At 67.5% G+C, this 224,623-nt stretch carries 207 protein-coding genes, 1 tRNA gene, 1 other RNA gene, 3 pseudogenes and 2 riboswitches (2 of these 214 only partly in view); of the genes and pseudogenes, 97 read left to right on the top strand and 115 right to left on the bottom strand.

The window, feature by feature from the left end:
• Positions 1–339: the 3' portion of a LysR family transcriptional regulator gene (locus AC1RAD_RS03335; protein WP_062474265.1), read on the top strand. 573 nt of this gene lie to the left of the window's left edge; 339 of the gene's 912 nt are visible here — the last part of the coding sequence; its start codon lies beyond the left edge, outside the window; it ends in the stop codon at positions 337–339.
• Between the two features lie 25 nt (positions 340–364).
• Here the strand turns inward: AC1RAD_RS03335 and AC1RAD_RS03330 are convergent, their stop codons facing one another.
• Complete coding sequence (locus AC1RAD_RS03330) at positions 365–994, bottom strand: 2-hydroxychromene-2-carboxylate isomerase (RefSeq protein WP_492733893.1); 630 nt, start codon at positions 992–994, stop codon at positions 365–367.
• A 164-nt stretch (positions 995–1,158) separates the two neighbouring features.
• Here AC1RAD_RS03330 and AC1RAD_RS03325 point away from each other — a divergent pair, with 164 nt between their 5' ends.
• Entirely contained in the window at positions 1,159–2,004 is an 846-nt protein-coding gene (locus tag AC1RAD_RS03325; RefSeq protein WP_235944225.1) for an alpha/beta hydrolase, read from the top strand.
• A gap of 24 nt (positions 2,005–2,028) precedes the next feature.
• On the opposite strand, the gene AC1RAD_RS03320 is transcribed toward AC1RAD_RS03325, so the two are convergent.
• A complete protein-coding gene (locus AC1RAD_RS03320) occupies positions 2,029–2,319 on the bottom strand; it encodes a putative quinol monooxygenase (protein ID WP_492733891.1) in 291 nt (96 codons plus the stop codon).
• Positions 2,320–2,480: 161 nt separating this feature from the next.
• Positions 2,481–3,449 carry an AraC family transcriptional regulator gene (locus tag AC1RAD_RS03315; RefSeq protein ID WP_492733889.1) on the bottom strand — a complete coding sequence of 323 codons (969 nt, stop codon included), beginning with the start codon at positions 3,447–3,449 and terminating at the stop codon, positions 2,481–2,483.
• A 43-nt stretch (positions 3,450–3,492) separates the two neighbouring features.
• Here AC1RAD_RS03315 and AC1RAD_RS03310 point away from each other — a divergent pair, with 43 nt between their 5' ends.
• Positions 3,493–3,642 (top strand): hypothetical protein, encoded by a 150-nt coding sequence (locus AC1RAD_RS03310; protein ID WP_492733887.1) that lies wholly within the window; start codon positions 3,493–3,495, stop codon positions 3,640–3,642.
• 49 nt (positions 3,643–3,691) lie between these two features.
• On the opposite strand, the gene AC1RAD_RS03305 is transcribed toward AC1RAD_RS03310, so the two are convergent.
• Both AC1RAD_RS03305 and AC1RAD_RS03300 read right to left on the bottom strand, forming a co-directional pair.
• Positions 3,692–4,012, bottom strand: a complete 321-nt coding sequence (locus AC1RAD_RS03305; RefSeq protein ID WP_492733885.1) for a hypothetical protein — start codon at positions 4,010–4,012, stop codon at positions 3,692–3,694.
• A gap of 312 nt (positions 4,013–4,324) precedes the next feature.
• Complete coding sequence (locus AC1RAD_RS03300; protein ID WP_492733883.1) at positions 4,325–5,797, bottom strand: P-loop ATPase, Sll1717 family; 1,473 nt, start codon at positions 5,795–5,797, stop codon at positions 4,325–4,327.
• A gap of 228 nt (positions 5,798–6,025) precedes the next feature.
• Here AC1RAD_RS03300 and AC1RAD_RS03295 point away from each other — a divergent pair, with 228 nt between their 5' ends.
• The 3 genes from AC1RAD_RS03295 (at position 6,026) to AC1RAD_RS03285 (ending at position 8,634) form a co-directional block, all read left to right on the top strand.
• Complete coding sequence (locus tag AC1RAD_RS03295) at positions 6,026–7,228, top strand: MFS transporter (RefSeq protein WP_070060146.1); 1,203 nt, start codon at positions 6,026–6,028, stop codon at positions 7,226–7,228.
• 57 nt (positions 7,229–7,285) lie between these two features.
• The gene (gene dkgB, locus AC1RAD_RS03290; protein WP_492733881.1) at positions 7,286–8,107 is read left to right on the top strand and encodes a 2,5-didehydrogluconate reductase DkgB; all 822 of its coding nucleotides are present in this window, start codon (positions 7,286–7,288) and stop codon (positions 8,105–8,107) included.
• A gap of 101 nt (positions 8,108–8,208) precedes the next feature.
• Positions 8,209–8,634 carry a PaaI family thioesterase gene (locus AC1RAD_RS03285; protein WP_070060148.1) on the top strand — a complete coding sequence of 142 codons (426 nt, stop codon included), beginning with the start codon at positions 8,209–8,211 and terminating at the stop codon, positions 8,632–8,634.
• Positions 8,635–8,659: 25 nt separating this feature from the next.
• Here the strand turns inward: AC1RAD_RS03285 and AC1RAD_RS03280 are convergent, their stop codons facing one another.
• Positions 8,660–9,052 (bottom strand): hypothetical protein, encoded by a 393-nt coding sequence (locus AC1RAD_RS03280; RefSeq protein ID WP_492733879.1) that lies wholly within the window; start codon positions 9,050–9,052, stop codon positions 8,660–8,662.
• 131 nt (positions 9,053–9,183) lie between these two features.
• Here AC1RAD_RS03280 and AC1RAD_RS03275 point away from each other — a divergent pair, with 131 nt between their 5' ends.
• Positions 9,184–10,029: a DUF7822 domain-containing protein gene (locus AC1RAD_RS03275; protein ID WP_492733877.1), complete on the top strand. Its 846-nt coding sequence runs from the start codon at positions 9,184–9,186 to the stop codon at positions 10,027–10,029.
• A 4-nt stretch (positions 10,030–10,033) separates the two neighbouring features.
• On the opposite strand, the gene AC1RAD_RS03270 is transcribed toward AC1RAD_RS03275, so the two are convergent.
• The 5 genes from AC1RAD_RS03270 to AC1RAD_RS03250 are packed head-to-tail and all read right to left on the bottom strand — an operon-like array spanning position 10,034 to position 14,799.
• Entirely contained in the window at positions 10,034–10,528 is a 495-nt protein-coding gene (locus tag AC1RAD_RS03270) for a nucleoside deaminase (protein WP_492733875.1), read from the bottom strand.
• Between the two features lie 20 nt (positions 10,529–10,548).
• Complete coding sequence (locus AC1RAD_RS03265) at positions 10,549–11,862, bottom strand: cyanate transporter (protein WP_492733874.1); 1,314 nt, start codon at positions 11,860–11,862, stop codon at positions 10,549–10,551.
• On the bottom strand, positions 11,859–13,061 hold the full coding sequence (locus AC1RAD_RS03260) for an amidohydrolase family protein (RefSeq protein ID WP_492733872.1): 1,203 nt from the start codon (positions 13,059–13,061) through the stop codon (positions 11,859–11,861). The genes AC1RAD_RS03265 and AC1RAD_RS03260 overlap by 4 nt, the downstream gene beginning before the upstream one ends.
• 38 nt (positions 13,062–13,099) lie before the next feature.
• Positions 13,100–14,575 (bottom strand): sodium:solute symporter family protein, encoded by a 1,476-nt coding sequence (locus AC1RAD_RS03255; RefSeq protein ID WP_492733870.1) that lies wholly within the window; start codon positions 14,573–14,575, stop codon positions 13,100–13,102.
• Positions 14,572–14,799, bottom strand: a complete 228-nt coding sequence (locus tag AC1RAD_RS03250) for a DUF3311 domain-containing protein (protein ID WP_307695628.1) — start codon at positions 14,797–14,799, stop codon at positions 14,572–14,574. The genes AC1RAD_RS03255 and AC1RAD_RS03250 overlap by 4 nt, the downstream gene beginning before the upstream one ends.
• A gap of 168 nt (positions 14,800–14,967) precedes the next feature.
• Between AC1RAD_RS03250 and AC1RAD_RS03245 the strand changes: the two genes are divergently transcribed.
• The 3 genes from AC1RAD_RS03245 (at position 14,968) to AC1RAD_RS03235 (ending at position 17,639) form a co-directional block, all read left to right on the top strand.
• Complete coding sequence (locus tag AC1RAD_RS03245; protein ID WP_492733868.1) at positions 14,968–15,741, top strand: GntR family transcriptional regulator; 774 nt, start codon at positions 14,968–14,970, stop codon at positions 15,739–15,741.
• Positions 15,742–15,810: 69 nt separating this feature from the next.
• The gene (locus AC1RAD_RS03240) at positions 15,811–16,758 is read left to right on the top strand and encodes a DMT family transporter (protein WP_492733866.1); all 948 of its coding nucleotides are present in this window, start codon (positions 15,811–15,813) and stop codon (positions 16,756–16,758) included.
• A 50-nt stretch (positions 16,759–16,808) separates the two neighbouring features.
• Complete coding sequence (locus tag AC1RAD_RS03235) at positions 16,809–17,639, top strand: TorF family putative porin (RefSeq protein WP_492733864.1); 831 nt, start codon at positions 16,809–16,811, stop codon at positions 17,637–17,639.
• Here the strand turns inward: AC1RAD_RS03235 and AC1RAD_RS03230 are convergent, their stop codons facing one another.
• On the bottom strand, positions 17,640–18,644 hold the full coding sequence (locus AC1RAD_RS03230) for a Bug family tripartite tricarboxylate transporter substrate binding protein (protein ID WP_095743580.1): 1,005 nt from the start codon (positions 18,642–18,644) through the stop codon (positions 17,640–17,642). It lies immediately after the preceding gene.
• 110 nt (positions 18,645–18,754) lie between these two features.
• Here AC1RAD_RS03230 and AC1RAD_RS03225 point away from each other — a divergent pair, with 110 nt between their 5' ends.
• The 3 genes from AC1RAD_RS03225 (at position 18,755) to AC1RAD_RS03215 (ending at position 21,817) form a co-directional block, all read left to right on the top strand.
• Positions 18,755–20,437: an MBL fold metallo-hydrolase gene (locus AC1RAD_RS03225; RefSeq protein WP_492733862.1), complete on the top strand. Its 1,683-nt coding sequence runs from the start codon at positions 18,755–18,757 to the stop codon at positions 20,435–20,437.
• The gene (locus AC1RAD_RS03220; protein ID WP_492733860.1) at positions 20,434–21,162 is read left to right on the top strand and encodes an RNA pseudouridine synthase; all 729 of its coding nucleotides are present in this window, start codon (positions 20,434–20,436) and stop codon (positions 21,160–21,162) included. The genes AC1RAD_RS03225 and AC1RAD_RS03220 overlap by 4 nt, the downstream gene beginning before the upstream one ends.
• A gap of 85 nt (positions 21,163–21,247) precedes the next feature.
• Positions 21,248–21,817, top strand: a complete 570-nt coding sequence (locus tag AC1RAD_RS03215) for a hypothetical protein (RefSeq protein ID WP_492731773.1) — start codon at positions 21,248–21,250, stop codon at positions 21,815–21,817.
• A 30-nt stretch (positions 21,818–21,847) separates the two neighbouring features.
• On the opposite strand, the gene AC1RAD_RS03210 is transcribed toward AC1RAD_RS03215, so the two are convergent.
• From AC1RAD_RS03210 to norR, 7 genes are all read right to left on the bottom strand, one after another.
• Positions 21,848–23,329, bottom strand: a complete 1,482-nt coding sequence (locus tag AC1RAD_RS03210) for an efflux transporter outer membrane subunit (protein ID WP_492733858.1) — start codon at positions 23,327–23,329, stop codon at positions 21,848–21,850.
• The gene (locus AC1RAD_RS03205; RefSeq protein ID WP_307582949.1) at positions 23,326–24,249 is read right to left on the bottom strand and encodes an efflux RND transporter periplasmic adaptor subunit; all 924 of its coding nucleotides are present in this window, start codon (positions 24,247–24,249) and stop codon (positions 23,326–23,328) included. The genes AC1RAD_RS03210 and AC1RAD_RS03205 overlap by 4 nt, the downstream gene beginning before the upstream one ends.
• A 25-nt stretch (positions 24,250–24,274) precedes the next feature.
• Entirely contained in the window at positions 24,275–24,481 is a 207-nt protein-coding gene (locus AC1RAD_RS03200; RefSeq protein WP_062483051.1) for a DUF1656 domain-containing protein, read from the bottom strand.
• Entirely contained in the window at positions 24,478–26,592 is a 2,115-nt protein-coding gene (locus AC1RAD_RS03195) for an FUSC family protein (RefSeq protein WP_492733856.1), read from the bottom strand. The genes AC1RAD_RS03200 and AC1RAD_RS03195 overlap by 4 nt, the downstream gene beginning before the upstream one ends.
• Complete coding sequence (locus AC1RAD_RS03190; protein ID WP_307583336.1) at positions 26,593–27,051, bottom strand: MarR family winged helix-turn-helix transcriptional regulator; 459 nt, start codon at positions 27,049–27,051, stop codon at positions 26,593–26,595.
• A gap of 159 nt (positions 27,052–27,210) precedes the next feature.
• Positions 27,211–27,579: RNase P RNA component class A (gene rnpB / locus AC1RAD_RS03185), an RNA gene on the bottom strand.
• A gap of 59 nt (positions 27,580–27,638) precedes the next feature.
• Positions 27,639–29,234, bottom strand: coding sequence for a nitric oxide reductase transcriptional regulator NorR (norR, locus tag AC1RAD_RS03180; protein ID WP_492733854.1), 1,596 nt, complete (start codon positions 29,232–29,234; stop codon positions 27,639–27,641).
• A 135-nt stretch (positions 29,235–29,369) separates the two neighbouring features.
• Here norR and hmpA point away from each other — a divergent pair, with 135 nt between their 5' ends.
• The 7 genes from hmpA (at position 29,370) to AC1RAD_RS03145 (ending at position 36,125) form a co-directional block, all read left to right on the top strand.
• On the top strand, positions 29,370–30,554 hold the full coding sequence (hmpA, locus tag AC1RAD_RS03175; protein ID WP_492733852.1) for an NO-inducible flavohemoprotein: 1,185 nt from the start codon (positions 29,370–29,372) through the stop codon (positions 30,552–30,554).
• A 115-nt stretch (positions 30,555–30,669) separates the two neighbouring features.
• A complete protein-coding gene (cysK, locus tag AC1RAD_RS03170) occupies positions 30,670–31,590 on the top strand; it encodes a cysteine synthase A (RefSeq protein ID WP_062478599.1) in 921 nt (306 codons plus the stop codon).
• A gap of 73 nt (positions 31,591–31,663) precedes the next feature.
• Complete coding sequence (locus tag AC1RAD_RS03165; protein ID WP_492733850.1) at positions 31,664–33,289, top strand: NAD(P)/FAD-dependent oxidoreductase; 1,626 nt, start codon at positions 31,664–31,666, stop codon at positions 33,287–33,289.
• A 2-nt stretch (positions 33,290–33,291) separates the two neighbouring features.
• Entirely contained in the window at positions 33,292–33,849 is a 558-nt protein-coding gene (locus AC1RAD_RS03160; RefSeq protein WP_492698119.1) for a VUT family protein, read from the top strand.
• A gap of 110 nt (positions 33,850–33,959) precedes the next feature.
• A complete protein-coding gene (locus AC1RAD_RS03155; protein WP_492733848.1) occupies positions 33,960–34,994 on the top strand; it encodes a ProQ/FinO family protein in 1,035 nt (344 codons plus the stop codon).
• 145 nt (positions 34,995–35,139) lie between these two features.
• A complete protein-coding gene (locus AC1RAD_RS03150) occupies positions 35,140–35,583 on the top strand; it encodes a hypothetical protein (RefSeq protein WP_070060167.1) in 444 nt (147 codons plus the stop codon).
• The gene (locus AC1RAD_RS03145; protein WP_070060168.1) at positions 35,580–36,125 is read left to right on the top strand and encodes a hypothetical protein; all 546 of its coding nucleotides are present in this window, start codon (positions 35,580–35,582) and stop codon (positions 36,123–36,125) included. The genes AC1RAD_RS03150 and AC1RAD_RS03145 overlap by 4 nt, the downstream gene beginning before the upstream one ends.
• Before the next feature lie 91 nt (positions 36,126–36,216).
• Here the strand turns inward: AC1RAD_RS03145 and htpX are convergent, their stop codons facing one another.
• The 8 genes from htpX to AC1RAD_RS03105 all read right to left on the bottom strand — a co-directional run bounded on the left by htpX (position 36,217) and on the right by AC1RAD_RS03105 (position 43,888).
• Entirely contained in the window at positions 36,217–37,089 is an 873-nt protein-coding gene (gene htpX, locus AC1RAD_RS03140; protein WP_056575841.1) for a protease HtpX, read from the bottom strand.
• Positions 37,090–37,248: 159 nt separating this feature from the next.
• On the bottom strand, positions 37,249–39,504 hold the full coding sequence (locus tag AC1RAD_RS03135; protein ID WP_492733846.1) for an IgaA/UmoB family intracellular growth attenuator: 2,256 nt from the start codon (positions 39,502–39,504) through the stop codon (positions 37,249–37,251).
• A 104-nt stretch (positions 39,505–39,608) separates the two neighbouring features.
• Entirely contained in the window at positions 39,609–40,373 is a 765-nt protein-coding gene (locus AC1RAD_RS03130) for a DUF3025 domain-containing protein (protein ID WP_492733844.1), read from the bottom strand.
• On the bottom strand, positions 40,370–41,200 hold the full coding sequence (locus tag AC1RAD_RS03125; RefSeq protein ID WP_492733842.1) for an NYN domain-containing protein: 831 nt from the start codon (positions 41,198–41,200) through the stop codon (positions 40,370–40,372). The genes AC1RAD_RS03130 and AC1RAD_RS03125 overlap by 4 nt, the downstream gene beginning before the upstream one ends.
• On the bottom strand, positions 41,185–42,216 hold the full coding sequence (pyrC, locus tag AC1RAD_RS03120) for a dihydroorotase (RefSeq protein ID WP_062478580.1): 1,032 nt from the start codon (positions 42,214–42,216) through the stop codon (positions 41,185–41,187). Before pyrC ends, AC1RAD_RS03125 begins: the two co-directional genes overlap by 16 nt.
• A 45-nt stretch (positions 42,217–42,261) precedes the next feature.
• The gene (locus AC1RAD_RS03115) at positions 42,262–42,783 is read right to left on the bottom strand and encodes an RNA polymerase sigma factor (RefSeq protein WP_062478577.1); all 522 of its coding nucleotides are present in this window, start codon (positions 42,781–42,783) and stop codon (positions 42,262–42,264) included.
• A 3-nt stretch (positions 42,784–42,786) separates the two neighbouring features.
• Positions 42,787–42,996 carry a YgaP family membrane protein gene (locus tag AC1RAD_RS03110; protein WP_492733840.1) on the bottom strand — a complete coding sequence of 70 codons (210 nt, stop codon included), beginning with the start codon at positions 42,994–42,996 and terminating at the stop codon, positions 42,787–42,789.
• A 148-nt stretch (positions 42,997–43,144) separates the two neighbouring features.
• On the bottom strand, positions 43,145–43,888 hold the full coding sequence (locus AC1RAD_RS03105; protein ID WP_492733838.1) for a peptidoglycan-binding protein: 744 nt from the start codon (positions 43,886–43,888) through the stop codon (positions 43,145–43,147).
• A 176-nt stretch (positions 43,889–44,064) separates the two neighbouring features.
• Here AC1RAD_RS03105 and AC1RAD_RS03100 point away from each other — a divergent pair, with 176 nt between their 5' ends.
• Both AC1RAD_RS03100 and AC1RAD_RS03095 read left to right on the top strand, forming a co-directional pair.
• Entirely contained in the window at positions 44,065–44,403 is a 339-nt protein-coding gene (locus AC1RAD_RS03100; protein WP_062478568.1) for a Rieske (2Fe-2S) protein, read from the top strand.
• A 47-nt stretch (positions 44,404–44,450) separates the two neighbouring features.
• Positions 44,451–44,693: a hypothetical protein gene (locus AC1RAD_RS03095; protein WP_492733836.1), complete on the top strand. Its 243-nt coding sequence runs from the start codon at positions 44,451–44,453 to the stop codon at positions 44,691–44,693.
• On the opposite strand, the gene AC1RAD_RS03090 is transcribed toward AC1RAD_RS03095, so the two are convergent.
• Complete coding sequence (locus tag AC1RAD_RS03090) at positions 44,678–45,595, bottom strand: LysR family transcriptional regulator (protein ID WP_492733834.1); 918 nt, start codon at positions 45,593–45,595, stop codon at positions 44,678–44,680. The genes AC1RAD_RS03095 and AC1RAD_RS03090 overlap by 16 nt on opposite strands.
• A 157-nt stretch (positions 45,596–45,752) precedes the next feature.
• Here AC1RAD_RS03090 and AC1RAD_RS03085 point away from each other — a divergent pair, with 157 nt between their 5' ends.
• From AC1RAD_RS03085 to AC1RAD_RS03020, 14 genes are all read left to right on the top strand, one after another.
• Entirely contained in the window at positions 45,753–47,888 is a 2,136-nt protein-coding gene (locus AC1RAD_RS03085) for a 3-hydroxyacyl-CoA dehydrogenase NAD-binding domain-containing protein (protein ID WP_492733832.1), read from the top strand.
• A gap of 32 nt (positions 47,889–47,920) precedes the next feature.
• Positions 47,921–49,111: an acetyl-CoA C-acyltransferase gene (locus tag AC1RAD_RS03080; RefSeq protein WP_492733830.1), complete on the top strand. Its 1,191-nt coding sequence runs from the start codon at positions 47,921–47,923 to the stop codon at positions 49,109–49,111.
• A gap of 18 nt (positions 49,112–49,129) precedes the next feature.
• Entirely contained in the window at positions 49,130–50,338 is a 1,209-nt protein-coding gene (locus AC1RAD_RS03075) for an acyl-CoA dehydrogenase family protein (protein ID WP_492733828.1), read from the top strand.
• 11 nt (positions 50,339–50,349) lie between these two features.
• On the top strand, positions 50,350–51,492 hold the full coding sequence (locus AC1RAD_RS03070; protein WP_354345829.1) for an acyl-CoA dehydrogenase family protein: 1,143 nt from the start codon (positions 50,350–50,352) through the stop codon (positions 51,490–51,492).
• Positions 51,489–52,304, top strand: a complete 816-nt coding sequence (locus tag AC1RAD_RS03065; protein WP_492733825.1) for an oxepin-CoA hydrolase, alternative type — start codon at positions 51,489–51,491, stop codon at positions 52,302–52,304. Before AC1RAD_RS03070 ends, AC1RAD_RS03065 begins: the two co-directional genes overlap by 4 nt.
• A 73-nt stretch (positions 52,305–52,377) precedes the next feature.
• Complete coding sequence (locus AC1RAD_RS03060) at positions 52,378–53,586, top strand: CaiB/BaiF CoA transferase family protein (RefSeq protein WP_139701433.1); 1,209 nt, start codon at positions 52,378–52,380, stop codon at positions 53,584–53,586.
• 33 nt (positions 53,587–53,619) lie between these two features.
• Entirely contained in the window at positions 53,620–54,618 is a 999-nt protein-coding gene (locus AC1RAD_RS03055; protein WP_492733823.1) for a Bug family tripartite tricarboxylate transporter substrate binding protein, read from the top strand.
• A gap of 47 nt (positions 54,619–54,665) precedes the next feature.
• Entirely contained in the window at positions 54,666–56,621 is a 1,956-nt protein-coding gene (locus tag AC1RAD_RS03050) for an acyl-CoA synthetase (RefSeq protein WP_492733821.1), read from the top strand.
• Between the two features lie 53 nt (positions 56,622–56,674).
• The gene (locus tag AC1RAD_RS03045) at positions 56,675–57,673 is read left to right on the top strand and encodes a Bug family tripartite tricarboxylate transporter substrate binding protein (protein WP_492733819.1); all 999 of its coding nucleotides are present in this window, start codon (positions 56,675–56,677) and stop codon (positions 57,671–57,673) included.
• Between the two features lie 37 nt (positions 57,674–57,710).
• On the top strand, positions 57,711–58,460 hold the full coding sequence (locus AC1RAD_RS03040) for an electron transfer flavoprotein subunit beta/FixA family protein (RefSeq protein WP_159278609.1): 750 nt from the start codon (positions 57,711–57,713) through the stop codon (positions 58,458–58,460).
• 13 nt (positions 58,461–58,473) lie between these two features.
• Positions 58,474–59,406, top strand: a complete 933-nt coding sequence (locus tag AC1RAD_RS03035) for an electron transfer flavoprotein subunit alpha/FixB family protein (protein WP_492733816.1) — start codon at positions 58,474–58,476, stop codon at positions 59,404–59,406.
• 12 nt (positions 59,407–59,418) lie between these two features.
• Positions 59,419–60,390, top strand: a complete 972-nt coding sequence (locus AC1RAD_RS03030) for an NAD(P)H-dependent flavin oxidoreductase (RefSeq protein ID WP_492733814.1) — start codon at positions 59,419–59,421, stop codon at positions 60,388–60,390.
• A gap of 946 nt (positions 60,391–61,336) precedes the next feature.
• The gene (locus AC1RAD_RS03025) at positions 61,337–61,846 is read left to right on the top strand and encodes a DUF1993 domain-containing protein (RefSeq protein WP_492733812.1); all 510 of its coding nucleotides are present in this window, start codon (positions 61,337–61,339) and stop codon (positions 61,844–61,846) included.
• A 75-nt stretch (positions 61,847–61,921) separates the two neighbouring features.
• On the top strand, positions 61,922–62,074 hold the full coding sequence (locus AC1RAD_RS03020; protein WP_492734563.1) for a hypothetical protein: 153 nt from the start codon (positions 61,922–61,924) through the stop codon (positions 62,072–62,074).
• A 57-nt stretch (positions 62,075–62,131) separates the two neighbouring features.
• On the opposite strand, the gene AC1RAD_RS03015 is transcribed toward AC1RAD_RS03020, so the two are convergent.
• Entirely contained in the window at positions 62,132–62,695 is a 564-nt protein-coding gene (locus tag AC1RAD_RS03015) for a metal-independent carbonic anhydrase family protein (protein WP_095948120.1), read from the bottom strand.
• A 328-nt stretch (positions 62,696–63,023) separates the two neighbouring features.
• On the opposite strand from AC1RAD_RS03015, the gene AC1RAD_RS03010 reads away from it, so the two are divergent.
• Both AC1RAD_RS03010 and AC1RAD_RS03005 read left to right on the top strand, forming a co-directional pair.
• Entirely contained in the window at positions 63,024–63,356 is a 333-nt protein-coding gene (locus tag AC1RAD_RS03010) for a hypothetical protein (protein WP_492733810.1), read from the top strand.
• Positions 63,353–64,027: a hypothetical protein gene (locus tag AC1RAD_RS03005; protein ID WP_492733808.1), complete on the top strand. Its 675-nt coding sequence runs from the start codon at positions 63,353–63,355 to the stop codon at positions 64,025–64,027. The genes AC1RAD_RS03010 and AC1RAD_RS03005 overlap by 4 nt, the downstream gene beginning before the upstream one ends.
• 660 nt (positions 64,028–64,687) lie before the next feature.
• Here AC1RAD_RS03005 and AC1RAD_RS03000 read toward each other — a convergent pair.
• Positions 64,688–64,924 carry a hypothetical protein gene (locus AC1RAD_RS03000; RefSeq protein WP_492733806.1) on the bottom strand — a complete coding sequence of 79 codons (237 nt, stop codon included), beginning with the start codon at positions 64,922–64,924 and terminating at the stop codon, positions 64,688–64,690.
• 347 nt (positions 64,925–65,271) lie between these two features.
• On the opposite strand from AC1RAD_RS03000, the gene AC1RAD_RS02995 reads away from it, so the two are divergent.
• Positions 65,272–66,738: an aminotransferase-like domain-containing protein gene (locus AC1RAD_RS02995; RefSeq protein ID WP_492733804.1), complete on the top strand. Its 1,467-nt coding sequence runs from the start codon at positions 65,272–65,274 to the stop codon at positions 66,736–66,738.
• A gap of 79 nt (positions 66,739–66,817) precedes the next feature.
• Here the strand turns inward: AC1RAD_RS02995 and AC1RAD_RS02990 are convergent, their stop codons facing one another.
• From AC1RAD_RS02990 to AC1RAD_RS02975, 4 genes are all read right to left on the bottom strand, one after another.
• A complete protein-coding gene (locus AC1RAD_RS02990) occupies positions 66,818–67,300 on the bottom strand; it encodes a GreA/GreB family elongation factor (protein WP_062471040.1) in 483 nt (160 codons plus the stop codon).
• Positions 67,301–67,604: 304 nt separating this feature from the next.
• Positions 67,605–69,341 (bottom strand): hypothetical protein, encoded by a 1,737-nt coding sequence (locus AC1RAD_RS02985; RefSeq protein WP_492733802.1) that lies wholly within the window; start codon positions 69,339–69,341, stop codon positions 67,605–67,607.
• Positions 69,342–69,553: 212 nt separating this feature from the next.
• Positions 69,554–69,853: a hypothetical protein gene (locus AC1RAD_RS02980; protein ID WP_492733800.1), complete on the bottom strand. Its 300-nt coding sequence runs from the start codon at positions 69,851–69,853 to the stop codon at positions 69,554–69,556.
• A gap of 250 nt (positions 69,854–70,103) precedes the next feature.
• The gene (locus AC1RAD_RS02975) at positions 70,104–70,616 is read right to left on the bottom strand and encodes a hypothetical protein (protein ID WP_492733798.1); all 513 of its coding nucleotides are present in this window, start codon (positions 70,614–70,616) and stop codon (positions 70,104–70,106) included.
• Between the two features lie 562 nt (positions 70,617–71,178).
• Here AC1RAD_RS02975 and AC1RAD_RS02970 point away from each other — a divergent pair.
• Genes AC1RAD_RS02970 through AC1RAD_RS02955 form a run of 4 tightly spaced genes read left to right on the top strand, consistent with a single transcriptional unit; the run spans position 71,179 to position 75,124 of the window.
• Positions 71,179–71,766, top strand: a complete 588-nt coding sequence (locus AC1RAD_RS02970) for a TRAP transporter small permease (protein WP_095743548.1) — start codon at positions 71,179–71,181, stop codon at positions 71,764–71,766.
• A complete protein-coding gene (locus AC1RAD_RS02965) occupies positions 71,763–73,061 on the top strand; it encodes a TRAP transporter large permease (RefSeq protein ID WP_307635951.1) in 1,299 nt (432 codons plus the stop codon). Before AC1RAD_RS02970 ends, AC1RAD_RS02965 begins: the two co-directional genes overlap by 4 nt.
• A 40-nt stretch (positions 73,062–73,101) precedes the next feature.
• Positions 73,102–74,139 carry a DctP family TRAP transporter solute-binding subunit gene (locus AC1RAD_RS02960; RefSeq protein WP_062471046.1) on the top strand — a complete coding sequence of 346 codons (1,038 nt, stop codon included), beginning with the start codon at positions 73,102–73,104 and terminating at the stop codon, positions 74,137–74,139.
• 46 nt (positions 74,140–74,185) lie between these two features.
• Complete coding sequence (locus AC1RAD_RS02955; RefSeq protein ID WP_492733796.1) at positions 74,186–75,124, top strand: nucleoside hydrolase; 939 nt, start codon at positions 74,186–74,188, stop codon at positions 75,122–75,124.
• Positions 75,125–75,197: 73 nt separating this feature from the next.
• Here the strand turns inward: AC1RAD_RS02955 and AC1RAD_RS02950 are convergent, their stop codons facing one another.
• The 5 genes from AC1RAD_RS02950 to AC1RAD_RS02930 all read right to left on the bottom strand — a co-directional run bounded on the left by AC1RAD_RS02950 (position 75,198) and on the right by AC1RAD_RS02930 (position 79,772).
• Entirely contained in the window at positions 75,198–75,935 is a 738-nt protein-coding gene (locus AC1RAD_RS02950; RefSeq protein WP_056576214.1) for an amino acid ABC transporter ATP-binding protein, read from the bottom strand.
• A gap of 44 nt (positions 75,936–75,979) precedes the next feature.
• The gene (locus AC1RAD_RS02945) at positions 75,980–76,669 is read right to left on the bottom strand and encodes an amino acid ABC transporter permease (protein WP_070060204.1); all 690 of its coding nucleotides are present in this window, start codon (positions 76,667–76,669) and stop codon (positions 75,980–75,982) included.
• A 1-nt stretch (position 76,670) separates the two neighbouring features.
• Entirely contained in the window at positions 76,671–77,402 is a 732-nt protein-coding gene (locus tag AC1RAD_RS02940) for an amino acid ABC transporter permease (RefSeq protein WP_062471055.1), read from the bottom strand.
• Between the two features lie 96 nt (positions 77,403–77,498).
• Positions 77,499–78,398 carry an amino acid ABC transporter substrate-binding protein gene (locus AC1RAD_RS02935; RefSeq protein ID WP_062471058.1) on the bottom strand — a complete coding sequence of 300 codons (900 nt, stop codon included), beginning with the start codon at positions 78,396–78,398 and terminating at the stop codon, positions 77,499–77,501.
• 384 nt (positions 78,399–78,782) lie between these two features.
• The gene (locus tag AC1RAD_RS02930; RefSeq protein ID WP_062471061.1) at positions 78,783–79,772 is read right to left on the bottom strand and encodes a LysR substrate-binding domain-containing protein; all 990 of its coding nucleotides are present in this window, start codon (positions 79,770–79,772) and stop codon (positions 78,783–78,785) included.
• A gap of 61 nt (positions 79,773–79,833) precedes the next feature.
• Between AC1RAD_RS02930 and AC1RAD_RS02925 the strand changes: the two genes are divergently transcribed.
• Entirely contained in the window at positions 79,834–81,276 is a 1,443-nt protein-coding gene (locus tag AC1RAD_RS02925) for an amidase (protein WP_492733794.1), read from the top strand.
• A 10-nt stretch (positions 81,277–81,286) separates the two neighbouring features.
• On the opposite strand, the gene AC1RAD_RS02920 is transcribed toward AC1RAD_RS02925, so the two are convergent.
• Together AC1RAD_RS02920 and AC1RAD_RS02915 are read right to left on the bottom strand one after the other, a co-directional pair.
• Positions 81,287–82,225 carry a 2-hydroxyacid dehydrogenase gene (locus AC1RAD_RS02920; protein WP_492733792.1) on the bottom strand — a complete coding sequence of 313 codons (939 nt, stop codon included), beginning with the start codon at positions 82,223–82,225 and terminating at the stop codon, positions 81,287–81,289.
• Between the two features lie 49 nt (positions 82,226–82,274).
• Complete coding sequence (locus AC1RAD_RS02915; protein WP_492733790.1) at positions 82,275–84,110, bottom strand: ABCB family ABC transporter ATP-binding protein/permease; 1,836 nt, start codon at positions 84,108–84,110, stop codon at positions 82,275–82,277.
• A 42-nt stretch (positions 84,111–84,152) separates the two neighbouring features.
• Between AC1RAD_RS02915 and AC1RAD_RS02910 the strand changes: the two genes are divergently transcribed.
• A complete protein-coding gene (locus AC1RAD_RS02910; RefSeq protein ID WP_492733788.1) occupies positions 84,153–84,596 on the top strand; it encodes an acyl-CoA thioesterase in 444 nt (147 codons plus the stop codon).
• 7 nt (positions 84,597–84,603) lie between these two features.
• Here the strand turns inward: AC1RAD_RS02910 and AC1RAD_RS02905 are convergent, their stop codons facing one another.
• The 12 genes from AC1RAD_RS02905 to AC1RAD_RS02850 form a co-directional block, all read right to left on the bottom strand.
• A complete protein-coding gene (locus tag AC1RAD_RS02905) occupies positions 84,604–85,722 on the bottom strand; it encodes an ABC transporter substrate-binding protein (protein ID WP_139701560.1) in 1,119 nt (372 codons plus the stop codon).
• A 195-nt stretch (positions 85,723–85,917) separates the two neighbouring features.
• Positions 85,918–86,682 carry an enoyl-CoA hydratase gene (locus tag AC1RAD_RS02900; RefSeq protein ID WP_070060210.1) on the bottom strand — a complete coding sequence of 255 codons (765 nt, stop codon included), beginning with the start codon at positions 86,680–86,682 and terminating at the stop codon, positions 85,918–85,920.
• A 38-nt stretch (positions 86,683–86,720) separates the two neighbouring features.
• Complete coding sequence (locus AC1RAD_RS02895; protein ID WP_487848589.1) at positions 86,721–87,314, bottom strand: DsbA family protein; 594 nt, start codon at positions 87,312–87,314, stop codon at positions 86,721–86,723.
• A 50-nt stretch (positions 87,315–87,364) separates the two neighbouring features.
• Positions 87,365–88,111 (bottom strand): SDR family oxidoreductase, encoded by a 747-nt coding sequence (locus AC1RAD_RS02890; RefSeq protein WP_354346766.1) that lies wholly within the window; start codon positions 88,109–88,111, stop codon positions 87,365–87,367.
• 4 nt (positions 88,112–88,115) lie between these two features.
• Positions 88,116–88,955 (bottom strand): acyl-CoA thioesterase, encoded by an 840-nt coding sequence (locus AC1RAD_RS02885; protein WP_070060213.1) that lies wholly within the window; start codon positions 88,953–88,955, stop codon positions 88,116–88,118.
• A gap of 32 nt (positions 88,956–88,987) precedes the next feature.
• Positions 88,988–89,893: an alpha/beta hydrolase family protein gene (locus AC1RAD_RS02880; RefSeq protein ID WP_492733786.1), complete on the bottom strand. Its 906-nt coding sequence runs from the start codon at positions 89,891–89,893 to the stop codon at positions 88,988–88,990.
• A gap of 130 nt (positions 89,894–90,023) precedes the next feature.
• Complete coding sequence (locus AC1RAD_RS02875; protein WP_062471086.1) at positions 90,024–91,223, bottom strand: acetyl-CoA C-acyltransferase; 1,200 nt, start codon at positions 91,221–91,223, stop codon at positions 90,024–90,026.
• 11 nt (positions 91,224–91,234) lie between these two features.
• Positions 91,235–93,634 carry a 3-hydroxyacyl-CoA dehydrogenase/enoyl-CoA hydratase family protein gene (locus AC1RAD_RS02870; protein WP_159278636.1) on the bottom strand — a complete coding sequence of 800 codons (2,400 nt, stop codon included), beginning with the start codon at positions 93,632–93,634 and terminating at the stop codon, positions 91,235–91,237.
• A gap of 458 nt (positions 93,635–94,092) precedes the next feature.
• Positions 94,093–94,527 carry a DUF2147 domain-containing protein gene (locus tag AC1RAD_RS02865; RefSeq protein WP_062471092.1) on the bottom strand — a complete coding sequence of 145 codons (435 nt, stop codon included), beginning with the start codon at positions 94,525–94,527 and terminating at the stop codon, positions 94,093–94,095.
• Between the two features lie 45 nt (positions 94,528–94,572).
• A complete protein-coding gene (locus AC1RAD_RS02860) occupies positions 94,573–96,369 on the bottom strand; it encodes an acyl-CoA dehydrogenase C-terminal domain-containing protein (protein WP_492733784.1) in 1,797 nt (598 codons plus the stop codon).
• Positions 96,370–96,444: 75 nt separating this feature from the next.
• Positions 96,445–97,149 carry a TetR/AcrR family transcriptional regulator gene (locus AC1RAD_RS02855; RefSeq protein ID WP_070060219.1) on the bottom strand — a complete coding sequence of 235 codons (705 nt, stop codon included), beginning with the start codon at positions 97,147–97,149 and terminating at the stop codon, positions 96,445–96,447.
• A gap of 149 nt (positions 97,150–97,298) precedes the next feature.
• The gene (locus AC1RAD_RS02850; protein WP_492733782.1) at positions 97,299–98,057 is read right to left on the bottom strand and encodes an SDR family oxidoreductase; all 759 of its coding nucleotides are present in this window, start codon (positions 98,055–98,057) and stop codon (positions 97,299–97,301) included.
• A gap of 108 nt (positions 98,058–98,165) precedes the next feature.
• Here AC1RAD_RS02850 and AC1RAD_RS02845 point away from each other — a divergent pair, with 108 nt between their 5' ends.
• Positions 98,166–99,053: a LysR family transcriptional regulator gene (locus tag AC1RAD_RS02845; RefSeq protein WP_492733781.1), complete on the top strand. Its 888-nt coding sequence runs from the start codon at positions 98,166–98,168 to the stop codon at positions 99,051–99,053.
• On the opposite strand, the gene AC1RAD_RS02840 is transcribed toward AC1RAD_RS02845, so the two are convergent.
• From AC1RAD_RS02840 to AC1RAD_RS02830, 3 genes are read right to left on the bottom strand one after another with little or no spacing between them, the layout of a single operon-like run.
• Complete coding sequence (locus tag AC1RAD_RS02840; RefSeq protein ID WP_492733779.1) at positions 99,043–99,891, bottom strand: fumarylacetoacetate hydrolase family protein; 849 nt, start codon at positions 99,889–99,891, stop codon at positions 99,043–99,045. The two genes, AC1RAD_RS02845 and AC1RAD_RS02840, sit on opposite strands and share 11 nt — an antisense overlap.
• A gap of 35 nt (positions 99,892–99,926) precedes the next feature.
• Complete coding sequence (locus AC1RAD_RS02835; protein WP_095743533.1) at positions 99,927–100,682, bottom strand: SDR family NAD(P)-dependent oxidoreductase; 756 nt, start codon at positions 100,680–100,682, stop codon at positions 99,927–99,929.
• The gene (locus AC1RAD_RS02830; RefSeq protein ID WP_492733777.1) at positions 100,679–101,413 is read right to left on the bottom strand and encodes an SDR family oxidoreductase; all 735 of its coding nucleotides are present in this window, start codon (positions 101,411–101,413) and stop codon (positions 100,679–100,681) included. The genes AC1RAD_RS02835 and AC1RAD_RS02830 overlap by 4 nt, the downstream gene beginning before the upstream one ends.
• 165 nt (positions 101,414–101,578) lie before the next feature.
• Between AC1RAD_RS02830 and AC1RAD_RS02825 the strand changes: the two genes are divergently transcribed.
• The 6 genes from AC1RAD_RS02825 to AC1RAD_RS02800 are packed head-to-tail and all read left to right on the top strand — an operon-like array spanning position 101,579 to position 108,026.
• The gene (locus tag AC1RAD_RS02825; RefSeq protein ID WP_159273772.1) at positions 101,579–102,286 is read left to right on the top strand and encodes a FadR/GntR family transcriptional regulator; all 708 of its coding nucleotides are present in this window, start codon (positions 101,579–101,581) and stop codon (positions 102,284–102,286) included.
• Positions 102,287–102,333: 47 nt separating this feature from the next.
• Positions 102,334–103,344, top strand: coding sequence for a sialic acid TRAP transporter substrate-binding protein SiaP (locus AC1RAD_RS02820; RefSeq protein ID WP_070060224.1), 1,011 nt, complete (start codon positions 102,334–102,336; stop codon positions 103,342–103,344).
• Between the two features lie 9 nt (positions 103,345–103,353).
• Positions 103,354–103,911 (top strand): TRAP transporter small permease, encoded by a 558-nt coding sequence (locus AC1RAD_RS02815; protein ID WP_070060225.1) that lies wholly within the window; start codon positions 103,354–103,356, stop codon positions 103,909–103,911.
• A gap of 31 nt (positions 103,912–103,942) precedes the next feature.
• Complete coding sequence (locus tag AC1RAD_RS02810) at positions 103,943–105,337, top strand: TRAP transporter large permease (RefSeq protein ID WP_095743531.1); 1,395 nt, start codon at positions 103,943–103,945, stop codon at positions 105,335–105,337.
• Positions 105,338–105,384: 47 nt separating this feature from the next.
• Entirely contained in the window at positions 105,385–106,911 is a 1,527-nt protein-coding gene (locus AC1RAD_RS02805; RefSeq protein WP_492733776.1) for a UxaA family hydrolase, read from the top strand.
• Positions 106,912–106,967: 56 nt separating this feature from the next.
• A complete protein-coding gene (locus AC1RAD_RS02800; RefSeq protein WP_492733774.1) occupies positions 106,968–108,026 on the top strand; it encodes a malate/lactate/ureidoglycolate dehydrogenase in 1,059 nt (352 codons plus the stop codon).
• On the opposite strand, the gene AC1RAD_RS02795 is transcribed toward AC1RAD_RS02800, so the two are convergent.
• From AC1RAD_RS02795 to AC1RAD_RS02780, 4 genes are all read right to left on the bottom strand, one after another.
• Positions 108,023–108,904, bottom strand: a complete 882-nt coding sequence (locus AC1RAD_RS02795; RefSeq protein ID WP_492731689.1) for a DMT family transporter — start codon at positions 108,902–108,904, stop codon at positions 108,023–108,025. The two genes, AC1RAD_RS02800 and AC1RAD_RS02795, sit on opposite strands and share 4 nt — an antisense overlap.
• 187 nt (positions 108,905–109,091) lie before the next feature.
• The gene (gene slmA, locus AC1RAD_RS02790; RefSeq protein ID WP_062471138.1) at positions 109,092–109,742 is read right to left on the bottom strand and encodes a nucleoid occlusion factor SlmA; all 651 of its coding nucleotides are present in this window, start codon (positions 109,740–109,742) and stop codon (positions 109,092–109,094) included.
• Positions 109,743–109,830: 88 nt separating this feature from the next.
• The gene (argB, locus tag AC1RAD_RS02785) at positions 109,831–110,724 is read right to left on the bottom strand and encodes an acetylglutamate kinase (RefSeq protein WP_062471140.1); all 894 of its coding nucleotides are present in this window, start codon (positions 110,722–110,724) and stop codon (positions 109,831–109,833) included.
• A gap of 64 nt (positions 110,725–110,788) precedes the next feature.
• Positions 110,789–111,880 (bottom strand): glycosyltransferase family 4 protein, encoded by a 1,092-nt coding sequence (locus tag AC1RAD_RS02780; protein ID WP_062471143.1) that lies wholly within the window; start codon positions 111,878–111,880, stop codon positions 110,789–110,791.
• Positions 111,881–111,925: 45 nt separating this feature from the next.
• Here AC1RAD_RS02780 and AC1RAD_RS02775 point away from each other — a divergent pair, with 45 nt between their 5' ends.
• Entirely contained in the window at positions 111,926–112,684 is a 759-nt protein-coding gene (locus AC1RAD_RS02775) for a glycosyltransferase family 2 protein (protein ID WP_492733772.1), read from the top strand.
• Positions 112,685–112,769: 85 nt separating this feature from the next.
• Positions 112,770–114,788 (top strand): acyltransferase family protein, encoded by a 2,019-nt coding sequence (locus AC1RAD_RS02770; protein ID WP_492733771.1) that lies wholly within the window; start codon positions 112,770–112,772, stop codon positions 114,786–114,788.
• Positions 114,789–114,828: 40 nt separating this feature from the next.
• Here the strand turns inward: AC1RAD_RS02770 and AC1RAD_RS02765 are convergent, their stop codons facing one another.
• Positions 114,829–115,893, bottom strand: a complete 1,065-nt coding sequence (locus AC1RAD_RS02765; RefSeq protein ID WP_390346810.1) for a glycosyltransferase family 2 protein — start codon at positions 115,891–115,893, stop codon at positions 114,829–114,831.
• Between the two features lie 10 nt (positions 115,894–115,903).
• A complete protein-coding gene (locus AC1RAD_RS02760; protein WP_492733768.1) occupies positions 115,904–116,908 on the bottom strand; it encodes a glycosyltransferase family 2 protein in 1,005 nt (334 codons plus the stop codon).
• 318 nt (positions 116,909–117,226) lie between these two features.
• Here AC1RAD_RS02760 and AC1RAD_RS02755 point away from each other — a divergent pair, with 318 nt between their 5' ends.
• From AC1RAD_RS02755 to AC1RAD_RS02745, 3 genes are all read left to right on the top strand, one after another.
• Positions 117,227–118,030, top strand: a complete 804-nt coding sequence (locus tag AC1RAD_RS02755; protein ID WP_492686368.1) for an ABC transporter permease — start codon at positions 117,227–117,229, stop codon at positions 118,028–118,030.
• A gap of 3 nt (positions 118,031–118,033) precedes the next feature.
• Positions 118,034–118,735: an ABC transporter ATP-binding protein gene (locus tag AC1RAD_RS02750; protein WP_492733766.1), complete on the top strand. Its 702-nt coding sequence runs from the start codon at positions 118,034–118,036 to the stop codon at positions 118,733–118,735.
• A 105-nt stretch (positions 118,736–118,840) separates the two neighbouring features.
• Positions 118,841–119,965, top strand: coding sequence for a class I SAM-dependent methyltransferase (locus AC1RAD_RS02745; protein ID WP_492733764.1), 1,125 nt, complete (start codon positions 118,841–118,843; stop codon positions 119,963–119,965).
• Positions 119,966–120,056: 91 nt separating this feature from the next.
• Here the strand turns inward: AC1RAD_RS02745 and AC1RAD_RS02740 are convergent, their stop codons facing one another.
• From AC1RAD_RS02740 to rfbB, 20 genes are all read right to left on the bottom strand, one after another.
• Positions 120,057–121,124, bottom strand: a complete 1,068-nt coding sequence (locus tag AC1RAD_RS02740; protein ID WP_492733762.1) for an acyltransferase family protein — start codon at positions 121,122–121,124, stop codon at positions 120,057–120,059.
• Positions 121,125–121,138: 14 nt separating this feature from the next.
• Positions 121,139–122,293 (bottom strand): acyltransferase family protein, encoded by a 1,155-nt coding sequence (locus AC1RAD_RS02735; RefSeq protein WP_492733760.1) that lies wholly within the window; start codon positions 122,291–122,293, stop codon positions 121,139–121,141.
• Between the two features lie 69 nt (positions 122,294–122,362).
• On the bottom strand, positions 122,363–123,436 hold the full coding sequence (locus AC1RAD_RS02730; RefSeq protein WP_492733758.1) for a glycosyltransferase: 1,074 nt from the start codon (positions 123,434–123,436) through the stop codon (positions 122,363–122,365).
• Positions 123,433–124,599 carry a glycosyltransferase family 2 protein gene (locus AC1RAD_RS02725; RefSeq protein WP_492733756.1) on the bottom strand — a complete coding sequence of 389 codons (1,167 nt, stop codon included), beginning with the start codon at positions 124,597–124,599 and terminating at the stop codon, positions 123,433–123,435. The genes AC1RAD_RS02730 and AC1RAD_RS02725 overlap by 4 nt, the downstream gene beginning before the upstream one ends.
• Complete coding sequence (locus tag AC1RAD_RS02720) at positions 124,596–125,696, bottom strand: DegT/DnrJ/EryC1/StrS family aminotransferase (RefSeq protein ID WP_492733754.1); 1,101 nt, start codon at positions 125,694–125,696, stop codon at positions 124,596–124,598. Before AC1RAD_RS02720 ends, AC1RAD_RS02725 begins: the two co-directional genes overlap by 4 nt.
• 66 nt (positions 125,697–125,762) lie before the next feature.
• The gene (locus tag AC1RAD_RS02715; RefSeq protein WP_492733752.1) at positions 125,763–126,380 is read right to left on the bottom strand and encodes a NeuD/PglB/VioB family sugar acetyltransferase; all 618 of its coding nucleotides are present in this window, start codon (positions 126,378–126,380) and stop codon (positions 125,763–125,765) included.
• A gap of 161 nt (positions 126,381–126,541) precedes the next feature.
• Positions 126,542–126,940: a GtrA family protein gene (locus AC1RAD_RS02710; protein ID WP_492733751.1), complete on the bottom strand. Its 399-nt coding sequence runs from the start codon at positions 126,938–126,940 to the stop codon at positions 126,542–126,544.
• A 34-nt stretch (positions 126,941–126,974) separates the two neighbouring features.
• On the bottom strand, positions 126,975–127,925 hold the full coding sequence (locus tag AC1RAD_RS02705; RefSeq protein WP_492733750.1) for an NAD-dependent epimerase/dehydratase family protein: 951 nt from the start codon (positions 127,923–127,925) through the stop codon (positions 126,975–126,977).
• A complete protein-coding gene (locus AC1RAD_RS02700) occupies positions 127,922–128,893 on the bottom strand; it encodes a glycosyltransferase (RefSeq protein WP_492733749.1) in 972 nt (323 codons plus the stop codon). Before AC1RAD_RS02700 ends, AC1RAD_RS02705 begins: the two co-directional genes overlap by 4 nt.
• Before the next feature lie 80 nt (positions 128,894–128,973).
• Positions 128,974–130,515, bottom strand: coding sequence for a glucosyltransferase domain-containing protein (locus AC1RAD_RS02695; RefSeq protein ID WP_492733748.1), 1,542 nt, complete (start codon positions 130,513–130,515; stop codon positions 128,974–128,976).
• Positions 130,516–130,637: 122 nt separating this feature from the next.
• A complete protein-coding gene (locus AC1RAD_RS02690; protein ID WP_492733747.1) occupies positions 130,638–132,872 on the bottom strand; it encodes a glycosyltransferase family 2 protein in 2,235 nt (744 codons plus the stop codon).
• Between the two features lie 221 nt (positions 132,873–133,093).
• Positions 133,094–134,092 carry a UDP-glucose 4-epimerase GalE gene (galE, locus tag AC1RAD_RS02685; RefSeq protein ID WP_492733746.1) on the bottom strand — a complete coding sequence of 333 codons (999 nt, stop codon included), beginning with the start codon at positions 134,090–134,092 and terminating at the stop codon, positions 133,094–133,096.
• Positions 134,089–134,643, bottom strand: a complete 555-nt coding sequence (gene rfbC / locus AC1RAD_RS02680; RefSeq protein WP_492733745.1) for a dTDP-4-dehydrorhamnose 3,5-epimerase — start codon at positions 134,641–134,643, stop codon at positions 134,089–134,091. The genes galE and rfbC overlap by 4 nt, the downstream gene beginning before the upstream one ends.
• A 191-nt stretch (positions 134,644–134,834) precedes the next feature.
• Positions 134,835–138,239: a glycosyltransferase gene (locus AC1RAD_RS02675; RefSeq protein ID WP_492733744.1), complete on the bottom strand. Its 3,405-nt coding sequence runs from the start codon at positions 138,237–138,239 to the stop codon at positions 134,835–134,837.
• A gap of 72 nt (positions 138,240–138,311) precedes the next feature.
• Positions 138,312–139,238, bottom strand: a complete 927-nt coding sequence (locus tag AC1RAD_RS02670; RefSeq protein ID WP_492733743.1) for an NAD-dependent epimerase/dehydratase family protein — start codon at positions 139,236–139,238, stop codon at positions 138,312–138,314.
• 3 nt (positions 139,239–139,241) lie between these two features.
• The gene (locus AC1RAD_RS02665) at positions 139,242–139,958 is read right to left on the bottom strand and encodes a sugar phosphate nucleotidyltransferase (RefSeq protein WP_492733742.1); all 717 of its coding nucleotides are present in this window, start codon (positions 139,956–139,958) and stop codon (positions 139,242–139,244) included.
• 13 nt (positions 139,959–139,971) lie between these two features.
• Positions 139,972–140,976, bottom strand: coding sequence for a GDP-mannose 4,6-dehydratase (locus AC1RAD_RS02660; protein WP_099794925.1), 1,005 nt, complete (start codon positions 140,974–140,976; stop codon positions 139,972–139,974).
• A 37-nt stretch (positions 140,977–141,013) separates the two neighbouring features.
• Positions 141,014–141,901, bottom strand: a complete 888-nt coding sequence (gene rfbA / locus AC1RAD_RS02655; protein WP_492733741.1) for a glucose-1-phosphate thymidylyltransferase RfbA — start codon at positions 141,899–141,901, stop codon at positions 141,014–141,016.
• Between the two features lie 39 nt (positions 141,902–141,940).
• A complete protein-coding gene (gene rfbD / locus AC1RAD_RS02650) occupies positions 141,941–142,831 on the bottom strand; it encodes a dTDP-4-dehydrorhamnose reductase (RefSeq protein ID WP_492733740.1) in 891 nt (296 codons plus the stop codon).
• On the bottom strand, positions 142,828–143,907 hold the full coding sequence (gene rfbB, locus AC1RAD_RS02645; protein ID WP_492686379.1) for a dTDP-glucose 4,6-dehydratase: 1,080 nt from the start codon (positions 143,905–143,907) through the stop codon (positions 142,828–142,830). The genes rfbD and rfbB overlap by 4 nt, the downstream gene beginning before the upstream one ends.
• Before the next feature lie 118 nt (positions 143,908–144,025).
• Positions 144,026–144,116: riboswitch (glycine riboswitch) on the top strand.
• 44 nt (positions 144,117–144,160) lie between these two features.
• Positions 144,161–144,267, top strand: a riboswitch (glycine riboswitch).
• A gap of 91 nt (positions 144,268–144,358) precedes the next feature.
• Between rfbB and AC1RAD_RS02640 the strand changes: the two genes are divergently transcribed.
• The gene (locus AC1RAD_RS02640; protein ID WP_062471173.1) at positions 144,359–145,666 is read left to right on the top strand and encodes a D-amino acid dehydrogenase; all 1,308 of its coding nucleotides are present in this window, start codon (positions 144,359–144,361) and stop codon (positions 145,664–145,666) included.
• 18 nt (positions 145,667–145,684) lie between these two features.
• Here the strand turns inward: AC1RAD_RS02640 and AC1RAD_RS02635 are convergent, their stop codons facing one another.
• The 4 genes from AC1RAD_RS02635 to AC1RAD_RS02620 form a co-directional block, all read right to left on the bottom strand.
• A complete protein-coding gene (locus AC1RAD_RS02635) occupies positions 145,685–147,100 on the bottom strand; it encodes an RtcB family protein (RefSeq protein ID WP_492733739.1) in 1,416 nt (471 codons plus the stop codon).
• A 218-nt stretch (positions 147,101–147,318) separates the two neighbouring features.
• Positions 147,319–148,599 carry an FIST signal transduction protein gene (locus AC1RAD_RS02630; protein WP_070060267.1) on the bottom strand — a complete coding sequence of 427 codons (1,281 nt, stop codon included), beginning with the start codon at positions 148,597–148,599 and terminating at the stop codon, positions 147,319–147,321.
• 49 nt (positions 148,600–148,648) lie between these two features.
• A complete protein-coding gene (locus AC1RAD_RS02625; RefSeq protein ID WP_492733738.1) occupies positions 148,649–149,440 on the bottom strand; it encodes a PhaM family polyhydroxyalkanoate granule multifunctional regulatory protein in 792 nt (263 codons plus the stop codon).
• A 64-nt stretch (positions 149,441–149,504) separates the two neighbouring features.
• On the bottom strand, positions 149,505–150,926 hold the full coding sequence (locus AC1RAD_RS02620; RefSeq protein WP_492733737.1) for an aminotransferase-like domain-containing protein: 1,422 nt from the start codon (positions 150,924–150,926) through the stop codon (positions 149,505–149,507).
• A gap of 130 nt (positions 150,927–151,056) precedes the next feature.
• On the opposite strand from AC1RAD_RS02620, the gene AC1RAD_RS02615 reads away from it, so the two are divergent.
• The 10 genes from AC1RAD_RS02615 (at position 151,057) to AC1RAD_RS02570 (ending at position 158,958) form a co-directional block, all read left to right on the top strand.
• A complete protein-coding gene (locus tag AC1RAD_RS02615; protein WP_492733736.1) occupies positions 151,057–151,656 on the top strand; it encodes a LysE family translocator in 600 nt (199 codons plus the stop codon).
• Positions 151,653–152,603 (top strand): DMT family transporter, encoded by a 951-nt coding sequence (locus AC1RAD_RS02610; RefSeq protein WP_492733735.1) that lies wholly within the window; start codon positions 151,653–151,655, stop codon positions 152,601–152,603. Before AC1RAD_RS02615 ends, AC1RAD_RS02610 begins: the two co-directional genes overlap by 4 nt.
• 11 nt (positions 152,604–152,614) lie before the next feature.
• Complete coding sequence (locus AC1RAD_RS02605) at positions 152,615–153,022, top strand: VOC family protein (protein WP_492734542.1); 408 nt, start codon at positions 152,615–152,617, stop codon at positions 153,020–153,022.
• A gap of 49 nt (positions 153,023–153,071) precedes the next feature.
• Positions 153,072–154,259, top strand: a complete 1,188-nt coding sequence (locus tag AC1RAD_RS02600; protein WP_062471189.1) for an aminotransferase-like domain-containing protein — start codon at positions 153,072–153,074, stop codon at positions 154,257–154,259.
• A 14-nt stretch (positions 154,260–154,273) separates the two neighbouring features.
• Complete coding sequence (locus tag AC1RAD_RS02595; protein ID WP_492733734.1) at positions 154,274–154,921, top strand: DJ-1/PfpI family protein; 648 nt, start codon at positions 154,274–154,276, stop codon at positions 154,919–154,921.
• A gap of 5 nt (positions 154,922–154,926) precedes the next feature.
• The gene (locus AC1RAD_RS02590; RefSeq protein ID WP_492733733.1) at positions 154,927–155,568 is read left to right on the top strand and encodes a glutathione S-transferase family protein; all 642 of its coding nucleotides are present in this window, start codon (positions 154,927–154,929) and stop codon (positions 155,566–155,568) included.
• A gap of 132 nt (positions 155,569–155,700) precedes the next feature.
• Positions 155,701–156,624: a PhzF family phenazine biosynthesis protein gene (locus tag AC1RAD_RS02585; RefSeq protein ID WP_172438398.1), complete on the top strand. Its 924-nt coding sequence runs from the start codon at positions 155,701–155,703 to the stop codon at positions 156,622–156,624.
• A 13-nt stretch (positions 156,625–156,637) separates the two neighbouring features.
• Complete coding sequence (locus tag AC1RAD_RS02580; protein WP_492733732.1) at positions 156,638–157,333, top strand: VOC family protein; 696 nt, start codon at positions 156,638–156,640, stop codon at positions 157,331–157,333.
• 5 nt (positions 157,334–157,338) lie between these two features.
• On the top strand, positions 157,339–157,971 hold the full coding sequence (locus AC1RAD_RS02575; RefSeq protein WP_062480600.1) for a LysE family translocator: 633 nt from the start codon (positions 157,339–157,341) through the stop codon (positions 157,969–157,971).
• A gap of 18 nt (positions 157,972–157,989) precedes the next feature.
• A complete protein-coding gene (locus AC1RAD_RS02570; RefSeq protein WP_492733731.1) occupies positions 157,990–158,958 on the top strand; it encodes a threonine dehydratase in 969 nt (322 codons plus the stop codon).
• Between the two features lie 7 nt (positions 158,959–158,965).
• Here AC1RAD_RS02570 and AC1RAD_RS02565 read toward each other — a convergent pair whose 3' ends face one another.
• Positions 158,966–159,802, bottom strand: a complete 837-nt coding sequence (locus AC1RAD_RS02565) for a creatininase family protein (protein ID WP_492733730.1) — start codon at positions 159,800–159,802, stop codon at positions 158,966–158,968.
• A gap of 310 nt (positions 159,803–160,112) precedes the next feature.
• On the opposite strand from AC1RAD_RS02565, the gene pgaA reads away from it, so the two are divergent.
• The 5 genes from pgaA to AC1RAD_RS02540 all read left to right on the top strand — a co-directional run bounded on the left by pgaA (position 160,113) and on the right by AC1RAD_RS02540 (position 167,481).
• Positions 160,113–162,656: a poly-beta-1,6 N-acetyl-D-glucosamine export porin PgaA gene (gene pgaA / locus AC1RAD_RS02560; protein WP_492733729.1), complete on the top strand. Its 2,544-nt coding sequence runs from the start codon at positions 160,113–160,115 to the stop codon at positions 162,654–162,656.
• Positions 162,657–162,664: 8 nt separating this feature from the next.
• Positions 162,665–164,731, top strand: a complete 2,067-nt coding sequence (gene pgaB / locus AC1RAD_RS02555) for a poly-beta-1,6-N-acetyl-D-glucosamine N-deacetylase PgaB (protein ID WP_492733728.1) — start codon at positions 162,665–162,667, stop codon at positions 164,729–164,731.
• The gene (pgaC, locus tag AC1RAD_RS02550; protein WP_492733727.1) at positions 164,728–166,008 is read left to right on the top strand and encodes a poly-beta-1,6-N-acetyl-D-glucosamine synthase; all 1,281 of its coding nucleotides are present in this window, start codon (positions 164,728–164,730) and stop codon (positions 166,006–166,008) included. The genes pgaB and pgaC overlap by 4 nt, the downstream gene beginning before the upstream one ends.
• The gene (gene pgaD, locus AC1RAD_RS02545) at positions 165,998–166,564 is read left to right on the top strand and encodes a poly-beta-1,6-N-acetyl-D-glucosamine biosynthesis protein PgaD (protein WP_492733726.1); all 567 of its coding nucleotides are present in this window, start codon (positions 165,998–166,000) and stop codon (positions 166,562–166,564) included. The genes pgaC and pgaD overlap by 11 nt, the downstream gene beginning before the upstream one ends.
• Before the next feature lie 119 nt (positions 166,565–166,683).
• Positions 166,684–167,481: an SDR family oxidoreductase gene (locus tag AC1RAD_RS02540; RefSeq protein WP_139701504.1), complete on the top strand. Its 798-nt coding sequence runs from the start codon at positions 166,684–166,686 to the stop codon at positions 167,479–167,481.
• A 304-nt stretch (positions 167,482–167,785) separates the two neighbouring features.
• Here the strand turns inward: AC1RAD_RS02540 and AC1RAD_RS02535 are convergent, their stop codons facing one another.
• On the bottom strand, positions 167,786–168,694 hold the full coding sequence (locus tag AC1RAD_RS02535) for a LysR family transcriptional regulator (protein WP_095949478.1): 909 nt from the start codon (positions 168,692–168,694) through the stop codon (positions 167,786–167,788).
• A gap of 89 nt (positions 168,695–168,783) precedes the next feature.
• Here AC1RAD_RS02535 and AC1RAD_RS02530 point away from each other — a divergent pair, with 89 nt between their 5' ends.
• Positions 168,784–169,794, top strand: coding sequence for a zinc-binding alcohol dehydrogenase family protein (locus tag AC1RAD_RS02530; RefSeq protein ID WP_492733725.1), 1,011 nt, complete (start codon positions 168,784–168,786; stop codon positions 169,792–169,794).
• A gap of 19 nt (positions 169,795–169,813) precedes the next feature.
• The gene (locus AC1RAD_RS02525) at positions 169,814–170,383 is read left to right on the top strand and encodes a GNAT family N-acetyltransferase (protein WP_492733724.1); all 570 of its coding nucleotides are present in this window, start codon (positions 169,814–169,816) and stop codon (positions 170,381–170,383) included.
• 15 nt (positions 170,384–170,398) lie between these two features.
• Here the strand turns inward: AC1RAD_RS02525 and AC1RAD_RS02520 are convergent, their stop codons facing one another.
• Positions 170,399–171,751, bottom strand: a complete 1,353-nt coding sequence (locus AC1RAD_RS02520; protein ID WP_492733723.1) for a PQQ-dependent sugar dehydrogenase — start codon at positions 171,749–171,751, stop codon at positions 170,399–170,401.
• Between the two features lie 130 nt (positions 171,752–171,881).
• Here AC1RAD_RS02520 and AC1RAD_RS02515 point away from each other — a divergent pair, with 130 nt between their 5' ends.
• The 4 genes and pseudogenes from AC1RAD_RS02515 to AC1RAD_RS02500 all read left to right on the top strand — a co-directional run.
• Entirely contained in the window at positions 171,882–172,655 is a 774-nt protein-coding gene (locus tag AC1RAD_RS02515; RefSeq protein WP_492733722.1) for an alanyl-tRNA editing protein, read from the top strand.
• A 61-nt stretch (positions 172,656–172,716) separates the two neighbouring features.
• Positions 172,717–174,945, top strand: coding sequence for a protein-disulfide reductase DsbD family protein (locus AC1RAD_RS02510; protein WP_492733721.1), 2,229 nt, complete (start codon positions 172,717–172,719; stop codon positions 174,943–174,945).
• Between the two features lie 126 nt (positions 174,946–175,071).
• Entirely contained in the window at positions 175,072–175,764 is a 693-nt protein-coding gene (locus tag AC1RAD_RS02505; protein ID WP_175497060.1) for a redoxin domain-containing protein, read from the top strand.
• Between the two features lie 236 nt (positions 175,765–176,000).
• Positions 176,001–176,522: pseudogene (locus AC1RAD_RS02500) on the top strand (contractile injection system protein, VgrG/Pvc8 family); the annotation flags it as partial.
• 108 nt (positions 176,523–176,630) lie between these two features.
• On the opposite strand, the pseudogene AC1RAD_RS02495 reads toward AC1RAD_RS02500, so the two are convergent.
• Positions 176,631–177,902, bottom strand: a pseudogene (locus AC1RAD_RS02495) (type VI secretion system Vgr family protein); the annotation flags it as partial.
• Between AC1RAD_RS02495 and AC1RAD_RS02490 the strand changes: the two are divergent.
• From AC1RAD_RS02490 to AC1RAD_RS02475, 4 genes are all read left to right on the top strand, one after another.
• The gene (locus tag AC1RAD_RS02490; protein WP_492733720.1) at positions 177,798–179,357 is read left to right on the top strand and encodes a DUF2345 domain-containing protein; all 1,560 of its coding nucleotides are present in this window, start codon (positions 177,798–177,800) and stop codon (positions 179,355–179,357) included. The pseudogene AC1RAD_RS02495 and the gene AC1RAD_RS02490 sit on opposite strands and share 105 nt — an antisense overlap.
• A gap of 275 nt (positions 179,358–179,632) precedes the next feature.
• On the top strand, positions 179,633–180,280 hold the full coding sequence (locus AC1RAD_RS02485; RefSeq protein ID WP_492733719.1) for a hypothetical protein: 648 nt from the start codon (positions 179,633–179,635) through the stop codon (positions 180,278–180,280).
• 229 nt (positions 180,281–180,509) lie between these two features.
• Positions 180,510–181,817 (top strand): MFS transporter, encoded by a 1,308-nt coding sequence (locus AC1RAD_RS02480; RefSeq protein ID WP_492733718.1) that lies wholly within the window; start codon positions 180,510–180,512, stop codon positions 181,815–181,817.
• A gap of 152 nt (positions 181,818–181,969) precedes the next feature.
• Positions 181,970–182,950 carry an AraC-like ligand-binding domain-containing protein gene (locus tag AC1RAD_RS02475; RefSeq protein WP_095743481.1) on the top strand — a complete coding sequence of 327 codons (981 nt, stop codon included), beginning with the start codon at positions 181,970–181,972 and terminating at the stop codon, positions 182,948–182,950.
• 9 nt (positions 182,951–182,959) lie between these two features.
• On the opposite strand, the gene AC1RAD_RS02470 is transcribed toward AC1RAD_RS02475, so the two are convergent.
• Together AC1RAD_RS02470 and AC1RAD_RS02465 are read right to left on the bottom strand one after the other, a co-directional pair.
• On the bottom strand, positions 182,960–184,258 hold the full coding sequence (locus tag AC1RAD_RS02470; protein WP_492733717.1) for a hypothetical protein: 1,299 nt from the start codon (positions 184,256–184,258) through the stop codon (positions 182,960–182,962).
• A 5-nt stretch (positions 184,259–184,263) separates the two neighbouring features.
• Entirely contained in the window at positions 184,264–185,253 is a 990-nt protein-coding gene (locus AC1RAD_RS02465; protein ID WP_492733716.1) for a tripartite tricarboxylate transporter substrate binding protein, read from the bottom strand.
• 162 nt (positions 185,254–185,415) lie between these two features.
• On the opposite strand from AC1RAD_RS02465, the gene AC1RAD_RS02460 reads away from it, so the two are divergent.
• Positions 185,416–186,348: a LysR substrate-binding domain-containing protein gene (locus AC1RAD_RS02460; RefSeq protein ID WP_307696635.1), complete on the top strand. Its 933-nt coding sequence runs from the start codon at positions 185,416–185,418 to the stop codon at positions 186,346–186,348.
• Here the strand turns inward: AC1RAD_RS02460 and AC1RAD_RS02455 are convergent.
• The 10 genes and pseudogenes from AC1RAD_RS02455 to AC1RAD_RS02410 all read right to left on the bottom strand — a co-directional run.
• A complete protein-coding gene (locus AC1RAD_RS02455; RefSeq protein WP_492733715.1) occupies positions 186,345–187,052 on the bottom strand; it encodes an ABC transporter ATP-binding protein in 708 nt (235 codons plus the stop codon). The two genes, AC1RAD_RS02460 and AC1RAD_RS02455, sit on opposite strands and share 4 nt — an antisense overlap.
• A gap of 7 nt (positions 187,053–187,059) precedes the next feature.
• Positions 187,060–187,767, bottom strand: coding sequence for an ABC transporter ATP-binding protein (locus AC1RAD_RS02450; protein WP_492733714.1), 708 nt, complete (start codon positions 187,765–187,767; stop codon positions 187,060–187,062).
• The gene (locus tag AC1RAD_RS02445) at positions 187,764–188,834 is read right to left on the bottom strand and encodes a branched-chain amino acid ABC transporter permease (RefSeq protein WP_492733713.1); all 1,071 of its coding nucleotides are present in this window, start codon (positions 188,832–188,834) and stop codon (positions 187,764–187,766) included. The genes AC1RAD_RS02450 and AC1RAD_RS02445 overlap by 4 nt, the downstream gene beginning before the upstream one ends.
• Complete coding sequence (locus AC1RAD_RS02440; RefSeq protein ID WP_492733712.1) at positions 188,831–189,700, bottom strand: branched-chain amino acid ABC transporter permease; 870 nt, start codon at positions 189,698–189,700, stop codon at positions 188,831–188,833. The genes AC1RAD_RS02445 and AC1RAD_RS02440 overlap by 4 nt, the downstream gene beginning before the upstream one ends.
• A gap of 12 nt (positions 189,701–189,712) precedes the next feature.
• Positions 189,713–190,978, bottom strand: a complete 1,266-nt coding sequence (locus AC1RAD_RS02435; RefSeq protein ID WP_492733711.1) for an ABC transporter substrate-binding protein — start codon at positions 190,976–190,978, stop codon at positions 189,713–189,715.
• A 42-nt stretch (positions 190,979–191,020) separates the two neighbouring features.
• Positions 191,021–192,523 carry an aldehyde dehydrogenase family protein gene (locus AC1RAD_RS02430; protein ID WP_492733710.1) on the bottom strand — a complete coding sequence of 501 codons (1,503 nt, stop codon included), beginning with the start codon at positions 192,521–192,523 and terminating at the stop codon, positions 191,021–191,023.
• A gap of 46 nt (positions 192,524–192,569) precedes the next feature.
• A complete protein-coding gene (locus AC1RAD_RS02425) occupies positions 192,570–192,962 on the bottom strand; it encodes a nuclear transport factor 2 family protein (RefSeq protein WP_062476218.1) in 393 nt (130 codons plus the stop codon).
• A gap of 27 nt (positions 192,963–192,989) precedes the next feature.
• Positions 192,990–193,790 (bottom strand): MoaF C-terminal domain-containing protein, encoded by an 801-nt coding sequence (locus AC1RAD_RS02420; protein WP_492733709.1) that lies wholly within the window; start codon positions 193,788–193,790, stop codon positions 192,990–192,992.
• Between the two features lie 15 nt (positions 193,791–193,805).
• Positions 193,806–194,612: an SDR family NAD(P)-dependent oxidoreductase gene (locus tag AC1RAD_RS02415; protein WP_492733708.1), complete on the bottom strand. Its 807-nt coding sequence runs from the start codon at positions 194,610–194,612 to the stop codon at positions 193,806–193,808.
• A gap of 79 nt (positions 194,613–194,691) precedes the next feature.
• Positions 194,692–196,284, bottom strand: a pseudogene (locus AC1RAD_RS02410) (GMC family oxidoreductase); the annotation flags it as partial.
• A gap of 143 nt (positions 196,285–196,427) precedes the next feature.
• On the opposite strand from AC1RAD_RS02410, the gene hemE reads away from it, so the two are divergent.
• Together hemE and priA are read left to right on the top strand one after the other, a co-directional pair.
• Positions 196,428–197,537 carry a uroporphyrinogen decarboxylase gene (gene hemE, locus AC1RAD_RS02405; protein WP_307582741.1) on the top strand — a complete coding sequence of 370 codons (1,110 nt, stop codon included), beginning with the start codon at positions 196,428–196,430 and terminating at the stop codon, positions 197,535–197,537.
• 479 nt (positions 197,538–198,016) lie between these two features.
• Positions 198,017–200,098 carry a replication restart helicase PriA gene (gene priA, locus AC1RAD_RS02400; protein WP_492734541.1) on the top strand — a complete coding sequence of 694 codons (2,082 nt, stop codon included), beginning with the start codon at positions 198,017–198,019 and terminating at the stop codon, positions 200,096–200,098.
• Positions 200,099–200,114: 16 nt separating this feature from the next.
• On the opposite strand, the gene AC1RAD_RS02395 is transcribed toward priA, so the two are convergent.
• Positions 200,115–201,761 carry a S41 family peptidase gene (locus AC1RAD_RS02395; protein ID WP_492733707.1) on the bottom strand — a complete coding sequence of 549 codons (1,647 nt, stop codon included), beginning with the start codon at positions 201,759–201,761 and terminating at the stop codon, positions 200,115–200,117.
• Positions 201,762–201,867: 106 nt separating this feature from the next.
• Complete coding sequence (locus AC1RAD_RS02390; protein ID WP_062476199.1) at positions 201,868–202,077, bottom strand: hypothetical protein; 210 nt, start codon at positions 202,075–202,077, stop codon at positions 201,868–201,870.
• A gap of 288 nt (positions 202,078–202,365) precedes the next feature.
• Here AC1RAD_RS02390 and AC1RAD_RS02385 point away from each other — a divergent pair, with 288 nt between their 5' ends.
• Positions 202,366–203,004, top strand: coding sequence for a hypothetical protein (locus tag AC1RAD_RS02385; RefSeq protein WP_070063936.1), 639 nt, complete (start codon positions 202,366–202,368; stop codon positions 203,002–203,004).
• Positions 203,005–203,013: 9 nt separating this feature from the next.
• On the opposite strand, the gene AC1RAD_RS02380 is transcribed toward AC1RAD_RS02385, so the two are convergent.
• Positions 203,014–204,033, bottom strand: coding sequence for an AEC family transporter (locus tag AC1RAD_RS02380; RefSeq protein WP_095949457.1), 1,020 nt, complete (start codon positions 204,031–204,033; stop codon positions 203,014–203,016).
• A 149-nt stretch (positions 204,034–204,182) separates the two neighbouring features.
• On the opposite strand from AC1RAD_RS02380, the gene AC1RAD_RS02375 reads away from it, so the two are divergent.
• The 7 genes from AC1RAD_RS02375 (at position 204,183) to AC1RAD_RS02345 (ending at position 213,551) form a co-directional block, all read left to right on the top strand.
• Positions 204,183–206,279, top strand: a complete 2,097-nt coding sequence (locus AC1RAD_RS02375; protein WP_492733706.1) for an ATP-dependent helicase — start codon at positions 204,183–204,185, stop codon at positions 206,277–206,279.
• Positions 206,276–206,734: a hypothetical protein gene (locus AC1RAD_RS02370; protein ID WP_369631110.1), complete on the top strand. Its 459-nt coding sequence runs from the start codon at positions 206,276–206,278 to the stop codon at positions 206,732–206,734. Before AC1RAD_RS02375 ends, AC1RAD_RS02370 begins: the two co-directional genes overlap by 4 nt.
• Entirely contained in the window at positions 206,731–207,912 is a 1,182-nt protein-coding gene (locus AC1RAD_RS02365; RefSeq protein WP_369644870.1) for a phospholipase A, read from the top strand. Before AC1RAD_RS02370 ends, AC1RAD_RS02365 begins: the two co-directional genes overlap by 4 nt.
• Before the next feature lie 123 nt (positions 207,913–208,035).
• Positions 208,036–208,884, top strand: a complete 849-nt coding sequence (gene nadE / locus AC1RAD_RS02360; RefSeq protein ID WP_492733705.1) for an NAD(+) synthase — start codon at positions 208,036–208,038, stop codon at positions 208,882–208,884.
• Between the two features lie 195 nt (positions 208,885–209,079).
• The gene (locus tag AC1RAD_RS02355) at positions 209,080–209,805 is read left to right on the top strand and encodes a response regulator (protein WP_492733704.1); all 726 of its coding nucleotides are present in this window, start codon (positions 209,080–209,082) and stop codon (positions 209,803–209,805) included.
• Positions 209,806–209,833: 28 nt separating this feature from the next.
• On the top strand, positions 209,834–212,479 hold the full coding sequence (locus tag AC1RAD_RS02350) for a hybrid sensor histidine kinase/response regulator (protein WP_492733703.1): 2,646 nt from the start codon (positions 209,834–209,836) through the stop codon (positions 212,477–212,479).
• A gap of 418 nt (positions 212,480–212,897) precedes the next feature.
• The gene (locus tag AC1RAD_RS02345) at positions 212,898–213,551 is read left to right on the top strand and encodes a winged helix-turn-helix domain-containing protein (RefSeq protein WP_492733702.1); all 654 of its coding nucleotides are present in this window, start codon (positions 212,898–212,900) and stop codon (positions 213,549–213,551) included.
• A gap of 132 nt (positions 213,552–213,683) precedes the next feature.
• On the opposite strand, the gene AC1RAD_RS02340 is transcribed toward AC1RAD_RS02345, so the two are convergent.
• The gene (locus AC1RAD_RS02340; protein ID WP_492733701.1) at positions 213,684–214,046 is read right to left on the bottom strand and encodes a hypothetical protein; all 363 of its coding nucleotides are present in this window, start codon (positions 214,044–214,046) and stop codon (positions 213,684–213,686) included.
• Between the two features lie 150 nt (positions 214,047–214,196).
• Here AC1RAD_RS02340 and AC1RAD_RS02335 point away from each other — a divergent pair, with 150 nt between their 5' ends.
• Positions 214,197–216,455 (top strand): hypothetical protein, encoded by a 2,259-nt coding sequence (locus AC1RAD_RS02335; protein WP_492733700.1) that lies wholly within the window; start codon positions 214,197–214,199, stop codon positions 216,453–216,455.
• A gap of 5 nt (positions 216,456–216,460) precedes the next feature.
• On the top strand, positions 216,461–216,889 hold the full coding sequence (locus tag AC1RAD_RS02330; RefSeq protein WP_492733698.1) for a DUF1810 domain-containing protein: 429 nt from the start codon (positions 216,461–216,463) through the stop codon (positions 216,887–216,889).
• On the opposite strand, the gene AC1RAD_RS02325 is transcribed toward AC1RAD_RS02330, so the two are convergent.
• Positions 216,890–217,216 (bottom strand): hypothetical protein, encoded by a 327-nt coding sequence (locus tag AC1RAD_RS02325; RefSeq protein WP_492733696.1) that lies wholly within the window; start codon positions 217,214–217,216, stop codon positions 216,890–216,892.
• 30 nt (positions 217,217–217,246) lie between these two features.
• Positions 217,247–217,738 carry a ferritin-like domain-containing protein gene (locus tag AC1RAD_RS02320; RefSeq protein ID WP_492733694.1) on the bottom strand — a complete coding sequence of 164 codons (492 nt, stop codon included), beginning with the start codon at positions 217,736–217,738 and terminating at the stop codon, positions 217,247–217,249.
• 266 nt (positions 217,739–218,004) lie between these two features.
• Here AC1RAD_RS02320 and AC1RAD_RS02315 point away from each other — a divergent pair, with 266 nt between their 5' ends.
• On the top strand, positions 218,005–218,433 hold the full coding sequence (locus AC1RAD_RS02315) for a low affinity iron permease family protein (RefSeq protein ID WP_492733692.1): 429 nt from the start codon (positions 218,005–218,007) through the stop codon (positions 218,431–218,433).
• A 77-nt stretch (positions 218,434–218,510) separates the two neighbouring features.
• Here the strand turns inward: AC1RAD_RS02315 and AC1RAD_RS02310 are convergent.
• From AC1RAD_RS02310 to rpoC, 7 genes are all read right to left on the bottom strand, one after another.
• Positions 218,511–218,586 (bottom strand) — tRNA-Phe (locus tag AC1RAD_RS02310).
• A gap of 18 nt (positions 218,587–218,604) precedes the next feature.
• Entirely contained in the window at positions 218,605–219,306 is a 702-nt protein-coding gene (locus AC1RAD_RS02305; protein ID WP_062480363.1) for a response regulator, read from the bottom strand.
• A 77-nt stretch (positions 219,307–219,383) separates the two neighbouring features.
• Positions 219,384–221,714: a sensor histidine kinase gene (locus AC1RAD_RS02300; protein WP_492733690.1), complete on the bottom strand. Its 2,331-nt coding sequence runs from the start codon at positions 221,712–221,714 to the stop codon at positions 219,384–219,386.
• Positions 221,711–222,355 (bottom strand): DUF4390 domain-containing protein, encoded by a 645-nt coding sequence (locus AC1RAD_RS02295; RefSeq protein ID WP_095949437.1) that lies wholly within the window; start codon positions 222,353–222,355, stop codon positions 221,711–221,713. Before AC1RAD_RS02295 ends, AC1RAD_RS02300 begins: the two co-directional genes overlap by 4 nt.
• A complete protein-coding gene (gene rsmB, locus AC1RAD_RS02290) occupies positions 222,333–223,721 on the bottom strand; it encodes a 16S rRNA (cytosine(967)-C(5))-methyltransferase RsmB (RefSeq protein WP_492733687.1) in 1,389 nt (462 codons plus the stop codon). The genes AC1RAD_RS02295 and rsmB overlap by 23 nt, the downstream gene beginning before the upstream one ends.
• A 93-nt stretch (positions 223,722–223,814) precedes the next feature.
• On the bottom strand, positions 223,815–224,414 hold the full coding sequence (locus AC1RAD_RS02285; RefSeq protein ID WP_095743427.1) for a LemA family protein: 600 nt from the start codon (positions 224,412–224,414) through the stop codon (positions 223,815–223,817).
• Between the two features lie 115 nt (positions 224,415–224,529).
• A protein-coding gene (rpoC, locus tag AC1RAD_RS02280; RefSeq protein ID WP_062479330.1) for a DNA-directed RNA polymerase subunit beta' crosses the window boundary here: on the bottom strand, positions 224,530–224,623 show its final stretch. Its footprint extends 4,142 nt past the window's final position; the window shows 94 of its 4,236 coding nt (coding positions 4,143–4,236); its start codon lies beyond the right edge, outside the window — the gene reads right to left on this strand; the stop codon is at positions 224,530–224,532.

Raw genomic sequence — 224,623 nt, 5'->3', positions numbered from 1 at the left:
ATCGACTGCAACGCCATCGTGGTCGGCGACACCGCGCGCACCCTGTCGGACCGCACCGTGGGCCTCATGGCCGGCCAGCCGCGCATCACCGTGCCATCGATGGCCGCCAAGGTCGCCTGCCAGGTCGCCGGGTTGGGCCACGGCTTTCTGCCGCGCGCCTGCATCACCGACGAGCTGGCGCGCGGCACGCTGGTCGAACTGCCGACCGAGGAACCGCGCGCGCCCGAGGCCTTCTGGCTCGCGTGGAAGACCGGCGCGCAGGGCCAGGCGCTGCGCTGGTGGCGCGAGCGGCTGCACCGCACGCTCGTGCCCGCGCTGCTGCCGCGTTCGTTCCTCTGAGAGAAGAAAAAAGAGAGGTTGTCGCTCAGCCGCCGGCGCGCAGCTTGTCGAGCGCCCGGTCGAGAAACGCCAGCCGGTCTTGTCCCCAGAAGCGCTCGCCGTTCAGGATGAACGTGGGCGCGCCGAACACGCCCGCTTCCACCGCGTCGGCGCTGTTGGCGCGGTACACGGCCAGCACCTCGGCCGACTGCTCCAGCGCCTGCAGCGCCGCGCCGTCGTAGCCGTTTTCATCGGCGATGGCGATGCGCACCGCGGCCTGCGCCGTGTCGCGCTCCTCGGCCCACAGCGCGCGCAGCAGCGCGTGCGACAGCGGCTGCGCGTCCAGGCCCTGCAGCTGGGCGGCGATCACCATCCAGCCGGGGTACTTGTTCCAGTTCGGGTCGGTCGGCGCGCCCTTCGGGTAGTGCGCGGGCTCCAGGTTCATCGGCATGCCGAGGTAATCGCGCCAGCGCGACAGTTCCAGCGCGTGGTACGTGCGGCGCGGCTCCGGGCGCGTCTTCAGCGGAATGCCGCCGGTCTGCGGCACCACCGCCTGGAAGTCGTAGGGCTTGAGCGTGAGCTGCACATGGTGGCGGCGCACGATGTCTTGCAGTTGAGGGCCGCCGAGGTAGGCCCAGGGCGAGGAAAGGCTGTAGTAGCAGTCGAGGGCGATCATGCGGGGATTATCTTCAGCCCCCGGCCGGCGCGCCGCGCGCCACGGCCATACACCTCGCAACGCACCGCCTCGCGAACGCGGTGAAACTACGCCCCTTGCGCGTTGTGCACCGGCCGGGCCCTGCCCTTGCGATGCCACGCCGCCACTTTCTCGGGAGCCCTGATTTGCAGAAGAACACCCAAGCCAAGATTGCCCGCATTGCCCTGTCGGCCTCGGCCGCCGCCATCGGCAGCCTGGCCGCCTACTGGACCCTGCTCGCCACGCGACAGGGCCACATTCTTTTCAACGCCCGCAAGCTGCCCGTGGTGCATCTGTCGGACGACTTCTCGACCTACTCGCACCCCGTGCCCGGCGGCATGGTGCGCGGCTACGTGTACCACCCACAGGGCGAAGACGCGCTGCAGGACCTGTTCATCTACTTCGCCGGCCGCGGCGAAGACGTGCGCGCCACCGCGCAGATGCTGCACTGGCTGCCCGAGGGCTTCGGCTTTGCCGCGCTCAACTACCGGGGCGTGGCCGACTCGCAGGGCGCACCTTCGGAAATCGCCTCCGTGGCCGACGCCGCCCAGTTCGCCAGCCACCTGCGCCGCGCCTTTCCGCAGGCGCGCCTGCACGTGGTGGGCCGCAGCCTGGGCACCGGCGTGGCCATCCAGCTCGTGGCGCGGCAGGAGTTTGCGAGCCTGCAGCTCATCACGCCGTACGACTCGCTGCTCGAAGTCGCCAAGAAGCGCTTTCCGCTCGTGCCGCTGTCGCTGTTGCTGCGCCACCGCTTCAACTCCATCGAGCACAGCAAGGAAGTCGCCGCCAAGACCCAGGTGCTGCTCGCCGCGAAGGACGACGTCGTGCCGCACGAACGCTCCGAAAAACTCATCGCCGCCTGGCCCACGCCCGTGAGCGTGCAGACCGTGTCGAACTCGGACCACCACAACATCACCGGGCTGGAAGAGACCTGGCTGATGCTGGTGGACTTTGCGTTGACGGCGGTGCTGCCGGAGACGAAGGCGGCGTAGGCAGCGCAAGCGGCCAGGGCTTTTTCAAAGCTCCCGGCAATAGCAGCTGACGGGCTCCCGCGCCAACTCCCCCGCCAGCACCTCCCAGGCCCCTGACGCCACCGCGCTCGCAATGTGCGCCTGGTGGTGCGCCTGCGACGCCCACGATTCGACCAGCGTGAAAACGCAGTCGTTGTCGCTGCGCCCGAACAGCCGCACGCCCCGGCACCCATCCGCCGATGGCAGCGACTGCTTGACCTGGTTCATGAGTTCCGCGAACGCAGACGCGCGCTCGGGCTTGGCTTCGAAAGTGATGATGACGTTGATCGGGTCCATGGACATTTCTTCTTCGCGTTGGCTTGTGGATTCAATGAATGAATGAAAAGAGAGAGCAGGCAGGTTAGCCAGCCCCCTCCCCCGCGCCTAGGCACGAAGCTGCGAAGAAATTGACCATGGCTGCGAAGGACGCAGGCAGCCACGCCGGGGTCACCCCGGCATCACGCCGCCTGCATGCGCCGCACGTACTCCGCAGGCGTCGTCTCGAACCGCCTGCGAAACGCGCGGTTGAAATGCGCCGCGCTCTCGAACCCCACCTTGGCAGCCGCATCGCCGGGGCGCAGCCCGGCGCCCAGCATCAGCGAGCGCGCCTCTTCCAGGCGCAGGTCGCGAATGCAGCGCATCGGCGTGACGCCGGCCACCTCGCGAAAGCTGTGCGCGAAGTGCGAAGGGCTCATGTGGACGTGGCTCGCGATCTCGGCCACCGACAGCGGCCGGCCCAGATGGCGGCGCATGAAGGCGATGGCCGTCTGTATGCGGGCGCCGGCCTTGGAGACGGCGCCCGCGCTGCGGATGGCGGCGGCCGCCTCGGAGCGCAGCAGCCGCAGCACGATTTCCTCGACAGCCAGCGGCGCGAGCGTGCGGCGGTCCACCGGGTCATCGGCCGCCAGCAGCAGGCGGGCGAAGGCCTCGACCACCTCCGGCCCCACCGGGGCCGTGAAGTGCTCGCGCACGCGGGCGGGCTCGGCCGGCAGCGCATCACCACCACCGCCTTCGGCCAGTGCGAGGACCGACTTGACCAGCACGTCGGGCGGCAGGTCCAGATGAATGGCCAGGTACGGCGCCGCGGTGCTCGCCCCGACGACCGTACCGAGGCACGCGACCTCGGCCCCGAGCACCAGGCACTGCGTGGCGCCGTAGGCCAGCGAACGGCCGCCACCGAGGTGCGCGGTCTTGCGGCCCTGCAAGACCACCACCACGCCCGGCGTGAGGCGCTGGGTTTTCTCGTAACGCACCGGGTGTGAAAAGCGGTAGCAGCGCAGGCCCGGGTACAGCGCGTCGGTGCGGCCGTCCGCAGGGGTTCGCGCTGCGACCATGTCGCGCAGGCGGGTCCAGGCGGCGGAAATGAAGGTGGCCTCTTCGGGTTTGTTGTTGTTGCTGTCGTCGGCGGCAATGGGCGCAACTGGCATCGGCTTTGTCGTGGAGAAGAGAGAACGCTGGAAAGCGAACGGGATGCGCAGCGTAGCCGGTCAGCGCGCGCCCGTGAGCGTGCAGACCGTGTCGAACTCGGACCACCACAACATCACCGGGCTCGAAGAGACCTGGCTGATGCTGGTGGACTTTGCGTTGACGGCGGTGTTGCCGGAGACGAAGGCGGCTTGAGGGCTGCGGGCCGGGCGTGAGGCAGAGGCTTCACGCCGGCCGCTGTGGGCTACGCCGGCTTGAGCGAGGGGTGCGCTTGCAGCGCATCGCGCACGGCACCGGCTGTTGCGTTGACGGTGGCGATGCGTGTCATCAACGCTTCGTTGAGCAGGCGGAGCAATGCGCTCAGTTCGGTGCGGGTGGGGGCGAGCTCTTCGCTGTCGTTGAGGGCGCTGGTGTCTACGAGCTTTTCTAGGGCCGTGTAGGCACGCATTACAGCGTTGAGGTTGTCGGCGTCGTCGCAGGCTTGCAGGGCGAGTTCGTCAAGAGCGGGCAACACGGCAACGGGACGGGCGCTTGCTTGCGCGGACACAGGTGCAGATTCAGCCATAGAGGCCTCCAGTCGGGTTCTGTTTGCTACAGCCGACGCACCCGCTTCCAAACGGTGGCGGCAGCTCGAACGGGTTGGAAGACCGGGAACCCTCTTGCGAAAGCCGGCAGGGCTCGCGCCCTCCCGTTCGAGCCGCCAAAAATGGGCGAACGAAAAAGCCGCAGACCATGTGCGGTATCTGCGGCTTCCGTCGCAGAGAGTTCGACAGGCTTCCAAACCCGATCACGCTTTTTTGCGTGACGTATCAGTATATCTATGTGCGATCGTTGCCACTGGCATCTCAAGCCTCCAAGACTAAATTCATTTCAAGATTCAGCGCTTAGCCGGACGGTCAGGCACATTTTTCAGCTTCAGCGCCTGCCGGAAGACGGGGTGTACCTCCCATGAGAACCCCTGGTCGATATTTGTCCGAGCGTTGAGTAGCGCCGGATTGTCTGAGTAAGAGAGATGCTCATAGTGCCCACCCCCCAAATCTCGTCGAGCAGTTAGAAATCCAATCTGAAATAGAAAATGCGCGACCTCGACCGAGGAAGGCCTCCCTAGGATTCCAACAATTCTCGGATGTACCCCTTGAAGCACCCTGTTGTTCAAGGTTGAGACAAGATCTGCCGTCGAAAACCATTCCGGCTCACCAACGAATGCCGTAAGCAACTCTTCGATTTCGGGACACTGCGAACGAAATTCTGCGACGGTGTCTTGGACACGCCTCTGTCCGAAATCTGGCAGAACTGCAGTGATGTCATCGAAATTGATTCGCATCCGCCTAGCTTCAAGCGCCTTGGCCGCAGCATGCTTTGCAAGCTCAACGAGCCAGCGAGGTCTACGTCGTGCCATCGTATAGAGAATTGTCGTTGGAGAACGAAATTGATCTCGTCCCCATGGCATAGGATCGTCGAATGCGAGCGCGACCAATTCTGAGCGACGCTTTTTTGTGTCGAGTGACAAATTTTCTTGAATGTCTTCCCATTTTTTTGTTCGATGAAGTTGAGCTTCAATGCGCATTGACAGCAGCTCATAGAACTCACCGATAGACCAAGTTAGTGGCCTCACATACTGCTCAACATGAGAGAGTGTTTCGTGATACTGCTTGATGGTCGTCCAAACATTTGGACGGACAGTCAATCTGAATCGGAACTCGGGAACCAAGTTGGCAATTTGACGACATGCAGTAAACGCTGAAGCAACTTTTGCCCGCTGGACGGGCGTGTTTTCAAAGTTATTATCCAGATCATCTATTAACAGCCAAACCTCGGCTCCTTTTTCCGTCCAACGACGAAGCAGTTGCTCTGGATTTACTACTCCTTGACGTGCCCGCTCCAAGGGAATGGCTGAGGTTTTAAGTCGATCAACGACAGACGAAACGAATGACCGAGACTTATAGCCATTCATCTCAGCCTCCTCCACCAGCGCAATTGCATCATCACCGAAAGCCAACTTTATTGAGGCCCCGATCTCATTTGCTGCTAGGCGCAAGATACTTTGCTTCCATGCTCTTACCCAGCGATCGTGGTCGGAGGATTCAAGCTCAGGCGTGATCGAAGATGCCGGCACTGCAATTATTAGAGGTTGCGGCTCTCTCTTTCGAAGCTCCAGTTGCACCAACCGTAGCAACGCCGACTTCCCTTCCCCCTTGTATGCACGTATTACCGCTATCGCCACGTCGGCAGCCAAAAACTCTCTAACCTCCGGACGAATAACGGCGTAACTGGTGAAGATCCCTTCGTTTTCGTCTTCAGCTGCCTCATTTCCAAACAAGCTCTTGTCGGAAAAGTCAACGAATCCCATAGTGCCCCTCCATGCGCACTCATTTGCGGCGCAAGCAATTCAGTCTAACCAATCAAGCGTCACGAAGTGGCTGAAGCCTCACTATTCTTTTGCGCTTGTGTCTCGAACTTTTGGCTTGGCCTCTTGGTCAGACTATTGCCTTTAAATCAACTATCTTCTGCCGAAACCCCCATTTATCCGCAAAGGTAACCGCAAGACACTCCTCCTCATCCCAGAAGGAGTGCTCTCATGCCAATCGCCTTACTCGCGCTGACCCTCAGCGCCTTCGCCATCGGAACGACCGAGTTCGTCATCGTTGGCCTCATTCCCACCGTCGCTGCCGACCTCGGCATCGGCCTTCCCTCGGCGGGCCTCTTGGTCAGCCTCTATGCACTGGGCGTTGCCATTGGCGCGCCGGTGCTCACGGCCCTCACGGGCAAGCTGCCGCGCAAGGCGCTGCTGCTCGGGCTGATGGCGCTGTTCACGGTCGGCAACCTGCTGGCGTGGCAGGCGCCCAGCTATGAATCGCTGATTGCCGCCCGCGTGCTCACGGGGCTGGCGCACGGGGTGTTCTTCTCGATCGGCTCGACGATTGCCACCGGCCTGGTGCCGAAGGAAAAGGCGGCGAGCGCCATCGCGATCATGTTCACGGGGCTCACGGTGGCGCTGGTCACGGGCGTGCCGCTGGGCACGTTCATCGGGCAGCACTTCGGCTGGCGCGAGACTTTCCTGGCAGTGTCGGCGCTGGGCGTGGTCGCCTTCATCGGCAGCTGGATCTTCGTGCCGGGCAACATCCGCCACACGCCGCCGGCTTCGCTGGCGCAACAAGCGAAGGTGCTGGCCGAGCCGCGCCTGCTGCTGGTGTATGCCAAGACGGCCATCGGCTACGGCGGCTCGTTCATTCCGTTCACGTTCCTGGCGCCGATCCTCACCGACGTGTCGGGCTTCAGCGCCGGCGCGGTGGGCTGGGTGATGCTGGTGTACGGCATCTCGGTGGCGGTGGGCAACATCTGGGGCGGCAAGCTGGCCGACCGCATGGGCCCGATTCCGGCGCTGAAGATCATCTTTGCGCTGCTGGCGGCCGTGCTGCTGGTCTTCAACTTCGCGGCGCCGCACAAGTGGCTGGCGCTGGTGGCGGTGCTGATGTGGGGCGCGGTGGCGTTCGGCAACGTGCCGGGGCTGCAGGTGTACGTGGTGAAGCAGGCCGAACGCTTCACGCCGCAGGCGGTGGACGTGGCCTCGGGCCTGAACATCGCGGCCTTCAACCTGGGCATTGCAGGCGCAGCCTGGGCCGGCGGCCTGATCGTGACGCACCTCGGGCTGATGCACACGCCCTGGATCGGCGCACTCGTTGTGCTGGTGTCGCTGGCCCTCACGCAATGGAGCGGCTCGCTCGACCGTCGTGCCGGCATTCCGGTGCGCGCCTCGGGGCCGGTGCCGGTCGGGCACTGAGCTTTCCTCTTCCCTTCTCTTCTTTTTCTTTCTTTGAACACAAGGAACACACACGCCATGACCACGAACATCCACACCCCCATTCCCGCCTTCGGCCTCGGCACCTTCCGCCTGCAGGGCCAGGTGGTGATCGACTCGGTGAAGAACGGCCTCGACCTGGGCTACCGCGCGATCGACACGGCGCAGATCTACGGCAACGAAGCCGAGGTGGGCCAGGCCATTGCCGAAAGCGGCGTGGCCCGCAACGAGCTCTTCATCACCACCAAGATCTGGACCGACCACTACGCGAAAGACAAGCTGGTGCCCAGCCTGAAAGACAGCCTGGCCAAGCTGCGCACAGACCATGTGGACCTGACGCTGATCCACTGGCCCTCGCCCGCCAACGCCGTGCCGGTGGCGGAGTTCATGGGCGCGCTGGCCGAGGCCAAGGCGCTGGGGCTCACGAAGCAGATCGGTGTGTCGAACTTCAACATCGCGCTGATGCAGGAGGCCATTGCCGCCGTGGGCGCGCCGGCCATTGCCACGAACCAGATCGAGCTGCACCCCTACCTGCAGAACCGCAAGGTGGCGGCCTTCGCGCAGAGCCAGGGCATCCGCATCACCTCGTACATGACGCTGGCCTACGGCAAGGTGCTGAACGACCCGGTGATCGGCGCGATTGCCACGGCGCACGGCGCGACGCCCGCGCAGGTGGTGCTGGCCTGGGCGATGCAGCTGGGCTACGCGGTGATTCCGTCGTCGACCAAGCGCGCGAACCTCGAAAGCAACCTGAAGGCGCAGCAACTGACGCTGACCGAGGCCGAGATGGCGCAGATCGCCGCGCTCGACCGGGGCGAGCGGCTGACCGATCCGCAAGGGCTGTCGCCGGCGTGGGACTGAGGCGCTGGCGCGGGGCGTAGCGCCGCGCGGCAGAATGCAGTGACCCCTCGGGGCGCCCCTGCGGGCGCCCTTTTTCTTCTGCTTCTTTTCGCTTGCCAGCCATGACCGACCTTCACACCCGCATCTCCGACAGCTTCAACGCACAAGGCCTGATGGCCACGCTCGGCGCGCGGCTGGTGCATGTGGGCGACGGCGAGGTGCACATCGAGATGCCGTTTTCAAAGGCGCTGTCGCAGCAGCGCGGCTATGTGCATGCGGGCGCGGTGACGAGCATCGTCGACAGCGCCTGCGGCTACGCGGGGCTCACGAAGGCGCCGCAGGGCTGTGACGTGGTGACGGCGGAGTTCAAGATCAACTTCATGCGGCCCGCGCTGGGCGAGCGCTTCCTGGCGGTGGGCCGTGTGCAGAGCTCGGGCAAGCTGCTCGCGGTGTGCACGGGCGAAGTGCGCGCCTTCGCGAAGGCGGGCGACACCGATTACAAGGTGGTGGCGATGATGCAGGCGACCATCGTGAACGTGCCGCAGTGAGCGAACGGCACCGCGCTTCGCGCCACTAGCAACGCGGCGTGACGGCGACTTCGCTGGGCTGTTCCTGTTGCTGCTGTGGCGGCTTCTGCTGCTCGGCGATCACCGCGCGGCACAGGGCCTGCAGTTCGGCCGCGACGATGTCGGGCGCCTTGCGCAGCTCGGCAATGTCGCGCTCGCCGACGCAGTGGCCTTCGAGGCGCACGTAGATGCGACTGAAGTTGCCCCCGAGCGCGCGTGCAATGTCGCGCAGGCAATCGGCCACGCTGGCAAAGCCGGTGTGGCTGTAGGAGCTGGGCGGGATCACGCCCTTGGAGCGCGGCGCGCGCACGGAATACAGGTACGACGCGCCTTCAGACCGCAGCTCCACCACGGGCTGCAGGCCGCGCTGAACGTCGTTGCTTCCTTGCTTTCCTTGCATGGGGCGGAGTGTAAATCTGGCGAAGGCAGAATCTGCCGACCAGGCCGAAGGCCGCTTCGCGAGAGGCGGCTCTTCTTCATTCTTGTCACGGCGACGCGCTCGCATTGCAGCCGCCATTCACACTTTGATCCATGGCCAATCGCTCTTACCTCTACAGCCTCACCAACCGGCCCACGGCGTACACGGACCGACCCGAAACGATCTCGGGCCTGTCCGAATGGAACTACGACATTCCGTTCATGTACCGGCTGCTGATGTCGGGCGACCCGCAGCTGTGCGCGTCGCTGATCTCCGACGGCCTCGACAGCGACGAGGGGGATGAGAAGGTCAGGCTGTACGCGATCAGCGGCCGCTTCGAGCCGGGCTTTGCGCGGGTGAAGCGGCTCATCGACATCATGCGGTACCTGGCGGCGCAAGCGCCGGTGCCTGCGCCCGCGCCCGCTGCCGCGCCCGTCGTGGCCGCGCCGAAAGCCACGTCGTTCGTCGACCGGCTCAAGGGCTGGTTCTCGCCGCCCGCCGCACCGAAGGCACCGCCCGCGGCTGCCGCGCCCGCAACGGGCTCGACGCAGCTGCCGGGCTGGCTGGACGAGACCCTGGCGTTTCTCGAAGCCCATCGCAACGAGCACCTGCTGCTGGAGACGGTCGAGCTCGACACCATGACCGAATCGGAAGAGGCTCCGCTGCGGGCCTGTGTCGAGAAGGAGCTCGCGCGCTGCCAGCAGGCCGGCGCCGCGCTCGATGCGCTGCCGCAAGACATCGCGGCAGCGGCGCAGGTGCTGCGCGAAGCCGGTGCGAAAAAACAGGCAGCGCCGCTCGACGCCTTCTTCGGGCTGCGCTTCGACGACGACTGCGACAGCACGCGCAGCCGCGCCACGGAATATCCGCTGGGGCTGCAGTGGTACGACGTGCTGTACTTCGGCCTGCTCAACCGCGCCGAGTTCGAAGCCGCAACGCGCGGCGACGCTGCCGCTGCGTAGCGCTTCAGTCGCCGCGTCGCGGCTCGGCCCACGCCGAGAGGATGCGCACGGCTTCGGCGTCCATCTTCTGTTCGGCCGGTTGCGCACGCGCGGCCAGTGGTGCGCCGGCTTCGGTGCGCAGCACATCGACGTCGATGGGGTGGCGCGCCGCCACGGTCACGCCTTGGAAGGCGTCGCCCGACTGCGCGAGCGTGGCCGCGTAGTACAGCTGGCCGATGCCCGCGATGTGCATGGCCGCCACGCACATGGCGCAAGGCTCGCACGAGGTGTAGAGCTCGCAGCCCGACAGGTCGACGGTGCCCAGCCGGCGGCAGGCATCGCGAATGGCCTCGACCTCGCCGTGCGAGGTGGGGTCGTGGTGCGCGACGGAGTGGTTGAAGCCCTCGCCCACCACCTCGCCGTTCTTGACGACGACCGCGCCGAAGGGCTCGGTGCCGGGTTCCTGGAGCGCCCGGGCCGAAAGGGCCAGGGCGCGCTGCATGAAGTGTTCGTTGTACATGGGTCGAATCTCCGTTTGTCTCAGGCCTTGCGGGCCTGCTCGATGGGGGACGGCGCGGATGCAGTCTGCGCGCCGAACAGGCCGGCCGTGGCACTCGCGTAGCGGCGCGGGTCAAAGCGCAGCACGGCGGGCAGCAGCAGCACGGTGACGGCGGCCAGGTAGGCCCAGGCCATGGTGAAGCCGCCGGTCTGCTCGCGCACCCAGCCGGTGACGAAGGGCGCGAGCGCCGCGATCATGAAGCCCACGCCCTGCATGAAGCCGGCGAGCGCGCCGGCCTGCGCGGGGTCGGGCCGGTGGTCGAGCGCGAGCACCATGCACAGCGAGAACGCACCGCCCAGGCCGGCACCGAGCACGACGGCGATGACGGCCGCCGGCACGGGCAGCGCAAGCCCGAGCGCCGCAAAGCCCGCGAGTTGCGCCAGCAGCGCGCCGACCAGCCAGCGCCGCAGGTCGCGCTGGCCGCCGCGCCGCGCGAGCGCCGGCAGGGTGAGCGCGCCGACGACCTGCGCCAGCGTCATGAGCGCGAGCACGGCGCCGCCCTGCTGCGCCGTCCAGCCGCGCTCGGCGTGGAAGTAATGCGGCAGCCACGCGACGAGGCTGGTGTAGCCGCCGTTGATGAGGCCGAAGCACAGCGCCAGCAGCCACGCGCGGCGGTGACCGAAGCAGCGCAGCCAGGCGCGGTCGAGCGACGGATCGGCGGCGCGCATGGATGACGACGCAGACGGCAGCTGCCGCGCACCGCGCAGCCAGGCCACCAGCGCCACGATCGCGAGCACCGCCCACATGGCAAGGCCGGCATGCCAGTCGAGTTGCGCCTCGCCGCCCACGGCGCGCGCAAGCCATGGGCTGGCCATGGCGCCGAGCCCGCCGCCGCCCATGATGGCGGCCGAGTAGAGCCCGGTCATGAGGCCGAGACGCGCGGGGTAGGCTTGCTTGACCACGCCGGGCATGAGCGCCTGCACCAGCCCCACGCCCGCGCCCGCGAGCGCGGCGCTCCACAGCAGCGCCGCGGCGCCGCCCGCCACGTAGCGGCCGGCGCAGGCCAGCGCGATGGCGCCGAGCCCGAGCGCGATGCCGCCGCGCGCGCCCAGCCGCTGGCCCACGGCCGCGCCCGACAGCGACACCGCGCCCATCGCGAACATCGGCAGCACCGTGAGCAGCGCGACGGCGTGGAAGCCGATGCCGGTCGCGGCGCGGATCGGTTCGAGCAAGGGGCTGCTCGACGTGAGAAAGGCGCGCAGGTTGAGCGCCACCAGCACGACCACGCAAGCGAAGAAGACCGGGCCCGCGCCGGTGCGCGGGTTGTCGGATGCGGAGAGCGTGGCGCGGCTCACGCGGGCACGGCGCCGGGCACGAGCGTGCCGTGGCGCGCGACCACGCGGCCGCCCGACACCACGAGCTTGCGCACGGGGCGGCCCACCACGGCCTGCGCGGGCGTTTGCGCGTCGACCAGCACGAGGTCGGCGCGGCAGCCCACGTCGAGCCCGTAGGCCGCGAAGCCGCAGCCGCGCGCGCCGGAATGGGTGACGGTGTCGAGCGCCACTTCGAGCTCGTCGTCGCGGCGCAGGTTGTAGCGCAGGCCGATGAGCATCGCGCGCTCGAGCATGTCGGGGTTGCCGTAGGGCGACCAGGTGTCGCGGATGCCGTCGTTGCCGCCGAGCACGGTGACGCCGGCCGCGCGGCACGCCATGAGCGGCGGCACGTTGCGCGAAGCCGGCGCGCTGGTGATGAGCACCACGCCCAGCTTCGCCATGCGCGCGAGCAGCACGTCGCGCTCGCGTTCGCTCACGTCGCCCAGGCAGAAGCCGTGGCTGATCGCGACCTGGCCCTGCATGCCGAGCGCCTCGGTGCGCTGCAGGATCAGCTCGAGCGAGAAGGCACCCATGGCGCCGGGCTCGTGCAGGTGGATGTCGACGGGGCGCTGGTGCTTGTGGGCGATGCCGAAGAGCACGTCGAGCGACTTCACGGGGTCGCCGTCGATGGCGCAGGGGTCGAGGCCGCCGAGCACGTCGGCGCCCAGGGCCAGCGACTGGTCGAGCAGCTCGGCCGTGCCGGCGCGCCCGAGCAGGCCCGACTGCGGAAACGCGACGACCTGGATCTGCTGCACCTCGCGCAGCGTCTCGCGCGTGCGCAGCGTGCCTTCGAGGTGGCGCAGGCCGGCCTGCGTGTCGACGTCGACGTGCGTGCGCAGGCGCGTGGTGCCGAGCGCGAGGAAGGCCTTGGCCAGCACCAGCGACTGCGCGGCGGCGTCGTGCCCGCTGGCGTGGCGGAAGGCGCGCTCGTTCTCGATCTTGTCGGTGAGGTTCGTGCCGACCTCGTTGCGGTACCAGTCCATGCCCCACATCGTCTTGTCGAGGTGGGTGTGGCCTTCGACGAGGCCGGGCAGCAGCAAGGCGCCCTCGCCGTCTTCGACGGTGGCGCCGGCCGGGGCGGCCAGCGCCGCGCCGATCTCGGCAATGCGGCCGTCGTGCACGCGCACATCGACAGGAGACGCACCCAGGGGGCGCACGTTGCGGATCAGGAGCTGGGTCATTCGGTTTCGTTCGTGGGTCAGAGGCAAGAGAAGACCGGTCAGGCGGGTTGCGCCGCCACGGTGCGCGGCAGCATGCGCGGCGTGACGAGTGCCACCGCCACGAAGACCAGCGCATTGACCGCCAGCGCCACCAGCCCGGTGTTGAGCGACTTGAAGACCACGGGCGCCGCCGGGAACAGCGTGCCGAGGTTCGCGCCGGTGGTCATCGTGAAGGCCAGCACCGCACCGCCCGCGAGGATGCCCGCAAAGGCGGCGTGCTTGCTGCCGAAGGGTTTCTTCATGAGGCTGAACAGCAGCGAGGGCAGCAGTTGCGTGAGCAGGCTCGACGCGAAGATGGCCACGGCCACGATGGTGGTGCCGCCGCGCAGTACGAAGTACACGGCCACCAGCGCGAACAGGGGCAGCACGCCGCGCGCCACGCGCGAGACCTGCTTGTCGGTGGCGTGGGGCGCGAAGCCCTCCTTGTAGACGTTCTTGCCGATCACGGTGGAGGCGGTGAGCAGGATCATCGAGCCCGGCACCAGCGCGGTGAGCACGCCCGTGCCGCCGATCACGCCCACGAACCACGGGTCGAAGGTGTGCTTCACGAGGCCGAACAGGGCCAGGTCGACCTCGGAGCCCTTGAGCCCCGGCACCTGCAGGATCGCCGCGAAGCCCACCAGGAACAGGAAGGCGATGACCACCTGGTACAGCGGCATCAGGATGGTGTTGCGGCGCACCGCGCTCGCGCTGCGCGCGGCATACACCGAGGTCAGGTTGAACGGGTACAGGTAGTAGCCCAGCGCCGTGAGCAGAATGGTCGAGTTGTACCAGGTGAGGTTCAGGCCCTCTTTCGGAAACTCGAAGAAGCTGGGGTTGGCCGCGTGGATGGCGCTGAACATCGGCGTGACGCCGCCGTAGTAATGCCAGGGCAGGTACACGCCCAGGAACACGGCGAGCACGAGGATCAGGATGTCCTTCACGATGGCGATGCTGGCCGAGCCGTGGATGCCCGAGAACAGGATGTAGCTCACCATCACGAGCGTGCCGATCCAGATCGCCACCTGCGGCGCGATGGAGCCGTACGAGGCCTCCGACACGATGATGCCCAGCCCGCGCAGCTGGATGGTGAGCAGCGCCACCATGCCCATGAGCGCGACCACCGACACCAGCACGCCGAGCGGGCGGCTGTCGTACTTGTGGGCGAAGAAGTCGGAGAACGACACCAGCTTGTGCGCGGTGGCGTAGCGCCAGATGGCCGGCAGCATCCAGAAGGCCATGAGGTAGGCCAGGCCGCCGTAGGCCAGGATGTAGAAGGCCGGCGAGCCCTTGCTGTACGACCAGCCGCTGGCGCCCAGGAAGGTGAAGGTCGAGAACGACTCGCCCGCCATGAGCAGGAACACCATGATCGTGCCCAGCCCGCGCCCGCCCAGCGCCCATTGCTCCAGGCTCATGGTGCGCCCGCGGCGCGCGAGCACGGCCAGGCCGAGGGCGCCGGCCACGAAGAGCGCGATCACGCCGAGTGCGGCGTTCATCGCGCGTCTCCTGCGGCCTTGGCAGCCTGCGCGTCTTGCGCGTCGAGGTCGCCTTCGGCGCGGTCGATGACCACCATGACCAGCGAGGTCAGCACCAGCCAGCTCACGTTCCAGACCATCAGGAAGGGCATGCCGAGCACGAAGGTGGGCGCGACGGACGACAGCCATCCCCCGCTGAAGAAGGCGGCGACCGGCAGCAGGGCCAGCCATTTGGCGAGTTTCATGGGATGTCTCTGTGTGTTCGGGTGGTTGGAAATTCGATCTTCTTTTGGTTAACCATTTTATATATTTTGGTTAACCAAGCGGCGCGAATGGTACGGAGCCGGGCGGGCCGCGTCAATCCGGGGGGCTTTCCCGGAGGTGGCGGGGTGCAGGCAATAATCCGCAGGCCCATGCCTGCCGCCACCCGCCGATCCGCCGCGCCCGCCCCTTCGACCGAACCCGCCGAACTCGCTTCAGCCGATGACGCGAACGTGGACGAGCGCGTCTACGCCGCCGTGTCCAAGGCGCTGCTCAGCGGCAAGCTGCGCCCCGGCACGCCGCTGCGCGAGCGCGCGCTGGCCGAGGCGCTGGGCTGCACGCGCGGTGCGGTGCGCAAGGTGCTGGCGCGGCTGGGCTCCGAGAAGCGGCTGGTGCTGGAGCACAACCGCGGCGCCTTCGTGCCCAACCCGTCGATCGACGACATGCGCGGCATCTACCGCGCGCGCCGCATCGTGGAGGCCGGGCTGGTCGCCACGCTGTTCGGCCGGCTGGCGCGCGAGCAGGTGGCCGCGCTGCGCAAGCACGTGCAGGCGGAGCAGAAGGCGTTCAAGGAAGGCCGGCGCGAGGACGCGATCCGCCTGGCCGGCGACTTCCACCTGCTGCTGGCGCAGATGGCGGGCAGCGACGAGCTGCTGTCGTACATCCGGCGGCTGATTGCGAACACCGAGCTGTACAAGGCGCTGTACGACTCGGCCGAGGCCGCGAGCTGCGCGCCGCGCGAGCACGAACAGATCATCGAAGCGCTCATGGGCGACTCGCTCGACGCCGCGCTGGCCGTGGCGCTGGAACACCTGGACGAGCTGGAGCAGCGCGTGATCGCGGGCGCGGCGGCGGAGCAGGAAGTCGACCTGGCGGCGCTGCTGAACGGCGCTGCGCCGGCGCGAAGCCACGGGCACGATCACTGAGGCTTTCGCGCCCACATTTCGTCCGTCAGCGAAGTGACGAGGGGCCGGTCTCGCGAAGATCGGTGCACCATGCCAACGACCCCGCTCGCCGCTTCAGTCCAACCCCACGCCCCTGCCCTCGAATGGGCGCTGCTCGCGGTGCTCGCGACCTGCTGGGGTGCCTCGTACACCTTCATCAAGATCGGCGTGGCGACGATCCCGCCGGTCACGCTGATCGCGGCACGCACCCTGATCGCGGGGTTGCTGCTCCTCGCGGTGCTGCGCCTGCGCGGCGTGCGATTGCCGAAAGACGGCGCAACGTGGCGGCGCTTCGCGCTGCAGGCTTGTCTGAACAGCGTGCTGCCGTTCACGCTGATCGCGTGGGCCGAACGCAGCGTGGATGCGGGGCTGGCGACCATCCTCAACTCGACCTCGCCGATCTTCATCTTCCTGCTGGGGTGGGGCCTGGGCGGCGCAGGCAAGCCCACGTTGCAGCGCCTCTTCGGCGTGGGGGCGGGGCTGGCGGGCATCTGCCTGATCGTGGGCTTCGAGGCGCTGCAGGGGCTGGGGCATTCGCTGCTGGCACAGCTGGCGCTGGTGGTGGCCGCCGTCTGCTACGGCTGCGCCGCGATGTTCGGCCGCGTGTTCAAGGGCCTGGACCCGATGGTGCCCGCGGCCGGCTCGTTGGTGAGCGGCGCAGCCCTGCTCGTGCCCGCGAGCCTGGCGATCGACAGGCCCTGGACGCTCACCCCATCGGCAGCGTCGATGACGGCCGTTGTGGCGCTGGCAGTGCTCTCGACCGCGCTGGCCTTCACGATCTACTTCCGGCTCATCAAGACGCTGGGGCCGATGTCGACCTCGGCGCAGGCTTATCTGCGCGTGCCCATCGGCGTGACGATCGGCGTGGTGTGCCTGGGCGAGACGCTGGCGGCCACGGCGTGGATCGGGCTGGCCTGCGTGGTGGTGGGCGTGGTCGCGATGACGATGCCCGACACACAACTTTTGCGCCGGGGCCTTCGTTTTTTACGCGGCTTTTAGACCCGCGCTTCTACGCTGCCGGCTCCTCCATCCGTTAGCGAATTCTTTCGATGAAACACCTTCTCCGCACCGCCTTGCCGGTGCTCGTTCTTCCCACCCTGTTCGCCCTGCCGGTGCTCGCCAACGCGCAGCTCTCGGGCAACGTGGCGCTGACCACGAACTACAAGTTCCGCGGCCAGGACCAGGACATGCTCGGCAAGAACGACTACGCCAAGACCCGCGGCTTCAAGCCCGCCGTGCAGGGCGGCTTCGACTACACCTTCGGCGACAGCGGCTTCTACATCGGCAACTGGAATTCGAGCGTCAACTGGCTCAAGGGCAACAGCCTCGAGAGCGACCTGTACGGCGGCTACAAGTTCAAGGCCGGCCCGCTCGACATGGACGTGGGCGCCCTCACCTACCTGTACCCGGGCAATTCGACGGGCAACACCACCGAGCTGTACGCCAGCGCGGGCTACACCGACGCCACGCTCGGTTCGTTCACGCTGAAGTACTCGCACACGGTGTCGAAGGACTACTTCGGTTACGCCGGCGCCAAGACCGGCTCGGGCCGCACGGGCCGCAACACCGGCTACCTGAACCTGGCCTACAGCAAGGAGATCGTGCCCAAGGTCACGCTGAAGGCGGCCGTGGGCTACACGAACATGTCGAGCGACATCCGCGGCCTGGGCTACAGGAGCTACGTGGACTACAACGTCGGCGCCACCTACGACTTCGGCAGCGGCCTCACGCTCACGGGCTCGGTGCAGGGCGCGAACAAGAAGAGCGCGTACGTGTCCGTGGCCAACCCGGGCTACGACTACGGTTTCGGCACCGTCGGCCAGACGACCTACTCGCCGAACAAGGCCCGCTTCATCCTGACGCTGACGAAGACCTTGTGATCAGTCGATGCTGATGTTCGCCGCCTTGGCGACCTCGGCCCACTTCACGCGGTTGGCGTGCACGGTCTTCTTGAACTGCGCAGGCGACTCGATGCGCACCGTGTTGCCCTGGCTCTCGAAGCGCTCGCGGATCTCGGGCTGCTCGAGCACGGTCTTCACGGCGGCGTTGAGCTTGTCGACGATGTGGGCGTCGGTGCCCTTGGGCGCGAAGATGCCGAACCAGATGGCGCTGTCGAAGCCCTTGGTGCCCGGCAGGCCGCTGGAGGCGATGGTCGGCACCTCCTTCACGGCCGGCACCGCCGTGGCGGTGGTCACGCCCAGCAGGCGCACCTTGCCGGCCTTGTAGTGCGGCAGCACGGTCTGCACCTGGTTCATGATGCAGCAGGTCTCGCCGCGCACCACCGAGGTGATGGCCTCGGGGCCGCCCTTGTAGGGCACGTGGACCATGTTCAGGCCCAGGCGCGAGTTGAACTCGGCAAAGGCCATGTGCGTGCCCGCGCCGTTGCCGGTGGAGGCGTAGTTGTACTTTCCGGGGTTGGCCTTCACCAGCTCGACGAACTCCTTGAGCGTGCGCACGTTGATCACGTCGGGGTTGATGGTGAGCACGTTCGACACGTCGAGCACGGGCGCCACGGGCACGAAGTCGGCCTCCACGTCGAAGGGCAGCTTCTTGTACAGCGCAGCATTGCTGCCGTGCGTGGCGGCGGTGCCGAACGAGAGCGTGTAGCCGTCGGGCTTGGCATGGGCGACGTACTCGCTGGCGATGTTGCCGGCCGCGCCCGACTTGTAGTCGATGATCACGGGCTTGCCGAGCTGGCGCGACAGCGGCTCCTGGATGGCGCGGGCCACCACGTCGACGCCCGAGCCGGCCGGGAAGCCCATGATCAGTGTGACGGGTTGTTGCGGCCAGTCGGGCTGGGCCAGCGCCAGGGTCGATGCGGCGGCGGTGCAGAGCAAGGCGCCAGCGGCCAGCAGGGCGCGACGCGGGAAGGGAGAATGGGCCATGTCGGTCTTTCTTCGAGGCGGACGGTGCAGGCGCCGATTGTGGCGCGCGGCTGATATCTGTTTGCACATGTGCTTATGCACCGCGCCCCTTGCCTCTCCATAATCGCTCCATGGTCCGCCCCACACAACAACTCCACATCTATCGCGAGCCGGTGCCCGTGCGCGCCGCCGCCACCGTCCTGCTGCTGCGCGACACCGACGCCGGCCTGGAGGTCCTCATGACCCGCCGCTCGGCCACCGCGAGCTTCGCACCTGGCGCCTACGTCTTTCCGGGGGGCCACATCGACGCGGCCGACGCCGCCGCCGCGCGCATCGCGGCACGCCGCGCCACGCAAAGCGACACGCAACACACGCAGGCCATCGCCGCGATCCGCGAGGCCTTCGAAGAGCTCGGCATCCTGCTGGCCCGCCACGCCGACGGTCGCGCGGTGAGCGCCGGCGAGGTCGCCGCGATGGACCGCAACGCCACCGCCGGCACGGCCTTCGCCGACCAGTGCGCCGCGCGCGGCCTGGTGCTGTCGGCCGACCAGGTCTTCACCTTCGCGCACTGGATCACCGACCGCGACCTGCCCAAGCGCTTCGACGTGCCCTTCCTGGTGGCGCGCATGCCCGAGGGCCAGGAGCCCACGGCTGACGAGAGCGAGCAGTTCGAGCCCTGCTGGGTGCGCCCGGCCGACGCGCTGGCGCGCCACGAGGCGGGCAGCTTCTTCATGATCTTCCCGACCATCCGCACGCTGCAGCGCATGGCGGCCTATGCGACGGTCGATGCGGTGCTCGCGGCCTGCGCGCCCGGGGCCGACGGCCAGGAGAAGCCGCTGTGGACCAGCTGCCCGCGCGCCGGCCTGCTCAAGGGCGAGGACGCGCGCTACATGGAACACGAGTCGCCCTTCGGCGAGCTCGCGCTGGTGTGCCCCGACGGCCAGATCGCGCACGCGCTCGACTGGCAGAGCACGCAGCCCGTGGCGCTGCTGAAGAACGTGCAGCGCCTCACGGCGCCGAACCCGAGCGCCATGACCGGCCCGGGCACCAACACCTACCTCGTGGGCGACGCGGCCACCGGCTACCTCGTGATCGACCCGGGCCCGAACGACGCGACGCACCTGGCGCGGCTGATGGAAGCCACGCAAGGCGACATCCGCCTGATCGTCTGCACGCACTCGCACGCCGACCACTCGCCGGGCGCCGCGCCGCTGCAGGCGCTGTGCGCTGCAGAGCGCAAGCCGCCGATCCTCGGGCTGTCGTCCGCGCCCACAGCACGTTCCACCGCGCGCTTCAGCGCCGAACGCGAACTGGCCGACGGCGAACGGCTGGTGCTCTCGGGCACCGCGCCCGACGGCACGCCGCTCACGCACACGCTGCGCGCCATCCACACGCCCGGCCACGCGGCCAACCACCTGTGCCTGGTGCTCGAAGAAGACGGCCTGCTGTTCTCGGGCGACCACATCCTCAACGGCAGCACGACGGTGGTCGACCCGCCGGACGGCGACATGACGGCCTACCTCGATTCGCTCGACAAGCTCGACGCGGCCTGCGCGGCCGGCGGCATCGACTTCATCCTGCCGGCGCACGGCTACGTGATCGGCTTTGCGCGCACGGCCATCGCGCACCTGAAGGCGCACCGCCTCAAGCGCGAGGCCAAGATCGCCGCCACGATGCAGCGGCTGCCCGACGGCACGCCCGAGCAGTGGCTGCCGCTTGCCTACGACGACGTGCCCGAGCGCATGTGGCCGGTGGCGGCGCGTTCGCTGGCGGCGCACGTGGCGCGCATCCGGCAACTGGCCGACGCGCGATGAACCGCTCGAACCGCCCCTCTGCGCCCGACGACGAAGGCGTGCGCCTGGCCAAGCGCGTGGCCGCGCTGGCCCAGGTGTCGCGCCGCGAGGCCGAGCTGCTGATCGAGAACGGCGCGGTGCGCGTGGACGGCGTGCCCGCCCTGCTGCCGCAGTCGCGCGTGCAGCCGCACCAGCAGGTCGAGATCGCCGCCGGTGCGCGGCCCGAGCCCGTGGTGCCGGTGACGATGGTGCTCTACAAGCCCGCCGGCATGCCGACCGACAACGCCCACCAGCTGCTGGTGGCCGCCAACCACCACGAGCCCGAGCGCGAGGGCCAGCGCTTCCTGCCGGCGCATGCGCGCGGCCAGCGTTGCATGACACCGCTCGAAACCGGCGCCAGCGGCCTCGTGGCCTACACGCAGGAATGGCGCATCGAGCGCAAACTGCAGGAAGACGCGGGCATCCTCGAACACGAAGTGATGGTCGACGTGGCCGGCCCGGTGAGCCCCGAGGTGCTGGCGCGGCTGGAGCGTTCGCCCGCGCGCGTGAGCATCGGCCGGCAGTCGCCCGAGCAGACCGGCCTGCGCTTTGCGCTGAAGGGCGCGCGGCCCGGGCAGATCGCGCACATCTGCGACGGCGTGAACCTGCGCATCGTCGGCATGCGGCGCCTGCGCGTGGGCCGCGTCTCGCTGGCCGGGCTGCAGCCGGGCCAGTGGCGCTACCTGGCGCCGAACGAGCGTTTTTGAAAGCGGCTTGAGGACGACGAGGCAGCACCGCAAACTGCCACCTGAAGACAGCGGCCCCGCGCCGCACACGGGAGATACCAGCACCATGAAGTTCGGCACACCGATCCGCACCCTGGCCTGCACCCTGCCCCTGACGCTGCTGGCGGGCTGCAGCTACCTCACGGCCCTGCTGTTCCCGGACGCGCCGGTCGGTTCGCCGACCGAAGCGACAACAGCCGCCCCACCCGCCGTGGTTTCCAAGGACGGCCTCGCGCCGATCACCGCTGTTCAAGTGGATCGCATCCGCGAAGCCGTCGGCGGCAAGCCCCCGAGCCCCGCGGTGGGCAAGGTGGTGGGAAGCGCGTCGCCGACCATCGAGTCCTTCTTGCGCACCGAAGGCTGCATCACGGCGCGCAACGGCGCGGTGCTCAACCCCTTCGCGGCGCCCGGCCGGTTGTTCGACGGCACGGGCTTCCAGGGCGGGCCGATGGCCGAGATGCAGTACCACGACAAGACCGCCTGCGTGACGGTGCAGCGCATCCAGAACTGGAAGCTGGTGTCGCCCCGGCTGCTGCGTTTCGACGTGGTCTACGTGGGCGACGACGGCGAGGAGCGCGCCATCAAGCGCCACGAGCTGACGCGCCAGCCCAAGGGCGGCTGGCTGTTCACGCGCTGAGCGTTGCGGCCGGCGAGCGGCACGTGCCGCTCAGCGGACGGTCGTGGCGGGCTTGCCTTGTTGGCTTTGTGCGAGCGCGTCATCGGCCGGCTCCCAGCCGCCGCCGAGCGCCATGAACAGCACGACCTGGTCGTCGGCCAGTTGCGCCTCGCTGGCGGCCAATGCGGCGTCGGCGCCGGCCAGTGCGCGTTCGGCGTCGAGCGCGTCGAGGTAGGCGGTGCGGCCGTTGCGGTAGAGCTGGCGCGCCTGCGCGGCGACCTTGGCGCTTTCGTCGCGCGAGGCCTGCAGGGCGGCGCGGCGGTCGAGCTCGCGGGCGTAGGTGCCGAGCGCGGTCTCGGTCTCGCGCAGCGCTGTCAGCACGGTGCCGTCGAACTTGGCAAGTGCGGCGCGCGTGCCGGCTTCGGCCTGTGCGATGCGGGCCTGCGCGGCGCCGGTGTTGGGCACGGTCCACGAGATCAGCGGGCCGACGCTCCAGGCCAGCGTGTCCTGGCGGCCGAAGCCGGTGGCATGGCCGGCCGACGAGCCCGACAGGCCCAGCGTGACCTTCGGATAGAGGTCGGCCGTGGCCACGCCGATGCGCGCGGTCGAGGCAGCGAGGCTGCGCTCGGCCTGGCGGATGTCGGGCCGGCGGCGCAGCAGCGCGGCACCGTCGCCCACCGGCAGCGCGCCGGCCACGCGCGGCGGCGTGGTGCAGTCGGCCACCTCGCGCGGAAAGTCTTGCGGCAGTGCGCCGGTGAGCGTGGCCAGGCGGTAGAGCGCGCCCTGGCGCTGGGCCTTCAACGGCGGCAGCGCGGCGTCGAGCTGCGCGAGTTGGGCGCGCGCGCGGCCGGCGTCGATGGCGCCGGCGCGGCCCGCGCGCTGCAGGCGCTCGGTGACGTTCACGGCGTCTTGTTGCAGCGCGACCGACTTCTGCGCGATCTGCAGCCGCAGGCCGGCCGAGCAGGCTTCGGCGTAGGCGCGCGCGGTGCCGGCCGCGACGTTCACGCGAACGAGGTCGAGCGCGGCTTCGGCGGCCTGGCTGCTGGCGGCCGAGGCCTCGATGGCGCGGCGGATCTGGCCGAACAGGTCGACCTGGTACGACAGCGACGCACCCGCGCTGTAGTTGAAGGTGTTCGGCGGCTCGTAGCCCTTTTGCAGCAGCGACAGGCCCGAGACGTGGCCGAAGGACGGCCCGCCGTTCACGCCGATCGTCGGGTACTTGGCGCCGGCCACTTCGGTTTCGATGGCGCGTTCGCGCTCGAGGTTGGCGACGGCCTGGCGCAGGTCGGTGTTGTGCGCGAGCGCCTGGGTGACGAGGCGGTCGAGCAGCGGGTCGTGGTACAGGCGCCACCAGTGCGCGGGCAGCGGCGCGGCATTCGCCGGTGCTTCGGCGAACGGCTTGCCGGCAGCGGGCTGGCTGGCCAGCGCCTCGGGCGGTTGCCGGTAGTCGGGGCCGACCGCCGCGCAGGCCGCGAGCCCGGCCGCGACCGCGAGCGAAGCCATGCGAAAGGCGAAGCGGGTCATGGCGGTCATCCCTTCTTCGGTGCGGCGGCAGCGTGGGCCGCGTCGTGTTCGAGGACCTGCACCGTGACGGTCTGGCCGGCCACGAGGCGCGCGCCCTCGGGCAGCGGGTCGAGCTTCACGCGCACCGGGATGCGCTGCGCCAGCCGCACCCAGTTGAAGGTCGGGTTCACGCTGGGCAGCAGGTTGGCGCTGGTGGAGCGGTCGCGGTCGGCGATGCCGGCGGCCACGCTGTCGACCGCGCCTTCGAGCACCGCGCCGCCGCCCATCGGCGTCACGCGCACGCGGTCGCCCAGGTGGATGCGCGGCAGTTTGGTTTCTTCGAAGTAGCCTTCGACATAGAACGACTGCGCATCGACCAGCGCGAGCACCGGCCGGCCGGCGGCGGCATAGCTGCCCTGGCGCAGGTCGAGGTTGGTGACGAGGCCGTCGGCCGGCGCGCGCACTTCGGCGCGCTGCAGGTTCAGGCGCGCCGAATCGAGCGCCACCTCGGCCTGCGCGACGGCAGCCTGCGCCTGCTCGACGCGGGCGCGGGTCTGTTCGCGCGACTCCTTGGACACCAGCTCGTCGAGCCCCGTGTTGCGTGCGTTCTCGCGCTGGGCCTGCGCACTCACGGCGCGCTGCGCGGCGAGCGCGGCCTGCGCCTGGCGCACGGCGAGGTCGTAGCGCGCGCGGTCGACCTCGAACAGCAGCGTGCCGGCGGCGACCGGCTGGTTGTCGCGGATCGGCACGGCCGTGACGAGGCCCGACACGTCGGGCGCGATCTGGACCACGTTGGCGCGCACGCGGCCGTCGCGCGTCCACGGTGCGAGCTCGTAGTGGTCCCACAGGCGAAAGCCCGCCCAGACGGCGGCGGCCACCACGGCCACGGTGAGGAGAACGCGCAGCAGGCTCTGGGCCCGGGGGTTGTCTGCGAAGGGGTTGGCTTTCATGGGAATCTCTGTGTGGTTTGCGTTGTCATTGCAGGTGCGCCGTGAGGCGGCTCAGGCCGTACAGCAGCAGCAGGTACAGCGCCATGTCGAACAGCGCCGGGTGCCACACCCAGCGGTACAGGCCGGTGGCGGCGAGCAGCCGGCGCACGCCCCACAGGGCGAGCAGCGCGGCGCCGGCCAGCAGCATGAGCCAGGGCACGTAAAGCCCGTAGAAACTGGCTTCGCCGATCATGCGGAATCTCCTTGCGGTGAAGAGGACACGGACACGGCCGCGAGCGAAGGCGGCGCATCGGGGAACAGGTTGCGGCGCAGGCCGACCAGCGCGGTGACGGCGGCGCGCGACGCAGTCGAGATGTCGCGCGCGGCGAGCACGGCAGCCAACGCCTCGTCGATCTGCGGCAGGAGCGCCGCCGGACGCGGCGCCATGCGACCTTCGCCGCGCTGGCGGAAGAAGCGCGCGATGCCGCCAAGCAGCGCGGCCGAGGTGGCCATCGGCAGCTGGGCGCGCACGCGCTGCAGCACGGCGATGTCGGCGCCCATGCGCAGGTCGCGCAGCGCGTCGTTCGCGGCCACGCCCTCCACGGTGCCGCCGGCCTGCGCGATGCGCGGCGCCAGCAGGCCGATGCGGTCGAGCATGCGCACGGCGTAGGCGTCGCTCTGCGCGTACTGCGGCTGGGTGGAGGCGGCCATGTCGCCGAGTTCGCGCCAGGTGGCGCGCTGGATGCGGCGCGCGCTCCAGTCGGCGCCCACCGAGCGCACCAGCCGCGTGACGCGCGCGGCCATCACCACGCCGACGATCTGGCCGGTCATGCTGTTGATGAAGCTCACGAGGTCGGCGCTGGCGGTGTCGTGCATCGCCAGCGTGCCCGACACGCCAAAGACCAGCGCCATCGCGGCCATGAAGTGCGTCGGGCGCGGCAGGTACAGGCCCAGCACCAGGAACAGCGGCGCGCAGACCAGCGCGAGCATGCCGAAGTCCTGCACCGTGGGCATGAGCACCAGCACGTAGACGGCCGAGATGGGAATGGACCACAGCGTCCACTTCAGGAAGCCGTGCATCGCGGGCACGGGGTCGTCCATGGTGGCGAAGAAGCAGCAGAAGACGGCGGCCATCATGGTGGCGGCCGAGCCCATGGTCCAGCCCGTGAGGATCCAGAACGCGCCGCACACGCAGATGGCGATGACGGCGGCCAGCGCCGACAGCAGCGCCATGCCATGGTCGCGGTGCATCGCGCGCTGGCCCAGCGCGGCCGTGCGGCGCAGCGGCGCGCCGCCCTTCAGGCCTTCGTCGATGTCGCGGCGCAGCCGGGCGCAGGCGGTCCAGCCGTCGACCAGTTCTTCGAGCCGGCCTGCGAGGCCGATGCGCAGCGCGCGGGCCCAGGGCGTGAGCCCCGTGTCTTGTGCGGTGCCCAGCGCGGCGATCGCCTGGCGCAGCGCCTGCAGGCGGGCCGACGCGTCGACGGCCGGGTCGCTTTCGTCGCGCAGCCACTGCGCGGCCAGCGCGAGCACGGCGGTGACGTCGGGCGCGAGGCGGTCTTCGGCCTGCGCCAGCGCCTGCAGCCGGTCTTCGACGGCCGACAGCGCGGGCGTGAGCGCCGCCACGCGGTCCTGCATGGCGCGGATCGCGCCGGCGGTCCAGCGCAGGTGCGTGGTGTCGAAGGGCACGTGAGTCGAGAGCAGGCGCAGCTGCGTGATGTCGCCGGCGAGGCGGCGGCGGTCGTCGTCCAAGCGCTTGGGGTCGGCGTCCTTGGGGGTGCTGCGGTCGCCGGGCTGGAACAGGTCGCCGAGCCACTGGCGCGCATCTTTCAGCGTGCGGTCGAGCAGGCCCAGCACGGTGGGCGCGAGCCCCGCGGGCAGCACGAGGCTGTGGACCAGCGTGGCGCAGAAGATGCCCAGGCCAATCTCTTCCACGCGCGCCACGGCGGTGTCGAACAGCACGAGCGGCGTCTGCACCGACGGAAAGCCGATCAGCGCCGCCGTGTAGCCCGCGAGCATGAAGACGTACGAGCGCGGCGTGCGGTCGAGCAGCGACACATACAGGCACAGCCCGACCCACAGCGCGAGCACCAGCGTGAGCAGCTCGGGCGCGTTGGACAGCGCGGGCACCATGAGCACGGTGGCGACGCTGCCGATGAGCGTGCCGCAGAAGCGGAACATCGCCTTGGAGCGCACGGCGCCGGCCAGCGGATGGGCGACGACGTAGGTGGTCATGAGCGCCCAGAACGGGCGCGGCAGGCCGGCGCGGCTGGCCAGGTACATCGCCAGCATCGCGGCGGCGAAGCTCTTGACGGAAAAGAGAACTTCCGCGCGGGTGAAGCGCGGCAGCGCCATCGACATCGCCATTTACGAGCCGCGCCCTTCCTGCTGCAGGCTCTGCATGCCGGCGGCACTGCGGCCGAGCTTGGCCTCGAGCGCGCCGAAGACGCGCAAGGTGGCGGCGATGTCCTCGTCGGGAATGCCTTCGAACAGCGCGGCGCGCATCTGGCGCAGCGCGGCCTCGATGGGCTCGCACACGGCGCGGCCGGCGGGCGTGAGGTGCAGCGTCTTGGCGCGACGGTCGGCCGGGTCTTCGCGGCGCTCGACGAAGCCGGCCTCGACCAGTTGGTCGAGCGAGCGCACCAGCGACGGCCCTTCGATGCCCAGCGCCTCGGCCACCGTGCCCTGGCGCACGCCGTCTTCCATGCGCCCGAGCACCACGACCGGCCAGGCCAGCGTCTGCGACAGGCCCACATGCGCCACCGCCTTGTCGGCCGCCGCGCGGTAGCCGCGCTGGAGCACCGACAGCGAGGTGCCGAGCCGCATCAGCGCGTGTTCGCGCAACGGTGAGATGGGTTCGGTATCGGCCACGGCGTTATCAATTAGTTAGCTTGCTAACAATTGTACGGGTTTCTACCGAGTTCTGCACGCAGCCGCGCACGTCGTCAGCGCGCGGCCCAGGGAAAAAGGGGGAGAGAAAGAAAAGTGTGAAGCTCGCCGATAAGCCGGATTCTGTGCACCGGGGCCCTCTTGCGAAGACCCCGGCGTGACCGCCATTACTCTGGGCCGTTTGTCGCCAAACGGCTCGATGCCACCTACCCGCCAGCTCAGCGGAACCACCTCGATACTGGCCTACTTGGTGTTGCTGCGCGCAGAGATTGCCCGTTTCACCCGAACTGAATCGGCTCGTCTCTGTTGCTCTGATCCTCACCTCACGGTGGAGAGTCGTTAACTCCTGCGCTGTCCTGTGCAGTCCGGACGTTCCTCCAGTGCGATCTTTCGACCCGATGCTGTTGCCCGAAGGCAGAGCATCGTCCCTTTCGGGCTTGCACCAGCGGCGGTCTGGCGTGCTTCACCGCTCGATTATCGCCCGCCCCGTCAATGACCCTTCAGGCGACGCCGCGCGCCGACCTTCAACCGGGCGTTTCGCCGTCGCCGGCCTGCACCAGGCCCAGCTTGCGCAAGGTCCGGTGGAAGTTGCTGCGGTCGATGCCGGCCTCGCGCGCGGCGCTGGCCACGCGACCGCCGTGGCGGGCCAGCAGTTCCGACAGCCAGGCCCGCTGGAAGGCCTCGGTCGCCTCGCGCAGCGTGCCGCCGGCGATGGCAGGCGGCCCCGCGTGTTCGTTCGCCGGGGCCTGCACGGGCGCTGCCATGGCGCTTCCCACGACGGCGGCGCTGTCCAGCGCCAGGTGATGCGGTTCGATGGCCGTCCAGCGCGAGCCGCGCGGCTGCTCCCGGAACGCCCGCAGCGAGGCACGGCTGATCACGTGCTCGAGCTCGCGCACGTTGCCCGGCCAGCCGTGCGCCAGCATGGCGGCCTTCGACGCCGGCGAGAGCCGCAGGTTGCGCGCGCCCAGCCGGTGCTGGTTCTCCTCGAGAAAGCTGCCGGCGAGCACGAGCACGTCGCGCCCCCGTTCGCGCAGCGGCGCGACCACGAGCGGGTAGACCGACAGCCGGTGGTACAGGTCGGCGCGAAAGCGCCCCTGTGCGATCGCCGCGGGCAGGTCGCGGTTGGTGGCCGCGATCACGCGCACGTCGACCTTGCGCATGCGGTCGCTGCCGGGGCGCTGCACCTCGCCGCTTTGCAGCACGCGCAGCAGCTTGGCCTGCACGCTCAGCGGCAGCTCGCCGACCTCGTCGAGAAAGAGCGTGCCGCCATCGGCGATCTCGAACTTGCCGTCGCGGTCCTGCACGGCGCCGGTGAACGCGCCGCGCTTGTGGCCGAAGAGTTCGCTGTCGGCCAGCGTCTCGGGCAGCGCCGCGCAGTTGACCTGCACCAGCGGCTGCTCGCTGCGCCGCGAGCGCGCGTGCAGGCGCTGCGCGACCAGGTCCTTGCCCACGCCGGTTTCGCCGAGCAGCAGCACCGTGAGGTCGGACACGGCGACCGTGTCGATCTCGTGGCACAGCTGCTTCATCGCCGGGCTGCTACCCAGCAGCTCGCGCGGCGCGCCACGCCCTGCGCGCAGGGCCTGCGCGACGGCCTGCTCGCGCATCGCGCGCGCCTGCATCTCGCGGATCGTGTCGGCGGCCTCGATGCCGGTTTCGACGAGGGCGATCAATGCCTCCATCTGCGCCGGGCCCACGGCGTCAAAGGCGTGCGGTTCCAGCGCGTCCAGCGTGAGCAGGCCCCAGACGGCGCCGCGCAGGCGCAGCGGCGCGCCCATGCAGTCGTGCACCGGCAGGATGCCCGGCTGGCCGGCGACGAGGCCGTCGTACGGGTCGGGCAGGTTGCTGTCGTGGGCGAAGCGCAGGCCCCGTTCGCTGTCGAGCAGGCGCGCGAAACGTGGATGCGCGGCGACGGGAAACTGGCGCCCGAGGGTTTCGTCGCTCAGGCCGTCGACCGCGACGGGCTTCAACACGTCGACGTCGAGCTGCAGCAGCGCGGCGGCGTCGCAGCGGACCAGGCCGCGCGCGGCGGCGAGCAGCGACCGGTAGCGGGCGGCCTCGGCTTCGGGCTCGGGCTCGGGTGGTGAGGCCTCGGTGGTCGAATCGACACGCAATGTGGTCATAAGTACAACGCAGAAGTTGTTGCGAATTTGACCACGCCCGGTAAATCCCCAATGGCGTCAAGCACTTGCAGAGGCCTTCCGGCTGGCACGGATCGTGAGAAGAAAAAGGCATCTCAACAGAGGAAGCGCCAGACCATGAATCCGCAAACCATCGCCATCGTCAAGTCCACCGTGCCCGCGCTCCAGGCCCACGGCGAGGCCATCACCAGCCACTTCTACAAGATCATGTTTGAAGGCCATCCGCAAGTGAAGGCCTTCTTCAACGAGGCGCACCAGGCCGCCGGCACGCAGGCGCGCGCGCTGGCGGGCGCGGTCATCGCGTACGGCGCGCACATCGACCGGCTCGAAGCGATCGCCGGCGCCCTGCCCCGCATCATCCAGAAGCACGCCGCGCTGGGCGTGCTGCCCGAGCACTACCCGATCGTCGGCCACTACCTGCTGCGCGCCGTGAAGGAGGTGCTCGGCGATGCCGCGACCGACGAGGTGATCGCCGCCTGGGGCGAGGCCTACGAATCGCTGGCGGGCCTGCTCATCGCCGCGGAAGAAGCCGTCTACAGCGCCAACGCGGCGCAACCCGGCGGATGGCGCGGCACGCGCGAGTTCCGCGTGGCCCGGCGCGAGGACGAGAGCGAGGTCATCACCTCGTTCTACCTGGAGCCCGTGGACGGCGGCGCGCTGCTGGCGTTCTCGCCGGGACAGTACCTCACGCTGGTGCTGGAGATCGACGGCCAGCCGGTGCGGCGCAACTACTCGCTGTCCGACGCGCCGGGCAAGCCGTGGTACCGCATCAGCGTGAAGAAGGAAGAAGGCGGCCGCGCCTCGAACTGGCTCCACGCGGCCGCCGCGGTCGGCACGCGGCTGCAGGTGCAGGCGCCGTGCGGCGACTTCGTGCTGCAGCCCGCGGGCGAGCAGGCGCGTCCCCTCGTGCTGGTGACGGGTGGCGTGGGCATCACGCCCGCCATGAGCATGCTCGAATCGGTGGCGCACACGGGCCGGCCGGTGCACTTCGTCCATGCGGCGCGGCACGGCGGCGCGCACGCCTTCCGCGCCCGCGTCGACGCACTCGCGCAGCGGCATGCGAACGTGAAGCCGCTGTATATCTACGACGCGCCGCGCGACACCGACACGCCGCACGCGACCGGCTTCGTCACCCGCGAGCTGCTGGCCGGGCTGTTGCCCGCCGACCGCGACGTCGACCTGTACTTTCTCGGGCCGAAGCCCTTCATGCAGGCGGTGTATGCGAACGGGCTGGCGCTCGGCGTGCCCAAGCAGCAGCTTCGCTACGAGTTCTTCGGGCCGCTGGAAGCCCTGGAGGCCTGAACCGCAACGGCCTGCCATCCCCCCGTGCTGAAACGGTCGCGGGCCGGGTGCAACCCGGCCCAGGGGGCGCCACAATGCGCGCTGACCATCCGACCCTCGCACCCAAGGAGATTCCATGAAGGCCCAGAACATCCTCCAGACCATCGGCAACACGCCGCACATCCGCATCAACCGCCTGTTCGGCCATGCGAAGCAGCAGGTCTGGATCAAGTCGGAGCGCGCCAACCCCGGCGGCTCGATCAAGGACCGCATCGCGCTGTCGATGGTGGAAGACGCCGAGAAGAGCGGCGCGCTGAAACCCGGCGGCACCATCGTCGAGCCCACCTCGGGCAACACCGGCATCGGCCTGGCGATGGTCGCGGCCGTCAAGGGCTACAAGCTGATCCTGGTGATGCCCGACAGCATGTCGGTGGAGCGCCGCCGCCTCATGCTGGCCTACGGCGCCACCTTCGACCTCACGCCGCGCGCCAACGGCATGAAGGGCTCCATCGCCCGCGCCGAGGAAATCGTGGCCGGCACGCCGGGCGCGTGGATGCCGCAGCAGTTCAACAACCCCGCGAACGTCGACGTGCACGTGCGCACCACGGCCGAAGAGATCGCGGCCGACTTTCCCGAGGGCATCGACGTGCTCATCACCGGCGTGGGCACGGGCGGCCACATCACCGGCGTGGCGAAGGTGCTCAAGAAGAAGTGGCCCAAGCTGCAGGTGTTCGCAGTGGAGCCCGTGGCTTCGCCCGTGATCTCGGGCGGCGCGCCGGCGCCCCACCCCATCCAGGGCATCGGCGCAGGATTCATTCCGAAGAACCTGGACACCTCGCTGCTCGACGGCGTGCTGCAGGTCGACGCCGAGCCGGCGCGCGAAATGGCGCGCCGCTGCGCGGTCGAGGAAGGCATCCTGGTCGGCATCTCGTCGGGCGCGACGCTCGCGGCCATTGCGCAGAAGCTGCCCTCGCTAGCGCCCGATGCGGTGGTGCTGGGCTTCAACTACGACACGGGCGAGCGCTACCTGTCGGTCGAAGGCTTCCTGCCCGCCTGATCCAGCTACAAGTTTCATAGCGCCTCGGGCGCTTAAAATCGTCGGTCTGCTTGATAACCACAAGCCCCACGACATGCTGCGAATCTCCGAACTCAAACTCCCGCTCGACCACGCGCCTGACGCGCTGGCCACCCTGATCGCCCGAACGCTCGACGTTCCACCTGAAGCGATCGCCTCCCACACCGTCTACAAGCGCAGCTTCGACGCCCGCAAGGTCGACCTGCTCACGGTCTACATCTGCGACGTGCAGCTGGCCGACGCCGCGCTCGAAGCCGCGCTGCTGGCCAAGCACGCCAGCCACCCGCACATCCAGCCCGCGCCCGACATGCGCTACACGCCGCCGGGCCAGGCGCCCGCGGACGCCACGCGCCCCGTGGTGATCGGCTTCGGCCCCTGCGGCATCTTCGCGGCGCTGATGCTCGCGAAGATGGGCTTCAAGCCCATCGTGCTCGAACGCGGCAAGACCGTGCGCCAGCGCACCCGCGACACCTGGGGCCTGTGGCGCAAGAGCGTGCTCAACCCCGAGTCGAACGTGCAGTTCGGCGAAGGCGGCGCCGGCACTTTTTCAGACGGCAAGCTCTACAGCCAGATCAAGGACCCGCGCTTCCTCGGCCGCAAGGTGATGGAAGAGTTCGTGAAGGCCGGCGCGCCGCCCGAAATCCTGTACGTCGCGCACCCGCACATCGGCACCTTCAAGCTGGTGAAGGTGGTGGAGAACATCCGCGAGCAGATCGTGGCGCTGGGCGGCGAGATCCGCTTCGAGCAGCGCGTGACCGACGTGCACATCGAAAACGGTCATCTGCGCGGCCTCACCGTGCTCGACCAGACGACGGGCCAGAGCAGCGAACTGCGCGCCGACCACGTCGTGATGGCGCTGGGCCACAGCTCGCGCGACACCTTCGAGATGCTGCATGCGCGCGGCGTGCACATCGAGGCCAAGCCCTTCTCCATCGGCTTTCGCGTCGAGCACCCGCAGGGCCTGATCGACCGCGCCCGCTGGGGCCGCCACGCGGGCCACCCGCTGCTGGGCGCGGCCGACTACAAGCTGGTGCACCACGCCAGCAACGGCCGCTCGGTCTACAGCTTCTGCATGTGCCCCGGCGGCACCGTGGTCGCGGCCACCAGCGAGCCGGGCCGCGTGGTCACCAACGGCATGAGCCAGTACTCGCGCAACGAACGCAACGCCAACGCGGGCATCGTGGTGGGCATCGACCCGAAGGACTTCCCGGGCGACGCACTGGCAGGCATCGCGCTTCAGCGCCAGCTCGAAAGCAACGCCTACGTGCTCGGCGGCAGCAACTACCACGCGCCCGGCCAACTGGTGGGCGACTTCATCGCTGGCAAGCCATCGACCGCACTCGGCAGCATCATCCCGTCGTACAAGCCCGGCGTGACGCCGACCGACCTGCACCAGGCCCTGCCCGCCTACGCCATCGAGGCGATGCGCGAAGCCTTCCCCGCCTTCGGCCGCAAGATCAAGGGCTTCGACACGCACGACGCCGTGCTCACCGGCGTGGAAACGCGCACCTCGTCGCCGATCAAGATCACGCGCGGCGACGACTTCCAGAGCCTCAACGTGCGCGGCCTCTACCCGGCCGGCGAAGGCGCGAGCTACGCGGGCGGCATCCTGTCGGCCGGCGTGGACGGCATCAAGGTGGCCGAGGCCGTGGCGCGCAGCGTGCTCGGCAGCGCCGTTTGACGATGCACTTCCACCGTCCCACCACCGGCCAGCTGGCCGTCGCCACGCTGGCGATGGCCGCCGTGGTGCTCGCGTCCAACATCCTCGTGCAGTTCGCGATCAACGACTGGCTCACCTGGGGCGCCTTCACCTACCCGGTGGCCTACCTCGTGAGCGACCTCGTCAACCGGCGCTTCGGCCCCGGCATGGCGCGGCGCGTGGCGTGGGTCGGCTTCGCGGTGGCCGTGGCGGTGTCGCTGCTGCTCGCGCCGGCGCGCATTGCTGCCGCCTCGGGCCTGGCCTTCATCGCCTCGCAGCTGCTGGATATCCGCGTGTTCGACCGCCTGCGCCGGGGCCTGTGGTGGCGCGCGCCGCTGGTGGCCACGGTGATCGCGGCCGTGCTCGACAGCATCGTCTTCTGGGGCATCGCCTTCGCAGGCACCGACGGCCCCTGGCTCACCTGGGCGCTCGGCGACCTGGGCGTGAAGCTCGGTGTCGGCGTGCTGATGCTGCTGCCGTTCCGGCTGCTGATCGGGCGGCAGGTCCCCGACCGAGGTGACCGAGGCGCTGCACGCGCATGACGATCCGCCCTGACAATACCCGCAGGATGTTCCGGCCGCGCTGACCGCGCGGGACCGGTTGTTCTTTTTCTTCCCTTTCCATCCCTCGCGCCCATCGCCGAGCCTTCCGTATGACCGACGCATCCACCGCCGCCCCGAACACGAACTCGCGCAACGCACGGCGCCAGCGCCCGGACATGGCCGAGCAGCTGCAGCAGCTGAAGTCCGGCGCGGGCAGCACCGACGCAGGCGCTGACGCGTCGGCAACGCAGCCCGCTCCCGCGCAGCAGCAGCAACAACAACGCCCGCCGCGGGCGAAGCAGCAGCGCCCGCACGGGCAGCAACAGCCGCAGCAGGGGCGCAAGCCACGCGGCCCGCAGCAACAACAACAGCAACCCGAAGCCCAACGCGCACCGCGCAAGGTCAACCCGGTGCTGGAACGCCTGTTCGCGCTCTACCCGCAGCTCTTCGGCGCGCGCTTCGTGCCGCTGAAGCTCGGCGTGTACGAAGAGCTGATCGCGCGCCATCCCGAAGACTTCAAGGCCGAAGACCTGAAGATCGCGATGGGCCAGCATGCGCGCTCCACGCGCTACCTCGAGAGCGTGGCCGCCGGCCATGCGCGCCACGACCTGGACGGCAACGCGCTCGACCCGGTCGCGCCCGAGCACGTGCACCACGCCATCCTCGAGCTGCACCGCCGCCGCTCGCACCGCAACCCCGGCGAAGACCTGCGTCCGCAGCTGGTGACGCGCATCGCCAAGGCCATCGAAGCCTCGGGCCTCGACCACGAAGCCTATGCCGTGCTGGTGCGCTCGCGCGATGCCAACAACAACGCCGTCGTCGACGAAGCCCTGGCCGAACTCGCCCAGCAGGCCGCCAAGCGCGAAGCCCTGCTGCGCGCCTTCGAAGCCAGCGGCCGCAGCGAACAGGAGTTCGCCGACATGTACGGCATGAAGCCGGGCGACGTGACGCGCACGCTGCAGCGGGTGCGGGACGACAAGAAGCGGGCCGAGGCTGCGGCAGAGGCCGCCGCCGCTGCGGCGGCAGAGGCCGCCGCCGCTGCGGCCGCAGCGGCACCGGAAGCAGCACCAGAAGCTGCGCCGCAAGCCGCCGAATCCGCACCGGACACGCCCGCGTCCGACGAGCCTGCCGCCACCGGCAATTGAACGGCCTGAAGCGCCCAGAAGGCTGCAACTGTGCAGTCTGACTGCGGCGCGGCGAATTTTTCGCCAGGGATCGGCGCTCAGGAAACGTTTTTACACATTTCCAGCTACATTCCTTCGGCCCATTCCGGGCGGAGGAGAAGTTCATTTGAAAAGAGTCATCAGGCTGCTTCTCGCGGCCGTGGCTGTTTCCGTGTTCGCGAGCGGCTGCGCGGTCAACCGCGCAACAGCGACCGTCGATCCCTCGGCAAATCTCGACAAGCTGCGCGTGGTGCAGGTCAGGAAGCTCGAGGGTGAAGACGGCACGCTCCAGAAGCTGATTGCCGGCAATCTGCGCAAACGCGGTTTCGAGGTCACGGAAGAAGCCAAGCCCCCCGAGCCAGTCGACGCTGTCGTCACCTACGTCGACAAGTGGATGTGGGACATCACCATGTACCTCGTCGAGCTCACCGTCACGATCCGCGAACCGAAGTCCGACTACCCGTTGGCCACCGGCAATTCGCTCCACACCTCCCTCACACGCCTCTCGCCGCCCGAAATGGTCGACGAAGTGGTCGGCAACATCTTCAAAGAATCGGACAAAACCAAATGATCAACACCACCACCCTTCGCCGCGCAGGCGCCCTGGCCGTTCTCTCCGTCGTCGTCGTGCTCGCGGGCTGCGCCTCGTCGGCCAACCGCGAGGCCATGACGCCCACCAGCATCGCTTCGAGCAAGAAGCTGCCCTACTCGGTGTCGGTGAAGACCGGCGGCGGCAATGAAACGAACCCGCTGTGGAGCTCGGACATCACCAACGAAGACCTGGGTGCCGCCATCGAGAAGTCGGTCACGCAATCGGCCCTGTTCAAGGAAGTCGTCAAAGGCAAGAGCGGCGACTACGAGTTGTCGGTCTCGATCGTCAAGCTGACCAAGCCCACGTTCGGCGCCGCGTTCACGGTCGACATGGAAGCGGGCTGGTCGCTCATCAAGACCTCCGACAAGTCGGTGGCGATGCGCCAGGTCATCAAGTCGACCTACACGGGCGGCGCGTTCGACTCGCTCGTCGGCACGACCCGCCTGCGCATGTCGGTGGAAGGTGCCGCGCGCAACAACATCAAGCAGGGCCTGGAAGCCGTCTCGGCGCTCAACCTCTGAGCGAACGACACACCGTTCTTCGGTGAATGAAAAAGGGGCTGGTGAATCACCAGCCCCTTTTTCTTTGTGCCGCTGCGCGGCCTGTCTGTGCTCAGCGCGCGTTCTGCAGCGCCGCGATGCGCTCTTCGATCGGCGGGTGCGTGGCAAACAGCTTGCCCATTGCGCCCGTGATGCCCATGGCTTCCACGGCCTTGGGCAGTTCGCCGGCCGGCAGGCCGCCCAGGCGGGCGAGTGCGTTCATCATCGGCTGGCGGTTGCCCATGAGTGCGGCGGCGCCGGCGTCGGCGCGGAACTCGCGCTGGCGCGAGAACCAGGCCACCACGATCGCGGCGGCGAAGCCGAGCACGATGTCCAGCACGATGGTGCTCACGTAGTAGCCGATGCCGGGGCCCGACGAGCGGTCGTCGCCGCGGCGCAGGAAGCTGTCGACCGCGTAGCCGATCACGCGCGAGAGGAACACGACGAAGGTGTTCATCACGCCCTGGATCAGCGTCATCGTGACCATGTCGCCGTTGGCGATGTGCGCGACTTCGTGGCCGATGACGGCCTCGACCTCTTCACGCGTCATGCCCTGCAGCAGGCCGGTGGACACGGCCACGAGCGACGAGTTCTTGAACGCGCCGGTGGCGAAGGCATTGGGTTCGCCTTCGAAGATGCCGACCTCGGGCATGCCGATGCCGGCCTTGTCGGCGAACTTGCGCACGGTGCCGACGATCCAGGCCTCGTCGGGCGACTGGGGGTTGTCGATCATGCGCAGGCCGGCCGTCCACTTGGCCATGGGCTTGCTGATGAGCAGCGAGATGATCGCGCCGCCGAAACCCATGACCAGCGCAAAGCCGAGCAGCGCCGTCAAGTTGAGCCCGTTGGCCGTGAGAAAGCGGTTGACGCCGAGCAGGCTGGCGACCACGCCGAGCACCGCGACGACCATCACGTTGGTCAGGACGAACAGAAGGATACGTTTCAAGTTGAATTCTCCGTGGGGAAATCTGCCCCCTTAGATAAGGGCCCCGGGGCCCTCTTCAAGCCGCGCGCGACGGGGAGGCCCTCGGTGTTGCTTCCGGTGGAGCCATGATAGGAGCAAAAGTTCTGGCGCCCCGATATTCCCCGCAGGAGTCAAGGCCTGTCAGAAAAGGCCGCCGGTGCCCGGCGCGGGGCGGGTGGCGATGTCAGCCTCGAGGCGGTCGCGACGGCGGCTGTCCTGCGTCCAGCGCAGCCCGAACAGCACGCCGTTGACCAGCACCAGCCCCGCGGCGAACAGCCACCACAGCACGTGCGCGCCCGCTGCGGTCATGCGCGAGGCATCGAGGCTCGGGTCGACGCGCACCCACGGGGTGCCGGTGGTGTCCTTGCCGCTGGCGGTCACAAGGCCTTCGAGGGTGAAGGGTTTCAGGCTGTCTGGTGTGGCGTTGAGCTGCAGGCGGGTCCAGCGGGCGAGCGGGGTGCTCTCGCCATCTTCGACCTTGCCGGGCTGCGCCGGCGTGTCCACGATGCGCGTGGCAGACGCCAGCAGCACGCCGCCCTTGGCGGGCACGATGGCGGCGCGCGCCGTCTCGATCTTCGCAGCCACCGCACTGTCGACGGCTTGTTGCAACGCACGCCGGACAGACGCCAGCTGTTGTTGCGACAGCCTCAGGAATGCGTTCTCCTGGCCCGTCGCCACGCTCGCGGCCAACGCCTGCCAGGTGATCACGGGCATGTCGACGCCGTCCTTGTCGACGGTGGCGTCGATGGTGCGCACGAGGTCGCGCTGCAGGCTCTCGCAGGCGGAGGGCGACAGGCCATCGGCGTCCTTGCAGGCGGCCTCGATTGCCGCCACCGACTGGTCGAAACCCCGCGCGATCCACAGCGTGCGCTCGCGCGCGCTGTAGGCCGCGAGCCTGTCGTCCACCCGTCCGCCCTGCAGAAGCCGCTGCACCTCGATCAGGCTGGACATCGTGTAGTCCTCGGACACACGAATGAAGTGGGGGCTGGCGAGCTCCAGCACGGTCTGCGGAATGTCCAGTGAAGGAATGACGGGCGCGGTGCCGTTCCAGCGCACCAGGGTGCAATCGGTGGCGGGCACGCCGGCACGGCCGCTCAGGTCGATCTCGCACCGGCCTTCGCCTGCCATGCGCGCGCGGCTGCCCCAAGGCGGCGGATTGTCGGCCAGTTGCCCGACGTCGGCATAGGCGGTGGTGCCGCTGCCATTCATGACCCACTGCGCGGCCAACGCGGCCTCGCTGCGCAGGTTCGGCACCGACAGCGCGACCGCACCCGCGGCGAGCAGGCCGATGATCAGATGCAGCAGGTGCCGTCCCCAGTACACCGGCTGGAAACGCCGCCACTCGTCGCTCACCGACCACTTGGGGCCGAAGCCCACTGCGCTGTAGTCGCTGGTGCGCAGCTCGGCTTCGATCACCTCACCGTGCGCCACCGTTGCCGCGTTGCGCCAGTGCGAGGGCAACACGAGGCTCAACTTGTCGCCGATGAACAGGCCCACGCTCTGGACCGATGTGTTGCCGGCGTTGGTCACCGAAATCTGGTTGAGCATGCCGCGCACGCGGTTCACGGGCTGCGGCTCCCGCTCCGGCGCCGTGGCCGGCGGCTTGCGCACGAACAGCCACACGGCCCACAAGCCTGCGAGCAGGCCTGCGCCCAGCAGGTAGATGCGCGTCGCGCGCGTGGCGTCCCAGGTGGCGACCCACAACAGCACGAACGCCAGAAGCCACGCGAAGGCCGAGGCCCAGCCGCCGCGCCCGATGCGGCTCTCGACCTCCTCGGGCGTTTCGGTGCGCTGGCTCAGGATGTCGACCTCGCCGCGCTGGTAGCGCACGTTCGGGTCGGTCGCGATCGATGCCACCGCGGCTTCCGGCACCACCACGCCAGTCGCCACTTCGGCCGCCACGGTCTCATCGAGCGACGGCAGCGCGCCGCGCTCGCCGCGCTGCCATTGTTGGTCTTGGGCCTGCTGGCGCTGCGCGCGCGCCCGGCCTTCGAGCAGTTCGAAGCCGTTCAGGCGGATCACCACCGCGCACTTGCCGGACAACACCACCTGCGCCTCGTTGTACGCCTCGACGTAATGGATGGCGTCGTAGGGCAGCAGCACGTCGACATCGCCGAGGGTGTCGTGCAGCGTGGTCGCGCCTTGCGTTTGGAGGCCGTGGCGCACGAACGCGCCGTCGAGCTCGTGCACGTTGTCGCCGATCACGAGGCCCTGCCCCATGAGAAAGGGTTGCAGCGCCGATTTTTCTTCGTCGGTGATGCTGCGCAACACCGGCGAGCTGCTGCGAAAGTCTTTCAGGGCATTCCGGTTCTCGGAGCGCCGTGACATGTAGGTGATGAAGCTGTAGATCCCGTAGAGAACCAACCCGAGCTTGAGAACGATGAGGACGGTGTCCATCTTTTTTTGACCTCCCTGATTTTTTTGACGTACGTCGCGCGCACTTGCGCGCGATGCGACCGCCAGCCGAGGGCCCTCCCGAACCCGTGCGTGCTGGCGTGGCTTCAGTCTGCCGACGAGCCCGGCAATGGTCGAAAGACCTGCGGGTCGGCGTAGAACGAAGCCGCGTCATTCTCGATGCACCAACCGGGCACGCCGAGCACCGGCAGGGGAACGAAAGGCTTGGCTTCGAGCCTTTTCGCACCGATGCTTCGGGCGATTGCCGCATCGTTGAGAGCGGCGGCGCAGGTCGCACGGTGCGCCAGCAACACATGCGCGGTGATCGGCTTGCGCGGCGTCACCAGTTTTTCGAGCAGCGCATGGCCGAAGAGCAGCAGGCGCGCCTCATGCCACAGGCTGCGCCGCGTGACGAACAACGCCTGCCAGTCGCGCGCCACCAGCGCCTCCCACAGCGCAGGCGGCGCATCGAGCACCGCACCGTTCTCGTCGAAGAGCGTGAGCGCATCGCGCAGCGGCCCGCGCGTGGCGCCGACGCCGGCGCGTGCGATCTCGGCGGCCTGCAGTTCGTTGAGCCGGCGCTTGGTTTCGGGAAAGGCCAGCCAGACCAGGCCGTTGAAGAAGTCGTGCAGGTTGTCGCGCGTGGGCACGGTGCGCGTGCGGAAGATGTGGGCCTCGTAGGCCTGGCCCTCGGGCAGTGCGTCCTGCGTGACGAAGTCGGGCACGGCGGGTGGCTTGGCGCTTTGCAGCGCGGCGGCGACGGTGCCGGTCTGTGCAACGGCCCGCGCCACGGCTTCGCCGGGATCACGGTAAGGGGCCAGCCAGGGTGCGGCCCAATCGATGGCCGCGACCGCCGGCAGGCCCGGGGTCAAGGCGCGGACGCCCCCGTCCATCGGATGCGGTCGGGATGCTGCATCACCGCGAACTCGCCCGTGAGCTTGTCGAAGAGCTTGAGCGAGCTGCCGCTCTTGCTGAGCAGGCCGGCGGTGCGCAGGGCCTTGGCCACGTCGTTCAGCGGCACGTCGGTGCCGCGGCGCAGCGCGGGCACGGCCTGCAGGATGAACTCGGCGGCTTCGGAGATTTCAGGCTGCTGCGGCGGTGGCGGTGCCACCGGCTTGGCCGTCTTCGCCGCCGTCTTGCGCGCGGTCTTGGCCGCAGCCTTCTTCGCGGGGGCGGTCTTCGCGGCCGGCGTCTTCTTCGCAGCCGCCACCTTCTTGGCCGGTGCGGTGCGCACGGCCGGCTTGATGCCGTGGTGCGCGAGGTCGATGAAGCTGTCGTAGACGCCGACGGTCTCTTCGCCGGTCTTGCCCTGCTGGCCGATGCCGCAGACGCGGCAGCCCTTTTCGCGCAGGCGAATGACGAGCGGCGCGAAGTCGGAGTCGGACGACACCAGCACCACCACGTCGGGCCGCTCGGCGATCACGAGGTCGATGGCGTCGACGGCCAGCGCGATGTCGGTGCTGTTCTTGCCCGCCGACAGGTTCACCATGGGCCGCACCGACAGCCGCTTGAACAGCGCCTGGCGGTTCACGGCCATCTCGGCGTTGCAGTAGGCACGGCGCACATGGATGGCGCCGTAGTCCTCCATCGTGCGCTGCACGGCCTGCTCGATCACGTCGGCCGAGACGTTGTCGGCGTCGATCAGCAGCATCACGCGCAGCGACGACAGGGGCACCGGCGCCGTCATGCGAGCTTCCATTGCACGGTTTCGCCGCCGCGCAGCGGCTTGAGCGTGGCTTCGCCGTAGGGCACGGTCTCGGGCAGGGTCCAGGTTTCGCGCTTCAGCGTGATGGTGTCGGTGTGGCGCGGCAGGTCGTAGAAGTCGGGGCCGTGGAAGCTGGCGAAACCTTCGAGCTTGTCGAGCGCGTTCACGCTGTCGAAGGCCTCGGCGTACAGCTCGATGGCGGTGAGCGCGGTGTAGCAGCCGGCGCAGCCCAGTGCATGTTCCTTCAGGTGCGCGGGGTGCGGCGCGCTGTCGGTGCCCAGGAAGAAGCGGTCGCTGCCGCTGGTGGCCGCCTCGACGAGCGCGACGCGGTGCGTCTCGCGCTTGAGCACGGGCAGGCAGTAGTAGTGCGGGCGGATGCCGCCGGTGAAGATGGCGTTGCGGTTGTACAGCAGGTGGTGCGCCGTGATGGTGGCGGCCGTGAAGCGGTCGGCGTCGCGCACGTAGTGGGCGCCTTCCTTGGTGGTGAGGTGCTCGAACACCACCTTGAGCTCGGGGAAGTCGCGGCGCAGCGGAATCATCACGCGGTCGACGAACACGGCTTCGCGGTCGAACAGGTCGATGGCCGGGTCGGTCACTTCGCCGTGCACCAGCAGCAGCAGGCCGTGCTTCTGCATGGCCTCGAGCGTCTTGTAGGTCTTGCGGATGTCGGTCACGCCGGCATCGCTGTTGGTGGTGGCGCCGGCCGGGTAGAGCTTGAGCGCGCGCACGCCGGCTTCGGCGGCCAGCGCGATTTCTTCGGGCGGCAGCTTGTCGGTCAGGTAGAGCGACATCACGGGCTCGAAGGACGTGCCCGCGGGCACGGCGGCGCGGATGCGGTCGCGGTAAGCCACGGCCTGTGCGGCGGTGGTCACGGGCGGACGCAGGTTCGGCATGATCAGCGCGCGGCCGAACTGGCGGGCGCTGTGGGGCACGACGGCTTCGAGGGCGGCGCCATCGCGCACGTGCAGGTGCCAGTCGTCTGGGCGGGTGATCGTGAGGGTGTCTGTCATTGCGGCGAGATTGTCGCATCGCCCCTCGACCGGAGCACCCCCGGGCTACCCCAGCAGGTACTCGCGCACCAGCAGGCGCGCCCGGTGCAGCCGGCTCTTCACGGCGCCCGGCGGCTCACCCAGGCGCTCGGCGATCTCGGCGATGGTGAGTTCCTCGAAGTCGCGCAGCAGCACGACCTCGCGGTAGTGCGCCGGCAGCGATTCGAGCGCATGGGCCAGGTCGATGCGCAGCGCGTGGTCGCTGCGGGCCGCGAGCTGGCGCTCGACGGTGTCTTCGTCGAGCGGGTCGTGGCGGAACATCGCGCGCTGCAGGCGCAGGCATTCGCGCCGGATGACGGTGAACAGCCACGACGAGAACGCCGCGGCCGCCTGCAGCCCGCGCACGCGGCGCGCGACCACGAGCAGCGATTCCTGCACGGCGTCGTCCACGTCGCTGGCCTGGCAGTGCCGGCGGGCGTAGCGGCGCGCATCGGTCTGACAGGCGGCGAGCAGGCCCTCGAGGGCGACGGGGTCGCCGGTCTGCGCGGCCAGGATCAGGCAGGTGCGGTCGATCGCTGCGGTGGCCATGGGTCAGCGGCCCTTGCCGAGGGTGCGCCCGACCATCGCGCACATCGGGCAGAAGCCGACCAGCCCGGTGAGGGCCAGCATCGCGCCCATGAGGCCGACCGCGACGGCCATGGCATCCGCCGGCCAGTTCATGGCGGCGAAGGCGAGGCCGGCGAGGCCCAGGGCGATGCGCAGGGCGCGTTCCCAGCCGGGAACATTCTTGACGTAGAGCATGGTGGTTTCCTTCGATCCGTGACGTGTGAATGCGGGGGAACAGAACGCCCCTCCCGCATGGAAAGAGGCGGCCACCCGCCGAAACGGTTCGCGGAAAGTCAGGATTTTTTCATGCACCGGTGCCAACGGCCACCGCAGCCAGGCGCCACTACCGCTGGAACACCCCGCAGATGCGATCGGCCACGGTCTGCATCCAGCGCACATGGCTGGTCGAACTGCGCGCGCCCCGGCCCGGCGGCCAGGGGTCGAACAGGCGCAGCGTGGTGCCGCCCCCGCCGGGGTCGTTGTCGCCGCGGATGCCCGCGAGCACGACCATGTGGCCCGGCTGGCCGGCGGGCGCGCCGCCCTTGGCGCCCCAGCGCAGGTCGAACATCAGCGGGCCGGCGTGCAGCGCGGTGCGCAGCGCGGCAACGGTCCACGGGCCGTGGGTCCGCAGCGTGAGGCCGTGCGCAGCGGCGAAGCGGCGGTTGTCGTCGTCATCGGGGTCGCTGCCCTGCGCATGGCGGTCGCTGTCCACGCGGCGGCGCAAGGCGCCGTCGGCGCCCATCAGCTCCGAGGGCGTGCGCGCGACCACGGTCTGCACGGTGGCGCGCGTGAGCATCGCGGTGGCGGCCGCCCAGCACAGCGCGGGCGCCGGTTGCGGGATCAGCGCCACGGGGTGCAGCAGCGGCGCGTGGGTTTCGTTGTCGAAGGCCACGTTGCGGGTGCAGGGGCCGGCCTCGCCGTCTTCGCACAGCCAGTGCGCGGCCTGCAAGCGCAGCACGGCCGCCCGGGTGACGGGGCCGTAGTCGCCGTCGGGTACGAGGGCGGGGCTGGGTTGCAGCTTGCGGTTCAGGGCCTCCTGCAGGCGACGGACATCAGCCCCGCGCCAGCCCTGTTTCAGCGTGCTCATCGGTGGGAATCCCCCTTGAGACAAGGATGCACGGACGAATGAAAGCGAGCGGATGCATTGTGAAAACGGCACGCCCCTGCGTCTATTGGTCGGATGACATAGCCGAAACATGTGATGCCACGGAGGTTTCCCCCGGGCGGCAGCCCCCGCGGCGGACCTTGGTAGGCTCGCTCCCCATGACCGCGCCCGCCCCGACCGCCCACCCCATCGCCACCGAACTCGCCGACGGCGGCCTCGCGGCCCTGTTCACCGCGCCCGGCGGCGCGCCGGCCTTCGCGGTGCGCTGGCAGGGCGCCGTGCACGGCTACCTGAACCAGTGCCCGCACGCCGGCGGCCCGCTCGATTTCGAAGGGCAGATCCTCGAAAGCTCCGGGCGCTACCTGATGTGCGCGCGGCACGGCGCGATCTTCGAGCCCGACACCGGGCGCTGCGTGGGCGGCCCCTGCCGCGGGGCGCGCCTCACGCCGCTGGCGCTGCGCGAGGCGGCGGACGGCAGCGTGTGGCTGGCCGACTGAGGCCGCCGAGCGGCTACAGTCGCGGCCTCTTCTCTCCGCCCTGCCCCATGCGCCGATTCGCTGCTCTCTCCGTCCTCGTTCCGGCCCTGCTCATCGGCGCGGGCTGCGTCTCGCGGCCCGCGCCGCGCGTCACCTTCCTGGCCGACGGCGTGTTCAAGTCGCCCACCGCGCAGGACGCCGAGAACTACTGCCGCAATTTCGGCGCGCCGATGCGTTTCCTGAGCAGCACGCAGTCGGAGGTACCGGCCGAAGGCGTGCCGGCAGGCGAAGTCGTCTACCGCTGCGACTGAGCTTCTTCGGCTTCTTCCGGTCGCACCCGCGCCAGGATGAAATCGATGAACGTCCGGATCGCCCGCGTGTGCTGGCGGTTCGGCATGTAGAGCATGAACATCTGGGTGCCGAAGATCGACAGGCGCCAGTCGTCCAGCGTGGTCACCACGTCGCCGCGGCGCACGTCTTCCTGCACCACGTAGTCGGGCACGAGGCCCACGCCCAGGCCCGCGAGGATGGCCTGGCGCAGGAACAGAAAGTTCTCCGAGATCAGCGTCGGCTCCAGGATCACCTCGCGCCGCGTCTCGCCCTGGTAGGCCGAGATGCGCAGCTGCCGACCGATGACGGCGGCCGTGACCACCGGCGTGGCGCGCAGCGCGTCCAGCTGCACGGGCAGCGGGTGGCGCTCGGCGTACACGCGCGTGGCGCAAGCCACGTAGCGCACCGGGCCCATCTCGCGCGCCACGAGGTTCTGCGGCGGCTCGGGGATCACGCGGATGGCGATGTCGACCTCGTCGCGCAGCAAATCCTCGATGCGGTTCTCGAACACCACGTCGAGCACGATGCCGGGGTACTGGCGCTTGAAGTCGATGAGCCAGTCGGCCATCACGAGCTGGCCGTAGCCGCTGGGCACGCTCAGGCGCACGCGGCCCTGCAGGCCCTCGCCCAGCGCGGTGACCGACTCGCGCGCCGCCAGCAGCTCGCCCTGGATGGCCACGCCATGCTGGTACAGCCGCAGGCCGATCTCGGTGGGCTCGGCGCGGCGGGTGGTGCGCCGGATCAGCTGCGCGCCCACCGAGCGCTCCAGCTGGTTCAGGTGGTAGCTGACGTTGGCGCGGGTCATCTTGAGCCGGCGCGCCGCCGCGCTCAGGTTGCCCGCGTCAAGGATTTCTACCAGCAGGGTGAGCGATTGCAGGTCCATGGGCGGATTGTGTCAAAAATTCTTTGACAGTCTGTCAACCACCTATGCAATTGTCAAAGCAGCGATGCCGGCCAAGAATGCAGGGCTCCCCAGAGCCCCGGACCCCTCGAGACTTCACGAGGGCCTGCCACGCAAGCAAGAGACAAGCGACACGCACATGGCCACCCCCACTCCCAGCCCTTCCACGTCCAACGGTCCCGTCACCTTCCAGCGTCAAGGCGACGTGTGCGTGGTGACCATCGACAACCCGCCCGTCAACGCCCTGGGCGTGGACGTGCGCCGCGGCCTGGCCGCCGCCATCGATGCGGCCGAGGCCGATAGCGGCGCCAAGGCGGTGCTGATCGTCGGCGCGGGCCGCAACTTCATCGCCGGCGCGGACATCCGCGAGTTCGGCCAGGCGCCGCAGCAGCCCTCGCTGCCCGAGGTCTGCCTGAAGATCGAGAACTGCACCAAGCCGGTGGTCGCCGCCATTCACGGCGCGGCGCTCGGCGGCGGGCTGGAGATTGCGCTGTCGGCGCACTACCGCCTCGCCGCGCCCACCGCCAAGCTGGGCCTGCCCGAAGTGGCGCTGGGCCTGCTGCCCGGCTCGGGCGGCACGCAACGCGCACCGCGCCTCATCGGCGTGAAGCCCGCGCTCGAACTGATGCTCAGCGGCCGCCATGCGGGCGCCAAGGAAGCACTGTCGCTCGGCCTCGTCGACCGCCTCGGCACTGAAGCCGACGCCCGCGCCGAAGGCCTCGCCTACGCGCAGGAACTGGTCGCCGCCAACGCCCCGGTGCGCCGCACGCGCGAAGCCGCCGGCCTGGCCGACAAGGAAGCCGCCCGTGCCGCCCTCGAGGCCGCGCGCGCCGACACCGCCAAGAAGAGCCGCGGCCTGTTCTCGCCGATGAAGATCGTCGAAGCGGTCGAAGGCGCGCTTACGCTGCCCTTCGACGAAGGCATGGCGCTGGAGCGCAAGCTGTTCCTGCAGTGCATCGACAGCCCGCAGCGCGCCGGCCTGATCCACGCCTTCTTCGCCGAGCGCGAAGTGCTGAAGGCGCCCGAGACCCGCTCGGCCAGCCCGCGCCCGCTCACCTCGGCCGGCATCGTGGGCGGCGGCACCATGGGTGCGGGCATCGCCGTGGCCATGCTCGACGCGGGCCTGCCCGTGACCATGGTCGAGCGCGACGAGCCCAGCCTGGCGCGCGGCCGTGCGCACGTCGAGAAGGTGTACGACGGCCTCATCGCCAAGGGCCGCATGACACAAGAGGCCAAGGCCGCCGTCATGGCGCGCTTCTCGGGCTCGACCAGCTACGACGCCTTCGCCAACGTCGACATCGTGGTCGAGGCCGTGTTCGAAGAGATGGGCGTCAAGAAGGCCGTGTTCGCCGAACTCGACCGCGTGTGCAAGAAGGGCGCCGTGCTCGCCACCAACACCTCGTACCTGGACATCGACGAGATCGCCGCCAGCATCTCGCGCCCGCAGGACGTGGTGGGCCTGCACTTCTTCTCGCCCGCCAACATCATGAAGCTGCTGGAGATCGTGGTGCCCGCCAAGGTGAGCGCCGACGTGGTCGCCACCGGCTTCGAGCTCGCCAAGAAGCTCAAGAAGGTGCCCGTGCGCGCCGGCGTGTGCGACGGCTTCATCGGCAACCGCATCCTGGCCGTGTACCGCCAGGCCGCCGACCACATGATGGAAGACGGCGCCTCGCCCTACGACATCGACGCGGCCGTGCGCAACTTCGGCTACCCGATGGGTCCGTTCCAGGTGTCCGACCTGGCCGGCGGCGACATCGGCTGGGCCACGCGCAAGCGCAAGGCCGCCACGCGCGACCCGCAGGCGCGCTACGTGCAGGTGGCCGACCGCATCTGCGAGCGCGGCTGGTTCGGCCAGAAGACGCAGCGCGGCTACTACCTGTACCCCGAAGGCGCGCGCACCGGCGTGCCCGACCCCGAGGTGCTGGCCATCATCGACGCCGAGCGCGTACGCGCCGGCATCACGCCGCGCACCTTCACCGAAGAAGAAATCATGCGCCGCTACATGGCCGCCATGGTCAACGAAGGCGCCAATGTCGTGCTGCAGCGCATCGCGCTGCGCCCGCTCGACGTGGACGTGACCTTCCTCTATGGCTACGGCTTCCCGCGCCACCGCGGCGGCCCCATGAAGTACGCCGACACCGTGGGCCTGCCCAAGGTGCTCGCCGACATCCGCGAGTTCGCCAAGGCCGACCCGATCTTCTGGAAGCCGTCGCCGCTGCTCGTGGAGCTGGTCGAACGCGGCGCCGATTTCGCAAGCCTGAATCAATCCGAGTAACCGTTAGAGCCCACCGTCCAGGAGACAACCCCATGCGTGAAGCCGTCATCGTTTCTACCGCCCGCACCCCGCTCACCAAGGCGCACCGCGGCGAATTCAACATCACCTCCGGCGCCACGCTGGCCTCGTTCGCGGTGAAGGCCGCGGTCGAGCGCTCGGGCCTGGACCCGGCGCGGATCGAGGACGCGATCCTCGGCTGCGGCTACCCCGAAGGCACCACCGGCCGCAACATCGCGCGCCAGTCGATCATCCGCTCGGGCCTGCCCATCAGCATCGCCGGCACCACCGTGAACCGTTTCTGCGCCTCGGGCCTGCAGGCCATCGCCATGGCCGCCGGCCGCATCGTCGTGGACGGCGCGCCGGCCATGATCGCGGGCGGCGTGGAAAGCATCTCGCAGATCCGCGGCCGCAGCCCCGGTGACGGTGGCGACCTCAGCCTGGACCCGTGGATCGTCGAGCACAAGCCCGAGCTGTACATGGCGATGATCGACACCGCCGACATCGTCGCCAAGCGCTACAACATCAGCCGCGAAGCGCAGGACCGCTTCTCGGCCGAGAGCCAGCGCAAGACCGAAGAAGCGCAACTGGCCGGCCGCTACAAGGACGAGATCGTGGCCTGCACCACCACGATGGCCGTGACCGACAAGGAGACCAAGGAAGTCACCCACCGCGAAGTCATCGCCACGGAAGACAACTGCAACCGCCGCGGCACCACCTACGAGGCACTGGCCAAGCTCAAGCCCGTGATGGGCGACGACAAGTTCATCACCGCCGGCAACGCCTCGCAGCTGTCCGACGGCGCTTCGGCCTGCGTGATGATGGAAGCCAAGGATGCCGAGCGCGCCAACCTGAAGCCGCTGGGCGCGTTCCGCGGCCTGGCTCTGGCCGGCTGCGAGCCCGACGAAATGGGCATCGGCCCGGTCTTCGCCGTGCCCAAGCTGCTCGCGCGCCACGGCCTGAAGGTGCAGGACATCGACCTGTGGGAACTCAACGAAGCCTTCGCCTCGCAGTCGATCTACTGCCAGGAGAAGCTGGGCATTCCGTCGGAACGCCTGAACGTCAACGGCGGCGCGATCTCCATCGGCCACCCCTTCGGCATGACCGGCGCGCGCCTCACGGGCCACGTGCTGCTCGAAGGCAAGCGCCGTGGCGCCAAGTACGCCGTGGTCACGATGTGCATCGCCGGCGGCATGGGCGCGGCGGGCCTGTTCGAAATTTACTGATTCATTGAGGAGTCCGCGATGGACCTGAACTTCACGACCGAAGAAGAAGCCTTCCGCAGCGAAGTGCGCACCTTCCTGGCGAACAAGCTGCCCGCGCGGCTGTCCGACAAGGTGCGCGGCGGCAAGATCCTGGAAAAGGCCGACATGCAGGAATGGCACGCCATCCTGAACGAGCGCGGCTGGCTCGCCAACCACTGGCCCGAGCAGTACGGCGGCCCCGGCTGGACCGCGGTCGAGAAGTTCATCTTCGAGAACGAATGCGCCCTGGCCTTCGCGCCGCGCATCGTGCCCTTCGGCGTCAACATGCTGGGCCCGGTGCTCATCAAGTACGGCAACGAAGCGCAAAAGAGCTACTGGCTGCCGCGCATCCTGAGCGGCGCCGACTGGTGGTGCCAGGGCTACTCGGAACCCGGCGCGGGCTCCGACCTGGCCGCGGTGAAGACCACGGCCGTGCGCGGCATCGACGCGCAGGGCGACCACTACATCGTGAACGGCCAGAAGACCTGGACCACGTTGGGCCAGCACGCCAACATGATCTTCTGCCTGGTGCGCACCAACCGCGAGGCGAAGAAGCAGGAAGGCATCAGCTTCCTGCTGGTCGACATGACCTCGCCCGGCGTGGAAGTGCGCCCGATCATCACGCTGGACGGCGAGCACGAAGTCAACGAGGTGTTCTTCTCCGACGTGCGCGTGCCCGCCGAGAACCTCGTGGGCGAAGAGAACAAGGGCTGGACCTGCGCCAAGTACCTGCTGACCTACGAGCGCACCAACATCGCGGGCGTGGGCTTCTCGGTGGCCGCGCTCGAACAGCTCAAGGGCATCGCCGCCTCGCAGACCAAGAACGGCAAGCCGCTCGCGGACGACCCGGCCTTTGCCGCACGCCTGGCGCGCGTCGAGATCGACCTGGAGAACATGAAGACCACCAACCTGCGCGTGATCGCAGCGGTGGCCGGCGGCGGCGTGCCCGGCGCGGAAAGCTCGATGCTGAAGATTCGCGGCACCGAGATCCGCCAGGAGATCTCGTCGCTCGCGCGCCGCGCCATGGGCGTGTACGGCCGCCCCTTCGTCGCCGAAGCGCTGCAGGACGGTTTCACCGGCGAGACCTTCGGCCCGGCCTATGCCAAGGCCGCCGCCTCGCGCTACTTCAACAACCGCAAGCTGTCGATCTTCGGCGGCTCGAACGAAATCCAGAAAAACATCATCAGCAAGATGATCCTGGGCCTGTAAGGAGAGATGCAATGAACTTCGAACACACCGAAGACCGGCGCATGCTCGCCGACAGCCTGAACCGCTTCATCGCCGAGCAGTACGCCTTCGATGCGCGCGACCGCATCGCGAAGTCGGCGCACGGTTTCAGCAAGGAGATCTTCCAGAACTTCGCCGAGCTCGGCGTGATCGGCGCGCTGTTCAGCGAAGCCGACGGCGGCTTCGGCGGCAGCGGCTTCGACATCGCCGTGGTCTTCGAAGCACTGGGCCGCGGCCTCGTGGTCGAGCCGCTGCTGGGCGCCGTGATGGTCGGCGAGGCGATCAGTGCCGCCGGCAGCGACGCGCAGAAAGAGAAGATCGGCGACATCGTCAACGGCGTGACCGTGGCGGCCTTTGCACACGACGAAGCCGACACGCACTACGAACGCACGCGCGTGGCCACGACCGCCGAACGCAGCGGCGACGGCTGGGTGCTCAAGGGTGCCAAGGCCGTGGTGCCGCAGGGCGAGCAGGCCGACCTGTTCCTCGTGTCGGCCCGCACCTCGGGCAACGTCGATGACGAAGCCGGTATCTCGCTCTTCCTCGTGCCCGCCAAGACCGCCGGCCTCACCGTGCGCGGCTGCCCCGCGATCGACGGGGGCCGCGTGGCCGAACTCACGCTCGACGGCGTGACGCTCGGCGCCGACGCGCTGCTGGGTGCCGAAGGCCAGGGCGCAGCGACGCTGGAACGCGCCATCGGCCGCGGCGTGCTCGCGCTGTGCGCCGAAGCCCTGGGCGCGATGGAAGCCGCCAAGACCGCCACGCTCGAGTACCTGCGCACGCGCAAGCAGTTCGGCATCCTCATCGGCAGCTTCCAGGCCCTGCAGCACCGCATGGCCGACCTGCTGCTGGAGATCGAACAGGCCCGCTCGGCCGTCATCAACGCCGCCGCCGCCATCGACGGCAGCGACCGCGTGGCGCGCGAGCGCGCGTTGTCGGCCGCCAAGTTCAGCATCGGCCGCATCGGCGCGCTGGTGGCCGAGGAAAGCATCCAGATGCACGGCGGCATCGGCATGACCTGGGAGCTGCCGCTGCCCCACTATGCCAAGCGCCTCGTGATGATCGACCACCAGCTCGGCGACGAAGACCATCACTTGCAACGCTACATCGCACTGGGCAAAGAGGTCGCGGCATGACGGACAAGACCGTCCTCATCTCGCAGGAAGGCGCCGTCCGCATCCTGACCAACAGCAACCCGGCCGCGCGCAACGCGATCACGCCGACGCTGTACGCCGAGCTCTCCGCCGCGCTCACCGACGCGCAGAACGACCCCGAGGTGGGCGCCATCGTCTTCACCGGCGCGGGCGACTTCTTCTGCTCGGGCGGCGACCTGAACCTGCTGGCCAAGCGCCGCGAACTGCCCGAGGCCGAACGCCGCGAGAAGCTCGAAGGCCTGCACGACCTGATCCGCGCGATCCGCGACTGCGGCAAGCCCGTGATCGCGGCCGTCGAAGGCGGCGCAGCCGGTGCCGGCCTGTCGATGGCGCTGGCCTGCGACATGCTGGTGTCGGCGCGCGATGCGTTCTACACGGTGGCCTACGTCAAGGTCGGCCTCACGCCCGATGGCGGCGCCACGGCCTTCCTCGCGGAGTTCGTCTCGCGCCAGCTGCTCACCGAGCTGTGCCTCACCGGCGACCGCCTCACGGCCGAGCGCCTGCACGCGATGGGCGCGGTGAACCGCCTGACCGACAAGGGCGGCGCGCTGGCCGAGGCCATCGCCCTCGCGGCCAAGGTGGCCAACGGCCCACAGCGCGCGAGCGCACGCATCAAGACGCTGTGCCGCCGGGCCCATCGTGCAACGCTCGAGGAACAACTCGAGGCCGAAGCGGTCTACATGGTGGCGTCGCAGGCCGATGCCGAGGCCGCCGAAGGCATCGGCGCCTTCCTCGGCAAGCGCAAGGCCGACTTCATCGCGTTGCGCCACGCACCCCAGCCCGACGCGTCCTGACGCGCTGAGCCCCTCCCCGCGTGTGCATGCCGATGCAGATGCGGGGGTCTTTCGTTTTCCTGGAGTTGTTCCCATGCCCTCGCTGAATTCCTCGCTGCCGCTCGCCGGCGTGCGCGTCCTCGATCTGTCCCGCATCCTTGCCGGCCCCTGGTGCGGCATGGTGCTGGCCGACATGGGCGCCGAGGTGATCAAGGTCGAACACCCGGGACGCGGCGACGACACGCGCGACTGGGGCCTGCGCGTGGGCAAGACCGAAACCGCCTACTTCAACAGCGTGAACCGCAACAAGCGCTCCGTCACGCTCGACCTGCAGACGCCCGAAGGCCAGCAGATCGCACGCGACCTCGCCAAGCAGTGCGACGTGGTGATCCAGAACTTCAAGTTCGGCGGCATCGACAAGCTGGGCCTGGGCTACGAACAGCTGCGCAAGGAGAACCCGGGCCTGATCTACTGCTCGATCTCGGGCTACGACCGCACCGGCCCCGAGGCCGCACGCCCCGGCTACGACCTCGTGGTGCAGGGCGAGGCCGGCCTGATGGCGCTCAACGGCGAAGCCAACCAGCCGCCGCTGAAGTTCGGCGTGGCCGCCGTCGACCTGTTCACCGGCATGTACTCGGCGCAGGCCGTGTTGGCCGCGCTCTACCAGCGCGAGAAGACCGGCACGGGTCGCCACATCGAGATGGCGCTGTTCGACTGCGGCCTGATGATCACCGCCTACTACGGCCTCGAAGCACTGCTGATGGGCGAAGACCCGCCGCGTTACGGCAACTCGCACCCGTCGATCGTGCCCTACGGCGTGTTCGACGCGGCCGACGGCCCGCTGGTGATCACCGTGGGCAACAACGCCCAGTTCATGCGCTTCTGCACCGAGGTGATCGAGCGCCCCGACCTCGCGGCCGACGAGCGCTTCAAGACCAACATCCTTCGCTCGGCCAACCGCGCGGCGCTGCTGCCCGAGCTGAACGCCGAACTCGCGAAGCGCCCGCGCGCCGCGCTGCTCGAAAAGCTCAACGCCTCGGGCATTCCCTGCGGCGAAGTGCTGGGCCTGCTGGAAGCATTGAACTCCCCGCGCGCCACCGACGCCGGCCTGGTGACCAAGCAGCCGCACCCGGTGGCCGGCGAGGTCAACGTGCTGGCGCCGCCCTACCGTTTCGATGGCGAGCGACTGCCCGTGCGCAGCGCGCCGCCCACTTTGGGCGAAGGCACGCACGACGTGCTGAAGTCCCTGCTCGGCCTGTCGGATGAAAAGCTGGCAGCGCTGAAAACGAATGGTGTTGTCTAAGTAGGCAGCGCCCGCATCCCTGAAGAGAAATCCATGGCCTTCCCGTTCCTCCGTACCCCCCGCAACCCCGTGCGCCGCGCCCTGCTCGCGCTGGCCCTTCCCCTGCTGGCCGGCAGCGCCTTCGCCCAGGCCTGGCCGACCAAGCCGATCACGCTGGTCGTGCCCTTCCCGCCCGGCGGCCCGACCGACGTGGCTTCGCGCATCGTGGCGCAGAAGATGTCGCTGTCGCTCAAGCAGAACATCCTGGTCGACAACCGCAGCGGCGCCTCGGGCACCATCGGCGCGGCCTTCGCGGCCAAGGCCGCACCCGACGGCTACACCTTCGTGATGCTGGCCACGCCGACGCTGCTGGCCTCGCACCTGTACGGCACCGTGCCCTACGACATCTTCAAGAGCTTCACGCCCGTGGGCACCGTGTACGACCTGCCGATCGTGATGGTGGTGAACCCGAAGGTGCTGCCCGGCGTGAACGGCCTGCAGGACCTGATCGCCAAGGCCAAGGCCGACGGCGGCAAGCTCAACTACACGACCGCCGGCGCCGGCAGCTTCGGCCACCTGACGACCGAGCAGCTGAAGAACATCGGCAAGTTCGAGATGCAGCACGTGCCCTACCGCGGCAGTGCCCCGGCCGTGACCGACCTCATCGGCGGCCAGGTGCCCGCGATGTTCTCCGACCTCGTGGCCGTGATCCCGCACATCCGCGCCGGCACGCTGCGCCCGATCGCCGTGGGCTCCGGCAAGCGCGTGAGCCTGCTGCCCGACGTGAAGACCGTGGCCGAGCAGGGCTTCCCCGGCTTCGACGCCACCTCGTGGGGCGGGCTGCTGGCCCCGGCCGGCACGCCGCAGGCCGTGGTCGACCGCATGAGCGCCGAGCTGAAGAAGGCGCTGGCCGACAAGGAAGTCGGCGAGAAGCTGCAGAGCGTGGGCTCCTTCGCGGCCTACGGCACGCCGGAACAGACCGCCACGCGCATGCGCCAGGACTTCGAGCGCTGGGGCAAGGTCATTCGCGACAACAAGATCACGAACCAGTAAGACACGGCCTCCGTCCGCAGCCGGCAAGACCCCCTCAAGGAGACAACATGACAACAGGCAACGACAAGAACAACCCCACGGGAACGGCCAGCGCGCCGTTCCGCCCCCTGTTTCCGGTGCGCGGTCTCGCCGACATCCGGCGGCTGGAAGAAACGCCGCTCGAAGAAGCGCTCACCGTGCGCAGCACCTACGAGCTCTTCCGCAACTCCGGCGCGGCCTTCGGCGACAAGACCGCGCTCACCTTCCTGCGCAGCGGCAACCCGGCGGACGAACCCATCCGCTGGTCGTATGCGCAGCTGCTCGCAGGCATCCACCAGACCGCCAACCTGCTGCACACGCTGGGCGTGGGGCCCGAGGATGCGGTCGCGGTGCTGCTGCCCGGTTGCCTCGAGTACCACCTGGCGCTGTGGGGCGGCGAGGCCGCCGGCATCGTGCAGCCGCTGAACCCGCTGCTCACCGACGAGAAGCTGGTCGCACTGATGACCGCAGCGCGCGCCAAGGTGCTCATCGCCTACGGCTCGGACACCGAGTCGGGCATGTGGTCGAAGGCGATGCGCCTGCGCGGCCAGGTGCCCACGCTCACCACCGTGCTGCGCGTGGCGCCGCACGACGAAGCGCCGGGTGCTGCAGGTGCGTTGCCCGAAGGCGTGGCCGAGTTCGACGTGCTGCGCGCCGCGCAACCGAGCGACCGCCTCGTGAGCGGGCGCGACATCGCCCCCACCGACATCGCCGCCTACTTCCACACCGGCGGCACCACGGGCGCGCCCAAGCTCGCGCGCCACAGCCACGGCGCGCAGGTGTTCACCGCCTGGGCCAGCGTGCAGCTCGCGGGCATGAACGAGCAGGGCATCTCGATCAACGGCTACCCGCTGTTCCATGTGGCGGGCGTGCTGCCGGCCTCGCTCTCGTCGCTGTCGGCGGGCGTGGAGGTGATCATTCCGACGCCTTCGCTGCTGCGCAACAAGGAGGTGCTGGCCAACTACTGGAAGCTGGTCGAGAAGTACCGCCCCACCTCGCTGTCGGCCGTGCCCACGGTGCTCGCCGCGCTGGCCAACGTGCCGCTGGACGGCGCCGACATCTCCTCCATCACCTACTGCCGCACCGGCGCCGCCGTGCTCTCGCCCGAGCTGGCCGCGCGCTTCGAGCGCCTGTTCGGCCTGCACGTGCACGAGAGCCTGGGCATGACCGAGATGGCCGGCATCTCGACCATCACGCCGCCCGGCGTGAACGGGCCCGCGGGCTGCGTCGGCTTTCGGCTGCCGTATGCGCAGGTGCGCATCGTGGCGCTCGACGAGAACGGCAACGCCAGCGACCGCGAGGTGGCACAGGGCGAGACCGGCATGGTGCTGTTCAAGTCGCCCAACGTGTTCTCGGGCTTCGTCGATCCGGCCGACAACGCCAAGGCCTTCACCGCCGACGGCTGGCTCGCAACCGGCGACCTGGGCTGGATGGACGCCGAAGAGCGGCTGCACCTCACGGGCCGCTCGAAGGACCTGATCATCCGCAGCGGCCACAACATCGACCCCAAGACCATCGAGGACGCGCTGGGCGCACACCCGGCCGTGCAGCTGTGCGCCGCCGTCGGCGCCCCCGACGCCTACGCGGGCGAACTGCCCGTGATCTTCGCGACGCTGGTGCCCGGCGCCTCGGCCACCGAGGACGAGCTGCTGGCCTTCACCTCCGCGCGCGTGGACGAGGCACCGGCCCGTCCCAAGTGGGTGTCGGTGATCGCCACGATGCCGATGACCAACGTCGGCAAGATCTACAAGCCCGAGCTGCGCGCCATGGCCGCACGGCAGGTGGTGGCGGCCACGGTCGCCGAGGTCTGCACGGCACTCGGCCTGAGCGATGCAGCACGGCCGGCGGTGAGCACCGAAGGCGAAAGCCTCGTGCACGTGCAGATCGACGCCGCCGCAGCGGGCGCACAAGCCGCGGCACTGCAGGAGCGACTGCAGAAGGCCTTGGAGCCCCTGCCCTTCAAGACGCGCATCGCGCTGAAGTGACCCACCTGCTTCTTCTTCGACACGATTTTCTGAAACCGAACGGGAGACAAACCATGACCCATCAACCCTCGACCCGCCGCGCCCTGCTGTGCGCGGCAGCATCGACCGCCGCGCTGTTCGCGCTGGCGCCCGCGCATGCGCAGGCGCCCTACCCGAACAAGCCGATCCGCCTTGTCGTGCCCTTCCAGGCCGGCGGCGCGACCGACGTGCTGGCGCGCGTGCTGGGCCAGAAGATGTCGGCCAGCATGGGCCAGCCCCTCGTGGTGGACAATAAGCCCGGCGCGGCCGGCATCATCGGCACCGACACGGTCGCCAAGGCCGCGCCCGACGGCTACACCATCGTGCTGTCGCTGAGCAACTCGCTCATGACCAACGAGTTCCTCTACGAGAAGCTGCCCTACGACACGCAGCGCGACCTCACGCTGGTCTACCAGATCGCGATGGCGCCGCTGGTGCTGGTGGTGCACCCGAGCGTGCCCGCCAAGACCGGCCCCGAGCTGCTGAAGTACGTGGCCGCGAACAAGGGCAAGGTCGCCTACGGCTCGTACGGCGTGGGCGCCTACCCGCACCTGGCCGGCGCGCACATGAGCCTCACGCAGCAGGCCGACATGAACCACGTCGCCTACAAGGGCGAGGCGCCGATGGTGCAAGACCTCATCGGCGGCCAGATCCAGATGGCCTACGCCAGCGCGCTCGCGGCCAAGCCGCACATCGATGCGGGCAAGCTCAAGGCCATTGGCGTGACCGGCGAGCGCCGCATGAGCACGCTGCCCAACGTACCCACGCTGGCCGAGCAGGGCCTGAAGGACGAGGCCTACCGCGTGACCGGCTGGCTCGCCATTGCAGCGCCCGCCAAGACACCCAAGGCCATCGTCGACCGCATCGCCGATGAAGTGCGCAAGGCCACGCAGCAGCCCGACGTGCGCGAGCGCGTGGCGGCCATGGGCTTCGAGATCAAGGACAGCTCGCCCGAGCTCTTTGCCGCGGCCTGGAAGCAGGAGCGCCCCGTGTGGGAGCGCCTGATCAAGCAGTCGGGCGCCAAGCTCGAGTAACCCCCTTTCCCATTTTTGTCATTCAAGAGGAACAGCCATGAAAGTTCTGGTGCCTGTCAAACGGGTCGTCGATTACAACGTGAAGGTGCGCGTCAAGAGCGACGGCACCGGGGTGGACATTGCCAACGTCAAGATGAGCATGAACCCCTTCGACGAGATCGCTGTCGAAGAGGCGGTGCGGCTGAAGGAAAAGGGCATCGTGACCGAAGTCATCGCCGTCTCCTGCGGTGATGCCAAGTGCCAGGAAACCCTGCGCACCGCGATGGCCATCGGCGCCGACCGCGGCATCCTGGTCGAGACCTCTGAAGAGCTGCAACCTCTCGCGGTTGCCAAGCTGCTGAAGGCACTGGTCGACAAAGAACAACCGTCTCTCATCATCCTCGGCAAGCAAGCCATCGACGACGACGCCAATCAAACGGGCCAGATGCTGGCTGCGCTGGCCGACTTGCCCCAAGCCACCTTCGCCTCGAAGGTCGATCTGGCAGCCGACAAGGTCACCGTGGCCCGCGAAGTCGACGGCGGCATGGAAACGCTGACGCTCACGCTGCCCGCGGTCATCACGACCGACCTGCGCCTGAACGAGCCGCGCTATGTGACGCTGCCCAACATCATGAAGGCCAAGAAGAAGCAGCTGGACACCTTCAAGCCCGAAGACCTGGGCGTGGACGTGAAGCCCCGCCTGAAGACCCTGAAGGTCAGCGAGCCGCCGAAGCGTGGCGCAGGCATCAAGGTGCCCGACGTTGCCACCCTGGTGGACAAGCTCAAGAACGAAGCCAAAGTGATCTGAGGAAGAAACGAACATGACCGCACTCGTCATTGCCGAACACGACCACGCCAGCATCAAGCCGGCCACCCTCAACACCGTGACCGCCGCCCTGGCTTGCGGTGGCGACGTCCACATCCTCGTGGCCGGTGCCAACGCAGCAGAAGCCGCCAAGGCCGCCGCGCAGATCGCGGGCGTCTCCAAGGTGATCGCTGCCGACAGCGCATCGCTGGCAGAGAACCTCGCCGAGAACGTCGCAGCGCAAGTGCTCGCGATCGCCGGCAACTACAGCCACATCCTGTTCCCCTCGACCGCCAACGGCAAGAACGTCGCGCCGCGCGTGGCCGCCAAGCTGGACGTGGCACAGATCTCCGACATCACTTTGGTTGTCAGCCCCGACACCTTCGAGCGCCCGATCTACGCCGGCAATGCCATCGCCACCGTGCAAAGCACCGACGCCACCAAGGTGATCACGGTTCGCACGACCGGCTTCGACGCCGCAGCCGCCACCGGTGGCAGCGCCACCGTTGAAACCGCTGAAGGCGTGGCCGACAGCGGCAAGAGCGCCTTCGTGGGCCGTGAAGTCACCAAGAGCGACCGCCCCGAACTCACCGCCGCCAAGATCATCGTCTCGGGTGGCCGCGCGCTGGGCAGTGCCGAGAAGTTCACCGAAGTGATGACGCCGCTGGCCGACAAGCTCAACGCGGGCCTGGGCGCCAGCCGCGCCGCAGTCGACGCAGGCTACGCCCCGAACGACTGGCAAGTGGGCCAGACGGGCAAGATCGTCGCGCCGCAGCTGTACATCGCCGCGGGCATCTCGGGTGCCATCCAGCATCTGGCCGGCATGAAGGACTCGAAGGTCATCGTCGCGATCAACAAGGACGAAGAAGCGCCGATCTTCTCGGTGGCCGACTACGGTCTCGTGGCCGACCTGTTCACGGCCGTGCCGGAACTCGTGACCACGCTGTAAGCGGCTGCGACGATGAAGACCCGCATCACCGAACTGCTCGGCATCCGCTACCCCATCATCCAGGGCGGCATGCAATGGGTGGGCCGCGCCGAGCTGGCCGCGGCCGTGTCGAACGCCGGCGGCCTGGGCATTCTCACGGCGCTCACGCAGCCCACGCCCGACGACCTGCGCCACGAGATCGAGCGCACGCGCACGATGACCGACAAGCCCTTCGGCGTGAACCTCACGATCCTGCCGGCGGTGAAGCCGCCGCCGTACGCCGAATACGTGCAAGCCATCATCGACAGCGGCGTGAAGATCGTGGAGACCGCGGGCAACAGCCCGAAGGACTTCATCGAGGCCCTGAAGCGCCACGACGTGAAGATCGTCCACAAGTGCACCTCGGTGCGCCACGCACTCTCGGCCGAGCGCAACGGCGTCGACGCGGTGTCCGTGGACGGCTTCGAATGCGCAGGCCACCCGGGCGAGGACGACGTGCCCGGCCTCGTGCTGCTGCCGGTGGCGGCGCGCAAGCTGCGCATTCCGATCATCGCCTCGGGCGGCATCGCCGACGGCCGCGGCATGGCTGCGGCGCTCGCGCTGGGCGCCGAGGGCATCAACATGGGCACGCGCTTCTGCGTGACCCAGGAAGCGCCGATCCACGACAACATCAAGCAGGCACTGGTGGCCGCGACCGAGCGCGACACGAAGCTGATGTTCCGCACGCTGCACAACACGGCGCGCGTGTTCCGCAACGCGATCTCCGAAGAAGTGGTGGCCACCGAACGCCGTCCGGGCGGCTGCGAGTTCGAGGACATCCGCCCGCTGGTGGCTGGCGCACGCGGCCGCGCGGCACTGGAGTCGGGCGAGGTGCACAACGGCGTGGTCTCGGCCGGCCAGTGCATCGGGCTGATCGACGACATCCCGACCTGCGCCGAGCTGCTGGAGCGCATGGTGCGCGAGTGCCGGGAGCATCTGGACCGCGCCCGCAGCTGGATGAACTGAAGCTCTGCCGCGCTCCCGCCGACGGGGCGCCTTGCTCCGCGAATGTCCCCCGGGCTTCGCCCTCCTCCTTTATTTCGCTGCGCAAGGCACCCCATCGACGTGAGCGTTCAGAGCCGCTTCGGACTGGCGCGGCACGGGCCCACGAGGTCCGTGCTCAGCGCATCGCAGAAGCTGCATTTGTTGGCGCTCGCCGAGACTTCGTGCCGCATGAACCGGCCACTTCGCCGGGTTCTTCTCTAGAGTGAATGCCCCTGTCACTCGACACCCCACCAAGGGAAGAAGAAAGGCGCCACACCCCCACCACCACCGAGAAGTTTGAAGGCTGCTTGCCTCGCGGCAGGTCGTCGGTGCGAAAGCAGCGATGCAGATGCGAGGTATCAAAAGGCGACGGCCGAGGTGTTACTAGCACCCCGACCGTCTAACCAAGTTCGTGCAACACCTACGAAGGACCGCACAAAAATGGCTACCAAGACTATAGCCCGGCCAACTACGCCGGTAGCTTCCGAAGACAACGCCCAAGACCCGGCGGATCTTCTCGAAAACACCCTCTCTCAACTCGAAGCTCTTCTGTGGGTCTGCCACGGGGAAGAGATCGACTGGTGCAGCGGTGACGGGCCTCGACGACTAGACAACCTGCTTTGGCTTGCGGCTGAACTGGCTCGCAAGGCTGGAGAGTTGTTTCAGGTGAGTGAGAAGGCGCGGCGTGGGGCGCTTGAGACTGGCGGTTAGTGGCTGGTCTGCGGGCTGCAGGGTTCGCGGCGCGCTCCGCTTCTTGCCAATGAACTGCCCTTCAACGCGGCGGCTCCGACTACCAGCGGGAAGAAAAGCTGGCCACAAAAGCCGGGGCGATTCAGTTCACCCTGTGCTGTTAGCCTTGCATGGTCGGCAGGGCCTCTGCCACGCCAACTCCGGCCATCGTGCCCAAAATTTTAGAAGTGAACTCACCATGACCAGCCCGCTGTACAACGCCTCCGTTCCCGTCATGCAGCAGATGCTGCGCGCCCTGTCCGACGTGCTCAAGAAGGCCGAAGACCAGGCGACGCAGAAAAATATCGATCCCAATGCGCTGCTGCAGGCGCGGCTGTTCCCTGACATGTTTCCGCTGCTACGTCAGGTACAGATCGCCGCAGACTTCTCCAAGGGCATTGCCTCCCGCCTGACTGGTGCCGAGGTGCCGTCCTGGCCCGACACTGAGGTCAGCTTCGCCGACCTGCAAGCGTTGATCGCCAAAGCTTTGGCCCATATCGGCTCCTTCAAGCCTGAGCAATTTGATTCAAGCGAGAGCCGCGAGATCGTATTGCGCCCCGGCACCCCCAAGGAAAAGAAGCTGACCGCAAGCGCATACCTTCTGCACTATGGACTGCCGCAGTTTTTCTTCCACGTGACCACCACCTATGCCATCTTGCGCCACAACGGCATGGAGATCGGCAAGCGCGACTACATGGGTGCCTACTGACCCACGACAGACAGGCGTTCAGCCACTCTGGCCACTGCCGCTCGAAGTGCAAGCGTGCACGGCAAGCCCCATGTGTTGACGCGCGACATCGGCACCTCATCGCTGGCGCAGGGTTGCGTGGGGCAATTCACCACGGTGCAGGTCGAGCGCTACGACGGCGTGCTGCCACCGATTCGCGCCTTGGAGCCGCCAATGACGATCCTCCGAGGGGCCTTCATCACCAGATGACGGCCCCTTGAAGGCGCCACACCAGAGCCTGGGCCTGCCGGCGCTCGAACACGGTGTTCAACGGCCAGCGTACGGCAGCGACGAGTGATGCACGACGATGCGCAGCTTGCCGGCACCGTCCTTCACGAAAGTCCAGGTCTTGTCGACCGTGGTGACCTTGCCGTCCGGGTCGGTGAACAGCACGTTGCCCAGCGTGCTGGCCACGTCGCCGTGGATGAGCACGGCAGTGTTGGCAATCTCGCATTTGGTCCAGCCCTTCAGGGCGAAGCCGGTGTCGTTGGGAAAGGCAGGGTTGCCGCCCACGAAGTACGCCAGCGCGCCGTCGCGAGCGGTGCGGAAGGTCTGCGGCGATGTCGTGAGCGTCGGCTTGAACAGCACTGCGCCCAGTTGGTAGGCGTAGGCGCTGTCGATGACCTTCTCGGCCAGCGCCCTGGCGGCCGGCTGCCCTGCGCTGGAATTCGCAGCGCTGATGTCGACCAGCGCCTTGCACCAGGCCTGCTGGGCCCCCAGGACTTCCGCTTCCGTGATGCTCCGGGCGACGACTTTCTCCTTGGCGGCGACCGGCAAGATTGCCCCTGCGATCAGGAGGCTGGCGATGGCGCTGGGAATGAATTTTTTCATTTGGGTCTCCAATTGAAGGTAGTTGGATACCGGAGCGGCCGGGTGGGTCGAGCCGAGACCCAAAGTGCATCCATACGACATGCACAAGGCATGATGCGCCGGCTGATTTGCTCTGAGTAAGAGATGCAAATGAAATGAATGGTTGTGCATTCGCGAGACAGCCAGGCGTGCAGGCCTGTCTCGCAACAGTCTGAAGCGGGCGCACACGAAGGACGGCCATGCAGCGGTTGCCGACATCCCTCGGCCTCGCGCGAATGGGTACTGTCGGCCAGAAGCTGACCTTCCCGCCCGCCGAGCAAGAATGAAAACTTGCAACGACAGGAGTCCCATGAACTCACCCACACCCTCAATCGGCCAACTGGTACGCCGCCATTTGCTCAGCTCAACGGCCGGCAAGATTGCCGTCATGGCGGCGCTTTTCCATGTTCCCATGGTTGCGTTTCTTGGCGCCAAGGCGTATGCCGAATTCCCAGGTGGCGCGTCGGAGACCATGGCCTGGCTTGCCCTCATGCACCTCGGCGCCATTGCGGCGCTGTTCAGCTGCTGGCTTTACTACGGCATGCTCCTGAGATTCAAGAACAACATGCTGCAGAACCTGCTGCTCATCTTGCTTACGCTCGCGCCCTTTTTCCCCACTTATGCAGTGCTTTCCACCGCTTGAGCGACGAGCATCGCGGCAGGCAACAATCGGCCAGAACCGGTCACTCGCTGCTGCGGAAAGACTTGCGGGAAGCCGAGTTGCAACACGATAGAAAATCGATGAAAACAGAGTCGAAAGCTGCTTCACCACTTCAGGCAGAGAAGGACTTCCGAGCGCTCCTACGGAAGCAGGGCCTGTCGCTCAAGTCCATGAAGCTATGCGACGCGTGGCCTGCAGTACTGGAATTTCACCGCGAGTCGATTGATAAATACTCTGTTTTGACTCCGGACGGTGAAGGGCTCACATTCGATGCGCATCTTGGGACGGTAGACAGGGGCGTTCGATTTGAAGTCGCAATCAATCGTCTTTTTCGCCTCCTGCCAGAAGATGCGACTGCAGGCCGCTGGCCCGCTGTACGACTGTCTCTTCGCTTGCAATACACGCTTGAAATGACGGGGATCCAGTATTTAAACCGACACCAATCCTATGGGGTTGGTCAGGCGTTTGTGAGTTGGTCGGATGCCTCGCTCAATGAATTTGTGCAACAGGTGGAAGCGAGTGACGCATTCTTGACCTTTCGTCAGGCCGCACCGGTTGAAGTCCGCCTTTCAGCCGATCCGTGCAGTTACTCACGGCTGGAACCTACGCCCGATCCGACGAGAGGGCTTTGGTGGGGTGTTTTCGGAACGTGAGGATGGAATCCTCTGCTACGAAGGGGAGAATCACTGTGACGCCCTCCTTCATTTCGGTTCGCGGCCAGGACCAAGCGTTCAACAAGACACCCGAATTTCTGCCAATTGCTTTCGATGAACGCTGCATACAGCCAGAAATCACCAGGACCTTGGTCTCCCTCCGAGCGCGAGTTTGAGCTTGCTGAGGAAGCGTTCGACGAATGGAAGCGGACTGGGGCCACCAGCCGTGGGTGCCCTCACTGTTCAGCGGAACTCATCTTCTTTGACGGAGGCAGTGGCTACTCGATCAAGTGCAGCAGTTGCCAACTCAGCTACGCGGTCCGAGGCATTTAGCCGCTGCCGGCCACAAGCAGCCACTCGGCGGGCTCATCGAATATGAAAATCGAAGATAGCCAGATCGAGTTCCGGCGCCGCCTCAAGGCTGCTGGCAAGAAGGTAACTGGCCTGATGCCTGGCACCAACGCAGGTTGGCGCAGGAGCAGAGACTATGCAGCCGGGCGATCACTTGACATGAATTCTGGGCGAGAACTTTGCCATCGGCGAGCTCGCCTCGCACGTCGGCATGCCAGCCAAATACCGCGCCATCATGTCGATGTCCGTCTCTGAAAGGGTCGTGCCGTCAGTCGCACCGTATCCGGGCTATCGACCGAAAACTCCCAATCACTGCAGGGCCAGGTCCAGACCCATCCAATTGCAAAATTCAAAGGTAAGGAAGAGCACGAGGAACGCAGAAGCGACGAACGCCCCGCCCACCTTGATGGATGTCAGTACCACTGCAGCTGTCTTCTGATTCTTGTCCTTCTGTCCCCGTTCGTAATGCCACTTGACGGCTAAATACATGCCCACGCTGAGCACGAGAACCTTGAAAATAACAAAAGAGATAGGGATTGAATTCATGATTGAAGGGATATCAATGGTGAAAGACGGCGAAGTGCTCGAGTGCGGCGATTAGCTCAATAGACCAATGAAGAAACGGTCAATCAATCAATCTAACGAAACGGTAACGGTCAGCTAAATGGGCGTCCGCAAGACGCGTCGAAAGGCGGAGCAGTCTGCCTGCACCACAGAAGCACTCTCATCGTGCTGTCGAGTGTTCATCTTCCAGGCTGATACGTACAGAACCAGATCATCTGGAAATTTCCATATCAGATGCAAGGAGGCCGGTGGTCGCTCCGGGGCACGCCGACATCTGATATGACAATCTCTGGAGCGGTCCAGAACGACCGTATCAGAAAGAGATGCCCATGAACCGCTACGAAAAGCTTGCCGACAACATCGCTCAGCGTATTCGCGCGGGTAGCCTGAAGGCGAACGATCGCCTTCCCTCCGTGCGCGAACTGAAGTCGCAAATGGGCATCAGTGCGTCCACCGTGTTCTCTGCTTACTACCTGCTGGAGGCGCAAGGGCTTGTCGAAGCTCGGCAGCGGTCGGGATACTTCGTTCGAGCGGGCGCGGAAATGCCGACCAACGAACTCGCCGCCAGCGAGCCTGTCCTGCGGTCCATGTCGGTCGACGTCTCGTCGCTTGTCTTTCAGGTCCTTGCACAGGCTCGCGAGCGCGATATGGTCCCGCTCGGCTCGGCCTTTCCGTCGCCAGAACTGTTTCCCTTCGAACAACTTGCCGCCGGCCTGACGCGAGCGCTCAAGCGGATGGATCCTTGGCAGACCGTCGAAGATTTGTCACCAGGAAACGCCCAATTGCGCCATCAGATCTCCCTCCGCTACGGCAGCGTCGGGATGGATGTTCCGGCGTCTGAACTGGTCATCACCAGCGGGGCGATGGAAGCACTCAATCTTGCGCTCGAATCGGTGACGCAGCCAGGCGACGTCGTGGCGATCGAAACGCCAACCTTTTACGGTGCGTTGCAGGCACTGGAGCGGCGCGGTCTTCGCGCGGTCGAGGTTGAGACGCACCCGCGCACAGGCGTAGATCTCGACTCTCTTGCTCGCGTGATCGACCAGCATCCGGTGAAGGCCTGCTGGTTCATGCCGACCTTCCAGAATCCGATGGGCTGCACCATGAGCGACACAGCCAAAGAGCAACTGGTCAGCATGCTCGCCACCCGCGCCATACCGCTGATCGAAGACGACGTGTACGGCGAGCTCGCGCATGGGGCTCGGAGACCGCCACCAGCCAAGGCCTGGGACCGGGATGGCTGGGTGCTGCACTGCAGTTCTTTCTCGAAATCCCTGGCACCCGGATATCGCATCGGTTGGGTAGCGGGCGGTCGCTTTGCAGCCACTTTGGGTCGCAACAAGTTGATGAGCTCGCTGGCGACGGCACTCCCCTCGCAACTGGCGTTGCAGGAGTACCTGCAACACAAGAGTTTCGATCGTCACCTGCGCGCCCTGCGGCATTCGCTCAGCCGCCAGCAGGCTGCATGCTTGCGATTTATCGATCGATACTTTCCGACTGGAACGCGGGTCACGCGCCCCGAGGGTGGCTATTTCCTGTGGCTCGCGCTGCCAGAAGGTGTCGACTCGCTCGCGCTGCACCAGGACGCTCTTCGGCTCGGCATAGGCGTAGCGCCGGGCCATTTGTTTTCAGCCGACCGCCGATACACCCGGCACCTGCGCATCAACTACGGGTACCTCGGCGACCCGCGCTTGGAAGGGGCTATCAGGAATCTTGGAGAGCTCGCCAACGCGCAGCTGAAATCTACAACTGGAAATTCGGGGCCCATCTTCGAGGAACGTTCGTCGAGACCCTAGTTTGCGTCCATGCAGGTCGAGGTCCGCCGCCTTCGACTGACTCTCAACGTCACGCGTGCCGCTTCTGTCCAGTCGCGGCTTAAAGAACCCGCAGCACCTCAAACTGCTGTCGGATTGGAGCGACCTGTATCGACACCTCATCACCCTCGCATTTGCCCAGCATTGCCCGACCCAAAGGGGCTTCGCTGCTGATGACCTGAACAAGCTGAGTGCCGCTGACCAACGTCATGCTGCCCCCATCCGGGCCGAGAAAGAGCTGTTGCTGCTTGTCGTCGGAATCGACCAGGCAGACCAACGCGCCGAGCCGTATTCCTATGCTGGCGTCGTAGGGCCGCGGGCGGAATTGGCGCCAATTGGCCATCGCCTGGCGTATGGCTTCGGCGCGCCGAGCTTGGCCGGTGGCCAGGTAGGCGGCTTCGAGTCCCAATGTGTCGTATTTGTTTTCGGCGATGTTCTCTTCGTGAGTCGCCGTTTCATGGGCTGCCCGCACTGCCTGTTCGGCTTGCAGCAGGTCTTCGGCGAGCCGTTCCAGCACCTGCTGTTGCAGCAAGAATTTATCCATGATGAAAGGTCGGTATCTCAAACAAGCGGGGGGCAGGTTTTGATTATGAGGGGCTCCAGAAGCCTTCGACGCTTCTGTTGGCTGCAGGTTAACTTCAGCTATGGGCCCATACCCGAAATCGGCAAAACGGTTTTGGGCCTCCCCGAAGTTGACGCTCGTAGAGTCGAGTAACCGAGGCGATGTTGCCGCAGGCCGGTGCCCTCGACGAGACAGCGAACGGCTTATTGTTGGAGGTTGGCTGCCCTCAGCAAATCCGGGGATAGTGGCTTGGTGCCGCTGCATTGCGGTCGATGGCTGTCGTCACCTAGGACTGGGCTTCAATTCCATCTTCGGCCAAAAGCATTGGAACTTCGCTCTCGGCGAACAATGTCCGCAACAAACGTCCGAAGCGGTTCTCTTTCTCGACTCTGACGATGCGCCGACACGCTTCCAAGAAATTCATCCCAGCCTGGCCGAAGCGGTCCTCGTACATTTGGTTTTTCTCGAGGATGTCCAAACTTTTAAGTACGAAAAGCTTGAAATCACGCCCTTTCAACGTCCGCATCGCAGTCTCGAAATCGTCGATCGTGGACGCTCTCATCGCCGCTTCTTCGCGATGGCCCCAACTGTCGTTCTCGAGAAGGTACTTGATGGCATCGACGACGGTAACGCTGTGAATTCGAGCATCGCGAGCATGGTCGATTGCCGCCTTCAGTTTTGGGTTTAGCGGCTGCTGAAACGGCGATTCACCGAATTCGGACTTGTCAACGATGGTCGCGAAGTGAGCCAACCAACCATCAATCAAATCATCTTCTAGTTTGGTACCACCAGGTAGGTCGGCCATCTGTTTTCCGAGCGCGGTGACAGTGTAGGCGTCGAGGTCGGCGACTCTTGCGATGAGCTTGACTGCATCAGCTACGAGATCGTCGTCGCAGTCTGTGACGCCCCAATTGAATCGTTCAAAGAATTCATGAGCGAGACTTCTCGAGTCGGTGCACTTCTCGTTGTGTCGGTAGCCTTGGATGACGGCCTCAATCGCCTTTGCGTCGTGCCTTCCGTCCCGGACGAAGGCAACAACTAGCTCTTCAAATTCGTCCGAAGAATTGATCCCTAGTTTCGACAGCAGAACTTTCCATGCGGCTGGCGTCGAGTCCTCGGCTTTCTCCTTGGATGCATCGCCTTTCTGCTCGAGGAAGAGCTTCAAAAAGTCGGTAGAGCCTCGGCCGTAGCCAGCGACATACTCCAGAGTCGGCCCGTCCTTGATTGCTTTGTTTGCAAGAGCAGAAATGAGCACAATGGAGGGAACAGTTCTCGCCTGTATCGCGAGAGGCATGTCCCCAGTCACACCGAGGAGCCGAACCACAAGACGGTAAGCCTGACGGATGACCCGGATGTTGGTGATTCCGCACGCTTCAACCGCAGTCCTGGCCATCGCGCGGTAGGGGCTTTCCAAGTTCGGAACCGCGATGTCAAACGCGTCCTCAGGTGTCGGTGTGAAACGAAGTTCTTCTTCGACAACCTTCTCTCGGAACGCCGCCCAGAGCGCGCTGTCGGCGGGCGCTGAGAACTGGTCTGAGTTGAGAATCAAGAGGAATCGCGCACCAAAATTCTGAGAGTATTCATCGACGAACCCTAGGACCTCGTCAACTGACAACGAGGCGTGCTTGCGCTCAATGTCGTCGATGACAACGAATCGGTTGCGCAATGCGATAGGCACTGCTATCAGCGCGAGCTCATCGAGCGCCGAAAACCCCTCATGGACCTTCCTCAAGGCGTCGACGCTGACCTTCCAAGTCTTCATCAGACCTTCTGTCAACGAACTGCTTTCTCCGCCTACCGGAAGCGCGCTTTGGACCACCTTGAGCTTGAGCTGATTGATTTCTTTCAAGCCAAAGAGCGACACGTAACGCGCGCCTTCGACAATAGGGTCTTGCGACTCTTTGCGAATCTCGTTCCAGAGGTGGGTCTTGCCAGTGCCCCACGCGCCCGTCAGCGCGGTGACTTTTAGGTCCGCATTGCCGATGAGCGCGATCAACTGCGTTTTAGATTGTTCGATCGTCATTCTTCTTCATCCGGTGTCGAATCCAGCAGCCGCTCCTACGAGTACGACGCTTGGGTTGCATCACTGGCGCATTCGCCCAGTTGGTGCCTGTGCACTTTTTTCCGCGAGTCGAGTAGAACCCGTTGCATTGCTCAATTCTGCGCCAGCATCAGGCCAGCGCGAGTTTGTGGACCACTCCGAAGCTGTCGTTCTCGACCGACGGCAAATGGCCGTCAGCGCTCGTTCATCCAGGTCGTGCGCACCGCACGACAAGCGGTGCAGTACCAAACGCTGACACGTGCAGGCATATTCATGCGGCCCTCTGTCGACACGGGATCAGCGGCTGCGTGCGGAAACGTGTCTCGCCTCGCATCGAGGTATGTCTGGCTGACGTCGATGTATCCATCGAGCACCTCGACGACTTCGGACTGCAGCAAACCATCGTGCAGCTCGCAGATCCTCAACGCGTCTGCGAGCTGCGTAACGTCCATCTGGTATTCGGGATGGGCTACGAAAAACTTCTTGAGTTCCACCTCTTGCCAGTATCGGAGTCGCGGTGTGGTTCCAGCCGCTACGAATCGGCGATACCTTTCCTCCCCGAGCTCCGTGCGGAACGCTGCTCGGAACAGAACATGGTCAATCGGATTCATGCTGATGAGTCAAAACGGCTGGTGGAATCTACGGGGTGGCCTGCAAGCTGCCGGCGGCAACCGACTGCTCCGAGGGCAAATTCTGCCTCTACGCCAAGTAACTACTTCTGACCGAATGCGGTCAGGCGTCAACCTAGCTATGAAGCGAAGCGCCACCCGTCCGACTGCGGATTACCTCGCGACTGAGATCGTCTTCGGCGATCAACTGAGCATTTCTTTGGGCAATGCCGTCGAGGAAAGTGCGAAGTCCATACAACTCACTAATTGACCTCTCGAGTTCACGCAAACTGAAGCTTGAGAAATCAACGTTCAGTTCGTCGAAAGATTCGTTGATCGAATTCAGTGACTCGTGGTCTGCCTCGAACTGGCGCTGCCAAACTTGCCTGGCGCCGGAGTGATACATACCCGTTGCGGCGGCCACGGCATCCCGCGATTTCTTGGCCCGAGTGAGAAGATCGCCGACGCTATCGATTTTCTGAAAGACGTCTGTCGCAGCCTTCACAAGTTCCAGACGAAGCTCGAGTGCCTTGATCTCACCGGTTCGCCTCAGACTGAAGTACCCCATGATCGAACCAGCAATACCCGCGATAGCGCCGATGACACCGGTTAGGGCGCCTACGTAAGACAGCATCTCTGTGTTGCTCATGTTCCCCCCCCAAGGTCATCGCTGCATTTTTTGTCGCATTTTGCTGGTACAGCGCACGACTGGTTGTGGCCAATGGTACCCCTCCGACCAGCGCCATCGAACATCAACAACCAGTCTGAAGCGAACACTGCACGCAGTCATACCGAAGTCGACCGCGACCGACACCAGCCCTTCGGACGTCTGCTTGTCCACCGCCTGTCTCTCACAAGAGCTCAGTGGTCCCCCCCCGCACATCCATCTGCAATCCGCCGCAGCGGTCGAACCGCCAACGCCACAGCCGCACTCATCGTGCACAGGGCACCGGGTACTCCCCGCAGCGAAATCAAGGAGGAGCCCGAAGGGCGGGGGACATTCGCGGAGGGGAGTACCCGGTGTCCTGTGCACGCGCCCCGAAGGCCCCCGACCGAAGCCGTCAACCCACCGCCACAGCTAAGGAAACCCCCGATATATGAATGGTCATTGACCCCCTAGCATCGAGCGCTGCTCGCCTGTCAAGGTGTACGGATCGCGTCCCGGCGTCCGCCCGGTGACCTGGCGCCTGCCTCAGCTGCCCTTTCCTGCGATGACAACTCCTCCCGAGTCCGGCCCCACGCTGGACGCCGCCAGTCCCCTCCCCCCCGACATCGAAGCCGCCGACGAACCCACCAAGGTTCCCCTCGCCATCGAAGACTGGCTCACGGTCCTCATCATGGGCGCGCTGGCGCTCATCACGTTCGCCAACGTCATCGTGCGCTACTTCACCGACTCGTCCTTCGCGTGGACGGAAGAGTTCTCGGTGTTCCTCATGATCATGCTGGCGCTGGTGGCCGGCTCGGCCGCCGTGGCGCGCGACCGGCACATCCGCATCGAGTACTTCTCGGAAAGCGGCTCCATGGCGCGGCGCAAGCGCCTGGCGCAGTTCGGTGCGCTGATGATCGCCATCCTGTTCGCGCTGATCGGCGCGCTCAGCATCCGCATGGTCTGGGACGACTACCGCTTCGAGGAAACCACGCCCGGCATCGGCCTGCCGGCCTGGTGGTATTCGATCTGGCTGCCCATCGTGTCGTTCGCGATCGCGGGGCGCGCCATCGGCCTCATGGTCCGGCGTGGGCGCAAGACCAACTACAAGTCTGACGACAACAGCAGCAGCAAGAAGGGCGACGCCAAGTGATCGCCACCCTGCTCTTCGTCGCCTTCGTGCTCATGATGCTGGTGGGCGTGCCCATCGGCGCCGCGCTCGGCCTGGCGGGCGCGGCCTGCATCGCGCTGGCCAACGCCGACGCCCAGTGGTTCGGCCTGCTGGCCGTGCCGCAGAACTTCTACGCCGGCCTGGGCAAGTACCCGCTGCTGGCGATTCCGATGTTCGTGCTGGTCGGCTCCATCTTCGACCGCTCGGGCGTGGCGCTGAGGCTGGTCAACTTCGCCATCGCCATCGTGGGCCGCGGCCCCGGCATGCTGCCGCTGGTGGCGATTGCGGTGGCCATGTTCCTGGGCGGCATCTCGGGCTCGGGCCCGGCCAACGCCGCCGCCGTGGGCGCGGTGATGATCGCGGCCATGAGCCGCGCCGGCTACCCGGCCGCCTACTCGGCCAGCGTGGTGGGCGCCGCGGCGGCCACCGACATCCTGATTCCGCCCTCGGTCGCGTTCATCGTGTACTCGGTGCTGGTGCCCGGCGCCTCGGTGCCGGCGCTGTTCGCGGCCGGCATGATCCCCGGCGTGATGGCCGGCCTGGCGCTGATGATTCCGGCCGTGTGGCTGGCGCGCAAGCACAAGATGGGCGCGCTCGAATCGACGCTGCCGCGCCCGCCGTTCTGGAAGAGCTTTCGCGAAGCGATCTGGGGCCTGGCGGCGCCGGTGCTGATCCTGGGCGGCATGCGCGCGGGCTGGTTCACGCCGACCGAGGCGGCCGTGGTCGCCGTGTTCTACGGCCTGTTCGTGGGCATGTGCATCCACCGGACGATCAAGGTGCGCGACCTGTTCGTGATCTTGCGCGAATCGGGCGAGCTGTCGGCGGTGATCCTGCTGGTGGTGTCGCTGGCGGGCATCTTCGCGTACTCGCTGTCCACGCTGGGCGTCATCGATCCGGTCACGCGCGCCATCGTGAATTCGGGGCTGGGCGAGTACGGCATCCTGGCGCTCCTGATCCTGCTGCTGATCACCGTGGGCATGTTCCTGGACGGCGTGTCGATCTTCCTGATCTTCGTGCCGCTGTTGCTGCCCATCGTGCAGCACTACAAGTGGGACCCGGTGTGGTTCGGCGTGATCCTCACGCTGAAGGTGGCGCTGGGCCAGTTCACGCCGCCGCTGGCGGTCAACCTCATGGTCTCGTGCCGCATCGCCAAGGTGCGCATGGAAGAAACCGTGCAGTGGGTGGGCTGGATGCTGTTCTCGATGTTCGTGGTGATGGTGCTGGTGATCGCCTTCCCCGAACTCGCGCTCTGGCTGCCGCGCAAGCTGGGCTACTGATTTTTTCGATCCATCGACAGACCAAGAGGAGACCTCTCTCATGAAATTCCGCCGCACCCTGCTGGGCCTTGCCGCCGTCGCCGCCACGCTCGGCCTGTTCTCGACCGGCGCGATGGCGCAGGCCACCTACAAGCCCGAGTACAAGATGTCGCTGGTGCTGGGCCCGCCCACGCCGTGGGGCCAGGCCGGGAAGATCTGGGCCGACCTCGTGAAGGAACGCACCCAGGGCCGCATCAACATCAAGCTGTACCCGGGCGTGTCGCTCATTCAAGGCGACCAGACGCGCGAGTTCAGCGCGCTGCGCCAGGGCGTGATCGACATGGCCGTGGGCTCGACCATCAACTGGTCGCCGCAAGTGAAGCAGCTCAACCTGTTCTCCATGCCCTTCCTGATGCCCGACTACGCGGCCATCGACGCGCTCACGCAGGGCGAGGTGGGCAAGGACATGTTCAAGACGCTCGACAAGGCCGGCGTGGTGCCGCTCGCCTGGGGCGAGAACGGCTTCCGCGAGATCACCAACTCGAAGAAGCCGATCAAGTCGCCGGCCGACATCAAGGGCATGAAGATCCGCGTGGTGGGCTCACCCATCTACTCCGACATGCTCACCGCACTGGGCGCCAACCCCACGCAGATGAGCTGGGCCGACGCGCAGCCCGCGCTCGCCAGCGGCGCGGTCGACGGCCAGGAGAACCCGCTGTTCCTGTTCACGGTGCTCAAGATGCACACGGTGGGCCAGAAGTTCGTCACCACGTGGGGCTACGTGGCCGATCCGCTGGTGTTCGTCGTGAACAAGGAAATCTGGGCCTCGTGGACGCCGGCCGACCAGGCCATCGTGCGCCAGGCTGCGCTCGACGCCGGCAAGCAGGAAATCGCCATCGCGCGCAAGGGCCTGGTCGAAGCCGACAAGCCCGTGCTGAAAGACATCGCGGCCATGGGCGTGACGGTGACCAACCTCACCCCGGCCGAGCGCGACGCCTTCGTGAAGGCCACGCGCCCGGTGTACGACAAGTGGAAGTCGACCGTCGGCGTCGACCTGGTGGCCAAGGCCGAGAAGGCCATCGCCGCGCGCGCGAAGTAAGCAGCCGCGCATCGCCGTGGATCGGGGGCGGCATGACAATGTCGCCATGCACACCCTGATCATCGACACGGACCCCGGCGCGGACGACGTGATCGCGCTGCTGTTCGCCCTGGCGGCGCCCGAATCGCTGGCGATTCAGGCGCTGACCACGGTGGCGGGCAATGTTCCCCTGGCCAAGACCTCGCGCAACGCGCGCCTGGCCTGCGAATGGGCCGGACGGCTGGAGCTTGCGGTCTACGCGGGCGCCGAGCGGCCCCTGCAGCGCACACCGATCTACGCCGCCAACATCCACGGCCGTGAAGGCCTCACGGGCGTGACCGTGCACGACCCCGCCGTGCCGCTGGCCGAGGGCCATGCCGTCGACTACCTCGTGCGCACGCTGCGCGCCGCGCCCGAGCACAGCGTGACGCTCGCCATGCTCGGCCCGCAGACCAACCTCGCGCTGGCGCTCGAACAGGCGCCCGACATCGTGCGTGGCCTGCGCGAGCTGGTGCTCATGGCCGGCGCGCATTTCAACGGCGGCAACATCACGCCGGTGGCGGAGTTCAACGTGTTCGCCGACCCGCATGCGGCCGAGGCGGTGCTGAAGAGCGGCGTGCCGATCACCATGCTGCCGCTGGACGTGACGCACAAGATCCTCACGAGCGACGCGCGCATCGCGCGGCTGCGCCAGCTGGGCAACCGCGCCGGCGCGATCGTCGCCGACATCCTCGACGCCTACGCGCCGCAGGAGATGGCCCACTACGGCATGCCCGGCGGCCCGGTGCACGACGCCACCGTGACGGCCTACCTGCTGAGGCCGGACCTGTTCCAGGGTCGCCGCATCCACGTCGAGATCGACAGCCGCGAAGGCATGGGCTTCGGCCAGACCGTGGCCGACTGGCACGGCAGCCTGAAGCGGCCGGCCAATGTGCAGTGGATCATCGACGGCGATGCGCAGGGCTTCTTCGACCTGCTGACGGAGCACATCGCGCGGCTGCCCTGAGCCTTGAACCAAGCCCCATGAAAAAAGCCACGCTGCGGGCAGCGTGGCTTTTTTGTTTGGATGCGGCAGCGAATCAGTGCTGCAGGATCTTGTTCAGGAAGTCCTTGGTGCGCGGCTGACGGTTTTCCGGGTGGTTGAAGAACTCGTCCTTCGGGCAGTCTTCGAGGATCTTGCCGCCCACGTCGATGAAGATCACGCGGCTCGCGACCTTGCGGGCGAAGGCCATTTCGTGCGTGACCACCATCATGGTCATGCCTTCCTTGGCCAGGCTCACCATCACGTCGAGCACTTCGCCGACCATCTCGGGGTCGAGCGCCGAGGTGGGTTCGTCGAACAGCATCACGATCGGGTCCATGCTCAGCGCACGGGCGATCGCCACGCGCTGCTGCTGGCCGCCCGACAGCTGGCCCGGGAACTTGTCCTTGTGCGCCATGAGGCCCACGCGGTCGAGCATCTTCAGGCCGCGGGTCTTGGCTTCGTCGGGCGTGCGGCCCAGCACCTTGATCTGCGCGATCGTGAGGTTCTCGGTCACCGACAGGTGCGGGAACAGCTCGAAGTGCTGGAACACCATGCCGACCTTGGAGCGCAGCTTGGGCAGGTTGGTCTTGGGGTCGTGCAGCGGAATGCCGTTGACGGTGATCTCGCCCTTCTGGAAGGGCTCGAGCGCGTTCACGGTCTTGATGAGCGTGGACTTGCCGGAACCCGACGGGCCGCACACCACCACCACGTCGCCCTTGGAGATGTTCACCGAGCAGTCGTTGAGCACCTGCACCGGGCCGTACCACTTGGAGACGTTCTTGATTTCAATCATTTTTTCGGACATTTGTTTCTCTCCGGTTCAGTTCAGCCACTCAATCAGCGAATGATGGCGATTTTCTTGTGCAGGCGTTTCACCAGCCAGGAAAGGGCGTAGCACATGGCGAAGTACACGACCGCCGCCAGCAGGTAGGCCTCGATCGGACGGCCGAAGTTCTTGCCGGCCGTTTCAAAGCCCTTGAGCATGTCGTAGGCGCCGATGGCGTAGACCAGCGAGGTGTCCTGGAACAGGATGATGGTCTGCGTGAGCAGCACCGGCAGCATGTTGCGGAAGGCCTGCGGCAGCACCACGAGGCGCATGTTCTGGCCGTAGGTCATGCCCACCGCCTGGCCCGCGTTCACCTGGCCGCGCGGGATCGACTGGATGCCCGCGCGCATGATCTCGCTGAAGTAGGCCGCTTCGAACGCGACGAAGGTGATCACCGCCGAAATCTCGGAGCGGTAGTTCGAGCCGAGCGAACCGAACAGCGAATAGAACGACGCCGGCACCAGCAGGAAGAACCACAGGATCACCATCACCAGCGGGATGCTTCGCATGCCGTTGACGTACAGGGCCGCGGGCGCATCGAGCCACTTCTTGCCCGACAGGCGCATGAGCGCCAGGATCGTGCCGAAGATCACGCCACCAATGGTGGCCACCACCGTCAGCATGATGCTGAAGTAGAAGCCCTTGATGACGAAGTTGCTGATGACGTCCCAGTTGTAGAAGGACAGGTCGAGATTCATCATGTCAGTGTCCTCCGCCGCCAGCGCTGGCCGAGACGATGAAGCCCGGCACGCGGGTCTTCTTCTCGATGAACGCCATGAGCCGGTTGATGGCCAGGGCCGACACCACGTAGCACGCCGTCACCGCCAGGTAGACCTCGATGCCGCGCGAGGTTTCTTCCTGCGCCTGCATGGCGAACATGGTGAGCTCGGTGACCGACACGGCGAACGCGACGGACGAGTTCTTGAAGATGTTCATCGTCTCGCTCGTGAGCGGCGGGATGATGATGCGATACGCCATCGGCAGGATCACGTAGCGGTAGTACTGCGGCGTGGTGAAGCCCACCGCCATGCCCGCGTAGCGCTGGCCCTTGGGCAGCGCCTGGATGCCGGAGCGCACCTGCTCGGCGATACGCGCCGAGGTGAAGAAGCCCAGTGCCAGCACCACGAGGATGAAGCTCGGCACACCCTTCATCACGGGGATGAGCGCCGGAATCACGTGGTACCAGAGGAAGATCTGCACCAGCAGCGGGATGTTGCGAAAGAGCTCCACCCATGCATTGCCGAAGCGCACCAGCCACGGACTGTCGGGCAGCGTGCGGATGATGCCGATCAGCGAGCCGAGCACCAGCGCGACGATCAGCGCCAGCAGCGCGACCGACACCGTCCAGCCCCAGGCCGAGAGCATCCATTGCAGGTAGCTCGGATATTCCCCCCCGGGGTCTTGCAGGAAGACCTGCCAATCCCAGTTTCCCATGTGTGTTTACTCCTTCAGCTTCTTTTCGAAAAACCGTCCCTTGAAAAGAAACGCCCACCGTGAAAGGTGGGCGTCCATTCACGCAGCGACGCGCGCTTATTCCTTGGTGACGTACTCTTCGGCGGGCTTGTCGTTCGGGTTGGCCCACGCGTTCTTGGTGGCTTCGCCGAGCGGCAGGTTGATGGTCACGTTGGCCGGGGGAATCGGCTTGAGGAACCACTTGTCATACAGCTTGGCGAGTTCGCCCGACTTGGCCTGTGCCTTGATGCTGTCGTCCACGGCCTTCTTGAAGGCCGGATCGTCCTTGCGGATCATGATGGCGATGGGTTCCACGGCCAGCACGTCGTTCAGGATCTTGTAGTCCTTGGGCGACTTCGACTTGGCAGCCAGCGCGGCCAGGATCGAGCCGTCCATCACGAAGGCGTCTGCACGGCCGGTTTCCAGCAGCAGGAAGCTGTCGGAGTGGTCCTTGCCGTAGACCTCCTTGAAGGTCAGGTTCTCGGCGCGCTTTTGCTTACGCACGGTCTGCAGCGGCGTGGTGCCGGTGGTGGTGGCAACCGTCTTGTCCTTCAGGTCGGCCAGCGAGTTGATGCCCGAGTTGGCCTTGACGACGATCTTGGTTTCTTCGACGTAGGTGGTCACGCCGAAAGCCACGTCCTTCTGGCGGGTGGCGTTGTTGGTGGTCGAGCCGCACTCGATGTCCACGGTGCCGTTCTGCACGAGGGGGATGCGGTTCTGCGAAGTCACGGGCTGGTACTTGACTTCGAGCTTCTTGCCGGCGGCCTTTTCCAGGTCCTTGATGATGTTGGCGCAGACGTCGTAGTGGAAGCCGGTGTACTGGCCATTGCCGAGCGTGTACGAAAGGCCGGAGGACTCACGCACGCCTTCGGTGATGGTGCCCGAGGCCTTGATCTTGGCCAGGGTGTCATTGGCCTGTGCAAAGGCGCCGCTGGTGGCGAGCGCTGCGACAGCCAATGCCAATACTTGTTTTTTCATACGAAAAGCTCCTGAGGGTGACTGAAACAAATAGAACGAAATTCTAGACACTCGCATTTTGCGGGATACCCGGACCAACCCGGTGCATTCCACGGGCATCGCCGCCCGCCTCGCACCGGCCGCGCCCATCGGGGCGCCAGCCTGGTGCAATCCAGACATTTCGCATTGTCCGACTTTCACTAAGCAGCCTTTGTGCCCGGCATTCGGGCGGCTGTGCGTGGCGCAAGCAGCGACCGGCGATCCCCGGCGTGCAACGGCCGAAAAAAACTGCCGCGACTGTAGTGGCGCCGTGGCCGGGCCGCCAATGCTGATTGCGGGGGGTCGTATGCGTGGTGCTTATAGATTGTGCAGCGCACAAATCCACAACCATTCACACTCGCCCGCTCATTGCGGCGGCTGGGTCCCGACCAGGTAGGACCACAGGGCGTCGGCCGTGCGCTTGGGCTGCAGGCTTTCGGACAGCCCGGCCCGGGCCGCCGAGCGGCCGGCGCCGCCCTTCACCGGGACCGGCGCGGTGGGCCGCTCGCGGTAGGCACGGATTTCCATCTTGGCCTCGAGGCTGTCGATCTCGGGCGGCAGCGCGCTCACCAGCTTGCGCGCCTTGATCTCCTTGCGCACCGCGCTTTGCGGCAGGAAGGCGATGCCGTGGCCTTCGAGCGCCATCACCTTCAGGCCTTCGGCCATGTCGGTCTCGTAGACGCGGTCCAGGTGGATGGCCGTGCCCGACTCTTTCAGCAACTGGTCGACCACGCGCCCGAGGTAGGCGCCCGGCGCATAGCCCAGGTAGGGCAGCGGCTGGCCCGGGCGGCCCGGCAGCCGGTAGCGCGGCGCGCCCTCGGCATCGGCCTTGACCCAGGGGGCGACGGTTTCTTCGCCCAGGCTGACCATCTCGTACTTGGTGGCGTCCAGCTGCAGCGGCTGCGAGGGGTGGTGGTAGGCGATCAGCAGGTCGCAGCTGCCCTCGACCAGCCGCAGCACCGCGTCATGCACGTTGAGCGCGATGAGCCGGCTCTTGATGGGCCCGAAGTGCTCGCGCAGGCTGGTGACCCACGAAGGAAAGAAGGTGAAGGCCAGCGTGTGCGGCACGGCGATCTCGATCACGTCCTGGCCGGCGGCCGAGTGCCCGCGCAGCATGGCGCGCGTGCTCTGCAGCGACTGCAGCATCTCGATGGCCTGGCTGTAGAGCGTCTGGCCCGCGGGCGTGAGGCGCGTGGGGTAGGAGCTGCGGTCGACCAGGTCGGTGCCGGCCCATCCCTCGAGCGCCTGGATGCGCCGCGAGAACGCCGGCTGCGTCACGTGCCTCAACTGGGCCGAGCGGCTGAAGCTGCGGGTTTCCGCCAAGCTGATGAAGTCTTCGAGCCACTTTGTTTCCATACGCGGCGATTATGCGAGCGCCGCGCCATACTGGGCGCCCCCTCCTTTTCCCGCATGCGCCATGCCTTTCGACGACCTGCCTGACCTCAGCGCCACCGAACTTTCGCGCAAGATCGCGGCCCGCGACGTGTCCTGCCGCGAGGTGATGCAGGCGTCGCTCGCCCGCATCGACGCGCTCAACCCGCGGTTCAACGCCATCGTCTCCCTGCGCGACCCCGCCCAGCTGCTGGCCGAGGCCGACGAACGCGACGCCGAGCTGGCGCGCGGCGAACGGCGCGGCTGGATGCACGGCTTTCCGCTGGCCGTGAAAGACCTGAGCCACGCCGCCGGCCTGCCGACCTCGATGGGCTCGCCGCTGTCGCCGCGCTCGCCCGCGCGCAGCGACAGCCTGCATGTGGCGCGCATGCGCGCGGCGGGCGCCATCGTCATCGGCAAGACCAACACGCCCGAGTTCGGGCTCGGCTCGCACACCTACAACACGGTGTTCGGCATCACGCGCAACGCCTACGCGCCCGATCGCAGCGCGGGCGGCAGCAGCGGCGGCGCGGCCGTGGCGCTGGCCCTGGGCATGCTGCCCGTGGCCGACGGCAGCGACATGATGGGATCGCTGCGCAACCCCGCCGCCTTCAACAACGTGATCGGCCTGCGCCCCTCGCGCGGCCGCGTGCCCGGCGACCCGGAGCAGGAACTCTTCTTCCAGCAGCTGGGCTGCGAGGGCCCGATGGGCCGCACCGTGGAAGATACGGCCCGGCTGCTGGCCGTGCAGGCGGGTTTCGACACGCGCGTGCCGCTGTCGTCGCCGCACGCCCTGCCCTCGCCCGACGACCTGCAGCTGGACGGCGACGGCCGCGGCCTGCGCATCGGCTGGCTCGGCAGCCTCTGGCCCGAACTGCCGCTGACGCCGGGCGTGCGCGAACTCGGCGAGCAGGCGCTCGACACCTTCCGCACCATCGGCTGCGAGGTCGAGACCTGCACGCTGGACGTGCCGCGCGAGCACAACTGGAGCGCCTGGCTGCGCCTGCGCCAGCTGCTGGTGGGCGGCAAGCTCGGCGCCTACCTGAGCGACCCGAAGCTGTTCGCGCAGCTCAAGCCCGAGGCGCAATGGGAGATCGAACAAAGCCGGCACCTGGACGCCGCCTCGCTGTACCAGGCCTCGCACTACCGATCGAACGTGTACCGCGCGTTCCTGAAGCTCTTCGAGCGCTTCGACTTCGTGGTCGCGCCGACCGCGCAGGTGTTCCCCTTCGATGCCGAGCTGCACTGGCCGGCCGAGGTGAACGGCGTGAAGAGCGACACCTACCACCGCTGGATGGAGATCGTCACGCCCTTCACGCTGGCGGGCCTGCCCACCCTCAACGTGCGCGCGGGCTTCGGCGACGGCGGGCTGCCGATGGGCCTGCAGCTGGCCGGGCCGATCCATGCCGACCTCGACGTGCTGCGGCTGGGCCATGCCTACGACCAGGCCTGCGGCTGGTCGGCGCGGCGCCCGCCGGCCCTCTCCTGATCGGTTCTGATCAGATCGGCGTGAGCACGCCGCGCCCCGCGAAGTGCCCTTCGGCATTCGCGAGGAAGTGGTCCACCGACTTCTGCGTGGCCTCGGGCGACCAGCCCGCCATGTGCGGCGTGAGCAGCACGTTGTCCAGGCCGATGAGCGGCTCGGGGCGCTTGGGCTCGCTCTCGTACACGTCCAGGCCCGCGCCCGCGATGCGGCGCTCGCGCAGCGCCTTCGCCAGCGCCTCGGTGTCGACCACGCTGCCGCGGCCGATGCTCACGAGGTAGCCCTGCGGCCCCAGCGCATCGAGCACCTCGGCGTTGACCAGGTGCTTCGTGGCCGGCCCGCCCGGCGCGGCCAGCACCAGGAAGTCGGCCCAGGTGGCGAGCGACTTCAGATCATCGAAGTAGCGGTGCGTGGCACCTTCGCGCGGCTTGCGGTTGTGATAGCCGATGTCCATGTCGAAGGCGGCGGCGCGCTTGGCGATCTTCTGGCCGATGGTGCCCAGCCCCAGGATGCCGAGCTTCTTGCCCGACACGTTCGGCGGCTGCGGAATGGCTTCACGCCACACGCCTTCGCGGCACAGCCGGTCGAGCGTGCGGAACTCGCGCACGATGCTGATCAGCAGGCCGAAGGCGTGGTCGGCCACGCAGTCGTCGTTGGTGCCCGCGCCGTTGGCGGTGGCGATGCCGCGTGCGCGCGTGACCTCGAGCGGCACGCCTTCGTAGCCCGCGCCCATGCAGCAGACCAGTTCGAGCGCCGGCATGGCGTCGATCTCGGCGGGCGTGAGGCCGATGACGCCGATGGTCAGCACCGCGCGGAACTTGGCGCCGTGCTCGGCGATGGCGGCGGCGCGCTGCGCGTCGCCGAAGGCGTAGGTCATGTCGTAGACCTCGGCAATCTGGGCCTGGTGGGCGCTCGAGAGGCTGTTGAGCACCAGCAGGGGAATCTTGGTCGACACGTCTGAACTCCTGGGGTCGGTGAAAAGAAAGAAGGGATGAATGATCGGGCTAGAGCATCGGCACTGCTTCGCTCTTCTGCAAAGCCCACATCTGCGCGTAGCGGCCCTGTTGGGCCAGCAGATCGGCGTGCGTGCCGCGCTCGACGATCACGCCCGATTCGAGGACCAGGATCTCGTGCGCCTCGACCACGGTCGAGAGGCGGTGCGCGATGACGAGCGTGGTCTTGCCCTGCGCGGCGCTGCGCAGCTCGGACTGGATGGCGCGTTCGTTGGCCGAGTCGAGTGCCGAGGTGGCCTCGTCGAAGATCACGATCGGCGGGTTCTTCAGCAGCGTGCGCGCGATGGCCACGCGCTGCTTTTCTCCGCCCGAGAGCTTCAGGCCGCGCTCGCCCACCGTCGTCTCGTAGCCCTTGGGCGTGGCCGAGATGAAGTCGTGGATGCGCGCAGCGCGCGCCGCGCCTTCGACCTCGTCGCGCGTGGCGCCGGGGCGGCCGTAGGCGATGTTGTATTCGACCGTGTCGTTGAACAGCACCGTGTCCTGCGGCACGATGCCGATGGCGCGGCGCACGCTGGACTGCTGCACGGCGCGGATGTCTTCACCGCCGATGGTGATGCGGCCTTGCTGCACGTCGTAGAAGCGATACAAGAGCCGCGCTAGTGTGGACTTGCCCGAGCCCGACGGGCCGACCACGGCCACCGTCTTGCCGGAAGGAATCTCGAAGCTCACGTGCTTGAGGATCGGGCGATCGGGCTCGTAGGCGAAGCTCACGTCCTCGAAGCGGACGGTCGAGTCGGCGCCCGCCAGCGGCTGCGCGCCGGGCGCGTCGCGCACCTCGCGCTCCTTCTCCATCAGCACGAACATCTTGTCCAGGTCGGTCAGGCTCTGCTTGATCTCGCGGTAGATCACGCCCAAAAAGTTGAGCGGAATGTAGAGCTGGATCATGAAGGCGTTGACCATCACCAGGTCGCCCAGCGTCATGCGCCCTTCGACCACGCCCGAGGTGGCGCGCCACAGCATCAGCACCAGGCTCACGGCAATCAGCAGCTGCTGGCCGGTGTTGAGCATGCTCAGCGTGCGCTGGCTCTTGATGGCGGCCTTGCGGTAGCGGTCGAGGCTGGCGTCGTAGCGCTTCGCCTCGAAGTCTTCGTTGTTGAAGTACTTGACCGTTTCGTAGTTCAGCAGCGAATCGACCGCACGGCTCTGGGCCATCGAGTCGAGCTCGTTCATGGTCTTGCGGAACTGCGTGCGCCACTCGGTCACCGTCACGGTGAAGGTGATGTACAGCACCAGCGCCACGCCGGTGATCCACACGAACAGCGCGTCGAACTTCACGCCCAATATGGTGAGCACCAGCGCCAGCTCGATGATGGTCGGCACGATGCTGTACAGCGACATCGAGATGAGCGAATGCACGCCGCGCGTGCCGCGCTCGATGTCGCGCGTCATGCCGCCGGTCTGGCGCTCCAGGTGAAAGCGCAGGCTCAGCGCATGCAGGTGGCCGAACACCTGCAGCGCGATGCTGCGCGCCGCGCCCTCGGTGGCCTTGGCGAAGATCAGCTCGCGCAGCTCGTTGAAGAGCGATGTCGAAAAGCGCAGCAGCCCGTAGGCCACCAGCAGCGCCATCGGCACGACGAGCAGCGCCTGCGCCATGTCGGGCTTGGGCGTCATCGTGTCGACGAGGTTCTTGAGCAGCACCGGCACGCCCACGTTCGCCACCTTGGCCGCGATCATGAAGCCGAGCGCGGCGATCACCCGCCACTTGTACTGCCAGAGGTAGGGAAACAGGCGGCGCAGGGTCGCCCAGTCGGAACGGTCGGAGCGCGCGGGCGGGTGGCCGCCGGGCGCATGGGGAGAGGAGGAAAGGGCTTCGCCGCTTCGGCGCATGGGGGACAATCGTGGGTGTTGTTGTTGCTTCAGATTGTGCCCATGTCCTCCCCTTCCAGTGCCGCTTCCGCCGCAGCGGCCGCCGCCGCCGCCCTCAAGAGCCTGCCCACCGACATGGAGCTGGTGCTCAAGGTCATCCCGATGCCGGCCGACTGCAACGCCAACGGCGACATCTTCGGCGGCTGGGTCATGGCGCAGTGCGACCTGGCCGGCTCGGTGATCCCGGCGCGCTACGCCAAGGGCCGCCAGGCGACGGTGGCGGTCAACGAGTTCATCTTCAAGCAGCCGGTGCGGCTGGGCGACATCCTCTCGTTCTATTCGAAGCTGGTGCGCGTGGGTCGCACCTCCATCACGGTGACGGTCGAGGTGTTCGCCGAGCGCTTCCGGGCGCAGGGCGAGTACATCAAGGTGACGCAGGCCACCTTCACCTACGTGGCGATAGACGACAACGGCCGTCCGCGCCCCATCGAACAGCCGGCGGCCTGAGCCGCCTTCAGGCGACGCCCATGCCGGCGTCGCGCACGCGCTCGAAGCACTCGAACTCGCGGTTGATCCAGCGCGCGTCGCGCCGCTCCACGCGGCGGATGTAGACCGACTGCACCACGTCGCGCGTGTGGGCGTCGATCTCGACCGGCCCGCGCGGGCTGTCCAGCCGCAGGCCGCGGAACGCATCCACCAGCCGCTCGGCGCCCGCCTTGCCGCCGCGCGCGCCCGGCGCGCTCAGCGCGGCGTCGATGGCCGCGAGACCGTCGTGCGCTGCCACGGCGAAGTAGCCCGGGCGCAGGTGGCTGCCGTACTCGGTCTCGAAGGCGCCTGCAAAGCGCCGGTTGGCCGGCGACTCGTGGGCGAAGGAATAGTGGTGGCTGGTGACCAGCCCCTCGGCCAGTTCGCCGATGCCGTCCAGGTAGTGGTCGTCGGTGGCGTCGCCCGTGGCGAGCAGGCGGATGCCGGTGTCGGCCATGCCGCGATCGCGCCAGAACTTCAGGAAGATGGCCGGCATCTGGCCCGAGGGCAGGAAGAAGAACACGGCCTGCGGCTTGAGCTCGCGCAGGCGCAGCATGTAGGCCGAGTAGTCGAGCGTGTTCAGCGGCACGCGCAGCATCGCGCCCACGCGGCCGCCGCCCGCGGTGATGCCGGAGACGAAGGCGCTTTCGGCGTCCACGCCCGAGGCGTAGTCGGCCACCACCGTGCACACGTCGCGCAGCCCCTGCTGCAGCGCCCAGCGCGCCAGCGGCGCCGTGACCTGCGCGATGGTGAACGACACCCGCACCATGAACGGCGAGCGCCCGGGGATGCCCGAGGAGGCAGCGTTCATGATCACGGTCGGCACGCGCGCCTGCGTGGCGACGGTGCCGACGGCGTAGGCGTTGGAGCTGAAGTCCAGCCCCGTGAGCAGGTCGACGCGCTCGCTCTCGATGAGGTCCTGCGCCTGGCGCCGCGCCTGTTCGGGCGCGCTGCCGGGCACGTCGCGGCGCAGCAGCTCGACCGGCCGGCCCGCGATCTGCTGCTTGTGGTCGGCCAGCCAGACCGCCATGCCGGCGTCGAACTGGCGCCCGCCGCCCGCATAAGGCCCCGACCACGAGCCGATGACCCCGATGCGCAACGGCCGCACGCGCGCCAGCACCAGCGAGGGCGCCGCGAGCGTGCCCGCGAGTAAGCCCAAAGCATGCCGGCGCGTCGGCTCGAGTGCTACTTTTTCAGTAGCACGCATCGCCCGCGTGGCGGGCGCTGTGGGCGGGTTGACGTCTGGAGCAGGCACGAGAAACAGTGTACGCAGGCACCGTCCGCAGGCAAGTCCACGGAAGGCTTAGACCTTCGAGAAATCGGGCTTGCGCTTTTCCATGAAGGCACCGAAAGCCTCCTTCGCGGCCGGCTCGCGCAGCATGCGGCCGAAGCTCGCGCCCTCTTCGCCCATGCGCTCGAGCACGGCGGGCATCTGCGCCTTCTTCAGCAGGCGCTTGGTCTCGATCAGCGCGCTCAGCGGCTTGGCCGCGAGCTTGCGCGCCTGCGTCTGCGCGATGCCGTTGGCTTCGGTCGGCGGCACCACGCGGTTGACCAGGCCCACTTCGAGCGCGGCCTCGGCCATGAAGGGCTCGCCCAGCAGCAGGGCTTCAGCGGCGCGGTGGTAGCCCAGCATCTGCGGCACCAGCAGGCTCGATGCGGCCTCGGGGCACAGACCCAGGTTGACGAAGGGCATCGAGAAGGCCGCGTTGTCGCCTGCGTAGACGAGGTCGCAGTGGAACAGCATCGTGGTGCCGATGCCCACGGCCGGGCCGCACACGGCGGCGACGATGGGCTTGGGGAAGGTGGCGATGCCGCGCAGGAAGCGGAACACCGGCGACTCCTGCGTGGAGGCCGGGCCGTTGAGGAAGTCGCCGATGTCGTTGCCGGCGCTGAAGATCGTCGGGTCGCCCTGGATCAGCACGCAGCGCACGGCGGCTTCGCTCTCGGCCGTGGCGAGAGCGTCGGCCAGCGCGGCGTACATGCTGCTGGTGATCGAGTTCTTCTTGTCGACGCGGTTGAAGGTGATGGTCATCACGCCGGCTTCGGTGTGGACGAGGATGTCGCTCATGGAAAGATCCTTGGGTAGGTAAAACGGGGGCGACGCGCTCAAGCGTCGATGGCTTCGCGGACGAAATCGAGGCGGTCCTGGCCCCAGAACATCTGGTCGCCGACGAACATGGTGGGGGCGCCGAACACGCCGCGCTCCACCGCCTCCTGCGTGACCGCCTTGAGGCGGTCTTTCACTTCCTGCGCGCCGGCCAGCGCGAGCAGGCCCGCAGCGTCGAAGCCTGCATTTTGCAAGACGGCGCCGACGGTCGCGGGGTCGTTCAGGTTCTTCGGCTCGACCCACATCGCATGGAACACCGCGTCGATGTAGGCACCGAAGCGTTCGGGCATCTTCATCTGCACGCCGGTGGCGCCGCGCATCAGCAGCAGCGTGTTGATCGGGAAGTGCGGGTTGTGCACGAAGGGCACGCCGTAGCGCCTGGCGAAGCGCTGCAGGTCGGTCGTGAGGTACGGGCCCTTGGCCTTGATCTCGGCGGGCGAATGGTTGCCCGTGGCCTGGAACACGCCGCCCAGCAGCATGGGCTTCCAGACCAGCTCGGCGCCGGTGTCGGCGCACACGTGCGGCAGCTGCGTGGCGGCCAGGTAGGCGGCGGGGCTGCCGACGTCGAAATAGAACGCGACGGATTTCGTCATGGGTGTCGTCTCCTTGGGGCTGTGCGTCGCGACGCGAAGCGCGGCGCCGGTCAGAACTTCTCGGACCAGGGGCGCAGGTCCAGCTCGTGCGTCCACGCATCGCGCGGCTGCGCATGCAGCATCCAGTAGCTGTCGGCGATGTGGTCCGGGTTCAGGATGCCGTCGCTGTCCTTCAGCGCATAGCGCTCGGGGAAGTTGCTGCGGATGAACTCGGTGTCGATGGCGCCGTCGACCACGACGTGCGCGACGTGGATGCCCTGCGGCCCCAGCTCGCGCGCCATCGATTGGGCCAACGCGCGCAGGGCCATCTTGGCGCCCGAGAAGGCACCGAAATTGGCGGCGCCTCGCAGCGAGGCCGTCGCGCCGGTGAAGATGATCGTGCCGCGGTGGCCGCCTGCCGGCATCTCGCGCGCCACCATGCGCTTGGCCACTTCGCGGCCGTTGAGGAAGCCCGAGAAGCAGGCCATCTCCCACACCTTGAAGTACTTGCGCGCGGTTTCGGTGAGGATGCTTTCCGGCACGTTCGCGCCGATGTTGAACACCATCACCTCGATCGGCCCGACGGTCGATTCGATCTGCTCGATGAGCGCCACCACTTCCTCTTCCTTGCGTGCATCGCAGGCGAAGGCGTGGGCCCGGCCGCCGTCGGCCTCGATCTGCGCCACCAGCGGCTGCAGCTTGTCGAGGCTGCGCCGCGTGACGCAGGTGGCGTAGCCCTCGCGCGCGAAGCGGCGGGCGATGGCGCCGCCAGTGGCATCGCCCGCGCCGACGATGAGAGCGGCCTTGGTGAGCGTCATCGCGTCATTCCTTGTAGTAGACGATCTGGTTCGAGGTGGCGAGCAACGCGCCCTTCTCGCTCCACAGCTGCGCCTTCTGGTCGAAGAAGCCGTTGAAGAACTGCTGCCCCGCCGCGCAGCCCAGCAGGTAGCCCGTGCCGACCTCGGCCAGCTCGGCGGCGCCGACATGGAAGTAGGTGGTGATCGACACCGTGCCCGCGGGCACGTGCGTGGCGCGGCGCAGCCACACGCGCGGGTAGAACACGTCGCTCAATGCGGCGAGCGAGGCGAAGTCGAGCGGGCGCGCCTGCGCGTCGCGCACCCACAGGCGCGTTTCGCTGTGCTGCAGGCTGCCGTCCCACTTGGCGGGAATGCCGCCGCTGAAGGGACGCATCTCGTACTGCTCGAGCCAGGCCACGCCCGACGGGCCGATACGGATGCGATCGACCGCCTCGGGCTTCGGCGCCTCCGGCATGGTGAGGTCGGCCTGGCTCCAGGTGTCGCGGCGCGCGGCCGTGACCACGGTGGCGGTGGTCGTCATGTTCGCCGTGCCGTCGGCGCCGGGCTGCGTGATCGTCACCGTCCAGTGCTGCGTCGAACGGTTGGTGCGCACGGCGGTGGCCTGGATGTCGAACGCACCCTCGCCGAGCGCGGCCGCGTAGTTGACGGTCAGCGCGATGGGCGTGCCGAGCAGGTCGGGGTGCTTGAGCACCGCCTGCAACGCCAGCGCCGCGGTGGTGCCGCCGAACGGGCCGACCATGTTCCAGTAGTCGGGACTCGTGGTGCCCGTGAAGTGCCCCACGCGGATGTCGCTGTGGTGCAGGGCCAGGGCTTTGTCGAGGGGGTGTGGGGTCGTGCTGCTCATGGTGATCGCCAGTGTGCCTGCGGAGGATGACGTCACGCAGTCGTGTGCGGGACGTTGGCGTGCTGCACTGCCGCAGGCGCGGTCAGTGCGGCGAGCCGGTGCAGCTTGTCGAGCGTGCTCGGCCACAGGCTCTGACTGAACTGCTCGCGGAAGAAGCCGAAGTGGCCGATGCGCCGCGCCTGCACGTCGGCCGGCGCGATGCGCTCGACCGCGCTCGGCGCGCCTGCATAAAAACTCACGAGGCTGCGCGTGCCCGCATGCGTCATCAGTTCGTCGTCGGTCATCGAGAGCGCGAGCACCGGGAAGCGCACGCGCCCGTAGCTTTGCAACGCGGGCTCGCCCTCGGCACCCACGCTGTAGCGCGGGTTCAGGCACCAGCGGCGCCATTGCAGGATCACGCCGCGCGGCAGGTCGCCGACCTTCTTCAGCTTGCGGCCCGGGAAGTAGCCCCACAGGCGCGTCGCCAGCGGCACCAGCACGAACCAGAAATACAGGATGCTGCGCCGCAGCTTCGGCGCGTTCTCGCGCCAGTAGCCGCTGCCGGCCGCGATGCTCACGAGGCCGTCGACCTGCCCGGGCCGCTGCAGGAACCCCGGCAGCTGCGCGCCGAGGCTGTGGCCCAGCAGGTACAGAGGTTCGTCGGGCAGCGTGGCCTTGGCGGCGTCGATCACCGCCTCGTAGTCGCGCGCCCAGTCGAACAGGTCGGCCTGGAAACCACGCAGCGGCGCATCGCCGAGCGAGTCGCCGCTGCCGCGGTAGTCGAAGGTCCAGACCCGCAGGCCCTGCCCCGCGAGCCAGTGCGCGAAGGGCTCGTAGAACGACTGGCGCACGCCCATCGCACCGCCGATGACGATGCTGGCGCGCGGGGCGCCGGCGGGGTCGTAGCGGCGCACCGCCACGTGGGCGCCGGCGTCGACCGGCAGAACCTGCTGTTGCATGCCCTTCTCCTCAATACAGACACGATCCCTTCGCGAGACACCGCGGAACCGGCTTTGCCGGGCCGCTGGTGTCGCCCCCTGCAAGGGGGTTGGCGAAGCGACACGAAGTGCGCGAAGACTGGGGGTTAGCTCAAACCCTTTCGAAGATGCCTGCGGCGCCTTGTCCCATGCCCACGCACATCGTGACCATGCCGTACTTCAGCTTCTCGCGGCGCAGCGCGTGCACCACGGTGGCCGCGCGGATCGCGCCGGTTGCGCCCAGCGGGTGGCCCAGTGCGATGGCGCCGCCCATCGGGTTGACCTTCGACGGATCGAGCCCCAGCGTGTTCATCACCGCGAGCGATTGCGCGGCGAAGGCTTCGTTGAGCTCGAACCAGTCGATGTCTTCGTGCTTCAGGCCCGCATAGCGCAGCGCGGCCGGAATCGCCTCAATCGGGCCGATGCCCATGATGTGCGGCGGCACGCCCTTGCTGGCGAAGCTCACGAAGCGTGCGAGCGGCGTGAGGCCGTACTGCTTGATGGCCTTTTCGCTCGCCAGGATCAGCGCGCCCGCGCCGTCGGAGGTCTGCGAGCTGTTGCCGGCCGTCACCGTGCCGCGCGCGGCGAACACGGTGCGCAGCTTGGCCAGGCCCTCGATGCTGGTGTCGGGGCGCGCGCCTTCGTCCAGGCTCACGGTGCGGGTCTTGGCGATCGACTCGCCGGTCTCGAGGTTCGGCGTGCGGTCGGTCACTTCGATCGGCGTGATCTCGTCGGCGAACTTGCCGGCGGCCTGCGCGGCCAGTGCCTTCTGGTGCGAGGCCAGCGCGAACGCGTCCTGCGCCTCGCGGCTCACCTTCCACTGCTGCGCGACCTTCTCGGCCGTGAGGCCCATGCCGTAGGCGATGCCCACGTCGCCTTCTCGCTCGAAGATGGAGGGCGACAGCGAGGGCGAGTTGCCCATCATCGGCACCATGCTCATGCTCTCGACGCCGGCCGCGATCATCACGTCGGCCTCGCCGACGCGGATGCGGTCCGCCGCCATCTGCACGGCCGACAGGCCCGAGGCGCAGAAGCGGTTCACGGTGATGCCGCCGATGCTGGTGGGCAGGCCCGCCAGCACCGCGCCGATGCGCGCGACGTTCAGGCCCTGCTGCGATTCGGGAATCGCGCAGCCGCAGATGATGTCTTCGATGGCCTTGGGGTCGAGGCCGGGAACTGCCGCGAGTGCTGCCTTCAGCGTGGTCGCGAGCAGGTCGTCGGGACGGTAGTTGCGGAAGTAGCCGCGGTGCGACTTGCCGATGGGCGTGCGGGTGGCGGAGACGATGTAGGCGTCTTGTACTTGCTTGCTCATGAAATCTGTCCTTAGTTGCGCACGGGCTTGCCGGTGCTGAGCATGCCCATGATGCGTTCCTGCGTCTTGGGGTGCACGATGAGCGAGCAGAACGCCTTGCGCTCCAGCGTCATCAGGTATTCCTCGGTCACGAGCGAGCCCGCGTCCACGTCGCCGCCGGTGACCACGTTCGCGATCAGGCTGGCAATGTGGAAGTCGTGCGCGCTGATGAAGCCGCCGTCGCGCATGTTCACCAGCTGGCCCTTGATCGTCGCGGCGCCGCTGCGGCCCGCCACGCGGAAGGTGCGGCGCAGCGGCGGGCGGTAGCCGGCGTCGGCCATCGCCTTGGCCTGCTGCAGTGCCACGTAGAGCAGCTCGTCCTTGTTCGGCACGATCACGTCGCTGTCGAGCAGGTAGCCCAGCTTCTTCGAGTCGAGCGCGCCGGTGCCGACCTTGGCCATCGCCGCGGCGGTGAAGCCTTCGGTGAGGAAGGGCAGCAGGTCGGTGCCCGTCGAAGCCGATGCGTTCTCGGCCGCACGGCGTGCGATGTAGGTCAGGCCGCCCGCGCCGGGGATCAGGCCCACGCCGACTTCGACCAGGCCGATGTAGCTTTCCATCGCGACGACGCGCTTGGCCGAGTGGATGGCCAGCTCGCAGCCGCCGCCCAGCGCCATGCCGCGCACGGCGGAGATCACCGGCACGTTGGCATAGCGGATCTTGAGCATGACGTTCTGCAGCTCTTCCTCCGCGCCTTCGACCGCGCCGATGCCCGCGACCACGAAGGCCGGCAGCATCGCCTGCAGGTCAGCGCCGACCGAGAACACCTCGTCGGGTGACCAGATCACCAGGCCCTTGTATTCGGCTTCGGCCAGGTCGACCGCGGCACCGAGTGCCTCGGCCACGTCGGGGCTGATGGCGTGCATCTTCGACTGGATGCTCGCGATGAGCACCTCGCCGTCGAGCGTCCACACGCGCACATCGCCTTCGTCGCTGATCGTCGTGCCGGCCGTGTTGGCATCGGCCGCGTTCGCGCCGAGCACGCTCTCGGGGAACAGCTGGCGGTCGTGCACCGGCAGCTTGCGCTGCGGCACGAACTTGTTCTGCGACGCGCTCCACGAGCCTTCAGGCGTGTGCACGCCGCCGGCTTGTGCGACTGGGCCTTCGAAGACCCACTTCGGCAGCGGTGCGGTGCTCAGCGCCTTGCCCGCGTCGATGTCTTCCTGCACCCACTTGGCGACCTGCGCCCAGCCGGCTTCCTGCCACAGCTCGAACGGGCCCTGCTTCATGCCGAAGCCCCAGCGCATCGCGAAGTCGATGTCGCGCGCGCTCTCGGCGATGTCGGCCAGGTGCACGGCGGCATAGTGGAAACCGTCGCGCAGGATCGCCCAGAGGAACTGGCCCTGCGGTCCTTCGCTCTCGCGCAGCAGCTTCAGGCGTTCGCCCGCGGGCTTCTTGAGCATGCGGCCGTACACCTCGTCGGCCTTGGCGCCGGCGGGCACGTACTCGCCGCTCTTCAGGTCGAAGCGCAGGATGTCGCGGCCGGCCTTCTTGAAGAAACCGGCCTTGGTCTTCTGGCCCAGGTTGCCCAGCTCCAGCAGCTTGGCGAGCACGGGGGGCGTCGCGAAGTTGGCGTAGAACGGATCGGTCTCGGCGTTCAGGTTGTCCTGCAGCGTCTTCACGACGTGGGCCATGGTGTCCAGGCCCACCACGTCGGCGGTGCGGAAGGTGCCCGAGCTCGCGCGGCCCAGCTTCTTGCCGGTGAGGTCGTCCACCACGTCGGGCGTGAGGCCGAACTTCTCGACTTCCTTCAGCGTGGCCAGCATGCCGGCGATGCCGACGCGGTTGGCGATGAAGTTGGGCGTGTCGTGCGCGCGCACCACGCCCTTGCCGAGCGTGCTGGTGACGAAGGCCTCGAGGTCGTCGAGCACCTGCGGCTGCGTGGTGGGCGTGTTGATCAGCTCCACCAGGAACATGTAGCGCGGCGGGTTGAAGAAGTGAATGCCGCAAAAGCGCGGCTTCAGGGCTTCAGGCAGCGCTTCGCTGAGCTTGGTGATCGACAGGCCCGAGGTGTTCGAGGCCAGGATCGAATGCTTGGCCACGTGCGGCGCGATCTTCTTGTACAGATCGAGCTTCCAGTCCATGCGCTCTGCAATGGCTTCGATGATGAGGTCGCATTCGCCGAGCTTGGCGAGGTCGTCCTCGTAGTTGGCCTGCTCGATCAGGCCCGCGTCGGCCACGTCGCCCAGGGGCGCGGGCTTGAGCTTCTTGAGGTTGTCGATGGCGCGCGTGACGATGCCGTTCTTCGGGCCTTCCTTGGCGGCCAGGTCGAACAGCACGACAGGCACGCGCACGTTGACGAGGTGGGCGGCAATCTGCGCGCCCATCACGCCGGCGCCGAGCACGGCGACCTTCTTCACTTGAAATCGGGACATGGCTGAGTTTCGAAGTTATGAATCAGTTCGGGGAACACCGCGGAACCGGTTTGGCCAGGCCGCTGGTCTTGCCCCTTGAGGGGAGGCTGCTACACGAAGTGAGCAGCACGGGAGTGGGTCAAGCTATCAAGAACAAAAGGGAATCTCCGCTGCATCGATGACGCGCTATGCCGAGTCCGATTCGGCACCTGATGTCGGTGGCGATTCGTCTGCTGCCAGTGAGTTCGCAAGGAGAACCAGTCCTCCCAAACCAAACAGACCGCAGATCGCCCAACCGAAACCGACCCACCACGGGAATGTCGCCGAGGCGCCTCTGTACCCGGTAGCAATGGGGACAGTTGCGAATATCCCAAGAAAGAAGATGACAGCGGCCGCACCAGCAGCAACCGCCACGAGGGCAAGGCCACCGATCAACTTTCCAGATGAGACGCTCATGTCACATGGCCTCCGTTGCGCACTTACTGCACACGGTTCCAGGTTTGGGTGCGCCAGAAGGGGCCGAGGTAGCCGCGCACTTCCAGCTTCTTGCCGCCGTCGATCGGCGTGAAGCTCGCGCGGTATTCCTTGCCGTTCTCGGGGTCGAGGATCTTCCCGCCTTCCCAGACGTCCTTGCCCTCGGCCTTCTTGCCGCCACGGATGATCTCCAGGCCCGCGATGGGCTTGCCCTTGCGGTCGTCGGCGCATTCGTCGCAGGTGGCGTCGGGCTTGGTGTCTTTCTTCAACGACTTCTCGATGCGCCCGAGCAGCGCGCCGTTGGCGTCGGCGATGCGGATCTCGGCCTTGGCCTCGCCGGTCTTGTCGTCGACATTGCGCCACAGGCCCACCGGCGTGCTCTGGGCCATGGCCGAGACGGCGGTGACGGTGAACAAGACGGCTGCAAGCGTTGCTTTCATGAGCGGGCTCCCGGTGGGTCGATGAAGAAAGGCTGTGTGCGTCGCTTAAGCGAGTGCTGCGTCGGTGTCCATCAACACCTTGCTGCCGGCGCGCGCGGTGCGCATCAGCATCGCGGTCTCGGGGAACAGCTTGGCGAAGTAGAAGCGCGCGGTCTGCAGCTTGGCGACATAGAACGGATCGTTGTTGCCGGCGGCGATTTCGCGCAGGGCCACTTGCGCCATGCGGGCGAACAGGTAGCCGAACACGAAGTGGCCGGCCACGCGCAGGTAGTCGACGGCGGCGGCGCCCACTTCGTCGGGGTTCTGGAAGCCCTTGAAGCCGATCTCGGTGGTGAACTTGGTGAGCTGGTCGCCCAGCATCGCGATCGGGTTGATGAACTCGGCCATCTTCTCGTTCACGCCTTCTTCTTCCACCAGCTTGGCGACGAGCTTGCCGAACTTCTTCAGCGACGCGCCGTTGTTGCCCAGGATCTTGCGGCCCAGCAGGTCCAGCGACTGGATGGTGTTGGTGCCTTCATAGATCATGTTGATGCGGTTGTCGCGCACGAACTGCTCCATGCCCCATTCCTTGATGAAGCCGTGGCCGCCGAAGACCTGCATGCACGAATTGGTCGCGATGTGGCCGTTGTCGGTGATGAAGGCCTTGACGATGGGCGTGAGCAGCGCGACCAGCTCGCCGCTGTCCTTGCGCACCTTCTCGTCGGGGTGGTTGTGCTCCTTGTCGAGCAGCAGCGTGCAGAAGATCTGCAGCGCGCGGCCGCCTTCGGCGTAGGCCTTGGCCGTGAGCAGCATCTTGCGCACGTCGGGGTGCACGATGATGGGATCGGCTTCCTTGTCCTTGGCCTTCACGCCCGACAGCGAACGCATCTGGATGCGGTCCTTGGCGTAGGCCAGCGCGTTCTGGTAGGCCACTTCGGTCAGGCCCAGCGACTGGTTGCCCACGCCCAGGCGTGCGGCGTTCATCATCACGAACATGGCGGCCAGGCCCTTGTTGGGCTCGCCCACCAGCGTGCCGGTGGCGCCTTCGATCACGATCTGCGCGGTGGCGTTGCCGTGGATGCCCATCTTGTGCTCCAGGCCGGCGCAGAAGATCGGGTTGCGCTCGCCCAGCGAGCCGTCGGCCTTGACGTGGAACTTCGGCACCACGAACAGGCTGATGCCCTTGCTGCCCTTGGGCGCGTCCGGCAGGCGAGCCAACACCAGGTGAATGATGTTGCTCGTCATGTCGTGCTCGCCGGCCGAGATGAAGATCTTGCTGCCGGTGATGCGGTAGGTGCCGTCCGCCTGCGGCTCGGCCTTGGTGCGCAAGAGGCCCAGGTCGGTGCCGCAATGGGGTTCGGTCAGGCACATGGTGCCGGTCCACTCGCCGCTCGTGAGCTTGGGCAGGTAGGTCTTCTTCTGGTCGTCGGTGCCGTGCGCGGCCAGTGCCTCGTAGGCGCCGTGCGAGAGGCCCGGGTACATGGTCCAGGCCTGGTTGGCGCTGTTGAGCATTTCGAACAGGCACTGGTTCACCACGAACGGCAGGCCCTGGCCGCCGAAGGCCGGGTCGCACGACAGTGCAGGCCAGCCGCCTTCGACGTATTTGGCGTAGGCGTCCTTGAAGCCCGTGGGCGTCTTCACTTCGTACGTGGCCTTGTCGAGCACGCAGCCTTCTTCGTCGCCGCTGATGTTCAGCGGGAAGGTGACTTCGGCGGCGAACTTGCCGGCCTCTTCGATCACCGCGTTGATGGTGTCGGCATCGGTCTCGGCGTGCGCCGGCAGTGCCTTGAGTTCCTCGGCGACGTTGAGCACTTCGTGCAGCACGAACTGCATGTCACGCACGGGGGGGTTGTAGGTAGGCATCCGGGACTCTCCTGGTCGAAGCTAGATAGATTGGAAAAAACGAAAGCGGAAAAACGAAACGGGCAACCGTGGCGCTCAGCGCACGGTCTTGAGCCGGCGCGTGCCGCGCGCAGCGGGCGCGGACTCGGCGGCATTGGAGGCAGGCGGCGCGTCCGGCGTGGCGGCGCGCGCGAGGATGTTGTCGAAGCCGACGTTGGCGCGGCCGATGGAGCCGGGCACCTGCAGGAAGCGGGCTTCGTAGTGCAGCGCGAGGATCAGGCCGTGGATCTCGAACCCGACCTGGCGCTCGTCCGCGTCGGCGCGCAGGTGGCCTTCGGTCTTCGATTGCACGATGGCGCGCAGCACGGCGGCCTGCCAGATGCTGACCGACTCGACCAGCGCGTCGCGCACCGGGCCCGGGCGGTCGTCGAATTCGGAGGCGCCGCTGATGTAGATGCAGCCCGAGTCGATTTCGGTCGAGGTGCGCTTCATCCAGTTGGCGAACATGGCGCGCAGGCGCGGCAGGCCGCGGGGCGCCTGCAGGGCGGGGAAGAACACCTCCTGCTCGAAGCGCGCGTGGTATTCGCGCACCACCGAAATCTGCAGTTCCTCGCGCGAGCCGAAGTGGGCGAACACGCCCGACTTGCTCATCTTGGTGATTTCGGCCACGGCGCCGATCGACAGGCCCTCGAGCCCGATCTGCGCGGCCAGCGCCAACGCGGCATCGACGATGATGGCCTTGGTCTGCTGGCCTTTGGGGGCGGCGCGGGCCGGCTTGGCGGGAACGGCGGTGGCAGACATCGTGAAAGCTCCGAATAAAACGAACGGTCGTTCTATTTTGCAGGGGCTTTGCACTTTTGACCGCAAATGACCTTGGGCCGCGGTAGGTTAATCAAGGTTAGCCAAAGCAAGGGGCGGCCGCCAGGGGGCCGCACCCTTGCCCGGCGGGATCAGAACTCCTGCGACACGGGCCGCAGCACGACCTCGTTGATGTCCACGTTCGCCGGCTGCTCCACCGCGTAGACGATGGCGCGTGCCACCGAGTCGGCCGGAATCTGGTTGGCGTCGTAGAAAGCCTTCACCCCGGCGGCACTCTCGGCGTCGCTGCTGCCGAACTTCAGCTCGGAGTCCACGGCGCCGGGCGACACGATGGTCACTCGCACACCGCTGTTGCCCACCTCCACGCGCAGGCCTTCGGAGATGGCCCGCACCGCGTGCTTGGTGGCGCTGTAGACGGTGCCGATGGGCGTGAACACCTTCAGCCCGGCGATCGACGCGACGTTCACGATGTGGCCGCTGCCCTGCGCCTGCATGCGCGGCAGCACGGCGGCGATGCCGTAGAGCACGCCCTTGATGTTGACGTCGATGGTGCGGTCCCACTCGTCGACCTTGAGTTTGTCCAGCGGCGACAGCGGCATCACGCCCGCGTTGTTGACCAGCACGTCGATGCGGCCGAAGGCCTCGACGGTGGCGGCAGCGAGCTTTTCCAGGTCGGCGCGCTTCGCCACGTCGGTGGCCACGGCGATGGCGTCGCCGCCGGCCTCGCGGATCTCGGCGACGACCTGATCGAGCCGGTCGGTGCGGCGGGCCGCGAGCACCACCCTGGCGCCGCGCGCGGCCAGGTGGCGCGCCGTCGATTCGCCCAGGCCGCTGCTGGCACCGGTGACGATGGCGACCTTGCCCTGGATGTTGTCTTGAATGGAGGTCATGGAATTTCCTTTGAGGGGTGTTGAAGAAGTGCATGCAGTGTGGAAAATCCACGCATTCCAGTAAATGAAACTCTGGCGACTTCAGAATTCCCAAAAAAGGAACACCCCATGTCCAACCGCCTCGAAGCCCTGCGCGTGTTCTTCACCGCCGCCGATGCCGCCAACTTCCGCGAGGCGGCCGTGCGCCTGTCGGTGTCGCCGCAGGTGGTGACGCGCGCCGTGCGCGAACTCGAAGAAGAACTGGGCGAACCGCTCTTTCACCGCAGCACGCGCGGCGTGCAGCTGACCGATTTCGGGCGCCAGCTCGCCGAGCGCGCCCGCGTGGCCGTGGGTGGCGTGGACGAACTTTTCCACCGCATCGACCGGCGCGCGCTGTCGCAGCACACGGGCACGGTGCGGGTCACGGCGCCGCATGTGTACGCCCGGCTGATCCCGCAGGCGCTGGCGCCGCTGCTGGTGCAGCACCCCGGGCTGGTGCTCGACCTGCGGCTGTCGGAGCAGCATGCCGACGTGGTCGACCAGCAGATCGACCTCGGCGTGCGCGTCGGCCCGATGCGCGACGCGCGCTTCGTGGCGCGGGGCGTGGGAAAGATGTCGCTGTGCGTGGTGGGCTCACCCGCACTCGTCGAGCGGGTCGGTGCGCCGCGCACCGCCGATGCGCTGTCCGGGCTGCCGGTGACGGCGCTGATCGACCACAGCTCGGGCCGGCCGTGGCCGTGGGCCTTCAGCAAGAAACGGGTGTTCACCGTGTCGTCGCCCGCGTTCGTGACGGACAACATCGACGCCGAATGCGCCGCGGTGCTCGCGGGCATCGGCTTCGGCCAGCTCATCGGGCCGCTGGCGCAGCCATGGCTGCAATCGGGCGCGCTGGTGGAGGTGCTGGCGGCCGAGGCGCCCGAGCCCTGGCCGATCCACGTCTACCGCCCGCAGCGCGCGCCGGTGCCGGCGCGCGTGCGGCTGGTGTACGACGAGCTGGTGCGCGTGCTCAGAGCTTGAAGGGCACCACTTCCTGGCGCTGCTCGCCCAGGCCTTCGATACCCAGCGTCATCACGTCGCCCTTCTTCAGGAACAGCGGCGGCTTCATGCCCATGCCGACGCCAGGCGGCGTGCCGGTGGTGATCACGTCGCCGGGCATCAGCGTCATGAACTGGCTCACGTAGCTCACGAGCTTGGCCACGCTGAAGATCATGGTCTTGGTGCTGCCGGTCTGCACGCGCTGGCCGTTCAGGTCGAGCCACATGGCGAGCTTCTGCGGGTTCTCGATCTCGTCGCGCGTGACGAGCCAGGGGCCGATGGGGCCGAAGGTGTCGCAGCCCTTGCCCTTGTCCCAGGTGCCGCCGCGCTCGATCTGGAACTCGCGCTCGCTCACGTCGTTGATGGTGCAGTAGCCGGCCACGTAGTCGAGTGCGCTCTTTTGCGACACATAGCGCGCCTTCGTGCCGATGACCACGCCGAGCTCGACCTCCCAGTCGGACTTGACCGAGCCCTTGGGCAGCATCACCGGGTCGTTCGGGCCCTGGATGCAGCTGGTGGCCTTCATGAAGACGATGGGTTCCTTGGGCACCGGCAGGCCCGATTCGGCCGCGTGGTCGGCGTAGTTCAGGCCGATGGCGATGAACTTGCCGACGTTGGCCACGGGGCTGCCGAAGCGCGGCTTGCCCTTGACCAGCGGCAGCTTGTCGAGCTTGGTCTTGCGCAGCTTGGCCAGGGCGGCATCGCCGAGCTGGTCGGGACCGATGTCCTTGACGACGGCGCTCAGGTCGCGCAGCTTGCCTTCGTTGTCGATGAGGCCGGGCTTCTCTTTGCCGGGGTTGCCGTAGCGGACGAGTTTCATGCGTTCCTTTCAGTGCATTGAAATAGGGAATGGGGTCAGTAGGTGGAGCGGCCACCGGAGAGGTCGAAGACCGCGCCGGTGGAAAACGAACAATCGTCGGTGCACAGCCAGCCGACCATCGCCGCCACCTCTTCCACGGTGCCGAAGCGGCCCATGGGAATCTTCGAGAGCATGAAGGCGATGTGGTCGGGGGTCATCTGGTCGAAGATGGCAGTCTTCACCGCCGCGGGCGTCACGCAGTTCACGCGGATGCCGGTGTCGGCCAGCTCCTTGCCGAGCGACTTGGTGAGCCCGATGACGGCGGCCTTGCTCGCACTGTACGCGCTGGCGTTGGGGTTGCCGTCCTTGCCCGCCACCGAGGCGATGTTGACGATGCGGCCCTCCCCCTTCGTGCCCTGCCTGCGCATCTGCGCCACCACCTCGCGGCAGCACAGGAACACGCCGTTGACGTTGACCTCCATCACCTGACGCCACTCGTCCACCGGGTAGTCCCACAACTTGACGTTGGGCCCGGTGATGCCGGCACTGTTGACCAGCGCGTCGATGCGCGGCGCGTGCGCGAGCGTGGCCGCCACGGCTTTCGCGACCGAGGGCTGCTGCGTCACGTCGACCTTCAGTGCGAAGGCCTTGGCGCCCAGCGCTTCGGCCGCGCGCCCGGCGGCGGCCTCGTCGCGGTCCCACAGCGTGACGCTGCCGCCCGAGGCGACGAGCCGCTGCGCGATACCGAAGCCCAGCCCCGTGGCACCGCCGGTGACCACGGCGTGGCGGCCTTCGAAATCGAGCCGGTTCATATCGTGATGCCGCCGTCCACGGTGAAGTACTGGCCGGTCGCGAAGATGGATTCGTCGCTGGCCAGGAACACCACCACCGGCGCGATCTCCTCGGCCTGTGCGAGCCGGCCCATGGGCTGGCGCGCCACGAAGGCCTTGCGCGCGGCCTCGGGGTCGGCGTTGGCGTTGATGCGATCGCCCAGCGAAGGCGTGTCGACCGTGCCTGGGCACACGGCATTGCAGCGGATGCCGTGGGCCACGTAGTCGGCCGCCACGCTCTTGGTGAGGCCGAGCACGGCCGCCTTGGTGGTGCCGTAGACGAAGCGGTTGGGCAGGCCCTTGATGCTGGAACACACGCTGGCCATGTTGATGATGCTGCCGCGCCCGGCCGCGAGCATGCCGGGCAGCACGGCCTGGATGGTCCACATCTGGGCGCGCACGTTGAGGCGGAAGGCAAAGTCGAGGTCGTCGTCGCCGGCCTGCTCGATGGTGCCGTTGTGCACCACGCCCGCGCAGTTGAACAGCACGTCGAGCGTGGGCAGCTGCGCCACGACCGCGCCGATGGCGGCCTTGTCGAGCACGTCGAGCTTCAGGGCCGTGACGTTCGCCACGCCGGCATAGGCCGACAGCAGCTGCTCGTTGACGTCGGTGGCCCACACATGGGCGCCCTCGGCCGCGAGCGCCAGCACGCTGGCGCGGCCGATGCCCTGGCCGGCGGCGGTGACGAGCACGGTCTTTCCCTTCAATCTCATGGTCGGTGTCTCCTGGGGTGTTCTGCGGATGCGGGGTGGGTTCGGGTTAGGCCCGATGGGTGACATCTGTGAATCGCCGTATTCTGAATTGGCCTTACCACTTGTCCAATTCAGGACAACCCTTAAGCCGATCCACCGCCTCGCCCGCACCCACTGCCTGCTCCCGTGCCGCTCCAGACCGTCGAACCCCAACGCCTCTACCGCCAGATTGCCGACCAGCTCCGGGGGCTGATCGCCAAGGGCGAATTCGACGTGGGCGCACGCCTGCCCGCCGAGCGCGACCTGGCCAAGCAGCTCGGCGTGAGCCGGCCCTCGGTGCGCGAGGCGCTCATCGCGCTGGAGGTCGAGGGCTGGGTCGAGGTGCGCACCGGCTCGGGCGTGTACGTGCTCGACCGCTCGCACCGCGCCAGCGCACCGGTGGCGCCCACCGAGTGGGGGCCGTTGGAGCTGATCCGCGCGCGCCGCGTGATCGAGGGCGAGACCGCCGCCATCGCCGCCCTCTCGGGCAAGCGCAAGGACGTGGACGCGATGACGCGCGCCATCGCCACCATGCGCGAGATGGCCGACCGCAACGTCATGCCGCTGGACGGCGACCGCGCCTTTCACCTGGCCATCGTCGGCGCCAGCGGCAACGTGGTGCTGGTCGAGACGGTGCAGGGCTTCTGGGATTCGCGCCGCGGCCCGATCTTCACGCGGCTGGGCGGCTACTTCGAGACCGTGACCTCGTGGCGCGCCGCCATCACCGAGCACGAGGCGATCCGCGACGCCATTGCCGCGCGCGACGCCGAGGCCGCGCGCAGCGCGATGCACACGCACATGGACAACTCGCACCACCGTTTCAGCGCGAGCTGGCGCCGCGCCAAGCCCGCCTGATTTCTCGCCAGCCTTCCTGCCAGTTCACTACAACGGAGACACACCCCATGATCAGCAGCAGCAAGAACAGCAAACGCACCGCCCTCAAGGCCCTGGCCGCCTGCGCCCTCGCAGCCGGCGCGCTTGGCGTATCGGGCATCGCCTCGGCGCAGACCAAGCTCAAGTGGGCGCACGTCTACGAGACCTCGGAGCCCTTCCACAAGTACTCGGTGTGGGCGGCCGAGGAGATCAAGAAGCGCAGCAACGGCAAGTACGACATCCAGGTGTTCCCGGCCTCCAGCCTGGGCAAGGAAGCCGACATCAACCAGGGCCTGACGCTGGGCACGGTCGACATCGTGCTGACCGGCGCGAGCTTCGCGGGCAACAGCTACAAGCCGCTGGCCATCACCTACTTTCCGTTCATCTTCCGCGACGCGGAGCACCAGCTGAAGTACGCCAGGAGCGACGTGTTCAAGGAGCTCGCCAAGGGCTACGACGACAAGACCGGCAACCACATCACGGCGCTCAACTACTACGGCGCGCGCCACGTCACCTCGAGCGCGGCCAAGCCGGTGAGCAAGCCCGAGGACATGAAGGGCCTGAAGATCCGCGTGCCCGACGCGCCCGCCTACCTGGCCTTTCCCAAGTCGCTGGGCGCCAACGCCACGCCGATCGCCTTCGCCGAGGTCTACCTCGCGCTGCAAAGCGGCACCGTGGATGCGCAGGAGAACCCGCTGCCCACCATCGAGGCCAAGAAGTTCTACGAGGTGCAGAAGAACATCTCGCTGACCGGCCACATCGTCGACTCGCTGCTCACCGTGGTCTCGGGCCAGCTGTGGGCCAAGCTCAGCGCCGACGAGAAGAAGATGTTCAACGACGTGATGCAGGAAGCCGCCGAAAAAACCGGCCGCGAGATCATCGCCTCCGAGACCCGGCTGGTGGAGGAGTTCAAGAAGAAGGGCAACAACGTGATCACGGTCGACAAGGGCGCGTTCCGCGAGGCCGTGCTCAAGAACACCAAGCCCACCGACCACGGCTACCGCCAGCAGGACTACGACCGCATCATCGCGATCAAGTAAGGCCACACGATGAGCGACGACAAGCTGCTGGGCGACGACGGCGAATTCCACGCCAAGGACGAGGCCGTCGACCTGTCCGGCACCACCGTGGAGGCCTGGGCCGCCCTGGGCATCTTCTGGGTGCTGGGCCTCACGGTGCTCTACCAGTTCGTGACGCGCTACGTGCTGAACGACTCGGCCTCCTGGACCGAGGAGATCGCGCGCTACCTGCTGGTGGGCACTGTGTTCGTGGGCGCGTCGATCGGCGTGGCGCGCAACAACCACATCCAGGTCGACTTCTTCTACCGCCACATGCCGCCGGCCATGGGCCGCGCGCTGGGCCTGCTGGTCGACGTGCTGCGCACGGCGTTCTTCGCGGCGGCCGTGGTCATGACGGTGCAGATGATGCTCAAGATCGGCAACAACGCGAGCATGACCATCGTCGACCTGCCGATGAACATCGTCTACGGCGTGTGCCTCCTGGGCTTCGTCGCCATGTGCGTGCGCTCGGTGCAGGTGAGCGTGGTGCACTGGCGCCGCGGCTACTGCGTGCTGGAGCGGCCCGAATCCACGATCGACGACCGCTGAGGTCGCAACCCCACTCCATCACGACAACAACATGCTGAAGATCGCCTTCCTGCTCTTCATGAGCGCCGGCATCCCGGTCGCCGTGGCCATGGCCGGTGCCTCGCTGGTCTACATCCTCTGGAGCGGCAACCTGCCGGGCTTCGTCGTCATTCACCGCATGGTGAGCGGCGTCGACAGCTTTCCGCTGCTCGCCGTTCCCTTCTTCATCCTCGCCGGCAACCTGATGAACAACGCCGGCATCACCAACCGCATCTACAACTTCGCGCTCGCATTGGTGGGCTGGCTCAAGGGCGGCCTGGGGCACGTGAACATCCTGGGCTCGGTGATCTTCTCGGGCATGAGCGGCACCGCCATCGCGGACGCGGCCGGCCTGGGCACGATCGAGATCAAGGCGATGAAGGAGCACGGCTACTCGACCGAGTTCGCGGTCGGCGTGACCGCGGCCTCGGCCACGCTGGGGCCGATCATTCCGCCGAGCCTGCCCTTCGTGATCTACGGGATGATGGCCAACGTGTCGGTGGGCGCGCTGTTCATCGCGGGGCTGATGCCGGGGCTCATCATGACGCTGCTCATGATGCTCACGGTGGCCTACTACGCGCACAAGAACGGCTGGGGCGCGGACGTGAAGTTCCAGTGGCCGCGCCTCATGAAGGCGCTGGTCGAGCTGCTGGTGGTGTGCCTGTGGCCCACGCTGCTGTGGTTCGCAGTCGACAAGTTCGGCGCGCCGGCCCAACCGGCGGTGGCCATTGCGCTGGTGATCCTCTTCGCGGCCGACAAGGTCTTCAAGTTCGAGGCGGTGCTGCCGATCATGACGCCGGTGCTGCTCATCGGCGGCATGGCGACGGGCCTGTTCACCGCCACCGAAGGCGCCATTGCCGCCTGCGTGTGGGCGATGGTGCTGGGCTTCTTCTGGTACCGCACGCTGCAGTGGAAGATGTTCGTCAAGGTCTGCCTGGAGACGGTGGAGTCGACCTCCACGGTGCTCTTCATCGTGGCGGCCGCCTCGATCTTCGGCTGGATGCTGACGGCCACCGGCGTCACGGCCGACATCGCGAGCTGGGTGCTCAACTTCACCAAGGAAGCCTGGGTGTTCCTGCTGCTGGCGAACCTGCTGATGCTGTTCGTGGGCTGCTTCCTGGAGACCACGGCGGCCATCACGATCCTGGTGCCGATCCTGCTGCCGATCTCGAACCAGCTGGGCATCGACCCGGTGCACTTCGGCGTGGTGATGGTGCTCAACCTCATGATCGGCGTGCTGCATCCGCCGATGGGCATGGTGCTGTTCGTGCTGGCGCGCATCGCCAACCTGAGCATCGAGCGCACGACGATGGCAATCCTGCCCTGGCTGGTGCCGTTGCTGTTGAGCCTGGGCATCATCACCTACTGGCCCGCCACCGTGCTGTGGCTGCCGAAGATCATGCAGTAACGACCACCGCCGGCGCACCCGCGCCGGCTCCGAGAACGATACCCACGATGACCCCCTACATCCGACTCCATCCCGCCGACGACGTCGTCATCGCGCGCTCGCAACTGCTGGGCGGCACGCTCGTCGAGAACGTGGCCGTGCGCGGCCTGATCCCGCCGGGGCACAAGGTCGCCATGCGCGCCATCGCGCAGGGCGAACCAGTGCGCCGCTACAACCAGATCATCGGCTTCGCGAGCAAGGCCATTGCCGCCGGCGAGCACGTGCACACGCAGAACCTGGACATGGGCCCCGACAAGGGCGACTTCGAACGCGACTACGCCTTCGGCGCCGACGTGAAGCCCGCACCCTCGAAACGCGAAGCCACCTTCATGGGCATCCAGCGCGCCGACGGCCGCGTGGCCACGCGCAACTACATCGGCGTGCTGACCAGCGTGAACTGCTCGGCCACCGCTGCGCGCGCCATTGCCGACCACTTCTCGCGCAAGACGAATCCGCAGGCGCTCGCCGCGTTTCCGAACGTCGACGGCGTGGTCGCACTGACGCACGGCACGGGCTGCGGCATGGACACGCAGGGCATGGGCATGCAGATCCTGGAGCGCACGCTCACGGGCTACGCCACGCACCCGAACTTCGCGGGCGTGCTGGTGGTGGGACTGGGCTGCGAAGCCAACCAGATCAACGCCTGGCTCGCGACCGGCCACCTGGCCGAGGGCGAGAACTTCCGCACCTTCAACATCCAGGACACGGGCGGCACGCGCAAGACCGTCGAGAAGGGCGTGGCGCTCATCAACGAGATGCTGCCGCGCGCCAACGCCGTGAAGCGCGAGCCGTGCAGCGCGGCGCACATCACCATCGGGCTGCAGTGCGGCGGCTCGGACGGCTACTCGGGCATCAGCGCGAACCCGGCGCTGGGCGCGGCGGTCGACCTGCTGGTGGCGCACGGCGGCACGGCCATCCTCAGCGAAACGCCCGAGGTCTACGGCGCCGAGCACCTGCTGACACGCCGCGCGGTGAAGCGCGAGGTCGGCCAGAAGCTGGTGGAGCGCATCAAGTGGTGGGAGCACTACACCGCCATCAACGAAGGCGAGATGAACAACAACCCCTCGCCGGGCAACAAGGCGGGCGGGCTCACGACCATCCTCGAGAAGTCGCTGGGCGCGGTCGCCAAGGGCGGCACGAGCAACCTCGAGGCGGTGTACGAATACGCCGAGCCCGTCACCGCGCACGGCTTCGTCTACATGGACACGCCGGGCTACGACCCGGTGAGCGCCACGGGCCAGGTGGCGGGCGGCGCGAACCTGATCTGCTTCACGACCGGTCGCGGCTCGGCCTACGGCTGCGCGCCCTCGCCCTCGCTCAAGCTGGCGACCAACTCGGCGCTGTGGCAGCGACAGGAAGAAGACATGGACATCAACTGCGGCGAGATCGTCGACGGCACAGCGTCGATTGCGGAGATGGGCCAGCGCATCTTCGAGCTGGTGCTGGCCACGGCCTCGGGCGCGCACTCCAAGAGCGAACAGCACGGCTACGGGCAGAACGAGTTCGTGCCGTGGCAAGTCGGCGCGGTGATGTGAGGCCCGCCCTCCCCTTCGGCTATGCCATCCCATTGAACGCACGAGGAGCCTGATCCATGTCCAGAACCCTGCCGGCCGACGGCCTGCAAGCCAACGTCGCCCGCATCCTCGAAGCCGCGGGCAGCAGCGCCGCCGAAGCACAGCAGGTGGCCGCCAACCTCGTGCTGGCCAACCTGAGCGGGCACGACTCGCACGGCGTGGGCATGCTGCCGCGCTACATCGATGCGGTGGCCGAGGGCGGCCTCGTGCCCAACGCCGCCGTGAAGGTCAACCTCGACATCGGCACGCTGATGGGCCTGGACGGCCAGCACGGCTACGGGCAGATCGTCGGCGTGCAGGCGATGGAGCTCGGCATCGCGCGCGCGAAGCAGCACGGCAGCTGCATCTTCACGCTCGCGAACGCGCACCACCTGGGGCGCATCGGCCATTTCGCGGAGATGGCGACGGCGCGGGGGCTGGTGGCGATGCACTTCGTCAACGTGCTCTCGCGGCCCGTGGTGGCGCCCTGGGGCGGCGGCGACGGGCGCTTCGGCACCAACCCGTGCTGCATCGGCATTCCGCTGGCGGGCGCCGAGCCCTTCGTGCTCGACTACGCGACCAGCCGCGTGGCGCAGGGCAAGATGCGCGTGGCCCACAACAAGGGCGAGCAGGTGCCCGACGGCTACCTGATCGACGAGCACGGCGCGCCCACCAACGACCCGGGCGTGGTCGTGGTGCCGCAGGGCAACGGCCTGTTCGGCGCGCTCATGACCTTCGGCGAGCACAAGGGCTACGGCATGGCCGTGGCCTGCGAGCTGCTGGGCGGCGCGCTCACGGGCGGCGGCACCTGGCACCGGCCGGCGGACACGGCGCGCACGGTGCTCAACGGCATGCTGACGGTGCTGATCGACCCCGCGAAGCTCGGCACGCAGAAGGCCTTCGACGAGGAGGCACGCGAGTTCATCGGCTGGCTGCGGCAAAGCCCGCCGGGCCAGGGCTTCGAGGCCGTGCAGATCGCGGGCGAGCCGGAGCGCCAAGCGCGCGCGGCACGCCGGCGCGATGGGGTGTGGGTCGACGACGCGACCTGGGGCGAGATCGTCGCCGCCGGCGTCAAGGTGGGCGTGACCGTCGCCTAGCGTCGCGCCGCCTGACGCGACTTCTGGCTCAGCACGAGCGCGATGCCGCCGAGGATCGCCACCGAGGCGAGCGCCAGCCGCGGCGTGATCGCTTCCGACAGGAACAGCACGCCGCCGAACGCCGCCAGCAGCGGCACCGACAGTTGCACCGTGGCCGCCCGCAACGCCGACAGCCGGCCCAGCGCCGCGTACCAGACGACGTAGCCGAGCCCCGAGGTCAGCGCACCGGAGGCCACGGCCAGCGCGACGCCGCGCGCATCGGCGTGCGCGCGCGTGGCGAACACCAGGCTCAGCGCCAGGGCCAGCGGCACGGCGCGCAGGAAGTTGCGAGCGGTCGCGGCCAGCGGGTCGGCCACGCCCCGGCCGCGCAGCGAATACACGCCCCACGCCACGCCCGCCACCGCCATCAGCACGGCGCCCAGCAACGGCGGCGCGGCGATGCCCGGCGACACCAGGTAGACGAGGCCGGCCGCCGCAAGGACGAAGCCGCACCACGCCAGCACCCCGAAGCGCTCGCCGCCGCCCAGCCCCGCGCCCAGCATCGTGAGCTGCACCGCGCCGAAGAGGATCAGCGCGCCCGTGCCCGCCGAAAGGCTGAGGTACGCGAAGGAGAAGAACGCCACATAGGCGAACAGCATGACGGCCGGAAGCCAGCCGGTGCGCCCGAGGGCGGACGGCTGCGATCGGAAGCGCACGACAAGCGCCAACGTGATCGCCCCGGACGCGAGCCGGATGCTGCCGAAGCTGGCCGGGTCGATGCCGCCGTGCTGCAGCGCGAGCCGGCACAGCAGCGAGTTGGCCGCGAACGCGACCATGGCGACCGCGGTGAGCGCAACGGCATGCAGGAGAAGGGCCGGACGGGCGGCGGCGTCAGGCATGGCACGCCCCGGAAGGCCAGCGGCGGCGGGAAGGACAAGCACTCATGCGAGCCTCCGATCCAGAGGTCATGCGAAACGGGCTTGTCACCGCGACACCGCGTGGCGGCAAGGGAGGAAATTGATCGTACGCGCCGCAAGGGGCCGCGTCGAGTTCAGCGTTACGGCGCCGGCCTTGCCGGCAAGGCCATCAAACGATCAGGGCGATCGTGGCTTCCAGGTGTTCCGACGGCGCGCGGCGGAAACCCGAGCGCGCAAAGCGCTGCAGCTGCCCCACCACGAAGGCCGTGAGCGCCGCAGCGCGCACCTGGGCATCGACGCTGGGCGTGGCCGAGCCGTCGGCGGCGGCCGCGCCGCGCAGCACTTGGCGCAGCGTGGCCTCGATCTTGTCGAAGAACTGGTTCATGCGCTGCTGCAGGCGCTCGTTCTCGAACACCAGTGCATCGCCGACCATGACGCGCGTCATGCCGGGGTTGCGCTCGGCGAACTGCACGAGCAGCACGAGGATGCGGGCCGCCTGCTGGCTGCCGGTGGCGCCTTCGCGCTCGAGGATCTGGTTGACCAGCGTGAAGACGCTCTGCTCGATGAAGTCGATGAGGCCCTCGAACATCTGGGCCTTGCTCGCGAAGTGGCGGTACAGGGCCGCCTCGCTCACCTCGAGCCGCGCGGCCAGCGCGGCGGTGGTGACCCGCTCGGCACCGGGCTGCTCCAGCATGGCGGCCAGCGCCTGCAGGATCTGCACGCGCCGCTCGCCCGGCTTGGGGCGCTTGCGCGTCGGTGCGGCGGCGGGCGTGTCGGCCGGGGTCTCTACGCCGGGGGCAGCTGTCTCTTCGTTCTGCATGGGAGCGCGTGCAAAGATGTAATCAATTGATTCTCGCACAGCGCAGTGAGCGCGCGCCTTCCGCCGACGGAAGGCACGCGGAGGGCGCTCAACGCGCCCGGATCATCGTGCCGTAGGCCTGGTCGGTCAGGATCTCGAGCAGCATCGCGTGCGGCACGCGGCCGTCGATGATGTGCACCGCGTTCACGCCGCTCTTGGCCGCGTCGAGCGCGCCTTCGATCTTGGGCAGCATGCCGCCCGAGATGGTGCCGTCGGCGAACAGGTCGTCGATTTCGCGCGCGCTCAGGTTGGTGAGCAGGTTGCCGTTCTTGTCGAGCACGCCGGGCGTGTTCGTCAGCAGCATGAGCTTCTCGGCCTTGAGCACGGTGGCCAGCTTGCCGGCGACGACGTCGGCGTTGATGTTGTAGCTCTCGTTCTCCTCGCCGAAGCCAATCGGGCTCACGACGGGAATGAAGGCGTCGTCCTGCAGCGCCTTGACCACGCTGGGGTCGATGGAGACGATGTCGCCGACCTGGCCCACGTCGTGGTGCACGTTCGGGTCGGTGCGGTCGGCCAGCTTGAGCTTTTGCGCGCGAATGAGGCCGCCGTCGCGTCCCGTGAGGCCAACGGCCTTGCCGCCGGCCTGGTTGATCAGGCCCACGATGTCCTGCTGCACCTCGCCGGCCAGCACCCATTCGACGACTTCCATGGTCTCGGCGTCGGTCACGCGCATGCCCTGCACGAAGCTGCCCTTCTTGCCCAGCTTGTTCAGCGCGGCCTCGATCTGCGGGCCGCCGCCGTGCACCACCACCGGGTTCATGCCGACCAGCTTGAGCAGCACCACGTCTTCGGCGAAGTCGGCCTGCAGCGCGGGGTCGGTCATGGCGTTGCCGCCGTACTTGATGACGATGGTCTTGCCGTGGAACTTGCGGATGTACGGCAGCGCCTGGGCCAGGATCTCGGCCTTGTCGCGCGGAGGGATGTTGAGGACGGGGTCGGTCATGGGCGGTCAGGCTCCAAAGCGGTGGACGATGGGAAGAATTCTCGCAACAAGGCGGCGCCGGCGGTCAGGGCCGCAGCCAGCGCGGAACCTTGAAGCGCACGATCATCAGGTACGCCCCGACGTAGGTCGTGACGAACAGAAGGCAGAACAGCATCAGCACGAAGGTGTTGTTCCAGAACAGCACCGCGGGCACCACCGACAGCGCGGCGAACATCCACAGGTAGGGCGAGGTGCGGTTGTTGCGCGCCAGCAGCTGGCGCGCCTCGTCGTCCGCGAAGGCCACGCGCACGATGCGCCGGAAGATCAGCTGGTGGAAGTGCAGCGCGTCGGCCGTGCCCGGCGACTGGCCGCGGGCCAGCTTGCGGTAGATGGAGAACAGCGTCTCCCACACCGGGTAGATCAAGAGCAGCATCGGGAACCACGGCGACACCACGCGGTGGCGCTGCACCAGCGTCACGCAGGCCACGGCGATCACCATGCCCCAGACGTAGGCGCCGCCGTCGCCGGCGAAGATCTTGCCGCGCGGGTAGTTCCAGACCAGGAAGCCGAAGGTGGCGCCGACCAGGCAGATCACCATCGCCGCCAGCTGCCGGTCGCCCAGTTGCAGCGCCACATGCGAGATCGCCAGGCACACGAGCACGGCCACGGTGCCGGCCAGCCCGTTGTAGCCGTCGATGATGTTGAAGGCATGCGGCAGGCCGCCGATGGCCAGGGCCGCGAAGACCAGCGAGGCGTAAGGCAACAGCGCGAGCCAGCCGTCGAGCGTCTCGAAGCCGGTGCGCGCCACGCCCAGCCCCTGCACCCAGCACACCAGCAACGCCGAGCCGATGGTCAGGCCCAGCCGGTAGCGCACCTTGACCTGCTGCGTCACGTCTTCGACGATGCCGCCGAGCACGGCGGGCAGGATGCACACCAGCGTGAGCATCGAGGACTTGAGCGGCCAGGCGATGTTCAGCGGCTCGATCAGGCCGGCGCCCAGCCAGGCCGCGCTCATGCCGAGCATGATGCCGGCCCCGCCCAGACGTGGCACGTGGCCCTTGTGGAAACGCTGGGGCATGTCGGCGCCGTAGCGGCGCGCGTGTCTGCGCGCGCGGCGCATGAACAGCTGCACCGCGATGGCGGAGACGAAGAAACTGAGGATGATCAGGGCAATCATGAGTGGGGTTGGGGGAACCCTAGAATTCCCGAGCGAAATTAGACCATGCCCACGCCCCCTTCTTCACCCCACGCCCCGGTCACCCTGTCGATCGTGAGCCACGGCCAGCTCGCGCTGGTGCTGCCGCTGCTCGAGCAGCTCGACCGGCACAGCCGGGACGCGATCGCCAAGGTCGTGCTCACGCTGAACATTCCCGAGGCCGACCTGCTCGCAGGACGACAGTGGGGCTTTCCCATCGAGCGCATCGAGAACGCGGCGCCCCTGGGCTTCGGCGCCAACCACAACCAGGCCTTCGCGCGCTGCGACACGCCCTGGTTCCTGGTGCTCAACCCCGACATCCGCCTGGACGCCGACGTGCTCGCCCCGATGCTCGCCCAGGCCGCGCCCGACGCCGGCCTGATGACGCCGCGCATCCTGGAGTCGGGCCGGCCCGAGCCCGAGCCGCACCGCGCGCTGCTGACTCCCTTCGAGATCCTGGGCCGCAAGAAGCCCGGCTACCAGCCGCCGGCCGTACCGGCCTGGATTCCCGGGCTGTTCATGCTGTTTCGCAGCGAGGCCTACCGCAAGATCGGCGGCTTCGACGAACGCTTCTTCATGTACGGGGAAGACTTCGACATCTGCGCCCGCACCCGGCTGGCCGGCTGGAAGCTCCAGGTGACCGAAGACCTGCGCGCGCGCCACGACGCCCAGCGCGCCAGCCACCGCAGCAAGAAGTACCTGTACTGGCACGTGACCAGCCTGCTCAAGGTGTGGCTGTCGGGCGCTTTCTGGCGCTACTGGCGGCTGCAGCGCGCCGCCGCCTGAAAAAGGCACGGCGGCGTTTGCGAGGACAATCGGGGCCGAAAAGCCCCGCACGAAAAGCCCGCAAGCGCCGCTTTCAGCACCGACGATGACGACCACGAGCAGCCCGACCTCCCTCCCCGAACACGCCCACCTGGTTCACCCGAAATACCGCCCGGACATCGACGGGCTGCGCGCCGTCGCGGTGCTCTCGGTGCTCGGCTACCACGCGTTCCCGCAGTGGATCAAGGGCGGCTTCATCGGTGTCGACATCTTCTTCGTCATCTCGGGCTTCCTGATCACCACCATCATCCTGGGCAGCTTCCAGGGCGACGGCTTCAGCTACCGCGAGTTCTATGCGCGGCGCGTGAAGCGCATCTTCCCGGCGCTGGCGCTGGTGCTGCTGGCCACCATGGCCTTCGGCTGGTTCGCCCTGCTGCCGCACGAATGGGAACAACTGGGCAAGCACGTGGCCGCGGGCGCGGGCTTCGTCTCGAACTTCGCCTTCTGGAGCGAGGCCGGCTACTTCGACAACGCCGCCGAGACCAAGCCGCTGCTGCACCTGTGGTCGCTGGCCATCGAAGAGCAGTTCTACATCTTCTGGCCCGTGCTGCTGGGCCTGGCCTGGAAGCGCAAGTGGCGCATGCTCACGGTGCTCGGCACGGTGGCGGCGATGTCGTTCCTGCTCAACGTGACGACCATCCACAGCCACCGCACGGCCGCGTTCTATTCGCCGCTGTCGCGCTTCTGGGAACTGATGATCGGCGGCATGCTGGCCTACGCGCGGCTGCACCGCCCGCCGCCGAAGCCGGGCTGGAGCCGCCACGCACAGTCGATCGCCGGCCTCGTGCTGATCGTGCTGGGCCTGTGCTACATCCGCGGCGGCAAGGCCTTCCCCGGGTTCTGGGCCATCCTGCCGTCGGTGGGCGCCTTCTTCTGCATCGCGGCCGGGCCGAGCGGCGTGCTCAACCGCTATGTGCTGGCCTCCAAGCCGATGGTCTGGGTGGGGCTCATCAGCTACCCGCTGTATCTGTGGCACTGGCCGCTGCTGGCCTACGCGCGCATCCTGGAAGGCAAGCTGCCGTCGGACGGCATCCGGGCGCTGATGCTGGTGGCGTCGTTGGTGCTCGCCTGGCTGACCTACCGGTTCGTCGAGCGCTACACGCGCCGCAGCGCGAACCCGACGGTGACGGCGGGGCTGGTGGCCGTGATGATCGGCTTCGTCGTGCTCGGCCTGCTGGCGACCACGCGCTACTACGTCGGCCGCCACAGCGATCCGTACTTCAACAAGACCGCCGCAGCCGCCAAGGACTGGGCCTACCCGGACGGCCTGAGCCCGATCAAGGTCGACGGCGAGGTGCTGCAGCAGATCGGGCAGGGCAAGCGACGGGTGCTGTTCTTCGGGGACAGCCACGTCGAACAGTACGGGCCGCGCGCCGTCGAACTCTCCAAGACCTCGCCGGGCACGCTCGATTCGCTCTCCTTCGTGACCTGGGGCGCCTGCCCGCCGATCCCCAACGTGGTCGACGAGCAGAACAACCTCTGTGGCGAACGCCGCGACGGCGGCATGCGGCTGGCCATGAGCGACCGGTTCGACGCCGTCGTCTTCGGCGGCTGCTGGAACTGCTACTTCACCGAGACCGGCAAGCCCAACGCCGAGAACGCAGCGGCCGACCGCTACTACTTCTTCGACGGCAAGGACAAGCGGCGCTTCATGGGCGGCGGCGGCGTGGACTTCTCGCTCAACATGCTCGAGACCGTGCTGACCACGTTGGCCAAACACAAGCAGGTCTACCTGCTGCTGGACAACCCGGTCGGCGAGGGCTTCGGCCCCGAGGAGTTCATCAAGGGCGGCCGCCTGGGCGACATGCAAGTGGGCAAGATGTCGCCCACCGCTCCCTGGGACCCGAGGCAGAAAGCACTGCACGAGCGCATGCGGCAGATCGCGCAGCGCAGCGGCGCCATCGTGATCGACCCGATCCCGAGCCTGTGCCAGAAAGACTGGTGCACCCGCGCCGATGCCGACGCCACGCCGATCTACAAGGACGCAGGCCACCTGCGCGCCGAGTACGTGCGCTCGCACGCCACCTACATGGACCCGGCGATGACGTCGGCGCCGGCCCGCTGAGGACCAGGCTGCGGCGGCCTCCGGGCCACCGCGGCGCGCCTCAGGACTTGTAGACCTTGCGCAGGCTGCGGATGATCGGCAGCTTCGTCAGCGCGCCGATGAAGCGCACCATGCCCGGCGTGCTCCGGCGCAGCAGGAACAGCGTGATCCACAACCGCAGCTTCTTCTTGCGGCCCACATACGGGTTCGCGAAGACGATGGCCGCGTAGTCATCGAGCACCGCCGTCATCTCGCCGCGGTACTGGTCGTCCTTCTTGATGGCCTCGATCGCCTCGTTCACGAAGAACAGCTGGAAGCGCGGCATCAGGTATTCGCGCAGGTAGTAGCGGCCGCGCTGGTGCTCGTCGGGGAACATCTGCAGCAGCTTCTTGAAGTACTTGAAGCGGCTGCGCACCATGCGGATGCCGAACGAGGTGCTGGCCGTGTGGATGCACCAGACCGTCACGGCCTTGTCCACGAAGTGATTGCTGTAGCCCTTGCGGAAGATGCGCAGGAACAGGTCGTCGTCCTCGTAGCCCATGAACTGCGAGTCGAAGCCGCCCACCGCGTCGAAGGCCTTGCGGCTCACCAGCGCGGCCGAGGGCAGCACGAACATGTCGTAGCGCAGCAGGTCGAAGATGCTGCGCTTCGGGTGCTGCGCGTGGTCCTTGATGACGCCGGTACGGATCACGTTGCCGTCGCCGTCCGCTTCGTACAGGTCGGCGTAGATGTAGCCGAACAGGCGGTCGTCCCACGGGATCGACGACACCAGCGTCTCGATGTGGTTCGGCAGGTAGAAGTCGTCCTGGTCCAGGAAGCAGATGTACTCGGAGGTCGACGCCGCCACGCCCGCATTGCGCGCCGAGCCCTGGCCGCCGTTCTCCTTGTCGAGGATGCGGAACGGATAGCGGGCCGCCAGCCCGTCGAGCGCGGCGCGCTCCTCCGGGCGGGAGCCGTCGTTGACCACGATCACCTCGTGCGCCGGCACCGACTGCTCGAACACGCTCTTCACCGAGCGCTCGATGAAATCGGCGCCGTTGTAGAACGGGATGATGACCACGACGTTCGGCCAGGCCATCGGCTCGCCGGGCGGGGAAGGGTTCGCGGGGACGTTGGTTGGGTTCATTGTTGTTGTGTCAGACGGATTCGAAAAGATCGCGGACCACGCCGCGCATCCCGCGGCCGAACTTGTCATAGCGACCGGTCATGGCCTCGCGCAGGATCGGCACGCACCGGGCCAGGCGCGAGGCCGGCAAGGCGGCGCGGAAGCGCTGGTGCACGATCTTGCTGCGCACCTTGTCGATGATCTCGGGGGGCACGCGATCGCCGAGCTGGAGCAGGCGCTCCAGCAACAGCTCCGCCTTGATCGCGCGCTCGACGTGCGTGTTGCCGCGCGAGGCGAGCGCCTTGCGCACCTTTTCCTTGAAGGTGTCGCGGCGGGCACCGATCTGGTTGGATTCGTGCTGGCGGTAGTCGATGAGCGGCTCTTCGAGCAGGTCGACCCGCGCCGTCGTCGACGCGATGATGGCCAGCCATTCGTCGTGCACCCACTCGACGGGCAGCGGCAGCGCATCGGCGAGCAGCGCACGACGGAAAACCGTGGTGGCGCCGGTCACGAGGTTGCGGCGCAGGAACACATCGAACGCCCGGCCCGTGTGGATCCGCTCGAGCTCCGACGGTGTGACCTCCAGCGCATGGAACAGCGTGTTGCCCAGGTCGCGGCCTTGGGAATCCACGAGGCGCGCGTCGGTGTGCAGCAGCCAGAGGTTGTCGTCCTGCACGAAGGGCGCCACCATCCGCTCGAGCCGGTCGGGCACCCACACGTCGTCCTGGTCGCTCAGCGCGATCAGGTCGCCGGCGCAGGCAGAGATGGCCTGTTCGAAGTTCTTGACGACCCGCAGGGCCACGGGATTCTCGAAGACCCGCAGGGCGATGGGCGGCCCGGGGCGCTCCGCTGCGCATTCGGCCACCGTGGCACGCACGACATCGACCGAGCCGTCGCGCGAGGCATCGTCGGACAGCACGACCTCGATCGGCGGCCGGGTCTGCAGGCAGATGCTGCGCACCTGCTCGCGCAGGAAGCGGGCGCCGTTGTAGGTGCACAGGGCGACGGAGACTTCGAGAGGACGGGGATTGCGCATGGGTGGATCGTTTTTCTGTCGGGCATGCTGCCGATGGCAGCCGCAGCCCGTCCGATCGGGGGAGCGGTGGGCTCTTCCATGGTTACGAATTGCAGGGGAACCGGAGCCGGTAAAATTATCTCTCAGTTGATACTCTGAATAAAATGCGCGGGCTCGCACGAGCACCGTCCCGGCCCATCCGGCCATAGCCCTCCAAGAAATCCCGCTTGACCCCCTCGGCCACGAAGCGCTTTTGCTCATCGCCGTTTCACGCGGCGGTGGGAACCTGACCCTGCACATCGGCATCCGCATGGCAGACAAAGACACTGACGCACACGCATGAGCCAAGTTCATTCCAATCTCCATCGAAGCGCCCTGGCCGACTGGTGGGAAGGCACCCGCCGCACCGACATCTGGTGGACGCTGGCCTGGTTCGACGTGGTGCTGCGCTATCGCCGCTCCATGCTGGGCCCGCTGTGGCTCACGCTGAGCATGGGCATCATGATCGGCGGCATGGGCCCGCTGTATGCCTCGCTCTTCGGCACCCAGCTGGACAAGTTCTTCCCGCACCTGGCGCTCGGCGTGATCTTCTGGGGTTTCTTCTCCGCGATCGTCACCGATGCCTGCAACGCCTTCGTCGGCGCCTCCAACTACCTGAAGCAGGGCTACTTTCCCATCAGCCTCTTCGTGTGGCGAGGCCTGGGACGCAACCTGATCCAGTTCGCCCACCAGATCGTGCTGTACATCCCCGTCGCCCTGTGGGCCGGCGTCTCGCTGTCGTGGTCGGTTCTCCTGGTCATTCCGGCCTTCCTGATCCTCATCGTCAACGCCCATGCGCTCGGCCTGCTGCTGGGCCTCATCTGCACCCGCTACCGCGACGTGACGCAGATCATCACCAGCATCATGCAGATGCTGATGTTCCTCACCCCCGTGTTCTGGCTTCCCGAGAACCTCCCGGGCCGCGCCAAGTACGTGCTGTGGAACCCCTTTGCGCAGATGCTCGACCTGTTGCGCACGCCGCTGATGGGCGGCGTGGCCCACCTCGAAAGCTGGATCGGTATCGGTCTGTGGACCGTGTTGTGCCTGACCGCCGCGAGCGTGATGTTCGTCAAATACCGTCGCCGCGTCGTTTACTGGCTCTGATCCATGGCATCCATTTCACTCAAGAACGTTTCGGTCAGCTTCCCCATCTATGGGGCCGGCTCGGTGTCACTCAAGAAGACGCTGGCGGCCTCCGTCACCGGCGGGCGCTTCGGCAAGGAAACCGGCGTCACCGTGGTGCAGGCGCTCAGCGGCCTCAACCTCGAACTCAAGAGCGGCGACCGGCTGGGCCTGATCGGCCACAACGGTGCGGGCAAGTCCACGCTGCTGCGCACGCTGGCGGGCGTCTATGAACCGTCGTCAGGCGAGTTCACGCGCCAGGGTTCGGTGGCCAGCCTGATCGATCCCGCACTGGGCATCGAGATGGACGCGACCGGCATCGAAAACATCATGCTGCGCGGCCTCGTCATGGGCATGAGCAAGAAAGAGGTCGACCGGCTCACGCCCGACATCTGCGAATTCAGCGGCCTGGGCGAGTACGTCAACATGCCCGTTCGTACCTACTCGACCGGCATGATGATGCGGCTGGCATTCTCCATCTCGACCAGCGTCGAAGCCGACATCCTGCTGATGGACGAATGGCTGTCGGTGGGCGACGCCGCCTTCACCGAGAAGGCAGAGAAGCGGATGCGCGACGTGGTGTCCAAGTCGGGCATCCTGGTGCTGGCCTCGCACTCGCCCGAGCTGATTGCCAAGGAGTGCAATCGCGTGATTCACCTGGAGCACGGACGAATCGTCGAAAGCTGAGGGAGCACGGCTGCAAACGCCGTGACTCACATCGGTCTCCGTAGACCCTCCGGGCATTCAACGAATATGATGATTGCCCCCCCATCTTGCGCCCCCAAGGATTGAATGAATATGCATTTCAAGTGCAACGTTTGCGCGTCTGTCCGTGTGGGCCGCTCATTGACACGGGGTGATGGGCGCAATGTCCTGTTCTGCGAGAACTGCGACATGGGGGTCGTCGAAGTAGTTCCCGAAGATACGAGCGTCTTCTATGAAGACACGTACTACGGCGCGAGCAACGCGGACGAGGTTGGCTACCACGACTACGAGTTCACGGCGGATCACAGCCTGCTGTGGGTCAAGCTGGTGCTGGAAGCGATCTCACCCGCGGGCCGGATTCTGGACATCGGTTGTGCCAACGGCCATTTGCTCCGAAGCCTGAACGGCGACTACGAACGCTTCGGCATCGAGGTCAATGCGGCCGCAGCCGGCGTGGCCCAGCAAAGAGGCGTGGCCGTCATTGCCTCCGATGTGTTCGATCCCGCAGTCAGCAATCAAACGCATGGCAGTTTCGACTTCATCACGTCGATCGCAACCTTCGAGCACGTGAACGACTTCAGGGGCGCATTCGATGTTTCCCTGAAATCCCTTCGGCCCGACGGTGTCCTCATCTTCGAGGTCCCGCTGATGTCGTACACAAGGGACAACAAGGATTGGCTCGAATCCTCGTACGAGCATGTCTACTACCCCACGGTCAAGGGGCTGGAGGCCTTGTTCAAGGAATTTCCGGACCATCAATTCACTGGATTCGAGTCCGACATCGCCGGGTACAGCTCGACCTACATCGGCGTCGCCGCTCGCGATCCTGCGGTCTTCGCTCGCGTGAGCCAGCTTCTCGAGGCAATGACACGGCCTTCGCCCGCCGGTCTTTCCGACGAGGAGACCTGCATCAATCTTGCGTACAACGTCGTCCACTCATTCAACGTGACTGCCGACCGCATTCTGGCGCTGCCTACGCTGGTCAAGCATGCCTACAGTTTCAATCTGGTGAAGCGCCTGACCCAGCTCTGGCATGCGGACCGGGTCGTTGCAGACAATGCCGGAGGCGCATTGGAAAGTGCGAAATGGCATGAGCAACAGGCGAAGAATTGGCAACATGAGTGGGATCGCCTGCATCACGACACCGAAAACCTGAAAGCGACCAACGCTGCGATGTACAAGCAGCTGCAGTCGCTGATGAATCCATCCTGAGCGACGTGTCGAGAAGCTCCAGGGGTCGCTCCGGATCGGGGAGCAACACGCGGATGACCGCGACGCGCCGCGAATCGAAGACGTTCCGCGACTAGACGGCGCGAAGGACTGCCCACGAAAAGCGGCGTCCTAGAGCGATGCCCCATCTTTCCACCGAGTGGAACAGGGCGGCAGTGACAAGACAAAGGGCGACTGTTGCGCACAGCAGCACAACGGTCCCGCTGCTCGAAAGCTTGTCTCCCCGACCCAACGCCAGATAAGCCCACGATGTGAAGCTGCAGAGCACCGGAACGTGCAGCAGGTACATCGAGAAGGAGACCTGGCCGAGCCACCTGGATATCGGCAACGAAAGTGCCCGCTGAAATCCCCCGTTGAGCAACACGCCATAGAGCAGCCCGGCACTGCAGAGCGTGAGCCACACGGGCCCGAAGTCACTTGGCCGCACCGCGGCGAAGACGATCGCGCCGATCAGCAAAGCCCACGACACCAAGGGCGCGGCCTTCGACCCGCTTAGCTTCCGATGCATGTCGAGCTGCGTGAAATTCGCAATCGCGGCGCCTGCGGCCATCGCCACGAACGGAGATGCAAGCCATCCGGTGATCGCGAGCAGCGCCACATGAATGACGCCTCGCAGCACGGGCCCCCGCCCCATGACAAGCAGCGCAGCGAAGACAAGGATCGAACCTTGCATCTCGACGGGCATGGTCCAAAGCGGCGCATCGTAGGAGCTTGCCGGCGAGCCATCGACGTACACCCTCCAGAAGGAAAAGTGCAGCACATCCGCCACCGTGGGGGTGAAGGAGTAGACGATCGGCAGCCAGCCCTCGCTTCCTGTCACCTTGCTCGCCGGGATGTTGCGCATCCACCCGAGAGCCATCAACACCATGGCCAGACACGACGCCGCGAAGATCGGCACGGTGAGCCGCGGATAGCGTCGAAGCGCCAGGTCGACGACTGCGCGTCGCTCACCGGTCCGAAAGAATCCCACGCTCAACACGTAGCCGGAGAGAACGAAAAAGATGAACACCGAGAATGAACCGTCGGTGAGAAGAGGATAGAAGCCGGGACGCCATGTCGGCCAGAAGATCTCCCCCGCGTGGCACAAGACGACAACGAGCGCCGCCCAGCCGCGCAGGCCGTCAAGGTAGGTTTCTCTCATGCTTCGATGGCGCTCTACTTGGCTGCTGCTCGTTCTGCAATCGGCGGATGCAATGTCTTGGCCTTGCTTCCGCCACGCAGCAGCCGCTGGGCAGGCTTTTCGACGAGCAGATAGACCGTCGTCGCCAGCACGAGGAGCACACTGAAGTAGACAAACTCGGGAACGCCCGGCCATGCGAACGTGGTCACGAATGCCTTGATCAGGATGAGATGCAGCATGTAGATGGAGAAGCTGATCTCGCCAAGAAATACGAACGGGCGCAAGGACAGCAATCGCCCGACCAGGCCGCGACCGGAGGCAAGACACCCGATCGCCAATGCAAAAGCCCAGCACGATCCGGCCGGCTGAAAAAACAGGTTGAACCACGGGCTCGGGAACTGTTGTTGCACCGCGTAGAAGCCTGTCAGCATCCACCATGTGCAAACAGCGAGCGCGATCACTTCAACGGCCGTCCACCACCACAGCGATCTGGACTGATGGCTCAGATACCGCCTCCACAGCACGTTGGTCGACATGCCAAGCACAAACTCGAACCCACGCATCAACGGGTTCGGGTAAGTCGCATATGCCGCCGTGAACCGATTGAAGTCACCGCTTTCGATCGGCACCTCTGCGATGCGAAGCGCTGCGATCAGACCCACCGCCAACACAGCGGCGCCCAAGAGCTTCCAGTGCCAAGTGCGCTCGATGTTGACCAGCAGGAACGGAAACGCCAGATAGAAGAACATCTCTGTCGAGATGCTCCACGACACGGAGTTCCACGAGAACGTGTACGCCAGAAATGGGAAAACCGAGTGCACGAGCATCGCATTAACGCCGAGCACCACCCACTTGCTGAAGATGCCGGGACCGTCGAATGTGATCGAGTCCGGCGCCACGCTGACAACCAGCAAGACGATGCCGACGACATGTACCGGCCAAAGTCTCGCAACCCTTGCGCGCATGAACGTCAAGATCGACCCTGGCGGGCGATCGCCATAGACATGCGTCAGGATGAACCCGGACAGGACGAAAAAGAAACTGACGCCCTGCGCAAGCGCCAAAGGCGCACCGCGCAACCATGGCCATGCAAGGCTGTTGGACCCGTGCAAGACCACAATCATCATTGCGGCAAAAAATCGCAGGCTGGTCAGCGCCTTGAGATTTTCAATGGTGGGTTGCTGCGGCATCGTTTAGGCCCGTGCGCTTGCCGCCGCGCGCGTCACAGCGAAGCTCGCGATACCGGTCGTGAGTCTCTTTCAAATGAGCGCCACTTTCGCGAAGGCGGTCGCATACGCCTCGATCATCTTTTCGCGGCTGAAATGCGCCAGCGCATGGGCACGCGCGGCAGTCTTGAGTGCGTCGAGCGCCTGCGGCTGCTCCTGCAACCTGGACAGCAGCCCGTGAATGCGCTCGGTTTCAGTCGGCTGCATCAGAAAGCCGTTGACCCCATCGGCCACCAGTTCAGGAATTCCGCCCACTGGCGCAGCAATCACGGGAATGCCACACGCATTCGCCTCCATGACCAAAACGGGTCTGCCATCGAACTTCGACGGCAGGATGAGCACATCCAGTTGGTGCAATGCTTCCTTGGCGTGCTCCACAAAACCGTGATACCTCAGCCTGTCGGTGATCCCGCTGGTTGCAACCCGCTCCTTGACCATGGCCGCGTCGGGGCCCGTGCCGAACATGTCGAAATCGAGCCCGGGGTTCAGGCTCGCCAGCCGCCGCGCCAATTCGATGAACCCAACAGGATTCTTCTCACCTGACATCCGGCCGACATATCCGACCTTGAGTCCAGCGCCGCTGGGCGGCGTGGCAGCAGGGAAAAAATCGTCCACATCGACGCCGCTGCGAACGACGACAACAGGAGGATCGGGCCTGCGGGACGATCGCCTGATGAAATCGCCCATGAAATCACTCTCGACGATCACGGCATCGAAGCATCCTTCATAGAGGAAGTGGTTCAACGTATGGCCGATTTCGTTGTACAGGATGTCGGCGACCCGCAGCGCAGGCAACCGCTCTTTCCAATAGGGAAGGAGGTGATACAGCTGTGTGGCGCCCACCTGCAGCACGAGATCTATCTTGCGATCGACAAGAAGTTCTTGAACCAGATCGAACCGGGTCACCGAGGACATGCCGGACAGGTTGAGCAGATGCCCGGTCGAGGCGAAATCTTCCAGCGCATCGGGCTCGTAGTCTGCCGACGCATCGCCGCAATAAGCCACCGTGATCTCGACTCCGCGCGCTCTGAGCGCACGGAAGATCGCAATCGAGAGGGCCCCCTTCACCAGGAAAGGGAGCAGTGCCAGGATACGGGGCGAGTTCATTTGGTCAGGGTACGGACAAGACGCGACCATGCACGCCGGGGAAAGGAGGGGGAGCCGCGTGAGGCCAGGGCTTCATTGAGCGCCTGGTGCTCGGCCTGCAGCGAACGATAGGCGCGCTCCCAGTTCTCGCACTCCCCTTTGAAGTAGTCCCTCGCCTCGATATAGGCCCGGATATCACTGTGGAGTTTGTCGACATCCTGATAGGCATCGGCACCCGGTCCCACGAATGCGAAGGAGCGCCGACCGATTTCGGCGAGCTCGGGATGGTCGCTGTAGTTTCCCAGCATGGCACGGAAATGCTGGAAATCAGAGGCTGCTGTCGACTGCATCATCACGCCGATCAGCCTGTGGGCCTGCAACGGTGGCAACTGGCTCAGCGATGGATGGCGGCATGTCCATGCAACCATTCGCGTGATGGAAGGAAGCAGCGAACGCGCTTCGGCAAGAGGCACCAGATTGCGTTGCATCGCGTAGCTGACCTCGAGCAGCGTGCCGACCGGATCACCGTGTGTCACGCCACGCGAGTGCGCGCGAATGGAAGTCAGGGGCTGCGGAATGATGGCGAACTTGCATCCGTGCTGCAGCGCGCGAGTCCACAGTTCGTAGTCCGGCGCGCGGACCATCAGCGGGTCATCCAGCCCGATTCGCTGGTGCGCGGAGGCGCGCACCATGGTGGAGGACCGGCACAGATGATTGGCACCGATCCAGGTGTCGACCAGATTCAGGTCGCGCGGCTGGTTGTATCCCGCCTCCATCGCGTCGGCCGATGGGTGCCGATTGTCATTCTCGTCATAGATCGCGACATAGGTACCAATGACATCGAGTTGTGGATTCCGGGCAGCCGCCTCCAACTGGATTTCGGCCTTTCGTGGATCGACCCAATCGTCCGCATCCAGGTTGACCAACCACTCGCCACGCGCTTCTTGAACCGCCCGGTTGTAGCTGGCCGCACCGCCCAGGTTCTTCTCATTGACGAACAGCCTGATGCGCGGGTCTTCGAAGGAGGAAACGATGGCCACCGAGTTGTCGACGGATCCATCGTCCACGACCACGATCTCGAAGTCCTGCACCGTCTGGTCCAGGATGCTGCGCAACGTCTTGCCTATGTAGCGCTCGTAGTTGTACGAAAGAACGATGTACGAGAGAAGCGGGCTCTTGCTCATTGGAGGCAACCGGTGACGCGGTCCAGGTCACCCGCCGACAGGTCAGCGTGGAAAGGCAAGCCGATGACACGGGGTGCGAGGGCGTCGGTTGCCGACAGGTCGGACCTCGGCACATCCTTGAACGCCGGATGCCGGTGGCAACCCAGGCCCCACCAGCGACGCCACTCGACCTTGGCGTTGTCGAGCCGAGCCAGGGTCGCGGCGAGATCCGCAGCCGGAACCATCACGTTCAACGTCATGGTGACCCAATCGGTTCCGACCCCACGCTGCAGCTGCACCGCTTTTCCTTCCAGTCGACTCGCATACGCGGCCGTCAGGTCGCGCATTTCCTGGAGGCGCGCCGGCAGCCCGTCCAGCGCCGCCAAGCCCACCGCTGCCGCGTATTCGGAAATGCGATAGTTGCCCGCGCGCAGCGAAGACAGGCGCTCCTGGCCGGCGAATCCGAAGCCCGTCATGGCGGTTGCGCGTTCCATCAACGCCTGGTCGGCACAGAAGATGGCGCCGCCTTCGCCGATGCCCAGCGTCTTGGTGGCATGCAGGCTCACGCAAACGGGTTGCTGGCCGATACCGGAGAGCGAAGTCAATGCCGCCGCCGCATCGAACACGACGGGAATCCCGTGCCGCGCCTCGAAGTCGGCCCACGCGGCGAAGTCCGGCGGCGCACCGAAGGCACTGACGACCAACACGGCTGCGACCGGGCCGGGCACGGACTTCAGCGCGGCGGTCGCGATTTCGGGCGTGAGCGCCAGGGTGTCCGGATCTGCTTCAAGCAGGTATGGCGTCAGCCCGGCATTGCACACCGCGTGCGCGCTGGCGATGAAGGTGAACGCCGGCATCAGGCAGTGACCGCCCTGCTCGCAACGCAACCTCAATGCAAGCTCGATCGCGGTGGTTCCATTGGAGGTCAGCGTCGTGTGACTGCCTCCGACCAGATCGCCGAGACGGCGCGCGAATTCTCCGTTGAGCGGCCCGTAGTTGCTGTACGTGCGGGCGCTGTCGATGCGCTCGAGGTAAGGAAGGAGTTCAGCCGACGTTGGCAGTTTCGGTCGCAAAACCTTGATCGTCGCCGGGGAAGCGTCGCGTTCTTGAATGGGCATGACTTGAGACATCTGAGCAGTGGGGCGATAAAGGCTTGGGCCGAAAACAGGACAGCAGGGGCGGCGTCACCCCCCGCGGCGAATGGGGCGTGCCGGAACACCAACGACGGTCGATCCGGGCTCGACGTCCCGGATCACCACGGCACCGGCACCCACCGTCGACCAGGCACCGATCACGACACCTGGCGCGACGCAGACGCCCACGCCCAGATTGGCGCCCTCTTGAATCGTGACGCGCCCGGCAAGGGCGCACGAAGGCCCGAGATTGACGAAATCCCCAAGCACACAGTCATGAGCGATCGTGCAGCCGGGATTGATCAGGCCGTGGGCCCCGATCGAGACATCCGTCGTGATGTTGCAAGGGCCGATGATCATGGTTCCTTTGCCGACCGAAACGCAGGAGCCGATCACCGCTGCCGGATGCCGCACCGTGACGAACGCAGTGCTGGCCCCCAGAGACACTGCGGCGCGTTGACGCGCCCTGCCGTCCCCGACCGCCAGGACGAAGTGCGCGGCAGGGTCCGGCAAAGTCGCCAGACGCTCGGCTCGCACTGGCAGACCCCGGATATCCGTGACCGGGAAGCCTGGATCGACCATGAAGCCGGAAACATGCTCCCCGGATGCCTGCAAGGCAGACAGCACTTCGCGTCCCAGTCCACCCGCTCCATAGATAAGAAGAGTCATGTGCAACGGTGTGGTAAGTCAGAAGAAAGGTGTCCCGCGCCGAAGCAAGTCGGGCGAGTATACGGTTGACATTTCATACCTGCCGCACCCAGGTGCCACCGGCAGCACACCTATGAAAAACAATTCCAGTAGACCTGCATCCACGCAATGACCAAGCTGTTTCACGGGCCGGCCGGGCGAAACACGATGTACCTGCTCGCCAGATAGGCTGTGATCGTATAGACGGGCATGCCCATTGCCTGTCCGAGATAGCTATTCACTCCAAGATGCTCTATTGCAACAATGACTGTCAGGAGATTTGCACCATACGCAACCGCGGTCGCAAGGATGAATTTCGCTACCGCAGTCAGTTGCCGCCCTTCGTACGCAAACGTCCAGCGGCTGTTGAGAGTGAAGCTTATGCACAATCCAACGCCATAACCGATGAGATTCGCAACGACATCCCTCGCGCCGAAGAAATACTTCGCTGCAAAAATTATCGATAGTCCGCTCAGCGTGTTTATGACGCCTACAACGAGAAATCGAATGAATTGAGAAGAGAAAATATTGCTTCCCTTCATTTTTCAAAATAGCTTCACAATATCAATCCCGACTTCATTGGCGGCGAGGATTTGCATGAGCGCATCGCTCAGCACTCAACAACTGAGAAATCCCCACCGTGAGGCTGCGAATTTTTCGCATGCGCGCCCCGTTTGGAAGAACGGAACGAAATTGAACACGCCGAGAAAACAGCATGGATGACCCGTTGACGCCGGTCGTGATTTTTGGAGACTTTTTTGCAACCCTTTTGAATATGGAGATTATCTCGGCGATTGTCACTGGACGCTCCGAGGCAATTATCTTCACGAGCGCACCGGGATTGAAATTCAATTCATCGAGCACTGCAGTGATTTCCATTGCCGCATCGTCAACCGAAATATAATCGCGAATAGTGTCGATGGGAACGTAAATTTTGACCGGCTTATTTCTAACAATGCTGCGCGCAACATGGGTCAATAGCCCCTGCGGCTTTCCCGTCGCCTGACCCGCACCATAAAGTGTGGATATGCGGGCAAGGAGTACCGTCATTCCCGGATTCGCAACGCAAAACGATCGCAGTAAATCCTCTTGGCTTAATTTCTCCCGGCCGTACGCACTGTTAGGCGCAGGCGGGGACCACTCGGTGATCACTTCGTCCGAGCAAGCCGCGTAGATCGCGCCCGCAGAGCTTGAGAAAACGAGCTTGCCGGGTATCGATAGGAGCCGCGCGTCTGACTGGATCAATTCAAGCAGCCAAGCCAGGGCACGGGTCTCTGGCCCAAGCGATTCTTCGGAACTTGCCATGGTTCCCACACCCGCAGCCCAATAGATTTCCCAGTGGTTCGCCCGACTCGCCTGAGCGGAAAACTCACGAACCGCCCTTTCGATCTGCGAGCGCAGCCTCGCTTCATCGGCCCACTGGAATCGCTCCGAGGGCTCAAATGGTCTTACGCCTCGCAACGAGAGCGCTCGACACAAGGCCGACCCCAGCAGGCCTCGCGCCCCCAGCACCCAAGCCAGCGTCATGAACGGTTCGATCGGGTCGGTTTGGAGCTGACCACGTAAAGCGGCTTGCCCATTGCGATCCCCATCGTCACTGCCAAATATTCCGCAATGACTCCGAGCGCCGTCAGTATCACCCCGGAGAAAAAAGCCACCACAACCGCCAGCGACGCCCAGCCCTCCACGGGAACCTGTCCTGTGTATTTTTCATACAAGGCATACATCGCGAAGCCGACAGCAAACAATATTGAAAAGGCACCAACAACCGTGATCAGGCGGAGCGGCCGGGTTCCGGTCGTCAAAACCAGGCTCCAGAAATGCTTCACAAGCGAAAGAAAAGAATAGCCCGACGGTCGGCCAAACTCTTCTCTGAGCTGAAGCGGGCAATGCCCAATGCGGCCGGTGATCCAGAAAAGCCCGACATCAAGGTACACACCGTTTCCGCAATACGCCGACAAGGTGCGCGCTATTTCACCATCGATCAATCTGAAGCTGTTGAAGCGGCCAATGGAGGCGTTGCCCAAAAGCCGCATGCTGATTATCTTGGCGGTCTTGCTGAAAAAATTTCTAACGAACCCGTGCGGCGCCGGATTTGTGGGCTGGGCATAAACAAGCTGCAAACCCTCCCTAAGCGCCTGATCGATCAGGGTCTGGATACTTGCTGGATCCTGTTGCCCGTCTTCATCCATGGTGACCACCCAGTCACCCGTTGCACTCGCCATGCCGGCCATCGTTGCGGCGTGCTGTCCGTAATTGCGAGACAACCATACCGGATGAACAAAAGAATACTTCTCCGCGAGCGCGCCAATCACGACATCCGAACGATCCGGCCCGCAATCGTGAACGAGCAATATCTCGCACACAAAAAACTCGGTCCCGTCGGCCGTTTTTTGAGGCGAGGTGAATTTCTCGATCTCCGCGACAAGGGCGGCAAGCGTCTGCTCTCCCGCATAAACCGGAATCACGACGGATATTCGCTGAGAGTCATTCATTGCAGTACATCACATGCTCAATTATCGAAAAACCATTCCGCTTCATTTTTCCGCAAAGACAACGGAAAAATCAAAGAAATTCATTTATCCAAACAAATCACAGCCAAGTTTCCAATCACGGAAACTGACTCTTCGCTTGGCCACGCTGCCGAGGTTTTGCAGAGATTTTCTCCTTGAATCGCCTGCTCGCCAACCGCTGGCTTGAATCGATATCCGGAAGTCTCCAACAGCAATGGCAATTTTGAATAAATCGGATAGAGCGCAGACACGTTCATATCACCTTGGATGGTGTTCAACCCTGCTGGATATCCGCCTCTGCCACCGCCAAAAGAAATGTATTCAACTTTTTGAAAATCAGCCTTCTGTTCAAGGCGCGCAACAATTCGATTGACCTTCATCCGGTCCCACGCGTTCAAACGCTGCTGATCGGCGAAAACTTGATTGCTCTTGAAAACAAAAGACACAATCAAAATAGCCGGAAGCACCATAAAGACGGCCGCAGGCATTTTTTCCAGCCTCTGGCGCAATATCGGATACGCGAGCAAGAGGATCAATCCGATGATCAGCGACGTCTGCGACAACACCCTGGGAACCGGCCACCAATCCTTGAAAGGAAGGATGACGCCCACTGTCGCCAACGCAAGCAACGGTGCCGCAAGCACGAAAATCGTCTTTTTGACTCGAGATTTTCCTTCTCCTGGGCCTCGAAAAACTTCAACGCACACTGCAAGGCCAGCGATGACAAGCATCACGGCGATGATGACTTTCACCCAATGGGCTCCCATGGGCTCCCCGAGCCAATATATCTTGGCAATCAGCTCAAGAATCTGAGAGATTCTCTCGGGCACTTCGTGCAATTTGATAAATTCTGCACGGCTCGTCAAGCTGATAAGGCCAAATCGCTTGGATATGGTCACTATTGCCATGAAAAGCACGACGGAAGCCAAGCACACAAGCAACAGACTCAGGGCTCGCCTGCGATAGTCGACGGCAGGTCGGTTATCCGATGTCGATCTGCTTCTAAAGACCTCACCAAACAGGATCGAAAAAATCAGCGCGATTGAAAAATAATTCAAAAAGCCCTGATATACAAAAAGCATTGCTACCGTTGCAGCAAAAGAAATCAGAAGGTTTCTATTTCTCCTCCCCGCGTCTCGCGACAATGCTTCGAGCGCAATGATCGTAAGCAATGCTCCAACGCAATAGCCTGGAAGCACCATGCGAAAGGTAAGTATTTCGGCAAGATACGGATGCGCCACCATCAGCGAGCCCGCAACGAGGGCGCCAGGGCTATCGACCGCTCCCACAAATCTCAATACCGCCAGAACCAATCCAGCTTGCAGCAACAACGAAAGAAGGCCCAAGGAAATATAGATGTCGGCTATATTTACACCTAAGGCATGTATGGCTCCATCGATTGCCGCCAGGAAAAAACGACCTTGCGCAAGAAAGACGTCAAACTCACTCGTTGAAAATCCTTGCCCGAATGAGTAATCGTCCACAGCAAAGCCTCGATCAAGGACACCACCTCTTGCGATCAAGGCAATTCCGAAGAATATGAGGAGCAGCTTCAAGTGCCCTGATTCGAGCAAGTCGTCAATTTTGTTTTTTTCTGTTTTCATTAGACAGGTGACTCAAGAAAGCACAGACCTATTTTCAATTTACTTCAATTCCGGGAGCTGAAAATTCTGATCCAACCGATTCAATGCGCTGTATCCGTTGCCAAAATCCATGAGTCGAATGCTCATTTGCGGCGAACGAAGCGATAAGCCTGCCAGGTCCAGCGGGCAGCCAACACGCCACCCCGAATGATCCAAGGCGCGTTGCGCTCGAGCCAGCGCGAAGCCTTGAGGCTCGCGAAAACGATCTGTTCGTCGTATTGCCCCCCCGATCCAAAGAGCCCGCCGATGAGTTCTTCCGCCGTGGGCTCCATCCTGGGAGGCGCGACCACGGAGTCGTCGACAGCCTCCGACTGATTGCCGGCGACCGCTGAGCCAAGGCCCACCACGAGCTGCCTGGATTTCTGCCTGAGCGATGCGGAGGCACTTGTTCGCAGCAGGTCGCTGTATTCGATGCGCCTGCGGGCAAGATCGCGCGGCGTGTGCACCATGGAATTGCGCCGCTTCCTGTAGAAGAAGAAGACGTCGGTGGTCACGATGGACCGCAGGCCCGCATCGCACATCCTCATGAAGAGCGACCAGTCTTCGTAGCAGCTCAAGCTCTCCAGGTAGGGGAACCGTTCCATCGCCGATCGCCTGAAAAGCGCAGTTGCGGTGGAGAACCTGTTCTCGAGCAATCCGGCGACAACAGCCTCGCCGGAAAACATGGCGTAGTCACGGCAGGGGTTGACGGCTGCTCCCACCACGGGCGGCACGTCCCCATCGATGAAGTAGCCCGCCGGCGTCACGACGATATCGAACTCCGCGTTGTTCTCCAGCGCGGCCACACCGACCTCGAGAAAGCGCGGATGGATCAGGTCGTCGGCGTCGAGTGTCAGCACGTACGGTCCGGTCGCATGACGAACGCCGACATTGCGCGCTCCCGCCAGACCGACATTCGCGGCCAGCCGGATCACCTTGACGCGCGGGTCCGCGCTGCGCGCGAGTTCGTCGATTCCGAGCACGCTCTGTGCGTCCGTCGACGCGTCGTCCACCACGAGGATTTCGATGTTCCCGTAGTTCTGCCCGATCAGGTTCTCGAGCGTCGCGGGCAAATAGCCCCCGAGGTTGTAGTGAGGCACCACGACCGAGACCAGGGGAGGTTGTTCACCCAATGCCCGCCACGCCCGCTTTCGCTTCGCCGCGGAGAGCCACGGCCACGGACTCTCCGGATGACGTACCGGCACCAGCTTTTCATTGCGGGCGAAGTTGCGCTCCAGCACCTCGACCAGCCCGGTGGGCGTTCCATCGAACTTTAGGCAGTTGATCCCGTCAAGCCAGGGCGTGCCTTCGCCGAACGCGGGATTCGCCTTGTTCAGGATCACGCGCCCCCCCTGAAGCGACACGTCCAGTGCCGCCGTGGCTGCTGCCTCGAAGGCACCGGGGAACACGATCGTCGCATTCGCGGCCAGCGCGTCGAACACGTGCTGCTCCGCCTGCGCCAGAAAAACGGCACGCTCGACAAGCGTCGGCGGAACCAGCCGTTCGATCTGCGCACGATAGGCCTCGTCGGTGCTGCGCGCATCCAGCGTCATCGCGCCGGTGTACTGCGGGCAATTGCGCATCAGGCCGACGACGCCGCGCACGAAGAGGTCCGGGCGCCCCGATCGCTGGAATTCGGAGGCGAAGACCACGGCTTGATCCATTGATGCAGGCACCGTATCGGTGGCGAGCGACGTGCGATCGAACGGCACGTGGCAGAGCACCCGAGGCTCCCATTCCTGCACCGGGAAATCGAAGATGTCGCGCACGGCCTCGCTCACGGCGAGACTGGGCGCCACGACGTAGTCGCAATCGCGCAGGCATTTGCGCTCAAGGTCGCTCAAGTTGAGATCTGCGATCGCGAGCGGTCTCGCTTCAGCGTGCAGGAGCGCGGTGTGCGATCCGTGAAGACGAACGGCCACGGTGGCATCGGGCAGAAAGCCCTGGAGCCGGCATTCCTGCAAGGTACAGAATGCCAGCCCCCCGAGATCCGGAAACTCCAGGTAGTCGATGGGGCCGCTCTTGCTCAATTCGGCCAGGGCCCTGAAGACGCATGCCGAGCGCCAATGCCACAGCGTGTTCGAGTACGCCGAGGCGGGTGGATGATGGCGCGAATCGGTGAAGCGGCCCTGGGTCGCTCGTGTGTCGACCTCGACCAGCTCCACGTGAGGGAACGCGGCCTTGAACGCCGTGGCATCGACGGCGGCATCGACCATCACCAGGGTCGTGCGCTTGCGGTCTGCTTCGTCGAGCGCACGCAGCATGTTGCGCATCACCCGGCCGCTGGCCCCGGGCGTGTACGGAGTCAGCTCCGTGGAAACGAACACGAGACGGCTCATTCAGCTTCCCTGAAAGCGCCGGCGACGCCGGAGTGCGACAGCGGCGTTCCGCCGGCAATACCGTGGCCAACTCGCACGCCGCCGGGAGACCCCGGATTGGCGCACACCGTCGCGCCAGCCGACAACATTGAATCAGACACTGCGTCTCCCCCATCCCGCTTCGGGATCTTTTTCATCGTCTTACATCGGCTGATTCGCCCGCAAGCGATCGCCTGTTCTCTTCAGCCGCGGTTCGCAGCCTGCCACCGCCATGCATCGCGGCACATCTCATCGACATCGCGCTTGGCAACCCAGCCCAGCAGCTCGCGCGCAAGACTCACATCGGCAAAGCTGATGCCGATGTCCGCATCCCGCCGCGGCACGATCTCATAAGGGACACGCTGGCCACTGACCCGCTCGAACGTCCGGATGACTTCCAGCACCGAGGTTCCATGTCCTGTTCCGAGATTGACCACGATGCGAACCTGATTCTTCGTGAGGAAATCGAGCGCAGCCACATGCCCCTCTGCAAGATCCATGACATGGACGAAATCGCGCACGCCGGTTCCATCGTGGCTCGGGTAATCGTCGCCGAAGATCTGCAACGACGGACGGATCCCCGCAGCCACCTGACACACCAACGGCATCAAATTGCTGGGCGTGCCCAAAGGGCTCTCGCCGATCAACGCACTGGGGTGTGCGCCCGTCGGGTTGAAGTACCGGAGCGTCGCAATGCGCCATTGCGGATCCGAGCGACCCAGTTCATTCAGCAAGTCTTCCACGACCAGCTTGGTGCGCCCGTAGGGATTGCTCACCGCACAGGGTGCGTCCTCGGCAACCGGCATCGGCTGCTCGGGCCCATAGACGGTTGCAGATGACGAGAAGACCAGGGTCTTGCATCCCGCACGCGCCATCGCCCCCATGAGCGCAATGGAACCGTGCACGTTGTTGTCGAAGTAGTCGATCGGCTGGCTGATCGATTCGGTCACCGCCTTCAGCCCGGCGAAATGCAGAACCGCGGACACCGGATGGCCTGCAAAGACCTTGTCCAATGCCGCCGAGTCGCGGATGTCGCCCTGCTGCCAGACCACGGGCCGCCCGATGATTTGCTCCATGCGCGCCAGGACGGCTGGGGCGCTGTTGGAGAAATTGTCGAACACCACGAATTCATGCCCGGCACGCGCCAGCTCTATGCATGTGTGGGACCCGATGTAGCCGGCCCCGCCAGTGACCAGAATCAACGCCCGACTCCGGCAAGGCTGTCGGCGAGCGACGGCGCGGCGGCGTCCTTCGCCGACAGGATCGGGGAAGCACCGAACAGCGGCCATTCGATGCCGATCGCCGGGTCATTCCACGCAATGCTCCGCTCGTGGGCGGGCGCATAGTATTCGGTGGTCTTGTAGAGGAAGTCGGCGCTTTCGCTCAACACCAAGAAGCCGTGCGCCAGGCCGGGAGGAATCCAGAGCTGCCGGTTGTTGTCCTCGCTCAGTTCGACCCCCACCCATCGCCCGAAAGTCGCCGACGTGGGGCGGATGTCGACCGCGACGTCAAACACGGCGCCGCGAGCCACGCGGACCAGTTTGCCCTGTGCCTGCTCGACCTGGTAATGCAGCCCCCGCAACACGCCCTTCGACGAGCGGGAATGGTTGTCCTGCTTGAACGTCAGCTCCGAGCCGGTCGATCGCCGGAACACCTCCTCGTTGTAGCTCTCGAGGAAGAAGCCTCGGGCATCACCGAAGACTTTGGGCTCCAGGACAACGACGTCCGGAATGCTGGTGGGAGATATTTTCATACTTCATCGTTAGGGAAACGCTCGCCGTCAAACCCGGCGCCACGATCAGGGCATTGTTATCCAAAATCCTGACTGGATTGCCCCGGCGTTACTCCCCTTGCCCAGGTATCCATGCCAGGAGATCGTGAAAACAACGGTGCGGCCTTTGGCGACCTCTCCCGCAGGTGTTGTACGGCGTTGGCTGGGCTGCTTCACCCCTGCCCAATCAAGCGCCGCAATTCGCTCTCATATTGCCGGAGCATTGCCTGAATGTCGAAGCGACGTTCCGCGAAGGCTCTGGCGGCCAATTGAAAGTTTTCGAGCTTCTGCTTGTCCGACGCAAGCTCTTCAATCCTGCGAGCGAATTCGTCGTACGCACCGGGTGCACACAGATAGCCCTGCTGCCCTTCTTCGATCATGTCCGGCAGTGCCCCGACCCTGGACGCGATCACCGCCGTCCCGCTGGCCAATGCTTCCATGATGATGTTCGGTCGTCCGTCAAGCCGCGACGGCAGGCACAGGATGTCGCACGCCTGGAGGTAAGGCCTGAGATCCGCGACGGAGCCTTTCAACAAGAATCTCCCAGGCGGGAAATTGGCCGCTGCAATGGCCGATCTGAGCTCCGGCTCGAGAGAGCCGGTGCCAGTCATCAGGAACACCACATTCGATTCGCTGGAAATGCGCTTCGCTATTTCGACGAAGCCCAGAGGGTCTTTTTCCTCGGACCAACGGCCAAAGAATCCGACGACTGTTGCGTTTCCAGGAATATCGCCGGCCATCGGGGAGGGCTGCCCCGGATCCGCCGGCGCGTTTTTTTCCAGATCGACACCGCTTTCCACCAGGCTGATGCGCTGCGGGGATTCGCCTGCGGCGATCAACCATTCCCGCACTTCGGCATTTTCGATGAAGGTCAGGTCGATGCAGTCGGCATACCGCCGGTTGTTGGCTGTATGGCCCACCGTATTGAAAAGCAGGTCAGCCACGGCAAGACGCGGATACCTGAGCTTCCATGCGGGCAGGCAGTCATACGCAAAAGCACTGCCGATCACCCAGAGGATCTGGACATCCCTGGATTGCAACAGGTGATCGAAAAAGTCGCGCCAGTATTCAGGCTCGAGAAACCGCGGCAGATGGAATATTTCCGGCGTTGCCGATTCGAACCAGGAGGTGGTATCGCCGTGGGCTTGCCCCACGGGCACGGTCGTCACGATCACCACGCGCCACCCGTTTCGCACCAATTGCGCCACGATGGCGCTCAACAAGCGCTCGGCGCCGCCCAGCACCAGGAATGGCAGCGCGATCAACAAGGTGGGGCCGGTGGCCGCCAGAACATGGAAATCGCGCCGGGTCGCAAAAGACTGCGGCGGACGAGCCGGTGGAGAAGCGCCTGCCGCTCTCGCAGACTGAAGTGCGTCTTCCGTCAGCACGTCTTCGTTGAAGCGATGGACCAGCAGCTTCTGGATTTCGTTGTCGAGCACGTCGCTTCTATTGCTCAGCGTGTTGCCGTGGCTGCGATAGTGGAAAAGCGGCTCGCGAATGCCGATGAAGCGCGCGCCGAGCGCCGCAAGGCGCACCCAGAACAACCAGTCCTCGTGGACATGCCCCGTGGTCGGGTCCGTGTCCCGGTAGCCGCCGGCCTTGCGCCAGAACTCCCTGCTGTACACGGCGCAAGTGAGCGCATTGTTGCCGTCGAGCAGCATGTCCAGGGTCGGGCGTTCGTGCGGCGTCCAGACATCCGATCTGTCGCCAAAGAACTGCAGCCCCGGCGAGACCACCCCGTAACCGGAATGCTCCAGCATGAAGACCGCCTTCTCGATGTAAGTCGGCGCGATGCGGTCATCGGCATCCAGGCAGCAGATGTACTTGCCCCTGGCGTGACTGATGCCGAAGTTTCGGTTGGCGCCGGCACGGTACGGCTGGTCCTGCAGCAGCAGCCGCAGCTTGGGCGACGCCTTGGAGACGGCATCGATCAGGCGCTGACGGGAGTCGGGGGAGCTCGAGCCTCCCTCCACCACGATGATCTCGATGTCGGTGAAGGTCTGCGCCTCGACCGAGCGGATCGCCTCGCCCACGAGGTGGCCGTAGTTGAAGCAAGGAATCACGATGCTGACGAGCGGCCGATCCGATGGCCAGTCCTGCCCGCTCGGCGGTTGCACGGCATCCGGCACGACGCCTGCCGGTGCGAGGAGACGGACCGCCGCCGCGGTGCGCTTCGCGGCCTCCAGGTTCCTGGCGCCGCTTCCGGCCAACGCGCGCCGGCGCCTGAATTCCCGAAGGTGATCGAAGATGCGACCCCGAAGCGTCCACCACGCCAGCTTTGCGACTTGTTTCGCCCGTCGTGCAGCGCGGGGATTGCTCGTCGCCCAGCGACGCAAGGGCGTCGTGGCTCGCCATGCGATGGTTTGTTGCATGGCCTCCACCCGACCCGCGGCCTCCAGCGCCCGGTGTTCCATGGCGGCGGTCTTCGCGACCTCCTCGGAGAGTTTCCTGCGAAGCGCCGCAGCCTCGCCCTCGCGCTCCGCGGCCCGCCTGATCTCGAAGTTGATGGCCTCGGTGGCCTGCGCCGCATTGAGACGAGCATCCGAGAGGATCACTTCGACTTCAGCCTTCAGGCGCTGGACCTCTCGGCTCGCGGCCCCGGAACTCACCGGTTGCCGGTCGCCGGATTGCAATCTCTTCAGGTCGAACGACCAGAGCTGCCCAATGCGCGCAACCAGCGGCGGCGTGAACTCGCTGCCGTCCAGTCGCGCGAGCGATCGCACCGAGGCTTCGGTCGACTGGCCGGCATGCAGAAGGTGCAGGTGCGTCAGGGCCTTGGCTTCCTCGGTCGTCGCGCCATCGAAGTCGGCGTTCATCAAGCGCTCAAAGGCTTCGTTGGCGCGCGCAACCTGGCGTTCGCTCTTCGTGACGATGCCGACATAGGTCGAGGCGTAGTCCTTGATGGAAACTTCCGCGCCGGTCAGATGAGCCCCGAGCGCCGTTTCGACGATGTGGCGGATCGCCCCCTCGCTCGGATAGTAGATGTGCTCCAGCGAACTGTTCAGCCACGCCGCGTTGCTGGACTCGGCCGACATGACAGGAACCTCGAACAGCAGGAACCCGTCGTCTTTCAGCAGTTCGATGGCTGCGTGGAATCCGCCGCGAAAATCGAGCAGATGCTCGAAGACCGCGATCGCGGTCACCACGTCGAATTCGGCGCGATGATCCTGCACCAGCTGCGGCGCCAGCAGGTCGTTGCCAAGGAGCCGGATGCCCTTGTCCTGCGCCTGCCCGGCGGCCTTGGCGTTGACTTCGATGCCGAACTTGTCGAAAGCGCTTGTGAACTTGTCCAGCAAGTAGCCGTTCGCGCAGCCTATGTCGAGAATCTTCCCGTGGTCGGCCAGCAAACGGACCAGCGCGGCAGCCCAACCCAGTCCGTGCTCGGCCATGAACTCATAGTCCGCATAGCCGCTGCTCGCGCCGTTCACGTAGTAGTTGTCGTCGTAGTACGCCTGCGTGCTCTCCGGCAGGTTGGCGATCACACCCAGGCCGCAATGAGTGCATCGCTTGATTTCCATGCCATCTGCCCGAATGGCGAACGGCTTGAAGCTGGTACCGGAACACGCGTTGCAGATCATTTTTTTGCTTGCCAGTAGAAAACGAAAGGCGGTCCGGCGTGGCGCCGGACACGTCCCTTGCACGCCCTCGATTTAAGTTGCGGAGATCTCTTCGCGCGCGCTGCGCAGGGTCTCTTCGAGAACCGAGTCCATGTCGGAGGGCTCAACGTGAAGCCCCAGCGCCTTCAGCCTGGACGGGTCGCCGACGAAAGCCCTGACATCGCTGTTGCCGCGTCGCGACTCATCGTGCTTCAACTCGACCGGCACGCCGGAGACAGCGATCAACCGCTGTGTGAGGTCCAGCAGACGCTGTCCGTCGCCGCTGCAGATGTTCACCACCTGCGCAGAGGCGTCGCTCGCCAGGGACAGGTCGACAAGAAGCTTCGCAGCGATCCGCACATCCATGAAGTCCCGCACGACATCGAGATCGCCGGTGGACAGCACACCGCCACGCGTGCCCATGCAAGCGATCTGGTGCGCAAAGCTTCCCAGGGCCAGAGACTTCGGCATGCCAGGCCCGATCGGATTGAACAGCCGGGCCACCACCACGGGCAACCCGCGCGAAGCCGCGACGAAGGCGTGGCTCGTCTGCGCCAACTTGCTCGCGCCGTAGGCCGTGTTGGGACGGCAGGCCGCATCCTCGCGCACGGGCTGCTGGGCGGCGGGCACCGCCCCGTATTCGGCGGCGCTGCCGGCCAGGAGCACGCGCGGCTTGCGCGGCATGGCAAGCGCGCCATCCAGCAGGTTGGCAGCGAAGACGACGTTGGCCTCGTAGAGCTCGCCATAGGAGGGGGCGGAGGAAACCCCCGCCAGATGCATGACGAACTGCGGCTCTACGGACAAGAGCAGATCGCGGACCTCGGCCGCATCGGCAGGATCGGCAAGCACGCGCCTTGCCTCGCCTGCGACAGCGGCCCGTTCGGTTCTGCTGACGGCGAAGGCTTCAAGGCCGCGCGCCTGCAGTTCTTCAAGCACCGCCCGCCCGACGAATCCGCTGGCACCGGTGACAAGCACGCGCATAGGCTACTCGGGCAGGAAAAGCTCGCGACTCTCGTCGAACATCTTCTGCGCTGTCGAGTAGTCTTCCGGTCGGCCGATGTCGAGCCAGAAGCTCTCGGGCTGTTGGTGGCAGCGCACCTTCTTGCCGGCCGCGCTCAGCTTGAGCAACAGGTCCGGCATGTCCAGGTGAACACCCTCGCTGACATGCGGCTTCACCGCGTCGCGGTTGAGCATGTAGAGGCCCATGCTGACCAGGTGCTTGCTCATGGGTTTCTCGAGGTAACCCTGGAGATTCATCTCCGCATCGACCTGGATGAGCCCGAAATCGATCTTGACCTCTCGTTCGTAGACGCAGATCGTGGCATCCGATTGCCGCTCGGCATGCGTGCGGACCAGTTGGCCGATGTCGAACGTGGTGAGCAGGTCGCCGTTGGTGACGATGAAGTTCTCGCCGACCTTGTCGATCAGTGCGCCAAGCGGACCGGCCGTCCCCAGAGGGCTGTCCTCGAGGCTGTAGTCGATCTTCAGCCCGAATCGCGAACCATCGCCGCAAAACGCGCGGATCAGGTGATGCAAATGGTTGACCGCAAGGATGACTTCGTCGACGCCGGCGCGACGCAGCTGCCGCAGCAGGAGTTCCAGCACCGGCATGTCCCCCAGGGGCATGAGGGGCTTGGGAAACGAGGCGGTGAACGGCTGAAGGCGAGTGCCCTTGCCGCCGGCCATGACGACTGCTTTCATGATGCTTGCTCCCTCAGACGGTGTAGACCGCAGGGCGGTACAGGTGGATGTTGCGGCGGATGAATTCGATGCTCTGGCGCAACCCCTCGTCCAGGTCGACTTGCGGCGACCACCCCATCAACTTCGCGGCCAGCGCGTTGTCGGAGACGAGCTTCAAGACCTCGCTCTTGTCGGGGCGCATGCGCGCAGTGTCCGCAACGATCTCCTTTTCCACGCCCATCAGCTTGAGGATGCGCTCGGCAAAGTGGCCGATCGTGTAGGTCGAGCCGGTTCCCAGGTTGATGGTCTGCCCCTCGATCCCGGGCGTCACCGAAGCAGCGACGAAACCGGCGACCGTGTCCGTCACGAAGGTCATGTCGCGCTCAGGGGTCAGCGATCCGAGCTTGATCACGTCCTGGGTCAATGCCTGCGAGATGATGGTCGGGATGAATGCCCGGGCGGACTGGCGTGGGCCGAACGTGTTGAACGGGCGCAAGGTCACGACACCGGTGTCGAACGAGCGGTAGTAGCTCTCGGCGATCTTGTCCGCCCCGATCTTCGAGGCCGAATAAGGCGACTGCCCTTGCAGCGGATGCTCTTCGTCGATCGGCACGCGCACCGCGGTGCCGTACACCTCGGAGGTGCTCGTGTGGACGACGCGACGAACCGACAGACGGCGCGCGGCCTCCACGACGTTGAGCGTTCCCTCGACGTTGGTGCGCACGTAGCTGCGCGGGGCAACGTACGAATACGGAATGGCGATCAGGGCCGCCAGATGGCAGACGACGTCGATGCCCTGCATGGCATGCATGACGAAATCGCCATCGTCGATGTTGCCCGCCACGACGCGGAACTGACCCTTCACGTCATCCGGTGCGAATTCGAGATTGCCCCAACTCGATGCGGAACCGTAGCGGACCATGGCCGTGACGTCAGCGCCGGCACGCACGAGCGCTTCGACGAGATGGCTTCCGATGAACCCGCCTGCGCCGGTTACGAGGTACTTTTGACCCGTCAGGGTTTGAGTTGATGCATGCATGACTTGTGCTACCGAAGAAATTGTTGTGTGTCAGTGTTCAGAATGAGTGCTCTTCGGCAAGCAGCCGATTGAGGTACTTGCCGTAGGCATTTTTCTGCAGTGGCAAGGCCAGCCGCGCCAGTTGCTCCTTGTCGATGAAGCCATGCCGCCACGCGATTTCCTCCGGGCAGGCGATCTTCAACCCCTGCCGGTGCTCCAGCGTGGCGATGAACTGCCCCGCCTCCAACAGGCTTTCATGCGTACCGGTATCGAGCCAGGCGTAGCCGCGCTGCATGATCTGCACGTTGAGCCGGCCAAGATCGAGGTACGCCTGATTGACGGCCGTGATCTCGAGTTCGCCTCGTGCACTCGGCTTCACCGCCTTGGCGATGTCGATGACCTGGTTGTCGTAGAAGTACAGGCCCGTCACGGCGTAGTTGCTCTTGGGCTTGAGCGGCTTTTCCTCGATGCTGCTGGCCTTGCCTTGTGCGTCGAACGCGACCACGCCATACCGCTCCGGGTCATGCACGTGGTACGCGAACACAGTGGCTCCCGCGTCCTGCGCGTCGGCGCCGCTCAGCAGATGGGCAAAGTCATGCCCATAGAAGATGTTGTCCCCCAACACCAGCGCGCTCGGCGAGTTCCCCACGAACTTGTCGCCGATGATGAACGCCTGCGCCAGGCCATCGGGACTCGGCTGCACCGCGTACTGCAGGTTGATGCCCCATTGGCTGCCGTCACCCAGCAGCTGTTGGAAGCGCGGCGTGTCCTGCGGCGTGCTGATGATGAGGATGTCGCGCATGCCGCCGAGCATCAGGGTGCTCAGCGGGTAATAGATCATGGGCTTGTCGTACACCGGCAGCAGTTGCTTGCTCATGGCGAGCGTGGCCGGGTGCAGGCGGGTGCCGGAGCCACCGGCAAGGATGATGCCTTTGCGTTGCGTCATGGGGTCTTCTAGTGTGGGAGGCCGGGAAAAATCAGTCGGTCAGAGCGTCTCGCGCAGCATGCGTGCCACGCCTTCCTGCCAAGGCGGCAGTCGCAGGCCGAAGGAGGTCTGCAGCTTGGTGGTGTCGAGCCGCGAGTTGTGCGGCCGCTTCGCGGGCGTCGGAAAGGCGCTGGTGGGCACGGCCTCCACGGCCTGCGGGCCGGCCTTGAGTTCGACGCCGGCCTGCTGCGCCATCTCGAGCACGAATCGCGCGTAACCGTGCCACGTGGTCTCGCCGCCGGCGATGGCGTGGTACAGGCCGGCCTTGGCCGGGTCTTGCAAGGTGGCGCGGATGGCGTGCGCGGTGATGTCGGCCAGCAGCTCGGCACCGGTCGGGGCGCCGAACTGGTCGTCGATGACCGTGAGCTTGTCGCGCTCCTTGGCCAGGCGCAGCATGGTCTTGGCGAAGTTGCCGCCGCGTGCGGCGTACACCCAGCTGGTGCGAAAGATCAGGTGCTTCGCGCAATGCTGCGCCACCAATTGCTCGCCTTCGAGCTTGGTCTGGCCGTACACGCTGAGCGGGCCGGTCGCGTCTTCTTCTTTCCAGGGCTTGGTGCCGCTGCCGTCGAAGACGTAGTCGGTGGAGTAATGCACCATCAGCGCGCCGATCTGCTGCGCGGCCTCGGCCACCACGCCGGGCGAGGTGGCGTTGAGCTTGCGCGCGAAGTCGGGCTCGCTCTCGGCCTTGTCGACGGCGGTGTGCGCGGCGGCATTGACGATGACGTCGGGGCGCACCGCCAGCACCGTGGCGGCCAGCTGCTCGGGGCGGCTGAAGTCGGCGTGGAAGTCGGTGCTGTCGAAGTCCAGTGCGACCACTTCGCCGAGCGGCGCGAGGCTGCGCTGCAGCTCCCAGCCGACCTGTCCACCTTTGCCGAGCAGCAGCAACTTCATGCGGAAGCCTTTGCAGGCGCAGCGTCGTATTGCTTCTCGACCCATTCGCGGTACGCGCCGCTTTGCACGTTGCGCACCCACTCGCCGTTCGCGAGGTACCACTGGACGGTCTTGCGGATGCCGGTGTCGAAGGTCTCGGCGGGCTTCCAGCCGAGTTCGCGTTCGAGCTTGCGTGCATCGATGGCGTAGCGGCGGTCGTGGCCCGGGCGGTCCGTGACGTAGGTGATCTGCTCCTTGTACGGCTTGCCGTCGGCGCGGGGGCTCAGTTCGTCGAGCAGCGCGCACACGGTGTTGACGATCTCGATGTTGGGCTTCTCGTTCCAGCCGCCGACGTTGTAGGTCTCGCCGAGCTTGCCGGCTTCGAGCACGCGGCGGATGGCGCTGCAGTGGTCCTTCACGTAGAGCCAGTCGCGCACCTGCATGCCGTCGCCGTACACGGGCAGGTTCTTGCCAGCCAGCGCGTTGACGATCATCAGCGGGATCAGCTTCTCGGGGAAGTGGAACGGGCCGTAGTTGTTCGAGCAGTTGGTGGTGACCACCGGCAGGCCGTAGGTGTGGTGCCAGGCGCGCACGAGGTGGTCGCTGGCGGCCTTGCTGGCCGAGTACGGGCTGTTGGGCTCGTACTTGTTCTCTTCGGTGAAGGCCGGGTCGGTCTTGGAGAGCGAGCCGTAGACCTCGTCGGTCGACACGTGCAGGAAGCGGAAGGCCGCCTTCTGGTCGGCCGGCAGGGCGTTCCAGTAGCCGCGCACCGATTCGAGCAGGCGGAAGGTGCCGAGCACGTTGGTCTGCACGAAGTCTTCCGGGCCATGGATCGAACGATCCACGTGCGATTCCGCGGCAAAGTTCACGACGGCGCGGGGTTTGTGCTCGGCCAGCAGGCGATCGAGCAGCGCGCTGTCGCCGATGTCGCCTTGCACGAAGACGTGGTTCGCGTTGCCCTTGAGCGACGCCAGGGTCTCGAGGTTGCCTGCGTAGGTCAGCTTGTCGAGGTTCACGACGGGCTCGTTGCCCTGCGCGATCCAGTCGAGCACGAAATTGGCGCCAATGAAGCCTGCGCCGCCGGTAACCAGGATCATGGAGTCCCCTGCATGTAGAAAAAAGTTTGCTTTACCAAAAATCAACATTCAATTATCCCATCGGTGTGAAGTGCCGATGTACAGGGCTTGGCCGGCTTGCGGGGCCCGCCTACAATCGCCAACAATTGCAGGAGAGCGGGCCTCCACGGAGGCCCTACCGAAGGCGCAAACTCCCATAAACGCTCAGGTCGGCCCGACGAAATTCCAGGCAACGCCACGGAACTTCGGCAAGGGGTCAGTACTGCACTCATCGATACAGCCGTCTGGAGAGCCGCCACGCCATGTGGCGCACCGAAGGAGCAAACCCGCTGCGGGTGCAGCAGGGTGAATCTCTCAGGTACCGAGGACAGGGGGAGCGGCAACTTGGACATCGGTCGTCCGGTTGCTTGCTATTGGTTCAATAGCACTCCACGCCCGCCGTTCAAGCGCTGCAAACTCAAAGGTACTTGCAATGCGTGTGATCGTTCTTGGCGCCGGCCTGCTCGGCGTGACTTCGGCCTACTACCTCCAGCAACTCGGCCACGAGGTGACCGTGATCGACCGGCAGGCCACCCCGGCCGCCGAAACCAGCTTCGCCAACGGCGGCCAGATCTCGGTCAGCCATGCCGAACCGTGGGCCAATCCGAGCGCGCCGCTGAAGGTGCTGCAATGGCTCGGCAAGGAAGATGCGCCGCTGCTCTTTCGCATCCGCGCCGACATGCGCCAGTGGCTCTGGGGCCTGCAGTTTTTGCGCGAATGCACCCCCGCGCGCACCCGCCACAACATCGAACAGATCGTTCGTCTCGGTACATACAGCCGGGAAATGTTGCAGCAATTGCGTCGAGACACCGGCCTGAACTATGACCAGCGCACGCAAGGCATCCTGCACTTCTACACGACGCAAAAAGAATTCGATGGCGCCCTCGCGCCCGCCGAGCAGATGCGCGCCCTGGGCTGCGAGCGGCTGGTCATCTCGGCCGACGAGGCCATCAAGATCGAACCCGCCCTCGCCCACATTCGCCCCCAACTCGCCGGCGCCACCTACACCGCCGAAGACGAATCGGGCGACGCCAACCGCTTCGCGCGTGAGCTGGTGAAGCTGGCCGAGGCGGCCGGCGTGAAGTTCCTCATGAGCCACACGGTGACCGCGCTGCGCGAAGCCGGTGGCAGCATCGACCACGTCGAGGCGACCGACAACGAAGGCCGCTTCCAACGCATCCGCGGCGATGCCTTCGTGCTCGCGATGGGTTCGCTGAGCCCGCTGTACGCCGCGCCGCTGGGCATCCGCCTGCCGATCTACCCGGCCAAGGGCTACTCGGTGACGCTGCCCGTGAAGGACGCGTCGAAGGCACACCAGGTCTCGCTCACCGACGACGAATACAAGCTGGTGTTCTCGCGCTACACATCCGAGTCGGGCGACCGCCTGCGCATCGCCGGCACGGCCGAACTCAACGGCTACGACCGCGACCTGAACCGCGTGCGTTGCGAAGCCATCGTGCGGCGCGTCGAAGAACTCTTCCCCGGCGCCGGCGACACCGAGCGCGCGCAGTTCTGGACCGGCCTGCGCCCGGCCACGCCGAGCAACGTGCCGTTGATCGGCAAGACCAAGCTGCCGAACCTGTTCCTCAACACCGGCCACGGCACGCTCGGCTGGACGCACGCCTGCGGCTCGGGCAAGTCGATCGCGCGCATCGTGAGCGGGCTCGCGCCCGAGGTCGATTTCGCGTTCGCCGGCATGCCGGCGCCCGCGCCGCGCGCCGTGCAGCCCGCACTGGGCTGACACGCCACGCGCCCTGGGTCACGCCTTGAACGTGACCCAGGGCTTGAGCCGCACGGCGCAGCGGATGAGCCCCGCGCTTTCCTGCGCCTCGATCACCGCGCCGATCGGCTTGTAGGCCTGCGGCGCCTCTTCGATGCGGCGCTCCTCGCGCAAGGTCACGCATTGCCAGCTGGCATCGGCGTCGCCGGGTGCGGGCCGCATCGCGCGCACCTCCTGCCGACGCATGCGCCGGCCGGCACCATGGCTGCACGACCACAGCCAGTCCTCATGCCCCAGCCCGGTCGCGAGGTACGAGTGATCGCCCATCGACCCGGGGATCAGCGCGAGGTCGCCCGCGTGCGCCGGCGTCGCGCCCTTGCGATGGATGTTCATGCCGTGCTCGCGCAGCACCACGTTGTGCGGCACGTCGACCACCAGCGTCGACGCCGTGGCGCCCAGCAGCTCGGCGAAGTCCTTGCGCACCAGCTCGGCCAGCACGACGCGGTTGGCCCACGCATAGCGCGCGGCCACGCCCATGGCCTCGAGGTACTCCTGCGCCAACGGCCCGGCCAGGCCGTACAGACCGCTCTTCGGATGGCGCAGGCCTTGCGGCCACTCGGCCCGCGCGCGGTCCATCCAGCGGCCACCGACATGGAACCCGATGTCGCGCGAGCCGCTGTGGATCATCACCACGACCTCGCCCGCCTTGAGCCCCGCGCGGTAGGCCGCGTGCCGGTCCATCACCTGGTCGACGACCTGCAGTTCGACGAAGTGGTTGCCGCTGCCCGGCGTGCCCAGGCACGGATCGCGGAACACCTCGTGGCGCGCGCCGGTGTAGGCCGACGGTGCGTGCCGCGACTGCCCGCCGAAGCTCGCCAGGCCGATGCACGCGCCGATCTCGGCCTGCAGCCGGTCGCGGTCGCAGGTCGCCCAGAGCCCCTCGTTGCGCACGGCGTCCAGGAACGCGGCCGGCCCGTCGTCGAACAGCGCGCGAAACGCCGCCGTGTGCACCGGCACGTCGCGCCCGTTGTCGAGCAGGCTGCGCGTGAGCCGCGCGAGCAGCTGCGTCTTGTGCGGCGCCACCTGGTCCAGCGTGAGGCCGGTGGTCAGCAGGCGCATGCCGCAGTTGATGTCGGTGCCGACCGCGGCGGGGATCACGAAGTCGCCATCGGTGGCGACGACGCTGCCCACCGGCGCGACCGAGCCCGGATGAAAGTCCGGCGTCGCGCAGGCCTTGCACACGCCGTGCGCGCCGTCGGGCGATCGCACGCTGGCAAAGGCCAGCAGCTGGTTCACGGCTTTTTCTTCCAGCGGCAGGCTCTGCGGCAGAAGAACGGTCGCCTGCGCGGCTTCGTTGCGTAAGTGATAGATGCCGTCGCGGTAGTCGACGGCGATGTGGGCGCGCGAAAAGGCGCGCTGGAGTCTCGAAAAATGACTGTGGGTGGGGCTGCCCATGGCTGCAATTCCATTCGGGGAAACCGTGTCGGTTTCCGGGCCCCGTCACATCGCGTGGCGGGGCGAAAGAGATCGACCGCGTGCCTCGGGGCGCGCGGATCACTCTTTCTTGCAGCAGCAGAGATTCAAGAAAGCGGGCGGATTCTAGCGACGCGAAGCACTTGCGAACACAGGGCGCAGGCGCGCGCGTCGTTTTTTCCCATCAGTCCGTCAGTCAGTCAGTCCGGCGCGGTGAACACCGTCAGCACGCCGGTGTAGCCGTACAGGTGATGGCGTGCGATCTCGCCGGCGGCGAAGAAGCCGACCAGCGGCACGTCGCCCAGCGCATGCCGCACGATCTGCAGTTCGGCGCCCGGCGCACCGAAGTGCGGGCCGCCGCGCCCCGAGCAGCTCACGTACACCGCGCCCGCGATGCGCCGCGCCGGATGCGGTGCGGCCTCGGCCTCGCCGGCCGCCACGGCGCGCGCGGTGGCCAGCGTCTGTTCTTCGGGCTCGAGCTCTTCGCGGATCTCGGCGCAGATGCGCATCAGGTCGGCGCGCGCCGCCTGCGCGTTGCGGCGGCAGAAACTCAGCCGCATGCCGGCCTCGGCGTTGTCGGCAATGGCGATGCCGCGCCGCGTCGGGTCGAGGCCGATGATGTGGCGCACCAGCACGTCGGCGCCCAGGTCGCCGGTGCGGCGGATGCCGTCGCTGCCCGCGTCGGCCAGGCCGACCAGCGTGTTGCGCACGGCGTCGATGGCTTCCTGCGGCCGGTCCAGCGACACCTGCAGGTCGGCCAGCAGCACGTCGAGCGCCGGCTCGCCGTCGAGCGACAGCAGCAGGTTCCCGTCGGCCTCGGTGATCTCGCGCTCGCGCGCGCCGCCGGTGCGCAGCGGCTGGCAGCCCTGCGTGACGCGCGACACCAGCCGCACGCCCTCGCCGAACACCACGCCCGACAAGCCGCCCGAGAACACGCCACCCGCCGCGCCGTGGCCGCGGATGTTGCCGTTGCCGCCGACCGCGAACTGCAGCGCCCCGCCGCGGCCGGACGAGAGCCCGCCGAACAGGTAGCCGGTGTCGGTTCGGCCCGCCATCTCGCCGATGAGCTCGCCCAGGTCGGGTGTGGCCGGGTCGGCGTGCACGAGCGCGGTGTGCGCCTCGAAGCCGCTCATTTCGGAACTGCCCAGCGGCGCCACGCCGGAGAACACGCGGTACTGGTCGCTGGGCAGCGCGCACAGCATCAGGCTCAGGCCGGGCTCATCGAAGTACTCGGCGTTGTTGGCCGACACGCCGATGCCGACGGTGCCCGACCAGTCGGTGACCTCGGGCAGTTCGGCGCTCAGGTGATCGAGAATCTCCTGCGCCTCGGCCGCGTAGTGGTCGGTGATGTAGAGCAGCCCGAGCGTCGGGTTCGACGCGTAGTCGGGCAGCGCCATCTGCGCGCGCAACTGGGCCAGCACGAGGCCGGCGGCCATGCGCCATTGCGGGTGGGTGGCATGGCCGGTGGGAAACAGTTTCATGGTGCGTACCGACCCGTGCGTCGTCGTCTGGAAAGGTGTCTGTGAGACGTCAGCGCCGGCCGGAGGTTCGCTTGCGCGCGGCGGTGGACGTGGTTTTCTTGCGCGCGGCGGGTGCCGGCGCGGCTTTTTTCGCTGCGGCCTTCTTCGCGGCGGTCTTGGCGGCCGGCTTGCGCGCCGCCGTCGCCTTGCCGATGACCTGCCCCACGGCGTCGGCCAGCGGCTGCGCCATGGCCGGCACCTTGAGCTGCGCCGCATCCTGCAGCGCCGTGCTCGCGATCTGCTGGAACTGCTCGGTGAGCGAGCCCCACCATTGCATCGGGTCGACCACCCCGGCGGCGCCGTTGGACGCTGCGGGCTTGGCGCGCGAGGTCTTCTTCGGCGCCGGGGTTTCCTCTTCTTCCGCTTCTTCCTCGGCCTCGTCGAACTCTTCTTCCTCTTCCTCGACAGCTTCCGGTTCGGGCCGCGGTGCGGGGGCCGGGGCGGGAGCCGGTGCAGGTGCCGGCGCCATGGCCGCAGCCTGCTTGGTGAACGCGCTGGCGATGTCTTCCATCCGCACGTTCATGCCGCGCAGGGTCGACAGCGTCATCTTCTGCACCTCGAGCGCCTGGATGGTCGCCTTGAGCGCGTGGCCGTTCTGTTCGAGCCAGTACTGGACCGTCTTGAGTTCCTGGATGCGCTTGTCGACCTCTTCGACGCTCATGGTCGGCGCGACCCAACTCGCGAGGCTGGGGATGCCGGGCACCGCGCCGGAGCCCGCGGCGGCACCGCCGGCGAGGTTCTTCAGGAAGTCGAATCCGGGGACGAACTGGCTGAAGTCGAAGGGTTTGCTGGCGTTGCTCATGCGGGAGGTCTCCTGGCTGGGTTTTCTTGTGTTGCCAGCTTACTCCAAGCCCCTTGCCAGCGAATCAGAGCTCGTCCCTGACCCGGCTGAAAACCTTCCAGAAATTCGCGTCCTGCGAGGTCGCGAAGTTGATCCGCATCATCGTGCTCGGCGGGCGGCGCGCATGGAACAGCGAACCCGGCGCCAGCAGGTAGCCCTGGTCGAGCATGCGTTGCGTGAGCGCGTCGGTGTCCACGCCCGTGTCGACCCAGCCGAACAGCCCCGCCGGCTCCGAGGCGAAGGTGCAGCCGTGCGACATGGCCAGCTTCACCGCGCGGCCGCGCGCGCCGTCCAGGCGGATGCGCACGCGCTCCGAATGGCGGCGCAGCTGGCCCTGGTCGATGCACCACGACAGCGCCCGCTCGAACAGCGTGGGCGAGGTCAGCGTGGCCAGCAGCTTGGTCTCGAGCAGCCGCTCTTTCAGCGCGGGCGAGGCGGCCAGGAAGCCGATGCGCCAGTTGGGCGCCAGGATCTTCGCGAAGCCGCTGACGTAGATGGTGCGCTGCAGCCCGTCGAGCGCGCTCAGGCGCGTGGCGTGCTCGGGCGCGAGGTGGCTGTAGGTGTCGTCCTCGACGATGTGGAAGTCGTGTTCGTTGGCCAGCTTGAGCACGCGGTGCGCGCTGCCCGGCGTGAGGCTGTAGCCGGTCGGGTTGTGCAGCACGCTCACGCTCACGAACAGCTTGGGGCTGTGCAGCTTGCAGTACTGCGCCATCACGTCCAGATCAGGCCCGTCGGCACGGCGCGGCACCGGCAGGATGCGCATGCCCAGCGCCTCGAGCCGGGCGAACTCCAGCGCCCAGCCGGGCTCCTCGACCATCACCGGATCGCCCGCGCGCAACAGCGTGCGGCTCACGATGTCCAGCGCGTGCGTGGCGCCGATGGTGGTCACGATCTGGTCCGGCCCGGCCGGCACGTTGATGCGCACCAGCTTCTGCGACAGGCTGCGGCGCAGCGCGAGGTCGCCCGAAGGCTCGCCGTATTGAAGCGACAGTTCCTGCAGCGCCGACGTGGTGGTCACGCGGCGCACCGCGGTCGCCAGGAAGGTCGAGGCCATCCAGTCGGGCGGAAACACGCCCATGCCCGGCTGCGGCTTGTCGCTCGGGCGGTGGAACATGCTGCGGATCAGCGAGCTGGCGTCGGCCGGCACGCGCGAGGCCATCATCGGTGGGACCTCAGGCGCGGCATGCGCCGGGTTGCGCGAACTCTCGGGCGCCGGCGCCGCGTCGCGCACGTAGAAGCCGCGCTGACGGCGCGCCTCGACGAGGCCCTGCGCGAGCAGCTGGTCGTAGGCGGCGACCACGGTGTACGGGCTCACGCCCTGCTGGCGCGCGCATTCGCGCACCGAGGGCAGGCGCGCGCCGGGGGCCAGCAGCCGGTTGCGGATGCGCTCGGCGAGGCGGTCGGCCAGCTGCCCGGTCAGGGACTGGGTGGAGGTTCGGGTCAGCATCGGATCGGGCTGCATCGCACAGAGAGCAAGAAAAGGGCGGCGTGTGTCGAAGGAATGACCAATACAGATTTCAGATTTGTTCGATCATCTGTACTGGAACTGTAATGGTCCAAAGTTTAGAGTCTGTGACATGAACTGGCAAGAATTCACCGCGCTGCTGGTGCTGGCCACGGCGATGAGCTTCTCGCCCGGACCCAACACCACGCTCTCCACCGCCCTGGCGGCCAACGGCGGCCTGCCGCGCGCCATGCGCTTCGTGGTCGCGGTGCCAGTGGGCTGGACCTTGCTGCTGGCGATCTGCGCGGCCGGCCTCGGCGCGCTGGTGGTGGCCATGCCGCCGCTGCGCCTGGCGATCAAGGGCCTGGGCATCGCCTACCTGCTGTGGCTGGCCTACAAGCTCAGCGGCAGCGCCCAGCTCGGTAAGGCCGACAACGCCAGCCTCTCGGTCGGCTTCGGGCAGGGCGTGATGCTGCAGTTCGTGAACATCAAGGCCTGGCTGCTGGCGCTCACGCTGGTGGCCGGCTGGATCGCCGGCCAGCCCGACGCGCTCGCGCGCTTCGCCATCGTCGCGCCCGTGATGCTGACCTACGCCTTCACCAGCAACTTCGCCTATGCGCTGGTCGGCGCGCTGCTGCGCGAGTGGCTGGCCAAGGGCCGGCGCCTGCTGTGGTTCAACCGCGCGATGGGCTTGATCCTGGTCTTGACGGCCTGGTGGATGGCGGGCGTATGAAGCTCGCCATCAAGGACGAAACGCTGGGCATGTGGCTCGGGGTGGTCGGCGTGGCGCTGTTCGCCATCACGCTGCCGATGACGCGGCTGGCCACGGGCACGCAAGAGGCGCCGCAGCTGTCGCCGTGGTTCGTCACGCTCGGGCGCGCGGCGCTGGCGGGCGTGCTGTCGGCCGTCTTCCTGCTGGTCACGCGCTCGCCGCGCCCGGCGCCGCACCAGTGGAAGCCGCTAGGCATGGCGGTGCTGGGCAACTGCATCGGCTTTCCGCTCTTGCTGGCCTTTGCGCTGCGCGTGGTCACGGCCAGCCACGCGGCGGTGGTGACGGCGCTGCTGCCGCTGGTCACCGCCGCGGTCGCGGCCTGGGTGCTGCACCAGCGCGCGCGGCTGGGCTTCTGGCTCTGCGCCATCGCGGGCAGCCTGCTGGTGGTGGTGTTCTCGGTGCTGCGCGCGCAGCAGAGCGGCCACGGCTTCGGTTTCGAATGGGCCGACCTGCTGCTGGTCGGCGCGGTCATCGCGGCCTCGGTCGGCTACATCTACGGCGCGCAGGTCACGCCGTCGCTGGGCGCCGAGCGCGTGATCTGCTGGGTCTGCGTGATGGCGCTGCCCGTGACGCTGCCCGCCACCATCGCCCTGTGGCCGCAGCAGCCCGTGGCCGCGTCGGCCTGGGTCGGCTTCACCTACGTGGGCATGTTCTCGATGTGGATCGGCTTCTTCGCCTGGTACCGCGGCCTGGCCCTGGGCGGCGCGCTGCGCGTGAGCCAGACGCAGCTGCTGCAGCCCTTTTTGTCGATCCTCGCGTCGATCCCGCTGCTGGGCGAACCGCTGGACCTGGTGACGCTGGGCTTCGCCGCCGCCGTGGTCGCCACGGTGGTCGCGGGCAAGCGGCTGTCGCAACCGGCGGCGCCTGCCGCTGTTCCACGCGGCGCCGAGCCGCAGGCCAGGAGCTGAGGACCATGACGCTGTTCAGCCATGTCACCGTCGGCTGCACCGACCTGCCGCGCGCCGCCGCCTTCTATGACGAGGTGCTGGCCCCGCTCGGCCTCATCCGCCGCCCCGTGACGCCCGACGGCGGCCCCGACGCCGCCTGCTGGATCGTGCCGGGCCAGACGCTGCCACGCTTCTACGTGTACATCCCGCTGGACGGCGAACCCGCCAGCGCCGGCAACGGCAGCATGGTCGCGTTCTGCGCGCCCTCGCCGCAGGCCGTTCATGCCGCCCACGAGGCGGCCCTGCGCCACGGTGGCTGCGACGAAGGCGCGCCCGGGCCCCGCCCCCGTTACGGGCAGGGCTATTACGGCGCCTACCTGCGCGACCCGGACGGCAACAAAATCCATGTCGTGCACCGTGGCGACATCCCGCCATCCTGACGACACACTCAAACTCACCTCTCATTCGCCAGAAAGAAGAAAGCCTCCCATGAACTGGAAACTCGCCGCCCGCGCCGCCAAGATGAATCCTTCGGTGCTGCGTGAAATCCTCAAGGTCACCGAGCGCCCCGGCATCATCAGCCTGGCCGGCGGCCTGCCTTCGCCCAAGACCTTCCCGATCCAGGAGTTCGCCGACGCCTGCGCCGAAGTGCTGCACAACGACGGCCAGGCCGCGCTGCAGTACGCCGCCAGCGAAGGCTATGCGCCGCTGCGCCAGGCCGTGGCCGACATGCTGCCCTGGGACGTCGACGCCTCGCAGGTGCTCATCACCACCGGCTCGCAGCAGGGCCTCGATCTCGTGGCCAAGGTGCTGATCGATCCGGGCAGCAAGGTGCTCGTCGAAACGCCCACCTACCTGGGCGCGCTGCAGGCCTTCGGCCCGATGGAGCCGCACCCCGTGGGCGTGGCCAGCGACGACGAGGGCGTGATCGTCGACGACCTCGTGAGCAAGGCGGCCGACGCGCGCTTCGTCTACCTGCTGCCCAACTTCCAGAACCCCACCGGCCGCACCATGACCGAGGCGCGCCGCGCCGCGGTCTCCGCGGCCGCAGCCGCGGCGAACCTGCCGATCGTCGAGGACAACCCCTACGGCGAGCTCTGGTTCGACGAAGCCCCGCCGCTGCCGCTGGCCGCGCGCAACCCCGAGGGCGTGATCTACCTGGGCTCGTTCTCCAAGGTGCTGGCCCCGGGCCTGCGCCTGGGCTTCCTGGTGGCGCCGAAGGCCATCTTCCCCAAGCTGCTGCAGGCCAAGCAGGCGGTCGACCTGCACACGCCGATCTTCACGCAGCGCATGGTCTCGGCCGTGATGAAGGACGGCTTCCTCGACCGCCACGTGCCCACCATCCGCGCCCTGTACAAGCGCCAGCGCGACGCGATGATCGCCGCGCTGCACCGCGAGATGGCCGGCCTGGACGTGAAGTTCAACGCCCCCAAGGGCGGCATGTTCCTGTGGGCGCGCCTGCCCGAGGGCATCGACACCGTGACCCTGCTGCCCAAGGCCGTGGAGCGCAACGTGGCCTTCGTGCCCGGCGCGCCGTTCTACGCGGGCGAAGGCGATCCGCGCACGCTGCGCCTGTCGTTCGTGACCGCCAGCGTCGAGGAGATCGACACCGCCATCGCCGCGCTCGCCGTCACGCTGCGCGAAGAGCTGGCGCTGCTGGCCCCCGCCCACGCCTGACAAGGCCGACGACGATGCACATCGCCATGCTCACCTTCGACGGCTTCAACGAGCTCGACTCGCTGGTCGCGCTGGGCGTGCTCAACCGCGTGAAGAAGCCGGGCTGGCGCGTGACGCTGGCCTCGCCCAGCGCCACCGTGACCTCGATGAACGGTGTCACGGTGCATGCCACCGCGACGCTCGAAGCGGCCTGCGAGGCGGGCGCGGTGATCGTCGGCAGCGGCATCCGCACGCGCGAGATCGCCGCCGACGCGGGCCTGATGGGCGTGCTGCGCGGGCTCGACCCGTCGCGCCAGCTCATCGGCGCACAGTGCTCGGGCACGCTGCTGCTGGCCAAGCTCGGCCTGCTGGGCACGGTGCCGGCCTGCACCGATCTCACGACCAAGCCCTGGGTGCAGGAAGCCGGCGTCGAAGTGCTCAACCAGCCCTTCTTCGCGCAGGGCAACGTGGCCACCGCGGGCGGCTGCTTCTCGGCGCCCTACCTCGCGGCCTGGCTCATCGCGCGCACCGAAGGGCTCGAGGCCGCGAAGAGCGCGCTGCATTACGTCGCGCCGGTCGGCGAGAAAGACGACTACGTGGCGCGCGCGATGCGCAACATCGAACCGTACCTGCAGACGCAGCCATCGGCCACGGCCGACGCCCTCTCCGCACAAGGACACTGAACACCATGCTCAACATCTGGGGCCGCATCAGTTCGATCAACGTGCGCAAGGTCGTGTGGTGCGCGCAGGAGCTCGGGCTCGACTTCCAGCGCACCGAGGCCGGCGGCAAATTCGGCGTGGTGCAGACGCCCGAGTACCGCGCGCTCAACCCGAACGCCATGGTGCCCACCATCGACGACGGCGAAGGCGCCGAGCGCGTCACGCTGTGGGAGTCGAACGTCATCGTGCGCTACCTGTGCGCCCGCTACTCGCACGGCACGCTCTACCCGAGCGAGCTGCCCGCGCGCTTCGACGCCGAGCGCTGGATGGACTGGCAGCAGACCACGCTCAACCGCGCCAGCCGCGACGCCTTCGTGCAATGGGTGCGCACGGCGCCCTCGGAGCGCCAGCCCGCGCTGATCGCCGCGTCGGTGCGCGAGAGCGAGGCGCTGTTCGCCATGCTCGACGCGCACCTCGCGCAGCGCCCCTACATGGCCGGCGAGGGCTTCACCATGGCCGACATCCCGATCGGCTGCGAAGCGCACCGCTGGTTCGGCCTGCCCGGTGCCGAGTACCGCCGGCCGGCCTGGCCCAACGTCGAGCGTTGGTACGCCGACCTGCTTTCCCGCCCGGGCACGCGTGGCGTGCTCGACCTGGCTTTGGAATGACCCCCAGGCTACGCGCACTTCGTGTCGCTTCGCCAACCCCCTTCCAGGGGGCGACACCAGTGGCCCGGCAAAGCCGGTTCCACGGTGTCCCCTCGACTGACATTGCCCGCTGATCCGAACCGTTTGAATCCGATGAAATCCCGCCCCTTCAAGCAAGTCGACGTCTTCACCGCCACCGCCTACTACGGCAACCCGCTCGCGGTGGTGATCGACGGCCAGGACCTGGACGACGCCGCCATGCAGCGCTTCGCGCAGTGGACCAACCTGTCGGAGACCACCTTCCTGCTGCCGCCGACCGACCCGGGCGCCGACTACCGCGTGCGCATCTTCACGCCCGGCGGCGAGCTGCCCTTTGCCGGCCACCCGACCATCGGCAGCTGCCATGCGTGGCTGCAGGCCGGCGGCAAGCCCAAGGTGGCGGGCCGCGTGGTGCAGCAGTGCGGCGCCGGCCTGGTGCCGCTGCGGCGCGACGGCGAGCGCCTGGCCTTTGCCGCGCCGCCGCTCAAGCGCAGCGCCCCGAGCCCCGCGCTGCTGGCCAAGGTGGCCGGCGCGCTGGGCCTGAAGGCGCAGCAGGTCATCGCGGCGCAGGTGCTCGACAACGGCCCGGTCTGGTTCGGCCTGCTGCTGAACGACGCCGACGCCGTGCTGGCGCTGCAGCCCGACCACCGCGCGCTGAAGGAACTGGGCGTGAAGGCCGGCGTGGCCGGCGTGCCCTCGGCGCACGACACCTCGCTGCTCATCGGCCGCTCGAACCGCGAGGCACGCGCCTTCGGCAACCGCCCCGCCACGCCGAACGACGACGGCGCGAAGATCGACCTCGAGGTGCGCGCCTTCGCCGAGCCCATCGGCGTGCAGGAAGACCCGGTCACCGGCAGCCTCAACGCCAGCCTGGCCGAATGGCTGATCGCCGACGGCCACATGCCCGAGCGCTACCTGGCCGCGCAAGGCCAGTGCCTGGGCCGCGCGGGCCGCGTGCACATCGAGCGCGACAGCGACGGCACGATCTGGGTCGGCGGCGATGCCGTGACCTGCGTCGACGGCCACGTCACACTCTGAACGAAGGCACACCATGGCCCCCGCCGAAATCGACCACCTGGTGATCGCCGCCGCCTCGCTGGCCGAGGGCGTGGCATGGTGCGAGGCCACGCTCGGCGTCACACCCGCGCCCGGCGGCGTGCACCCGCTGATGGGCACGCACAACCGGCTGCTGAACATCGCGAGCGACGCGTTCCCGCGCGCCTATGCCGAGATCATCGCCATCGAGCCCGGCAAGGCGCCCTCGCGGCCGAAGACGCACCGCTGGTTCGACCTGGACGACGCCGCGCTGCAGGCCGCGCTCGCGCAGCGCGGCCCGCACCTGATCCACTTCGTGGCGCGCGTGCCCGACGCGCACGCCGCCACGCAGGCGCTCGCGCGCGAGGAACATGCGCACATCGACCGCGGCCACCTGCTCGAAGCCTCGCGCGACACGCCGGCCGGCCGGCTCGAGTGGCAGATCACGGTGCGCGACGACGGCCAGCGCCTGTTCTACGGCGCGCTGCCCACGCTGATCCAGTGGGGCGCCGTGCACCCGACCGACGCCATGCCCGCCTCGGGCCTGGCGCTGCGTTCGCTGCGCGTGGCGCATCCGCGCGCGCCGGCGCTGTCGGCCGCGCTCACGGCCATCGGCATGGGCGGCCTGCCGGTCGATGCCGGCCCGCCCAACCTCGTGGCCGTGCTCGACACGCCGCGCGGCCCCGTCACCCTCGAATCGCAAGGACTCTGACTCTCATGCTCACCCTGACCGAAATCGCCTGGTTCGCCCTCGCCTCGCTGCTGCTGGCGCTCACGCCGGGGCCGAACATGATCTATTGCGTGTCGCGCACGCTGATCCAGGGCCGCCGCGCGGGGCTCATCTCGCTGGGCGGCGTGCTGATGGCGTTCCTGGTGCACCTGTTCGCCGCGGCGCTGGGCCTGACGGCGCTGCTGCTGGCGGTGCCGGTCGCGTTCGACGCGATCCGTTTCGCCGGCGCGGCCTACCTGATGTGGCTCGCGTGGCAGGCGGTCAAGCCCGGCGGCAATGCGCCCTTCGAGGCCCGCGCGCTGCCGGCCGACCCGCCGGCCAAGCTGTTCCGCATGGGCTTTCTCACGAACCTGCTGAACCCGAAGGTGGCGATGTTCTACCTGTCGTTCTTCCCGCAGTTCATCCACCCCGAGCGCGGCTCGGTGCTGCTGCAGAGCCTGCAGTTGGGCATGGCGCAGATGGCGAGCAGCGCGCTGGTCAACACCGTGATGATCGTCGGCGCCGCGAGCATCACGGCCGTGCTGTCGCAAAGCGCGGGCTGGCTGCGCGCGCAGCGCTACATCATGGGCAGCGTGCTGGCCGCGCTGGCCGTGCGCGTGGCGCTCACCGAACGCAAGTAAGCAATCCGAAGGACGTCGATGCGATTCACCCGCGAAGAGATCGAAGCCGCGCAGCGCACCGTGCATGCGGCCATGCCGCCCACGCCCCAGTACACCTGGCCGCAGCTGTCGCAGCGCCTGGGCGCCACGGTCTGGGCCAAGCACGAGAACCACACGCCGGTCGGCGCCTTCAAGATCCGCGGCGGCCTGACCTACTTCGAGACCCTCGCGCGCGAGCAGCCCGCCGTGCGCCACGTGATCAGCGCCACGCGCGGCAACCACGGCCAGTCGGTCGGCTTCGCCTCGCAGCGCCACGGGCTGGCCGCGACCATCGTGGTGCCGCACGGCAATTCGCGCGAGAAGAACGCGGCGATGCGCGCGCTCGGCGTGACGCTGGTCGAGCATGGCGATGACTTTCAAGCGGCGGCCGAGCACGCCGCGGTGCTGGCCGAACGCGACGCGCTGCACCGCGTGCCCTCGTTCCATCGCGAGCTGGTGCGCGGCGTGTCGACTGCGTACGTCGAGTTCTTCAGCGCATTGAAAGCTTCACCACCCGACGTGCTGTTCGTGCCCATCGGTCTGGGCTCCGGCTTCGCCGGCGCGGCCGCGGCGCGCGCGCATTGCGGCGTGTCGACCAAGCTCATCGGCGTGGTGTCGGCGCATGCCACGGCCTACCGCGATTCGTTCCGCGCGCGCCGTGCGATCGAGTCGCCCGCTACCACGCGGCTGGCGGACGGCATGGCCTGCCGCACGCCGGTGCCTGAATCGCTGGAGGTGATCCTGCGCGAGGCCGACGACGTGATCACCGTCACCGACGACGAGGTGGCCGAAGCCATGCGCGTGCTCTTCAGCGACACGCACAACGTGGCGGAAGGTGCGGGCGCGGCTGCCTTGGCGGGGGCGCTTCAGCAGAAGGAGCGCTGGCGCGGGCAGACGGTGGGCGTTGCGCTGAGCGGCGGCAATGTCGATGCCGACATGTTCGCCGGGGTGCTGGGGCGCAGCGCCTGATCCGGTCTCAGGGCAGCGGCCCTGTGTTCGCCGTGCTCAACGGCAGCTGGGACACCTCGGCCAGCAGCAAGGCCAACTGCTGCGCGGCCGCATCGATCACCGCCTGCCCCTTCGCGGCCGTGGCCGCTGCGGCATTGCCCGCCGCCCCCTGCGCGTTGTAGTCCTCCATGGCCCAGCCGAGCTTGGCGCTCTTGCCGTTGCCGAGGATCGCGCAGTCGGCCGCGCGCTGCTCCGAGGTGGAACTGAAATCCTTCGCCTCGGCCATGCGCACCAGTGCGGGCGTCAGCGCCAGCATCATCGAGGTCTCGATCTCGCCCGCGTGCACGCCGAAGCGGTGCTCGCGGGCGCTGAACTGCGCGTTCGCATCGCCCAGCGGCAGGTTGAACCAGCTCACGCTGTAGACGATCAGGCCGTGCGCGGCACGCAGCTCGCGCGCCACGATGTCCATCGCGCCCACATGGCCGCCGTGGGCGTTGAACAGCACCAGCTTCTTCACGCCGGCGCGCGCCACGCCCGCGCCGATCTCGTTCCACATGCGGATCAGCGTCTCGGCCGAGAAGGTGAGCGTGCCCGCGAAGCGCGCGTGCTCGGGGCTCAGGCCGATCTGCTGGGTGGGCAGGAACAGCGCCGGCAATTCCGGCGGCAACAGCGGCAGCGCCGCGGCCACGATGCCGTCGGCCAGCACGGTGTCCACGCCCAGCGGCAGGTGCGGGCCGTGCTGCTCGGTCGCGCCCAGCGGCAGCACCGCCACCGTGGTCGCCGCGTCGAGCGCGGCAAAGTCGCGCGTCGTCAACTGGGACCAGAAACGGGGCCAACGGGGCGAAGAGACCGGAAGTGCGTTCATGCCGCGATCTTAGGACGGGGCCATGGGCGACGCATGGGGCAACACTTGCATACAACTTGCCAACATCGGATGAATTGATCGCGAATCTGTTCACGATTAGTTCTCATCTTTCCCGATGTTCGGTCCTATTGTTTACAAATTGGCCTAGAGTCCCTTTTCACGAACTTTCCGCCACGGCTTGTCACGGCCCAGGAGAGTTCACGCAAAAGGGAGTAGCGTGTCCATCCATCCACAAAAAAATGGAGGCACCGTCGTTGCCGGGCGCAAAGTCGCGCCCTTCAAGGCATTGCCTCACCATCTCGCACGAGCCGTGCGGGGTTTGCCGCCGATCGTGTGCGTGCTGGTCTTCGGAAGCAGCACCGCGTACGCGGAATCCACTGTCGCGCCCTCGCCTGCCGCCCCCCGGGGCAGCGCGCTGGCGTATGACGCCTCGCAGCACGACGCCCTCATCGTCGCGCGCCGTGCCGGTCGCATCGCGCCGGCCCAAGCCCTGCAGCAGCTGCGCCAATGGCTGGCTGCCCCGCTGGCCGACGAGCAGCGCCGCCGCGTGGCGTCCGACGCCATCGCGATCGCGGTGGCCGACGGCCAGTTCGCCGACGCGGTGGCCGTGGGCCGCCAGGTGCCGCCGGACGCGCTGGGCGATTACGCGCTCGGCCCGCTGGCCGGCGCCGCGCGGCGCACGGGCGACATCGCCCTGCAAGGCGACACCGTCAAGGTCTGGCGCGCGCGCCAGCCGGCGGCCCGCGAACCGCGCATCCATGAAGCCTTCTGGCGGCTGGCCAGCGGCGACACGGCCGGCGCGCAAACGATCTACCGCGCACTCGCACAGCCCGCGCCCACCGAGGTCGCGGACCGCGTCGCGCTGCTCGACCTGCGCGCCGCGCTGGCGCGTGCCCAGGGCCAGCCCTTCCAGGCGCTCACGGCCTACGGCGAGATCACCGCGCTGCAGCCCGCACGCCGTGATGCGCAGCGCGACGCCGACTTCCTGTTGGCCGAGTACGGCGGCGCCACCGCTGCGTTCGAGGACGCGCAGGCGGCCGAACGCAAGCAGCCCGGCAGCCTCGCGCCGCTGACGCTCGCGCTGCTCGAACAGCAGGCGCTGGCGCAGCAACTGCGCTGGGCCGTGAAGGCGCGCGACCAGCGCCTGGGCGCGGCGCGCGTCACCGACCTCGACAAGGTGCTGGCCGCCCAGAGTGCCGCGCTGGCCCGCGTCGACGCCGCGCTCGCGCAGCCCGCCCCGCCAGACGCCGACACCTGGCGCACGCTGCGCATGCGGCTGCAGTCCGACCGCATGATGGCGCTGCTGGAGCGCGGCCGTCCGGCCGACACCATCGCGCTGTACGACAGCCTGCGTGCCGACGGCACCGCGCTGCCGCCCTACGCGCTGGGCACCGCCGCCCGCGCGCTGGCGCAGGAGCGCCGCTCGGCCGATGCCGTGCCGCTGTTCGAGAAAGCGGTCGTCGACCTGCCGATGCCCGACAGCCTGCACTTCGGCCTGGTCTACGCCTACCTGGACACCGGCCGCTTCGACGACGCCGAGGCGCTGCTCCAGCGCATCGAAAGCGCCACGCCCGTGCTGATGCGGCTGGCGCCGGAAGCCGGCCGCCCCAATGACCAGTTCTCCGAAGTGAGCGGCCTGGGTGCGCTGCTGCAGCTGTACGGCGACCGGCCGAAGCTTGCGCAGCCGCGCTTCAACACGCTCACGCAAGAAGCCCCGCTCAACGCGGGCTACGCCTATGGCGCCGCGCTCACCGAGCGGCTGCGCGAGCACCCCGAGGCGGCCGTGGCGCGCTTCGAGGCGCTGAGCGCCGACCACCCCGACGACCTGAGCGTGCGCACCAGCCATGTCGAGGCGCTGCTCGACGCCGACGAATTCCGCGCGGCCCGCATCCGTGCCGAGTCGCTCGAGGCCGACGCGCCCGACGCCGCCGAAGTGCGCGAGATGGCGCGCAAGCGCCGCTCGCTGGTCGGCCCGCAGCTCGAGATCGACGCCGAAGGTTCGCGCGGCGGCGGCACGCTGGCCAGCCGCGAATGGCGCGTCGACAGCCGGCTCAGCTCCGGCCTCATCGGCGACGCATGGCGCGTGTTCTACGCGCAGACGCTGGGCCGCGGCTACACCTCCGAAGGCACCGCCCAGTGGGCGCGCGGCGGCCTCGGCGCGAGCTGGCAGCAAGGCCGCTGGCTGGCCGAGGGCGTGCTGCAGCACGCGAACAGCGGGCGCTACCGCAACAGCGTGGCCGGCCGCGTCGACTACCGCGCCAGCGATGCCTGGCGCCTGTCGGCCACCTACGACGGCGACAGCAAGGAGCTGCCGTGGAAGGCCCGCGCCGTGCCCTTCGGCGCGCAGGCCATCGGCGCGCGCGAGTTCGGCGCCAGCGCGGCCTACGTCGTCAACGAGTCGCGCCGCTTCGACCTGCAATGGCGCCGGCTCGACTTCAGCGACGGCAACCTGCGCGACGGCCTCGACTTCGGCTGGCGCGAGCGCTGGGTCAGCACGCCGCGCTTCCAGATCGAGACGCGGCTGGGCGTCGATGCCAGCCGCAGCCGCCTGCAGGACGTGCGCTACTTCAGCCCCTCGCGCGATGCCAGCACGCAGCTGTCGGTGCGCGGCCAGTGGCTCACCTGGAAAAGCGACGACCGCCAGTTCTTCCAGGTGCTGGAGCTCGGCGGCGGCAGCTACCAGCAGGCCGGCTTCGGCAGCGGCCCGCTGTGGAACCTGCGCTACGAGCACCGCTGGGCCCTGGGCCAGAAGCTCACGCTGCGCTACGGCCTGACCTTCGGCAGCCACCCCTACGACGGCGTGCGCGAGAAACAGCGCGGCGTGTTCCTGAACCTTTCGATGCCCCTGCAGTGATGTCCGTGATGCAAGCCCCCAACTTTTTCCTCCGGCTGCGCGCGGCCCTGCTCGGGCTGCTGCTGGCGGCGTCGTTGCCTGCGCTGGCGGCGCCGGTGCTGCCCGCCGATCCCGACAACGGCGTCGACTTCCGCGTGATCTCGTTCCACGACGTGCGCCCCAACGTGCGCGCCAGCTTCGAGACCTCGCCCGACGAAACCGCCATCGACGAGCGCACGCTCGCCGAAGTGTTCGCCTGGCTGCGCCACAACGGCTACCACCCGGTCAGCCTGCAGCAGATCATCGATGCGCGCAACGGCGGCAAGCCGCTGCCCTCGCAGCCCGTGTTGCTGACCTTCGACGACGGCTACCGCAGTGCCTACACCCACGTGTTCCCGCTGCTGCAGCGCTTCAACTACCCGGCGCTGTTCGCGCTGGTGACGAGCTGGCTCGAGGTGCCCGAAGGCCAGCCCGTGCACTGGGGCGACAAGCCCGCGCCGCGCGAGAACTTCCTGCTGTGGCGCGAAGCCGCCGAGATGGCGCGCTCGCCGCTGGTCGAGTTCGCGAGCCACACCGACGCGATGCACACCGGCATCCAGGCCAACCCGCAGGGCAACATGCTGCCCGCCGCGGCCACGCACCGCTACGACCCGAAGACCGGCCGCTACGAGGACGACGCCGCCTACCTGCGCCGCATCGAGACCGACCTGCGCCGCAGCCGCGAGCTGATCGAAAAGCGCACCGGCGCCAAGGTGCGCGCCACCGTGTGGCCCTACGGCGCCTACAACACGCCCGCGCTGGAAGCCTCGGCGCGCGTGGGCATGCCGATCACCTTCACGCTCGACGACGGCGCGAACACGAAGGAGATTCCGCTCAGCCGCATCCGCCGCGCGCTGGCCGCCTACGACAACGAGGCGCCCGACTACGTGCAGATGCTGCGCAGCCCCGTGGGCGGCGAGGTGCGCCCGATCAACCGCGTGATGCACGTCGACCTGGACTACGTGTACGACGCCGACCCGGCCCAGCAGGAGCGCAACCTCTCGGCGCTGATCGAGCGCGTGGCCGCCGTGCGCCCGCGCTCGGTGTTCCTGCAGGCGTACGCCGACCCCGACGGCGACGGCGTGGCCGACGCGCTGTACTTTCCCAACCGCCACCTGCCGATGCGCGCCGACCTGTTCGCCCGCGCCGCCTGGCAGCTGCGCAGCCGCACCGGCGTGAAGGTCTACGCCTGGATGCCCGTCACCGCCTACCGGCTGCCGGCGTCGAACCCGCTGGCCACGCACACGGTGCGCACGCTCAAGGGCGACGCGCCGGCCGACCGCTACCACCGGCTCTCGCCCTTCGACCCGGCCGTGCGCACGCTGGTCGGCGACCTGTACGAAGACCTGGGCCGCCACACCTTCTTCGAAGGCCTGCTGTTCCACGACGACGCCATGCTCTCGGACGACGAGGACGCCAGCCCCGCCGCGCTCGACACCTACCGCCGCTGGGGCCTGCCGGCCGACGTGGCCGCGCTGCGCGCCGACCCCGCGCTCATGGCCCGCTGGACCGTAGCCAAGACCCGCTACCTGATCGACTTCACGCACGAACTCGCGGCGCGCGTGGGCACCTGGCGCCCTGCGCTGGAAACGGCGCGCAACCTCTACGCGCGGCCGGTGCTCGAACCCGCGGCCGAGCAATGGTTTGCCCAAAACTATGAAGCCTCGCTTGCCGCCTACGACTACGTCGGCCTGATGGCCATGCCGCGCATGGAGCAGGAGGCCCGCACCCCGGCCGACAGCGACGCCTGGCTGGGCCGCCTGGCGCAGCGCGCGGCCGCCACGCCGCACGGCCTGGACCGCACCGTGTTCGAGCTGCAGGCACGCGACTGGCGCACCGGGAAACCCGTGGCCGACGCCGAGCTCACGCGCCAGTGGACCCTGCTGCAGCGCGCCGGCGTGCGCCACCTGGGCTACTACCCCGACGACTTCCTGAACAACCAGCCCTCGCTGGAGACCGTGCGCCGCGCGATCTCGGTGCGTTCGCTGCTGTCGCGCGCCCCCCGGCGCAACCACGACGCCGCCACGCTGCCGCCTGAAGGAGGGAAGCCCCGATGAACACGCTCCAGATGCTGGTGGACCTGATTCCGCCGGTGCTCTTCGGCTTCGTCTTCTACTACCCGTTCTTCATGGCGTGGGTGTGGATCGCGGGCGGCCTTTCGCATGCGTGGTCGTTCGAGCGCAAGCGCGACGTCGAGATCGACCCGCTGCCGCTGCTGCCCTCGCAGCCGCTCGTGACCGTCGTGGTTCCCTGCTTCAACGAGGCGCCGCACCTGCGCGAAGTGATCGAGCAGCTCATGCGCACGCGCTACCCGAACTACGAGGTGATCGCCGTCAACGACGGCAGCACCGACGGCACCGGCGAACTGCTCGACGAGATGACGCAGGAGTTCAGCCGCCTGCGCGTGATCCACAACGCCAGCAACCAGGGCAAGGCCGTGGGCCTGAACACCGCCTGCCAGCTGGCGCGCGGCGAGTACATCCTGGGCATCGACGGCGACGCGCTGGTCGACCCCAACGCCATCGCCTGGATGCTCAAGCGCATGCTGGCCTCGGATCGCATCGGCGCCGTCACCGGCAACCCGCGCATCCGCACGCGCACCACGCTGCTGGGGCGCATGCAGGTGGGCGAGTTCTCGTCGATCATCGGCCTCATCAAGCGCTCGCAGCAACTCATCGGCACGCTCTTTACGGTGTCGGGCGTGCTGGCCATGTTCCGCCGCCGCGCCGTGCTCGAGGTGGGCTTCTGGAGCCCCGACGTGCTCACCGAGGACATCGACATGAGCTGGAAGCTCCAGCTCGCCGGCTGGCGCCTGCGCTTCGAGCCGCGCGCACTGTGCTGGATCCTCATGCCCGAGACCCTGCGCGGCCTGTGGAAGCAGCGCCTGCGCTGGGCCGTCGGCGGCATCCAGACCATGCTGCGCATCACGCCGTCCATCCTGCGCCTGCGCAGCTGGCGCCTGTGGCTCATCTACAGCGAGTACATGGTGAGCGTGGTGTGGGCCTATGCGATGGCACTGGTGCTGCTGATCAGCTTCATCCGCCCCTTCCTGCCGCACGAGTCGGCCTGGCATTCGGCGCTGCTGCCGCACTGGCAGGGCACGCTGCTGGCCATGACCTGCATCCTGCAGATGCTGCTGAGCCTGTGGATCGACCGTCGCTACGACCGCGACCTCATGCGCTATTTCGCCGGAACGATCTGGTACCCAATCGCGTTCTGGACGATCACGATGGCCACCACGGTGGTCGCCCTTCCCAACGCTCTGATGCGTCGTCGCGGCAAGCGCGCGGTGTGGACGAGCCCTGACCGAGGAGTTTCTTCCGATGCATCCTGAGAACCCGCTCTCTTCGTCGGCGCTGCACGAAGCCCCGCCGCCCCGCACCCGTTCGTGGGGCCAACCCGCGGTGGACGAACCCATCATCGACGCCGCGCGCATTCCATTGCACGCCTTCGGCAACGGCCGCTCGCCGGCGCGCACCCTGGCCATGTACCTGTGGCTGCGCGTGCTGCGGCCCGCGATCACCGTCGCGATCTGGTTCTGCGCCATCTGGTACGCCTGGCCCTACGTGATGGGCGCGCGCTCCCAGCCCGAGGTGCTTCAGCTACTGGGCCTGTACGCCATCGTCATCGGCGTGATCCTTGCCTCGATGCTGATCATGGGCCCGCTGCGCCGCCGCCAGCACCGCAGCGAGACGCCGCCGGAGAAGGAACAGTCGTCGCTGTTCGCGCTGGCGTCGTACATCGAAGTCGCGCCCGCGCGCCTGTCGACCTGGCAACGCACGCGCCAGCTGCTGGCGCACCACGACCACCACGGCCATCTGCGCGACGCCACCGACACCGCGCCGGCCGCGCTGGAAGAAGAAACGCCAGCGAAGCGCCGCAAGGCCTGACGCGCAGGAGCAACCGGCGCGGCCTTTCGGCCGCGTCGCTGCAGGGATTTCGGGGCGGTGATTCAATCGCGCGGCGGCCGCGCCGCAGACAGATTCACCTTCTTCCAAGGACCCCCGACATGGACCTCCAGCTCCAGGACCAGCACGTTCTCATCACCGGCGGCAGCAAGGGCATCGGCCTGGCCTGCGCGCTGGGCTTCCTGCGCGAAGGCGCGCGCGTGAGCCTGGTCTCGCGCGACCTGCAGAACCTGCAGCAGGGCCAGCAGTCACTGATCGCCGCGTTCCCGCAAGCCGAAGGCCGCGTCAGCCTGCACGCCGCCGACCTCAAGAACCCCGCCAGTGCCGTCGCCGCCCTCGACGCCGCCGAACAGGCCTTCGGCCCCGTCGACGTGCTCGTCAATTCGGCAGGCGCCGCGCGCCGCACCCCACCCGACGAACTCACGCCCGCTGCGTGGCACGACGCGATGGACGCCAAGTACTTCACCTACATCCACATGATCGACCCGGTCGTGAAGCGCATGGGCACGCGCGGCCGCGGCGCCATCGTCAACGTGATCGGCCAGGGCGGCAAAGTTGCGAGCCCCGTCCACATGGCCGGCGGTGCCGCCAACGCCGCGCTCATGCTCGTGAGCGCCGGCATGGCCGCCGCCTACGCCGCGAAAGGCGTGCGCGTGAACGCCGTGAATCCCGGCCTCACGCTGACCGCGCGGCTGCAGGAAGGCATGAAGGCCGACGCGAAGCTGCAGGGCATCGACACCGACGAGGCGCTGGAGCGCGCCACTGCACGCCTGCCGCTGGGCCGCATCGCGACGCCCGAGGAAGTCGCCAACACCGTGCTCTTCCTGGCGTCGCCGAAGGCAAGTTATGTGACAGGCGCGATCGTGGCGATGGATGGGGCTGTGACGCCGATGATTTGACAGGGGACAGCAAGGGGAGCGAACGCAGTGATGCGATCCCCCAGGCCGAGCGAAGCGATGGCCCGAGTGCGCCCCCTCCCCTCTGGCCGCGCCGAGGAGCGCAGCGTTTCGCGGATCAGGGCTCGCCCTTGTTTGAGCGAAGCGAGTTTGGGCGAGACCCCGCGAAACGCGAGCACCGCAGGTTGCCCGCAGCGAAGCGGAGGGACGCGGACAGTGGGGTCGCCTTTCTTTGCTTACTTTCTTTGGCGAAGCAAAGAAAGTGAGTCGCCCGCCGGGGCGAGTCCCGGCCAGCAGCCTCAAGAAATCACCCCAAAGCCAACAACCCCTCGAACTTCAACGCCAGAAAATCCACAAACCCACGAACCCGAGCCGGCACAAACCGCCCACTAGGCAACAGCGCATGCAACGGATAAGGCTCCGTCTCCCAGTCAGGCAGCAGCCGCACAAGACGCCCTTCCCGAATGTCATTACGGACATCCAACGCAGACTTCAGCGAAATCCCATACCCCGCCACAGTCCACTCCCGCGCCAGCGAAGCATCATCCACACTGCGATCCCCATTCACCCGCACCTCCGTCCACTGCCCCAACTGCGCAAACCGCCACACCCGGTGCCGTCGCCCACTCCGGTTGAACGTCAGACAGTTGTGCTGCAGCAGATCCTGCGGAACCCGAGGCAAGGGATGCCGACGCAGATAGTCCGGTGAAGCCGTGAGCACCGGATTCGTCAGCGCAAACGCCCGCGCCACCAGCCGCGAATCGGCGAGCGCCCCGTAGCGCAGCGCCACGTCCACTTCGTCGCGCATCACGTCCAGCGGCCGGTCCCCGACAGAGAGCGACAACTGCACCCCCGGATGCAGCGCCAGGAACTCGTCGAACCAGGGCAGCAAGGTGCTGCGCGTGAGGTCCGACGGCGAGGCCACCCGCAAGGTGCCCACAAGTTCGCCCCGATCCGCAGTGACCAGCGACTCCCCCTCGTCCAGCAGCTCGAAGGCACGCACCGCATAGTCGAGCAGCGTCTGCCCCTGCGGCGTGAGGCGCATCGCCCGCGTCGACCGCTCGAACAGCCGCGCCCCCAACTGCGCCTCCAGCCGCTTCAACGTCGCACTGGCCGCCGCCGGCGTGATCCCCAGCGCGTGCCCCGCAGCCGTCAACGTGCCACCACGCGCCGTCTGCACGAGCACCTGCAGGTCCGATATATTTTCAATCTTCATTTGAAAGTGTTGGTGATTCATGCCACCTTATCAAACAGACGTTGTCATCCTACAGTCCAGCCATCGTTCAATAAAGAAGGTTTCTTCCCATGAAAGCCGTCGGCTACCACCAGCCCCTCCCCATCGACAACCCCGAATCGCTGCAGGACATCGAGCTCCCCGCCCCCGTGCCGGGCGCGCGCGACCTGCTGGTGCGCGTGAAGGCCGTGTCGGTCAACCCGGTCGACACCAAGGTCCGCAAGAACGCCGCTCCCGAAGCCGGCCAGGCCAAGGTGCTGGGCTGGGACGCGGTCGGCACTGTCGAGGCCATCGGCAGCGACGTGACCGGCTTCAAGGTCGGCGACCGCGTGTACTACGCCGGCTCGATCATTCGCCCCGGCGCCAATTCGGAGCTGCACGCGGTCGACGAGCGCATCGCCGCCCTCGCCCCGAAGAGCCTCGACGACGCGCAAGCCGCCGCCTTGCCGCTGACCACCATCACCGCCTACGAACTGCTGTTCGACCGCCTCCAGGTGCCCAAGGACGGCGGCGAAGGCCAGACGCTGCTGATCACGGGCGGCGCAGGCGGCGTGGGCTCCATCCTCATCCAGCTCGCGCGCCAGCTCACGAAGCTGCGCGTCGTCGCCACCGCCTCGCGCGCCGAAACGCGCGCATGGTGCCTGGCGCTCGGCGCGCACGTCGTCATCGACCATTCGAAGCCGCTCGCCGCCGAACTGAAGGCCGCCGGCATCGGCGAGGTCGACATGGTCGCCAGCCTCACGCAGACCGACCAGCACTACGCGCAGCTCATCGAGAGCCTCAAGCCCCAGGGCCAGCTCGCGGTGATCGACGACATGAAGGTGCTCGACGCGATGCCGCTGAAGACCAAGTGCATCTCGCTGCACTGGGAAATGATGTTCACGCGCTCGCGCTTCACCACGCCCGACATCGCCGAACAAGGCAAGCTGCTGGCCGAAGTGGCCGCGCTGGTCGACGCGGGCCGCATCCGCACCACGGCGAATGCGAGCTTCGGCACCATCAACGCCGCGAACCTGAAGAAGGCGCACGCGCTGATCGAAAGCGGCAAGGCGCAGGGCAAGGTGGTGCTGGCCGGGTTCTGATTTGCGCACAATCGGTCGCATGACCGAAGAAAGCACACATCCGCCCCTCATCGAATTCGACACCCCGCGCCTGCGGGTGCGCCAATGGCGCGAGAGCGATCTCGCGCCATTTTTCGCGCTGGCCTGCGACCCGCAGGTGATGGAATTCCTGCTGCCCTTGCCCACGCGCGCCGAGAGCGATGCAGCGGCCCACCGTGCCCAGGCGCTCATCGCGCAGAAGGGCTGGGGCTTCTGGGCCGTCGAGCGCAAGGACACGGGCGAGTTCATCGGCTTCACCGGCCTGAACGTGCCGATGGCCACGCTGCCTTTCTCGCCCTGCGTGGAGATCGGCTGGCGCCTGTCGCGCGCCAGCTGGGGCCAGGGCTTCGCGACGGAAGCCGCGCGCGGCGCGCTGCAGGTCGGCTTCGAACGGCTCGGGCTCGACGAGATCGTGGCGTTCACCGCCAACGGCAACCTGCGCTCGGCCGCCGTGATGGCACGCATCGGCATGCACGAGGACGTGGCCGGCGCCTTCGAGCATCCGGCGGTGCCCGAAGGCGATCCGCTGCGCGGCCACCGGCTGTTCCGGATCGGCAACCCGCAGCGCTGAAACGACCGCGCCGAGCTACTTCGCCTTCGACACGCGCCACACCGCATTGCCCACGTCGTCCGCCACCAGCAGCGCGCCGCCCTTGTCCAGTGCCACGCCGACCGGCCGGCCGTGGGCCTTTTCGTCGGCGCTCAGGAAGCCCGTAAGGACGTCGACCGGCGGCCCGCTCGGCTTGCCGCCGATGAAGGGCACGAACACCACCTTGTAGCCCGACTTGGGCTTGCGGTTCCACGAGCCGTGCTCGCCGATGAAGGCGCCGTTCGCGAACTCGGGCGGCATGCCGCGCGCGTGCGAGAACACCAGCCCCAGCGGCGCGACGTGCGCGCCCAGCGCGTAGTCGGGCGCCAGCGCCTTGGCCACGCGCTCGGGCTGTTGCGGCGTGACGCGCGCATCGACCACGCCGCCCCAATAGCTCCAGGGCCAGCCGTAGAAGGCGCCCTCTTTCACCGAGGTGAGGTAGTCGGGCACGAGGTCGCTGCCGATCTCGTCGCGCTCGTTCACCACGGTCCACAGCACGTTGGTCTCGGGCTCCCAGCCCAGGCCGTTGGGGTTGCGCAGGCCGCTGGCGAACAGGCGCTTCTCGCCGCTCTTCGCATCGACCTCCCAGATCGCAGCACGCCCCTCTTCGGCCGCCATGCCGTTCTCGCCGATGTTGCTGTTGGAGCCGACCGTGACATACAGCTTGCTGCCGTCGGCGCTGGCGATGACGTTCTTGGTCCAGTGGTGGTTGAGGCCGGCGGGCAGCGCCGTCACCACGGTGGGCGTGGCGCTGACCGAGGTCTGGCCCTCGGTGTAGGGCACCTTCACGAGCGCGTCGGCGTTGGCGATGAAGAGCTCGTTGCCGACCAGCGCCATGCCGTAGGGCGAGCTGAGGTTCGTCATGAACACCTGCTTCACCTCGGCCACGCCGTCGCCGTCGGCGTCGCGCAGCAGGGTGATGCGGTTGGCGCTGGGCACGCCGGCGCCCGCGCGGCCCATGACCTTGCCCATGACCCAGTTGCGCACCTTGGCGACCGGGCCGCCGGCGCCGCTGCCCTCGGGTTTGGGCGGCTTGTTGCTCTCGGCCACCAGCACGTCGCCGTTGGGCAGCGTGTAGACCCAGCGCGGGTGGTCCAGCCCGCGCGCCAGCGCCGTCACGCGCAGGCCCTCGGCGGGCGTGGGCCCGGCGGTATCGGTCCAGCCGACGGCGGGCGCCACGTTGACGGTGGGGATCAGCGTCTTGTTCGGATCGGCCAGCTGGGGCCGGGGGCCGGTCGTGAGTTCGGGCGCGAGCTTGGCGGTCTCGCCGCAGCCGGCGACGAGCAGCACGGCGGCCACGGCCGCGGCGGACACAGCGAGGCGGACGGGAAGGTGCGGCGATGCGTTCATGCGGATTCCTTGCGCGGCAGGCGGCCGCAGACCGCCGGATCATGCGCAATCGCACGGCGCGGGCGTGTCGGTCGTGGGCGCTTTCCGGCGTGCGCGCACCTCCTTCGCGCATCGTCGCTACCATCGCCGCATGACCGACGACCTGTTCCGCGCCGACGCCTACCTGCGCACCTGTGAAGCCCGCATCTTGCGCATCGACGACACCGGCATCGTGCTGGACCGCACCGTGTTCTATCCGCTGGGCGGCGGACAGGCCGGCGACGCCGGCGTGCTGGTGCTCGCCGACGGCCGCGAAATCGCCATCGCCGACACCCGCAAGGCCAAGGACGCCGAGGGCCAGCCGACCGCCGAGTTCGTCCACGTGCCCGCGCCCGACCAGGCCGGACTGCTGGCCGCGCTGGCACCCGGCGACACCGTCACCGCCCGCCTCGACTGGGAGCGCCGCCACCGGCTGATGCGCTTTCACACCGCCAGCCACCTGCTGTGCCACCTCGTGCCGGTGCCGGTGAACGGCTGCTCGATCACGCCCGAGTACGCGCGCATCGACTTCCACATCACCGATCCGCTCGACAAGGAAGCGCTCACCGCCGGCCTCGCGAAGCTGGTCGAGGCCGCCCACCCGCTGACCGTGGGCGCCATCAGCGACGCCGAGCTCGACGCCAACCCCGCGCTGGTCAAGAGCATGAGCGTGCAGCCGCCGCGCGGCACGGGCACGGTGCGCACCATCCGCATCGGCGGCACGGGCGAAGACGGCAGCGCGCCGTCGATCGACTTCCAGCCCTGCGGCGGCACGCACGTGGCCAACACGGCGGAAATCGGCGCCATGGTCGTCACCAAGATCGAGAAGAAGAGCGCGACCACCCGGCGCGTGGTCCTGGGCTGGCCCGCGGCCTCCGCGGCCTGAGCCTCCGGAAAGACCCGGCTCCCAGGAACTTCGCCCCGCCCTCTGGCTCCGACTGACCGGCATGACCTTTTCGCGCATCTCTTTCGCTACTTTTCTGATAGCTACCGCCGCAGCCTGCATGCCGGCTGCGGCCCAGCTGACCCCGAAGACCGGGGCCGTGGTCACCACCCCCCATGTGCGCGCCGAACTGGTCGCCCATGCGCCCCAGGGCGTGGCGCCCGGCGCGCCGGTCTGGGTCGGGCTGCAGATCACCCACCAGCCCGAGTGGCATACCTACTGGAAGAACGCCGGCGACTCGGGCCTTCCGACGGAATTGAAGTGGACGCTGCCCGCCGGCGTCTCGACCGGCGAGATCGCCTGGCCAGTGCCCAAGAAGATCCCGGTCGGCACGCTCGCCAACTACGGCTACGAGAACACCGTGCTGCTGCCGGTGCCGCTCGAGGTCTCCACGCTCTACAAGCCCGACGTGGCGCTCACCGGCGGCTCGCCGGCCATGGACATCAAGCTGCAGGCCTCCTGGCTGGTCTGCCGCAAGGAATGCATTCCCGAAGAGGGCGAGTTCACGCTCTCGCTGCCCACGCGCGGCTCGACCGCGCTGAACAAGGCGGCCTTCGACACCGCGCAGGCCGCGCAGCCGCAGCCGCTGGGTGCGCCCGGCGCCATCGCCGTCGAGGGCCAGCAGCTGAAGGTGCGCCTCGAAGGCCTGCCCGCCGCCGTGCGCGGCAAGACGCTCGAGTTCTTCCCCGAAACGCCCGAGGTGATCCGCACCGCGGCCGTCTCCGGCAAGGACTGGACGCAGGCCTGGGACGGCGCGACCTGGACCGCCACCATGCCGCTGGCCGACCAGCGCAGCGAAAGCCCCACCGCCATGCCCGTGGTGGTGGCGCTGGCCGAGGCCGACCGCCAGGCCGGCCAGCCCGTGGCCTGGCGCGCCGAGGCGCCGGTGTCGGGCACCTGGCCCGCCGCCACCGCCGCACCGCGCGCCGCCGAGGTGTCGCCCGCACTGCAGGCGGCGCTGGCCGCCAACGCGGCCCAGGCGGCGGCCCCTGCTGCCGCTGCGCAGGCCCAGCCCGCCGGCACCTTCATCGTCGCCCTGCTCGGTGCGCTGCTCGGCGGCCTGCTGCTCAACCTCATGCCCTGCGTGTTCCCGATCCTCGCGATCAAGGTGCTGGGCTTCGCGCGGCAGGCCGGCAACGCCAGCGCGCACCGCAAGGCCGGGCTGGCCTACACGGGCGGCGTGATGCTGTCGTTCCTCGCGCTGGGCGGCGCCATGCTGGCGCTGCGCGCGGCCGGCGCGCAGCTCGGCTGGGGCTTCCAGCTGCAGTCGCCCGGCGTGGTGGCGGCGCTGGCGGCGCTCTTCACCCTGCTCGGCCTGAACCTGGCCGGCGTGTTCGAGTTCGGCCGCGCCGCGCCGCAGTCGGTGTGCAGCGCGGAGGCCAAGCACCCGCTGGCCAACGACTTCCTTTCCGGCGTGCTCGCCGTGGTGATCGCCTCGCCCTGCACCGCGCCGTTCATGGGCGCCTCGCTGGGCTTTGCCATCGGCCTGCCGGCGGCCCAGGCGCTGCTGCTGTTCGCGGCGCTGGGCCTGGGCCTGGCGCTGCCCTACCTGGTGGCGGGCTTCGTGCCGGCCGTGGCGCGCCTGCTGCCCAAGCCGGGCCCGTGGATGCACACGCTGCGCCGCCTGCTCGCCTTCCCGATGTTCGCGACCGTGGCCTGGCTGGTCTGGGTGCTGGGTCAGCAAAGCGGCATCGACGGCGCGGGCACCCTGCTCGCGTTGCTGGTGTGCCTGGCCGCCGTGGTCTGGGCGCTCACACTGACCGGACGCACGCGCGTCGTCATCGCCACCGTGATGATCGCCTTCACCGCTGTGCTGGCCGGCACCATCGGCCGCAACATCGTGCAGGTGCCTGAACCGACTGCGAAGCTGGCCTCGGCAGCGCCGAACGACGGCGAACGTTGGCAGCCGTGGTCGGCCCAGCGCGTGAGCGACATGGCGGCCGCGGGCCGGCCCGTGTTCATCGACTTCACCGCCGCCTGGTGCGTGACCTGCCAGTACAACAAGAAGAGCACGCTGGCCGACGCCGAGGTGCTCGCCGACTTCGACACGAAGCAGGTCGCCATGCTGCGCGCCGACTGGACCCGCCGCGACCCCGCCATCACCGCCGCGCTCACCGCGTTGGGCCGCAGTGGCGTGCCCGTGTACGTGCTGCAGGCGCCGGGCAAGGCGCCCGTCGTGTTGACCGAAATCCTCAGCAAGGACGAAGTTCGCGCCGCGTTGGCAGCGCTTTGAGCGCCGATGCGGTGAATTGAAACAAGATGACAACGCCGCTGTCATGGGTTGTCACACGCACTTGAAGAAACCGTTCTAAGCTGCAGTTGTTGTTTGGAATTTTGTTTTTTGGAGTTCAAGCTGGCCATGACGCTCTCGCCCACTGTCGACTCACGCTCCCTTCGCGCCGCGCGCCAGGCGCGCGCCGCCCTCAGCCGCGCATCCCGCCGCGCCGTCGTGGCCGCCGCCGTGGCGCTGGGCGCCACCTTCCTCATGGGCACCAATGCGTTTGCCGCGCCCGCCGTGGGCCAGCAGGCGCCCGACTTCGTCGCCGTCGACACCAGCGGCGCCAAGCACAAGCTGTCTGACTTCGCGGGCAAGTTCGTGGTGCTCGAATGGACCAACCCCGGCTGCCCCTTCGTGCGCAAGCACTACGGCAGCGGCAACATGCCGGCCACGCAGAAGGCGGCCACCGACAAGGGCGTGGTCTGGCTCGCCATCAACTCCACCGAACGCGCCGCCAGCGACTACCTGAAGGCCGACGCGCTCGACGCCTGGATGAAGTCGCAAAAGGCCGCGCCCACCGCCGTGCTGATGGACGAAGACGGCGTGATCGGCCAGGTCTACGGCGCGCGCACCACGCCCCACATCTTCATCATCGACCCCAAGGGCACGCTGGTGTATGCCGGCGGCATCGACAGCATCGCCTCGGCCCGCGTGGACGACATCAAGACCGCCACCAACTACGTGAACCAGGCGCTGGGCGAGGTGACCGGCGGAAAACCGGTGTCGATGGCGAGCACGCGGCCGTACGGGTGTTCGATCAAGTACAAGAGTTGATGCGCGCGGGCGCTGTGCCCGCTGTGAATCACGCTCAAAGCAGAGCGCAGCATTCCTTTCTTGCGTCTTCGATGAGGCGCTGTTTTCCGGCCTGGAACAGGCTCATCCTTCTTCACGACGAATGACAAATCCCACGCCTGGTGAATGCGGTGCGTGGAGTTTGACCATTGTTATCAGTGTGATCGCGAGGCGACTCGCAAACTGCGCGACCTGTTTTCCTCCCAAGGAAGTCGTCGATGCCGCGCACGCTGTCTGTCTCTTCTGCCGCGATCCCTGTTGTTCTTGGTCAGGCTGCGCTGGAGCCCGTGCGGCTGTCAGGGCATGAAGGGCTCAACAGCCTCCTTGCCTACGAGCTGCTGCTCAAGACCCCGGATGCGCTGGCTCTGTCCGGCGTCTCTTTCGGCGCCGACTTCGACCTGGATGCCTTCATCGGCCAGGAGATCAGCTGCGAGATCGAGCTCGATGGCTCCTCCCCCCGCCAGATCAACGCCCTGATCACCGACGCAGCCCTGTGGGGCGAGGAAGGGCGCCACGCCCAGTACAAGCTCACCCTGCGCCCCTGGCTGCACCTGGCCACCCTGCGCACCGACTGCAGGATCTTCCAGAACCTCAGCGTCGTCCAGATCCTGGACGAACTGCTGGGCGGCTACGCCTTCCCCGTGGACAAGCGCCTGATCGAGCACTACCCCGTACGCGACTACCAGACCCAGTTCAACGAGAGCGACTTCGCCTTCTTCTCCCGCCTGTGCCAGGAATGGGGCATCAGCTACCACTTCGAACATTCGGACGGCAAGCACCGCCTGGTGCTCTCGGATGTCTTGATCGGAGCCTTGCTCTTGCGCCTTGTGCACCTGCGCTGCTTCGGCCAGCGCGTCGTGCTGGTCCTGAGCCGCCTTCAACCGCTGGGTTGTCTCCCCCATGTCCTTGGCGTGGTTCGCAGCGTTGCCCCTTGCTTCGGTCGTGATGAGCATCCCGTCCCGCGCCCTGAGCACGCCATGAGCATCAGTCCTCAGCTCGAACCCCTCACCTCTTGAATCTTTTCTGCCCGCGTTGTCCTCGATGCGTGTGATCGCCCCCAAGCTCAGGCTTGAACTCTGGTGATCGCTCTTGAGCTGTACTTGGATTTTTTCAGCCGTGTCATCCAGGATCAGGTGGTTCGACCTGCCCGCCGCACCGTTGCCTCCGCCCTCGGTCAGCTCCCGGCTCCTGAACCCGCTCAATGAGCTCTGGCCCGGGAGTTGCCACGGCGGCAGGTTCACCTGGTTGTGCACCCTGCCCATGCAGATCGGCAGGTCCGCGTCTCCCGCGATGAAGCTCACGATGACTTCCTGCCCGATGCGCGGAATCTGGATGCCCCCGAGCTGGTTGCCTGCCCAGGGCGAGCTCACGCGCACCCAGCAGCTGCTGTGCTGGTTCTTCTGCCCCAGCCGATCCCAGGGGAACTGCACCTTGATGCGCCCCAGCTCGTCCGTCCACAGGTTCTGGCCCTCGGGGCCCACCACCAGCGCCACCTGCGGGCCGACCATGGCGGGCTTGGGCTGGGTCGGCTCGGGCCGCAGGGGCTCTGTGACCGGGTGGGCCGTGAAGTCCACCTGCACGCGCCATTGCTGCTTGCGGTCGACAGTGGCTTCGCGGTTCTGGCTGTCTTCGGCCACGTCCTCGATGAGCAAGCGGGTGTCCAGGATCAGGTACTCGGCGTTGGCCGACTCCCTGGGATGATTCTTCAGCTGGAAGGTGCATCCTGGCACCATGCCCCGCAGGTTGCCGCTGGCCTGGGCCCGGGCGCCGTGGGTGCGCAGTGCCTGCATGCGCAGCAGGGAGAGCAAGTGGCCTTCGCCGTGAGGATCGGTGCTTGTGTCTGCTCCTGCATTCGGCTGGGCGTAGTGACTGCCTCCCGCTCCTGATGCATGCCACTGGTAGACCTCGCCCTCGGCCTGCCCCGTGGGGCGCGGATCAGCTCTCGAAACACTCAGATCCGCCCTGGGGCGCGTGTAGTCGTAGTCCCGAGTCGCGTACTTCCCACTCGTGAGTTGATGGGCAGGCACGAAGCTGTGGATGTACTCGGTATCGATCTTCCAGCCGGGGGCGTGGTATTCCACATGCTCGTACAGCGGATCGCCAGCCGCATAGGCCCCCATGGCACCGTGCAGAAGGCCTTGAAGGCACAGAACGATGCCATCCAGGGCAAGGAGGGGCAGAACGAGGATGGCCGCTTCCCTGAGCTGAACGAACCACACCTTGTGCTCGCCAGCCCTGCGGGCATCGAGACCAGCACGCCCGGCAGCATTCACTTGCACACCGGAGAGCACACAGCCTTCACGAGCCAGGGGCACACCTCCATCGGCACCGCCAAGCGCTGGCTGGCCAGCGCGGCCGAGGGCATCCGTGCGTTCACGCACAAGAAGGGCGTCAAGCTCATCGCGAGCGAAGACCCGATCGAGATCCAGGCGCACAGCGACGAGGTGGTTCTTGTTGCGCACAAGGACGTCGTCATCAAGAGCGTGGAGGGCGAGCTGCACATCGCCGCCAAGAAGAAGGTGGTGATCATCGGCGGGGGCAGCTACTCGGAGTGGAGCGAGAGCGGCATCAAGCATGGCACTGCCGGCACCTGGCAGGAGCATGCGGCGCTGCATGCGCAGGTCGGGCCTATGAGCCTCGACGCGCTGTATCCGGTATTTCCCCAGGCAGGCTTTGCCGAGAAACAGAATCTGATCGAAGAGCACTTCGTGTTGATCGAGCACGCGGGTGGACTGCGCTTGCCAGAGCAAAAATACCGCATCACCTTCCAAGGCGGCAGAACCATCGAGGGCAAGTCCAACGACCAGGGCGAGACCGAGGTCGTACAGAGCATGGTGCGTCAAATCACAACCGTGGAGGTGCTGCGAAATTCAGAAGATGGCGTGCTGGCCAGCTACACGCCCTTTGTGCAAACGCCCGCGACACAGACCTACGAGCACGATGGTGGTGTGGTGGCCGAGCAGCGCATACCAAAGAAGAAAATTGGGGGCAAGGACCACGAGGCCAATGAAGACAAGGCCACCAGCGAAGGCAAAGCACCGGTTCACACCAGTTGCGATCCGAACAACTGGGGGTTGCGAAAGAGCGAGCCGAAGGCCAAGGATGCGACGCGCTGGGAGTACCCAGTGATTGGCGCCTATGTGAAGGCCATCAAACCGGCGTTGATGGCGCTCAATTGGAAGGAAGCGACTTGGCCGTTGGGTGAAGAGGATTTCAAGAGCCTGCTTGGAACACTCAGGGCGAATATCGGGGGCGCACTCGCGACAACGTCGTTCGGCCTGCCAGAGGGGGCGATGCCGACATTTTTGATACCGAGAGACTCCGAGGCCATTGCGCTTGGCATGAAGCCCGACGACAAGGATCTCAAGGGGCAGATGCGCACCAACGACTGGTTGCTCGTGGCCTGCAAGCGCGGAGTCACGTTCATGATCGATGCTGCAAAGAGCGGTGACTCCACAGAGTTGACGGAGTGCGTTCGAGAACCTGTGTACGCGTGGTGGCAGTTGCTGGGGTCCGATCGACTGGCAACCGAACTGAACAGGCTTTTTCCATCGAGCGGACAACAGAGGCTTTGAACAGAGCCGCAGTGCACGAGAGGCCGCAAATGACCTTTAAGACGTCGGCCTTGGCGGCCTGTCCATCGACCTGGATGCGATGGCTAAAGCCAAGGGAGGCGGCTCTGGCGACCACATGCCCCCCTGGGAAGAAGACAGCTTCGCATGCGACGAGTTGGTCGAGCGCCTTTGGAGCGGTGATCCTGACAATCTGCTGCCTGAACCCGGCTTTTGCACAACTGCTCTCCGCTACGCCGTCCAGGCCCGGGAGAGCGGTACCCCGGGAGGAATCAGCCATGCAAACTGAAGCCGAGAAGAAAGCTCAACGTGCGGCGTACAAGGTAGAGGCGCAGAGGGCTCAGGCTGCCTATGACAACTTCCGCTACACCGACGCGCAGCGCGAGCAGACCATCGAGTTCATCGGTGCGGCCATGCAGGTGATTCGCGGCGAGGCTGAGTTCGACAGTCTGAAGCAGTTGCTTCCTGTCACCGGCACGGGTATGGGGTTGAGGCCGAACACCAGCTCCAGATTCGATTTCGATTCGGATTTTTTGAACAAGTGGACCGGCATCGACGTGAGCACGATCCCGAAACGGGATGGCGGCGCGGGCTTCGAGCCAGCGTGGTTCCAGATCGATTTCCGTCCCCCAATGAACATCCCACGCGAGCGCCTAGAGAAGCTGCTGCAGCTCAAGGTCGTGCATGGGTGGAGCCCGGACGGGGGTAACCTTCAATTTGAAATGGCCCCGCTTCATGGCTTGCCCTATTTCAATGGCGGCTCATTCTTGTACTCACCGCTGAAGCAGCCACAGGGGGATTTTGATGTTGAGGTCAGGTTCACCTATCTGAACGGCCCAGACAAAAATCCCTGGACCGCCACGAGACTCAGTGATATTCAAATCCGTCGCCAATATCTGGTCTCAGAGCCCGTCAAGCTGCGCTGACCAGCAGTTCGACTTCCATCCCCGACGGTGATCCATGGCAACTCCTGGCCGATTTCAATCGACATGAGGACAGAAGACCCTTCCTTTGGATTGGGCCGCACAAGGCACCTGCACAAGCGCCCAAGCACGCGCGGCGCCGCATTGACAGCTACCTGACTCCCCCCGTCAGGTCCCGGTCGGGAACCCCGACCTACCCTTGGGCCCACAACACCGCCCCAGGGGACACACCATGACTTCCGCGCCTGCCAACGCGCATTCCTCCTCGAAATTCGCCACCGTCCTGCGCGTGACCGGCGGCAACTTCATGGAGATGTTCGACTTCTTCCTGTTCGGCTTCTACGCCACGCAGATCTCGAAGGCCTTCTTCCCCGCGAGCAACGAGTTCGCGTCGCTGATGCTGACCTTCATGACCTTCGGCGCGGGCTTCCTGATGCGGCCGCTGGGGGCCATCTTTCTCGGTGCGTACGTCGACCGCGTGGGCCGCCGCCAGGGGCTGATCGTCACGCTCGCGCTGATGGCCGTCGGCACGCTGCTCATCGCCTGCGTGCCGAGCTACGCGACCATCGGCGTCATCGCGCCGCTCTTGGTGCTGGTCGGACGGCTGCTGCAGGGTTTCTCGGCCGGCGTAGAGCTGGGCGGCGTGTCGGTGTACCTGTCGGAAATGGCCACGCCGGGCCGCAAGGGCTTCTACGTAAGCTGGCAGTCGGCCAGCCAGCAGGTGGCCATCGTCGTCGCCGCCGCGCTCGGCTACTGGCTCAACGTGACCTTCACGCCCCAGGAGATCGGCGACTTCTACTGGCGCATTCCCTTCTTCGTCGGCTGCCTGATCGTGCCGGCGCTGTTCATCATCCGCCGCTCGCTGCAGGAGACCGAGGAGTTCATGGCGCGCAAGCACCGCCCCGACGCGCGCGAGATCTTCCGCTCGATGGTGGCCAACTGGGGCCTCGTGGTCGCCGGGATGATGCTGGTGTCGATGACCACCGTGTCGTTCTACCTGATCACCGTCTACACGCCCACCTTCGGCAAGGCCGTGCTGCACCTGAGCACGACCGACGCGCTCATCGTCACGCTGTGCGTGGCCATTTCCAACTTCTTCTGGCTGCCGGTCATGGGCTCGCTGTCGGACCGCGTGGGGCGCAAGCCGCTGCTCGTGCTGTTCACCGTGCTGACCATCCTCACGGCCTACCCGTCGCTCAAGTGGCTGGTCGGTGCGCCGAGCTTCGCGCGCATGCTCGAGGTGGAGCTGTGGCTGTCGTTCCTGTACGCCAGCTACAACGGCGCGATGGTGGTGGCGCTCACCGAGGTGATGCCGGTCAGCGTGCGCACCGCCGGCTTCTCGCTGGCCTACAGCCTTGCGACGGCGCTGTTCGGCGGCTTCACGCCGGCGATTGCCACGGGGCTGATCGAGATGACCGGCGACAAGGGCGCGCCCGGCCTGTGGATGACGGCCGCGGCGGCCTGCGGGCTGATCGCGACGCTCATGCTGTACCGCCGCAACGTCGACCCGGCCGACGCGGGCCGCGTGCCCGTCGTCTGAGAAGGTGTGAACCGGAGGCATTGACCCAGCGCGCACCGGCCGTTGACCGGGAGCGCACCGCCCCTGCCGCCCCGGGTGGAAGTACCGATGATGGCGCGCGCCGACCTGCCTATCCTGCACCAGCGCTTCCGGCGCCCCCAGGGAACCACGGCATGAACGCACACCACTTCAGCACCCGGCTCGAACACCCGGCCGACCGGCAGGCCTGCTGGGGCCGCATCAACGAGTCGTACTTCGGCGCGCTGCGCGTGCAGTGCCTCGACCCCGGCCCGTTCGACGCGCGCATGGACGCCTACGAGCTCGGGCCGCTGGGCATGTTCATGATCGAGGCGCCTTCGCACCGCGTGGCGCGGCCCGACACGCACCGCGAGATCGCGCTCGACGAGCACTACAAGCTGGTGCTGCAGCTGGAAGGCCACGGCCACATCTCGCAGCGCGACCGCGAGTTCCACCTGCATCCGGGCGACTGGAGCCTGTACGACCCGCGCGTGCCCTACGCCATCACCAACCCCGAGCGCTCGCGCCTCTTGGCCATCACGATCCCGCGCCAGCAGTTCAAGGGCATGAAGATGCCCGACCTGCACACCTGCGAAGCCCACACGCCGGCCATGCAGGGGCTGTACGCGGTGCTCGGTTCGTTCCTCACTTCGCTGGCCGACCAGCTGCCGTCGCTGCCCAACGCCGTCGGCCGCTCGGTCAGCGACACCGTGCTGGGCCTGCTGGCCTCCACGCTCGCCACGCACGCCGACGAACAGTTCGGCGCGCAGCCGCTGCCGGGCGTGCTGAAGGCGCGCGTGAAGCAGTTCGTGCACGCGCACCTGGCCGACCCGGCCCTGTCGCTGGACCTCATCGCGCAGCAGCTGCGCTGCTCCAAGCGCTACCTGCACCGCGTGTTCGAGGACGAAGACCAGACGCTCGACCGCTTCATCTGGCAGATGCGCCTGGAGCGCTGCAGCGAGGCGCTGCGCCAGGCCGCGGGCGGCCGCGCCTCGGTGTCGGAGATCGCCTTCGCCTGGGGCTTCAATAGCAGCGCGCATTTCTGCCGTGTGTTCAAGGCGCAGTACGGCGTGTCCCCGCGCGAGTTCCAGCGGCGCGAGGCGCAGCGGGCGATGTCGCCGGCGCTCACGCACTAGGCGCCCGCTTCAGGGGCTGCCCACGACCCCCGACACGTCGACGATGTACATCTGCCGCTGCGATTCGTGCACGGAGTCGATGCACACCTGCAGCCCGTCGCGGCGCCAGCGCGGGTGCAGGTCGCACCGGTTCTCCTTGCTCAGCGCCGGCGAGGCGTAGAAGCTGCCCAGGTCGTGGCGCCGGCCGGTGGCCATGTCGAACAGGAACAGCACGCGCTCGTGCGTGCGTGCGTCGGGGTAGGTGTCGCTCAGCAGCCAGCGCGTGTTCACCGGCGAGAAGGTCATGTGGCCGTTCTCCACCAGCACGCCGTCACCGATCACGCGGACCTCGCCGCCCTCCCGGTCGTGGTACAGGTGGTAGTGAATCTTTCCGGCATGCGGGCCCCACACGATGATGTGCTCGTCGTCCTGCCACAGCGGGTGCGAGATCTGGAACTCGGACTTCTCGTAGTCGAAGGTGCCCACGGCCGTCGGATCGAAGTCGTCCGCCAGCTGCGGCAGCGGGTGGTCGGAGCACTCCAGCAGGCGCAGGTCGGAGCCGTCGGGGTTCATCGTGAGCAGGCGGTGCAAGAAGCAGGTCTCGTCCTCGACGCGTTCGGTCCAGCGGTGCAGGAACAGCACGCGCGACGACGAGGGGTTGACCTCGATGTGGCTCACCCAGTGGATCGCCTTGTCCATCGACGCGCGCGGATGAAACCGGCGCAGGTCCTGGTAGCTCAGCAGCAGCCGCGCCGTGCCGGTGGCCAGGTCGGTCGCGTGGATGCCATCGTCGGCCGGTGCCAGCGGCAGCTCGAACGGCCCGCCAGCTTCGCTGTAGCCGATGGTGCGGTGCGTGATGTACAGGCGCCGGTAGTCCACGCTCAAGGCCCAGCGGCTGTCGGGCGCCACCACGTAGATCGGCAAGGGCAGCAGGCGCCGGGCGCCGGTGTCGACGTCGAGCACCGTGGCGCCGAAGCCGGGGTAGAACGCATCGGCATCGCCGGTGCGGCTGTTGTAGACCAGCTGGCGGCCCGGCGCGCCGTCGAGCCACTGCAGCTGGCTGCCCATCTGCCAGTTCCATGCGGTGGTGTCGCCCACCGCGTGGAAGCGGTCGTTGTCCTGGAGGTCGAAGTAGCCGATGCGTGCTGCCGCCGTCGGCGTGAGTTCGGCGTCCATCCAGGGCACCTGCTGCGCCAGCAGGTAGCGCCCGCTGCGGTCCCAGGCGCTCTTGTTGTAGTAGCCGAAGAAATGGTGCTGCGCGCCATCGCCCACGCGGCGGCAGGGCACGGGCGCGAGGCGGGGCTGCTCGGGAAGTGGGTTCGTCGACATGGGGCTCACTCCGCGGCAATGCGGCCTTGCTGGATCACCTGGTCCCAGCGCAGCTTCTCGGCCGCGATGAACTTCGCTGCGACATCTCGCGTGTTCGCCACCGGCGTCATGCCCTGCTCCGACAGCCCCTTGCGGAACTCCGGCGCGGCGACGATCTTGCGGATGTCGGCATTGAGCTTGTCGGCAATGGCGTCGGGCACCTTGGCGCTCACCGCCACCGTGGTCCACGAGGTGGCCTCGAAGGCCGCAAAGCCCGACTCGATCGCGGTCGGCACCTCGGGCAGCGCCGGCAGGCGGGCCTTGCCGGTCACGGCCAGCGCCTTGAGCTTGCCGCCGCGGATGTGGGCCAGCGTGGTCGGCGGGTTCTCGAACATCAGCTGAATCTGCCCCGCCAGCAGGTCGTTCAGCGCGGCCGTGCTGCCCTTGTAGGGCACGTGCACGAGCGGTGCGTTGGCGGTGAGCTTGAACAGCTCGCCGATCATGTGCACCGACGAGCCCACGCCGGCCGAGCCGAAGTTGATCGTGTCCGGCTGCTTGCGCGCCAATGCCACCAGCTGCTTCAGGTCGTTGGCGGGCAGCGCGGGGTGGGCGACCACGACGTGCGGCATCTCGGCCAGCACCGTGACCACCTTCAGGTCGGTCGCGGGGTCGTAGCTCAGCTTCTTGAACACGCCGTAGGTCGCGTGCAGCCCGATCGAGCCGAGCAGCAGCGTGTAGCCGTCGGCCGGTGCGTCGGCCACGAACTTGCCGCCGATGTGCCCGCCGGCGCCGGGCTTGTTGTCGACCACCACCGACTGCTTGTACAGCTTGCCCAGGCGGTCGGCCAGCATGCGGGCCTGCACGTCGGAGCTGCCGCCGGCGGTGAAGGGCACCACGAGCCGGATCATCCGGTCGGGGTAGGCCTGCGGCTGCGATGCCTGCGACGTCGAAGCGACGCCCAGGGCCAGTGCGAGAAGGCCGAGGCCGGCGGCCCTGCGGGGCCAGTGCTGTGTCATGCGTCTTCCTTGCTGTGCGCCGCGACGGCGCGATGGAGGGGTGGATAGGGCGCAGTCTAGGAACGCAGCATCATTCTGAAAAATTCATTTTCATTCACAGGCTATGCAGAAAAGATATGCCATGCTTTCCGCCTTGCACCGTGCAGCCCCAGGAGTCCCCGCATGTCGCGCCCGTTGAACTTCCGCCAGATCGAGGCCTTCCGCGCCGTGATGCAGACCGGCACCACCACCGCCGCCGCGGCCCTGCTGCACACCACGCAGCCGTCCGTGAGCCGCCTGCTCTCGCAGATCCAGCATGCCACCGGGCTCAAGCTGTTCGACATCCACAAGGGGCGGCTGCGCCCCACGCACGAGGCGCGCCAGCTGTTCGACACGGTGCAGCGCCACTTCCTGGGCCTGGACCGCATCGAGCAGAGCGTGGCGGTGCTGCGCAAGTCGGGCGCGGGCTCGCTGCGCGTGGGCTGCACGCCGGCGCTCGGGCTCGGTGTGATGCCGCAGGTGATCCATGCCTTCTCGCGGCTGCACCCCGAGGTGCACGTCAACCTGCAGACCGTCGGCACGCACGCCTTGCGCGAGGGCCTGCTCTACGGCCTGTACGACGTCGCGCTCAGCACCGCCGCCTTCCACGACCCGCAGCTCGACGCGGTCAGCCTGCACAAGGCCAGCGCGGTGTGCGTCGTGCATCCCGGGCATGCGCTGGCGCACCGCGACGCCATCCACGTGCGCGACCTGAAGCAGCAGGTGCTGCTCACGCTGAATGCCGACGACGAGATCCATCAGCAGTTCCAGCGCACGCTGCAGCAGCACCGCATCGAATGCGCCGCCACGGTCGAGACCACCTACTCGGTCACCATCTGCATGATGGCGGCGCAGGGCACCGGCGTCGGCATCGTCAACCCCTACGTGGCCTCCGTGTTCGCGCGCGACCTGAAGATCCTGCCGCTGTCGCCGCGCTGCCCGGTGGAGGTGTCGATGGCCTTCTCGCCGCAGTCGGCGCCTTCGGCCATCGCCGAGGAGTTCACCGCGCGGCTGCGCGACCACTTCCAGGCCTTCGTGATGCCCACCGCACGGAAGGCGCAGAAGGCGCGCGCCTAGGCGGCCGCGAGATAGCTGCTGTGCAGGATCTCCGGCCGGCTGCGCAGTTCTTCCGACGAGCCCGCAAAGGCCATGCGCCCGCGCTCCAGCACATAGGCGCGGCTCGACACGGCCAGCGCCACGGTCGTGAACTGCTCGATCAGCAGCACGCCCACGCCCTCGCCCGCGACCTGCTGCACCACCTCGACCAGCCGCTTGACCACCGCGGGCGCGAGCCCCAGCGAGAGTTCGTCGATCGCGAGGTAGCGCGGTTTTCCGATGAGCGCCTGCGCGATGCAGACCATCTGCTTCTGTCCGCCGGACAGCGAACGCGCGGGCAGCGCGAGCTTCACGCGCAGCTCGGGGAACACCGCCAGCACGCGCTCGACCGCATCGGCCACGCCGGCCACAGGCAGCGCGGTGGCCGCGGCGCGCAGGTTGTCGAGCACCGACAGCTCGCCGAGCACGCGATGCCCCTCGGGCACCACCGCCACGCCCAGCGCGCGCACGCGCTCGGGCCGCTGGCCATGCAGCGCGTGGCCTTCGACCTCGATGCGCCCGCCCGTGAGCGGCAGCACGCCGCCGACGGCCATCACCGTGCTCGACTTGCCCGCGCCGTTGGCGCCCAGCAGCGCCGTCACCTCGCCCGGCGGCACCTGCAGGTCGATGCCGTGCAGCACGGCCTTGCCGCCGCGCTGCAGGCGCAGATCGGTCACGTTCAGCATGGGGTGGTCACTCCGTTCCCAGGTAGGCCTTGCGCACGGCCGGGTCGTCGAGCACCTCGCGCGTCGGGCCAAGCGCAAGGCGGCGGCCGAAGTCGAGCACCAGGGTCTGCGTGCAGGTCGCGGCGATCAGGTCGACGTCGTGGTCGATGAGCAGCACCTGCGCGCCGCAGAAGGCATGCACCGCGCCGATCGTGCGGCGCAGCACGCCGGCCTCCTGCTCGGTGAGGCCGGCGCCGGGCTCGTCGAGCAGCAGCAGCTTGGGCGCGCCGACCAGCGATTTCGCAAGCTCCAGCATGCGGCGCTGGAACAGGTTGAGGCGGTGCCCCATGACGGTCGCCAGGTCGAGCAGGCCCGTGTGCGACAGCACGCGCGCCACCTGCGAGGCGGCCTCGCCGCGCGCGTGCGGCACATGGTCGAGCAGCGCACGCACGTTGTCCCACACGCTGAGGTCTTCCACCACCTGCTCGGTCTGGAACGAGCGGCGCAGGCCGAAGCGCACGCGCGCGATGGGTTTCAGGCCCAGCAGGTCGGTGCCGTCCACCGCCACGCGGCCGGCGCTGGGCGACACCAGGCCGCTGAGCACATTGACCAGCGTGGTCTTGCCCGCGCCGTTCGGCCCGATCAGGCCGCACACGGGCGCATCGAGCCGCGCCGTGAGCGCGTCGATGGCCTTGACGCCGCCGAAGGCGACGGTGAGATCGTCGATGCGGATCATGGCGCGGCGTCCTTGTCCTTCGGTGCGGCGAAGCGCTGGCGCACCGCATCGAACACGCCCATCAGCTGCCCCGCGATGCCGCTCGGCGCCGTGATGAGCGCATGCAGCAGCGCCACGCCGAAGAAGATCATCGCGAGGTAGCCGTTGACGCCGAAGTCGGTCAGCAGCGCCGGCACCGCGCGCAGCAGCAGCCCCGCGATGAGCGCGCCGGCCCAGTGGTACACGCCGCCCACCACCGTGAGCGCGAACAGCATCACCGACTCGCCGGCCGTGAAGGCGCGCCCGTCGAGCTGCCCCACGCCGCCCGCGAGCAGCGCGCCGGCCACGCCCGCGCAGAAGCCCGCGAGCCCGAAGGCCCAGGTCTGGTAGCGCAGGATGTTCACGCCGGCCGCCACGGCCGCCGCCTCGCCGCGCCGGATCAGCGCCCACGAGCGGCCCGCGCGCGTGCGCCGGTGCAGCTCGATCAGCGCCAGCACCGCCGCCAGCCACACGGCGACGTAGCGGAAGTACGCGGCGTCCGACAGCGCCAGCGCGGGCCGCGGCATCATCAGCCGCTCGCTGCCGAACACGCGCCCGAGCCAGCCCGCGCCGCCGTCGGGAAAGCCCGTCACGTTGACGACCACCTGGAAGCCGCCCGCCATCATCATCGTGACGAGCGCCAGGTACAGCCCCTTGAGCCGCAGCGCCGGCAGGCCCGCGAGCATGCCCACGACGCACGACAGCAACCCGCCCGCGAGCACCGACAGCTCGAAGGGCCAGCCCAGCCCGTGCCCCGCGCGCAGCGCGACCCAGCCGCCCGCGCCGAGCAGCGCGTACTGGCACAGCGACACCAGCCCGAGCTGGCCATAGAGCAGCGCCACGCCGGCCGCCGCGACCGACAGCGCGAGCGACGAGGTGAGCGTCTTGATCCAGTACGCATTGGCGAACCACGGCACGGCCCAGCCGATCAGCAGCACGCAGGCCACCATGAGCACGAGCGAGCGGCGGGCGCGGCGCGTGGCCTGCGCGAGCGCGGCGGGTGCGGCGTCGGACGCGGGCATGGCGCCTTCGAGGATCGACGCGTTCATGCCGATCGCGTCCCCGCGCGGTAGAACACGATCATGGCCAGCGCGATGAGGAAGGGCGTGGCCGTGCGAAAGGCCGCGAAGCCCGGCACCGTGATCGCCAGTGCCTCCAGCACGCCGATGGCGATGCCGCCCGCCACCGTGGCCGGCAGCGAATGCAGGCGGCCGATGATGGCGGCGGCGAAGGCCGGAATCACCAGAAAGGTCAGCAGCGTGGCCTGCAGCCGCACGATGTTGGCCAGCAGCAGCCCGCACACGCCCGCGAAGGCACCGCTCAATATCCACGCCACCGTGTCGACGCCGAGCACGCGGATGCCGAGCAGCGCGCTCAGGTCGCGGTCGTTGGCCAGCGCACGCATCTTCAGGCCCACGCGCGTCTTCGACAGCAGCAGGCCGACGCCGCCCATCATCAGCACCGCCAGCGCCAGGCCGAGCGCGCGCGTGTGCGTGAGCCGCACCTCGACCTCGCCCAGCAGGAACTCGAGCGCGCCGCCGTCGGTCGGCAGCACGAGGCGGCGCGGCTGCTCGCCCCAGGTCCATTCGGTGAAGCCCACCACCACGAGCGCGAAGCCCAGCGTGGCGATGCTGCGGATGGTCGGGTCGCGGTGCGACAGGCGCGGCGCCAGCAGCCGCCCGTAGGCCAGCGACAGCGCCATGGCCGCGAGCACCGCCGCGGACCACGCCAGGCCTTGCGGCCAGTCGGCTTCGAGCAGCGTCCAGGCCACGTAGGCACCGAGCGCGCCGATGGCGCCGAACGCGAAGTTCAGCACGCCCGACGAGCGATAGAGCACCACCAGCCCCACGCCCGAGAGCGCGTACACCGCGCCCAGGCCCAGGCCCGAGATGACGAAAGGCAGGTAGTCCTCCATGGCCCGGCGCGCTTACTTCAGGCCCATCTTCTGCTCGTCGGCACGGATGTCGACCAGCTCCGGGTCGTCCGCCGTGAGGCAGCCGCCGGGCGCAAAGCGCCAGCCGTTGCCGTCGGGGCTGGCCATGGGGCCGCTGTTGTTCGCGTTGTGGCGGTTGCCGCTGCCCACGTAGAAGGGCTTGCACAGGATGTCGCTGCGGAAGTCGCTCACCTTGCGCAGCGCGTCGGTCACGCCGGCGCGGTCGAGCTTCTTCGGATCCATCTTCAGCATCGCCTGCGTGGCCAGGCGCGCGGCCAGGTAGCCGGCCTGCGAGAAGGTGTCGCGCGGGTCGCTCTTGGCGCCATGCTTGTCCATCACGGCCAGCCAGTTCTTGTTGTCGGGCCCGGCCGATTCGAGCGGGTTGAATTCGAGGTTGACGTCGAAGTTGCCCTTCCAGTACGGCCCGATGGCCTTGGGCACGTCGACGTTGTAGGCCGGCGCGGCCGACACGAAGTGGATCTTCTTGCCCAGGTTCTGCTGCTCGGCGGCGGCCAGCATCGGCACGAGGATGCCCTTGGGCACGTTCATGATGATGGTGTCGGGCTTCTTCGCGGCGGCCTGCAGCATGGTCGAGGTGGCATCGGCCGAGCCGGGGTCGATGGTGAGGGTCTCGACCGTCACGCCGTTCTTCCTGCCCCATTCCTTGGGCCCCTCGCAGGCCCAGTTGCCCAGGCTCGGGATGTTCGGAATGATGCAGACCATCTTCTTCGCCTTGTACTTCTGCGCGGCGTACATCGCGGCGATGGTGGCCGACACGCGCGGCCCCGCATTCACCGGCACGTAGTTGCGCGCGTTGAAGCACTCGCGCGGCACGCCGGTGCCGGCGATGACCATCACGCCCTCGTCGGCGTACATCTTGGCGTTGGCGCCGCACTCCACGAAGCTGGTGCTGCCCACGAGCGCGACCACCTTGCGGTCCTTCACGAGTTTGGAGGCGACCTGCGCGGCCGTCTCGGGGTTCCACTGGTCGTCGAGCACGAGGTAGTCGACCGGCCGGCCATGGATGCCGCCGTTGGCGTTGACGCACTTGAAGTACGCGGCCGCCGCCTGGCCCGAGGCGCTGAAGTCGTCGGGGCCGGTCTTGCCGACCACGGCGCCGATGGGAATGGGCTCGCCCGTGGCGGGCTTGCCGGTGTTGAGGCCGCAGTCGGGGCTGGCCTGCGCCCAGGCGCCGCTGAAACCGGCCAGGCCCAGCGCGCCCGCAACGGCCGACAGCGCGATTCGTCTTTTGCTTTGCATGAGGTGTCTCCTTCTTTCTGGGTGATCGAAACCGGGGCGGGGCTACACCGCCATGCACACGCTCTTGAGTTCGGTGAAGCCCTCCACCGCCGCACGCCCCAGGTCGCGCCCGCTGCCCGACTGCTTCACGCCGCCCAGCGGCAGCGCGTTGTCGAGCACGTTGTGCGCGTTGACCCAGACCACGCCCGCCTGCAGGCGCGGCACGATGCGGTGCACGGCCGAGAGATCGTTCGACCAGACGCTGGCCGCCAGGCCGTAGGCGCTGTCGTTGGCCAGGCGCACCGCGTCGTCCACGTCGTCGAAAGGCACGACCGTCGCGACCGGGCCGAACACTTCCTCGCGCGCGATGCGCATCGACGGCTGCGCGTCGACGAACACGGTGGGCTGCACGAAGCAGCCGCCGTCGAAGGCCTGGCGCCCGCCGGTGACCAGCGTGGCGCCCTCGGCCACGGCACCGTCGATGTGCGCCATCACGCGCGCCAGATGGCGCTTGGACACGAGCGGCCCGAACTGCGCCTTCGGGTCGAAGCCCGAGCCGATGTGCAGGCCCTCGGCGGCCTGCGCGAGCCGGCGCACCACCTCGTCGAACAGGTTGCGCTGCACGTACACGCGCGAGCCGGCCGTGCACACCTGGCCCTGGTGAAAGAAGATGCCGTTGGCCGCGCCCTGCGCCGCCGCCACCGGGTCGGCGTCGCCCAGCACGATGAGCGGCGACTTGCCGCCCAGCTCGAGCGTGAAGCGCGCCATGCTGTCCACGGCCGCGTGGCCGATGTGACGGCCCACCGCCGTCGAGCCGGTGAAACTGATCTTGCGGACGTCCGGGTGCGCGGCGAGCGCCGCGCCGGCCGTGGCGCCGCGCCCGCACACCACGTTGAGCGCGCCCGGCGGAAAGCCCGCCTCCAGCGCCAGCTCGGCCAGCCGCAGCGCGGTGAGCGGCGTTTCTTCCGAGGGCTTGAGCACCACGGTGCAGCCGGCCGCGAGCGCGGGCGCCACCTTCCACAGCGCGATGGCGAGCGGAAAGTTCCACGGCACGATGGCCGCGACCACGCCCACCGGTTCGCGCCGCGTGTACGTGACCCACTGCGCACCGGGGATGCCGATGGAGTTGTCGAGCGTCTGGCCTTCGAGCTTGGTGGCCCAGCCCGCCATGTAGCGCACGAACTCCGCGCCCGCGCCCACGTCGACCATGCGCGCGATGCCGCGCAGCTTGCCGCTTTGCAGGGTTTCGAGCGCGCTGAGTTCGTCGGCGTGCGACTCGATGAGCGTCGAGAGCGTGTACAGCATGCGCTCGCGGTCGGCCGGGCGCAGCGACTTCCACACGGCGCTCTCGAAGGTGCGGCGCGCGCCGGCGACGGCGGCGTGCACGTCGTCCACGTCGCTGTCGGGCGCCTCGGCCACGGTCATCTCGGTGGCCGGGTCGACCACCGGCAGGTACTGCCCGTTGCGGGGCACGACCTCGTGGCCGTCGATGTGGTTGCCGCGGCGGCGCTGCGCCAGCAGGCCCACCTGGCCGAGGTGTTCGATCGACAGGTCGCGCAGATTCATGGGCGGGCTCCGGGAAGGGATGCGAGGGATGCGAAAGAAAGCGGCGTCACGGCTGCATGGCGCGCGCGACGAGCAGCGTGTCGGTGAACTGCTCGAAGCGCCGCACCTTGCCGCCCTGCACCTGCCACACATGCGTGACGCGGGCCTGCATCGGCTTGCCGGTTTTGCGGTGGCGCGCGTGGTAGTCGCCGATGCCGACCACGGTGTCGCCGCCGTCGACCAGCCGCTCGAGCACGAAGCGGTAGCCCTCCCATTCGGCGCCGAGCACCTGGAAGACCTTCTCGACCACCTGCGCGGGGCCGACGTGCGTGCCGGCGCAGGGAAAGCCGGCCATCTCGGTCCACTGCACGTCGTTGGCCACGTCGGCGAACATCGCGGCGAGGTCGTGGCGGTCGGAGGCGGCGTAGTGGTCGGCCACGATCTGGTAAGGGGTGCGCATGACAAAAGCTCCTGGACAACGGTGAAGTCAGACGGGCCCGAACTCGGGCGGATAGAAGGTCTGCGAGGCCTTGCGCATGAAGGCGCCGGCGGGGTTGTTGGCGATCGCGCCGGTGCCGGTGAGCCCGAGAAACTTGCCGGTCGAGCGGCCGTTCGCGAAGTCGAAGAAGAACACCGACGCGACCGGGATCAGGAACTCGCGGAAGGTGAAGACGTACTGGTCGTCGTCGAACTTCCAGTAGCTCGCGAGGTCGACGTCGCCGTGGCCGCGCTGCACGCCCACGAGGCACTGCCAGGCGTAGCGCTCGGCGCTCAGGTAGGTGTGCTCGTAGGTGTGGTTGGGGCTGTAGGTCTGCCAGGTGCGCAGGCCGATGAGGTCGCGCGTGGCGTGCGGTGCACTCCCCGTTGCAGTGCCGCCTTCGAGCGTGCCGGACCAGAAGTCCTGCGGCACGCGCGGCTGGCCCGCGGCCTCGTCGGCGCCGATGATGCGGCAGCGAATCGCGAGCACGCGGCGCGTGCGCGTATTGAGGACCACGGTCAGCGCCTCGCTCGGGCGGCTGGCCTGCGTGATGTCGAGGAAGAAGGTGTCGGGCGCGACCTCGATGGCCTCGTACCAGTCGCCCTGGCCTTCGCCGCCGCGTGCGCCGTCTTCGTGCCAGTCGAGCGTGTGCTGCGCGCGAGGCTGCAGCGTGAGCTGGAAGCCGGGCAGCGCGAGCCTCAGCGTCTGGCCGGCGAGTGCGTCGGTGGCGGGCAGGCGGTTGGTCGCGATGCCGAGGGCGAACTGGTCGTAGGTCTTCCAGTCGGCGGGTTTCGTGGTGTCGGTGCTCATGGCGTCTTTCCTTCTTCAGGCGTCGTGCGCGAAGGCGATGGTGGGCAGGTCGACCGCGGACGCGCCGCCATCGACCATCAGCGAACTGCCGCTGACCATCGCGGCCAGCGGCGAGGCGAGGAACAGCACGGCGTTCGCCACGTCGTCGGGGCTGGCGGCGCGGCCCATGGGCACGTCGCGCGTGACGAGGTCGTAGGCCGCGTCGGTGTTCGGCAAGCGGTGCTTGTCGACGAGCACCTGCATCTGTTCGTCGGCCATCTCGGTGCGCACCCAGCCGGGGCACACGGCGTTCACGCGCACGCCCTGTTGGCCGTAGTCGCGCGCCAGCGAACGCACGAGGCCGATGAGTGCGTGCTTCATGGTCACGTAGCCGACCACGCCCGGCCCCGCGAAGTGGCCCGCGAGCGACGAGAGCACGACGATGTTGCCGCGCCGCGCAATGAGCTCGGGCAGCAGCTCGCGTGCGCAGACGAAGGCGGTGTCGAGGTTCAGGCGCGTGGACAGCGCCCACGAGGCGTCGTCGGTCGCGAGCGCGTCGCCCACACCGTGGCCGCCCGCGTTGGCGACCAGCACATCGACGCCGCCGAAGCGTTCGCGCGCGGCGGCCAGTGCGCGCTGCACGTCGGAAGTGTTCGCCGCATCGCCCGCCACCGCGAGCCCGCCAAGCTTTGACGCCACCGCTTCGAGTTGCGCGAGGCGACGCCCCATCAGCACCACGCGGCCGCCCGCCGCGACGAACTGCGCGGCCACCGCCGCACCGATGCCGGAGCCGCCGCCGGTGATGAAGGCGACCTTGCCGGCCATGGAATCTGTAGCACGCATTCGCTCTGCCTCCTTGTTGGAAAGGACTCTAGGTTTCAGTGCGCTTCGGTGATTGACCGACCGTGCAATCTCAGTTGCCTGACAGCGCGAAGTCCGCGCAGCGTTCGGCCAGCATCACGGTGGGCGCGTTGGTGTTGCCGCTGACGAGCGAAGGCATCACCGAGGCGTCGCACACGCGCAGCTTCGCCACGCCGTGCACGCGCATGCGCGCATCGACCACGGCCATGGCGTCGCGGCCCATGCGGCAGGTGCCGCTCGGGTGGTAGACGGTCTTGGCGCGCTCGCGCACGTAGGCCTCGAGGGCCTCGTCGGACATGTCGTCGGCGGCTGACGGCGCCAGCTCTTCGGACACCACCTCGCGCAGCGCCGGCGCGCGCAGGATGCGGCGCGCCAGCTTCACCCCGCGCACCAGCGTGTCGACGTCGGCCTGCGCCTGCAGGTAGCCGCCGTCGAACAGGATCGGCGCCATCGGGTCGGCGCTGCGCAGCGCCACGCGCCCGCGCGACTGCGGGCGCAGGAAGCAGGGGTTGATCGACAGGCCGTGGCCGGCCAGCGGTTCGCGGTCGACGTCGCCCACGAGCACGGGCAGCACATGGAATTGCAGGTCGGGCCGGCCCTCACCGGTGGTGTCGACGAAGCCGCCGCTCTCGACCACGTTCGACGTGAGCAGGCCGGAGCCGAACAACATCCATTGCAGGCCGTGCTTCAGCGCCGCCAGGCCGCGGTCGTTGCCCAGCAGGCTCACGGGCTCGCGCGTGCGGCCGTAGACCGACACCTCCAGGTGGTCCTGGAAGTTCTCGCCCACGCCGGGCAGGTCTTTCACCACCGGCAGGCCCAGCGCCTGCAGCTGCGCGCCGGGGCCGATGCCCGAGAGCAGCAGCAGCTTGGGCGAGGCGAGCGCGCCGGCCGAGAGGATCACTTCGTCGCGCGCGGTCGCGATCACCTCTTCGCCGCCGCCGTTGCGGCCCGTGCGGTAGACCACGCCGGTGGCCGCGCCGTCCTGCGTGAGCACGCGCAGCACGTGCGCGCCCGTCACCACGGTGAGCTTCGGGTCGTCGCGCACGGCCGCGAGGTAGGTGGCGGCGGTGCTTGCGCGCCGGCCTTCGAAGGTGGTGGTCTGGTAGAAGCCGACGCCGGCCTGGGCGGCGCCGTTGAAGTCGTCGTTGTAGGCCAGGCCGCTTTGCTGCGCGGCGCGCAGGAAGGCCAGGCTCAGCGGATGGCGAAAGCGCGTGTCGCTCACCTTCAGCGGCCCGTTCGTGCCGTGCAGCTCGCAGGCGAAGCGCGCGTTGCCCTCGGCCTTGCGGAACCAGGGCAGCACGTCGCGCCAGCCCCAGCCTTCGCAGCCCTGCGCCTCCCAGCCGTCGTAGTCGGCCGGCGTGCCGCGCACATAGACCATGGCGTTGACCGAGCTGCCGCCGCCCAGCGTGCGGCCCTGAGGCACGAACATCTTGCGGCCGGCGGCGGCGGGTTGCGGCTCGCTCTCGTAGGCCCAGGTGCGCTCGGTGCCGATCACGCGCACGAAGGTGGCGGGCATGTGGATGAAGCGGTCGTCGTCGGGCGGCCCCGCCTCCAGCAGCAGCACGCGGCGCCCGGCGCGCACCAGCCGGTGCGCCAGCACGCAGCCGGCCGAGCCGGCGCCCACCACCACCACATCGAAAACCTGCTGCGCCATGTCCGTTCCAGACCGAAGTTGTTGTCGGGAACGGATGCTCGCGGCTGGCGCACGCCCTGGCGCATCGGGGCGGGTTGATGCAACGCAAAGTGCGCTGTCGGTCAACTCACGGCGAACGCGGGGGGCCCTGCGACAATCGGGCCATGCCTTTCGCCCCTTTGCAAAACGACACCTTCCTGCGGGCCTGCTGGCGCCAGGCCACCGATCACACGCCCGTCTGGCTCATGCGCCAGGCCGGCCGCTACCTCCCTGAATACGTTGCCACGCGCGCCAAGGCCGGCAGCTTCATGGGGCTGGCCACCAACACCGACTACGCCACCGAGGTCACGCTGCAGCCGCTGGCGCGCTACCCGCTCGACGCGGCCATCCTGTTCTCGGACATCCTCACGGTGCCCGACGCGATGGGCCTGGGCCTGTCGTTCGAGGCCGGCGAAGGCCCGCGCTTTGCGCGCCCGGTGCGCGACGAAGCGGCCGTGGCCGCGCTCGAAGTGCCCGACCTGGACAAGCTGCGCTATGTGTTCGACGCCGTGGGCTCGATCCGCAAGGCGCTGAACGGCCGCGTGCCGCTGATCGGCTTCTCGGGCAGCCCGTGGACGCTGGCCTGCTACATGGTCGAGGGCGCGGGCTCGAGCGACTACCGCCTCGTGAAGAGCATGCTGTACGGCCGCCCCGACCTGATGCACCGTGTGCTCGCGGTCAATGCCGACTCGGTGGCCGCCTACCTCAACGCCCAGATCGACGCCGGCGCGCAGGCCGTGATGATCTTCGACAGCTGGGGCGGCGTGCTGGCCGACGGCGCGTTCCACGAATTCAGCCTGGCCTACACCGCGCGCGTGCTCGCCGGCCTGAAGCGAAACGGCCCGGACGGCCAGCCGGTGCCGCGCATCGTGTTCACCAAGGGCGGCGGCCTGTGGCTGGGCGCCATGCGCGCGCTCGACTGCGAAGTGCTCGGCGTCGACTGGACCGTGAACCTCGCCGCCGCGCGCCGCCTCGTGGCCGAAGGCACCGAGGACAAGGCCAAGGCGATCCAGGGCAACATCGACCCGAACGTGCTGTTCGCCCCGCCCGCGGCCATCGAGGCCGAGGTCGGCAAGGTGCTGCAGGCCTTCGGCAAGCCCCACACCGACCGCACCACGGCGGGCCCGACGCACATCTTCAACCTGGGCCACGGCATCAGCCAGTTCACGCCGCCCGACCACGTCGCGGCGCTGGTCCAGGCGGTGCACGACCAGTCGCGCGCGCTGCGCACTTGAGCTAACAAATGTGAACTGCCGACCGCCCGGTTGGCAGACTCAGCGCCCCCTGAAAGCCAGTCACCCGGCGTTTGTCAAGCCCTAAAACGGCCCCGGACGCCCGACTTATGCACAAAACGCGTGTTGCACTGCGCAAGATTATCTGAGGGGGCATTGGTTCTGCTCCTAAACCAATAGCGATGCTAAGTGGTTGATTTATATAGGTTTTGATTTTTGCTTTTTTTACAGGCATTCCAGCGGAAGCCTTGAAAATCAAGGCTTCGGCGACTATCCAGCCGTCTTGTCAACAAAGTTATCCACAGAAACTCTGGATGACCGCCAAAGCGCTGTGAAATCAACAACTTAAGCGGTCTTGCTCCAAAACGCATTAACAAACCTTGCCAAAAAGGACGCCCAGCCCCTCCACCGAATCGCCGCCCGAAGCCGGCGCGCCACCGGTCACATCCGCCACAAACGTCTCCTGCCCCTGGCGACTCGACATCGCGGTGCAGACGCCCGCGCATGCCGCGCTGGGTGACCTGCTGAGCTACGCCGGCGCCGAGCCGCTGGTGCCGGGCACGCTGGTGCGGGTGCCGTTGGGCAAGCGCGAGGTGCTGGGGGTAGTCTGGAACGAGCCGACCTCGCTGGAGGGTGCCGAGCCCGACATGGCGCTCAAGCCCGTGGGCGCGGCGCTCGACGCGCTGGCGCCTCTGGGCGAGGCCTGGCGCGACCTGGTGGCGTTTGCCGGGCGCTACTACCAGCGCTCGATCGGCGAGATCGCGCTGGCCGCCCTGCCGCCGCAGCTGCGCGACCTGAGCACGACCCAACTGGCGCGCCGGCTCAAGCGCAAGACCACGGCCGGCCCGGTGGCCGAGACGGCCGAATCCGCGAACCTGATTGCCCTCTCCGACGAACAGACGGCCGCGCTGGCCCGCATCGAGGCCGGGAGCGGCACCTTCCTGCTGGTGGGCAGCACCGGCAGCGGCAAGACCGAGGTCTACCTGCGCTGCGTGGCCAACCTGCTGGCGCGCGACCCCGAGGCGCAGGCGCTGGTGATGGTGCCCGAGATCAACCTCACGCCGCAGCTCGAAGCGCGCTTCAAGGCCCGCTTCGGCGACGAGGCCGTGGTGTCGCTGCACAGCGGCATGACCAACCCGCAGCGGCTGGCGAGCTGGCTGGCGGCGCACGGCGGCGCCGCGCGCATCGTGCTGGGCACGCGCATGGCGGTGTTCGCGTCGATCCCGGGGCTGAAGCTCATCGTGGTCGACGAGGAGCACGACCCGAGCTACAAGCAGCAGGAAGGCGCGCGCTACTCGGCACGCGACCTCGCCGTGTGGCGCGGCCAGCGCGAAAAGGCCAAGGTGATCCTGGGCTCGGCCACGCCTTCGCTCGAGAGCTGGCACCAGAGCCGGCCGCCCGAGGGCGACGACCCGGGCGGGCGCTACGTGCGGCTGGCCATGCCTTCGCGCATCGGCGCGGGCGCGCTGCCGGCCGTGCGGCTCGTGGACATGAACCTGCAGCCGCCGAAGACGGTGATCTCGGGCGCGCTGCTCGACGCCATCGGCCAGCGCATCGCGCGCGGCGAGCAGAGCATGATCTTCCTGAACCGGCGCGGCTATGCGCCGGTGCTGGCCTGCGGCGACTGCGGCTGGAAGAGCGAATGCCCGCACTGCAGCGCCTACCGCGTGTTCCACAAGATCGACCGCACGCTGCGCTGCCACCACTGCGGCTTCACCGAGCGCGTGCCGCGCGCCTGCCCGGCCTGCGGCAACCCCGACATCGCGCCCGTGGGCCGCGGCACCGAGCGGCTCGAGGAGCACCTGGCCGAGCTGTTCGCCGGCGTGAAGCACGCGGACGGCAGCGCGGTGCGCATCGCGCGCATCGACGCCGACAGCACCAAGAAACAGGGCGCGCTCGAATCGCAGCTCGCGGCCGTGCACGCGGGCGAGGTCGACGTGCTCGTGGGCACGCAGATGATCGCCAAGGGCCACGACTTCCGCCGCATCACGCTGGTGGCCGCGGTGAACCCCGACGGCGCGCTGTTCTCCAGCGACTTCCGCGCGCCCGAGCGCTTGTTCAGCCTCTTGATGCAGTCGGCCGGCCGCGCGGGCCGCGACGCCGCCTACCTCGCGGCGCAAGGCGCCAAGGCCGAGATGTGGATCCAGACGCACCATGCGCCGCATCCGCTGTTTGCGGCGCTGCGCCGGCACGACTACGAAGCCTTCGCCAAGCAGCAGCTCGAAGAACGCCAGGCCGCCGCCATGCCACCCTTCGCGTTCCAGGCGCTGGTGCGCGCCGACGCGCGCGAGCAGGCGGTGGCGCAGGGCTTCCTGAACCTCGCGGCCGACCAGGCCGAGGCGCTGCCCGGTGCGGACCTGGTCACGCGCTACCCGGCGGTGCCGCTGGCGATCCAGCGCGTGGCGAACGTGGAGCGCGCGCAGATGCTCATCGAAAGCCCCTCACGCGCCGCGCTGCAGCGCCTGCTGGCCGCCTGGCAGCCGCTGCTGCACGAACTGCGGCGCACGCCCGAGGGCAAGGGCGTGATCCGCTGGCTGGTGGACGTGGACCCGCACAGCATCTGAGGCAGGACCGCCTGCCTCAGCGCGGACGCAGGATGCGGTTGCGCAGGCCTTCGGGTTTGTGCAGCAAGGGCGCGGCGGGGCCGGTGGCAGCACTCCTGGCGAGGCGACCGCCGGGCACGGCAGGGCAGACACCCGTGACCTGATGCGAGAGCGCGGCGGCCAGGCGCGCCTCCGCCGGATCGCCGAGCGCATGGCCGAAATCGTCGGGCATGGCGCAGGTGGGGGCGATGCCGTCCGGGTAGTCGCCGAACCCCTTGGCGTTCACGCCCTGGAACTGCACATTGAAATAGGTGGTGCCGCAGTTGTCCTGCGGATAGAAGCCGTAAGGCTTGCCGCAGGTGGTGCCACCGATCTGGATCACGTCGATGTCGATGCCGCGCAGGCCGTTGATGAACGCCTCGCTGGCCGAGCAGGTGTCGGGGCCCGTGAGCACGTAGACGCGTCGCAGGTCGAGGCTGGGCAGGGGAAGGGGCGGGTCGATGGGAGAAAGAAAGCCCAGGGTGGTGGCCCAGAACGGCGTGGGCGCGAGCGCGTCGCCGGTCACCGGATCGCGCTCGGCGTGCTTGTTGTTGAACCGCATGGTCTCGAAGGTCTTGCCGCGCGTCTGCGCCTCGCCGGCGACCATGAAGGCCAGTTGGCTGGCCAGGTCCACGTAGCCGCCGCCGTTGTAGCGCAGGTCGACGACCAGCTCGGTGGCCCGCTGCGCGCGCAAATGCTCGATGGCCGCCTTCAGTTGCAGCTCCGCCGTCCCGATGTGGTCGTTGAACTGCAGGTAGCCGACCGTGCGGCCCCCGTGCGGGAAGGTCTTGACGTTCTGGACAGGCACCGAGGTCACGGCGGTGGCCTTCAGCGTGACCTCGCGCTCGATGCCGCTGACGACGTCGCGAACGGTGAAACGCGTGGACATCCCCGGGGCGGCAGGAAAAAGCCCCGCGTTGATGATGTCGATGCCTTCGTCCGTGTTGTCGTTCACGAAATCGGTGTCATTGACCTTGAGCACCTGGTCGCCGCGCCGCAGGCCGACACCCGTCGCGGATGCGGGGGAGCCGGGCTCCACATAGGCCACGAGCAGATCGCGTGGCGGGCGGTTGGCAAACATCGCCCACTGCGCCCCATAGCCGACGGACGTGCCAGCGCGCACGAGCGCATTCCACTCCTCGGTGGTGTAGGTGAAATGGAACTGGTCCTTGTCCCTGCCCGACGGCGTCACGGCGTAGGTCTTGAGCAGGTCGAAATAGTCGGCCGTGGCGTACAGCGCCGGGTCCAGGTCCGGCACCTCGTCGTACCAGAGGTAGGTGTCGTTGGTCCACGCGCGCAGCCAGTTGTTCTCGTCGACCGTGCGCCCGGCCTTGTCGGCGAAGGGCTTGCCGTCGTAGCCCGTGCCGGTGCGCGGGGCTGCGCACCGGTCCTTGTAGAGGCTCGCGGTGCGGAACACGCCTTCGACCCAGGGCGCGTTGCGCAAGGCATCGCCGTCGTCGGGCACGTCGGGCGGCGTCGCGGGTGGGGTGGTGGTGACGGGCGGCGGGGTGGTCGTGCCGCCGTTCGGCAGGAAGCCGACGCCAGAGCCACCGTCCCCCCCGCCGCCGCAGGCGACGAGCACGGCCATCGGGACGGCCAGCAGCAGAAGACGGGCGAAACGAAAACGTGGGGAGAAAAGAGGCACGGCGAGATTCCTGGAGGGCGGTAAGGCGCCGCCATCCTAGGAAGCTCTGCGTCGTTGCGCATTGGACCAAAGTCCTAGGCGCTGCACGAACGCGCCGCGTCGGTCTTCAGTGATAGCCGGTGGGCTCCTTGCCCATGTCGACGTAGCGCAGTTCGTTGTGCCGTCGCCGCGCAATGCTGTTCGGCCAGGCGAACACGACGAGGCTCAGCGCGGCCAGCGCGAGCGCGGCGCCCGTGCCGATCGTGCCGGCATGCCAGAACCAGCCCACCGCAGCGAGCCAGGCCAACCACATCAGGATGCGAACCAGTATTGCCATCGCGCGCCCCACTTGGCCCCTTCACACCTTGGACTCGGAACCACTGTAGCAGTGCAACTGCATACGCAAGCATTCATCTGAAGAGATAACGCACGGTATGCCTTTAGACATGCCCTGGGATTACCCCGAAATAATCTGCAAAAAGAGTTGACGGTACCCCCGCCCTTGCACAAGCTGTGCCTGTGCGGTTCCATCGCTGGGTCCGCGGTGTTTCGTGCCCGCTCGCTTGATGCAAAGGTCGCCGTGAAATCGTCGTCTCTTCTGGCTGGGGTTGCTGTGGCTGTCGCCGTGTCGCTTTCGTACCTTGCCGCTGCGGGGTCCGCGGGCGCGGCGGAGCTCGAACTGCAGGGTCGGCGGCTGGTGGTGTCGGGCACGCTCGACGGCAGCAAGGTCAAGGCCTTCACCGAACTCCTGAGCAGCGGCACGGTGCGTACCGTGGTCTTCGAAGACTCGTTCGGCGGCACCGCCGAAGCCGCCGGCGCGTACGCCGACGCGATCCGCGAGAGCGGCGTGCAGACCGAGGTGCGCGGCCATTGCATGGCGGCCTGCGCCTACGCCTTCCTGGCCGGCAAGACGCACCGCTTCGGCCACGGCCTGCAGGTCAACGGCATCCTGGTGCCGGTGGCGACCCGCCCCACGGCGGCCGAGCTGGCGGTGCGCTGGCGCGGCGAGGAAGCCCGCAAGACGCTGGCCGATTTCACGCCCGCCCCCGGCGCCACCGACGCGGCCCGCCCGATGGAAGCCACCGCGCCCGCCCCCAAGGACAACTGGCAGCCGGACCACGGCGTGCTCTTCACGGCCAGCCCGACGCTGTTCGGCCGCATCTACAACACCTACTACTGCGACGGGACGCAGGGCCGCGACTTCTCGAAGTGCGAGCGGCTCTCCGACGCCGATCCGTACAAGCTCGGCGTGCTGACCGAGTGACGCCCCCGGTCAGCGCAGCGCGCCGACCGCCACCGGGAAGGTGAAGAACGCCGCCACCGTCGTCCACAGGATGATGCGTGCGATGCGGCCGTTGTCGGCGCCGAAGCGCTCGGCCAGCATCGACACATTGCTCGCGCTCGGCAGCGCCGCGACCAGCACGATCACGGCCAGCGCCGACGGTGCCAGCGGCAGCCCCAGCGCGATGGCGCCGCGCCCCAACGCCCAGACCGCCAGCGGGTGCAGCACCAGCTTCACCAGCACCACGGGCAGCACGTCGGCCAGCGGCGCTTTCGGCGTGGGCCCGGCGCCGGTGCCCATCGCCGCCGCCACCATGGCGCTGGCGCCGTGCTCGCGCGCCAGCAGCGCCGAACGCGCCAGCACCGCGCCGATGGTGAAGAGCGCCACCGGCGAGGCCGCGTCGGCCAGCATGGCGATCGTGCGTTCGACCGGCCCGGGCAGCTGCCAGCGCACCGCCGACAGCAGCACGCCCAGCAGAATCGACCACGGCATCGGGTTCACGAGGATGCCGCGCAGCGCCTTGCGCGCGGCCAGCGTGGCGCCGTGGCGGCCCGCGCTGCCGGCCCCGTCGAGGCGTGACAGCGCGATGCACAGCGACGAGGTCACGACCAGGTCGAACGCGATGGTGATGATGATCGGCCCGGCCGCCTGCGCGCCCAGCAGCGCCACCAGCAGCGGCACGCCCATGAAGCCGGTGTTCGGAAAAGCCGCCACCAGCGCGCCGAAGGCCGCGTCGTTCCAGCCGATGCGCGCATTGCGCGTGAACAGCACCACGCCCGCCACCACGGCCAGCGCGCAGATGCCCCAAATCAGTGCAACGCTGCCGTCCAGCAGCTGCGCGATGGGCGTGCCCGCGCCGAAGCGCAGCAGCATGCAGGGCAGCGCGAAATACAGCACGAAGGTGTTGAGCCCCGGGATCGCATCCAGCGGCAGGATGCGGGTGCGGGCGGCGGCGTAGCCGGCCGCGATCAGGGCGAAGAAAGGAAAAGTAACAAGAAAAACAGGCAGCACGCCGGCATTGTCGTCCTCCTTCGTCGCGCGATGCCCGCTGACACAGCCGGCCGGAGCCGGGCCCGTATCATTGCCCGCTTTGCGACGGCCGCGCCCTGCGGCCCCTCCTGCCTTTTTCGCGTTCCCGCTTTTCCGGTTCCCCCTCCCCCATGTCCCACGGTCTCAATCTCGCCCAGCAAGAAGCGGTCAACTACATGCACGGTCCCTGTCTGGTGCTCGCAGGTGCGGGCTCGGGCAAGACGCGCGTGATCACGCACAAGATCGGCCGGCTGATCCAGTCGGGCCTGAAGCCCGAGCGCATCGCGGCCATCACCTTCACGAACAAGGCGGCCGCCGAAATGCGCGAGCGCGCCAAGGACCTGATCGGGCGCGACGCGCGCAAGGTGGTGGTGTGCACCTTCCACGCACTGGGCGTGCGCATGATGCGAGAAGACGGCCACGTGCTGGGCCTGAAGAAGGCCTTCAGCATCCTGGACGCCGACGACGTCACCAAGATCCTGAAAGACTGCGGCGGCACCGTCGACATCGCCACCGCCCGCATCTGGCAGTGGACGATCAGCAAGTGGAAGAACATGGGCCTGAACGCTGCGCAGGCCGCAGCCGCCGCGGTGGACGACAACGAGCGCATCACGGCCGAGATCATGGTCCAGTACGAAGAGCGGCTGCAGGCCTACCAGAGCGTGGACTTCGACGACCTCATCGGCATGCCGCTGAAGCTGCTGTACGAGTTCCCCGAGGTGCGTGCCAAGTGGCAGGCCATGCTGGGCCACATCCTGGTCGACGAATACCAGGACACCAACGCCACGCAGTACGAAGTGCTCAAGGCACTGGCCGGCGAGCGCGGCCAGTTCACGGCGGTGGGCGACGACGACCAGTCGATCTACGGCTGGCGCGGCGCCACGCTGGACAACCTGAAGAAGCTGCCGGTCGACTACCCGACGCTCAAGGTCATCAAGCTGGAGCAGAACTACCGTTCCACCAGCGCCATTCTTCGCGCGGCCAACAACGTGATCGGCCCCAACCCGAAGCTGTTTCCGAAGACGCTGTTCTCCGAACTCGGCGAAGGCGAGCCGGTGCGCATCGTCGATGCCGACACCGAGCTGCACGAGGCCGAGCGCACGGTGGCGCGCATCATCAGCCTGCGCGCGGGCGACACGGTGTCGCAGGGCAAGCAGTACAAGGAGTTCCGCGACTTCGCGATCCTGTACCGAGCCAACCACCAGGCGCGCATCTTCGAACAGGCGCTGCGCAAGGCACAGATTCCCTACAAGGTGTCGGGCGGCCAGAGCTTCTTCGACCGCGCCGAGATCAAGGACCTGTGCGGCTGGTTCCGCCTGTGGGTCAACAACGACGACGACCCGGCGTTCCTGCGCGCCATCACCACGCCCAAGCGCGGCATCGGCCACACGACGCTGGCCAGCCTGGGCAGCTTCGCGAGCCAGTACAAGCTGAGCCTGTTCGCGGCGCTGTTCAGCCCCTCGCTGCCGAGCGTGATCCCCAAGCGCACGCTCGAGGGCGTGCACGAGTTCGGCCGCTACATCAACGACCTGGAGTACCGCGCGCGCCGCACCATGGGCGCCGAAGCCTCGCGCGCCTTCATGCTCGAGTGGCTCAAGGAGATCGACTACGAGCGCCATCTGTACGAAGGCGAAGACAGCGAGGCCGCGGCCGCCACGCGCTGGACCAACGTGCTGGAGTTCGTCGACTGGATGTCGCAGCGCGCCGGCGGTGCGCTCGACGACGCCTCGGGCGCCGACGACACCAACCCGAACGAGCACAAGAGCCTGCTCGAGGTGGCGCAGACCATCTCGCTGCTGTCGACCATCAGCGAACGCGAGCAGGACCAGAACGTGGTCACGCTCTCGACGCTGCATGCGTCCAAGGGCCTCGAGTGGCCGCACGTGATGCTCATCGGCGTGACCGAGGGCCTGCTGCCCTTCAAGCTCGACGACGACAACGGGCGCCAGAAGGTGGTGAGCGACGAGACCACGCAGCGCCTGCAGGAAGAGCGCCGCCTCATGTACGTGGGCATCACGCGCGCGCAGCGCAGCCTGGCCGTGAGCTGGACCAAGAAACGCAAGCAGGGCCGCGACATGGTGCCCTGCATGCCCAGCCGCTTCATCGCCGAGATGGGCTTGGACAAGGCCACGACCAAGGAAGACCCGCGCGAGAAACTGAAGGCGCTGCGCGCCGAGTTCGCGCGCAAGGCGCTGGACAGCGCGGCCAAGGCCGCCGCCACGCCATGAGGACGACGGCGACGGTCGCAGTCGCGCTGCTTGCCGCCGCCCTCGCGGCCGGTTGCGCCACGCCCCGCGACCCCAACTGCCCCGCCGACGCGCGCGAGCTGCCGCTGCAGGCGCTGTACGGCCAGTGGGACGCCCGCTTCGACGACCTGCCCGGCACGGCCGTCGTGCAGCTGGGCAAGCACCCCGAGTACGCCGGCGTGCGCGGCACCATCACGCGCCGCGCCGATGCCTCAACGAAGACGACCGTCGCGCAGCTCGCGGGCGATGTCGACGACGAGGGCGCGCTGTCCATCGACGAATCGCTGGACGGCCGCGCCATCAGCGGCGTCTGGTCGGGCACCTTGCAGCCCGGCGCCTGCGGCCGCGAGTTCCGCGGCACGTGGCGCGACGCCGCGACCGAGCGCACGCACCCGTTCGTGCTGCGCAAGACCGTCGCACAGGAAGGAAAGCCATGAAGACGACACGACGACACCCTGCTTCTCTGTTCACGCTGCGCACCGTGGCTGCCGTGGCTGCATGCCTCGGCGCCGCATCTGTCGCACAAGCACAAGCCGTCGACAAGCCCGCCAGTCCGCTGGCCGATGCACAACTCACCTGGCAGCAATGCGCCGCGCTCGGCGCGAACAACGAGGCACGTCTGGCCTGCTACGACCGCTGGTCGCAACAACAGACGCTGCCCTCGGTGTCGGTGCCCGTGGCGCCGCCGGTGCTCGCGAGCACGCAGCCGCCGGTGGACGGCACGATTCCGGCCACGCGCGTGGTGTCGGTCGCGACCACCGAAGGCTGCCGCGACCGCCAGTACTCGACGCTGTCGCGCTTCTGGGAACTCGAGAACGCCACCGACTGCGGCACCTTCGGTTTCCGCGGCTACCGCCCGCTCACGGTGTCGGCTTCGGCCGCCACCGACAAGCCCCAGCCGCCGACCTCGCCGTCGGCCGGCCACACGGCCGAGCCCGTGGCCTACCAGGCGAACGAGATGCGCATCGGCCTGTCGGTGCGCACCAAGCTCGCGCAGGGCATGCTCACGCAGAACGACCCGATCAAGAAAGACTCGCTGTGGTTCGCGTACTCGCAGCAGTCGACCTGGCAGCTGTTCAACGGCTCGATCTCGCGGCCCTTCCGCACCACCGACCACGAACCCGAGCTGATGTATGTCTACCCGACCGACGTCCACCTGCCCGGCGGCTGGCGCTGGCGCTATGCGGGCGTGGGCATCGTGCACCAGTCGAACGGCCAGAGCCTGCCGCTGTCGCGCAGCTGGAACCGCGTGTACCTGATGGGCGGCGCCGAGCTCGACGACCGCTTCACCGTCACGGGCCGCGTCTGGCAGCGCATGTCCGAAAGCGCCGCGAAGGACGACAACCCCGACATCGCCGACTACATCGGCCGCGCCGAAGTCACGGGCCGCTGGAACCTCAACCGCGACAACCAACTGGGCATCACGGTGCGCAACAACCTGCGCGACAGCGGCCGCGGTTCGGTGCGCCTCGAATGGCTGAAGGCCATCGGCGACCCGACCAAGAGCAACCTGCGTTTCCACACGCAGCTGTTCCATGGTTACGGCGACACGCTGGTGGACTACAACCGCAAGCGCACCGTGCTCAGCATCGGCTTGAGCCTCGTCGACTTCTAACTCGCCCCCAGTCTTCGCGCACTTCGTGTCGCTTCGCCAACCCCCTACCGGGGGCAACACCAGCGGCCCGGCAAAGCCGGTTCCGCGGTGTTCCACCGGAAGATCGCAAAGAAGGATCGCCCAATGAATCACGACCTGTCTCCCGTCGATGCCACGCAGCGCGAGATCATCGCGGCCCTGCACGTGGCGCCCGTCTTCGATGCCGCTGCCGAACTCGCGCGGCGCACCGACTTCCTCGCCGACTACCTGCGCAGCACCGGCCTGAAGACGCTGGTGCTGGGCATCAGCGGCGGCGTCGATTCGCTGACCGCCGGCTGCCTCGCGCAGCGCGCGGTCGAGAAGCTGCGCGCCGAAGGCCGCGACGCCACCTTCATCGCGATGCGCCTGCCCTACGGCGTGCAGCGCGACGAGGCCGAGGCGCAGGCCGGGCTGGCGGTGATCCGCCCCGACCGCCTGCTGACGGTGGACATCCGCCCCGCCGCCGATGCGATGCTGGCCGCGCTGCGCGCGGGCGGGCAGGCGTTTCGCGATGCGGCGCACGAGGATTTCGTGCTCGGCAACATCAAGGCGCGCCAGCGCATGATTGCGCAGTTCGCGGTGGCCGGTGCGCACGACGGCCTCGTGATCGGCACCGACCACGCAGCGGAAGCGCTGATGGGTTTCTTCACCAAGTTCGGCGACGGCGCGGCCGACATCACGCCGCTCACCGGCCTCAACAAGCGCCGCGTGCGCGCGGTGGCGCAGCTGCTGGGCGCGCCCGATGCGCTGGTCTACAAGGTGCCCACGGCCGACCTCGAGTCGCTGGTGCCGGGCAAGCCCGACGAAGACGCCTTCGGCGTGAGCTACGAGCAGATCGACGATTTCCTCGAGGGCAAGCCGGTGTCGGCCGCTGCGCGCGCGGTGATTCTGTCGACGCATCGCAAGAGCGCCCACAAGCGGGCGCTGCCGGTCGAACCGCCTGTACTTGGGTGACAAACGGATCACATTGAAGTCCCCGAAAGGGATGCTTCGATGCATGTGTAAAGCATCGGACGAAAAAAAGTCGCGAAATACCAGCCTGAGAGGGACTTGATTAACCTTTAGGTATCAATTGGTGCGCTTTTGTCTGCAAGAATTTTGGACGACCGGACACACAGTCCGGCCTTCTGGAACCTCATGCTTGACGTAGTGAAACCCGAAATCCTGGTGGTCGACGACGATCCCGAAGTCTGCGAGACGCTGGTCGACCTGCTGGAGTCGTCGGGCTTTCGCGCACAGGCCGTGCCGGACGGCCTGGCCATGGCAGCCCGGCTCGACCAGCGCGCCTTCTCGCTCGTGATCATCGACCTGCGTCTGAAGAAGGAAGACGGCATCGAGCTCGCACGCCAGCTGCGCACGCGCTCGCGCATCCCGATCATCATCCTCACCGGCCAGGGCACGGCCGCCGACCGCATCCTGGGCCTCGAAACCGCCGTCGACGATTTCATCGCCAAGCCCTTCGACAACCGCGAACTGGTCGCGCGCATCCGCGCGCTGCTGCGCCGCTCGGCCGAGACCGGCATGCCGCGCTCGCTGCGCACCGACCGCCTGAGCCACGAGCGCTACCTGTTCGGCCCCTGGACCCTCAACATCACCGCGCGCGAGCTGCTGCACGGCGACGGCACGCCCTGCGACCTGACGCACGGCGAGTTCGCCCTGCTCGAGGTCTTCGTGCTGCATGCGAACCGCGTCATCGACCGCGAGCAGTTGCTGCTCAAGACGCGCAGCGCCCAGTCGGACGCAGTGAGCCGCACGATCGACGTGCTGGTGTCGCGCCTGCGCCGCAAGATCGAAGAAGACCCGGACCATCCGCGCTTCATCTGCACGGAACGCGGCGCGGGCTACCGCTTTGCCGCGAACGTGGTGCGCTGCTGAGACAGCAGCGCCCGCACCCGCAAGCCCCATGCAAGGCCCCCGCACCTCCTCGAACGCGAACGCGCCTGCGCGCGGGCGCAAGCGCTCGTGCAGCCTGCGCGGGCGATGGCTCTCCGCGTTCGCGGTACTGGCCATCACCACGCTGGTGCTGGCCGCCGTGGCGATGGTGGCGCTGTTCAACGCCAAGGCCGCGATCCAGGGCTTCGACGAGCGCATCCTGCCGTCGGTGGCGAAGTCGCTCGCGCTGTCGGAGCGCGTCACGCACCTGGCGGCGGCAGCGCCGTACGTGGCGGAAATGTCGATATCGGCGCGGCTCAACCAGGAAAAGGCCGATCTGCTGAAGCGACAGGAGGAGGTGCGCGTGCTCGCGGCGCAACTGCCACCGGCGAGCGGCGCAGCCACCGGTGTGCCGAAGGTGCTCAGCGCCATGCAGGTGGTGCTGGACGATCTGATCGAGTTCAAGCGCCTGGACCTCGCGCTGCGGGAAGAAGGCCGCGGGCGCATTCACGCGCTGAGCCAGATGGAGCACCGCATCGCCGATCTGCCCGAGCGTTCCAGGTTCGTTGCAGACCACACGCTGCATCTGCTGCGGGTTGCCTTGTACGCCCACAACACGCTCGACCTGGACGAGGCCGAGCGGGTCTATCTCGCCTACGCCGGCTCAGCCAACGCCTTGCGCATCGATGCGGCGATCCGCGCCCAGATCGCCGCGCAGGCCGACAGCATCTTCGCGCTGCGCAGGCAGCACCTCGCGCTGCGCGATCGCAAGACCCTGCTGCTGACCTCCACGCGCGTGCTCTCGGAAGAGCTCACGCGCTCGGTAGACCGCCATGTGGCGGCGCTCAGCGCCGAGGTGTCCTCGCGCGAACATTCGGTGGGCCTGATCGTGCGCTCGGGGCTGATCGCGGTCACGCTCGCGCTGCTGGTCGCGGCCGCCGCGCTGGTGCTCGGGTACTGGAGCCTGCGCGAATCGCTGCGCGACCTCACGCGGGTCACCTCCGCCATCACCGAGCTGTCGCACGGCAATGCCAGCGCGCCGCCCGATGTCTCACGGCGCGACGACGAGGTCGGTGCGCTCGTCGGTGCATTCAACGTGTTCCGCGACAACACGCTGTCGATGCGGCGGATGGGCGCGGACATTTCGGAGCAACGGCGCCTGCTGCGCACGGTGCTCGACAGCATCGACGATGGCCTGGGCGCGTTCGACGCCGAAGGCCGCCTGGTGGCCTGGAACCCGCGCTTCGCCGCGCTGCTGCGCCTGCCCGCGCAGGCGATCCATACCGGCGCGACGCTCGACACGCTGCGCGCGGCGCTGCCGGCGCTGGCCGACGGCCGCCCCGCCGTCGACCTGCTGGGGCCACCCGATGCGCAGCGGCGGCGCGACGACTACCTGCTCGACAACGGTCAGGTGCTGGCCGTGCGCAACCACCCCATGCCGGCCGGCGGCTTCGTCACGCTGTACAGCGACCAGAGCGAGAGCCGCGCGCTCGAACGGCAGGTGCGGCAGGCGCAGAAGATGGAAGTGCTGGGCCAGCTCACGGGCGGCGTCGCGCACGACTTCAACAACCTGCTGGCGGCGATCTTCAGCAACCTGCAGCTGCTGCAGTCGCGCGACGACCTGTCGCCCGACATGCGCCGGATCGTGGACCGGGCGTTCCGGGCCTCGGAGCGCGGCGCCGTGCTAACGACGCGCCTGCTGGCCTTTGCACGCCGGCAGACGCTGCGCGCCGAAGTGATCGATGTCGACCAGATGCTGGCCGGGTTGCAGGACCTGATCGAGTACTCGCTCGGCCAGGGCATCCGCGTCGAGCTCGACCTGCAGGCCGACGGGGCGTGCGTGCTGGCCGACGGCGGGCAGCTCGAGAACGCGATCCTCAACCTGGCGCTGAACGGGGGCGCAGCGATGCCGCGCGGCGGCGTGCTGACCCTGCACAGCGCGTGGCATGCGGCAGTGGCCGGCACGGTGGCGCATGGCGTGAATGGCGCGCAGGGCAGCCCCGGCCCGGTGGTCGAGATCCGCATCAGCGACACAGGCCACGGCATGCCGCCGCACGTGCTGGAGCACATCTTCGAACCCTTCTTCTCGACCAAGGAGAACGAAGGCAGCGGGCTGGGCCTGAGCATCGTCTACGGCTTCGTCAAGCAGTCGGGCGGCGACCTGCGCGTGCGCAGCACGGTCGGCCAAGGCACCGCGTTCACGCTGGTGCTGCCCGAGGCCGCGCCGTCGGCGGCGCCGGCCTGCGCACCGCCGCCGCCCGCGCTGTCGCTCGACGCCTTGCAGGTGCTGCTGGTGGACGACGACACCGACGTGCGCGACGCCACCTTCGAATTCCTCAAGGAGCACGGTGCGCGGGTGCAGGCGGTGGCGTCGGCCACCGACGCCACCGCCGCACTCGAACGCCAGGCCTTCGACCTGGTGCTGTCGGACGTCAGCCTGGGGCCCGGCGGTGATGGCCTGCAGCTGATGCGCGACGTGCAGCGCCTCTACCCGCGCACTGCCGTGGTGTTGATCTCGGGACTTCCCTCCGACCTGCTCGCGCACCGCTACGCCGTGCCGCCGCGCACGCGGATCCTGCGCAAGCCCTTCCTCACGGCCGACCTGGTGAGGGCCATTGCGCAGGCCCTGGCCCACCACCGCACCGACGCACCAGCGACCACGGCCCACGCGGCCTGAGTTCCCCAAGCGGGCGCCCCCGGCCGCGGGCGTCCGCATGCGCAGAACACTTGTTTGCATTGCGCGTGTTTCTTTGCGCTTTTGAATTGTTTACTTTTTATTTACAGAGCTACGCCCCAATAGGTCTTGAGCGCCGACCGTTCGCCTGCCGCGAATCCGGACGGCCCGGCAACCGCCACAAGACACACACAAAGGGGAGTGCTCGATGCCAGGACGAGGGACACGCAGGAAGACCGCACGGGGCGCCGCCGCGCCGCATCCGCGATGAGGAGCGCCATCAAGCCGCAAGGCGTGCGCCGCAACCCCGCGCCGGAGATCGAGCACAGCTTCATGCACCATCCGCAGACCGGTCCGGTGCCTTCGGGCCAGCGTGGCTTCCTGCACAGCCTGCAGCACGGCAGCCCGTCACCGGCCCGTGATGTTCAGCACCATCGGCGAGTTGCTGTCCACCTTGAGCCGCGGCAGCCGCTTCGACCTGCTGCTGGCCGCGCCCGATGCCATGGGCAGCGAGAGCCTGCTCACCGTATGCTGGGTACTGGGCATGCCCGCGCTGCCCATCACCGCGCAGGGCGAGCCCGACGTCGTCGCGCTGCCCTCCTATTTCGACGACATGCCCCTGCTGGGCAGCGGCACCAACTTCGACTTGCGCCGCATCTCGAACGAGGCGCTGGTGCAGCACATGCACACGCTCTACACGGAGCAGGACACGAGCGCCGCCACGCGCCAGGCCCCCTCCACGGACCGCTGGACCTGGGGCGAGTACCGCTTCGTCGACGGCAACAACACCGTGCTGCACCGCGACCGCGAGATCGCGCTCCAGCCGCGGCAGTTCTCCTTCGCACTCGAGCTGTTCCGCAACCTCGGCAACGTGCTGACGCGCTCCTGGCTCATGAGTTCGGTGTGGAAGCTCCCGCCCGAACGCCCCGTCACGCGCTCGCTCGACGCCTGCGCCACGAACGTGCGGCGCAAGCTGTCGCTGCAGCGCGAAAACGGGTACGTGCTGCGCGCGGTCTACGGGCAGGGCTACCAGCTGGTGCCTGTCTCCTCGCCTGCACCGTCGTATCGCATGTGAGATCCGGGGTGCGAACGCACCCTCGCGCATCAAGAGAAAAAAGCGACCGCTTCGGACGGTCGCTTTTCTTTTGGGGATGCAACTTCTTGCGGGTCGGAGGTCTGCGACAGAAGTCGCAAGCCCCCCAAACGCTCAGGACCGCGGTGCCCCACCCTCGCGCTGCCGCATGCGCCACTCCCCGACGAAGTAGTCGGCGCGAAACTTCAACCGCTCGATCACGGCCTCGCGGGTCGGCTGCTGCGCAATCACCAGCACGCACCGCGGCTCGTTGCCTTCGCGAAGTTCCGCCTTGCCCGAACAGGCGCCTTCGGCGGATTGCTGCAGTTCGAACCAGCAACTCCACCCTTCGGGCAGATCGAGATCGATGCGTGTGGCGGTCATGGCGACCGCAGGATAAGTCGGCGCGGCGCATCCACTCAATACCCTGGCATTGACCCTGCTGGCCATGGGTGGGATGCCGCGGTCGTCGGTCGCGATGTCGGCGTCGACCGACAACGCCGCGCGCCGTCTGTCCTCATGACCGCCGCGTCGCCCGATCTAGGCTGACGCCCACGAATTGAAGGCGCTGCGTCGTGCATGACGCACGGCAGCCCTCTCTTTCAAACACTCCCGACCCCGCACAACCACCCCAAGGACACCAGCCCGTTGACGACCGCCACCGCCCCCGTTCCCGCCGGCCTTCCCGGCACCCACTCGCCTGGCCCAACGCAGCACCGCTGGCAGTTCATCCGTGCGGGCGGCGTGGACCAGGTGGTGTTCCGCAGCGGCGAGGACATCGCACGCATCGCCGAGCTCGACCAGAAACTGTGGGTCGCGCTCGCTTGCCCCACGCGCGGCATCGACTTCGATGCGCGCACGCTCGACCTCATCGACACCGACAGCGACGGCCGCGTGCGCCCACCCGAGGTCATCGCGGCCTGCCAGTGGGCCTGCGAGCGGCTGCGCAGCGCCGACGTGCTGCTCGCGGGCGGCGGCACGCTGTCGCTGGACGACCTCGACGACACGCGCGCGCCAGGTGCCGATCTCGCGAAGGAAGGCCGACGCATCCTCGACCTGCTCGGCAAGCAGGACACGCACACGCTGACCCTCGCCGACATCGCCGATCGCGGCGAATGGCTGGCAGCGATGCGCTTCAACGGCGACGGCGTGGTCACGCCGGCCACGGCCGGCACCGACGACGCGCTGCGCGCCACCATCGAGGAAGCGATGCGCACCCACGGCAGCACGCCCGACCGGCACGAGCAGACGCCCGGCCTCGATCGCGCACGTGCCGAGGCCTTCATGGCCGAAACGCACGCGGTCCGCGACTGGCATGCGCAGGGCGACGCAGAGGCGCTGCTCCCGCTGGGCGCACGCACGCTGGCCGCGGCCGAGGCCCTGCGCGCGGTCGCGGCCAAGGTCGACGACTTCTTCGCGCGCTGCCGCGTGGCCGCCTACGACGTGCAGGCGGTGGTGGCGCTCAACCCCTCGCCCGAGGCCTACGACGCGCTCGCGGGACACACCTTCGATGCGAACGTGCAGCCCGTGGCCGAGTTGCCGCTGGCGCCGGTGACGCCCCATCGCGCATTGCCACTGAGCGGTGCGAGCCTCAATCCCGCCTGGGCCGAAGCCATGGCCGCGTTCGCGCGCGATGCGGTGGCACCGTTGCTCGGCGAACGCGACACGCTCGAAGAAGCCCAGTGGCAAGTGCTGCGCGAGCGGCTCGCGCCTTGCGACGCGTGGATCGCCGCGCGCCCTGCCAACGCGCTCGCGGGCCTGCCGCGTGAACGCATCGACGCCCTGCTCGCGACACGCGACGCGTTGCTCGCACTCATTGCCGAAGACGAGGCCGCCGAGCACCACAACCGGCTGCTGACCGACCTCGAAAAGCTGCTACGGCTGCAGCGCGACCTGCGCGTGCTGCTGCACAACTTCGTGTCGTTCAAGGCGTTCTACCGGCGCGAGGGCGCGATCTTCCAGGCGGGCACGCTCTACCTCGACGGGCGCAGCTGCGAGCTCACGGTGCAGGTGCAGGACACCGCGCGGCACGCGGCGCTGGCCGGCCTGGCCAAGACCTGCCTCGCGTACTGCGACTGCACGCGCCAGGGAGAGAAGATGAGCATCGTCGCCGCGTTCACGGCCGGCGACGTCGACTTCCTTTTCGCCGGGCGCAACGGCGTGTTCTACGACCGCCAGGGCCGCGACTGGGACGCCACCATCACCAAGCTGATCGAGAACCCCACGAGCGTGGCGCAGGCCTTCTTCGCGCCGTACAAGAAGTTCGTGCGGCTGATCGAGGAGCAGGTGGCCAAGCGCGCGGCAGCCAGCGAAGCCGGCTCGCAGAGCGCGTTGCAGACGCTGGCCGGACGCGTCGCCACCGCCGACCAACCGACCGACGCAGCGGCCTCGTCAACGAAGACGCCGGCCAAGCCGGGACCGATCCTTCCCACCGCCAGCCGCATCGACGTGGGCACCGTGGCCGCCATCGGCGTGGCGCTGGGCAGCATCAGCGCGGTGCTGGTCGGCATCTTCGGCAAGTTCGTCGACCTGGGGCAATGGATACCGGTGGCCCTCGTCGGCATCGTGATCGCGATCTCGGGACCGAGCATGCTGATCGCGTGGCTCAAGCTGCGCCAGCGCAGCCTGGGGCCGATCCTCGACGCGAGCGGATGGGCCATCAATGGCCGCATGAAGGTCAACGTGCGCCTGGGCGGCATGCTGTCGCAGACGGCGCGCGTGCCGCCGGGCGCCCAGCGCATCGCACCCGATCCGTACCGCCAGCGGCACGGCCTCGCGGGCGCGCTGGCCGTCACCTGCGTGGTCGGCGCGGTGCTGCTGCTGGCGTGGCGCATGGACTGGCTCGACCCTCGGTTGCCGCCGCGGTTGCAGCATGATCGGGCAACTGCAACCACACCGGGCGCTTGACACACATGACCATCGACTGGCACCTCGAACGCTTCGTGGCGGCGCAAGAGCCCGTGTACGCCCAGGTCTGCGCGGAACTCGCGGCGGGACGCAAGCGCACGCACTGGATGTGGTTCGTGTTTCCTCAACTGAAGGCGCTGGGCCGCAGCGCGACCGCGCAGTTCTTCGGCCTCGACGGTGCCGCGGAGGCGACGGCGTACTGGCAGCACGCTGTGCTCGGTGAGCGACTGCGCCACTGCGCGGAGCTGGTGCGCGCCCTGCCCGGCACCGATGCGCATCAGGTCTTCGGCTCGCCGGACGACCTCAAGCTGCGCTCCTGCATGACGCTGTTCGAGATCGTGGCGCCTGAAGCCCCCGTGTTCGGCGACGTGCTGGCGCAGTACTTCAACGGCGCGCGGGACGACGCGACGATCGCGCTCATCCGAGCTGCGTGATCAGAATCGGCCCTGGCCGTCGCCCGTGCGGTCATGCGCCCAGCGAATGGCTTGCTGCTCGGCGTGGCGCAGCGCCTCGGCCTCGCTGCCGTACGCGACGTTGTCCGTGTCAGGCGGCAAGCGCTGCTCCGCACCTTCGACGTCGCCGCCCCCATAGGCGCGGCAGAAGACCACGGGCCTGAAGGTCTGATCGTCCACTCGCTGCGCGGCGCACGAAAACCACCAGCCGAGGTAGCTGAAAGTGAGAAGGCGCTCGCCGACGCCGTCCGCAACTTCCGTCGCGGACGGCGCAGGGGGCATGGCGGGCGCGTGGCTGTCACCGGTCATGGAGGAAGGCATCCCGAAGGTGCCGGCCGGTCAGCCCTTGGCACTGCGGAATTGATCGCGCAGGCCCTTGATCTGGTCGTGGTTGGCCTGCGCGCCGTCGGCCTGGCGCTGCACCAGCATGCGCACCTCGGCCGGCAGGTCGGCCTTGAGGGCCTTGCGGTAGCGCGCGAGTGCCGCGTCTTCGCCGCGCTCGCATTCCTCGAGCATCGACAGCGCGCTGTTCGCGCCGACCGCGCCCTTCACATGCACCCAGCCGCGATGCACGGCACCGCTGACCGTACCGCCATCATCGGGTTTGCCGCCGAGCTGGCGGATGAGCGCGACGAGTTCGGAGGCCGCGCTGGCGCATTGCGAGGCGCGACTTTCGAACACCGGCTTCAGTTGCGCCGAGTCGACTTCCTTCGCGCAGGCGCGAAAGCCGTACTCGCCGTCGCGCGTGTTCTCCAGAAGGTCGTTCAGAACGTCGATCACCTGATCGTTGGACACCGCCTCCGCGGTGGTTGCCTGAGTATCGTTGGCCATGGGGGGTTGCTCCTTGAAGGCCGGTCGCCGAAGCGAGGGCCGGGTTGAGAAAGAAAGACTGCAATGAGCCTTCATGGTCGACACGGTGCGGGAAGCGCCCTGTCGTCTCGACCCGACGACGCGTGTAAGCCGTGTCCGAGGCCACGGCCGCGTGCCGCCATGCGCCGACAGCCTCAGGGGAATTGCGATGCCATGCGAGGCGGGCCTCGGCTGACGCGCTCGCGCGCACCGCCGCGGCAGCATCGCCCCGACTGGAGGACACGCGCATGGAGCGACTCTTTGATTCCTTCGCCAACACCGTCGCACGCTGGACGGGCAGCCCGGCGGCCTTCCTGGTCTGCGTGGTCGTCGTCGTGGCCTGGGCGGTCGCGGGGCCGTTCTTCGGCTTTTCGGAAACGTGGCAGCTGGTGATCAACACGGGCACCACCATCGTCACCTTCCTCATGGTGTTCCTGATCCAGAACACGCAGAACCGCGACAGCGTCGCCCTGCAGACCAAGCTCGACGAACTGATCCGCACCTCGGATGCGGAGGACGATTTCATCGGCATCGAGAAGCTCACGGACAAGGAGCTGATCGCGCTGCACGCGCGCTGCGAGGCGGCGGCCAAGCAGAGCCAGGCGACGCTGGCGAAGACGCGGGCCGAACGCAGGCGCCGCGGGCATGACGACATCAACGGGGATCGGGCCGGATAGCGGGAGCGAGATTCCCCAAACACGACGCCAGAATGCAAAAAGCCCAACCTCGGAAGGTCGGGCTTTTTGACTGAATTTGGTGGCCTGGGGCGGAATCGAACCACCGACACGCGGATTTTCAATCCGCTGCTCTACCAACTGAGCTACCGGGCCATTGTGTGCAGCCTTAAATTATACAGCGCTTCTGCGGCCTCGGGAAAGATCCACGCCCAATTGTTTGAGTTTTCTGTACAGGTGGGTGCGCTCGAGGCCGGTTTTCTCGGCCACGCGGGTCATCGAACCGTTCTCCATTGCCAGATGGAACTCGAAGTAGGCCTTTTCGAAACCGTCGCGCGCGTCGCGCAGCGGGCGGTCCAGGTCGAAGCTCTGGGTCGACTGCGGACCCGCGTCGGCCACCGGCACGGCCGCCAGCGACGCCATCAGCAGGCTGTCGCCCGTGGTCGTGATGGCGGCGGCCTGGTGGGCGCCCGTGGGCGGCGGCACCACGCCGGCGGCGGTGCGGCGGGCGCTCTCGCGCGCCAGCCCCTGCTCCACCGCCTTGAGCAGCTTTTGCAGCGTGATGGGTTTTTCGAGGAACGCGAAGGCGCCGATGCGCGTGGCATCGACGGCGGTGTCGATGGTGGCGTGCCCGCTCATCATGATGACCGGCATGCTCAGCAGGCCCGCGGTGGACCACTCCTTGAGCAAGGTGACGCCGTCGGTGTCCGGCATCCAGATGTCGAGCAGCACGAGATCGGGCCGGGCGCGTTGTCGGGCCGCGCGGGCTTCGGCGGCGTTTTCCGCGAGCTCCACGTTGTGGCCTTCGTCATTGAGAATTTCGAAGAGCAGGTCCCTGATGCCCAGCTCGTCATCGACCACGAGAATGTTTGCCATGAGTGCTGCTTGTTGTATGCGCTGGTGTGTATTGATCCGCTCCCGATCCAGCCCCTATGCGCTGGATTCGCCGGTACTCAGGCGGACGAAGATTTCGAATCTTCGGTGTGAGCGACCGCTGCCCGCGGTTCGCCTGCCAGCGCGAATGATAGCGAGACTTGCGCCCCCGCCACAGCCCCGTCGACGACACGGTTGGAAAGCTCGATGCGCGCGCCGTGTTCGTCGGCGATCTTCTTAACGACGGCCAAGCCCAAACCGGTACCTTTTGTTTTCGTCGTGACGTAGGGCTCGAAGGCGCGCTTGAGAATATTTTCGGCAAAGCCGGGCCCGCTGTCCTGCACGGTGAGGCGCACGCGCTGGCCCGAATCGCCCAGTCGGGTGCGGATGACGACCTCGCCCACCCGGCCCGTGCCGCTGGCGGCGGCCTCGGCGGCGTCCTGGGCGTTCTGCAACAGGTTGTGCACGACCTGGCGGATCTGCTGCTCATCGCCGCGCACGGGCGGGCAGCGCTCGTCGAGCTCCGAGCGCAGCGTGATCGGCAGGTTCTCGGCGTGATACAGCTGCAGCACGTCGGCCAGCAGCGCATTGAGGTCGACCGGCTTGAGGTCGGCCGCGGGCAGTCGCGCGTAGTCGCGGAATTCGTTCACCAGCCGCTTCATCGCATCGACCTGGTCGACGATGGTCTTGACCGACTTCACCAGAATGGCCTGCTCGGGCGGCTCCACCTTGCCCGAGAGCTTCATCTCGAGCCGCTCGGCCGACAGCTGGATCGGCGTGAGCGGGTTCTTGATCTCGTGCGCGAGGCGGCGCGCCACCTCGCCCCAGGCCTGCGCGCGCTGGGCCGAGACGATTTCGGAGATGTCGTCGAACACCAGCAGCCGCGCGTCGCCCGGCAGCTCGGCGCCGCGCGCGACGATGTTGATGGCGTCGTCCTGCTGCGGCAGGTCGTTGCCGGTGGCGTGCAGTTCGAAGGCGTGCTGCCAATGGTCCAGGCCGTGCTGCATGCGCTCGACCAGGAACTCGTCGAACTGCTGCTGCACCTTGGCGCCGAAATCGGCCAGCCCCGGCACATCGACCAGCGCCTTGCCTTCATAGGCGGCGAGCGGCGCGCGAAGCACGCGGGTGGCGCCCGGGTTGGTGGACAGCACGGTGCCCTTGGCGTCGAGCACGATCACGCCCGAGGTCAGGTTGTCGAGGATGGTCTGCAGGTTGCCGCGGGCGGCGTCGAGCTGGTCCATGGTCTTCTCGACGGCGCCGCGCGCGTCGGCCAGCTGCTGGGTCATGACGGCGAACGAGCGCGTGAGGCCGCCCAGCTCGTCCTTGCCTTGCAGCACGGCGGTGGGCCGCAGGTCGCCGGCGGCCACCTGGCGCACGCCGTCGGCCAGCACGAGCAGCGGCCGTGCGAGCTGGTTGCCGAACAGCACGGCCAGCAGCACCGCGCCGAACACGGCGAGGAACAGGCTCAGCGTGAGCGTGCCGATGTACATGCGCCGCAGCCCCTCGCGCGCCAGCGCGCGCTCCTGGTATTCGCGGTTGGCTTCCTGCACGGCCAGGGCGTTGGCGACCACGGCCGGCGGCAGCGGCCGCGTGACCTGCAGGTAGCGCGGCGCGGTGTCGAAATCGAAGCCCGGGCGCTGCACCATGGCCAGCGCGCGCACGCTGGCACTCGACGGCGTGGCGCTGGGCAAGGCGGTTTCTTCCAGGCCCTCGACGTGCGCGACGGCGCGGTCGGGCCGCACCTGGCGGAACTGCTGCACCGTCGGCCGCTCGGGGTTGAGCTGGAAGCGCGACGCGCCCGCACTGGCCACGAGCTGGCCCGAACCGGTCCAGAGGATCACGTCGCTGGCTTCGAGCTGGTCGCGGATGCGCTCCAGCAGCAGCCCCGCGCTCGCGTCGGGCACCTGCGACAGCTGGGCGCTGGCGGTGCGGGTCTTGGCGGCGAGGTCGTCGGACAGCGAATCGAGCGTGGCCCGGCCCAGGTTCAGGCCGGCATCGAGCGCGCCCTCGACCTTGACGTCGAACCAGCTCTCGATCGAGCGCGCGACGAACTGGTAGGACACCACGTAGACCAGCGCCCCCGGCACCACGCCCACGAGCGCGAAGATGGCCGCGAGCTTGATCAGCAGCCGGCTGCCGAACTTGCCCTGGCGCAGCCGTCGCAGCAGCCGGAACGCGACCCAGCCGATCACCAGCACCAGCAGCACGGCCACCACCACGTTGATGCCGAACAGGCGCACGTAGTAGCGCTCGTACAGCGCGCGGTTGTTGGTGGCCTGGGCCAGCAGGAACATCAGCACCAGGCCGATGGCGGTGACCATCGCGGCGCCGACGCCCACGGCCCAGCGCAACGCGCGCGAGCGGCGGGCGGCAGGCGTGGCCGCGGCGCCGCTGCGCGGCTTGCTGCTCACCGCTGCTTCTCCAGCGGCAGCCGGGCGGTGCGCTCGGCGGCGATGTTCCACTCGGCCTGCCCGACCATGCCGATCTGGAAAGGACGCGGCAGCTGCGAGGTGTCGAGCCGGAAACGGAAGGTGACCTGGTGCAGCGGCTCGTCGCCGATCTCGGCGGCGTCGCCCAGCCGCAGCCGGCCAATGCGCTTGATGGCCTCGAGCGCGTCGCCGAGGCTGTCGAAGTTCTGGTTCAGCGAGATGCCGAAGCCGGCGGCACCGGTGATCGGCACCGGCGACACGTTCAGACGCCAGCGGCGCGTGAGGGGCTGGTAGGCCAGCCGCATGTGGCGCGCCACCTGGGCGACCTTGCGGTCGGTCCAGTACCAGCGCTCCTGGAAGACCTCGGCCTCGGCCACGAAATAGATGGCGATGCCCTTGTCGAGCACGTCTTCCACCAGCGTGGGCAGCTCGAACTGCACGGCCGCGCTCAGGTAGACGCCGTCGTCGGCCTGCTCCAGGCGCATCTGGGTGATGGTGGCGCCGCCGGGCTTGCCCTGGGCGGTGGCGGCGGCCGGGAACAGGGCCATCCACAGGGCCCAGGCCAGCCACAGGCCGGCCAGCAGGATCGACCGGCGGCCGTCAGTGCGGCGCGGGTTTTTCAAGCAGGGCGTAGAAGAAGCCGTCGTGGTCACCAGAGGGATTGTCCGGGACGCCACGGGCATTCGCCCCACTTTGGGGTAGCAAGTGTCCCGGGGACGGCAGCAAACGGGCGTCGGTGTTGCGTACAAGAAACGCATCAATTTGTTGCGAGCCTTCTTCGCGGAACACAGAACAGGTGCAATAAAGCAGCCGGCCACCGGGCCGTACGAGCGGCCACAGCGCGGCCAGCAGCATCGCCTGCTGGGTCGCCAGCTGGGCGGTGTCGCTCTCGCGGCGCAGCCAGCGCACGTCGGGATGGCGCCGCACGATGCCCGAAGCGGTGCAAGGGGCGTCCAGCAGGATGGCGTCGAACAGGGCGCCGTCCCACCAGTCGGCGATGCGGCCGGCATCGGCCACCACCACCTTGGCCTTCAGGCCGAGGCGCGCGAGCGTCTCGTCGATGCGGCGGCTGCGCACGGCGTCGACCTCCAGCGCGGTCACCTCGACGGCGCCGGGGCCGGCCCGTTCGATCAGGTGCGCGGTCTTGCCGCCGGGGGCGGCGCAGGCGTCCAGCACGCGCAGCGGTGCGGCACCGGGCGTGGCGGGCAGCAGGCCGTCGAGCAGCAAGGGGGCCGCGAGTTGCGCGGCGGCGTCCTGCACCGAGCAGGCACCCTCGGCGAAACCGGGCAGTTGCTGCACCGGGCGGGCGCGCGCGAGTTGCAGGCCGTCGGCGCCGACGCGCGTGGCCGCGAGGCCCACCGCTTCCAGTTCCAGCAGGTACGCGGCCGGCGTCGATTGCAGCGCGTTGACACGCAAGGTCATCGGCGCCTGGGCGTTGTCGGCCGACAGCACGCGCTGCCAGTCGCGCGGATGGTCGCGCTTGAGGCGTTCGATCCACCAGCGCGGGTGGTTCCACTGCGCGACCGGTTCGGTATCGGTGGCGGCCACGAGCTCGTCGCGCTCGCGCAGGAAGCGGCGCAGGCAGGCGTTGATGAAGCTGGCCTGCGCGCGCGTCGCCGGGTTGCGCTTGGCGGCTTCCACGGCCTGGTCGACCAGCGTGAAGGGTTCGTAGGGGGCATGGTCGCTGTGCCAGGCCAGCGCGAGCGCGGTGCACAGCAAGGCGTCGGGCAGCGGCGGCGGCGTGCGCTTGGCCAAGTGGCGACGCAGTGCCTCGGCGCGGCCGAGCCAGCGCAGCACCTGGAAGCCGAGTGCCTGCACGCCGGGGCGCAGCGCGGGCTCGACCGCCTCGAACGCGACGGTGCCCGAGGTGCCGGCGCGAATCGACGCCAGCGCCCCTGCGGTCAGTTGCAGTTGGCGCCAGAGCGGCGGTTGTTGCGGCGCCGAGGAGGCGCTGCCCGAAGAGGGGTCGGAGGAAAGATCTGCTGGCAAGTTGGGGCCGATGGTAACGGGCGAGAAAGACAGCACGCCGCGCGGTGGGAATGGAAACGAAGGCGTTACCGCCTGTCGCCGGGTCGGGTCAGGTCAAAGCAGCGGGGCCGCGGGCCGCAGTCGCACGATCCAGGCCACCAGCAGCGCCGGGAACTGGGCGATGCCTGCGTTGTACTGCGCCACGGCCTGGTTGAACTGGCCGCGTGCGATTTCCGCCGCCGCCGAGGGCTCGGGCCAGGCGATGGGCGCGGCCGGATCGGACGCGCCGCCCAGGCCGGGCATCAGCGGCGCGGGCCGCGACAGCGTGCCGTCCGCGTCGAACACGGTGACCGCGCCCGGGTACTGGCGTCGCCATGCCGCAATGAGCACCTGCAGCGCGGTGGCCAGCGCCGCCATGCTGCCCGGGTCGAGCGGGCGCACCCGCGTCGCGCCGAGCAGGGTCGCGAGCTGCGTCGTGGCGGCCTGCAGCGGGGCCACGGTGGGCGCGCCTTCGGGCGGCGACTCGGGCCGGGGCGCGGCGGTGATGCTGGCCTGGACGAAATCGAGCTGCTTGCGCAGCGCCACGTCGAGCACGGCGTAGGCCTGCAGCACGGCCGCGCGCAACCGCACCAGCCGGTTGTAGGCGCCCACGAACCAGAACAGCAGCAGCGCGGCAACGAGCCAGCCGGCCAGCGAATCGGGCAGGACGCTCATCGGAAACAGAACCTCTTGGTCATCGGTCGGAACCCTGCGAACACAAAGAAAAACGCCCCCCGACCGGAGCGGTCGGAGGGCGTGGGCAACCGGTCATGCCGGTGATGCTAACCAGTTATTCGGTCGCGGCGCCTTCGTTGGCGTCGACCGTGCTGGTCGCTGCATCGCTGTCGCCGGAGCCGGCCAGTTCGGCGGCTTCCGACTCGGCG

Source organism: Variovorax sp. GW823-FHT04B03 (genome assembly GCF_058796495.1).
This window is presented reverse-complemented; position numbering and strand designations above follow the sequence as displayed.

Bases quoted from the DNA above. Each gene is read 5' to 3' on its own strand.
- AC1RAD_RS02795 (WP_492731689.1), bottom strand. From the start codon at position 108,904: ATGCCTGACGCCGCCGCCCGTCCGGCCCTTCTCCTGCATGCCGTTGCG.
- AC1RAD_RS02725 (WP_492733756.1), bottom strand. From the start codon at position 124,599: ATGAGCAAGAGCCCGCTTCTCTCGTACATCGTTCTTTCGTACAACTAC.
- AC1RAD_RS02715 (WP_492733752.1), bottom strand. From the start codon at position 126,380: ATGACTCTTCTTATCTATGGAGCGGGTGGACTGGGACGCGAAGTGCTG.
- AC1RAD_RS03225 (WP_492733862.1), top strand. From the start codon at position 18,755: ATGGTCCGCCCCACACAACAACTCCACATCTATCGCGAGCCGGTGCCC.
- AC1RAD_RS02530 (WP_492733725.1), top strand. From the start codon at position 168,784: ATGAAAGCCGTCGGCTACCACCAGCCCCTCCCCATCGACAACCCCGAA.
- AC1RAD_RS02840 (WP_492733779.1), bottom strand. From the start codon at position 99,891: ATGAAACTCGTCCGCTACGGCAACCCCGGCAAAGAGAAGCCCGGCCTC.
- AC1RAD_RS02615 (WP_492733736.1), top strand. From the start codon at position 151,057: ATGAACTGGCAAGAATTCACCGCGCTGCTGGTGCTGGCCACGGCGATG.
- AC1RAD_RS02415 (WP_492733708.1), bottom strand. From the start codon at position 194,612: ATGCGTGCTACAGATTCCATGGCCGGCAAGGTCGCCTTCATCACCGGC.
- AC1RAD_RS02700 (WP_492733749.1), bottom strand. From the start codon at position 128,893: ATGAATGACTCTCAGCGAATATCCGTCGTGATTCCGGTTTATGCGGGA.
- hemE (WP_307582741.1), top strand. From the start codon at position 196,428: ATGCCTTTCGCCCCTTTGCAAAACGACACCTTCCTGCGGGCCTGCTGG.
- AC1RAD_RS02450 (WP_492733714.1), bottom strand. From the start codon at position 187,767: ATGATCCGCATCGACGATCTCACCGTCGCCTTCGGCGGCGTCAAGGCC.
- AC1RAD_RS02900 (WP_070060210.1), bottom strand. From the start codon at position 86,682: ATGAGCGACATCCTCGTCCACACCGAAGCCGGCGTGATGACCATCACC.
- AC1RAD_RS02365 (WP_369644870.1), top strand. From the start codon at position 206,731: ATGAAGACGACACGACGACACCCTGCTTCTCTGTTCACGCTGCGCACC.
- AC1RAD_RS03255 (WP_492733870.1), bottom strand. From the start codon at position 14,575: ATGAACGCCGCACTCGGCGTGATCGCGCTCTTCGTGGCCGGCGCCCTC.
- AC1RAD_RS03235 (WP_492733864.1), top strand. From the start codon at position 16,809: ATGAAACACCTTCTCCGCACCGCCTTGCCGGTGCTCGTTCTTCCCACC.
- AC1RAD_RS03100 (WP_062478568.1), top strand. From the start codon at position 44,065: ATGACCGCGCCCGCCCCGACCGCCCACCCCATCGCCACCGAACTCGCC.
- AC1RAD_RS02475 (WP_095743481.1), top strand. From the start codon at position 181,970: ATGAACGCACACCACTTCAGCACCCGGCTCGAACACCCGGCCGACCGG.
- AC1RAD_RS02845 (WP_492733781.1), top strand. From the start codon at position 98,166: ATGTCCAACCGCCTCGAAGCCCTGCGCGTGTTCTTCACCGCCGCCGAT.
- AC1RAD_RS03280 (WP_492733879.1), bottom strand. From the start codon at position 9,052: ATGCAAGGAAAGCAAGGAAGCAACGACGTTCAGCGCGGCCTGCAGCCC.
- AC1RAD_RS02345 (WP_492733702.1), top strand. From the start codon at position 212,898: ATGTTCAGCACCATCGGCGAGTTGCTGTCCACCTTGAGCCGCGGCAGC.
- AC1RAD_RS02565 (WP_492733730.1), bottom strand. From the start codon at position 159,802: ATGAACGCACTTCCGGTCTCTTCGCCCCGTTGGCCCCGTTTCTGGTCC.
- AC1RAD_RS02435 (WP_492733711.1), bottom strand. From the start codon at position 190,978: ATGCAAAGCAAAAGACGAATCGCGCTGTCGGCCGTTGCGGGCGCGCTG.
- AC1RAD_RS03105 (WP_492733838.1), bottom strand. From the start codon at position 43,888: ATGAGCACGCTGAAACAGGGCTGGCGCGGGGCTGATGTCCGTCGCCTG.
- AC1RAD_RS03305 (WP_492733885.1), bottom strand. From the start codon at position 4,012: ATGGCTGAATCTGCACCTGTGTCCGCGCAAGCAAGCGCCCGTCCCGTT.
- AC1RAD_RS02800 (WP_492733774.1), top strand. From the start codon at position 106,968: ATGTCCAGAACCCTGCCGGCCGACGGCCTGCAAGCCAACGTCGCCCGC.
- AC1RAD_RS02910 (WP_492733788.1), top strand. From the start codon at position 84,153: ATGTCCTCCCCTTCCAGTGCCGCTTCCGCCGCAGCGGCCGCCGCCGCC.
- AC1RAD_RS02830 (WP_492733777.1), bottom strand. From the start codon at position 101,413: ATGAGATTGAAGGGAAAGACCGTGCTCGTCACCGCCGCCGGCCAGGGC.
- AC1RAD_RS02740 (WP_492733762.1), bottom strand. From the start codon at position 121,124: ATGAGAGAAACCTACCTTGACGGCCTGCGCGGCTGGGCGGCGCTCGTT.
- AC1RAD_RS02935 (WP_062471058.1), bottom strand. From the start codon at position 78,398: ATGAAAAAACAAGTATTGGCATTGGCTGTCGCAGCGCTCGCCACCAGC.
- AC1RAD_RS03275 (WP_492733877.1), top strand. From the start codon at position 9,184: ATGGCCAATCGCTCTTACCTCTACAGCCTCACCAACCGGCCCACGGCG.
- AC1RAD_RS02855 (WP_070060219.1), bottom strand. From the start codon at position 97,149: ATGTCTGCCACCGCCGTTCCCGCCAAGCCGGCCCGCGCCGCCCCCAAA.
- AC1RAD_RS02315 (WP_492733692.1), top strand. From the start codon at position 218,005: ATGGAGCGACTCTTTGATTCCTTCGCCAACACCGTCGCACGCTGGACG.
- AC1RAD_RS03230 (WP_095743580.1), bottom strand. From the start codon at position 18,644: ATGGCCCATTCTCCCTTCCCGCGTCGCGCCCTGCTGGCCGCTGGCGCC.
- AC1RAD_RS03085 (WP_492733832.1), top strand. From the start codon at position 45,753: ATGGCCACCCCCACTCCCAGCCCTTCCACGTCCAACGGTCCCGTCACC.
- pgaC (WP_492733727.1), top strand. From the start codon at position 164,728: ATGAACACGCTCCAGATGCTGGTGGACCTGATTCCGCCGGTGCTCTTC.
- AC1RAD_RS03035 (WP_492733816.1), top strand. From the start codon at position 58,474: ATGACCGCACTCGTCATTGCCGAACACGACCACGCCAGCATCAAGCCG.
- pgaB (WP_492733728.1), top strand. From the start codon at position 162,665: ATGCAAGCCCCCAACTTTTTCCTCCGGCTGCGCGCGGCCCTGCTCGGG.
- AC1RAD_RS02370 (WP_369631110.1), top strand. From the start codon at position 206,276: ATGAGGACGACGGCGACGGTCGCAGTCGCGCTGCTTGCCGCCGCCCTC.
- AC1RAD_RS03260 (WP_492733872.1), bottom strand. From the start codon at position 13,061: ATGACCCAGCTCCTGATCCGCAACGTGCGCCCCCTGGGTGCGTCTCCT.
- hmpA (WP_492733852.1), top strand. From the start codon at position 29,370: ATGAATCCGCAAACCATCGCCATCGTCAAGTCCACCGTGCCCGCGCTC.
- AC1RAD_RS02915 (WP_492733790.1), bottom strand. From the start codon at position 84,110: ATGCGCCGAAGCGGCGAAGCCCTTTCCTCCTCTCCCCATGCGCCCGGC.
- AC1RAD_RS02710 (WP_492733751.1), bottom strand. From the start codon at position 126,940: ATGAAGGGAAGCAATATTTTCTCTTCTCAATTCATTCGATTTCTCGTT.
- AC1RAD_RS02810 (WP_095743531.1), top strand. From the start codon at position 103,943: ATGCTGAAGATCGCCTTCCTGCTCTTCATGAGCGCCGGCATCCCGGTC.
- AC1RAD_RS02880 (WP_492733786.1), bottom strand. From the start codon at position 89,893: ATGCAACAGCAGGTTCTGCCGGTCGACGCCGGCGCCCACGTGGCGGTG.
- AC1RAD_RS02465 (WP_492733716.1), bottom strand. From the start codon at position 185,253: ATGACACAGCACTGGCCCCGCAGGGCCGCCGGCCTCGGCCTTCTCGCA.
- AC1RAD_RS02675 (WP_492733744.1), bottom strand. From the start codon at position 138,239: ATGATCTGCAACGCGTGTTCCGGTACCAGCTTCAAGCCGTTCGCCATT.
- AC1RAD_RS02440 (WP_492733712.1), bottom strand. From the start codon at position 189,700: ATGGAGGACTACCTGCCTTTCGTCATCTCGGGCCTGGGCCTGGGCGCG.
- AC1RAD_RS02580 (WP_492733732.1), top strand. From the start codon at position 156,638: ATGGCCCCCGCCGAAATCGACCACCTGGTGATCGCCGCCGCCTCGCTG.
- AC1RAD_RS02620 (WP_492733737.1), bottom strand. From the start codon at position 150,926: ATGCTGACCCGAACCTCCACCCAGTCCCTGACCGGGCAGCTGGCCGAC.
- AC1RAD_RS03195 (WP_492733856.1), bottom strand. From the start codon at position 26,592: ATGGCGATGTCGATGGCGCTGCCGCGCTTCACCCGCGCGGAAGTTCTC.
- AC1RAD_RS02670 (WP_492733743.1), bottom strand. From the start codon at position 139,238: ATGCGCGTGCTTGTCACCGGTGCCAGCGGATTCGTCGGGCGGGCGGTG.
- AC1RAD_RS03145 (WP_070060168.1), top strand. From the start codon at position 35,580: ATGATCAACACCACCACCCTTCGCCGCGCAGGCGCCCTGGCCGTTCTC.
- argB (WP_062471140.1), bottom strand. From the start codon at position 110,724: ATGACCGACCCCGTCCTCAACATCCCTCCGCGCGACAAGGCCGAGATC.
- AC1RAD_RS02780 (WP_062471143.1), bottom strand. From the start codon at position 111,880: ATGATTGCCCTGATCATCCTCAGTTTCTTCGTCTCCGCCATCGCGGTG.
- AC1RAD_RS02930 (WP_062471061.1), bottom strand. From the start codon at position 79,772: ATGGAAACAAAGTGGCTCGAAGACTTCATCAGCTTGGCGGAAACCCGC.
- rfbB (WP_492686379.1), bottom strand. From the start codon at position 143,907: ATGATCCTGGTTACCGGCGGCGCAGGCTTCATTGGCGCCAATTTCGTG.
- AC1RAD_RS02950 (WP_056576214.1), bottom strand. From the start codon at position 75,935: ATGATTGAAATCAAGAACGTCTCCAAGTGGTACGGCCCGGTGCAGGTG.
- AC1RAD_RS03055 (WP_492733823.1), top strand. From the start codon at position 53,620: ATGGCCTTCCCGTTCCTCCGTACCCCCCGCAACCCCGTGCGCCGCGCC.
- AC1RAD_RS02995 (WP_492733804.1), top strand. From the start codon at position 65,272: ATGAACCGCTACGAAAAGCTTGCCGACAACATCGCTCAGCGTATTCGC.
- AC1RAD_RS02635 (WP_492733739.1), bottom strand. From the start codon at position 147,100: ATGGGCAGCCCCACCCACAGTCATTTTTCGAGACTCCAGCGCGCCTTT.
- AC1RAD_RS03025 (WP_492733812.1), top strand. From the start codon at position 61,337: ATGACCAGCCCGCTGTACAACGCCTCCGTTCCCGTCATGCAGCAGATG.
- AC1RAD_RS02850 (WP_492733782.1), bottom strand. From the start codon at position 98,057: ATGACCTCCATTCAAGACAACATCCAGGGCAAGGTCGCCATCGTCACC.
- AC1RAD_RS02540 (WP_139701504.1), top strand. From the start codon at position 166,684: ATGGACCTCCAGCTCCAGGACCAGCACGTTCTCATCACCGGCGGCAGC.
- AC1RAD_RS02490 (WP_492733720.1), top strand. From the start codon at position 177,798: ATGGGCAGGCACGAAGCTGTGGATGTACTCGGTATCGATCTTCCAGCC.
- AC1RAD_RS02770 (WP_492733771.1), top strand. From the start codon at position 112,770: ATGACGACCACGAGCAGCCCGACCTCCCTCCCCGAACACGCCCACCTG.
- rfbD (WP_492733740.1), bottom strand. From the start codon at position 142,831: ATGAAGTTGCTGCTGCTCGGCAAAGGTGGACAGGTCGGCTGGGAGCTG.
- AC1RAD_RS02925 (WP_492733794.1), top strand. From the start codon at position 79,834: ATGCCTTTCGACGACCTGCCTGACCTCAGCGCCACCGAACTTTCGCGC.
- AC1RAD_RS03045 (WP_492733819.1), top strand. From the start codon at position 56,675: ATGACCCATCAACCCTCGACCCGCCGCGCCCTGCTGTGCGCGGCAGCA.
- AC1RAD_RS02460 (WP_307696635.1), top strand. From the start codon at position 185,416: ATGTCGCGCCCGTTGAACTTCCGCCAGATCGAGGCCTTCCGCGCCGTG.
- AC1RAD_RS03320 (WP_492733891.1), bottom strand. From the start codon at position 2,319: ATGGACCCGATCAACGTCATCATCACTTTCGAAGCCAAGCCCGAGCGC.
- pgaD (WP_492733726.1), top strand. From the start codon at position 165,998: ATGCATCCTGAGAACCCGCTCTCTTCGTCGGCGCTGCACGAAGCCCCG.
- rfbA (WP_492733741.1), bottom strand. From the start codon at position 141,901: ATGACGCAACGCAAAGGCATCATCCTTGCCGGTGGCTCCGGCACCCGC.
- AC1RAD_RS02960 (WP_062471046.1), top strand. From the start codon at position 73,102: ATGAAATTCCGCCGCACCCTGCTGGGCCTTGCCGCCGTCGCCGCCACG.
- AC1RAD_RS02945 (WP_070060204.1), bottom strand. From the start codon at position 76,669: ATGATGAATCTCGACCTGTCCTTCTACAACTGGGACGTCATCAGCAAC.
- AC1RAD_RS02505 (WP_175497060.1), top strand. From the start codon at position 175,072: ATGACGCTCTCGCCCACTGTCGACTCACGCTCCCTTCGCGCCGCGCGC.
- AC1RAD_RS02525 (WP_492733724.1), top strand. From the start codon at position 169,814: ATGACCGAAGAAAGCACACATCCGCCCCTCATCGAATTCGACACCCCG.
- AC1RAD_RS03330 (WP_492733893.1), bottom strand. From the start codon at position 994: ATGATCGCCCTCGACTGCTACTACAGCCTTTCCTCGCCCTGGGCCTAC.
- AC1RAD_RS02595 (WP_492733734.1), top strand. From the start codon at position 154,274: ATGCACATCGCCATGCTCACCTTCGACGGCTTCAACGAGCTCGACTCG.
- AC1RAD_RS03200 (WP_062483051.1), bottom strand. From the start codon at position 24,481: ATGATCGGCGAAGCCAGTTTCTACGGGCTTTACGTGCCCTGGCTCATG.
- AC1RAD_RS03250 (WP_307695628.1), bottom strand. From the start codon at position 14,799: ATGAAACTCGCCAAATGGCTGGCCCTGCTGCCGGTCGCCGCCTTCTTC.
- AC1RAD_RS02425 (WP_062476218.1), bottom strand. From the start codon at position 192,962: ATGCGCACCCCTTACCAGATCGTGGCCGACCACTACGCCGCCTCCGAC.
- AC1RAD_RS03215 (WP_492731773.1), top strand. From the start codon at position 21,248: ATGAAGTTCGGCACACCGATCCGCACCCTGGCCTGCACCCTGCCCCTG.
- AC1RAD_RS02630 (WP_070060267.1), bottom strand. From the start codon at position 148,599: ATGAAACTGTTTCCCACCGGCCATGCCACCCACCCGCAATGGCGCATG.
- AC1RAD_RS03125 (WP_492733842.1), bottom strand. From the start codon at position 41,200: ATGGAAGCTCGCATGACGGCGCCGGTGCCCCTGTCGTCGCTGCGCGTG.
- AC1RAD_RS02720 (WP_492733754.1), bottom strand. From the start codon at position 125,696: ATGCCCATTCAAGAACGCGACGCTTCCCCGGCGACGATCAAGGTTTTG.
- AC1RAD_RS02755 (WP_492686368.1), top strand. From the start codon at position 117,227: ATGAGCCAAGTTCATTCCAATCTCCATCGAAGCGCCCTGGCCGACTGG.
- nadE (WP_492733705.1), top strand. From the start codon at position 208,036: ATGAATCACGACCTGTCTCCCGTCGATGCCACGCAGCGCGAGATCATC.
- AC1RAD_RS02805 (WP_492733776.1), top strand. From the start codon at position 105,385: ATGACCCCCTACATCCGACTCCATCCCGCCGACGACGTCGTCATCGCG.
- AC1RAD_RS03090 (WP_492733834.1), bottom strand. From the start codon at position 45,595: ATGGACCTGCAATCGCTCACCCTGCTGGTAGAAATCCTTGACGCGGGC.
- AC1RAD_RS03210 (WP_492733858.1), bottom strand. From the start codon at position 23,329: ATGACCGCCATGACCCGCTTCGCCTTTCGCATGGCTTCGCTCGCGGTC.
- AC1RAD_RS02695 (WP_492733748.1), bottom strand. From the start codon at position 130,515: ATGAAAACAGAAAAAAACAAAATTGACGACTTGCTCGAATCAGGGCAC.
- AC1RAD_RS02860 (WP_492733784.1), bottom strand. From the start codon at position 96,369: ATGCCTACCTACAACCCCCCCGTGCGTGACATGCAGTTCGTGCTGCAC.
- AC1RAD_RS02895 (WP_487848589.1), bottom strand. From the start codon at position 87,314: ATGACGAAATCCGTCGCGTTCTATTTCGACGTCGGCAGCCCCGCCGCC.
- AC1RAD_RS02600 (WP_062471189.1), top strand. From the start codon at position 153,072: ATGAACTGGAAACTCGCCGCCCGCGCCGCCAAGATGAATCCTTCGGTG.
- AC1RAD_RS02690 (WP_492733747.1), bottom strand. From the start codon at position 132,872: ATGAGCCGTCTCGTGTTCGTTTCCACGGAGCTGACTCCGTACACGCCC.
- AC1RAD_RS03295 (WP_070060146.1), top strand. From the start codon at position 6,026: ATGCCAATCGCCTTACTCGCGCTGACCCTCAGCGCCTTCGCCATCGGA.
- AC1RAD_RS02625 (WP_492733738.1), bottom strand. From the start codon at position 149,440: ATGAGCAACGCCAGCAAACCCTTCGACTTCAGCCAGTTCGTCCCCGGA.
- AC1RAD_RS02305 (WP_062480363.1), bottom strand. From the start codon at position 219,306: ATGGCAAACATTCTCGTGGTCGATGACGAGCTGGGCATCAGGGACCTG.
- AC1RAD_RS03060 (WP_139701433.1), top strand. From the start codon at position 52,378: ATGCCCTCGCTGAATTCCTCGCTGCCGCTCGCCGGCGTGCGCGTCCTC.
- AC1RAD_RS02730 (WP_492733758.1), bottom strand. From the start codon at position 123,436: ATGAACTCGCCCCGTATCCTGGCACTGCTCCCTTTCCTGGTGAAGGGG.
- AC1RAD_RS02510 (WP_492733721.1), top strand. From the start codon at position 172,717: ATGACCTTTTCGCGCATCTCTTTCGCTACTTTTCTGATAGCTACCGCC.
- AC1RAD_RS03000 (WP_492733806.1), bottom strand. From the start codon at position 64,924: ATGAATTCAATCCCTATCTCTTTTGTTATTTTCAAGGTTCTCGTGCTC.
- dkgB (WP_492733881.1), top strand. From the start codon at position 7,286: ATGACCACGAACATCCACACCCCCATTCCCGCCTTCGGCCTCGGCACC.
- AC1RAD_RS02285 (WP_095743427.1), bottom strand. From the start codon at position 224,414: ATGAGCGTCCTGCCCGATTCGCTGGCCGGCTGGCTCGTTGCCGCGCTG.
- AC1RAD_RS02735 (WP_492733760.1), bottom strand. From the start codon at position 122,293: ATGCCGCAGCAACCCACCATTGAAAATCTCAAGGCGCTGACCAGCCTG.
- AC1RAD_RS03240 (WP_492733866.1), top strand. From the start codon at position 15,811: ATGCCAACGACCCCGCTCGCCGCTTCAGTCCAACCCCACGCCCCTGCC.
- AC1RAD_RS02485 (WP_492733719.1), top strand. From the start codon at position 179,633: ATGCAAACTGAAGCCGAGAAGAAAGCTCAACGTGCGGCGTACAAGGTA.
- AC1RAD_RS03015 (WP_095948120.1), bottom strand. From the start codon at position 62,695: ATGAAAAAATTCATTCCCAGCGCCATCGCCAGCCTCCTGATCGCAGGG.
- AC1RAD_RS03070 (WP_354345829.1), top strand. From the start codon at position 50,350: ATGAACTTCGAACACACCGAAGACCGGCGCATGCTCGCCGACAGCCTG.
- AC1RAD_RS03190 (WP_307583336.1), bottom strand. From the start codon at position 27,051: ATGCGGCTCGGCACCTCGCTGTCGGTGCTCCAGCGCGGCTACCGCGCG.
- AC1RAD_RS02515 (WP_492733722.1), top strand. From the start codon at position 171,882: ATGACCGACGACCTGTTCCGCGCCGACGCCTACCTGCGCACCTGTGAA.
- AC1RAD_RS02330 (WP_492733698.1), top strand. From the start codon at position 216,461: ATGACCATCGACTGGCACCTCGAACGCTTCGTGGCGGCGCAAGAGCCC.
- AC1RAD_RS02985 (WP_492733802.1), bottom strand. From the start codon at position 69,341: ATGACGATCGAACAATCTAAAACGCAGTTGATCGCGCTCATCGGCAAT.
- pyrC (WP_062478580.1), bottom strand. From the start codon at position 42,216: ATGACAGACACCCTCACGATCACCCGCCCAGACGACTGGCACCTGCAC.
- AC1RAD_RS02470 (WP_492733717.1), bottom strand. From the start codon at position 184,258: ATGTCGACGAACCCACTTCCCGAGCAGCCCCGCCTCGCGCCCGTGCCC.
- AC1RAD_RS02535 (WP_095949478.1), bottom strand. From the start codon at position 168,694: ATGAAGATTGAAAATATATCGGACCTGCAGGTGCTCGTGCAGACGGCG.
- AC1RAD_RS02455 (WP_492733715.1), bottom strand. From the start codon at position 187,052: ATGCTGAACGTGACCGATCTGCGCCTGCAGCGCGGCGGCAAGGCCGTG.
- AC1RAD_RS03270 (WP_492733875.1), bottom strand. From the start codon at position 10,528: ATGTACAACGAACACTTCATGCAGCGCGCCCTGGCCCTTTCGGCCCGG.
- AC1RAD_RS02390 (WP_062476199.1), bottom strand. From the start codon at position 202,077: ATGGCAATACTGGTTCGCATCCTGATGTGGTTGGCCTGGCTCGCTGCG.
- AC1RAD_RS03205 (WP_307582949.1), bottom strand. From the start codon at position 24,249: ATGAAAGCCAACCCCTTCGCAGACAACCCCCGGGCCCAGAGCCTGCTG.
- AC1RAD_RS03095 (WP_492733836.1), top strand. From the start codon at position 44,451: ATGCGCCGATTCGCTGCTCTCTCCGTCCTCGTTCCGGCCCTGCTCATC.
- AC1RAD_RS02520 (WP_492733723.1), bottom strand. From the start codon at position 171,751: ATGAACGCATCGCCGCACCTTCCCGTCCGCCTCGCTGTGTCCGCCGCG.
- AC1RAD_RS03310 (WP_492733887.1), top strand. From the start codon at position 3,493: ATGCGCAGCGTAGCCGGTCAGCGCGCGCCCGTGAGCGTGCAGACCGTG.
- AC1RAD_RS02350 (WP_492733703.1), top strand. From the start codon at position 209,834: ATGCAAGGCCCCCGCACCTCCTCGAACGCGAACGCGCCTGCGCGCGGG.
- AC1RAD_RS03160 (WP_492698119.1), top strand. From the start codon at position 33,292: ATGCACTTCCACCGTCCCACCACCGGCCAGCTGGCCGTCGCCACGCTG.
- AC1RAD_RS02940 (WP_062471055.1), bottom strand. From the start codon at position 77,402: ATGGGAAACTGGGATTGGCAGGTCTTCCTGCAAGACCCCGGGGGGGAA.
- slmA (WP_062471138.1), bottom strand. From the start codon at position 109,742: ATGCAGAACGAAGAGACAGCTGCCCCCGGCGTAGAGACCCCGGCCGAC.
- AC1RAD_RS02990 (WP_062471040.1), bottom strand. From the start codon at position 67,300: ATGGATAAATTCTTGCTGCAACAGCAGGTGCTGGAACGGCTCGCCGAA.
- AC1RAD_RS02590 (WP_492733733.1), top strand. From the start codon at position 154,927: ATGCTCAACATCTGGGGCCGCATCAGTTCGATCAACGTGCGCAAGGTC.
- AC1RAD_RS03010 (WP_492733810.1), top strand. From the start codon at position 63,024: ATGAACTCACCCACACCCTCAATCGGCCAACTGGTACGCCGCCATTTG.
- AC1RAD_RS03050 (WP_492733821.1), top strand. From the start codon at position 54,666: ATGACAACAGGCAACGACAAGAACAACCCCACGGGAACGGCCAGCGCG.
- AC1RAD_RS02875 (WP_062471086.1), bottom strand. From the start codon at position 91,223: ATGAGCAAGCAAGTACAAGACGCCTACATCGTCTCCGCCACCCGCACG.
- norR (WP_492733854.1), bottom strand. From the start codon at position 29,234: ATGACCACATTGCGTGTCGATTCGACCACCGAGGCCTCACCACCCGAG.
- AC1RAD_RS02765 (WP_390346810.1), bottom strand. From the start codon at position 115,893: ATGAACCCAACCAACGTCCCCGCGAACCCTTCCCCGCCCGGCGAGCCG.
- AC1RAD_RS02325 (WP_492733696.1), bottom strand. From the start codon at position 217,216: ATGACCGGTGACAGCCACGCGCCCGCCATGCCCCCTGCGCCGTCCGCG.
- AC1RAD_RS02320 (WP_492733694.1), bottom strand. From the start codon at position 217,738: ATGGCCAACGATACTCAGGCAACCACCGCGGAGGCGGTGTCCAACGAT.
- AC1RAD_RS03040 (WP_159278609.1), top strand. From the start codon at position 57,711: ATGAAAGTTCTGGTGCCTGTCAAACGGGTCGTCGATTACAACGTGAAG.
- AC1RAD_RS02375 (WP_492733706.1), top strand. From the start codon at position 204,183: ATGTCCCACGGTCTCAATCTCGCCCAGCAAGAAGCGGTCAACTACATG.
- AC1RAD_RS02820 (WP_070060224.1), top strand. From the start codon at position 102,334: ATGATCAGCAGCAGCAAGAACAGCAAACGCACCGCCCTCAAGGCCCTG.
- AC1RAD_RS03300 (WP_492733883.1), bottom strand. From the start codon at position 5,797: ATGGGATTCGTTGACTTTTCCGACAAGAGCTTGTTTGGAAATGAGGCA.
- AC1RAD_RS02870 (WP_159278636.1), bottom strand. From the start codon at position 93,634: ATGTCCCGATTTCAAGTGAAGAAGGTCGCCGTGCTCGGCGCCGGCGTG.
- AC1RAD_RS03165 (WP_492733850.1), top strand. From the start codon at position 31,664: ATGCTGCGAATCTCCGAACTCAAACTCCCGCTCGACCACGCGCCTGAC.
- AC1RAD_RS02835 (WP_095743533.1), bottom strand. From the start codon at position 100,682: ATGAACCGGCTCGATTTCGAAGGCCGCCACGCCGTGGTCACCGGCGGT.
- AC1RAD_RS03315 (WP_492733889.1), bottom strand. From the start codon at position 3,449: ATGCCAGTTGCGCCCATTGCCGCCGACGACAGCAACAACAACAAACCC.
- AC1RAD_RS02955 (WP_492733796.1), top strand. From the start codon at position 74,186: ATGCACACCCTGATCATCGACACGGACCCCGGCGCGGACGACGTGATC.
- AC1RAD_RS02480 (WP_492733718.1), top strand. From the start codon at position 180,510: ATGACTTCCGCGCCTGCCAACGCGCATTCCTCCTCGAAATTCGCCACC.
- rfbC (WP_492733745.1), bottom strand. From the start codon at position 134,643: ATGAAAATATCTCCCACCAGCATTCCGGACGTCGTTGTCCTGGAGCCC.
- AC1RAD_RS02445 (WP_492733713.1), bottom strand. From the start codon at position 188,834: ATGAACGCGTCGATCCTCGAAGGCGCCATGCCCGCGTCCGACGCCGCA.
- AC1RAD_RS02815 (WP_070060225.1), top strand. From the start codon at position 103,354: ATGAGCGACGACAAGCTGCTGGGCGACGACGGCGAATTCCACGCCAAG.
- AC1RAD_RS02610 (WP_492733735.1), top strand. From the start codon at position 151,653: ATGAAGCTCGCCATCAAGGACGAAACGCTGGGCATGTGGCTCGGGGTG.
- AC1RAD_RS03080 (WP_492733830.1), top strand. From the start codon at position 47,921: ATGCGTGAAGCCGTCATCGTTTCTACCGCCCGCACCCCGCTCACCAAG.
- AC1RAD_RS03135 (WP_492733846.1), bottom strand. From the start codon at position 39,504: ATGGACACCGTCCTCATCGTTCTCAAGCTCGGGTTGGTTCTCTACGGG.
- AC1RAD_RS02760 (WP_492733768.1), bottom strand. From the start codon at position 116,908: ATGCGCAATCCCCGTCCTCTCGAAGTCTCCGTCGCCCTGTGCACCTAC.
- AC1RAD_RS03065 (WP_492733825.1), top strand. From the start codon at position 51,489: ATGACGGACAAGACCGTCCTCATCTCGCAGGAAGGCGCCGTCCGCATC.
- AC1RAD_RS03110 (WP_492733840.1), bottom strand. From the start codon at position 42,996: ATGCTCTACGTCAAGAATGTTCCCGGCTGGGAACGCGCCCTGCGCATC.
- AC1RAD_RS02975 (WP_492733798.1), bottom strand. From the start codon at position 70,616: ATGAGCAACACAGAGATGCTGTCTTACGTAGGCGCCCTAACCGGTGTC.
- AC1RAD_RS02705 (WP_492733750.1), bottom strand. From the start codon at position 127,925: ATGACGCTGGCTTGGGTGCTGGGGGCGCGAGGCCTGCTGGGGTCGGCC.
- AC1RAD_RS02890 (WP_354346766.1), bottom strand. From the start codon at position 88,111: ATGACGCTCACCAAGGCCGCTCTCATCGTCGGCGCGGGCGATGCCACT.
- cysK (WP_062478599.1), top strand. From the start codon at position 30,670: ATGAAGGCCCAGAACATCCTCCAGACCATCGGCAACACGCCGCACATC.
- AC1RAD_RS02660 (WP_099794925.1), bottom strand. From the start codon at position 140,976: ATGCATGCATCAACTCAAACCCTGACGGGTCAAAAGTACCTCGTAACC.
- AC1RAD_RS03030 (WP_492733814.1), top strand. From the start codon at position 59,419: ATGAAGACCCGCATCACCGAACTGCTCGGCATCCGCTACCCCATCATC.
- AC1RAD_RS02575 (WP_062480600.1), top strand. From the start codon at position 157,339: ATGCTCACCCTGACCGAAATCGCCTGGTTCGCCCTCGCCTCGCTGCTG.
- AC1RAD_RS02570 (WP_492733731.1), top strand. From the start codon at position 157,990: ATGCGATTCACCCGCGAAGAGATCGAAGCCGCGCAGCGCACCGTGCAT.
- AC1RAD_RS02775 (WP_492733772.1), top strand. From the start codon at position 111,926: ATGCCCACGCCCCCTTCTTCACCCCACGCCCCGGTCACCCTGTCGATC.
- AC1RAD_RS02420 (WP_492733709.1), bottom strand. From the start codon at position 193,790: ATGAGCACCGACACCACGAAACCCGCCGACTGGAAGACCTACGACCAG.
- AC1RAD_RS03245 (WP_492733868.1), top strand. From the start codon at position 14,968: ATGCCTGCCGCCACCCGCCGATCCGCCGCGCCCGCCCCTTCGACCGAA.
- AC1RAD_RS03285 (WP_070060148.1), top strand. From the start codon at position 8,209: ATGACCGACCTTCACACCCGCATCTCCGACAGCTTCAACGCACAAGGC.
- AC1RAD_RS02745 (WP_492733764.1), top strand. From the start codon at position 118,841: ATGAATATGCATTTCAAGTGCAACGTTTGCGCGTCTGTCCGTGTGGGC.
- AC1RAD_RS02665 (WP_492733742.1), bottom strand. From the start codon at position 139,958: ATGAAAGCAGTCGTCATGGCCGGCGGCAAGGGCACTCGCCTTCAGCCG.
- AC1RAD_RS03155 (WP_492733848.1), top strand. From the start codon at position 33,960: ATGACCGACGCATCCACCGCCGCCCCGAACACGAACTCGCGCAACGCA.
- AC1RAD_RS03075 (WP_492733828.1), top strand. From the start codon at position 49,130: ATGGACCTGAACTTCACGACCGAAGAAGAAGCCTTCCGCAGCGAAGTG.
- AC1RAD_RS03115 (WP_062478577.1), bottom strand. From the start codon at position 42,783: ATGGCCACCGCAGCGATCGACCGCACCTGCCTGATCCTGGCCGCGCAG.
- AC1RAD_RS02970 (WP_095743548.1), top strand. From the start codon at position 71,179: ATGACAACTCCTCCCGAGTCCGGCCCCACGCTGGACGCCGCCAGTCCC.
- AC1RAD_RS02430 (WP_492733710.1), bottom strand. From the start codon at position 192,523: ATGAATCTGCGCGACCTGTCGATCGAACACCTCGGCCAGGTGGGCCTG.
- AC1RAD_RS02750 (WP_492733766.1), top strand. From the start codon at position 118,034: ATGGCATCCATTTCACTCAAGAACGTTTCGGTCAGCTTCCCCATCTAT.
- AC1RAD_RS03220 (WP_492733860.1), top strand. From the start codon at position 20,434: ATGAACCGCTCGAACCGCCCCTCTGCGCCCGACGACGAAGGCGTGCGC.
- AC1RAD_RS02585 (WP_172438398.1), top strand. From the start codon at position 155,701: ATGAAATCCCGCCCCTTCAAGCAAGTCGACGTCTTCACCGCCACCGCC.
- AC1RAD_RS02640 (WP_062471173.1), top strand. From the start codon at position 144,359: ATGCGTGTGATCGTTCTTGGCGCCGGCCTGCTCGGCGTGACTTCGGCC.
- AC1RAD_RS02865 (WP_062471092.1), bottom strand. From the start codon at position 94,527: ATGAAAGCAACGCTTGCAGCCGTCTTGTTCACCGTCACCGCCGTCTCG.
- AC1RAD_RS02885 (WP_070060213.1), bottom strand. From the start codon at position 88,955: ATGAGCAGCACGACCCCACACCCCCTCGACAAAGCCCTGGCCCTGCAC.